This window comes from Schumannella soli, assembly GCF_006517435.1.
GTDB lineage: Bacteria > Actinomycetota > Actinomycetes > Actinomycetales > Microbacteriaceae > Schumannella > Schumannella soli.
Genome location: NZ_VHQG01000002.1, coordinates 1214537 through 1425805, shown reverse-complemented (window position 1 = coordinate 1425805; position 211269 = coordinate 1214537). Strand labels below are relative to the sequence as shown.

Annotated in this window: 198 protein-coding genes, 1 tRNA gene and 2 pseudogenes (1 of these 201 running past the window's edge); 140 read left to right on the top strand and 61 right to left on the bottom strand. The window is 71.6% G+C overall.

Going from position 1 to position 211269, the window contains the following annotated elements; all coding sequences use genetic code 11:
- From FJ657_RS12320 to FJ657_RS12305, 4 genes and pseudogenes are all read left to right on the top strand, one after another.
- Positions 1-589, top strand: a pseudogene (locus FJ657_RS12320) (HNH endonuclease signature motif containing protein); the annotation flags it as partial.
- 526 nt (positions 590-1115) lie between these two features.
- Positions 1116-1622, top strand: coding sequence for a sigma-70 family RNA polymerase sigma factor (locus FJ657_RS12315; protein ID WP_141163889.1), 507 nt, complete (start codon positions 1116-1118; stop codon positions 1620-1622).
- The gene (locus tag FJ657_RS12310) at positions 1619-2359 is read left to right on the top strand and encodes an anti-sigma factor family protein (RefSeq protein WP_141163888.1); all 741 of its coding nucleotides are present in this window, start codon (positions 1619-1621) and stop codon (positions 2357-2359) included. Before FJ657_RS12315 ends, FJ657_RS12310 begins: the two co-directional genes overlap by 4 nt.
- A gap of 80 nt (positions 2360-2439) precedes the next feature.
- The gene (locus FJ657_RS12305; RefSeq protein ID WP_141163887.1) at positions 2440-2982 is read left to right on the top strand and encodes a COG4315 family predicted lipoprotein; all 543 of its coding nucleotides are present in this window, start codon (positions 2440-2442) and stop codon (positions 2980-2982) included.
- A gap of 117 nt (positions 2983-3099) precedes the next feature.
- On the opposite strand, the gene FJ657_RS12300 is transcribed toward FJ657_RS12305, so the two are convergent.
- From FJ657_RS12300 to FJ657_RS12290, 3 genes are read right to left on the bottom strand one after another with little or no spacing between them, the layout of a single operon-like run.
- Entirely contained in the window at positions 3100-5184 is a 2085-nt protein-coding gene (locus FJ657_RS12300; protein ID WP_219995903.1) for an acyltransferase family protein, read from the bottom strand.
- 38 nt (positions 5185-5222) lie between these two features.
- Positions 5223-5921, bottom strand: coding sequence for a response regulator (locus FJ657_RS12295; RefSeq protein WP_141163885.1), 699 nt, complete (start codon positions 5919-5921; stop codon positions 5223-5225).
- Positions 5918-7654, bottom strand: coding sequence for a sensor histidine kinase (locus tag FJ657_RS12290; RefSeq protein ID WP_141163884.1), 1737 nt, complete (start codon positions 7652-7654; stop codon positions 5918-5920). Before FJ657_RS12290 ends, FJ657_RS12295 begins: the two co-directional genes overlap by 4 nt.
- A 126-nt stretch (positions 7655-7780) precedes the next feature.
- On the opposite strand from FJ657_RS12290, the gene FJ657_RS12285 reads away from it, so the two are divergent.
- Both FJ657_RS12285 and FJ657_RS12280 read left to right on the top strand, forming a co-directional pair.
- On the top strand, positions 7781-9187 hold the full coding sequence (locus FJ657_RS12285; RefSeq protein ID WP_141163883.1) for a cation:dicarboxylate symporter family transporter: 1407 nt from the start codon (positions 7781-7783) through the stop codon (positions 9185-9187).
- Positions 9188-9276: 89 nt separating this feature from the next.
- Positions 9277-9894, top strand: coding sequence for an FMN reductase (locus FJ657_RS12280; RefSeq protein ID WP_141163882.1), 618 nt, complete (start codon positions 9277-9279; stop codon positions 9892-9894).
- Positions 9895-10090: 196 nt separating this feature from the next.
- On the opposite strand, the gene FJ657_RS12275 is transcribed toward FJ657_RS12280, so the two are convergent.
- Entirely contained in the window at positions 10091-10705 is a 615-nt protein-coding gene (locus FJ657_RS12275) for a DedA family protein (RefSeq protein WP_181408952.1), read from the bottom strand.
- A gap of 221 nt (positions 10706-10926) precedes the next feature.
- Between FJ657_RS12275 and FJ657_RS12270 the strand changes: the two genes are divergently transcribed.
- From FJ657_RS12270 to FJ657_RS12260, 3 genes are all read left to right on the top strand, one after another.
- The gene (locus tag FJ657_RS12270; RefSeq protein WP_141163880.1) at positions 10927-12900 is read left to right on the top strand and encodes a glycosyltransferase; all 1974 of its coding nucleotides are present in this window, start codon (positions 10927-10929) and stop codon (positions 12898-12900) included.
- 52 nt (positions 12901-12952) lie between these two features.
- A complete protein-coding gene (locus FJ657_RS12265) occupies positions 12953-14323 on the top strand; it encodes a UDP-glucose dehydrogenase family protein (protein ID WP_141163879.1) in 1371 nt (456 codons plus the stop codon).
- A 318-nt stretch (positions 14324-14641) separates the two neighbouring features.
- Positions 14642-16939 (top strand): polyribonucleotide nucleotidyltransferase, encoded by a 2298-nt coding sequence (locus FJ657_RS12260; protein WP_141163878.1) that lies wholly within the window; start codon positions 14642-14644, stop codon positions 16937-16939.
- A gap of 125 nt (positions 16940-17064) precedes the next feature.
- Here the strand turns inward: FJ657_RS12260 and FJ657_RS12255 are convergent, their stop codons facing one another.
- A complete protein-coding gene (locus tag FJ657_RS12255; protein ID WP_141163877.1) occupies positions 17065-17595 on the bottom strand; it encodes a YbhB/YbcL family Raf kinase inhibitor-like protein in 531 nt (176 codons plus the stop codon).
- Between the two features lie 300 nt (positions 17596-17895).
- On the opposite strand from FJ657_RS12255, the gene FJ657_RS12250 reads away from it, so the two are divergent.
- Entirely contained in the window at positions 17896-19032 is a 1137-nt protein-coding gene (locus tag FJ657_RS12250) for an aldo/keto reductase (RefSeq protein ID WP_141163876.1), read from the top strand.
- Between the two features lie 139 nt (positions 19033-19171).
- Here FJ657_RS12250 and FJ657_RS17105 read toward each other — a convergent pair whose 3' ends face one another.
- Positions 19172-19759, bottom strand: coding sequence for a TetR/AcrR family transcriptional regulator (locus tag FJ657_RS17105; RefSeq protein ID WP_181408951.1), 588 nt, complete (start codon positions 19757-19759; stop codon positions 19172-19174).
- A gap of 342 nt (positions 19760-20101) precedes the next feature.
- On the opposite strand from FJ657_RS17105, the gene FJ657_RS12240 reads away from it, so the two are divergent.
- Positions 20102-21466: a M16 family metallopeptidase gene (locus FJ657_RS12240; RefSeq protein WP_141163874.1), complete on the top strand. Its 1365-nt coding sequence runs from the start codon at positions 20102-20104 to the stop codon at positions 21464-21466.
- A gap of 23 nt (positions 21467-21489) precedes the next feature.
- Complete coding sequence (locus FJ657_RS12235) at positions 21490-22092, top strand: histidine phosphatase family protein (protein WP_141163873.1); 603 nt, start codon at positions 21490-21492, stop codon at positions 22090-22092.
- On the opposite strand, the gene FJ657_RS12230 is transcribed toward FJ657_RS12235, so the two are convergent.
- Both FJ657_RS12230 and FJ657_RS12225 read right to left on the bottom strand, forming a co-directional pair.
- Positions 22080-22622 carry a GNAT family N-acetyltransferase gene (locus tag FJ657_RS12230; RefSeq protein ID WP_141163872.1) on the bottom strand — a complete coding sequence of 181 codons (543 nt, stop codon included), beginning with the start codon at positions 22620-22622 and terminating at the stop codon, positions 22080-22082. The genes FJ657_RS12235 and FJ657_RS12230 overlap by 13 nt on opposite strands.
- A 75-nt stretch (positions 22623-22697) precedes the next feature.
- Positions 22698-22991 carry a helix-turn-helix domain-containing protein gene (locus FJ657_RS12225; RefSeq protein WP_141163871.1) on the bottom strand — a complete coding sequence of 98 codons (294 nt, stop codon included), beginning with the start codon at positions 22989-22991 and terminating at the stop codon, positions 22698-22700.
- Between the two features lie 59 nt (positions 22992-23050).
- Here FJ657_RS12225 and map point away from each other — a divergent pair, with 59 nt between their 5' ends.
- Positions 23051-23824, top strand: coding sequence for a type I methionyl aminopeptidase (map, locus tag FJ657_RS12220; RefSeq protein ID WP_141163870.1), 774 nt, complete (start codon positions 23051-23053; stop codon positions 23822-23824).
- Between the two features lie 85 nt (positions 23825-23909).
- Positions 23910-24759 (top strand): annotated as a pseudogene (dapB, locus tag FJ657_RS12215) (4-hydroxy-tetrahydrodipicolinate reductase); the annotation flags it as partial.
- Between the two features lie 489 nt (positions 24760-25248).
- On the opposite strand, the gene FJ657_RS12205 reads toward dapB, so the two are convergent.
- Positions 25249-26151 (bottom strand): TIGR01777 family oxidoreductase, encoded by a 903-nt coding sequence (locus FJ657_RS12205; RefSeq protein WP_141163868.1) that lies wholly within the window; start codon positions 26149-26151, stop codon positions 25249-25251.
- Positions 26152-26250: 99 nt separating this feature from the next.
- Positions 26251-26676: an OsmC family peroxiredoxin gene (locus FJ657_RS12200; RefSeq protein WP_141163867.1), complete on the bottom strand. Its 426-nt coding sequence runs from the start codon at positions 26674-26676 to the stop codon at positions 26251-26253.
- A 286-nt stretch (positions 26677-26962) separates the two neighbouring features.
- On the opposite strand from FJ657_RS12200, the gene thyX reads away from it, so the two are divergent.
- The 16 genes from thyX to dapF all read left to right on the top strand — a co-directional run bounded on the left by thyX (position 26963) and on the right by dapF (position 44976).
- On the top strand, positions 26963-27676 hold the full coding sequence (gene thyX / locus FJ657_RS12195) for an FAD-dependent thymidylate synthase (RefSeq protein ID WP_255447319.1): 714 nt from the start codon (positions 26963-26965) through the stop codon (positions 27674-27676).
- Positions 27677-27771: 95 nt separating this feature from the next.
- Positions 27772-28749 carry a 4-hydroxy-tetrahydrodipicolinate synthase gene (gene dapA / locus FJ657_RS12190; protein ID WP_141163865.1) on the top strand — a complete coding sequence of 326 codons (978 nt, stop codon included), beginning with the start codon at positions 27772-27774 and terminating at the stop codon, positions 28747-28749.
- Between the two features lie 43 nt (positions 28750-28792).
- Complete coding sequence (locus FJ657_RS12185; RefSeq protein ID WP_141163864.1) at positions 28793-30472, top strand: ribonuclease J; 1680 nt, start codon at positions 28793-28795, stop codon at positions 30470-30472.
- A gap of 233 nt (positions 30473-30705) precedes the next feature.
- Positions 30706-31677 (top strand): efflux RND transporter periplasmic adaptor subunit, encoded by a 972-nt coding sequence (locus tag FJ657_RS12180; RefSeq protein ID WP_141163863.1) that lies wholly within the window; start codon positions 30706-30708, stop codon positions 31675-31677.
- 3 nt (positions 31678-31680) lie between these two features.
- Positions 31681-32475 (top strand): ABC transporter ATP-binding protein, encoded by a 795-nt coding sequence (locus FJ657_RS12175; protein ID WP_141163862.1) that lies wholly within the window; start codon positions 31681-31683, stop codon positions 32473-32475.
- Positions 32475-33707, top strand: a complete 1233-nt coding sequence (locus tag FJ657_RS12170; RefSeq protein ID WP_141163861.1) for an ABC transporter permease — start codon at positions 32475-32477, stop codon at positions 33705-33707. Before FJ657_RS12175 ends, FJ657_RS12170 begins: the two co-directional genes overlap by 1 nt.
- A gap of 162 nt (positions 33708-33869) precedes the next feature.
- Positions 33870-36659, top strand: a complete 2790-nt coding sequence (locus tag FJ657_RS12165; RefSeq protein WP_141163860.1) for an FtsK/SpoIIIE family DNA translocase — start codon at positions 33870-33872, stop codon at positions 36657-36659.
- 93 nt (positions 36660-36752) lie between these two features.
- Complete coding sequence (gene pgsA, locus FJ657_RS12160) at positions 36753-37388, top strand: CDP-diacylglycerol--glycerol-3-phosphate 3-phosphatidyltransferase (RefSeq protein ID WP_141164030.1); 636 nt, start codon at positions 36753-36755, stop codon at positions 37386-37388.
- A 14-nt stretch (positions 37389-37402) separates the two neighbouring features.
- Complete coding sequence (locus FJ657_RS12155; RefSeq protein WP_141163859.1) at positions 37403-37903, top strand: CinA family protein; 501 nt, start codon at positions 37403-37405, stop codon at positions 37901-37903.
- A gap of 198 nt (positions 37904-38101) precedes the next feature.
- Complete coding sequence (locus FJ657_RS12150) at positions 38102-38413, top strand: helix-turn-helix domain-containing protein (protein WP_141163858.1); 312 nt, start codon at positions 38102-38104, stop codon at positions 38411-38413.
- Between the two features lie 152 nt (positions 38414-38565).
- Entirely contained in the window at positions 38566-38790 is a 225-nt protein-coding gene (locus FJ657_RS12145) for a DUF3046 domain-containing protein (protein WP_181408950.1), read from the top strand.
- A 337-nt stretch (positions 38791-39127) separates the two neighbouring features.
- Positions 39128-40231, top strand: a complete 1104-nt coding sequence (gene recA, locus FJ657_RS12140; protein WP_141163856.1) for a recombinase RecA — start codon at positions 39128-39130, stop codon at positions 40229-40231.
- Between the two features lie 138 nt (positions 40232-40369).
- Complete coding sequence (locus tag FJ657_RS12135) at positions 40370-41437, top strand: regulatory protein RecX (protein ID WP_141163855.1); 1068 nt, start codon at positions 40370-40372, stop codon at positions 41435-41437.
- A 38-nt stretch (positions 41438-41475) separates the two neighbouring features.
- Positions 41476-43011 carry a tRNA (N6-isopentenyl adenosine(37)-C2)-methylthiotransferase MiaB gene (gene miaB, locus FJ657_RS12130; protein ID WP_141163854.1) on the top strand — a complete coding sequence of 512 codons (1536 nt, stop codon included), beginning with the start codon at positions 41476-41478 and terminating at the stop codon, positions 43009-43011.
- Between the two features lie 44 nt (positions 43012-43055).
- On the top strand, positions 43056-43979 hold the full coding sequence (gene miaA / locus FJ657_RS12125) for a tRNA (adenosine(37)-N6)-dimethylallyltransferase MiaA (RefSeq protein WP_219995925.1): 924 nt from the start codon (positions 43056-43058) through the stop codon (positions 43977-43979).
- Between the two features lie 142 nt (positions 43980-44121).
- Positions 44122-44976 (top strand): diaminopimelate epimerase, encoded by an 855-nt coding sequence (gene dapF, locus FJ657_RS12120; RefSeq protein ID WP_255447318.1) that lies wholly within the window; start codon positions 44122-44124, stop codon positions 44974-44976.
- A gap of 105 nt (positions 44977-45081) precedes the next feature.
- Here dapF and FJ657_RS12115 read toward each other — a convergent pair whose 3' ends face one another.
- Positions 45082-45720, bottom strand: coding sequence for a class I SAM-dependent methyltransferase (locus FJ657_RS12115; RefSeq protein WP_141163851.1), 639 nt, complete (start codon positions 45718-45720; stop codon positions 45082-45084).
- Between the two features lie 43 nt (positions 45721-45763).
- On the opposite strand from FJ657_RS12115, the gene hflX reads away from it, so the two are divergent.
- Both hflX and FJ657_RS12105 read left to right on the top strand, forming a co-directional pair.
- Positions 45764-47323, top strand: a complete 1560-nt coding sequence (hflX, locus tag FJ657_RS12110) for a GTPase HflX (RefSeq protein WP_141163850.1) — start codon at positions 45764-45766, stop codon at positions 47321-47323.
- A 58-nt stretch (positions 47324-47381) separates the two neighbouring features.
- Positions 47382-48239 carry a DUF4184 family protein gene (locus FJ657_RS12105; protein WP_141163849.1) on the top strand — a complete coding sequence of 286 codons (858 nt, stop codon included), beginning with the start codon at positions 47382-47384 and terminating at the stop codon, positions 48237-48239.
- Positions 48240-48270: 31 nt separating this feature from the next.
- Here FJ657_RS12105 and FJ657_RS12100 read toward each other — a convergent pair whose 3' ends face one another.
- Together FJ657_RS12100 and FJ657_RS12095 are read right to left on the bottom strand one after the other, a co-directional pair.
- Entirely contained in the window at positions 48271-49335 is a 1065-nt protein-coding gene (locus FJ657_RS12100) for a methionine synthase (RefSeq protein ID WP_141163848.1), read from the bottom strand.
- Positions 49332-50318: a putative oxygenase MesX gene (locus tag FJ657_RS12095; protein ID WP_141163847.1), complete on the bottom strand. Its 987-nt coding sequence runs from the start codon at positions 50316-50318 to the stop codon at positions 49332-49334. Before FJ657_RS12095 ends, FJ657_RS12100 begins: the two co-directional genes overlap by 4 nt.
- 120 nt (positions 50319-50438) lie before the next feature.
- Here FJ657_RS12095 and FJ657_RS12090 point away from each other — a divergent pair, with 120 nt between their 5' ends.
- Positions 50439-51404, top strand: a complete 966-nt coding sequence (locus tag FJ657_RS12090; RefSeq protein ID WP_141163846.1) for a LysR family transcriptional regulator — start codon at positions 50439-50441, stop codon at positions 51402-51404.
- 9 nt (positions 51405-51413) lie between these two features.
- Here FJ657_RS12090 and lexA read toward each other — a convergent pair whose 3' ends face one another.
- Positions 51414-52091: a transcriptional repressor LexA gene (gene lexA / locus FJ657_RS12085; protein WP_141163845.1), complete on the bottom strand. Its 678-nt coding sequence runs from the start codon at positions 52089-52091 to the stop codon at positions 51414-51416.
- A gap of 293 nt (positions 52092-52384) precedes the next feature.
- Between lexA and FJ657_RS12080 the strand changes: the two genes are divergently transcribed.
- The 7 genes from FJ657_RS12080 (at position 52385) to FJ657_RS12050 (ending at position 57150) form a co-directional block, all read left to right on the top strand.
- On the top strand, positions 52385-52729 hold the full coding sequence (locus tag FJ657_RS12080; RefSeq protein WP_141163844.1) for a LysM peptidoglycan-binding domain-containing protein: 345 nt from the start codon (positions 52385-52387) through the stop codon (positions 52727-52729).
- Positions 52730-52822: 93 nt separating this feature from the next.
- Positions 52823-53176 carry a hypothetical protein gene (locus FJ657_RS12075; protein WP_141163843.1) on the top strand — a complete coding sequence of 118 codons (354 nt, stop codon included), beginning with the start codon at positions 52823-52825 and terminating at the stop codon, positions 53174-53176.
- Positions 53177-53185: 9 nt separating this feature from the next.
- Positions 53186-54313 carry a histidinol-phosphate transaminase gene (locus FJ657_RS12070; protein ID WP_141163842.1) on the top strand — a complete coding sequence of 376 codons (1128 nt, stop codon included), beginning with the start codon at positions 53186-53188 and terminating at the stop codon, positions 54311-54313.
- Positions 54310-54915 (top strand): imidazoleglycerol-phosphate dehydratase HisB, encoded by a 606-nt coding sequence (gene hisB / locus FJ657_RS12065; protein WP_141163841.1) that lies wholly within the window; start codon positions 54310-54312, stop codon positions 54913-54915. Before FJ657_RS12070 ends, hisB begins: the two co-directional genes overlap by 4 nt.
- Entirely contained in the window at positions 54912-55544 is a 633-nt protein-coding gene (gene hisH / locus FJ657_RS12060) for an imidazole glycerol phosphate synthase subunit HisH (RefSeq protein ID WP_141163840.1), read from the top strand. Before hisB ends, hisH begins: the two co-directional genes overlap by 4 nt.
- A gap of 99 nt (positions 55545-55643) precedes the next feature.
- Positions 55644-56393 carry a bifunctional 1-(5-phosphoribosyl)-5-((5-phosphoribosylamino)methylideneamino)imidazole-4-carboxamide isomerase/phosphoribosylanthranilate isomerase PriA gene (gene priA / locus FJ657_RS12055; RefSeq protein WP_141163839.1) on the top strand — a complete coding sequence of 250 codons (750 nt, stop codon included), beginning with the start codon at positions 55644-55646 and terminating at the stop codon, positions 56391-56393.
- 4 nt (positions 56394-56397) lie between these two features.
- Positions 56398-57150, top strand: coding sequence for an SseB family protein (locus tag FJ657_RS12050; RefSeq protein WP_141163838.1), 753 nt, complete (start codon positions 56398-56400; stop codon positions 57148-57150).
- Between the two features lie 16 nt (positions 57151-57166).
- Here the strand turns inward: FJ657_RS12050 and FJ657_RS12045 are convergent, their stop codons facing one another.
- Positions 57167-57583 carry a DUF1844 domain-containing protein gene (locus FJ657_RS12045; protein WP_219995902.1) on the bottom strand — a complete coding sequence of 139 codons (417 nt, stop codon included), beginning with the start codon at positions 57581-57583 and terminating at the stop codon, positions 57167-57169.
- A gap of 238 nt (positions 57584-57821) precedes the next feature.
- On the opposite strand from FJ657_RS12045, the gene infC reads away from it, so the two are divergent.
- The 10 genes from infC (at position 57822) to pheT (ending at position 67247) form a co-directional block, all read left to right on the top strand.
- Positions 57822-58523: a translation initiation factor IF-3 gene (infC, locus tag FJ657_RS12040; RefSeq protein ID WP_141164028.1), complete on the top strand. Its 702-nt coding sequence runs from the start codon at positions 57822-57824 to the stop codon at positions 58521-58523.
- Positions 58516-58710 (top strand): 50S ribosomal protein L35, encoded by a 195-nt coding sequence (gene rpmI / locus FJ657_RS12035; protein ID WP_141146150.1) that lies wholly within the window; start codon positions 58516-58518, stop codon positions 58708-58710. The genes infC and rpmI overlap by 8 nt, the downstream gene beginning before the upstream one ends.
- A gap of 30 nt (positions 58711-58740) precedes the next feature.
- Positions 58741-59127, top strand: a complete 387-nt coding sequence (gene rplT / locus FJ657_RS12030) for a 50S ribosomal protein L20 (RefSeq protein WP_141163837.1) — start codon at positions 58741-58743, stop codon at positions 59125-59127.
- A gap of 125 nt (positions 59128-59252) precedes the next feature.
- Entirely contained in the window at positions 59253-60053 is an 801-nt protein-coding gene (locus FJ657_RS12025) for a TrmH family RNA methyltransferase (protein WP_141163836.1), read from the top strand.
- Positions 60054-60198: 145 nt separating this feature from the next.
- A complete protein-coding gene (locus tag FJ657_RS12020; RefSeq protein ID WP_141163835.1) occupies positions 60199-60936 on the top strand; it encodes an amino acid ABC transporter ATP-binding protein in 738 nt (245 codons plus the stop codon).
- Positions 60937-61080: 144 nt separating this feature from the next.
- Positions 61081-61986, top strand: coding sequence for a glutamate ABC transporter substrate-binding protein (locus FJ657_RS12015; RefSeq protein ID WP_141163834.1), 906 nt, complete (start codon positions 61081-61083; stop codon positions 61984-61986).
- Between the two features lie 72 nt (positions 61987-62058).
- Entirely contained in the window at positions 62059-62706 is a 648-nt protein-coding gene (locus FJ657_RS12010) for an amino acid ABC transporter permease (protein ID WP_141163833.1), read from the top strand.
- Positions 62703-63626 (top strand): amino acid ABC transporter permease, encoded by a 924-nt coding sequence (locus FJ657_RS12005; protein WP_141163832.1) that lies wholly within the window; start codon positions 62703-62705, stop codon positions 63624-63626. Before FJ657_RS12010 ends, FJ657_RS12005 begins: the two co-directional genes overlap by 4 nt.
- 85 nt (positions 63627-63711) lie before the next feature.
- Positions 63712-64752 (top strand): phenylalanine--tRNA ligase subunit alpha, encoded by a 1041-nt coding sequence (pheS, locus tag FJ657_RS12000; protein WP_141163831.1) that lies wholly within the window; start codon positions 63712-63714, stop codon positions 64750-64752.
- Complete coding sequence (gene pheT, locus FJ657_RS11995; protein ID WP_141163830.1) at positions 64752-67247, top strand: phenylalanine--tRNA ligase subunit beta; 2496 nt, start codon at positions 64752-64754, stop codon at positions 67245-67247. The genes pheS and pheT overlap by 1 nt, the downstream gene beginning before the upstream one ends.
- Positions 67248-67316: 69 nt before the next feature.
- Here the strand turns inward: pheT and FJ657_RS11990 are convergent, their stop codons facing one another.
- Complete coding sequence (locus FJ657_RS11990; protein WP_141163829.1) at positions 67317-67886, bottom strand: DUF937 domain-containing protein; 570 nt, start codon at positions 67884-67886, stop codon at positions 67317-67319.
- A gap of 306 nt (positions 67887-68192) precedes the next feature.
- Between FJ657_RS11990 and argC the strand changes: the two genes are divergently transcribed.
- The 9 genes from argC (at position 68193) to FJ657_RS11950 (ending at position 76767) form a co-directional block, all read left to right on the top strand.
- Positions 68193-69263, top strand: a complete 1071-nt coding sequence (gene argC / locus FJ657_RS11985; RefSeq protein WP_141163828.1) for an N-acetyl-gamma-glutamyl-phosphate reductase — start codon at positions 68193-68195, stop codon at positions 69261-69263.
- Positions 69260-70420: a bifunctional glutamate N-acetyltransferase/amino-acid acetyltransferase ArgJ gene (gene argJ / locus FJ657_RS11980; protein WP_141163827.1), complete on the top strand. Its 1161-nt coding sequence runs from the start codon at positions 69260-69262 to the stop codon at positions 70418-70420. Before argC ends, argJ begins: the two co-directional genes overlap by 4 nt.
- On the top strand, positions 70417-71364 hold the full coding sequence (gene argB / locus FJ657_RS11975; protein ID WP_141163826.1) for an acetylglutamate kinase: 948 nt from the start codon (positions 70417-70419) through the stop codon (positions 71362-71364). The genes argJ and argB overlap by 4 nt, the downstream gene beginning before the upstream one ends.
- Positions 71361-72581 (top strand): acetylornithine transaminase, encoded by a 1221-nt coding sequence (locus FJ657_RS11970; protein ID WP_141163825.1) that lies wholly within the window; start codon positions 71361-71363, stop codon positions 72579-72581. The genes argB and FJ657_RS11970 overlap by 4 nt, the downstream gene beginning before the upstream one ends.
- On the top strand, positions 72578-73513 hold the full coding sequence (gene argF / locus FJ657_RS11965; protein WP_141163824.1) for an ornithine carbamoyltransferase: 936 nt from the start codon (positions 72578-72580) through the stop codon (positions 73511-73513). Before FJ657_RS11970 ends, argF begins: the two co-directional genes overlap by 4 nt.
- Positions 73514-73536: 23 nt before the next feature.
- Positions 73537-74967, top strand: a complete 1431-nt coding sequence (gene argH / locus FJ657_RS11960) for an argininosuccinate lyase (RefSeq protein WP_141164027.1) — start codon at positions 73537-73539, stop codon at positions 74965-74967.
- The gene (locus FJ657_RS17100; protein WP_181408949.1) at positions 74964-75128 is read left to right on the top strand and encodes a hypothetical protein; all 165 of its coding nucleotides are present in this window, start codon (positions 74964-74966) and stop codon (positions 75126-75128) included. The genes argH and FJ657_RS17100 overlap by 4 nt, the downstream gene beginning before the upstream one ends.
- Before the next feature lie 31 nt (positions 75129-75159).
- Complete coding sequence (locus FJ657_RS11955; protein ID WP_255447290.1) at positions 75160-75774, top strand: DNA-3-methyladenine glycosylase; 615 nt, start codon at positions 75160-75162, stop codon at positions 75772-75774.
- 108 nt (positions 75775-75882) lie between these two features.
- A complete protein-coding gene (locus FJ657_RS11950; protein ID WP_255447289.1) occupies positions 75883-76767 on the top strand; it encodes an LLM class flavin-dependent oxidoreductase in 885 nt (294 codons plus the stop codon).
- Here FJ657_RS11950 and FJ657_RS11945 read toward each other — a convergent pair whose 3' ends face one another.
- Genes FJ657_RS11945 through FJ657_RS11935 form a run of 3 tightly spaced genes read right to left on the bottom strand, consistent with a single transcriptional unit; the run spans position 76768 to position 78810 of the window.
- The gene (locus FJ657_RS11945; protein ID WP_141163823.1) at positions 76768-77382 is read right to left on the bottom strand and encodes a hypothetical protein; all 615 of its coding nucleotides are present in this window, start codon (positions 77380-77382) and stop codon (positions 76768-76770) included.
- A gap of 43 nt (positions 77383-77425) precedes the next feature.
- Positions 77426-78130: a hypothetical protein gene (locus tag FJ657_RS17095; protein WP_181408948.1), complete on the bottom strand. Its 705-nt coding sequence runs from the start codon at positions 78128-78130 to the stop codon at positions 77426-77428.
- Entirely contained in the window at positions 78127-78810 is a 684-nt protein-coding gene (locus FJ657_RS11935; RefSeq protein ID WP_141163822.1) for a DNA-binding protein, read from the bottom strand. Before FJ657_RS11935 ends, FJ657_RS17095 begins: the two co-directional genes overlap by 4 nt.
- Positions 78811-78931: 121 nt before the next feature.
- Here FJ657_RS11935 and FJ657_RS11930 point away from each other — a divergent pair, with 121 nt between their 5' ends.
- Genes FJ657_RS11930 through FJ657_RS11890 form a run of 9 tightly spaced genes read left to right on the top strand, consistent with a single transcriptional unit; the run spans position 78932 to position 87240 of the window.
- The gene (locus FJ657_RS11930) at positions 78932-79981 is read left to right on the top strand and encodes a DUF817 domain-containing protein (protein WP_141163821.1); all 1050 of its coding nucleotides are present in this window, start codon (positions 78932-78934) and stop codon (positions 79979-79981) included.
- Positions 79982-79991: 10 nt separating this feature from the next.
- On the top strand, positions 79992-80894 hold the full coding sequence (locus FJ657_RS11925; protein ID WP_141163820.1) for a ParA family protein: 903 nt from the start codon (positions 79992-79994) through the stop codon (positions 80892-80894).
- Entirely contained in the window at positions 80878-81708 is an 831-nt protein-coding gene (locus FJ657_RS11920; protein ID WP_141163819.1) for a segregation and condensation protein A, read from the top strand. Before FJ657_RS11925 ends, FJ657_RS11920 begins: the two co-directional genes overlap by 17 nt.
- Complete coding sequence (gene scpB / locus FJ657_RS11915) at positions 81701-82357, top strand: SMC-Scp complex subunit ScpB (RefSeq protein WP_141163818.1); 657 nt, start codon at positions 81701-81703, stop codon at positions 82355-82357. Before FJ657_RS11920 ends, scpB begins: the two co-directional genes overlap by 8 nt.
- Complete coding sequence (locus tag FJ657_RS11910; protein ID WP_141163817.1) at positions 82354-83301, top strand: pseudouridine synthase; 948 nt, start codon at positions 82354-82356, stop codon at positions 83299-83301. Before scpB ends, FJ657_RS11910 begins: the two co-directional genes overlap by 4 nt.
- The gene (locus FJ657_RS11905) at positions 83298-84389 is read left to right on the top strand and encodes a prephenate dehydrogenase (RefSeq protein ID WP_141163816.1); all 1092 of its coding nucleotides are present in this window, start codon (positions 83298-83300) and stop codon (positions 84387-84389) included. Before FJ657_RS11910 ends, FJ657_RS11905 begins: the two co-directional genes overlap by 4 nt.
- Entirely contained in the window at positions 84386-85087 is a 702-nt protein-coding gene (gene cmk / locus FJ657_RS11900; RefSeq protein ID WP_141163815.1) for a (d)CMP kinase, read from the top strand. Before FJ657_RS11905 ends, cmk begins: the two co-directional genes overlap by 4 nt.
- A gap of 14 nt (positions 85088-85101) precedes the next feature.
- Positions 85102-86658, top strand: coding sequence for a ribosome biogenesis GTPase Der (gene der, locus FJ657_RS11895; RefSeq protein ID WP_141164023.1), 1557 nt, complete (start codon positions 85102-85104; stop codon positions 86656-86658).
- 36 nt (positions 86659-86694) lie between these two features.
- Positions 86695-87240: a hypothetical protein gene (locus tag FJ657_RS11890; protein WP_255447287.1), complete on the top strand. Its 546-nt coding sequence runs from the start codon at positions 86695-86697 to the stop codon at positions 87238-87240.
- Between the two features lie 338 nt (positions 87241-87578).
- On the opposite strand, the gene FJ657_RS11885 is transcribed toward FJ657_RS11890, so the two are convergent.
- Complete coding sequence (locus FJ657_RS11885; RefSeq protein ID WP_141163814.1) at positions 87579-88061, bottom strand: FAD synthase family protein; 483 nt, start codon at positions 88059-88061, stop codon at positions 87579-87581.
- Positions 88061-89587 (bottom strand): sugar transferase, encoded by a 1527-nt coding sequence (locus FJ657_RS11880; RefSeq protein ID WP_141163813.1) that lies wholly within the window; start codon positions 89585-89587, stop codon positions 88061-88063. Before FJ657_RS11880 ends, FJ657_RS11885 begins: the two co-directional genes overlap by 1 nt.
- Positions 89588-90234: 647 nt before the next feature.
- Here FJ657_RS11880 and FJ657_RS11875 point away from each other — a divergent pair.
- Together FJ657_RS11875 and FJ657_RS11870 are read left to right on the top strand one after the other, a co-directional pair.
- Entirely contained in the window at positions 90235-90654 is a 420-nt protein-coding gene (locus tag FJ657_RS11875) for a YchJ family protein (protein ID WP_141163812.1), read from the top strand.
- Positions 90655-90754: 100 nt separating this feature from the next.
- Positions 90755-90828, top strand: a tRNA-Pro gene (locus FJ657_RS11870).
- A 141-nt stretch (positions 90829-90969) separates the two neighbouring features.
- Here the strand turns inward: FJ657_RS11870 and FJ657_RS11865 are convergent.
- Positions 90970-92799, bottom strand: coding sequence for a hypothetical protein (locus FJ657_RS11865; RefSeq protein ID WP_141163811.1), 1830 nt, complete (start codon positions 92797-92799; stop codon positions 90970-90972).
- Positions 92800-92980: 181 nt separating this feature from the next.
- On the opposite strand from FJ657_RS11865, the gene FJ657_RS11860 reads away from it, so the two are divergent.
- The 5 genes from FJ657_RS11860 to FJ657_RS11840 all read left to right on the top strand — a co-directional run bounded on the left by FJ657_RS11860 (position 92981) and on the right by FJ657_RS11840 (position 98583).
- On the top strand, positions 92981-94924 hold the full coding sequence (locus FJ657_RS11860) for a cation:proton antiporter (RefSeq protein ID WP_141163810.1): 1944 nt from the start codon (positions 92981-92983) through the stop codon (positions 94922-94924).
- Between the two features lies 1 nt (position 94925).
- The gene (locus tag FJ657_RS11855) at positions 94926-95627 is read left to right on the top strand and encodes a helix-turn-helix transcriptional regulator (RefSeq protein ID WP_141163809.1); all 702 of its coding nucleotides are present in this window, start codon (positions 94926-94928) and stop codon (positions 95625-95627) included.
- A 131-nt stretch (positions 95628-95758) separates the two neighbouring features.
- Positions 95759-96130 (top strand): VOC family protein, encoded by a 372-nt coding sequence (locus tag FJ657_RS11850; protein WP_141163808.1) that lies wholly within the window; start codon positions 95759-95761, stop codon positions 96128-96130.
- Positions 96131-96207: 77 nt separating this feature from the next.
- Entirely contained in the window at positions 96208-97629 is a 1422-nt protein-coding gene (argG, locus tag FJ657_RS11845; protein ID WP_141163807.1) for an argininosuccinate synthase, read from the top strand.
- 90 nt (positions 97630-97719) lie between these two features.
- On the top strand, positions 97720-98583 hold the full coding sequence (locus tag FJ657_RS11840; protein WP_141163806.1) for an HAD family hydrolase: 864 nt from the start codon (positions 97720-97722) through the stop codon (positions 98581-98583).
- Between the two features lie 51 nt (positions 98584-98634).
- Here the strand turns inward: FJ657_RS11840 and rraA are convergent, their stop codons facing one another.
- The gene (gene rraA / locus FJ657_RS11835) at positions 98635-99102 is read right to left on the bottom strand and encodes a ribonuclease E activity regulator RraA (RefSeq protein ID WP_141163805.1); all 468 of its coding nucleotides are present in this window, start codon (positions 99100-99102) and stop codon (positions 98635-98637) included.
- Positions 99103-99132: 30 nt separating this feature from the next.
- On the opposite strand from rraA, the gene FJ657_RS11830 reads away from it, so the two are divergent.
- Together FJ657_RS11830 and FJ657_RS11825 are read left to right on the top strand one after the other, a co-directional pair.
- Positions 99133-99672: an isochorismatase family protein gene (locus tag FJ657_RS11830; protein ID WP_141163804.1), complete on the top strand. Its 540-nt coding sequence runs from the start codon at positions 99133-99135 to the stop codon at positions 99670-99672.
- A gap of 119 nt (positions 99673-99791) precedes the next feature.
- Positions 99792-100655: a zinc-ribbon domain-containing protein gene (locus FJ657_RS11825; RefSeq protein ID WP_141163803.1), complete on the top strand. Its 864-nt coding sequence runs from the start codon at positions 99792-99794 to the stop codon at positions 100653-100655.
- A 38-nt stretch (positions 100656-100693) separates the two neighbouring features.
- Here the strand turns inward: FJ657_RS11825 and FJ657_RS11820 are convergent, their stop codons facing one another.
- The 3 genes from FJ657_RS11820 to hutH form a co-directional block, all read right to left on the bottom strand.
- On the bottom strand, positions 100694-101299 hold the full coding sequence (locus FJ657_RS11820; protein WP_255447286.1) for a GIY-YIG nuclease family protein: 606 nt from the start codon (positions 101297-101299) through the stop codon (positions 100694-100696).
- 70 nt (positions 101300-101369) lie between these two features.
- The gene (locus FJ657_RS11815; protein WP_141163802.1) at positions 101370-102158 is read right to left on the bottom strand and encodes an IclR family transcriptional regulator; all 789 of its coding nucleotides are present in this window, start codon (positions 102156-102158) and stop codon (positions 101370-101372) included.
- A 22-nt stretch (positions 102159-102180) separates the two neighbouring features.
- Positions 102181-103878 (bottom strand): histidine ammonia-lyase, encoded by a 1698-nt coding sequence (gene hutH, locus FJ657_RS11810; RefSeq protein WP_141163801.1) that lies wholly within the window; start codon positions 103876-103878, stop codon positions 102181-102183.
- 126 nt (positions 103879-104004) lie between these two features.
- Between hutH and FJ657_RS11805 the strand changes: the two genes are divergently transcribed.
- The 8 genes from FJ657_RS11805 to FJ657_RS11770 all read left to right on the top strand — a co-directional run bounded on the left by FJ657_RS11805 (position 104005) and on the right by FJ657_RS11770 (position 113094).
- Positions 104005-104991 (top strand): arginase family protein, encoded by a 987-nt coding sequence (locus FJ657_RS11805; RefSeq protein ID WP_141163800.1) that lies wholly within the window; start codon positions 104005-104007, stop codon positions 104989-104991.
- Positions 104992-105198: 207 nt separating this feature from the next.
- Entirely contained in the window at positions 105199-106908 is a 1710-nt protein-coding gene (hutU, locus tag FJ657_RS11800) for a urocanate hydratase (protein ID WP_141163799.1), read from the top strand.
- Positions 106905-108152, top strand: coding sequence for an amidohydrolase family protein (locus FJ657_RS11795; RefSeq protein ID WP_141163798.1), 1248 nt, complete (start codon positions 106905-106907; stop codon positions 108150-108152). Before hutU ends, FJ657_RS11795 begins: the two co-directional genes overlap by 4 nt.
- Positions 108153-108261: 109 nt before the next feature.
- The gene (locus tag FJ657_RS11790; protein ID WP_141163797.1) at positions 108262-109212 is read left to right on the top strand and encodes a DMT family transporter; all 951 of its coding nucleotides are present in this window, start codon (positions 108262-108264) and stop codon (positions 109210-109212) included.
- A gap of 7 nt (positions 109213-109219) precedes the next feature.
- Complete coding sequence (locus FJ657_RS11785; RefSeq protein ID WP_141163796.1) at positions 109220-109570, top strand: hypothetical protein; 351 nt, start codon at positions 109220-109222, stop codon at positions 109568-109570.
- A 49-nt stretch (positions 109571-109619) separates the two neighbouring features.
- On the top strand, positions 109620-111461 hold the full coding sequence (locus FJ657_RS11780; protein ID WP_219995901.1) for an ABC transporter ATP-binding protein: 1842 nt from the start codon (positions 109620-109622) through the stop codon (positions 111459-111461).
- Positions 111458-112327: an energy-coupling factor transporter transmembrane component T gene (locus FJ657_RS11775; RefSeq protein ID WP_255447285.1), complete on the top strand. Its 870-nt coding sequence runs from the start codon at positions 111458-111460 to the stop codon at positions 112325-112327. The genes FJ657_RS11780 and FJ657_RS11775 overlap by 4 nt, the downstream gene beginning before the upstream one ends.
- Before the next feature lie 56 nt (positions 112328-112383).
- Positions 112384-113094: an ECF transporter S component gene (locus FJ657_RS11770; RefSeq protein WP_255447284.1), complete on the top strand. Its 711-nt coding sequence runs from the start codon at positions 112384-112386 to the stop codon at positions 113092-113094.
- Between the two features lie 557 nt (positions 113095-113651).
- On the opposite strand, the gene FJ657_RS11760 is transcribed toward FJ657_RS11770, so the two are convergent.
- Together FJ657_RS11760 and FJ657_RS11755 are read right to left on the bottom strand one after the other, a co-directional pair.
- On the bottom strand, positions 113652-115205 hold the full coding sequence (locus FJ657_RS11760; RefSeq protein ID WP_141163794.1) for an HNH endonuclease signature motif containing protein: 1554 nt from the start codon (positions 115203-115205) through the stop codon (positions 113652-113654).
- 526 nt (positions 115206-115731) lie between these two features.
- Complete coding sequence (locus FJ657_RS11755; RefSeq protein ID WP_141163793.1) at positions 115732-116412, bottom strand: SDR family NAD(P)-dependent oxidoreductase; 681 nt, start codon at positions 116410-116412, stop codon at positions 115732-115734.
- A gap of 117 nt (positions 116413-116529) precedes the next feature.
- Here FJ657_RS11755 and FJ657_RS11750 point away from each other — a divergent pair, with 117 nt between their 5' ends.
- From FJ657_RS11750 to FJ657_RS11735, 4 genes are all read left to right on the top strand, one after another.
- Positions 116530-117420, top strand: a complete 891-nt coding sequence (locus FJ657_RS11750; RefSeq protein WP_141163792.1) for a helix-turn-helix transcriptional regulator — start codon at positions 116530-116532, stop codon at positions 117418-117420.
- A gap of 58 nt (positions 117421-117478) precedes the next feature.
- Entirely contained in the window at positions 117479-117907 is a 429-nt protein-coding gene (locus tag FJ657_RS11745) for an SRPBCC family protein (RefSeq protein ID WP_181408947.1), read from the top strand.
- Between the two features lie 207 nt (positions 117908-118114).
- The gene (locus FJ657_RS11740) at positions 118115-119554 is read left to right on the top strand and encodes an O-acetylhomoserine aminocarboxypropyltransferase/cysteine synthase family protein (RefSeq protein WP_255447283.1); all 1440 of its coding nucleotides are present in this window, start codon (positions 118115-118117) and stop codon (positions 119552-119554) included.
- Positions 119554-120870, top strand: coding sequence for an LLM class flavin-dependent oxidoreductase (locus tag FJ657_RS11735; RefSeq protein ID WP_141163790.1), 1317 nt, complete (start codon positions 119554-119556; stop codon positions 120868-120870). The genes FJ657_RS11740 and FJ657_RS11735 overlap by 1 nt, the downstream gene beginning before the upstream one ends.
- 116 nt (positions 120871-120986) lie before the next feature.
- Here the strand turns inward: FJ657_RS11735 and FJ657_RS11730 are convergent, their stop codons facing one another.
- The 9 genes from FJ657_RS11730 to FJ657_RS17090 form a co-directional block, all read right to left on the bottom strand.
- On the bottom strand, positions 120987-122117 hold the full coding sequence (locus FJ657_RS11730) for a fatty acid desaturase family protein (protein WP_141163789.1): 1131 nt from the start codon (positions 122115-122117) through the stop codon (positions 120987-120989).
- 222 nt (positions 122118-122339) lie between these two features.
- A complete protein-coding gene (gene cspE / locus FJ657_RS11725; RefSeq protein ID WP_141144047.1) occupies positions 122340-122543 on the bottom strand; it encodes a transcription antiterminator/RNA stability regulator CspE in 204 nt (67 codons plus the stop codon).
- Between the two features lie 100 nt (positions 122544-122643).
- Positions 122644-123369 (bottom strand): response regulator, encoded by a 726-nt coding sequence (locus tag FJ657_RS11720; RefSeq protein WP_141163788.1) that lies wholly within the window; start codon positions 123367-123369, stop codon positions 122644-122646.
- Entirely contained in the window at positions 123366-125927 is a 2562-nt protein-coding gene (locus FJ657_RS11715) for an ATP-binding protein (RefSeq protein ID WP_141163787.1), read from the bottom strand. Before FJ657_RS11715 ends, FJ657_RS11720 begins: the two co-directional genes overlap by 4 nt.
- Positions 125928-125946: 19 nt before the next feature.
- Positions 125947-126564 carry a potassium-transporting ATPase subunit KdpC gene (gene kdpC, locus FJ657_RS11710; protein ID WP_141163786.1) on the bottom strand — a complete coding sequence of 206 codons (618 nt, stop codon included), beginning with the start codon at positions 126562-126564 and terminating at the stop codon, positions 125947-125949.
- Between the two features lie 38 nt (positions 126565-126602).
- The gene (gene kdpB, locus FJ657_RS11705) at positions 126603-128732 is read right to left on the bottom strand and encodes a potassium-transporting ATPase subunit KdpB (protein WP_141163785.1); all 2130 of its coding nucleotides are present in this window, start codon (positions 128730-128732) and stop codon (positions 126603-126605) included.
- Between the two features lie 2 nt (positions 128733-128734).
- A complete protein-coding gene (kdpA, locus tag FJ657_RS11700) occupies positions 128735-130399 on the bottom strand; it encodes a potassium-transporting ATPase subunit KdpA (protein WP_439653946.1) in 1665 nt (554 codons plus the stop codon).
- A gap of 35 nt (positions 130400-130434) precedes the next feature.
- Positions 130435-130524, bottom strand: a complete 90-nt coding sequence (gene kdpF / locus FJ657_RS11695; RefSeq protein ID WP_141163783.1) for a K(+)-transporting ATPase subunit F — start codon at positions 130522-130524, stop codon at positions 130435-130437.
- Positions 130521-130697, bottom strand: coding sequence for a hypothetical protein (locus FJ657_RS17090; RefSeq protein ID WP_181408970.1), 177 nt, complete (start codon positions 130695-130697; stop codon positions 130521-130523). The genes kdpF and FJ657_RS17090 overlap by 4 nt, the downstream gene beginning before the upstream one ends.
- Before the next feature lie 82 nt (positions 130698-130779).
- On the opposite strand from FJ657_RS17090, the gene FJ657_RS11690 reads away from it, so the two are divergent.
- Complete coding sequence (locus tag FJ657_RS11690; RefSeq protein ID WP_141163782.1) at positions 130780-131580, top strand: isocitrate lyase/PEP mutase family protein; 801 nt, start codon at positions 130780-130782, stop codon at positions 131578-131580.
- Between the two features lie 36 nt (positions 131581-131616).
- Here FJ657_RS11690 and FJ657_RS11685 read toward each other — a convergent pair whose 3' ends face one another.
- Both FJ657_RS11685 and FJ657_RS17235 read right to left on the bottom strand, forming a co-directional pair.
- On the bottom strand, positions 131617-132306 hold the full coding sequence (locus FJ657_RS11685; protein ID WP_219995922.1) for an AAA family ATPase: 690 nt from the start codon (positions 132304-132306) through the stop codon (positions 131617-131619).
- A 14-nt stretch (positions 132307-132320) separates the two neighbouring features.
- Complete coding sequence (locus FJ657_RS17235; RefSeq protein WP_219995900.1) at positions 132321-132779, bottom strand: DUF5684 domain-containing protein; 459 nt, start codon at positions 132777-132779, stop codon at positions 132321-132323.
- A gap of 88 nt (positions 132780-132867) precedes the next feature.
- Here FJ657_RS17235 and FJ657_RS11680 point away from each other — a divergent pair, with 88 nt between their 5' ends.
- The 4 genes from FJ657_RS11680 (at position 132868) to FJ657_RS11665 (ending at position 136592) form a co-directional block, all read left to right on the top strand.
- Complete coding sequence (locus FJ657_RS11680; RefSeq protein ID WP_141163780.1) at positions 132868-133446, top strand: HhH-GPD-type base excision DNA repair protein; 579 nt, start codon at positions 132868-132870, stop codon at positions 133444-133446.
- Between the two features lie 119 nt (positions 133447-133565).
- Positions 133566-134087 (top strand): mismatch-specific DNA-glycosylase, encoded by a 522-nt coding sequence (locus FJ657_RS11675; protein WP_141163779.1) that lies wholly within the window; start codon positions 133566-133568, stop codon positions 134085-134087.
- Positions 134088-134091: 4 nt separating this feature from the next.
- The gene (locus FJ657_RS11670; protein WP_141163778.1) at positions 134092-134733 is read left to right on the top strand and encodes an FMN-dependent NADH-azoreductase; all 642 of its coding nucleotides are present in this window, start codon (positions 134092-134094) and stop codon (positions 134731-134733) included.
- A 134-nt stretch (positions 134734-134867) separates the two neighbouring features.
- The gene (locus FJ657_RS11665; RefSeq protein WP_141163777.1) at positions 134868-136592 is read left to right on the top strand and encodes an aldehyde dehydrogenase family protein; all 1725 of its coding nucleotides are present in this window, start codon (positions 134868-134870) and stop codon (positions 136590-136592) included.
- A 40-nt stretch (positions 136593-136632) separates the two neighbouring features.
- Here the strand turns inward: FJ657_RS11665 and FJ657_RS11660 are convergent, their stop codons facing one another.
- On the bottom strand, positions 136633-138447 hold the full coding sequence (locus FJ657_RS11660) for a glycoside hydrolase family 15 protein (protein WP_141163776.1): 1815 nt from the start codon (positions 138445-138447) through the stop codon (positions 136633-136635).
- A 116-nt stretch (positions 138448-138563) separates the two neighbouring features.
- Between FJ657_RS11660 and FJ657_RS11655 the strand changes: the two genes are divergently transcribed.
- Positions 138564-139052 carry a glutathione peroxidase gene (locus tag FJ657_RS11655; RefSeq protein WP_141163775.1) on the top strand — a complete coding sequence of 163 codons (489 nt, stop codon included), beginning with the start codon at positions 138564-138566 and terminating at the stop codon, positions 139050-139052.
- 42 nt (positions 139053-139094) lie between these two features.
- On the opposite strand, the gene FJ657_RS11650 is transcribed toward FJ657_RS11655, so the two are convergent.
- The 4 genes from FJ657_RS11650 to FJ657_RS11640 all read right to left on the bottom strand — a co-directional run bounded on the left by FJ657_RS11650 (position 139095) and on the right by FJ657_RS11640 (position 141775).
- Complete coding sequence (locus FJ657_RS11650) at positions 139095-139874, bottom strand: NAD(P)H-hydrate epimerase (RefSeq protein ID WP_255447282.1); 780 nt, start codon at positions 139872-139874, stop codon at positions 139095-139097.
- The gene (locus FJ657_RS17230) at positions 139871-140242 is read right to left on the bottom strand and encodes an RNA-binding S4 domain-containing protein (protein ID WP_219995899.1); all 372 of its coding nucleotides are present in this window, start codon (positions 140240-140242) and stop codon (positions 139871-139873) included. Before FJ657_RS17230 ends, FJ657_RS11650 begins: the two co-directional genes overlap by 4 nt.
- Positions 140239-140604 (bottom strand): protealysin inhibitor emfourin, encoded by a 366-nt coding sequence (locus FJ657_RS17225; protein WP_219995898.1) that lies wholly within the window; start codon positions 140602-140604, stop codon positions 140239-140241. Before FJ657_RS17225 ends, FJ657_RS17230 begins: the two co-directional genes overlap by 4 nt.
- Positions 140605-140686: 82 nt before the next feature.
- Positions 140687-141775 (bottom strand): M4 family metallopeptidase, encoded by a 1089-nt coding sequence (locus tag FJ657_RS11640; RefSeq protein WP_141163773.1) that lies wholly within the window; start codon positions 141773-141775, stop codon positions 140687-140689.
- Positions 141776-141895: 120 nt separating this feature from the next.
- On the opposite strand from FJ657_RS11640, the gene FJ657_RS11635 reads away from it, so the two are divergent.
- Positions 141896-142375: an NUDIX domain-containing protein gene (locus FJ657_RS11635; RefSeq protein ID WP_141163772.1), complete on the top strand. Its 480-nt coding sequence runs from the start codon at positions 141896-141898 to the stop codon at positions 142373-142375.
- Positions 142376-142427: 52 nt separating this feature from the next.
- Here the strand turns inward: FJ657_RS11635 and FJ657_RS11630 are convergent, their stop codons facing one another.
- The 7 genes from FJ657_RS11630 to FJ657_RS11600 all read right to left on the bottom strand — a co-directional run bounded on the left by FJ657_RS11630 (position 142428) and on the right by FJ657_RS11600 (position 152073).
- Positions 142428-142898: a hypothetical protein gene (locus FJ657_RS11630; RefSeq protein ID WP_141163771.1), complete on the bottom strand. Its 471-nt coding sequence runs from the start codon at positions 142896-142898 to the stop codon at positions 142428-142430.
- A gap of 72 nt (positions 142899-142970) precedes the next feature.
- The gene (locus FJ657_RS11625; RefSeq protein ID WP_255447281.1) at positions 142971-143729 is read right to left on the bottom strand and encodes a CDP-alcohol phosphatidyltransferase family protein; all 759 of its coding nucleotides are present in this window, start codon (positions 143727-143729) and stop codon (positions 142971-142973) included.
- On the bottom strand, positions 143726-147184 hold the full coding sequence (locus FJ657_RS11620) for a fibrinogen-like YCDxxxxGGGW domain-containing protein (RefSeq protein ID WP_141163770.1): 3459 nt from the start codon (positions 147182-147184) through the stop codon (positions 143726-143728). The genes FJ657_RS11625 and FJ657_RS11620 overlap by 4 nt, the downstream gene beginning before the upstream one ends.
- A gap of 11 nt (positions 147185-147195) precedes the next feature.
- Positions 147196-147894 carry a hypothetical protein gene (locus tag FJ657_RS11615; protein ID WP_141163769.1) on the bottom strand — a complete coding sequence of 233 codons (699 nt, stop codon included), beginning with the start codon at positions 147892-147894 and terminating at the stop codon, positions 147196-147198.
- Between the two features lie 212 nt (positions 147895-148106).
- On the bottom strand, positions 148107-149609 hold the full coding sequence (locus FJ657_RS11610) for a flippase (RefSeq protein ID WP_181408946.1): 1503 nt from the start codon (positions 149607-149609) through the stop codon (positions 148107-148109).
- On the bottom strand, positions 149606-150391 hold the full coding sequence (locus tag FJ657_RS11605; protein WP_255447280.1) for a WecB/TagA/CpsF family glycosyltransferase: 786 nt from the start codon (positions 150389-150391) through the stop codon (positions 149606-149608). The genes FJ657_RS11610 and FJ657_RS11605 overlap by 4 nt, the downstream gene beginning before the upstream one ends.
- Positions 150392-150393: 2 nt before the next feature.
- Positions 150394-152073, bottom strand: a complete 1680-nt coding sequence (locus FJ657_RS11600; RefSeq protein WP_141163766.1) for a hypothetical protein — start codon at positions 152071-152073, stop codon at positions 150394-150396.
- Positions 152074-152325: 252 nt separating this feature from the next.
- Here FJ657_RS11600 and FJ657_RS11595 point away from each other — a divergent pair, with 252 nt between their 5' ends.
- From FJ657_RS11595 to FJ657_RS11560, 8 genes are all read left to right on the top strand, one after another.
- Complete coding sequence (locus FJ657_RS11595; protein ID WP_141163765.1) at positions 152326-153699, top strand: O-antigen ligase family protein; 1374 nt, start codon at positions 152326-152328, stop codon at positions 153697-153699.
- Positions 153696-154679, top strand: a complete 984-nt coding sequence (locus FJ657_RS11590) for a glycosyltransferase family 2 protein (protein ID WP_141163764.1) — start codon at positions 153696-153698, stop codon at positions 154677-154679. The genes FJ657_RS11595 and FJ657_RS11590 overlap by 4 nt, the downstream gene beginning before the upstream one ends.
- 43 nt (positions 154680-154722) lie before the next feature.
- Positions 154723-155643, top strand: a complete 921-nt coding sequence (locus FJ657_RS11585; RefSeq protein ID WP_141163763.1) for a glycosyltransferase family 2 protein — start codon at positions 154723-154725, stop codon at positions 155641-155643.
- Complete coding sequence (locus FJ657_RS11580; protein WP_141163762.1) at positions 155630-156166, top strand: serine acetyltransferase; 537 nt, start codon at positions 155630-155632, stop codon at positions 156164-156166. Before FJ657_RS11585 ends, FJ657_RS11580 begins: the two co-directional genes overlap by 14 nt.
- 31 nt (positions 156167-156197) lie before the next feature.
- The gene (locus FJ657_RS11575) at positions 156198-156791 is read left to right on the top strand and encodes a CDP-alcohol phosphatidyltransferase family protein (RefSeq protein ID WP_369407407.1); all 594 of its coding nucleotides are present in this window, start codon (positions 156198-156200) and stop codon (positions 156789-156791) included.
- A gap of 14 nt (positions 156792-156805) precedes the next feature.
- Positions 156806-157294: an FHA domain-containing protein gene (locus tag FJ657_RS11570; protein ID WP_141163760.1), complete on the top strand. Its 489-nt coding sequence runs from the start codon at positions 156806-156808 to the stop codon at positions 157292-157294.
- Complete coding sequence (ftsR, locus tag FJ657_RS11565) at positions 157294-157995, top strand: transcriptional regulator FtsR (RefSeq protein WP_141163759.1); 702 nt, start codon at positions 157294-157296, stop codon at positions 157993-157995. Before FJ657_RS11570 ends, ftsR begins: the two co-directional genes overlap by 1 nt.
- A 142-nt stretch (positions 157996-158137) precedes the next feature.
- Positions 158138-158692 carry a MerR family transcriptional regulator gene (locus FJ657_RS11560; protein WP_141163758.1) on the top strand — a complete coding sequence of 185 codons (555 nt, stop codon included), beginning with the start codon at positions 158138-158140 and terminating at the stop codon, positions 158690-158692.
- A gap of 154 nt (positions 158693-158846) precedes the next feature.
- Here FJ657_RS11560 and FJ657_RS11555 read toward each other — a convergent pair whose 3' ends face one another.
- Complete coding sequence (locus FJ657_RS11555) at positions 158847-159647, bottom strand: ParA family protein (RefSeq protein WP_141163757.1); 801 nt, start codon at positions 159645-159647, stop codon at positions 158847-158849.
- A gap of 113 nt (positions 159648-159760) precedes the next feature.
- Here FJ657_RS11555 and FJ657_RS11550 point away from each other — a divergent pair, with 113 nt between their 5' ends.
- The 3 genes from FJ657_RS11550 to FJ657_RS11540 are packed head-to-tail and all read left to right on the top strand — an operon-like array spanning position 159761 to position 165183.
- A complete protein-coding gene (locus tag FJ657_RS11550) occupies positions 159761-163162 on the top strand; it encodes a pyruvate carboxylase (protein ID WP_141163756.1) in 3402 nt (1133 codons plus the stop codon).
- A gap of 45 nt (positions 163163-163207) precedes the next feature.
- Positions 163208-164689, top strand: coding sequence for a MinD/ParA family ATP-binding protein (locus FJ657_RS11545; protein WP_255447278.1), 1482 nt, complete (start codon positions 163208-163210; stop codon positions 164687-164689).
- Positions 164686-165183, top strand: a complete 498-nt coding sequence (locus FJ657_RS11540) for a peptide deformylase (RefSeq protein ID WP_141163755.1) — start codon at positions 164686-164688, stop codon at positions 165181-165183. The genes FJ657_RS11545 and FJ657_RS11540 overlap by 4 nt, the downstream gene beginning before the upstream one ends.
- 89 nt (positions 165184-165272) lie before the next feature.
- Here the strand turns inward: FJ657_RS11540 and FJ657_RS11535 are convergent, their stop codons facing one another.
- Complete coding sequence (locus tag FJ657_RS11535) at positions 165273-167099, bottom strand: AMP-dependent synthetase/ligase (RefSeq protein ID WP_141163754.1); 1827 nt, start codon at positions 167097-167099, stop codon at positions 165273-165275.
- Between the two features lie 96 nt (positions 167100-167195).
- Here FJ657_RS11535 and FJ657_RS11530 point away from each other — a divergent pair, with 96 nt between their 5' ends.
- From FJ657_RS11530 to FJ657_RS11520, 3 genes are all read left to right on the top strand, one after another.
- Positions 167196-168158 (top strand): ROK family protein, encoded by a 963-nt coding sequence (locus FJ657_RS11530; protein WP_141163753.1) that lies wholly within the window; start codon positions 167196-167198, stop codon positions 168156-168158.
- A 90-nt stretch (positions 168159-168248) separates the two neighbouring features.
- On the top strand, positions 168249-169028 hold the full coding sequence (locus FJ657_RS11525; protein WP_141163752.1) for a lysophospholipid acyltransferase family protein: 780 nt from the start codon (positions 168249-168251) through the stop codon (positions 169026-169028).
- Between the two features lie 165 nt (positions 169029-169193).
- The gene (locus FJ657_RS11520; RefSeq protein ID WP_439653941.1) at positions 169194-170582 is read left to right on the top strand and encodes a class II 3-deoxy-7-phosphoheptulonate synthase; all 1389 of its coding nucleotides are present in this window, start codon (positions 169194-169196) and stop codon (positions 170580-170582) included.
- A gap of 93 nt (positions 170583-170675) precedes the next feature.
- On the opposite strand, the gene pknB is transcribed toward FJ657_RS11520, so the two are convergent.
- On the bottom strand, positions 170676-172673 hold the full coding sequence (gene pknB, locus FJ657_RS11515) for a Stk1 family PASTA domain-containing Ser/Thr kinase (RefSeq protein ID WP_141163751.1): 1998 nt from the start codon (positions 172671-172673) through the stop codon (positions 170676-170678).
- A 61-nt stretch (positions 172674-172734) separates the two neighbouring features.
- Positions 172735-174063 carry a LysM peptidoglycan-binding domain-containing protein gene (locus FJ657_RS11510; protein WP_141163750.1) on the bottom strand — a complete coding sequence of 443 codons (1329 nt, stop codon included), beginning with the start codon at positions 174061-174063 and terminating at the stop codon, positions 172735-172737.
- Positions 174064-174254: 191 nt separating this feature from the next.
- Here FJ657_RS11510 and FJ657_RS11505 point away from each other — a divergent pair, with 191 nt between their 5' ends.
- Positions 174255-174593: an Rv2175c family DNA-binding protein gene (locus tag FJ657_RS11505; RefSeq protein ID WP_141163749.1), complete on the top strand. Its 339-nt coding sequence runs from the start codon at positions 174255-174257 to the stop codon at positions 174591-174593.
- Between the two features lie 69 nt (positions 174594-174662).
- On the opposite strand, the gene FJ657_RS11500 is transcribed toward FJ657_RS11505, so the two are convergent.
- The gene (locus FJ657_RS11500; protein WP_141163748.1) at positions 174663-175781 is read right to left on the bottom strand and encodes a polyprenyl synthetase family protein; all 1119 of its coding nucleotides are present in this window, start codon (positions 175779-175781) and stop codon (positions 174663-174665) included.
- Positions 175782-175872: 91 nt separating this feature from the next.
- Between FJ657_RS11500 and FJ657_RS11495 the strand changes: the two genes are divergently transcribed.
- The 21 genes from FJ657_RS11495 to FJ657_RS11395 all read left to right on the top strand — a co-directional run bounded on the left by FJ657_RS11495 (position 175873) and on the right by FJ657_RS11395 (position 200793).
- On the top strand, positions 175873-176235 hold the full coding sequence (locus tag FJ657_RS11495; RefSeq protein WP_141163747.1) for a DUF3040 domain-containing protein: 363 nt from the start codon (positions 175873-175875) through the stop codon (positions 176233-176235).
- Between the two features lie 326 nt (positions 176236-176561).
- Positions 176562-176993 carry a division/cell wall cluster transcriptional repressor MraZ gene (gene mraZ / locus FJ657_RS11490; RefSeq protein WP_141163746.1) on the top strand — a complete coding sequence of 144 codons (432 nt, stop codon included), beginning with the start codon at positions 176562-176564 and terminating at the stop codon, positions 176991-176993.
- Between the two features lie 104 nt (positions 176994-177097).
- Positions 177098-178057 carry a 16S rRNA (cytosine(1402)-N(4))-methyltransferase RsmH gene (rsmH, locus tag FJ657_RS11485; protein WP_141163745.1) on the top strand — a complete coding sequence of 320 codons (960 nt, stop codon included), beginning with the start codon at positions 177098-177100 and terminating at the stop codon, positions 178055-178057.
- On the top strand, positions 178054-178722 hold the full coding sequence (gene ftsL, locus FJ657_RS11480; RefSeq protein WP_141163744.1) for a cell division protein FtsL: 669 nt from the start codon (positions 178054-178056) through the stop codon (positions 178720-178722). The genes rsmH and ftsL overlap by 4 nt, the downstream gene beginning before the upstream one ends.
- A gap of 31 nt (positions 178723-178753) precedes the next feature.
- A complete protein-coding gene (locus FJ657_RS11475) occupies positions 178754-180559 on the top strand; it encodes a peptidoglycan D,D-transpeptidase FtsI family protein (protein WP_141163743.1) in 1806 nt (601 codons plus the stop codon).
- A 43-nt stretch (positions 180560-180602) separates the two neighbouring features.
- Complete coding sequence (locus FJ657_RS11470; RefSeq protein WP_141163742.1) at positions 180603-182150, top strand: Mur ligase family protein; 1548 nt, start codon at positions 180603-180605, stop codon at positions 182148-182150.
- Entirely contained in the window at positions 182147-183577 is a 1431-nt protein-coding gene (locus FJ657_RS11465; protein WP_141163741.1) for a UDP-N-acetylmuramoyl-tripeptide--D-alanyl-D-alanine ligase, read from the top strand. Before FJ657_RS11470 ends, FJ657_RS11465 begins: the two co-directional genes overlap by 4 nt.
- Positions 183574-184674 (top strand): phospho-N-acetylmuramoyl-pentapeptide-transferase, encoded by a 1101-nt coding sequence (gene mraY, locus FJ657_RS11460; RefSeq protein WP_141163740.1) that lies wholly within the window; start codon positions 183574-183576, stop codon positions 184672-184674. The genes FJ657_RS11465 and mraY overlap by 4 nt, the downstream gene beginning before the upstream one ends.
- The gene (gene murD / locus FJ657_RS11455) at positions 184671-186200 is read left to right on the top strand and encodes a UDP-N-acetylmuramoyl-L-alanine--D-glutamate ligase (protein ID WP_141163739.1); all 1530 of its coding nucleotides are present in this window, start codon (positions 184671-184673) and stop codon (positions 186198-186200) included. The genes mraY and murD overlap by 4 nt, the downstream gene beginning before the upstream one ends.
- Positions 186201-186336: 136 nt before the next feature.
- Positions 186337-187503: a putative lipid II flippase FtsW gene (ftsW, locus tag FJ657_RS11450; RefSeq protein ID WP_255447277.1), complete on the top strand. Its 1167-nt coding sequence runs from the start codon at positions 186337-186339 to the stop codon at positions 187501-187503.
- On the top strand, positions 187500-188648 hold the full coding sequence (locus tag FJ657_RS11445) for a UDP-N-acetylglucosamine--N-acetylmuramyl-(pentapeptide) pyrophosphoryl-undecaprenol N-acetylglucosamine transferase (RefSeq protein WP_141163738.1): 1149 nt from the start codon (positions 187500-187502) through the stop codon (positions 188646-188648). Before ftsW ends, FJ657_RS11445 begins: the two co-directional genes overlap by 4 nt.
- A 9-nt stretch (positions 188649-188657) precedes the next feature.
- Complete coding sequence (murC, locus tag FJ657_RS11440; RefSeq protein WP_141163737.1) at positions 188658-190055, top strand: UDP-N-acetylmuramate--L-alanine ligase; 1398 nt, start codon at positions 188658-188660, stop codon at positions 190053-190055.
- A 704-nt stretch (positions 190056-190759) separates the two neighbouring features.
- Complete coding sequence (locus FJ657_RS17220; RefSeq protein ID WP_255447276.1) at positions 190760-191431, top strand: cell division protein FtsQ/DivIB; 672 nt, start codon at positions 190760-190762, stop codon at positions 191429-191431.
- Between the two features lie 226 nt (positions 191432-191657).
- Positions 191658-192839 carry a cell division protein FtsZ gene (gene ftsZ, locus FJ657_RS11430; protein ID WP_141163736.1) on the top strand — a complete coding sequence of 394 codons (1182 nt, stop codon included), beginning with the start codon at positions 191658-191660 and terminating at the stop codon, positions 192837-192839.
- Between the two features lie 3 nt (positions 192840-192842).
- The gene (locus FJ657_RS11425) at positions 192843-193550 is read left to right on the top strand and encodes a YggS family pyridoxal phosphate-dependent enzyme (protein WP_141163735.1); all 708 of its coding nucleotides are present in this window, start codon (positions 192843-192845) and stop codon (positions 193548-193550) included.
- A gap of 32 nt (positions 193551-193582) precedes the next feature.
- On the top strand, positions 193583-194041 hold the full coding sequence (locus tag FJ657_RS11420) for a cell division protein SepF (RefSeq protein ID WP_141163734.1): 459 nt from the start codon (positions 193583-193585) through the stop codon (positions 194039-194041).
- Positions 194042-194316: 275 nt separating this feature from the next.
- Positions 194317-195168, top strand: a complete 852-nt coding sequence (locus FJ657_RS11415) for a DivIVA domain-containing protein (RefSeq protein WP_141163733.1) — start codon at positions 194317-194319, stop codon at positions 195166-195168.
- Positions 195152-195760, top strand: coding sequence for a signal peptidase II (gene lspA, locus FJ657_RS11410; RefSeq protein ID WP_255447275.1), 609 nt, complete (start codon positions 195152-195154; stop codon positions 195758-195760). Before FJ657_RS11415 ends, lspA begins: the two co-directional genes overlap by 17 nt.
- Entirely contained in the window at positions 195757-196680 is a 924-nt protein-coding gene (locus FJ657_RS11405; RefSeq protein WP_141163732.1) for an RluA family pseudouridine synthase, read from the top strand. The genes lspA and FJ657_RS11405 overlap by 4 nt, the downstream gene beginning before the upstream one ends.
- A 137-nt stretch (positions 196681-196817) precedes the next feature.
- Complete coding sequence (gene dnaE / locus FJ657_RS11400; protein ID WP_439653945.1) at positions 196818-200279, top strand: DNA polymerase III subunit alpha; 3462 nt, start codon at positions 196818-196820, stop codon at positions 200277-200279.
- A gap of 37 nt (positions 200280-200316) precedes the next feature.
- Positions 200317-200793, top strand: coding sequence for a GNAT family N-acetyltransferase (locus FJ657_RS11395; protein ID WP_255447274.1), 477 nt, complete (start codon positions 200317-200319; stop codon positions 200791-200793).
- Between the two features lie 12 nt (positions 200794-200805).
- On the opposite strand, the gene FJ657_RS11390 is transcribed toward FJ657_RS11395, so the two are convergent.
- Together FJ657_RS11390 and FJ657_RS11385 are read right to left on the bottom strand one after the other, a co-directional pair.
- Positions 200806-201165: a nuclear transport factor 2 family protein gene (locus tag FJ657_RS11390; protein ID WP_141163730.1), complete on the bottom strand. Its 360-nt coding sequence runs from the start codon at positions 201163-201165 to the stop codon at positions 200806-200808.
- A gap of 49 nt (positions 201166-201214) precedes the next feature.
- Positions 201215-201739, bottom strand: a complete 525-nt coding sequence (locus FJ657_RS11385; protein ID WP_255447273.1) for a flavin reductase family protein — start codon at positions 201737-201739, stop codon at positions 201215-201217.
- A gap of 54 nt (positions 201740-201793) precedes the next feature.
- Between FJ657_RS11385 and nrdR the strand changes: the two genes are divergently transcribed.
- The gene (nrdR, locus tag FJ657_RS11380; protein ID WP_141163728.1) at positions 201794-202276 is read left to right on the top strand and encodes a transcriptional regulator NrdR; all 483 of its coding nucleotides are present in this window, start codon (positions 201794-201796) and stop codon (positions 202274-202276) included.
- A 4-nt stretch (positions 202277-202280) separates the two neighbouring features.
- Entirely contained in the window at positions 202281-203318 is a 1038-nt protein-coding gene (locus FJ657_RS11375) for a quinone-dependent dihydroorotate dehydrogenase (RefSeq protein WP_141163727.1), read from the top strand.
- Positions 203319-203403: 85 nt separating this feature from the next.
- Here the strand turns inward: FJ657_RS11375 and FJ657_RS11370 are convergent, their stop codons facing one another.
- Positions 203404-204003: a DUF3043 domain-containing protein gene (locus FJ657_RS11370; RefSeq protein ID WP_141163726.1), complete on the bottom strand. Its 600-nt coding sequence runs from the start codon at positions 204001-204003 to the stop codon at positions 203404-203406.
- A gap of 71 nt (positions 204004-204074) precedes the next feature.
- Between FJ657_RS11370 and FJ657_RS11365 the strand changes: the two genes are divergently transcribed.
- From FJ657_RS11365 to FJ657_RS11340, 6 genes are all read left to right on the top strand, one after another.
- A complete protein-coding gene (locus FJ657_RS11365) occupies positions 204075-205490 on the top strand; it encodes a dipeptidase (protein WP_141163725.1) in 1416 nt (471 codons plus the stop codon).
- Positions 205491-205592: 102 nt separating this feature from the next.
- Positions 205593-205964, top strand: coding sequence for an iron-sulfur cluster insertion protein ErpA (gene erpA, locus FJ657_RS11360; protein WP_141163724.1), 372 nt, complete (start codon positions 205593-205595; stop codon positions 205962-205964).
- Positions 205965-206083: 119 nt separating this feature from the next.
- Entirely contained in the window at positions 206084-206956 is an 873-nt protein-coding gene (gene ctaC, locus FJ657_RS11355; protein ID WP_141163723.1) for an aa3-type cytochrome oxidase subunit II, read from the top strand.
- Positions 206957-206960: 4 nt separating this feature from the next.
- Positions 206961-208718, top strand: coding sequence for an aa3-type cytochrome oxidase subunit I (gene ctaD / locus FJ657_RS11350; RefSeq protein WP_141163722.1), 1758 nt, complete (start codon positions 206961-206963; stop codon positions 208716-208718).
- Positions 208719-208721: 3 nt separating this feature from the next.
- Positions 208722-209195, top strand: coding sequence for an aa3-type cytochrome oxidase subunit IV (ctaF, locus tag FJ657_RS11345; RefSeq protein WP_141163721.1), 474 nt, complete (start codon positions 208722-208724; stop codon positions 209193-209195).
- Positions 209195-209620: a GNAT family N-acetyltransferase gene (locus FJ657_RS11340; protein ID WP_141163720.1), complete on the top strand. Its 426-nt coding sequence runs from the start codon at positions 209195-209197 to the stop codon at positions 209618-209620. Before ctaF ends, FJ657_RS11340 begins: the two co-directional genes overlap by 1 nt.
- A 130-nt stretch (positions 209621-209750) precedes the next feature.
- On the opposite strand, the gene FJ657_RS11335 is transcribed toward FJ657_RS11340, so the two are convergent.
- Positions 209751-210713: an alpha/beta fold hydrolase gene (locus FJ657_RS11335; protein WP_141163719.1), complete on the bottom strand. Its 963-nt coding sequence runs from the start codon at positions 210711-210713 to the stop codon at positions 209751-209753.
- A 124-nt stretch (positions 210714-210837) separates the two neighbouring features.
- On the bottom strand, positions 210838-211269 hold the 3' portion of the coding sequence (gene qcrB / locus FJ657_RS11330; RefSeq protein WP_141163718.1) for a cytochrome bc1 complex cytochrome b subunit. The gene runs 1188 nt beyond the window's last position; the window shows 432 of its 1620 coding nt (coding positions 1189-1620); its start codon lies off the right edge, out of view — the gene reads right to left on this strand; it ends in the stop codon at positions 210838-210840.

Genomic DNA, 211269 nt, shown 5'->3' with positions numbered 1-211269 from the left:
TCGCGGACCTGATCCTCGCCGGGGCGCCGGCGCTCGATCCGACCGTTCACGGTGACGGGCCGGGTGTGTTGGGGGCGATTCGTGCGCACGTGCAGGTGACTGTGTCCGCGTTGACGCTCCTCGGTGGGGACGAGAACCCCGCCGACCTTGTTGGCCGTAGCCCGATCGATGCCGGGACCGCGCGCTATCTTGCCGGCGAGACCTCGTCGTGGACGCGCCTGCTCACGAATCCGGTCGACGGGACCGCGATCGCGGTCGACCGGCACCGGCCCTCTCTCGAACAACGCCGTCACCTGCGCGCCCGCGACCTGCACTGCCGCTTCCCCGGATGCCGGCAGGCGGCGATCCGCTGTGAACTCGACCACACGATCGACGCCGCCCTCGGCGGCCCGACAGCTCTGACGAACCTCGCGCACTTGTGTCAGCAGCATCATTCGATGAAGCAGTTCACGCCCTGGCGGGTGGAACAGCATCCGGGCGGGATCCTGGAATGGACTTCCCCGACGGGGCGCACCTATTGCGAAGACGCCCCCGCCCCACCGGTCGTGTTCGTGCCACGGGGACACCCCATCCGACGTGCCCGGCTCCGCCCGGCCGAACTCGACGACCCGCCCGAGGAGGCGGACGGTCGACTCGGTGCGCCCGCTCCGCCCGCTCCGCCCGAATCTGTTGCGTGCGCGCGCTACCGGCCGGGGATCTTCGTGATGCCTGACGACGCGGTCGACTGCGTCGACGCTGACATCGCGCCCTTCTGAGTGCGCGGTCGGCGGCCCCGCCATCGAGGGCTCGGCGGCTGTGACCTCGTGGTCCGTGCTTCCCCGAGTCGCAGTCCGATCGCTCCGCGCAAGGCCGCCCGGTCGACGTCACCCGCCGGTGGTCGGCGTCACCCAGCGCCAGCTGTCGTCAACCGAGCGGGCCCCGCGACGGCGCGCGCCGCAGAGTCGCCGATGAAGGCCACCGTCCGACCGCGACCGCGACCGCGACCGCGACCGCGACCGCGACTGCCGCCGCAGCGAGCGCGAGCTCGGCCACCGTCCCCCGAACGGGGGTGCGGTGGATGCGGGATCGCGGTGAACCCGCTCGCGTGCTATCCCGTTGACCAGGATGGAGGTGCCATGACCGTCGACGACGCCACGAAGCTGCGCGAGCTGCACGACGCCCACGCGGCGGTCGTGTGGCGCTACGTCGTGCACCTCACGGGCGACCCCGTCGGCGCCGACGACATCGTGCAGGAGACGCTGCTGCGGGCCTGGCGCAGCAAGCGCATCCTCGAGCAGGAGGTCGACAGCACCCGCAGCTGGATGATGAAGGTCGCCCGCAACCTCGTCATCGACAACGCGCGCAGCGCCCGTCAGCGTCACGAGCTCGCCGTCGACGAGCCGCCCGAGCGCGGGGAGCCCGACCGCACCGACCAGCTGTTCGAATCGCTGCTGGTCGCCGGGGCGCTCGCGACGCTGACCACCGAGCACCGCAGCGTGGTCGTGCACGCGTACTACGGCGGCCGCGGCATCGCCGAGGTCGCCCGCGAGCTCGACATCCCCGAGGGCACAGTCAAGTCGCGGCTGCACTATGGACTGCGAGCGCTGAGGCTCGCACTGCAGGAGAGGGGAGTGACCCGATGACCGACCCGAACGATCACGAGCGCCTCGCCCAGTGGGATGCGAGCTATGTGCTCGGTGCGCTGCCGCCGAGCGAGCGCCGCGAGTACGAAGCGCACCTCGAGACCTGCGAACGCTGCCGTGCCGCCGTCGCCGAGCTCGCGCCGATGCCGGGACTGCTGTCGCGGCTGAGCGTCGAGCAGGCCGCGTCGATCGGGCGCGAGGCCGACTCCGGCGTGCCGGTTCCGGCACCGGCCCCCGCACTCTCCGCATCCACCGCCAACGGGCCGCCTGCCGATCTGCTCTCGCTCGTCGTCGCCCGCGACCGGCGTCGTCGGCGCCGTCGCGTCGGACTCGTGCTGGCCGCGGCCGCCGCGATCGCGCTGCTCGTGACCGTGCCGCTCGCGGTCACACAGCTCGGCACCCCGTCGACGTCAGCGCCGATCGCCCTCGAACGCACCCTGCCGACCACCGCGCTCAGTGCGAGCGTGCGGCTGACGAGCGTCGGCTGGGGCACCCGCATCGACATGGACTGCGCGTACGGCGCGGATGCGGCGGGTCCGCCGAAGGACGGCTGGGTCTACGGCCTCTACGTCGTCGACCGCGACGGCGACGAGAGCCAGGTCTCCACCTGGAAGGTCACGAGCCGCAAGGACGTGAACCTGACAGCCGCCACCGCGCTCGCGCGCGCCGAGATCGCCCGCGTCGAGGTGCGTGCGCTGCCCTCCGGCCAGGAGCTGCTGGGCGCCGATCCGAGCTGATCCTGAACCTTTCGGGCGCCGGTCTCGTCTACCCCCTGAGACCGCATCCGCGGCCCACCGGTTCACGAAAGGCGTCGACGATGCGCACCCGGATCCCCCGTTCCCGACTCACCCTCGTCCCGCTCGCGGCGGCGGCGATCACCCTGTTCGCGCTCGCGGGCTGCACTTCCGCGCCGTCCGGCTCGGGCGACAGCAGCTCCGGCGACAGCAGCTCGGCGCCCGCCGACGACAGCTCCGCCGACTCCGGATCCGACTCGTCGGCCGATGCGACCGCGGCCCTCACGACCGCCGACAGCAGCCTCGGCACGATCGTCGTCGATGGCGAGAAGATGACGGTCTACATGTTCGACAAGGACACGCAGAACGCCACCAGCTCGGCCTGCTCCGGTCAGTGCGCCGCCGCGTGGCCCGCCGTGCACGCCGACTCCGACAGCCCGAAGGTGGATGGCGTGACCGGCAAGATCGGCACCATCACCGGAACCGACGGCGAGAAGCAGCTCACGCTCGACGGCTGGCCGCTGTACTACTACGCGGCCGACAAGGCCGCCGGCGACACCACCGGCCAGGGCGTCGGCGGAGTCTGGTGGGTGCTCGCGCCCGACGGAACCAAGATCAGCGGCTGACCCGCTCACGGTCAGTCGGCGGCGAGAGCCCCGCGCCTCTGCGAGTGGGGTGCGGGGCTCGCGTCGTGAAGCCCTGACCGCGGGGTCCGGGCGGAGCGACGTCGGCGCCGACGTCGGTCAGGTGCGCGCGGGGACGAGTTCGCCGAGTCGGGTGTTCAACGTCGGCACCAGCGTCAGAGCGAACGAGCGTGAGAGATGATTGCTGTCGCTGTAGACGACCATTCCGCCGAGATACGGGTGGCACCAGGTCGAGTCGCAGTAGACGTCGTCGAGGTCGAGCACCGACGCCCCCGTGGCGTTGGCGGCCTCGACCATCGGATCTGCGTAATCCCGCACGGCGGAGAACGGCATCCGGCACGCTTCGGCGTCCACTCCGAGACGAATCTGACAGTCGGGCGCGCCCTCGCCGTATTGGGTCGGCAGCGCCTCCGTACCCGGGGCGTCCTTGGCGACGATCACGCGGATGCCGGCCGCGAGCAGCTTCTGGAAGGCCGGCTCGACGTCGGCGGCGGAGAGCCCCGCAACCGTGTCATCGCCAGGGGAGTAGAGGCGCGTACGGTTCGTCACGATCACGGCGTCGAGGTCGTGCTCCGCGACCAGCTCGTCGACCAAGGCGGTCGAGTTGTCGGCGCATTGGACGACCTGCGACTGCGGGCTTCCCCAGAGGGCGAGCATGGGGCGGTCCGCGATGAGCGGACAGCCGGTCTGCGAGTAGACGTCCAGACGCCATCCCTGCTTCTGCGCGACCTTGGTGACGGGTTCGAAGAGGCGTACCGCGTGCGAGTCTCCGATGAGCGCGACCCGTGCTGTCGGCGACGGCGGATCCGCGAGTCGACAGTGGCCGGGGGCGATACCGACATCGAGCCCGGACGTGCAGTCGATGTAGGGAGAGACCGGGAGATCGAACGCGAAGTCGGCCAACTCCGAGAGCGGCCGCGACGGGGAACGGTCTGCGCAGCTGTCATCGACCACAGCGGCGGCGCCGGCGCAGGGCTGGTCCGCGCCGATGATGAAACCTCCGGGCCGCGACACCGATCCGAGAGCGATCGCGCTCGGCGTTGCCACCAGGAGCATCGCGACCAGCGTCGCCAGCAGCGTCCACCTCGGACGTCGCCGTACGAAGACGCTCCGCGTTCGAATCGGATCCTCGATGACGGTCTTCGACAGCCACCCGAGCAGCAGCGATCCCCCCAGGATCGCCGCCTTCTGCACTCCGATCAGCGGCGCGTGGGTCGCGAAGGGAACGAGGACGACGAGCGGCCAATGCCAGAGGTAGACCCCGTACGACACATCGCCGACGAATCGGACAGGCGGGAACCGCCCCGCGATGCTGGGCGTGATCGCGTAGGCGTTTGCCGGCATGCCTGCCACGATCACCGCGAGCGTGCCGAGAACCGGCAGCAGAGCGGTGTACGACGGGAAGGGCGTCGTGTCGCTGTAGAGCACGAGGGCCGCGCCGATCGCCGCGTATCCGATCCAGCTGAGCACCGTTCGCAGGGCTGAAGGGAGGCGGCTCGGCGGCGGCGCGAACGCGATCAGGCCGCCGAGCCCGAACTCCCATGCTCGGGTGAAGGTCGAGAAGTACGCGGCCGCGCCGTCGGCCGTCGTGGTCACGATGGATGCGATCAAGCTCCCGGCGACGACCACGGAGAGCACGGCGAAGAGCACGCGCCGATGGGCCTGCAGTCGTCGGCGGGCGATCAGCAGGGCCACGAGGAAGAGCAGCGGCCAGACGATGTAGAACTGCTCTTCGGTCGACAGCGACCAGAAGTGCTGCACGGGAGACGGTCTGTTGGTCTGGGCCGAGTAATCGACGGCGTTCGCCGAGAGGGTCCAGTTCTCCACGTAGAACGTCGAGGCGATGAACTCCTGCATGAACTGCGCCCATCGCGTCTGCGGCACGATCAGCAGCACGGCGATGGTGGTCACGAGCACGGTGGTGAGCGACGCGGGGATCAGGCGTCGCGCGCGAGCCGACCAGAACCGTCCCAGCGGCACCCGGCCCTGTCGATCGATGTCACGCAGGAGATGGCCGGTGATGAGGAATCCTGAGATGGCGAAGAACACATCGACTCCGACGAATCCGCCCGGCACTCGATTCGGCCAGAGGTGGTAGAGCACGACCGCCACGACGGCGACTGCACGAAGCACCTGGATCTCGAGCCGCACTTCCGCCTGGCGAGCGGTCGCCGGCGAGCTCACGGATTCTCGGGTTTCGGCGACAGTCATAGGAGTCCACGCTACCTGCCGACGGCGGCGCCGCTCCACGCGTAGGCGACCTCGGGGCGGCCCGGTGTCCCGTAGCGCTGCGAGCGCCGGGCGAGCCCGATCTCGGCGAGGTGCTCGAGGTAGCGCCGCGCGGTGACGCGCGAGAGCTGAAGGGAGGCCGCCGTCTCGCTCGCCGACCGCGGCTCGGCCGCCTGCCGCAGCGACTGGCTGACGGCGTCGAGCGTCGTCGCGGTGAGTCCCTTCGGCAGCGGCGCGGCGTGGGCCGGGCGCAGGTGCGCGAGCAGCGCATCCACCTCGCCCTGCGACGTCGCCGCGTCGGCCCCGGCGAGCCCGTCGCGGAACGCCCGGTACTGCTCCAGCCGCTCGCGCAGCGCGGGGAAGCCGAAGGGCTTGATGAGGTACTGCGTCACGCCGACCGACACCGCGGTCTGCACGGCCTCGAGGTCGCGCACCGCGGTGATCGCCATGATGTCGACGCCGACCCGTTCGGCTCGCAGGCGTCGCGCGAGCTCGAGGCCGTGCCCGTCGGGCAGGGTCAGGTCGAGCAGCACCAGATCGATCCCGCCGGGGTGCACGGTCGTCAGCGCCGCGTGCGCCGCGCCGGCGCTGTGCGCGACGGCGACGACCTCGAAGCCGTCGACGCGGCCGACGTAGGCGGAGTGCGCCTCGGCGGCGAGCAGGTCGTCGTCGACCACGAGCACGCGGATCATGCGGACGATCCTGCCGTGGATGCGGGGCGCGTGCCGTCGGGGAAGCTCGCGATCGCCGTCGTCGGCGAGGCCGTCGCGCCGTCGGCATCCACCTCGAAGCGCAGCTCGCCGCCGGCCGCCTCCGTGGCGGCCCGCGCGACCGCGAGTCCGTTGCCGTGCGCTCCGCCCGGATCCGACTTGCTCGTCACCCCGAGGTCGAAGACGGCGTCGAGGCGGTCGGCGGGGATGCCGCGGCCGCTGTCGGCGACGCGCAGCTCGACAGCGTCCGCGCCGGTGCCGACCGCGGCGCCGTCCGCAGCGCCGCCCGAGTCCGCACCGGCGCCGGGCTCCGGCCGCGCACCCGTCCGCCGCAGCATGACCGCCACCGTGCGCGGCGCCTCCGCGGCGAGCGCCGCGTCGATCGCGTTGTCGACGAGGTTGCCGACGACCGACACGAGAGCCGAGGCTCCGAGCGGCGGAACCGCGCCCGGCTCGGCCGTCACGGTCAGCTCGACGCCGCGCTCGTTCGCCTGCGCGGTCTTGCCGAGCAGCAGCGCGCCGAGCACCGGGTGGTCGACGGTCGCGAGCATCCGATCGGCCAGCTCCTGGCTCGTGCGCGTCGACTCCGAGGCGAGCTCGATCGCCTGCTCCACTCGGCCCAGCTCGAGCAGCGCGACGAGGGTGTGCACGGTGTTGGCGTGCTCGTGCGCCTGCGCGCGCAGCGCATCGCGCATGCCCCGCGTCGAGTCGAGCTCGCCGATCAGCTGCTGCAGCCGGCTCTGGTCGCGCAGCGTCATGACCGAGCCGCCGGCGTCGGCGGGGGAGCCGGGCGCCGCCTCGGCGGGCTCCTGGTTCACCAGCAGCAGCGTCGCACCGTCGAGGTGCGTCTCCTCGACGGCGCGGCGTCCCTCGTCGATGAGCGTCGCGACCGCCGGCCCGACACCGAGTGCGGCGGCGCTCGCCGGCAGCGCCACCGTCCCCGCCGGCGGCAGCCCGAGCAGCTCGGCGGCCTCGTCGTTGTAGAGCACGACCCGGTGCTCGCGGTCGCTCAGCACGAGGCCCTCGCGCACCGAGTGCAGCACCGACTCGTAGTAGCCGACCATGCGCCGCAGCTCCGCCGGGCCCATCCGGCCCGTCACCCGCCGCAGCGAGCGCTGCACGACGAGTGCGGTGATCGCGCCGACCAGCACGACGGCGGCGGCGACGCCGAGCACGAAGGGCAGTCGGCCGGCCACGATCGCGCCCACGTTCGTCGTGGTCACGCCCGCCGACACGAGACCGACCACGACGCCGTCGCGTTCGATCGGAACGACGGCGCGCACCGAGGGCCCGAGGGTGCCGGTGAAGGTCTCGGTCAGCTCGCGGCCCTTCAGCGCGGGCCCGATCGTGCCCTGGAACGGCTTGCCGATCTGGCTCTGATCCGGATGCGTGACGCGGATGCCGTCGGGCGTCATGATCGTCACGAAGTCGACGCCCGCCTCAGTGACGAGCTCGAGCGCATAGGGCTCGAGCTGCGCGGTCGCGTCGGGCGCATCCACCTCGGAGCGCACCCGCGGATCGACCGCGACCGTGCGCGCGACCGACAGCGAGGTCTCAGCGGCGTCGCGCTCGGCCGAGCTCTGCGCGTCGACGGCCAGCACGGCCAGCAGCGCGCCGGCGATGAGCACGGCGGCCGCGAGCTGCACCCAGAACACGCGCGCGGCGATGCTGATCGCCCGCGGCGGGCGGGTGTCGCTCGTGCGCGCTGCGGGCATCGTCGCTCCTGAAACCGTTATGAACACAAGTTCCGCGGCGCTCGCGGCGTCGCCACCCTGGGGCGATCACCTTGTCACTCCAGGGCCGCGACGACGTCGTCGCAGCCGGATGGGAATCACCGGAACATGGCAACGACGCTATCGTCCCCCACAGGCGGACCCCGCCGCGGCCTCCGCCGCATCGAGAAGAACCACTGGCTCTACATCGCCGTCATCGTGGCGGTCGTCGCCGGCGCGCTCGTCGGCATCCTGGCGCCCGACTTCGCCAAGGGCCTCGAGCCGATCGGCAAGGCCTTCGTCAACCTGATCAAGATGATGATCGCGCCGGTCATCTTCTGCACGATCGTGCTCGGCGTCGGCAGCATCGCGAAGGCCGCGACCGTCGGCAAGGTCGGCGGGCTCGCGGTCGTCTACTTCCTCGTGATGTCGACCTTCGCGCTCGGCATCGGCCTCGTCGTAGGCAACATCATCCACCCGGGTGAGGGCCTCGACCTCTCGACGGCCGAGTACCAGGTCGACGACTCCCAGAAGGAGGCGACGACGACGAGCGACTTCATCCTCGGCATCATCCCCACGACCCTCGTGTCGTCGCTCGTGTCGGGCAGCATCCTGCAGACCCTGCTCGTGGCGCTGCTCGTCGGCTTCGCGCTGCAGACGATGGGCGACAAGGGCACCGGCATCCTGGATGCGATCCGCTCGATCCAGACGCTCGTCTTCCGCATCCTCAACATGATCCTGTGGCTCGCGCCGGTCGGCGCCTTCGGGGCGATCGCGGCTGTCGTCGGCAACACCGGAGCCGGCGCGCTGCTGGGGCTGGCGACGCTGATGATCGCGTTCTACGTGACGTGCATCCTGTTCATCGTCGTCATCCTCGGCGGGCTGCTGTTCCTGGTCACCCGGGTCAACATCTTCCTGCTGATGAAGTACCTCGCCCGCGAGTACCTGCTGATCGTCGCGACCTCGTCGTCGGAGGCCGCCCTGCCGCGGCTGATCGCCAAGATGGAGCACGTCGGCGTCAGCAAGTCGGTGGTCGGCATCACGGTGCCCACTGGCTACTCCTTCAATCTGGATGGCACGGCCATCTACCTGACGATGGCGTCGCTCTTCATCGCGACGGCGATGGGGACGCCGCTGGCGATCCCCGAGCAGATCGGCCTGCTGGTCTTCATGATCATCGCCTCGAAGGGCGCCGCCGGCGTGACGGGTGCGGGGCTGGCGACGCTCGCGGCGGGTCTGCAGACCTACCGGCCCGACCTGGTCAACGGCGTCGGCGTGATCGTGGGCGTCGACCGCTTCATGTCGGAGGCGCGCGCCCTGACGAACTTCACCGGCAACGCGGTCGCGACCCTGCTGATCGGCACCTGGACCCGGCAGGTCGATCCGCAGCGCGTGCGCGAGGTGCTGCACGGGGCGAAGCCCTTCGACGAGGCCCGCTTCGCGCGGGCGGATCCGCACACGGCCGTGAACGACTTCACCGACGAAGAGGAGGTCGCGGCGGTAACGGCGGGATCGGGTTCGAGTCGCAAGGAATAGCGACGGTCGGGTGACGGTTGAGGAGGTCGATGCAAACGCATCGACCTCCTTCGTCGTCGTGGCGGGGAGTGCTCGAAAGGAAGCCAGCCATGTCCCGCTCGATCGTCGTCGTCTCCGCCGGACTCTCGCAGCCCTCGTCGACCCGCCTGCTCGCCGACCGCCTCGCCGAGGCCGCCGCGCGAGAGCTCGCCCTCGACGGCGACAGCGTCGACGTGCACGTGATCGAGCTGCGCGACCTGGCGATCGACGTGACCAACAACCTCGTGACCGGCTTCGCGAGCGCGAAGCTGCAGTCCGAGATCGACCGGCTCGTCGCCGCCGACGGCGTCATCGCGGTCACGCCGATCTTCACGACGAGCTACAGCGGACTCTTCAAGTCGTTCATCGACGTGCTCGACCCCGAATCGCTGCGCGGCATGCCCGTCCTGCTCGGCGCGACCGGGGGCACCGAGCGCCACTCGCTCGCGATCGACTACGCGCTGCGCCCGCTCTTCGCCTACCTGCGCGCGGATGCCGTGCCCACGGCCGTCTACGCGGCCTCGGCCGACTGGGGCGGCGACGACGTGCTCGGCGAGCGCATCGACCGTGCCGGCGCGGATCTCGCCGAGGCCGTGCGCCGCTCGCGTCGCGTCGCCCCCGCCGACCGTCTCGCGGTGCCGCTCGGCTTCGACCCGAGCGGGGCGAGCACGGCGGCGCGTCGGGCCTGAGCCGCTCGTGCGGTCGCGGAGGTCCGCGTCGACGGCCGGACCGCCCTCCGCGCCCGGGATGCGGCACCGTCAGGGGAGTGCGGTGCCGCATCCGGGGCCTGCGCCCCTCCGCGCAGGAGCCGATGGCCATCGGGTTGCCGTCGGATCAGCAGTGATTCGGCGCTGACGGCCGAGGGGATGAGCCCGTCTTCGGGGGTCAGCCCGTCGACCGCGGCGCCGCGTCCCGCCGCCGGCTCCACCGCGACACGATCGAGTCGATCGTGAATCCCACGACGATCGCGACCACGACCGAGCAGCCCACGGCCAGAAGGGGCTGGTCGCGCAGCAGCGCCCCGAACGCGGCGCCGATGCCGACGTTGTAGAACGCCCAGCCGATTCCGGCCGCGATCGACAGCGGCAGGAATCGCCGAGAGGCGAGACCCGACGCTCCCGCCGTCAGATTGACGGCGATGCGGGCGAAGGGGATGTAGCGCGCCGTGAACACGAGCACGGCCGGCCGGCTCCGCACCGTCGCGCGCGTCCGGTCGAGCGCGGCGCGGACGCGGCCGCGGCGCATCCAGCCCCAGCGGTCGAGACCGACCCGTCGACCCAGCCGGAACAGCGCGCTGTCGCCGATCACCGCGCCCAGCGCCGCGATCGGGATGACGGCCCACAGCGACGGCGAGCCGGTGGATTCCGCGAGCGACCCGAGCGCCACGACGAGGGTCTCGCTCGGCAGCACCACGACGAAGGCGTCGGCGACCACGAGCGCGAATAGCGCGGGCAGCAGCCACGGCGAGGCGGCCAGCTCCGTCATCCACGGTTCGCTCACGCGCTCAGCGTCGCCGGGTCGGGTGAACGGCGGATGACGCCCCGGCGCGCTCGCCCGCACCGCGACGCGCCCCGGATTCCGCGGCGGAACCCGCGGTTGGCCCGCATCCGGCGACATGGTGGCGACCCGTCGGGGTCGACTCGGCATCCATTCGGCGAAGCCTGGGTGCCGGGGCCCCGATCGGCCCGTCGGCGGCCGCGTCGTCCGCGACTCTGGGAGCCGTGAGGGTCGCGCTGGTCGCCGAATCGTTCCTGCCCCAGATGAACGGGGTCACCAATTCGATGCTGCGGGTGCTGAAGCACCTCGAGGCACGAGGCCATGAGGCGCTCGTGCTCGCCCCGGGTCCGGGGCGCACGCCGCTCGAGACCGGCCGCCTGCACGGCGCCGGCTTCACCGGCTACCGCTCGCTGCCGTGGCCCGGATACCCGGAGGTGCGGGTCGCGCTCGCCGCCACCCGCACGCTGACGACGGCGCTCGCCGACTTCAGGCCCGACGTGCTGCACCTCGCGGCGCCGTTCGTGCTCGGCTGGCAGGGCCTGCGCGCCGCCGAGGCGCTCGGGGTGCCGAGCGTCGCGATCTACCAGACCGACATCCCCGGCTACGCCGCCAAGTACGGCATGCCGGCGACCGAGGGGCTGCTCGAGCGGCACCTCGCGAAGCTGCACAACGCCGCGGATCTGACGCTCGCGCCCTCGTCGGCGGCGATCGCCTCGCTCGAGTCGCTCGGCGTCGAGCGGGTCAAGCTGTGGGCGCGCGGCGTCGACGGCGAGCTCTTCGCCCCGCACCGGCGCGACGAGCGACTGCGCCGCGAGCTCGCGCCGCACGGCGAGCTGCTCGTCGGCTACGTCGGCCGACTCGCGCCCGAGAAGCAGGTCGAGGATCTGGCCGCGCTGCATGGGATGCCCGGCGTCCGGCTCGTGATCGTGGGCGACGGCCCGAGCCGCGCGCTGCTCGAGAAGACGCTGCCCGAGGCCGTGTTCCTCGGCTTCCGCTCGGGCGAGGATCTCGCGCGCACGGTCGCCTCCTTCGACGTCTTCGTGCACCCCGGCGAGCACGAGACCTTCTGCCAGACGGTGCAGGAGGCGCTCGCGAGCGGCGTGCCCGTCGTCGCGACCGGTCGCGGCGGCCCGCTCGACCTGGTGCAGTCGAGCCGTACCGGCTGGCTCTACAAGCCGGGCGACCTCGGCGACCTGCGCGCCCGCGTGGCCGACCTGACCGGCGACGCCGCCAAGCGGCGGGCCTTCGCGGATGCGGCGCGCGCCTCGGTCGCGGCCCGCACCTGGGAACGTCTCGGCGACGAGCTGCTGGAGCACTACGACGATGTGCGCGAGCAGCGCGGCGCGGTCGTGCCGAGCCGGGTGCCGAACCGGCGGTGGGCGCGCTACGTCGCCCTCGGCGACTCGCTCACCGAGGGACTCTGCGACGCGTCGCGGCAGGCGGCCGGGCAGTGGCGCGGCTGGGCCGACCGGCTCGCCTCGCTGCTCGCGAGCGGCGACCAGGCGGCGTCGCCCTCCGCACCCGGTGTGCGCACGCTCGATTACGCCAATCTCGCGGTGCGCAGCAAGCGCATCCAGGAGGTCATCGACGAGCAGATCCCGCGGGCTCTCGCGCTCGAGCCCGACCTGGTGAGCGTGCTCGTCGGCGCGAACGACCTCGTGCGGCTCGGCGCCGACCCGGTCGCGCTGGCCCGGCGGCTCGGCGCGGGCATCCGCGCGCTGCGCGACACCGGAGCCGACGTGCTCGTCGTCGGGGTCTTCGCGCCGCCGTACCGCGGACTCGGTGCGCTGCGCACCCGGTTCCGCCGCTTCAACCGCGAGCTCGCGCTGCAGTGCGAGGCGGCCGGCGCGCGCTTCCTCGACGTGGCGAGCACGGGCGCCTTCGCCGACGCGGGCGACTGGGCCGCCGACCGCGTGCACCTCAGCTCGATCGGGCACCGCACCCTCTGTTACCGCGCCGCGGCCGCGCTCGGCATCCCCGGCGCCGAGCAGTTCGAGGCGCTGGATGCGGCGGTGCACGTGGGCGCCGACGCCGACGCGCCGGGGGAGCGGCTGCCGACCGCCCGCTGGCTTCTGCAGCACGCCGCGCCCTGGGCCGGACGCCAGGTGCTCGGACGCCGCGCCGGCGACGGCCTCGCCGCCAAGCACGCCGAGGCGGTGCAGCTCACCGCGAGCGGCGTCGCCGACATCCCCGACTGATCGACCGATCAGCGACTCGCCGCTCCACCGCGACGCTCCCGAAAGGCATCCCATGCGCATCTCCGTCATCGGCTGCGGCTACCTCGGCGCGGTGCACGCCGCCGCCATGGCCTCGCAGGGACACGACGTGATCGGCATCGACGTCGACCCGGTGCGCCTGGGCGCGCTGCGCGAGGGGCGCGTCCCCTTCCACGAGCCCGGCCTCGAGCAGCTGCTCAGCGAGGGGATGAGCGCGGGCCGCCTGCGCTTCAGCACCCAGATCGCCGACGCCGCCACGGCGCAGGTGCACTTCGTCGCGGTCAACACCCCGCAGCGGCTCGGCGGCGACGAGGCGGATCTCGGCTACGTCGAGGCGGCGCTGCGCTCGCTCGCCCCGCACCTCGCGCGCGGAGCGCTCGTCGTCGGCAAGTCGACGGTGCCGGTGGGCACCGCGCGCCGACTCGCTCCGCTGCTCGACGGCCGCGCCGAGCTGGTCTGGAATCCCGAGTTCCTGCGCGAGGGCCACGCGATCGACGACACCCTCCGTCCCGATCGCCTCGTCTACGGCGTCGGCGACGATCCGGACGCGGCCGAGCGCGCTCAGACCCTGCTCGACGCGGTCTACGCGCCGCAGCTCGCCGCGGGCGTTCCGCGCATCGTCGCCGACCGCGAGACCGCTGAGCTGGTCAAGGTCAGCGCGAACGCCTTCCTCGCTCTCAAGATCTCGTTCATCAACGCCGTCGCCGACGTCTGCGCGGCCACGGGCGCCGACGTGAATCTGCTGGCGGATGCGATCGGTCACGACGCCCGCATCGGCCGCCGCTTCCTCGGTGCGGGTCTGGGCTTCGGCGGCGGCTGCCTGCCGAAGGACATCCGCGCCTTCGGGGCGCGCGCCGCCGAGCTCGGCGAGGAGGCGATCGGCTCGCTGCTGCGCGAGGCCGACCGCATCAACCTCGGGCGTCGGCACCGCGCGGTCGAGCTGCTGCGCACGGCCCTGAGTTCGGAGCCCGGCGCGGCGGCGTCGGCCGATCAGGGCGGCGATCTGCGCGGCCGCCGCATCGCCGTGCTCGGGCTCGCCTTCAAGCCCGACTCCGACGACATCCGCGACTCGCCCGCGCTCTCGGTCGCGACCGAGCTCGCGCTGCTCGGCGCCGAGGTCGTCGCGCACGACCCGCACGCCGTGCCGAAGGTGCGCGCCGCCCGTCCCGAGCTGACCTGCGTCGACACGGCCGCCGACGCCGTCGTCGGGGCGGATGCGGTGCTCGTGCTCACCGAGTGGCGCGAGTACCGGGAGCTCGACCCGGCGGCACTCGCCGCGACCACGCCGGCCCGGCTGGTGCTGGATGCGCGCAACTGCCTCGACCCGGCCGCCTGGCGCGCCGCCGGCTGGGACTACCGCGGCCTCGGCCGCCACGAGCAGGCGCTCGGCGCCCTCGTCGCCTGACCGCATCGGTCGGACGGCCTCGGGCAGCCGACGAGCGGCGCGGCGGCTGCTCCGGACCCGCGCGGCACGTCGCCGAGCCCCGGAAACCCGCGCCTGCTAGTCTTCCCTCGGTCACCGTCCGGTGATCACACAATCGGAGCAGACCGGCGCGAAGCTGGTCACCGGTGGTGGTCTTCCGAGCATCTGAGGCTCGGAGCGCTTCTACTGTTGGCCAGAGCCACGCCCGGCCCTGACGCGCACTCGCGCGTGCCGGCGTTCTTCCCGCCTCACGCTCCTGGAGGTATTCCGCGCGCATCGCGGAAAGCAAAGGAGAGACCCATGGAGGGTCCCGAGATCAAGTTCGCCGAGGCGGTGCTCGACAACGGCCGATTCGGCAAGCGCACCGTCCGCTTCGAGACCGGCCGTCTGGCCCAGCAGTCGCAGGGCGCGGTCGCCGCGTACCTCGACGAGGACACCATGCTGCTCAGCGCCACCAGCGCCGGCAAGCACCCGCGCGAGGGCTTCGACTTCTTCCCCCTGACGGTGGATGTCGAAGAGCGCTCGTACGCCGCCGGCAAGATCCCCGGCTCGTTCTTCCGCCGCGAGGGCCGCCCCTCGACCGAGGCGATCCTCGTCTGCCGCCTGATTGACCGGCCGCTGCGCCCGTCGTTCGTCGACGGCCTGCGCAACGAGGTGCAGATCGTCATCACCGTCCTCAGCATCGCGCCCGACGAGTTCTACGACGCCCTCGCGATCAACGCCGCCTCGGCCTCGACCCAGATCTCGGGTCTGCCGTTCAGCGGTCCGATCGCCGGCATCCGCCTGGCCCTGATCCCCGGCTCGAACGGCGGCGACGACCAGTGGATCGCCTTCCCGAAGCACTCGCAGCTCGCCGAGGCCGTCTTCGACCTGACCGTCGCCGGTCGTGTCGTCACCGCCGCCGACGGCAGCGAGGACGTCGCGATCATGATGGTCGAGGCCGAGGCCACCGAGGGCAGCTGGGAGCTCATCCGCGCCGGCGCCACGAAGCCCGACGAGGCCGTCGTGGCCCAGGGCCTCGAGGCCGCGAAGCCGTTCCTCAAGCAGCTCGTCAAGGCCCAGGCCGAGCTCGCCGCCCAGTCGGCGAAGGAGATCCAGGAGTACCCGGTCTTCCTCGCCTACGACCAGGCCACCTATGACGTCGTCGCCGGCGAGGCCTACGACGAGCTCGTCGGCATCTACCAGATCGCCGACAAGCTCGAGCGCCAGAACGCCGACGACGCCCTCAAGGACCGCGTCAAGGCGACCGTCGCCGCCAAGGTCGAGGCGGGCGAGCTGCCGGCCGACGCCAACGGCCAGGTCAGCGCCGCCTACAAGTCGGTCACCAAGAAGATCGTGCGCGGCCGCATCCTCAAGGACGGCGTGCGCATCGACGGCCGCGGCCTGAGCGACATCCGTGCGCTCGACGCCGAGGTGCAGGTCATCCCGCGCGTGCACGGCTCCGCGATCTTCCAGCGCGGCGAGACCCAGATCCTGGGCGTCACCACGCTGAACATGCTCAAGATGGAGCAGCAGATCGACTCGCTGTCGCCCGTCACCAAGAAGCGCTACCTGCACCACTACAACTTCCCGCCCTACTCGACCGGTGAGACCGGCCGCGTGGGTTCGCCGAAGCGTCGCGAGATCGGGCACGGCTTCCTCGCCGAGCGCGCGCTCGTGCCGGTGCTGCCGAGCCGCGAGGAGTTCCCCTACGCGATCCGCCAGGTGTCCGAGGCTCTCGGCTCCAACGGCTCGACCTCGATGGGCTCCGTCTGCGCCTCGACCCTGTCGCTGCTCAACGCGGGTGTGCCGCTGCGCGCCCCCGTCGCCGGCATCGCGATGGGCCTCGTCTCCGACGAGGTCGACGGCGAGACCCGCTACGCCGCGCTGACCGACATCCTCGGCGCCGAGGACGCCCTCGGCGACATGGACTTCAAGGTCGCCGGAACGAGTGAGTTCGTCACCGCGATCCAGCTCGACACCAAGCTCGACGGCATCCCGTCGTCGGTTCTGGATGGCGCGCTGAAGCAGGCCAAGGACGCCCGCACGGCGATCCTCGCGGTCATCAACCAGGCGATCGACGCCCCCGACGAGATGGCCCCGACCGCGCCCCGCGTGATCAGCGTCAACATCCCGGTGGACAAGATCGGCGAGCTGATCGGCCCCAAGGGCAAGACGATCAACGCGATCCAGGACGAGACCGGCGCCGACATCTCCATCGAGGAGGACGGCACCGTCTACATCGGCGCGGTCGACGGCCCCTCGGCCGAGGCGGCCCGCGCGCAGGTCCTCGCGATCGGCAACCCGCTGCAGCCCGAGATCGGCGAGCGCTACCTGGGCACGGTCGTGAAGATCGCCGCCTTCGGCGCCTTCGTCTCGCTGCTCCCGGGCAAGGACGGCCTGCTGCACATCAGCGAGGTGCGCAAGCTCGCCGGCGGCAAGCGCGTCGAGAACGTCGAGGACGTGCTCGGCGTCGGCCAGAAGATCCAGGTCGAGATCACCAAGATCGACGACCGCGGCAAGCTCTCGCTCGCCCCGGTGATCGAGGAGACCGAGGCTGCGGACACCGAGGGCGGCGCTGCCGCTTCGGACGGCCCCGAGGCTCCGGCCGAGGGCTGATCCTCCGGATCGCCCCGGATCTGTCGATCCACTGACCAGGGGCCCGGCTCCGCTCACGCGGGGTCGGGCCCTTCGGCGTCCTCGGCGCCGCGAGTCGGGGATGCCCGATCGGCGCGGTGTCGCGATTACTCGGTGATCGCGGTGCCGATCAGCTGCGCGCGGCCGAGCACGTGCCCGAGCATCGTGAAGCCGACGATCGCGGGCGTCGCCGCGGCATCCACGTCGAGGCTCGGCACGTCGAGCGCCGTGAGCGTGAAGAAGTAGCGGTGCTCGCCGTGGCCCGCAGGAGGAGCCGCGCCGAGGAAGCGCTGCAGTCCGGCCTCGTTCGGGCCGGTGACCGCGCCGGCGGGCAGCAGCGCCGCATCCGGATCGCCGGCGTCGGCCGGCAGCGAGGTCGCGTCGCCGGGGAGGTCGCGCACCGACCAGTGCCAGAAGCCGCTGCCGGTCGGCGCGTCGGGGTCGTAGACGGTGAGCACGAAGCTCTTCGTGCCCTCCGGCGCGCCGCTCCAGGCGAGCGCGGGGGAGCGGTCGTCGCCGCCGGCGCCGAAGATGGCCGAGCGCGCACTCGTCGGCAGGCGTCCTCCGGGCTCGAAGTCGGGGCTCGTGAGCTCGAAGCCCGGAACCTCGGGCAGGCGCCAGTTCGGGTCGTTGGCCATCGGCGGATCCTCTCTCGATCGGATGCGGCCCTCGCGCGGCCGCGCGGGGCCAGGCTAAGGCGAGCGGATCACGGCGCGCTGGCTGGCCGCGACAGGTGTCGGCGAACGGTCGGCGGCGGCCCGGACGCGCCCGTCGTCGTCGCCGACGGCGCTCGGCAGCGAAGGTCGAGGATCGGTAACGATTCCGCGCGGCGCTCGGCGGCGTGTCGCAGGCCGGCGATAACCTGCATCGCAATCGGGCCGTGAGCGTCAACAACAGCATCCATCACGTGCCCGGCTCGCGAGCCAGGGGAGAGGCGCATGAGCGACGAGTCGGACCGCGGAGTCCCCGCGCCGGCTCGACCTGCGCCGACAGCGCTGTCGGGCTCGACGGCCGACGGAGCCCCCGCCGATCGGCGCCCGTCCGGGTCGTCGTCGACGACCCTCGACGAGCTGACCGGCGAGCTGGCGATCGCGCCGCGCCTGGCCCCGACGACGGCGCAGACCGCGACCGTTTACGGCGACCTCGCCCCGCGCCGCCGCCGCGTCGGCATCTCCGATCTCCGCGTGTTCCCGGTCGCCCTCAGCGGCAACGTCTTCGGCTGGACCGCCGACGGGCCCATCGTCGACGGCATCCTCGACGTCTACCGCGCCCAGGGCGGCAACTTCCTCGACACGGCCGACTCCTACGCCTCGGGGCGCAGCGAGACCATGATCGGACGGTGGATGAGCTCGCGCGGCGTGCGCGACGACATGGTGCTGGCGACCAAGGTGGGCAAGAGCGACAACCACCCGGGTCTTTCCGGGCGGGCGGTCACCGCCGCGGTCGAGGCCTCGCTGCGTCGCCTGCAGACCGACCGCATCGACCTGCTCTACCTGCACATCGACGACCCCGAGGTGGAGTTCGACGAGACGCTGCTCGCGGTCGACGACCTGATCCGCGCCGGCAAGGTGCGCTGGTTCGGCGGCTCGGACCACACCGGCGAGCGGCTGTTCCTGGCGCGGGTCGCCTGCGCCCACCTCGGCGTCGCGCCGATGATCGCGGTGCAGAACCAGTACAGCCTGCTGTTCCGGCGCGAGTTCGAGCGCGACATCGCGCCGGTCGCCGCGCAGCAGGGGCTCGCCATGATGCCGCGGTTCCCGCTCGCCGGCGGTGCGCTCAGCGGCAAGTACCGCGGCCGCGGCGACCTGCCCGCCGGGTCGCGCGGTCGCAGCCTCGCTCAGCTCTTCTCGCGCAGCGCTGCCCGCGTGGTCAACACGCTGCGCGACATCGGACGGGAGCGGGATGCCGCACCCGCGACGGTCGCACTCGCCTGGCTGCTCTCGAAGCCGCTCGTGACGGCGCCGGTCGTGTCGGCGAGTTCGCCCGAGCAGGTCTTCGACCTGACGCAGGCGGCCGGCCTCGCGCTGACGCGCCAGCAGGTCGAGCGCCTCGACCGGGCCAGCGAGGGCTTCTGAGGCTTCGGCGTCATCCGCCCGCACGCACGAGACCCCGGACGGCTCCAGATCCGCTCGGGATCTCGCAGCGGGCGGAGTCCCGAAGAAGGTCACCGCACCGGCGGGCTGTGCGTTCGCCTCTCCGCCGGTGCGGGAGTCGTCAGCTCGCGGCGGCGAGGGTGCGGTCGAGGCTGCGCTGCAGGGCGCTCTTCGCCGCGATCGCGTCGCCCGAGAACGCGCCGCTGAGGGCGCCGTCGCGGGCGAGCACGAGGTCGTCGGCCGCTTCGCCGGCCATCGGGTGGCCGAGCTCGCGCAGCGCGTCGTCGAGGCGCTCGGCGAGCAGCTCGCGGTGCTCGCGCACGATGGCGCGGGCCGGGTGGCCGGGCTCGGGGAACTCGGCGGCGGCGTTGGTGAACGGGTCGCCGCGGAAGCCGTCGCCCTCGATGTCGCTGATCGCCAGCTCGACGACGGCGCGCACGACGCCTTCGGCGCTGCCGGCGGCGCGCTCGTCGATGCGGCCGTTCTCGAGCTCGTGGCGGTAGCCGAGGTAGTCGAGGATCAGGCGGTCCTTCGAGCCGTAGTGCTTGTAGAAGGTCGCCTTGGTCACCTTCGACTCGCCGATGAGGCGGTCGATGCCGACGTTGCGGATGCCCTCCGACGTGAACAGGGCGTCGGCGGTCTGCAGGATGCGCAGCTTCGCCGGGGCGATGGGCCGGGTGCTCGCGGTGAGCGGGGAGGTGATCGGCACGGGCGTTCCTTCTGACGGGCCGCGGTTATCGGCCACTCCTGATCCTGACGGGTATGTCGCTCGGGCTCTCGGGTGCGCCGGTCGCGACCAGTTCGCGGACGTCGGCGGAGCGTTCCCGTCCGGCCGATCGGGACTGACGCACTGCTCCGGGTCGAGGGGACGACCCCGGCTCGCCTCGGCCGGTGTGACGGGACCCGCTCCGCCGGTCCGTGCGGTCGAGTGTACGTGATGCGGACAGACAGACGTGTCTGTCTGTCCGCATGATCCCGACCCCAGTTCGGGGGCCGCCCCGGGGCTCGCCCCGAGGTCGGTGACGGAGGCGTGACGTAGGCTCGTCGGGCCATGAACAGAGCTGTCCGTCTCCCGCTCGATCTGCCCGAACTCGACGTGACCGCCGCCGGCGGCTCCCGGGTGCGGCGCTCCGTCCTCCCGAGCGGAGTGCGCATCCTCAGCGAGAGCGTGCCCGGCGCGCAGAGCGCGACGGTCGGCTACTGGGTCGCCGTCGGCTCGCGCGACGAGACCGCGGGCGGCTTCGGCTCCACTCACTTCCTCGAGCATCTGCTCTTCAAGGGCACCGCCGAGCGCAGCGCCCTCGACATCGCGGTCGCGTTCGACGCGGTCGGCGGCGAGAACAACGCCCTCACCGCGAAGGAGCACACCTGCTACTACGCGAAGGTGCGCGACCTCGACCTCGAGATGGCCGTGACGGTGCTCGCCGACATGGTGACGTCGAGCGTGCTGGATGCCGAGGAGTTCGAGAGCGAGCGCGGCGTCATCCTCGAAGAGCTGGCCATGGCCGACGACGACCCGGGCGATGTCGCGGGGGAGCGCTTCGTCGAGGCGGTGCTCGGTGCGCATCCGCTCGGCCGCCCGATCGGCGGCAGCCCCGAGTCGATCCGCGCGGTCGGCCGCGACGCGGTCTGGCAGCACTACCGCCGGCACTACTCGCCGGGCGAGCTCGTCATCACGGTGGCCGGCGCGGTGGATCACGACGCGCTCGTCGGCTGGGTCGAGCGCGGTCTGCGGACCGCCGGCTGGGATCTCGACGTCGCGGCCTCGCCCGCGGCGCGCCGACCCGACGCCCCCGCCCGCATCGAGCGCGGCAGCGCGCTCGTGGTCGTCGACCGCCCGCTCGAGCAGGTCAACCTCTACGTCGGCACGACCGGCATCAACGGCTCCGACGAGCGCCGCAGCGAGCTCGGCGTGCTCAACGCGGTGCTGGGCGGCGGGATGTCATCCCGCCTCTTCCAGGAGATCCGCGAGAAGCGCGGCCTCGCCTACTCGGTCTACTCCTATGCCTCGGCCTACTCGGATGCCGGCGTCTTCGGCCTCTACGCCGGCTGCGCGCCGCGCAACGCCCCGGAGGTCGTCGATCTCATGCTCGGGCAGCTGCGCACGATCGCGAGCGACGGCATCACCGCCGAGGAGCTGACGCGCGCCCGCGGCCAGATGGCCGGCGGCGCCGCCCTCGCCCTCGAAGACAGCGACACCCGCATGAGCCGACTCGGTCGCAGCGAGCTCGGCACCGGCGAGTTCCTCGACCTCGACGAGAACCTGCGCCGCCTCGACGGCGTGCAGCTGGCCGATGTGCAGCGTCTGGCCGCCGACCTCGCCGAGCGACCGCTCAGCCTGGCGGCGGTCGGCGCCGTCACCGAGAACGACTTCACCGGCATCGCCGGGCTCAGCGACGAGCCCTCCGCCGCGTGACCCCCACGACTCCAGGAGCTCCCGTGTCCCGTTTCCTCTACCTCGTGCGTCATGGCGAACAGCGCGACGCCGAGTTCGGCTTGCCCGACGGCCCGCTCAGCCCGCGCGGCGTGCGTCAGGCGCGCGCGATCGCCGAGCGCCTCGGCGGCGTGCCCTTCGACGCGGCCTACACCTCGCCGCTGCAGCGCGCGCAGGAGACGGCGAAGATCATGACCGAGCGGCTGCCCTCGCTCGAGGCCGAGCCCTCGGCTCTGCTCATGGACTGCATCCCGGCCGGCCCCTCGTCCGACATGCCGCACAGCTTCGAGTCGTTCTTCGGCGGGGTCACCCCCGAGGAGATCGACGCGGGCGAGGCGCAGATGGCGGATGCCTTCTCCGAGTGGATGACGCCCTCGCGCGAGGACCGCCACGAGCTGCTGATCACCCACAACTTCGTCATCGCCGCGTTCGTGGCGCACGCCTTCGGCGCGGCGCCGTGGCGCTGGATGGGTGTGAACCAGGCGAACTGCGGCCTCACGATCATCCGCGTGCGCTCGGCGAAGCCCCCGGTGCTGCTGACGCACAACGACCTCGGCCACCTGCCGGCCGAGCTGCGCACGGGCCTCCCGGTCGATCAGCCGTACTGAGCCGCGGAGCCCGACGCGGTCGACGGCGGGCGGTCGGGCTCCGGAAGCCAGTGCGTCGCCGCGACCGGCTTCGCGTACCAGGTCGTCGCGTTGGGGTTGTCGTTGTAGGGCTCGACGGTGACGTAGCCCGAGCTGCGATAGAGACCCCCGGCCGCCTCGAGGCTGTCGTTCGTGTCGAGCACGAGCTCGGCGGCTCCGAGCGCGGCCGCGCGGCGCTCGAGCTCCTCGAGGATGCCGCGGCCGAGCCGGCGCCCGCGCGCGGCCTCGCGCACGTAGAGGTGCTTGATCTCCCAGCGCGCGCCGAGCGGGCCGTCGTCGATACGGCGGATGCCCCCGCATCCCAGCAGCTCTGCCCCGTCGGCCACGACGAGGAACAGTCCGCGATCTGCGGTGAACGCCGCCGGATCGGGGAGCTTGGTCTGGTAGGTGCCCTGGGCCGAGGGGAAGGTCTTCTCGCGACCGGTGAAGTACTCGGTCAGCAGCGTCTGGGCGTCGGGGGCGTCGACGGCGGTCTCGCGGAAGTCGGTCACGATCCCAGGCTAGATCGCGCAGGCGGGCACTGCCGACGCGTGCCGACCCGCGGTGGCCCGGACGCGCCCGGGGTGTCAGATCGCGACGGGATGCGCCGCGCCACGAGCGTCGGCCGTGCGGTGCTCGCCGGCGGTCACCTCGGCCCACACCGCGTCGAGCGAGAGTCCGAGCACCTCGGCGAGGGCGGCGATCGTGGGGAACGCCGGGGTGGCGATGCGGCCGGTCTCGATCTTGCGCAGCGTCTCGGGCGAGATGCCGGCGTCGAGCGCCACGGTGAGGGGTGAGCGGTCGCCGCGAGCGGTGCGCAGAAGGGATCCGAGTCGCTCTCCACGCTCGAGTTCGGCGGGGGTGAGCGGCAGTCGGACCATGGCCCGATGATAGTCCCGGTATTATCTGGCCGGTACTTTCTGGCCGGTATAGTTATCCGGTGATCGAGATCCTGACCCCGGCCGAGGTCGACAAGGCGCGCGCGACCGGCGCCCTCGTCGGCGACATCCTGCAGACCCTCAAGTCGAAGAGCCTTGTCGGCACGAACCTGCTCGAACTCGACGAGATCACCCGGCAGCTGATCGTCGACGCCGGGGCCGAGTCGTGCTACGTCGACTACGCGCCCTCCTTCGGCAACGGCCCCTTCGGGCACTACGTCTGCACGGCCGTCAACGACGCCGTGCTGCACGGCATGCCGCACGACTACGCGCTCGCCGACGGCGACCTGCTCACCCTCGACCTCGCGGTGCTGCTCGACGGCATCGCCGCCGACGCCGCGATCAGCTTCGTCGTGGGGGAGTCCGCTCGCGCCGAGGACCTCGCGCTGATCGACGTCACGCAGCGCGCTCTCGCCGCCGCGATCGACATCGCCGGCCCCGACGTGCGGGTCGGCGATCTCTCGCACGCGATCGGGCAGGTGCTGGGCGCCGAGGGGTACCCGATCAACCTCGAGTTCGGCGGGCACGGCATCGGCTCGACGATGCACGGCGATCCGCACGTCGCCAACGACGGGCGCCCGGGCCGCGGCTACCGTCTCCGCCCCGGGCTCCTGCTCGCGCTCGAACCGTGGGTCATGGCCGACACCGACGTGCTGGTGACGGATGCCGACGGCTGGACCCTGCGCAGCTCCACCGGCTGCCGCACGGCCCACACCGAGCACACGATCGCGATCACCGAGACCGGCGCCGAGATCCTGACGCTGCCGTCGCGCTGAGCGTCGGTGCGCGGCGCCGCGAGCCCGACCGCGAGGCCTCTCGCTGGGCCGGTCGCGCGCCCCGCGCTCGCCTAGGCTGGACGCCATGACCTCACGAGTCGCCGTCGTCGGCGCCACCGGAAAGCTGGGTGGCCTCGCCGCCGATCTGATCGACCGCACCGAGGGCTTCGAGGTCACGGCGCGCCTGTCGTCGAAAGACGGGCTGGATGCGCTCGCCGACGCCGATCTCGTCGTCGACATGACCGTCCCGGTCGTCTCGCCCACGATCGTCGAGGCGGCGCTCTCCGCCGGCAAGCCGGTGCTCGTCGGCACCTCCGGCTGGAACGCCGAGCGTCTCGCGAAGCTCGGCCACCGCCTCGCCGAGCTGCCCGACCTGGGCGTCATCGTCGTGCCGAACTTCTCCGTCGGCTCGGTGCTCGCGACCCGCTTCGCGGCGATCGCCGGCCGCTATTTCGACTCCGTCGAGATCATCGAGGCGCACGCCGCGACCAAGATCGACTCGCCGTCGGGCACCGCGACCCGCACCGCCGAGCTGATCACGGCCGCCCGTGCCGAGCTCGGTCCGGTCGCCGCCCCCCACGTCGATCAGCGGGCCCGCGGACAGCAGGTGGCGAGCATCCCCGTTCACTCGATGCGGATGTCGGGCATCGTCGCCCAGCAGGACGTCGTGTTCGGCGGTGAGGGCGAGGTGCTGCGCCTGACGCATCAGACGATCTCGGGCCGCTCGTACGAGGCCGGAATCCTCGCGGCGCTCCGTGCGCTGCCCGACGCCCGCGGCCTCACGGTCGGTCTCGACGCGATCCTGGGCCTGGATGACTGAGTCGGCCGAGCGGGACCCGGCGGCCGCGCACGGTCCAGCCGAGCACGGTTCAGCCGAGCACGGTTCAGCCGAGCACGGTCAGCCGGCTGGGCAGCCGGCAGCCACGGCCGGCGCCGGCGCCGTCCCGCGCCGCCGCGGCGCCCTGCTGCGCGCTCGCGCCGCGGCGATCGTCATGGCGGCCCTGCTGCTGCTCTACCTGGTCTTCGCGCTCGGGTACGCGATCCTGCTGCTCACGATCGGGGAGCCGGTCGCGATCGCGCTCGGCGTCGCCCTGATCGTGCTGCCGTTGCTGGGCATCTGGGCGCTCGCCGCCGAGCTGATCTTCGCCGTGCGCGCCGACCGGCTCGCCGCCCGGCTCGAGTCCGAGAACGGGATGCCCGCCGAACCCCTGCCGGTGCAGGCGAGCGGGCGCGTCGACCGCGACGCCGCGGAGGCCGTCTTCCCCCGCTACCGCGAGGCGGTCGAAGCCGCCCCCGACGACTGGCGGGCCTGGTTCCGACTGGGTCTCGTCTACGACGCGAGCGGCGACCGCCGCCGGGCGCGCTGGGCGACGCGGCAGGCGATCCGCTACTCCCGGGCCTGAGCTCTAGAGCGGCCGCGCCGCTCAGGCCTCGCCGCGCACGACGGCCGCGACCGCGTCGTCGATCTCGCCGTGCTTCCAGTGGAAGCCGTCGGAGCGCAGCCGCGTCGGCAGCACCTCGGCGCTGTCGAGCAGCAGGCGCTGACCGGCCTCGCCGAGCATCCGCACCGCGAACTCCGGCGCCGGCAGCAGCCGCGGCCGGTGCAGCTCGCGCGCGTAGACCCGCGTCACGCGGTCGCTCGTGGCCGGGGTCGGGCCGACCAGGTTGACCGGACCCGCGAGCTCCGAGTCGAGCAGGTGCCGGATCGCCGCGACCTCGTCGAACAGCGAGATCCACGGCCAGAACTGACCTCCCGAGCCGAAGCGCGTGCCGAGGCCGAACTGCGTCAGCTGCCGCACCGGCCCGAATCCGCCGCTGTGCGCGACGACGACGCCCGAGCGGATGCTGACGACGCGGGTGCGATCGGCCGCACCCTGCGCGGCCGCCTCCCAGTCGACGACGAGCTCGGGCAGGAAACCGCTGCCGGGCGCGGAGTCCTCGCTGAGCCGCTCGCCGGGCCGGTCGCCGTAGATCCCGACCGCGGAGGCGTTGATGAGCACCCGCGGGGCAGACTTCGCGCGACCGATCGCCGTGGCGATCGTGCGGGTCGTGTCGAGGCGCGAGTCGCGCAGCTCGGCGCGGTAGCCGGCCGTCCAGGGGATGCGGCCGACGCTCGCGCCGGACAGGTTGACGACCGCGTCCACCCCCTCCAGCTGGGCGGGGTCGAGTCGGCCGGCGGCCGGATCCCATCTCACCTCCTCCGAGCTGCGCGGATCGCGGCGCACGAGGTGGCGCACCTCCTCGCCGGCGGAGCGGAGGGACTTCGTGAGGGCGGTGCCGACGAGCCCGGAGGCTCCGGAGATCAGCACCCGGCGTGAACGGGCCATGCGGGCGTCTTTCGGGTCGGGGGAGCGGATGGATGCGGTGCCGGCGTCGCGACGCCGTCGGCGGGAGCGCGGCGCGCGCGGCGCGTCGTCGGCCGTCGCCTAGGCGAGGCTCGCCTCGAGCGTGATCGGGATGCCGGCGAGGGCCTGCGACACCGGGCAGTTCCTCTTCGCGTCCTCGGCCGCCGCGATGAAGCCGGCCTCGCTGAGACCGGGCACCTTGGCGCTAACGAGCAGGTGGCTGCCGGTGATCCCGTGACCCGGCGCGAAGGTCACGGCGGCGGTGATCTGCAGGCTCTCCGGCGGGGTGCCCGCCTGACCGAGCGCGTTCGACAGGGCCATCGAGAAGCAGGCGGAGTGCGCGGCGCCGAGCAGCTCCTCAGGGTTCGTGCGGCCCGCGACGCCCTCGGCGCGCGCCGCCCAGGTCACCGGGAACTCGCCCGCGTCGGAGGAGTCGAGGCTGGTCGCGCCCGATCCGCTCGCCAGATCGCCGAACCAGAGCGTCGTCGCCTCGCTGGTCACTGCCATGGGGTCCTCCTCGCGGGGTGCCGGGACGGCGGGATGCGGAGCGACGGCACCGAGGTGCGGCACGGCTCCGGCGGGTGCCGCTCACACTACGCGCGGGCGCCGACGCGGATCCGGTCATCCACGCGACTCCCTGATTCGGGCCGCGCGAGGCGACCCGCATGGGACGATCCGGCCGGGTGCGTCGATGAGGTCGGTCGTGCTCGCTAGGGTGAAGGCCGTGTCCGACGCTCCCGCTCCCGCCGCCTCGTCCGCTTCCGATCCGGCTGCCGCCGCCGCTCCGGAGCCGGTGTTCCGCTCCGACGTGAAGGTCGAGCTGGTGCGCTCGAGCGCGAGCGACTCCGACGTGCTGTTCGCCGCGCGCGTGTCGACCCAGGGCGAGAAGACGCTGGACGCGGCGGCCGCCGGAACCGAGGCCACCGACCGCGACCGCGGCCTCATCAACTACCTCATGCGCGACCGCCACGGCTCGCCCTTCGAGCACAACTCGCTCACCTTCTACGTGCAGGCGCCGATCTTCGTGTTCCGCGAGTTCATGCGTCACCGCATGGCGAGCTACAACGAGGAGTCGGGTCGCTACCGCGAGCTGCGTCCCGTCTTCTACGTGCCCGGCCCCGAGCGTCGTCTCATCCAGGTCGGCAAGCCCGGCGCCTACGTCTTCGAGGAGGGCACGGTCGAGCAGCACGAGCTGGTCGTCGCCGAGAGCCGCCGCGTCGCGACCGAGGCCTATGAGAGCTACCAGCGGATGCTCGCCGCCGGCATCGCCCGCGAGGTCGCCCGCGCCGTGCTGCCGCTCTCGATCTACTCGTCCATGTACGTGACCGTGAACGCGCGGTCGCTCATGAACTTCCTGTCGCTGCGCACGAAGCACGAGGACTCTCACTTCCCCTCGTTCCCGCAGCGCGAGATCGAGATGGCGGCCGAGCAGATGGAGGGGCTGTGGCAGCCGCTCATGCCGCTCACCCACGCCGCCTTCCAGGCGAACGGCCGCGTCGCCCCCTGACCCGCCCGCGCATCGCCGGCCCGGGCCGTGCTCGGGCCGGCGAACGACGGATGACGCGGGAGAACAGCACCGCGGCCCTCCGCTAGCCTGGGGTCGTGTCGACTTCTGCTAACCCGTTCGGTCAGGTCCTCGTCGCGCTGGTGACTCCGTTCACCGCCGACGGCGAAGTGGACTGGAACGACGTCGAGAAGCACATCGACCGCTGCATCCAGGATGGCGCCGACGGCATCGTCGTCACCGGCACCACCGGTGAGACCAGCACCCTGACCGACCCGGAGAAGATCAAGCTCGTCGAGGTCGCGAAGAGCGTCAGCGCCGGCCGCGCCAAGATCATCACGGGCGGCGGCTCGAACGAGACCGCGCACGCGATCGAGCTCTACAGGGCCAGCGAGAAGGCCGGCGCCGACGGCATCATGATCGTCACGCCGTACTACAACAAGCCGACCCAAGCGGGCATCCTCACCCACTTCCGCATGGTCGCCGACTCGACCGACCTCCCGGTCATCCTCTACGACATCCCCGGCCGCACCGGCGTGCCGATCGCCTACGAGACGATCCTGCGCATCGCCAAGCACCCGAACGTGCGGGCGATCAAGGATGCGAAGGGCGACTTCAGCCAGGTCAGCCGGGTGCTGAACCAGACCGACCTGCTCTACTTCTCGGGCGACGACGCCAACGTGCTGCCGCACCTGTCGATCGGCGCGACCGGCCTGATCGGCGTCACCGCGAACGTCGCCTCCGCGCCGTACCGCACGATCATCGACGCCGTGAACGCGAGCGACCTCGCCACGGCGACCGCGGCGCACCAGGCTCTCGAGCCTCTCGTGCGCGCGATCATGACCCACGTGCCCGGCACCGTCGCGGCGAAGTACGTGCTGCACGGCCTCGGCCGCATCTCCAGCCCCCGCGTGCGTCTGCCGCTCGTCGGACCGGAGGAGTGGGAGGCCGCTCAGATCGAGGACGAGCTCGCCCTCGTCGGCGCCATCGACGGCGTCGACTTCACGAACTTCCGGCCCGACCGCAACGCCGCCGCCGGCGGCGCGCTGCCCAAGGTCGCCGGTACGACGCGCTAGAACACCGGCCGGGCGCTCCGGCCACGACCACCACAAGGACAGAATGCCCGCCACCGACGTCTACGAACCCACCCCGCTGCAGCCGGGAACGCTGCGCGTCATCCCGATCGGCGGTCTCGGCGAGATCGGCCGCAACATGACGGCCTACGAGTACGAGGGCAAGATCCTCATCGTCGACTGCGGCGTGCTCTTCCCCGAAGAGCACCAGCCCGGCGTCGACCTGATCCTCCCCGACTTCGCGCCGATCCGCGATCGACTGGATGACATCGTCGCGGTCGTGCTGACGCACGGTCACGAAGACCACATCGGCGCCGTGCCGTACCTGCTGCGCCTGCGCGACGACATCCCGCTCGTCGGCTCCAACCTGACGCTCGCGCTCGTCGAGGCGAAGCTCAAAGAGCACCGCATCAAGCCCTACACGCACATCGTGCACGAGGGCCAGATCGAGAAGCTCGGGCCGTTCGAGACCGAGTTCGTCGCCGTCAACCACTCGATCCCCGACGCGCTGGCCGTCGCGATCCGCACCCCCGCGGGCCTCGTGCTGCACACCGGCGACTTCAAGATGGATCAGCTGCCGCTCGACGAGCGCATCACCGACCTGCGCGCCTTCGCGCGGCTCGGCGAGGAGGGGGTCGACCTCTTCCTGCCCGACTCGACGAACGCCGACGTGCCCGGCTTCACGCCGCTCGAGCGCGATATCGGCCCGGTACTCGAGAACGTCATCGCGAAGGCGAAGCGCCGCGTGATCGTGGCGAGCTTCTCGAGCCACGTGCACCGTGTGCAGCAGGTTCTGGACGCCGCCTCGCGCAACGGACGCCAGGTCGCCCTGATCGGCCGCTCGATGATCCGCAACATGGGCATCGCCGCCGAGCTCGGCTACCTCCGTGTGCCCGACGACGTGCTGATCGACGCCAAGAAGGCGATGAAGCTGCCCGACGAGAAGGTCGTCTTCATGAGCACGGGCTCGCAGGGCGAGCCGATGGCCGTGCTCGCGCGCATGGCCAACCTCGACCACCAGATCGAGGTCGGCGAGGGCGACACCGTCATCCTCGCCTCGAGCCTGATCCCGGGCAACGAGAACGCCGTCTACCGCGTCATCAACGGCCTGACGAAGCTCGGCGCGAAGGTCGTGCACAAGGGCAACGCGAAGGTGCACGTCTCGGGTCACGCGGCGGCGGGCGAGCTGCTCTACTGCTACAACATCCTGCAGCCGCGCAACGTTCTGCCGGTGCACGGCGAGGCCCGTCACCTGACGGCGTCGGCCGCGCTCGCGGTCGAGACCGGCGTGCCCGAGCTGAACACCTTCATCGGCGAGAACGGCATCGTGCTCGACCTGAAGGACGGCCTCGCGAACGTCGTCGGCCAGCTCGACCTCGGCTACGTGTACGTCGATGGCTCGACCGTCGGCGAGATCACGGATGCCGACCTCAAGGACCGCCGCATCCTCGCCGAGGAGGGCTTCATCTCGATCTTCGTCGCGATCGACAAGCAGACCGGACGCGTCATCGTCGGGCCGGAGATCCAGTCGCGCGGTTTCGCGGAGGACGAAGCGGTCTTCGACGACGTCAAGCCGAAGATCGTCGCCGCGCTGAGCGAGGCGGCCCAGAACGGCACCCGCGATCAGCACGGCTTCGCGCAGGTCGTGCGTCGCACGGTGGGCCGCTGGGTCAACACGCAGCACCGTCGTCGGCCGATGATCGTCCCGGTCGTCATCGAGGCCTGACCCCGCCGACTGCTCGGCCTGTCTCGCATCGCACGCGGGTCCGTCCTCCGGGGCGGGCCCGCGTCCGCGCGTCCGGGTGCCGACCGTCGGCGATCCGGCTCGGGCCGTGCCGAGCGCGGCGTGTCGGTCGGGCGGCGGAGCGACACGCGCGTGATCTCGTCCTGACGGATGATCTTCCGCGCACTGCCCGCCCCTAGGGTGAACAGAGCATTCGTCACACCCCGGAGGTCTCCATGGGCATCGCGCGGAAGTGGGTCTTCCCGATCCTCCGTCTCGTCGTCTTCGCCGCGATCGCGGTCGCGCTCGTCAAGCTCGCGTTCATCGACGGCCTGACGGGCGGCAGCTCCGACACCGCCCAGCCGACCGGGCAGGTCGTCGACCCGGTGATCGCGGTCGAGAAGGGCACGATCACCAACGAGGTGAAGCTCGACGCGACGGTCTCCGCCGACCCCGCGGTGCCGGTCAAGGCCACTCTGGCCGGCGAGGTGACGAAGGTGTCGGCCGGCGTCGGAGCGCAGGTGAACGCCGACACCCCGATCGCGACCGTGCGCTCGGAGACGGTCTCGCCCGACGGCCAGCCCGTGCGCAAGACCGTCGTCGTCAAGGCCGGCGCGGCGGGCACCCTCTCGGCTCTGCCCGTGATCGTGGGCCAGCAGGTCGTGGTCGGCGACGCGATCGCGCAGGTCGCCCCGCCCACCTTCTCGGTGTCGGGCGGCCTCGCCGCGGCCGACCAGTACCGCCTGCTGAACCGACCGGATGCCGCGACGGTCACGATCGTCGGCGGTCCGGCGCCGTTCACCTGCGGCGGTCTGACGATCACGACGCCGCTCAATGGCGCCGGCGCGTCCGCATCGGGTGACGCCTCCGGTGACGCCGGCGCATCCACTCCGACCACCACGGTGCGCTGCGCCGTGCCCGCCGAGGTGACGGTGTTCACGGGGCTCGCCGCGAAGATGTCGATCGCCGGCGGCGTCGCGAAAGACGTGCTGACCGTGCCGGCGACCGCCGTGCAGGGTTCGGCGGGCAGCGGCATCGTCTACGTGCCCGACGCCCAGGGCGGCAAGCCGGTGAAGAAGGATGTGAAGCTCGGTCTCAGCGACGGCGACAAGGTCGAGATCACGGGCGGGCTCGCCGAGGGCGACCAGATCCTCGAGTTCGTCCCCGGAGCTCCCGCGAAGAGCCCCGACGGCTCCGCGCAGGGCTGAGCGATGACGCTCCTCCGTCTCGAGCAGGTCACCCGCACCGTGCGGATCCCCGACGCCGAGCCCCTGCACATCCTGCGCGGAATCGACCTGGAGGTCGAGGTCGGCGACCACGTGAGCATCGTGGGCCGGTCGGGCAGCGGCAAATCGACGCTGCTCAATCTGCTGGGGCTGCTCGACGAGCCGACCTCGGGCCGACTGGTCTTCGACGAGATCCCTCTCGAGCGGATGCGCTCGGGCCAGCGCGACCGCCGACGCGGCCGGGATGTCGGCTTCATCTTCCAGCAGTTCAACCTGCTGGGCGGGCGCACGGCGCTCGAGAACGTGATGACGCCGCTGCTCTACGCCGGCCCGGCCCAGTTCTGGCGGCGCCGCCGACTCGCGGCCGAGATGCTCGATCGCGTCGGTCTCGGGTCGCGCCTCGACTCTCTGCCGACCCAGCTCTCGGGCGGTGAGCAGCAGCGCGTCGCGATCGCTCGGGCGCTCGTGCGAGGTCCGCGGCTGATCCTCGCCGACGAGCCGACCGGAGCCCTCGACGTCGAGACCGGCGAGCGGGTGATGGCGCTGCTCGACCAGGTCGCCGAGGATTCCGGTGCTGCGCTGATCACGATCACCCACGACCCCAACGTCGCCGCGCTCGCGCGTCGGCACTACCGACTCGATCAGGGCATCCTGACGCCGTCGGGGGCGGAGGTCCGCCTTGAGCCGGCGCTCGCCGCGCCGACGTCCGCCGCCGCGCCCGCGCTCGCGCCCCCGGTCGCCCCGCTCGCCGGGCCGTCGACGTCGGGTGAGGTGCTCTGATGCGCCTCCTCACCTCCATCGCCGCCGCGCTCGTCGAAGCCTGGGGCGAGCTGCGCGTCAGCCGCCTGCGCGTGATGCTCAGCCTGATCGGCGTCGCCGTCGCGGTCGCCGCGCTCACCGCCGTGACCGCTCTCGGCGCCATCGCCGAGCAGTCGCTGCGCGAGCAGCAGGAGCGGTTCGGCGGTCGCCCGGCGCTGCTCTCCCTCCAGCCGACGAACTCCGCAGGAGAGGCCGCCGACTCGGCGCTCACCACGGCCGCGTTCGACGCGGCAGCGGAGCGCTACGGCATCACGCACACGAGCCGCACGATCATGGATCAGACTCTCGTGCAGCTGCCGACCGGCGAGACGCCCGTGCAGTTCCAGGCCTTCGACGCCGACTACGTCACGATGCACCGGCTCGCGATCCGCGAGGGACGCTGGTTCACCGATGGCGACGCCGAGCGCTTCGCGCCGGCGGTGGTGATCAATCGCGATCTCTGGCAGATGCTCGGCGAGCCCGACCTGAGCACGCATCCGCACTTCCCGCTCTCGGGAGTGCAGCCGACGACCGCCGTCGTGATCGGGGTCACCGGCGACGACTGTCAGGGCGGATGCCCGACCATGAACCTGCTCTATGACGACTACCAGCGGGTCGGCTTCACTCCCATGGACTACGGCCCCGATTCCTACGTCCCGCAGCCCACCTACGAGGCGTGGGTTCCGCCGTCCCAGGCGAAGGAGCTGATGAAGCGCCTCGACTCGTCGATCTCCGCGTCGCTCGGCGACGGCTGGCAGACGAATATCAGCCGCAATGACTACGCGGCGTATCTCGACGGCGACCCGCTGCTGCCGGTCAAGCTCGGCGTCGGGGGAGTGGCGGGTCTCGTGCTGCTGCTCGGTGCGCTCGGCCTCGTGAACATCTCCCTCGTGACGGTGAAGTACCGGGTGCGCGAGATCGGCATCCGCCGCAGCTTCGGCGCCACGGCGGGGCGGGTGTTCTTCGGGGTCATGATGGAGAGCGTCGTCGCCACCGTCGTCGCCGGGCTCATCGGCGTCGCTCTCGCGGTCGCCGTCATGAAGTCGCCGCTGGTCTCGATGATGATGAGCACCCCGGTGCAGGATCTGCCGCCGTTCCCGATCTCGGCGGCGATCGTCGGTCTCGTCTCGGCGACCGCGGTGGGCGCCCTCGCCGGGCTCGTCCCCGCGCTCGTCGCGGTGCGCGTGAAGCCGATCGACGCGATCCGGCTGTGAACGTGGATGCGACCGGGGCCGCGGCAGGGCGCGTCGAGCGGCGCGTCTCCGCCGCGGCAGGGCTCGTCGAACGGCGCGTCCCCGCCGCGGCAGGGCCCGTCGAACGGCGCGTCACCGCCGCGCCTCCCCGCCCGCGTCGGTGCTCGCGGCTACCGTGACCCCATGGCCACCAGCACCCGGTCGGGTTCCCGCGCGCGCTCCGGCGCGAAGAGCGGTTCCGGCGCGCGCGGAGGCTCCCGCACCCAGGCGGTGACGAAGAAGCTGCCCGTGCCGAAGCCCGAGAAGCAGGCCCCCGAGCAGGGACTGCTCGCCCGAGCCTGGCTGGGGCTCGCGCACGTCGCCGGCGGTGCGGCGCGACTGTTCGGCAAGGAAGGCCTCGCGAAGGAGGAGCGCCGCGACGGCGTGCCCTTCCTGCTGCTGCTGCTCGCGGTCGCGGGTGCGGCGGTCGAGTGGTTCCTGCAGCGCAACGAGATCGCCCAGGCGATCGAGATGTACACCTTCGGCGGGCTCTTCGGCCGCGTCGCCTTCGCTCTGCCGGTCATCATGCTGCTGTTCGCCGTCTGGCTGTTCCGGCATCCGTCGAGCGTTCACGACAACACCCGCATCGGGATCGGCCTCGTGCTGTTCCTGATCAGCATCAGCGGCATCTGCCACCTCGTCGGCGGCCTGCCGCAGCCGGCCGAGGGGATGCCGGGCCTCGCGATCGGCGGCGGCGTCATCGGCTGGGTCGTCGCCCAGCCGCTCGCCTCGCTCGGGTCGCCGTGGTACTCGGCTCCGCTGGTGGCGTTCCTGCTCGTGATCTCGCTGTTCATCATGACCAAGACGCCGCCGAACCGCATCGGCCGACGCGTCCGCGAGCTCTACGCCTGGCTTTTCGGCGAGCAGCTCGCCGAGAAGCCCGCGAAGGATGCGGCGACGGGCGACGACGTCAGCGGCACCGGCGAGATGGACGCCTTCAGCGACCTCGGCCTCGACATGGACGACGAGACCTCGATGCCGTGGTGGCGTCGCGGCAAGAAGAAGGACCCCGACGCCTTCGACACCCCCGTCGTCGACGAGCTCGAGCACACCGCCGCGACCGACATCATCGAGCCGACCCCGACGGCCGACGACGGCGGAATCGACCTCGATCTCCTCGACGAGCTGGCGAAGGCCGAGGAGGCGGTGCACCGCTTCACCGGAGACGTCGCGCCCGCCGCGGTCGGCATCCGCGATGACGGCGACACGGGCGAGCAGCCCGAGGTCGCCCCCGCGGTCGCCGCTCCTGCGCGTCCCGGAGCGCCGGCGCCGAAGCGCCCGTACCGGCTTCCCCCGGCTTCGTCGCTCTCCGCTGGAACCCCGCCGAAGGCGCGCACGGCCGCGAACGATGAGATCATCGCGGCCATCACGAGCGTGCTGACGCAGTTCCAGGTCGACGCGAAGGTCACCGGCTTCACGCGTGGTCCGAGCGTCACCCGCTACGAGGTCGAGGTCGGTCACGGCGTCAAGGTCGAGCGGGTCACCGCCCTGTCCAAGAACATCGCCTACGCGGTCGCCTCCAACGAGGTCAACATCCTCTCGCCCATCCCCGGCAAGAGCGCGATCGGCGTCGAGATCCCCAACCGCGACCGCGAGATCGTCTCGCTCGGCGACGTGCTGCGCTCGGGCGCCGCGAGCAAGAGCTCGCACCCCATGTCGATCGGACTCGGCAAGGACGTCGAGGGCGGCTTCGTCGTCGCGAACCTGGCGAAGATGCCGCACCTGCTCGTCGCCGGCTCCACCGGATCGGGAAAGTCGAGCTTCATCAACTCGATGATCACCTCGCTGCTCATGCGAGCGAAGCCGGCCGAGGTGCGCCTCGTGCTCGTCGACCCGAAGCGCGTCGAGCTCTCGATCTACCAGGGCGTCCCGCACCTGATCACGCCCATCATCACGAACCCCAAGAAGGCCGCCGAGGCGCTGCAGTGGGTCGTGAAGGAGATGGACATGCGGTACGACGACCTCGCGTCGTTCGGCTTCCGCCACATCGACGACTTCAACCGCGCCGTGCTCGCGAACGAGATCCAGCTGCCCCCGGGCAGCGAGCGCGTGCTGCAGCCGTACCCGTACCTCCTCGTGGTGGTCGACGAGCTGGCCGACCTGATGATGGTCGCCCCGCGCGACGTCGAGGAGTCGATCGTGCGCATCACCCAGCTGGCGCGGGCGTCCGGTATCCACCTCGTGCTCGCCACGCAGCGGCCGTCGGTGGATGTCGTCACCGGTCTGATCAAGGCCAACGTGCCCTCGCGCCTCGCCTTCGCAGTGTCGAGCATGACCGACTCGCGCGTCATCCTCGACCAGCCCGGCGCCGACAAGCTCATCGGCCAGGGTGACGGCCTCTTCCTGCCGATGGGCGCGGGCAAGCCCGTGCGCGTGCAGGGCGCCTGGGTGCAGGAGTCGGAGATCGCCGAGGTCGTCGAGTTCGTCAAGAAGCAGGCTCAGCCCGACTACCGCGAGGACGTCGCGGCCGTAGTCGAGAAGCGCGAGATCGACGCCGACATCGGCGACGACCTCGAGCTGCTGCTCGCGGCGGCGGAGCAGATCATCAGCACCCAGTTCGGCTCGACGTCGATGCTGCAGCGCAAGCTGCGCGTCGGCTTCGCGAAGGCGGGGCGCCTGATGGATCTGCTGGAATCGCGCGAGATCGTCGGCCCCTCCGAGGGGTCGAAGGCCCGCGACGTGCTCGTCACGCCCGACCAGTTGCCCGAGGTGCTCGCGCGTCTGCGCGGCGAGCCCGGTCCCGATGGTTCCGGCTCCGGCTCCGGCGCCGGTTCCGGCGCTCCCATGGCCCCGCGCCCGAGCGGTGGCGCGACCGGCGGCAGTGCCGCCGGGGATCCCCTGGACGACCCCGTCGCCGCGATGACCAGCGGCTATCCTGAGGTCGACGGCGACTCGGACGACGAGGACGCCTGGAATCTGACCGGCAGGGGGTAGTCGATGGCCCTCTCCTCGACCCCGTCGGGCAAGTCCGGTTCGGGCGGATCACGCTCGTCCGAATCGCCCGCGACAGGCCCCCGCACGAACCCGATGCGCGGCCGCGTCGCCTCGCACGGCGACACGCAGGCGAGCCTCGGCAACGTGGCGAACATCATCACGGTCGTGCGCATCCTGCTCGCCCCGGTGTTCATCTGGCTCCTGCTGAGCGACGCCGGCAGTGACGGCGTGCTGCGCTGGGTCGCCGCGGCGCTCTTCCTCGTCGCGATCCTCACCGATTCGGTCGACGGCTTCCTCGCGCGCCGCCAGAACCTGGTCACCGACTTCGGCAAGCTCGTCGACCCGATCGCCGACAAGATCCTCGTCGGCGGTGCGCTCATCGCGCTGTCGATCCTGCTCGAGCTGCCGTGGTGGGTGACGATCGTCATCCTCGTGCGCGAGTTCGGCATCACCGTCTTCCGCTTCATCGCGCTGCGCGACCGCGTGATCGCCGCCTCCATCTGGGGCAAGATCAAGACGGTCGTGCAGGCCGTGGCCGTCACCGTCGCGCTGATCCCGTTCTGGACGCTGCTCGGCGACTGGGTGCACTGGGTCAACACCGGGCTCATGACGCTCGCCGTGCTGCTCACGGTCGGCAGCGGTGTCGAGTACCTCGTCGCGGCGGCGCGCGCCGGCCGCGCGAAGCCGTCAGACGGCGCGGGCGCGGCGGGCTCCGCTCCACGCACCTGACCGCCCCTCCTGCCGTGTCCGCCACTCCGCGCCGCGTCGCCGACCTGGGCGCCGAACTGGTCGATCGCGCGCTCACGACGGCCGTCGCCGAATCTCTCACCGGCGGCCTCGTCGTCGCCGAGCTGGTGTCGGTTCCGGGCATCTCGGCCGTCCTGCACGGGGGAGTCGTCGCCTACGCCACGCCGCTCAAGCGCGATGTCGTCGGCGTCGACGGCGACCTGCTCGCCCGCGAGGGCGCCGTGCATCCCGGTGTCGCCGCTCAGCTCGCGGAGCGTGTCCGCACCGCGCTGGCCGTCGACGGCATCCCCGCCCGGGTCGGTCTCGGCACGACCGGCGTCGCCGGCCCCGACCCGCAAGACGGCCAGGCGGTCGGCACGGTGTTCGTCGCCGTCGCGCTCGACGACCGCACCGAGGTGCGGGAGCTCGCCCTCGCCGGTGACCGGGCCGCCATCCGGCGGGGAGCGGTGGAGGCCGTGCTCGCCCTGCTCGACGAGGTGCTCGTCACGTCCCGCTGACCGGGCCGACAGCACCCGCCGCAGGACCGCTCCCGACTCCCTGACCCGCGCACTGGGGTCTGGGGAATGGCGGCGGTTTCGATCACGTTACAAGCAATGACCTCACACGGCTTTGACAGGCCGGGCTGGTTAGAGTTCTCGCATCGGGAGCGCTATCTTGGCCTCTCCGGTGAGGCGAGACAGTGAAGGAGGATCACCATGGTTCTGGTTCGACAGGAAATCGGCGATGTCCTCCGTGACGTGCGACTGCAGAAGGCCATGACCCTTCGCCAGGTCGCCAGCAAGGCCAGCGTCGCACTCGGCTACCTCAGCGAGGTCGAGCGCGGGCAGAAGGAAGCCAGCTCCGAGATCCTCGCCTCCGTGGCCGAGGCTCTCGACACCCCGATCTCGAGCATCATGCGCGAGGTCGGCGACCGACTGGCCGTTCTCGAGGGTGTGACGCCGCTGGTGCCCGACACCCTCCCCGACGAGCTGGTCGCGGAGTTCGACGCCGGACTCGCGGTGCGCTGACCCCGTGCACGACAGACATCGCGAAGCCCCGGTCCGTGAGGACCGGGGCTTCGTCGTGTCCCGGGTGCGTCGGTGCGGTCCGAGCCGGCGCGCTGGGACGCGGAGCGGCGCGTGGTCGGCGGGCGTCGGCCGCGGCGTCTAGCGTGGTGCGGGTGAAGGTCAGCGAGTTCCAGCGTGCCGTCGCCGACGAGTTCGGCGAGGCCTTCGGTCGCGTGCTCATCGAGGACTCGCAGCTGGGCGAGCTCGGTGACCGCACCCCGAAGGCGGCGCTCGCGGCCGGCATCCCGGCCCGCGAGGTGTGGCTGGCTCTGTGCCGGTCGCGGGATGTGCCGCGCGAGCGCTGGCACGGTGTCGGGCTCCCGGATCCGCGCGACTGAGCGCTGCCCGTCGCGCTCGCCCCCGCGACGCTGTGCGTCGTCGATCCGCGTTCGATCTCCTTCGAACCACGACACGCCGACGTTCGAATCACTCGAACATCTGTTCGCTTCTCGCTACGATTCCTCCACAGCCTCTTTCGAAGACGAGTTGTGCTGGTTCCGCCCGTCGATCCCTCGGGATGTCGGCGGCCGGGCCTAGCGTCGATCTCGTCGAAGACAGATGGCTCGACAGCCCTGTCGGAAGCAGACGGCCTTGCTACATCGGCCCGACGGAGACGACAGAAGACGGGCGCACCGACCGCGAGCACCGCTCGCCCAGCAGAAGGAGAACCGGCACATGCCCACAGCAGCAGACCGCGAGAAGGCCCTCGAGACCGCCCTCGCGCAGATCGACCGTCAGTTCGGCAAGGGCACGGTCATGCGTCTCGGCAGCGACGAGCGCGCCCCCGTGGCGATCATCCCCACCGGCTCCATCGCGCTGGATGTCGCGCTCGGCATCGGCGGGCTCCCGCGCGGCCGCATCATCGAGATCTACGGTCCGGAGTCGTCGGGTAAGACGACCCTGACGCTGCACGCGATCGCGAACGCGCAGCGCAACGGCGGCATCGCCGCCTTCATCGACGCGGAGCACGCGCTCGACCCCGAGTACGCCAAGAAGCTCGGCGTCGACATCGACGCGCTGCTCGTCTCGCAGCCCGACACGGGTGAGCAGGCCCTCGAGATCGCCGACATGCTCGTGCGCTCCGGCTCGATCGACCTCATCGTCGTCGACTCCGTCGCGGCGCTCGTGCCCCGCGCCGAGATCGAGGGCGAGATGGGCGACTCGCACGTCGGCCTCCAGGCCCGCCTCATGTCGCAGGCTCTGCGCAAGCTCACCGGCGGTCTGAACCAGACGCAGACCACGATGATCTTCATCAACCAGCTGCGCGAGAAGATCGGCGTGTTCTTCGGCAGCCCCGAGACGACCGCGGGTGGAAAGGCGCTGAAGTTCTACGCCTCGGTCCGCCTCGACATCCGCCGCATCGAGACCCTGAAGGACGGCGCAGACGCGGTCGGAAACCGCACTCGCGTCAAGGTCGTCAAGAACAAGATGGCGCCGCCCTTCAAGCAGGCCGAGTTCGACATCCTCTACGGCGTCGGCATCTCGCGTGAGGGCAGCCTGATCGACTACGGCGTCGAGCACGCCATCGTCAAGAAGTCGGGCGCCTGGTACACCTACGACGGCGACCAGCTCGGTCAGGGCAAGGAGAACGCCCGCAACTTCCTGCTGCAGCACCCCGATATCGCGCAGGAGATCGAGACGAAGATCCTCGGCAAGCTCGGCGTGGGCGAGGCCGGCAAGGCGGCGCAGGCCGCCGAGCTGGCGGCTGCCGCCGCCGAGGCGGAGAACGTCGCCTCGCTGGAGGACGGGATCAAGGCCCGCAAGGCCGCGAGCGCCTGACCGAGGTCGAGCCGATGGTCGTGACGGAGTTCGAGACCATCCACGAGTGAAGAGCCGGCCCGGGTGCGCGCGAGCGCGCTCCCGGGCCGGAGCCATATCTGAGCCGCACCACGGCGGCACGACGGAAGGACGCAGGGCATGAGCGACTCCGGCAACGGCAACGGCAACGGCACGCGCGGCGACGAGGGCTGGTATCGCGGCGCCGAGACCGACGAGGCTGCCCTCGGCGACGCGAGTTCGAACTCGGCCGACGCGCGACTGGCGCCGGTGACCTGGCTGCCGGGCGCGCGCGATGCTCAGCGCACGGAGACGGCGGCGGCGCCGCGCGGCGGCGACGAACTCCCGACGCTCGCGACCGTGCTCGGCGAGGTCGACGAGCTGCTCGAGCGCCGACGCGCGCGGATGGGGGCTTCGCGGCACCCGGCGCGCGGAGCCGCGGGCGCGGGAGTCGGCGCGGACCACGATGGCGATGCCGGCGGCGGCGCATCCGACCGCACGGGTGCTTCGGACGCACGCAACTCGTCGGGTGCGGCGGCGCGGAGGTCTGCCACGGGTGACGGTGATCCCGAGTGGGCGACGCCCGGGATCGATCGAGCCGGTGCGCGGTCGAGCTGGGGAGCCTCCTCCGCGTCGGACGACGACCGCGACGAGGATGCCGATGTCGACGATCTCGGCCCGCTCGCGCGCGAGGAGCAGGCCGCCGAGCGCGCGGCCGCGAAGGCCGCCCGCAGGGCGGAGAACGTGGCGATGCACGCCCTGACGCGACGCGGGATGTCGCGGCGCGAGATGGAGCGCGTGCTGCGTCAGCGCGAGTTCGACGAGGGAGAGATCGAGGCGGAACTCGCTCGCCTCGAATCGGTCGGGCTGCTCGACGACATGGCGCTCGCGCAGCAGCTCGTCGGCACGCTGCAGGAGCGCAAGGGACTCGGTCGCACGGCGATCGCCGCCGAGCTCACCCGGCGGCTGCTCGCTCCCGCGGCGATCGAGTACGCGCTCGAACTCGTCGACACCGGCGACGAGCTCGCCCGAGCCCGCGAGATCGCGGTGAAGCGCGCTGCGCAGCTGCGCTCGCTCGACCGGGAGACGGCCGTGCGCCGGCTGTCGTCGTACCTCGCGCGGCGGGGCTACTCGGGCAGCACGGTGCGCACCGCCGTCGACGCCGCGCTGGCGGGCGCCGACCGCGGATCCGGGGTGCGGTTCCGCTGACCGTCCGCGTTCGTCTCGCGGCTTAGACTCGTCGCACCATGACGCTGCTCGACACCACCACCGAGCCCACGGCCGACCGCCAGCGCACCTACGAGGTGCGCACCTTCGGCTGCCAGATGAACGTGCACGACTCCGAGCGGCTCAGCGGCTCGCTCGAGGCTGCTGGCTACCGCCGCGCTGACGACGGCGTCGAGGCCGACGTCGTGGTCATCAACACGTGCGCGGTGCGCGAGAACGCCGACAACAAGCTCTACGGCACGCTCGGTCACCTCGCCGCCGCGAAACGCGAGCACGACGGCATGCAGATCGCCGTCGGCGGCTGCCTCGCTCAGAAGGACAAATCCGTCATCCTCGACAAGGCCCCCTGGGTCGACGTCGTCTTCGGCACGCACAACATGGGATCGCTGCCGACCCTGCTCGAGCGCGCCCGGCACAACGGCGACGCCCAGCTCGAGATCCTCGAAGCCCTCGAGGTCTTCCCGTCCACGCTGCCGACCCGTCGCGAGTCCGCCGCGAGCGGCTGGGTCTCCATCTCGGTCGGGTGCAACAACACCTGCACCTTCTGCATCGTGCCGAGCCTGCGCGGCAAGGAGCGCGACCGTCGCCCCGGCGACATCCTCAGCGAGATCGGACTGCTCGTTGACGACGGCGCCATCGAGGTCACCCTGCTCGGGCAGAACGTCAACAGCTACGGCGTCGAGTTCGGCGACCGCCTCGCCTTCGGCAAGCTGCTCCGGGCGGCCGGTGCCATCGAGGGCCTCGAGCGCATCCGCTTCACGAGCCCCCACCCGGCGGCGTTCACCGACGACGTCATCGACGCGATGGCCGAGACGCCGGCCGTCATGCCGCAGCTCCACATGCCGCTGCAGTCCGGCTCCGACCGCATCCTCAAGGCCATGCGCCGCTCCTACCGCTCTGAGCGCTTCCTCGGCATCCTCGACCGCGTGCGCGCGAAGATGCCGCACGCCGCGATCAGCACCGACATCATCGTCGGCTTCCCCGGTGAGACCGACGAGGACTTCGAGGAGACGATGCGCGTCGTCGAGCAGGCGCGCTTCGGGTCGGCCTTCACGTTCCAGTACTCCATCCGCCCCGGAACGCCCGCGGCGACGCTGCCAGATCAGCTCCCCAAGGCGGTCGTGCAGGAGCGATACGAACGCCTCATCGCGCTGCAGGAGCGCATCTCGCACGAAGAGAACCAGAAGCTCATCGGCACGGCCGTCGAGGTTCTCGTCGCCCCAGCTGAGGGTCGTCGTGACGCCGAGACGAGTCGCCTGTCGGGACGAGCTGAAGACGGCCGCCTCGTGCACTTCGAGCTCACCCCGGGCAGCGTCGAGCCGCGGCCCGGCGACATCGCCTCGGTCGTCGTCAGCCGTGCGGCCCCGTTCTACCTGATCGCCGACTCGGCGAACGGCGCCCCGATCCCCGTGCGCCGCACCCGCGCGGGCGACGCCTGGGATCGCGACCAGGCCGAGAGCTGTGCGGTCCCGGCGCACGCCCCGGCCGCGGGCGGCGGCGTCAGTCTCGGGCTCCCGTCGCTGCGCGACGGCATCCCGCTGCGCCCCGGACTCTGACCGTGAGCGATCCCGCCCGCGGCGACCGCGCGGCCGGATCCGCCGTGCCCTCCGATCAGCTGCCGATCGTCGCGATCATCGGCGCGACCGGCACCGGCAAATCCGAGCTGTCGCTCGATCTCGCCGAGACCCTCGCACGGGACGGCGTGCCGTCCGAGATCGTCAACGCCGACGCCATGCAGCTCTACCGCGGCATGGACATCGGCACCGCGAAACTCGACCCGGCCGAGCGGCGCAGCATCCCGCACCACCTCCTCGACGTGCTCGAACCCTCTCAGGAGGCCAGCGTCGCCGCGTATCAGCGGAAGGCGCGCGCCGCGATCGACGGCATCCGGGCTCGCGGCGCCGTGCCGATCCTCGTCGGCGGCAGCGGGCTCTACGTCTCGAGCGTGCTCTACGACTACGACTTCCCGGGCACCGATCCGGCCGTCCGCGAACGGCTCGAGCGCGACCTCGACGAGCAGGGGCCAGGCCTGCTGCACCGACGTCTGCTCGAGGTCGATCCCGACTCGGCGCGCGAGATCGGCGCGAGCAACGGGCGGCGTCTCGTGCGCGCGCTGGAGGTCATCGAGCTGACCGGCAAGCCGTTCCGCACCGGCCAGCCCGGCTCCGAGTCGCTGTGGCGCCCCGCGGTGACGATCGGCCTCGAGCTCGAGCGCGCGCAGCTGACCGAGCGTCTCGACCGTCGCGTCGAGCGGATGTGGTCCGCCGGCCTGGTCGACGAGGTCGCCGCACTGCGCACGGCCGGCTTCGGTCTCACCGCCGCGCGCGCCATCGGCTACGCGCAGGCGCTCGCGCAGCTCGACGGCACGGCGAGCGAGGCGGACGCGATCGCCGAGGCGGCGGCGCTGACGCGACGCTACGCCCGCCGACAGGTCAGCTGGTTCCGCCGGTATCCCGACACGCACTGGCTCGACGCGCTGGCGCCCGACCGCGTCGGCACCGCGGCGGCGATCCTGCGGATCTGAGCCACGACTTCACGGGTGCGGCCTCGCGTCGGCGGGCGCAGGACCGCGCCGGTAGCCTGAGCGGGTGAGCAGCACGCCCCTCGGAACCACCGCATCCACCGCCACCTCGGTTGACGGGGGCGCGAGTGCGTCGAGCGGCCTCGTGTTCACCAAGGGCCACGGCACCGGCAACGACTTCGTGCTGCTCAACGACCCCGAGGGCGAGCTGACCTTCGACGCGGCCGCGCTGGCCGACCGCCGATTCGGCATCGGCGGCGACGGTGTCATCCGCGCGATCCGCTCCGAGCGCCTCGACGAGGGACGCGCCCTGCTCGCCGACGACGCGAGCGCGACCTGGTTCATGGACTACCGCAACGCCGACGGCAGCATCGCCGAGATGTGCGGCAACGGCATCCGCGTCTTCGGCGAGTACCTGGTGACCGAGGGGCTCGCCGAGATCGCGGTCGGCGAGACCGTCTCGATCGGCACACGCAGCGGAGTGCGCCGGCTGCGCCGCGAGGTGGACGGCTGGGCCGTCGACCTGGGCGTGTTCCGGGTCGAGGCGGGTGAGCCCACGGTCTCCGCCGGCGGCCTCCATGTGGATCGGCCCGGACTCGGCATCGACGTCGGCAACCCGCACGTCGTCGTCGTGCTCGCCGAGGAGTCCGAGCTCGAGGCCCTCGACCTGCACCGGGCGCCGCAGGTGAGCCCGATCCCGCCGCACGGCGCCAACGTCGAGTTCGTCGTGCCGGCCGAGCCGCTCGTGCAGGACGGCACGGGCCGCATCCGCATGCGCGTGCACGAGCGCGGCAGCGGCGAGACCCTCTCCTGCGGCACCGGCGCCGCGGCGGCCGCGCTCGCGGTTCGCCACTTCGCGGGTGACACGATCGATCGTTGGCTCGTGGATGTGCCCGGCGGCACGGTCGGCGTGCGTGTCGGCGCCGACGGCGACGCGACCCGCGTCGAGCTCAGCGGTCCGGCCGAGCTCGTCTACACGGGCAGTTTCACGCGCGCCTGAGAGGCGCTTCGGCGCGCGCCGGTCGATGCTGCGGTCGAGCGCGGACGCCCAGCGCTCGCCCGATCGGCTCGCGGCCGTCCAGCTCGCGGCCGGCGAGGAAGCGCCTCACTCCGGCGCGAGCACGTCCGTCGTGCCGGCGCGACGGCGCACGCGCAGCACGCGGTATCCCTTGCTGGTCGCGGTGCGGATGACCGCGGTGTCCCGGCCGAGTTCGCCCTGCAGCCAGCGCTGCAGCGAGTCGGCGCCGAGCTGCTTGGCGACGACGAGCCAGGCGTCGGAGCCGACATCGAGGCGCGGCATCCAGCGCAGCAGCAGCTCGTGCAGCTCGTTCTTGCCGACGCGGATGGGCGGGTTCGACCAGATGGTGCGGAAGACGACGTCGTCGGGAACAGAATCCGGGGTGACGGCGTTGACGTTGTCGAGTCCGAGCGACTCCGCATTGCGCCGCACCAGGTCGAGCGCTCGCTGGTTCACGTCGACCGCCCACACGGTCGCACGCGGCGATTCGAGAGCGAGACTGAGCGCGACCGGGCCCCAGCCGCAGCCCAGGTCGAGCAGGTTGCCGCCGGGCGGGGGAGCGGGCACAGCACCCAGCAGAACCGCGGTGCCGGAGTCGATCCGGTCGGGGCTGAAGACGCCCCCGGCGGTGGTCACCTCCACGCGGCGCCCGGCGAGCGTCACGGGGATGGTGCGGGGCACGAAGTCGCTCCCCGGCTGGGGGGAGAAGTAGTGCTCGCCGGACATGCTGGAAACCTACCGGAGCCGAGGAACTAGGGTTGACCGAATCATGACCGAGAACGACGAACTGGAGCGGGGCGACGACGCCATCGAGCGCCCGTCGGACTCCGCCATCACAGACTCCGCCATCGACCGCGTGCTCGCCGCAGAGCAGAGCCGGGCTTCGGTGTCGCGCTTCGGCGCCCGCTCCGTGAGCCTGCAGGCCGACGACCACTACGACGACGACCGCGACGGCGACCAGCTCGATCGCGAGGCTCGCGCCTCGCTGCGCCGCGTCGCCGGGCTCTCCACCGAGCTCGAAGACGTCACCGAGGTCGAGTACCGCCAGCTGCGCCTCGAGAACGTGGTGCTGATCGGGGTCTACTCCGGCAGCAACCTCGAGACCGCCGAGGTCTCGCTGCGCGAGCTCGCCTCGCTCGCCGAGACCGCCGGCGCCGTCGTGCTCGACGGCCTGCTGCAGCGCCGTCCGCATCCCGACCCCGCGACCTACATCGGCCGCGGCAAGGCCGAGGAGCTCGCCGCGATCGTGCAGTCGCTCGGCGCCGACACGGTCGTGGCGGATGCGGAGCTCGCCCCGAGCCAGCGACGTGCGCTCGAAGACGCGGTCAAGGTGAAGGTCATCGACCGCACCGCCGTCATCCTCGACATCTTCAGCCAGCACGCCAAGAGCCGCGAGGGCAAGGCCCAGGTCGAGCTCGCGCAGCTGCAGTACCTGCTTCCGCGTCTGCGTGGATGGGGTGACTCGATGTCCCGCCAGGCCGGTGGCCAGGTGGGCGCGGGCAACGGCATGGGAAGCCGCGGACCGGGTGAGACGAAGATCGAGCTCGATCGTCGTCGCATCCACACCCGCATGGCGCGGCTGCGCCGCCAGATCGCCGGTTTCGCTCCGGCGCGCGAAGCGAAGCGCGCGAACCGCGACCGGTTCTCGGTGCCGAGCGTCGCGATCGCGGGCTACACGAACGCGGGCAAGTCGAGTCTGCTCAACCGCATCACCCGCGCCGGCGTGCTGGTCGAGAACGCGCTGTTCGCGACCCTCGACCCGACCGTGCGCAAGACCCGCACCCCCGACGGCCGTCTGTACACGCTCGCCGACACGGTCGGCTTCGTGCGCGACCTGCCGCACCAGCTGGTGGAGGCGTTCCGCTCGACTCTCGAGGAGGTGCGCGACTCGGATGTGATCGTGCACGTCGTCGACGGCGCGCATCCCGACCCGGCGTCGCAGCTGACGACGGTGCGCGACGTGATCGGCGAGGTGGATGCGCGCGACCTGCCCGAGATCGTCGTCTTCAACAAGGCGGATCTGATCGACGAGGATGCCCGCATCGTGCTGCGCGGGCTCGAGCCGAAGTCGATCTTCGTCTCGGCCCGCACCGGCGAGGGCGTCGCAGAGCTGCAGGAGCGCATCGCGCAGCTGCTGCCGCAGCCCGACGTCGAGCTCGAGCTGCTCGTGCCCTACGACCGGGGCGAGGTGGTGGCGTTCGCGCACGCGAACGCGCGCATCCTCGACACCGAGTACGTCGAGCAGGGCACGCGGGTCAAGCTCCTGGCGATGGAGCCCGTCGCCCGGCAGCTGGAGTCGATGCTGGCGGAGCCGGTCGCGCAGGTCTGAGCCGGCGAGCCCGATCGGGCGGCTCGATGCGTTCAGCCGCGGCGTCCCATACTGAGCCGTGCCCTTCACGCCCAGTCACGCCGCCGTCGCCCTGCTCGCGCGGCGGTCGCCGCTTCCGGTCGCGGCCGTCGCGGCGGGCGCCGTCGCGCCGGACCTGCCGTACTTCGCGCCGGTGCCGTTCCCGCGCGAGCTGAGTCACTCGCTGCTCGGCGCCGTGACGGTCGATCCGCTGTTCGCACTCTCGGCGCTGGCGCTGTGGTGGTGGATGCTGCGCGCGCCTCTCGTCGCGCTCGCACCGTCCGCGCTCCGACGCCGCCTGCCCTTCCCGTTCGAGTCGATCGGCAGCAGTGCGCGGCGCACGCGCGGCGGGGTCCCGGTCTTCGTCGCGCTGACCGTGCTCGCGGCCGTGCTCGGCGTGCTGACGCATCTCGGCTGGGACTGGTTCACGCATGCCGAGGGCCTGGCCGCCCTCTGGCCCGCCTGGGGAGCGCCGGTCGGACCGCTCGCCGTCGACAAGTGGGCGCAGCACGCGAGTTCGGTGCTGGGTCTCGCGGTGCTGGCGGTCGTCGCGCTGCGGGCGCTGCGTCGCGCGGACATCGGCGCCGCGGGCGCTCCGGGTGCCTCGGCCGTTCCGGGTTCCCCGGCCGTTCCGCGTGAGCGTTCAACGGGCATCCGCGTCGCCGCGCTGACGGCGCCGGTGATCGCTGCGGGAGTCGGCGGTCTCCTCCGCTGGGTTCTCGGGATGACAGCCGGCATCGCGCCGTTCAGTCCCGCGCTCGTCTTCTCGGTCGCGCGCGTGACGATCGGCTCCGGGGCAGCCGTGCTCGTGCTCGTCGTGGCGGTCTGGTGGATCGCCGAGCTGCGCCGACGTCGGTCGACGGCAGCCGCGACGACTTCCGCGACGACGCCCGGGTGACCCGGCCCCGCCGCTGAGCGCGAGTCCGAACTCAGCCCGCCCGGGGCGCGAGCTCCCGCCGGACGATGTCCGCGCCGGCGCTGAGCGCGGCGAGCTTCCCCTGCGCGACCTCCCGGCTCAGCGGGGCCATGCCGCAGTTCGTGCTGGGGATCAACAGCTCGGGCTCGACGAACTCGAGTGCCTTCCGCAGGACGTCGGCGACCTCGTCAGCCGACTCGACGGCCGTGCTCGCCACGTCGATCGCCCCGAGCATGACCTTCTTGCCGCGGATGAGCTCGATGAGATCCATGGGCACGTGCGAGTGCTGGCACTCGAGGGAGACGATGTCGATCGACGACTCCCGGATCATCGGGAAGGTCTTCTCGTACTGTCGCCACTCCGCGCCGAGAGTGGCCTTCCAGTCGGTGTTCGCGGTGATGCCGTAGCCGTAGCAGATGTGCACGGCCGTCTCGGCGCGCAGTCCCTCGGCGGCGCGCTCCAACGCGGCGACGCCCCAGTCCTGCACGTCGTCGAAGAACACGTTGAACGAAGGCTCGTCGAACTGGATGATGTCGACTCCGGCCGCCTCGAGCTCCTTCGCCTCCTCGTTGAGGATCCCCGCGAACTCCCACGCCAGCTTCTCGCGGCTGCCGTAGTGCCGGTCGGCGAGGGTGTCGATCATGGTCATCGGCCCGGGCAGCGCCCACTTGATCGGTCGATCGGTCTGCGCGCGCAGGAACCGCGCGTCGTCGACGAAGACGGGCTTCTCACGGCCGACGGAGCCGACGACGGTCGGCACGCTCGCGTCGTAGCGGTCACGGATGCGCACGGTCTCGCGGTTCTCGAAGTCGACGCCGCTCAGGTGCTCGATGAAGGTCGTGACGAAGTGCTGCCGGGTCTGCTCGCCATCGCTGAGGATGTCGATTCCGGCCTGCTCCTGCTCGTGCACGGAGATGCGCAGCGCATCCTGCTTGCCCTCGGCCAGGGCGTCCCCGTGCAGCTGCCACGGCGACCACAGCTTCTCGGGTTCGGCGAGCCAGGCGGGCTTGGGGAGGCTGCCCGCCGTCGAGGTCGGAAGCAGGCGGCGGGCGCTGTCGCTCGGCTGACGGCCGGTCATGCGAGCGGCGCCGGGTAGGTGGCGGCCCACTGCTCCAGGGCGTCCCTGTGCGGTGTCATGAAGTGCTCCTCGGTGTACTTGCCCTGGGTCGACGCGAGCCGGCTCCGCTCCTCGCGGTCGTAGGAGACCTGCGTGCGCGAGTAATCCTGCTGCTCGAGGCTCGGACGGTAGATCGCAGTGGCGGTGGAGTTCGCGTTGTAGATCTCGGGCCGGTAGATCTGCTGGAAGGCCTCCATCGTGCTGATCGTGCCGATCAGCTGCAGATCCGTGTAGTCGTTCAGCAGATCGCCGCGGTGATAGAACGCGAGCGGCGCCACGCTCCCCGGCGGCATGAAGAACCGCGCCCGCAGGCCCATCTTCGCGAAGTACCGGTCGGTCAACGAGACGTCGTCGTTGCGGTACTCGACGCCGAGCACGGGATGGCGGTTGTCGGTGCGGCGGTAGGTCTTGCTGGTGGAGACGCTGATGCAGATCACCGGGGGAGCGGAGAAGCGCTCGCGGTAGGCGCGCGACGCGAGGAAGTGATCGAACAGCTTGCCGTGAAGCACGCCGAAGTCATCCGGCAGCCGCGCACCGGATGCCGTGAGCGAGGGGAGGAGCACGCTGAAGTCGTAGTCCCGCACGTACGACGAGAAGTTGTTGCCGACGATGCCGTGCCGGCGCTCGCCGGTCGTGGTGTCGAGGATCTGCACGTCGAGGATCTCGATCAGCGGGAACTCCTGATCCTGGCTCGCGTCCGCGAATCTCAGCGCGACCGAGATGATCTCGAGCTCGACCGAGTAGCGATCGCCGGTCGCGTTGTCCCAGTCGGCGAGGGCGTTGAAGCGGCGGTCGATCATGCCCAGGGCGTTGCGGAGGTTCTGCTGGCGATGCTCGCCGCGCGCCAGATTCGCGAAGTTCGTCGTCACGCGCGACGTCTCCGCGGGCTCGTAGTGCTCGTCGAAGCGCGTCGTCGTGATCGCGTAGTCGAACTCGTCAGTCACAGGAGAACATCCCTCGGTCGGTTGGTCTGCTGACGGGGCAGCAGATCCATCTGAATCGTGCCCGCAATCGGCGGGCATCGGGTAACTCGCTCTGACTATGCAGAAATATAGAATGAACCTATGGCACGCGATTCCAGCCGCATCTCGCTCCAGCAGCTCCAGTACTTCGTCGAGGTCGCCGCGGAGGGATCGATCAGCGCAGCCGCCGATCAGCTGTTCGTCGCGCAGCCCACGATGTCGGCGGCGATGAAGGATCTCGAGGCGCGCGTCGGCCGCACCCTGCTCATCCGCTCGGCCCGCGGCGTCTCGCTCACCGCCGATGGAACCGAGTTCCTGGGATACGCGCGGCAGGTCGTCGAGCAGGTGGTCCTCCTCGAGCACCGCTACCTCGGTCGTCCGCCGTCGCGGCGTCTGCTCGGGATCTCGACGCAGCACTACTCCTTCGCGGTCGACGCCTTCGTGCGGATGGTGCGCGCGAGCGATGCCGACGAGTACGAGTTCTCGCTGCGCGAGACCCGCACCTGGGACATCATCGACGACGTCCGCGCGCTGCGCAGCGAGGTGGGGATCCTCTACCGGAACGACTTCAACCGCAAGGTGATCGACAAGCTGCTCCGCGACTCGGGGCTGGTGTTCCGACCGCTCTTCATCGCCGAACCCCACATCTTCGTCTCCCGCACGAATCCGCTCGTCCCTCGCGAGCGGGTCGCGCTCGCCGACCTGGCTGACCTGCCGCGTCTGACCTTCGATCAGGCCGCGAACAACTCGTTCTACCTCGCCGAGGAGATCCTCTCGACGCTCTCGAGCCGGCAGGAGATCCGCGTCTCCGATCGGGCGACGATCTTCAACCTCATGATCGGACTCGACGGCTACACGATCTCGACGGGCATCATCAGCGACGACCTGAACCCCGAGATCGTCGCCATCCCGCTCGACGTCGACGATCGCATCGAGATCGGATGGATCGAGCACTCCGCGATCCCGCTGACCGAGCAGGCCCAGCGCTATCTGCGGGAGCTGCGTTCCGTCGTCGCGGAGTTCGGCATCCCTCTGCTCGACGGCGAGCAGGACGTCGACGCGGAGTGACCTCGCGCGTCAGACGGCGCGCAGCACCGCCACGACCTTGCCCAGCACCTCGGCCTGATCGCCCAGGATCGGCTCGAAGGCCGAGTTGCGCGGCAGCAGCCAGGTGTGGCCGTCGCGCTGCCGGAAGACCTTGACGGTCGCTTCGCCGTCGAGCATAGCCGCGACGATCTCGCCGTTCTCGGCCGTGTTCTGCGTGCGCACCACGACCCAGTCGCCGTCGCAGATTGCCGCGTCGATCATCGACTCGCCCACCACCTTGAGCATGAAGAGGTCGCCCTTGCCGACGAGCTGGCGGGGGAGCGGGAACACCTCATCGACCTGCTGGTCGGCGGTGATCGGGATGCCGGCGGCGATGCGGCCGACGAGCGGGACCATCGCGGCGTCGCCGACCGTGGGTGCGGACTCGACCGCCGACGACGTCGACGGCAGGTCGATCAGCACCTCGAGGGCGCGCGGGCGATTCGGGTCGCGACGCAGGTAGCCGCTGAGCTCGAGCTGGTTGAGCTGGTGGGTCACGCTCGAGAGCGAGGCCAGCCCGACGGCGTCGCCGATCTCGCGCATGCTCGGCGGATAGCCCCGCGTGGCGACCTGCTGGGAGATGAACTCGAGGATGGCGAGCTGCTTCTCGCTCAGGCTCTTGCGCCGGCGGGTGCCGCCGCTGGCGCCTCGGTCGGTGGCGTCGCTCATGGGCGGTCCTCTCGCTGCTCGCTGCTCGTGTTCCGGGCTTCGCGACGCCCTGTACCGGCGAATGTCGGTGGTCGTCGAGATGCTGTCTCCAGACATTCGGAACTGTATCCGGTTCGAAAGGTCTGCTCAAACATCTGTTCGAGCGTGTCGCCGCATCCGGGGCTGTTATCAGACCGAAACCGACGATTCGCTTGAACATGTGTTCGATAGAAGATATGTTCGGAACACAGCTTCGCAGTCGGCTCTCCCGGCCGAGCGCCGGCCGCGAAGCTGTCCAGACTCAGGAGGTCACCATGAGCACCATCTCCCTCGCCCCGTCCGCCGCGGCGCCCCGCCTGCGCATCACGCGTCGCGGTCAGGTCGTGCTCTCGGTCCTCGTCGCGATCCCGCTCGTGCTCGGCGTCGGGGCGTTCGTGCTCGGCGGCGGCGACGCGGTCGCGACGTCGTCCAGCTCGTCGACAACGTTCGAGCACGTGCGCGTCCAGGCGGGTGACACGCTGTGGAGCATCGCCGAGCGCATCGCCCCCCAGAGCGACCCGCGCGACGTCGTCGCCGACATCATCAAGCTCAACCAGCTCGGCTCGGCCAGCATCGCTCCGAACCAGCAGCTCGCGATCCCGACGCAGTACAGCAGCTGATCGCGTGGTCGCCGCATCCCCTCGCGGTCGACCTCTCCGGGCCCGCCTCCGTTCCCCCGACGGAGCGCGGGCCCGACCCTTTACTGTGGCCGCGTGATCGACGATCTGGATGCGGGCGAACTCGCCGCGCTCGACTCCCTGCCGCTCGGCTGGTCGCGCCGGCAGATCGCGGGGGAGCCGTGGGGTGTCATCCGCGCGGACCACGCCGGCGGACGTGCCACGACCCTCACGGCGGAGCGACTCGGCGGCCGCGGCCATCTCAGCGCCAACATCTGGCGCACCGAGGCCGGCGTGCTGCTCAAGCCGTGCGAGATCCCCGCAGAGCAGGTGCACGAGTTCCTCGGACTGCTCGCCGGATCACGCGCCGCGCCGGCGCACGAGACCGGCTCGCCCGTCTCGCCGTCACACCCCGTCAGTCCGCCGGAGCGCACCTCGCGGCCGCTCTAGACTCGTGCGGTGACATCGCTCTCCGAGCTCCCGATCCGAGATGACCTGCGCGGCAAGACTCCCTACGGCGCACCGCAGGCCCCCGTGCGCTATCAGCTCAACGTCAACGAGAACACGCATCCGGTTCCCGAAGAGGTCGCCCAGCACGTGGTCGAGTCCGTCGCCCGCGCCGTGCTCGGCGTGAACCGCTACCCCGACCGCGAGTTCACCGAACTGCGGGAGCACCTCGCCGCGTACCTCGGCCACGGGCTCACGCCCGAGAGCATCTGGGCTGCGAACGGCTCGAACGAGGTGCTGCAGCACGTGCTGCAGGCGTTCGGCGGGCCGGGCCGCAGCCTGCTCGGATTCCCGCCCACGTACTCGATGCACTCGATCATCGCCTCGGGCACCGGCACGACGTGGATCGCCGGCCGGCGCGACGCCGACTTCGAGCTCACGCCCGAGGCGGCGGCGGCGCAGGTCGCCGAGCACCGTCCCGATGTCGTCTTCCTCTGCGCTCCGAACAACCCGACCGGCACGCCGCTCGGGGTGGATGTCGTCGCGGCCGTCTACGACGCGGCGCCCGGCATCGTGCTCGTCGACGAGGCCTACGCCGAGTTCATGCCGAAGGACCAGCCGAGCGCTCTGAGCCTGCTGCCCGGACGCGAGCGGCTCCTGGTCTCGCGCACGATGAGCAAGGCCTTCGCCTTCGCCGGCGCGCGGGTCGGCTACCTCGCCGCCGATCCGGCCGTGATCGACGCGCTGCGCCTGGTGCGCCTGCCCTATCACCTCTCGGCGCTGACGCAGGCCGCGGCGGTCGCGGCCCTGCAGCACGCCCCGACGATGCTCGCGATGGTCGACGACATCGCCGCGCAGCGCGACCGCCTGGTCGCCGAGCTGCCGGGACTGGGATTCCGTCCCTACCCGTCGAGTGCGAACTTCGTGTTCTTCGGGGGCGTCGACGACCCTCAGGCCACCTTCCGCGCGCTGTTCGCGAAAGACATCCTGATCCGCGACGTCGGCATCCCGAACACGCTGCGCGTGACGGCGGGCACCGAGCAGGAGACGAGCTACTTCCTCGAGCAGCTCGCGGCACTCGGGCCGGGCGGGGCGCACGGTGAGACGGCGGATGGCGCCTCGGTAGGATCGCAGGCATGACCGCGAGCCGCACCGCGCAGCTGACCCGCACGACGAGCGAGTCGAGCATCGAGCTCTCGCTCGACCTCGACGGCACCGGCAAGTCCGAGATCTCGACCTCGGTCCCGTTCTTCGACCACCTGCTCACCGCCTTCGCGAAGCACTCGCTGGTCGACCTCACGGTCAAGGCCACCGGCGACATCGACATCGACGTGCACCACACGGTCGAGGACACCGGCATCACGCTCGGCACCGCGATCCGTCAGGCGCTCGGCGACAAGCAGGGCATCGGCCGCTTCGGCGACGCCCACGTTCCGCTCGACGAGGCGCTCGCGCGCGCGGTCGTGGATGTCTCCGGGCGCCCGTACCTGGTGCACAGCGGCGAGCCGGAGGGATACGCGCTGCACCTCATCGGCGGCCACTTCACCGGATCGATGATCCGCCACGTCTTCGAGGCGATCACCTTCCACGCCGGACTCAGCGTGCACCTCACCGTGCTCGCCGGCCGCGACCCGCACCACATCGCCGAGGCGCAGTTCAAGGCCTTCGCGCGCGCGTTCCGCAAGGCCGTCGAGCCCGATCCGCGCGTCACCGGCGTGCCCTCGACCAAGGGCGCCCTGTGACCCGACCCTCGGTCGTCGTGCTCGACTACGGCTCGGGCAATGTGCACTCCGCCGTCAAGGCGCTCGAGGCCGCCGGGGCCGACGTCGAGCTGACGGCCGACCGCATGAAGGTGCTCGAGGCCGACGGCCTGCTGGTGCCCGGCGTCGGCGCGTTCTCGGCGGTCATGGATGCGCTGCAGAAGGTGCGCGGAGGCGAGCTGATCGGACGTCGTCTCGCCGGCGGCCGCCCGGTGCTCGGCATCTGCGTCGGCATGCAGGTGCTCTTCGACCGCGGGGTCGAGCGCGGCGTCGAGGCCGAGGGTCTGGGGGAGTGGCCCGGCACGGTCGACGAGCTCGAGGCCCCCGTGCTGCCGCACATGGGCTGGAACACAGTGGCGCCCGACACCGGCTCGCAGCTCTTCGACGGGCTCGCCGACGAGCGCTTCTACTTCGTGCACTCCTACGCCGCGCGCAGCTGGGACCTGCCCGAGTCGCCGCAGCACACGAGTCCGAAACTGACCTGGTCCGACCACGGCGGCCGCTTCCTCGCGGCCGTGGAGAACGGCCCGCTCTCGGCGACGCAGTTCCACCCCGAGAAGTCCGGCGAGGCCGGCATCCGCCTGCTGCGCAACTGGATCGACCGACTCTGACCCGGTGGGTCGCGTGCGTCCGTCCGGGGCGCCGCGGCCCGCATCCCCGCACCACCGACTGACCGACCGCACGACCGACATCCCGAGGATCCACCCGCAATGACCGAGTTCAACTCCGCCCCGCGTCTCACCCTCCTGCCCGCGGTCGACGTCGCCGACGGCAAGGCCGTGCGCCTCACCCAGGGCGAGGCCGGCAGCGAGACCGACTACGGCGACCCGGTCGAGGCCGCCGGGGTGTGGGTCGAGCAGGGGGCCGAGTGGATCCACCTGGTCGACCTGGATGCCGCCTTCGGCCGCGGCGACAACCGCGCCGTCATCAAGCGGGTCATCAAGAGCGTGCCGCGCGAGCTGAACGTCGAGCTGTCAGGCGGCATCCGTGACGACGCCAGCCTCGAGGCGGCGCTCGCGACCGGCGCCAAGCGCATCAACCTCGGCACCGCCGCCCTCGAGAACCCCGAATGGGCCGCTCACGTGATAGCCGAGTACGGCGAGGCGATCGCCGTCGGCCTCGACGTGCGCGGCACGACGCTCGCCGCGCGCGGCTGGACCCGCGACGGCGGCGACCTGTGGACGGTGCTCGACCGCCTCGAAGACGCCGGCTGCGCCCGCTACGTCGTGACCGACGTCACGAAGGACGGCACGCTGCGCGGGCCGAACCTGGAGCTGCTGCAGCAGGTCGCCGAGCGCACCGACAAGCCGGTGGTCGCCTCCGGCGGCATCTCGAACCTCGACGACATCGCCGCGCTGCGCGAGCTCGTGCCGTCGGGCATCGAGGGCGCGATCGTCGGCAAGGCGCTCTACGCCGGCGCATTCACGCTGGCCGAGGCGCTCGACGTCGCCGGGATCTGACCGGATGACGCCGCACGCGGATTCGGCGGGCGTCCCCTTCGCGGGGAGGTCGTTCGAGCCGAACCCGGCGGCGGGTGACGACGGCAGCGCCGATCCGCGGCTGATCGAGTCGATCCAGCGCTTCCGCGCGCGGGAGGTCGGCGTGCAGGAGGTGATCGAGGCGCTGCGCCCCGTGCGCCTGCTCGTGCCGCTGCTCGTCGAACGCGGCGACGAGGGGATCGGCGCGCACGGCCAGCTCGTCGACAAGACCCAGGAGCTGTCGCTCGTGACGGTCGCCGGTCCGGATGGCGGCCCCGTGCTGCCCGCGTTCACCGGCGTCGCGGCCATGCAGGCCTGGAATCCCGTCGCGCGTCCCGTTCCGGTCGAGGCCCGCCGGGTCGCGATCGCGGCGGCGGGCGAGGGGACCGACCGGGTCGTGCTCGACCCGACGACGCCGACCGAGTTCGGCCTGCGCCGGAGCCATCTCGCGGCCCTCGCCCTCGAGGCCGCCTTCGTGCCGGCCGACGAGGATCCGGCGATCGCTGCCGCACTCGAGGCGGCGACGGCCGACGAGCCGGCCGTGCTCGGCATCCGCGCGCTGTCCGGCGACGCGGATGCGCGGCTCGCCGGACCCGAGCTGCTCGTCGCGGTCGCGCTCTCCGAGGAACTCGCCGACGCCGAGCGTGCGGCGGTGCTGCAGAGGCTCGGCGCGAAGTGGAGTGCGGATGCGCTGCTCGCCGAGCGGGTGGATTCGCTCGCAGTCCGGGTGGTCGGCTAGACGAGCTGCGCCGGGCTCAGGTGACCGGCCCGGTCCACTTCTCGCCGGGTCCCTTGCCGATCGGGTCGGGGATCGGCGAGGCCTCGCGGAACGCCAGCTGCAGCGAACGGAGCCCGTCGCGCAGCGGGCGGGCGTGAGAGTCGGAGACCTCGGGGGCGGCGGCCGTGATCAGCCCGGCAAGCGAGGTGATGAGCTTGCGCGCCTCGTCGAGGTCGAGCTCGCGTGCCGCATCCGGTCCGTCGCCGAGACCGAGCTTGACGGCGGCGGCGCTCATGAGGTGCACCGCGACCGTGTTGATCAGCTCGACGGCCGGCACCTCGGAGATGTCGCGGATCTCGTCGTCGGCGGAGTAGGAGAAGCTGGTCTCCGCCCCGTGGTCGGCGGAGTCGTGGTCGACCGAGTGGTCGTCGTGGGCATGGGGCGCGTCGGTCACCCACCGAGCCTATTCGCTCGTGCGCCGTCTCACCGGCCGCCGACGCCCGCGCCGGGCGGAAGCCTGCTATCATCGACGAGGCTCCGGGGTCTCCCCGGTTCGAAAGAGGAGTTCCGCTCCCACCCGCACCGCGCTTCTGCAGAGGTGCCGGGTCGTTTTCACTCCGTCGGATCCGTCCGGCAGCGCAAGGGTGATGCGGTCGCTCGCGACCGATGAAGAGTTCATTCTCCTCCTTTCGATGCGCCCCGTCCGCCTGGACGGAGCGGAGCACGCAGCATCCCGTCGTAAGGAGTTCCGCATCAGCGATCCCAGAACGAACGAGCGCATCCGAGTTCCCGAGGTGCGCCTCGTCGGACCCGGTGGCGAGCAGGTCGGTGTCGTGCGCATCGAGCAGGCACTGAAGCTCGCCCAGGAGGCTGAACTCGACCTGGTCGAGGTCGCCCCCAACTCGCGCCCGCCCGTGGTCAAGATCATGGACTACGGCAAGTTCAAGTACGAGGCGGCGCAGAAGGCCAAGGAGGCCCGGCGCAACCAGGCGAACACGGTCCTCAAGGAGGTCCGCTTCCGCCTCAAGATCGACAAGCACGACTACGAGACCAAGCGCAAGCGCGCCGAGGGCTTCCTGAAGGAAGGCGACAAGGTCAAGGCCATGATCCTCTTCCGCGGACGCGAGCAGTCGCGCCCGGAGCAGGGAGTGCGCCTCCTGCAGCGCTTCGCCGAGGATGTGGCCGAGTTCGGCACCATCGAGTCGACCCCGACCATCGACGGTCGCAACATGGTCATGATCATCGGCCCGCTGAAGAGCAAGGTCGATGCGAAGGCCGAGGCCAACGCCCGCCGCGCCGAGCGCCGTCGCGGGCCCCAGACCGAAGCCGCCGAGGCGGCCGAGACGTCGGCGGAGGTTTCCGCCGAGGAGAACACGAAGGAAGAGAATGCCTAAGCAGAAGACGCACTCGGGTGCGAAGAAGCGGTTCCGCCTCACCGGCACCGGCAAGGTCGTGAAGCAGGGCGCGGGCATGCGCCACAACCTCGAGCGCAAGTCGAGCGAGCTCACCCGTCGCCTCAACCGCGACGTCGTCCTCGCTCCGCAGGACGCCAAGGTCATCAAGAAGCTCCTGGGCAAGTAAGCCCGGCTACGGATTTAAGGACGAACTGAAATGGCACGTGTCAAGCGCGCAGTCAACGCCCACAAGAAGCGCCGGGTCATCCTCGAGCGCGCAGAGGGATACCGCGGTCAGCGATCGCGCCTCTACCGCAAGGCCAAGGAGCAGGTCACTCACTCGCTCGTCTACGCCTACCGCGACCGTCGCGCCAAGAAGGGCGAGTTCCGCCGCCTCTGGATCCAGCGCATCAACGCCGCGTCGCGTGCGAACGGCCTCACCTACAACCGCCTGATCCAGGGTCTGGGTCTCGCCGGTGTCGAGGTCGACCGTCGCATCCTCGCGGAGCTCGCGGTCAACGACGCGGCGACCTTCGCGGCGCTCGTCGAGACCGCCAAGAAGGCGCTCCCGGCCGACGTCAACGCCAAGGCCGACGCCGCATGAGCTGATGCTCGGCATCCCGTGACCGTCTGACGACCACGCAGAGAACGACACGAACGGCGCGCATTCCTCTCGGGGGATGCGCGCCGTTCGCGTTCCCGCCGCCGGTCTTCGTTACGATGCCGACCGTGATCGACAATCCGCGTTCGCCGCGGGTGCGCGCCGTGGCGAAGCTCGCCAAGCGCGGCGCCCGCGCCGACACCGGCCTCTTCCTGCTCGAAGGCCCTCAGGCCGTGGACGAGGCGCTGCGCTATCGCCCCGAACTGCTCGTCGACCTCTACGTGAGCGTCTCGGTGCAGGACCGCCTCGCCGATCTCATCGCGCTCGCCGCCGCCCAGGGTGTCGAAGCCCAGCCCGTGCGCGACAACGTGCTCGAGGCGATGGCCGACACGGTCACCCCGCAGGGCGTTGTCGCGACGGCCCGCCACCTCAGCTCCGACCTGGATGCGGTGCTCGCCGCCGGCCCGCGACTCGTCGCCGTGCTCGAGGAGATCCGCGATCCCGGCAACGCCGGCACGATCATCCGCGCCGCCGACGCCGCCGGCGCCGATGCGGTGCTGCTGACCGGCCGCAGCGTCGACATGTACAACCCGAAGGTCGTGCGCTCGACCACGGGTTCGCTGTTCCACTTGCCGATCGTCCAGGATCTCGAGCTGGAGCCGACCCTCGACCGGCTGCGCGCTGCCGGCGTGACGATCCTGGCCGCCGACATCGACGGGGGAGAGCTGCCCGACCTGGGGGAGCGCCTGGCCGAGCCGACGGCGTGGCTCTTCGGCAACGAGGCCCGGGGTCTGCTCGACGAGCACGTCGCCCTCGCCGATGCCTCGGTGAGGGTGCCGATCTACGGTCACGCCGAGTCGATGAACCTGGCGACGGCCGCCTCGGTCTGCCTCTACCAGAGTGCCTTCGCGCAGCGCGCGCGGGCCTGACGCGACGGCCGCCGACCGCCGCCGCTGTCGATTCATGCCGCCGACGGCATCCGATCTCGCCGACACATGTCGGATCTGCGTTACGGCCTGGTTACGTTGTGCGTCGGGGATTGCCCCTCATGCGGGGGTCTGCTTGTCTGTCTAGATGGAACCTCTGGTCGTCCTCGATTCCGTCAACAAGCACTACGGCGATCTGCATGTTCTGAAGAACATCTCGACGACGGTCGCCAAGGGCGAGGTCGTCGTCGTGATCGGCCCGTCCGGATCGGGCAAGTCGACCCTCTGCCGCGCGATCAACCGCCTGGAGACGATCGACGACGGCACGATCACCATCGGCGGTACCCCGCTTCCCAGTGAGGGCGCCGCGCTCGCGAGGCTGCGGGCCGACGTCGGCATGGTGTTCCAGTCGTTCAACCTCTTCGCGCACAAGACGATCCTCGAGAACGTCACGCTCGGTCCCATCAAGGTGCGCGGCAAGAGCAAGGCGGAGGCCGAGAAGCGCGCCATGGAGCTGCTCGACCGCGTCGGCGTCGCCAACCAGGCGAAGAAGCTCCCCGCTCAGCTCTCGGGCGGTCAGCAGCAGCGCGTCGCGATCGCCCGCGCCCTCGCGATGGACCCGCAGCTCATCCTGTTCGACGAGCCGACATCGGCCCTCGACCCGGAGATGATCAACGAGGTGCTCGACACCATGGTCCAGCTGGCCAAGGAGGGCATGACGATGATCGTCGTCACCCACGAGATGGGCTTCGCTCGCAAGGCCGCCGACCGCGTCGTCTTCATGGCCGACGGGCAGATCGTCGAAGACCGCAAGCCCGAGGACTTCTTCACGAACCCGGAGTCCGACCGCGCCAAGGACTTCCTGTCGAAGATCCTCACCCACTGATTCCGAGGCGGATCGCGTCCGCCTCGCTGACGTCCCGGCTCCGACGACGGAGGCCGTGGCAGCACCACCCGCCCCACAAGGGGCGGCAACCCGACCAGAGACTCCGGACCGTGACCCGGTCCGCACCGAGGAGAGGAACACAGCATGCGCAAGAAGTGGAGCGTCGCGATCGTCGCGACGGCCGCCGCGGCGGCACTGACATTGGCGGGATGCGCCCAGGGCGCCCCGCCTTCGGCCGGCGGCGGAGACGCCTCCGAGCCGCCGAAGGACCTGTACACGGTCGCGGACAACGTCGATCTGACCGGAAGCCCGACGTACGACAAGGCCAAGGCCGCCGGCAAGATCACGGTCGGCGTCAAGGAGGACCAGCCGAACCTCGGCTTCCTGGACGCGGCCACCGGCAAGCGCTCCGGTTTCGACATCGAGATCGCCAAGTGGATCGCCGCGTCGCTCGGCTTCAGCGAGAAGCAGATCGAGTTCAAGGCGATCCCGAGCGCGAACCGCGAGTCGGCGATCGTGAACGGCGACATCGACTACTACGTCGGCACCTACTCGATCACGGATGCCCGCAAGCAGCAGATCGACTTCGCCGGCCCCTACTTCGTCACGGGCCAGGGTCTGCTGGTGAAGAAGGGCAACACCGAGATCAAGTCCGAGAAGGACCTCGCCGGCAAGACCGTCTGCTCGGCGACGGGCTCGACGCCGATCCAGAACATCAAGGCGAACTTCCCCGACACCAAGACGACCGAGTTCGACACCTACTCGCAGTGCGTCGACGCGCTCAACGACGGCAGCGTCGACGCGGTGACCACCGACGAGGCGATCCTCATCGGCTACGCCGCGCAGGCTCCGGACGACCTCGAGGTCGTCGGCAAGCCGTTCAGCACCGAGAAGTACGGCGTCGGCCTGCCGAAGGGCGACTCGGCACTGCGCCACTTCATCAACAAGACCTTCACCGACGGCAGCGAGGTCTGGACGGGCATCTACGACGCGACCCTGGGCGCCTCCGGCACCAAGGTCGACCAGCCCGAGGTCGACGACTACCAGTAGTCGGCACGGCGGGGCGGCGCCGAGGCGGCGCCGCCCCGCATCCACCATTCGATCGCACCGGAAGGAGCGCGCGTGAACGTGCTGCTCGACAACCTCGACATCTTCGTGACGGGGTTCCGCAACACGCTGATCATGTTCTTCGCGTCGGGGCTCATCGCCCTGGTGCTCGGGACCATCGTCGGCTCCTTCCGGGTCTCACCCGTCGCGCCGATGCGCGCGTTGGGCACCATCTACGTCAACCTCGTGCGCAACACCCCGCTGACGCTGATCTTCTTCTTCTTCGTCTTCGGCTACCCGAAGCTCGGGCTGCCGCGCGCCGACTACATCGTGCTCGCGATCATCGCGCTGTCGCTCTATACGGCCACCTACGTCGCCGAAGCGCTGCGCTCCGGAATCAACACGGTTCCGCTCGGCCAGGCGGAGGCGGCGCGGGCCATCGGGCTCACCTTCGGCCAGTCGATGACGCTGGTCGTGCTGCCCCAGGCGTTCCGCGCGATCATCCCGCCGCTCATGAACGTCTTCATCGCGCTGCTGAAGAACACGACCATCGCGGCCGGCTTCTCGGTGCTCGACGCGGGCGCGATCCGCGCCTACCTCTCCGAGCGCGGCGAGCCGCAGCTGGTCGTGCTGCTCTGGGTGGCGGTCATCTTCATCGCGCTGGCCGCGTTGCTGTCCTGGGCGCAACGCGCCCTCGAGAAGAAGTGGAGGCTGGCCCGATGAGCTCGGTGCTCTTCGACACCCCCGGCCCCCGGGCGCGCCGGCGCCAGGTCGTCATCGGCGCCATCACCGTGGTGGTGGTCGCGGTGATCCTCGGATTCATCGTCTACCGCTTCGCCGTCACAGGGCAGTTCTCGGCCCAGAAGTGGTCGATCTTCGGGTACGCGCTGGTGTGGAACGACATCCTCGCCGCCCTCGCCCGCACCCTCGCCGCCTTCGCCGTCGGCGGCGTGCTGGCGATCGTGCTCGGATTCGTGCTGGCGATGGGGCGACTCAGCGATCACGCCGCGGTGCGGGTGCCGGTGATGCTGATCACCGAGCTCTTCCGCGCGATCCCGCTGCTGATCCTGATGATGCTCTTCTACTACGGCCTGCCGACCATCGGCATCCGCCTCACGCCGTTCATCGCGGTGGTCGCGGGTCTCACGCTGTACAACGGCGCCGTCTTCGCCGAGATCTTCCGTGCGGGCGTCGAGTCACTTCCCAAAGGCCAGCGCGAGGCCGGCATGGCGATCGGCCTGCGCAAGGGGCAGCTGATGCGCATGATCCTGCTGCCGCAGGCGGTGCGCGCGATGCTGCCGATCATCGTGGCGCAGCTCGTGGTCGTGCTCAAGGACACCGCGCTCGGCTTCATCGTCACCTACCAGGAGCTGCTGTACCTCGCGAAGTTCTACGGAACGCAGCTGCAGTACGGCTCGCCGATCATCCCCTCCGCGATCGTCATGGGCTCGATCTACATCGCGCTCTGCCTCGTGCTCGCGGGCTTCGCGAAGCTGCTCGAGGTGCGCCTGCGCGGCGGCGGGCGCAAGGGCGGACGCAAGGGCGGCGACGGAGATGACGGGCTGGCCGGCTTCCCGACCGGCACATCGGTGATGCGCCTGGCGAACCCCGACGCCGGCGGCACCGGCGCCGGCGGCATCTAGCGCCTCAGCCGAACACCCTCCGCGCGCGGCGGGCAGGATCGCCGGACGGCGACCGGCCCGCCGCGCGTCGTTAGACTCGATTCTCGTGTCCGACACCCCCCAGATCACCGAGCAGGCGGTCGCGGAGGCGGTGGATGCCGCGCTCGCGGCCATCTCCGCGGCCGGCGACTCGACCGCCCTCCGCTCCGCCCGCACCGAGCACACCGCCGAGCACTCGCCGCTCGCCCGACTGAACGGCGCGATCCGCGACCTGCCGGGCAGCGAGAAGGCTGCCGCCGGCAAGCTCGTCGGTCAGGCCCGCGCCCGCGTCAACCAGGCCCTCGCCGCGCAGGAGTCGGTCGTGCTGGCCGCCGAGGAGCAGCAGCGCCTCGCGGCCGAGGCCGTCGACGTGACGGCGGTGCCGAGCCGTCGCCGCACGGGCGCCCGGCATCCCCTCAGCCTGCTGCAGGAGGACATCGCCGACGTCTTCACCGGCATGGGCTGGGAGATCGGCGAAGGCCCCGAGCTCGAGCACGAGTGGTTCAACTTCGACTCGCTGAACTTCGACGAAGACCACCCGGCCCGCGCCATGCAGGACACCTTCTTCGTCGAGCCGGTCGAGCGCCACCTGGTGCTGCGCACGCACACCAGCCCCGTGCAGATCCGCTCGCTGCTGAGCCGGCCGCTGCCGCTCTATGTCGTGGCCCCGGGCCGCGTCTACCGCACCGACGAGCTCGACGCGACGCACACCCCCGTCTTCCAGCAGGTCGAGGGCATCGCGATCGACAAGGGCCTCACGATGGCGCACCTGCGCGGCACGCTCGAGCACCTCGCGCACGCGATGTTCGGCGAGGGCGCGCAGATCCGCCTGCGCCCGAACTTCTTCCCCTTCACGGAGCCGAGCGCCGAGATGGACGTCTGGCAGCCGAACGCCAAGGGCGGCGCGCGCTGGGTCGAGTGGGGCGGCTGCGGCATGGTGAACCGCAACGTGCTGCGTGCGGCGGGCATCGATCCCGAGGAGTACCAGGGCTTCGCCTTCGGCATGGGCATCGAGCGCACCCTGCAGTTCCGCAACGACATGAACGACATGCGCGACATGGTCGAGGGCGACGTGCGCTTCTCGCAGCAGTTCGGGATGGTGGTCTGATGCGTATTCCGCTGAGCTGGCTGCGCGACTGGGTCGCGCTGCCCGAGGACGCGACGCTCGAGCACGTTCATGCGGCGCTCGTGAGCGTCGGCTTCGAGGAGGAGGACGTCCACGCGGCCGAGGTGACCGGTCCGGTCGTCGTCGGCCAGGTGCTGAGCCTCGAGCCCGAGCCGCAGAAGAACGGCAAGACGATCAACTGGTGCCAGGTGGATGTCGGCGAGGCCGAACCGCGCGGCATCGTCTGCGGCGCCCACAACTTCGGCGTCGGCGACAAGGTCGTCGTGACCCTGCCGGGCGCCGTGCTGCCGGGACCGTTCCCGATCGCCGCGCGCAAGACCTACGGCCACGTCTCCGACGGCATGATCGCCTCGACGCGCGAGCTCGGTCTCGGCGACGAGCACGACGGCATCCTGCGCCTGGTCGAGCTGGGCCTCGACCCCGAGCCGGGCACGGATGCGCTCGCGCTGCTGGGCCTCGACGACGCGGCGGTCGAGATCAACGTGACGCCCGACCGCGGCTACGCCTTCTCGATCCGCGGCGTCGCCCGCGAGTACTCGCACGCGACCGGCGCGAGCTTCCGCGACCCGGCCGACGCGGTCGAGCCGGTGGCGGCGCACGGATTCCCGGTCACGCTCGACGACAGCGCGCCGATCCGCGGGCGCCAGGGCGCCTCGGTCATCGCCTTCCGCGTCGTGCGCGGCATCGACCCGACCCGCCCGACGCCGTCGTGGATGCGCTCCCGCCTGCGTCTCGCCGGCATCCGCTCGATCTCGCTCGCGGTCGACGTGACGAACTACGTGATGCTCGAGCTGGGCCAGCCGATCCACGGCTTCGACCTGGCGAAGATCGCGGGTGGCATCACGCTGCGTCGCGCGCAGCCGGGGGAGGCCCTCGAGACGCTCGACGCGGTGACCCGCAAGCTCGACCCGCAGGACCTCGTCGTGGCCGACGAGTCGGGCGCCGTCGCGCTCGCCGGCGTCATGGGCGGCGCGGCGACCGAGATCTCGGATGCCACGACCGACGTGCTCATCGAGGCGATCAACTGGGATCCGATCTCGATCGCCCGCACCGCGCGCCGGCACAAGTTGCCGAGCGAGGCGGCGAAGCGCCTCGAGCGCGGCGTCGATCCGCGCGTCACCCCGCTCGCCGCGGCGCGCGTGGCGCAGCTGCTGGTCGAGCTGGCCGGCGGCACGATCGACGAGCTGGGCGTGGATGCGGGCGAGGCGGTCGTGCCCGCCCCGATCGAGTTCGCGCTCGACCTGCCGAGCCGCATCGTCGGTGTCGACTACACGGTTGAGCAGGTCGTCGCGACGCTCGAGCTGATCGGTGCGGCCGTCGAGGTGCAGGGCGAGCTCGCGCTGACGTCGACCGCGACCGTCACCCCGCCGAGCTGGCGCCCCGACCTGACCGACGGGCCGACGCTCGTCGAGGAGGTCGCGCGCATCGTCGGCTACGGCGAGATCCCGTCGGTGCTGCCCGTGGCCCCGCCCGGGCGCGGGCTGACTCGTGCGCAGCGTCTGCGCCGCGGCATCGCCCAGGGGCTCGCCGACGCGGGCGCGACCGAGGTGCAGGCCTACCCCTTCCACTCGCGCGCGCAGATCGACGCCTTCACGCCCGGTGCGGCCGCCGTGAAGCTCGCGAACGCGCTCGACGGCGAGGCGGCGCTGCTGCGCCGCAGCCTGCTGCCGGGTCTCGTCGACGTCGCACGCCGCAACCTCGGCCGCGGTCTCACCGATCTCGCGATCTACGAGGTCGGCACGGTGTTCCTGCCCGAGAGCGGGCGCGCCTACGGCACCGACGGCATCCCCGCCGGCGCCGCGCGCCCGAGCGACGAGGTGCTCGCCGAGCTGAACGACGCCATCCCGCCGCAGGGCTGGCGCGTCGGCTTCCTCGCCCTCGGCGACACGGTCGACAAGCAGCCCGGGCAGGCCTCCGTCGCGGCGGGCCTCGGCGACGCGCTGGATGCGGCGCGCCAGATCGCGCTGTCGGCCGGCGCCGCGCTCGAGGTCGTGCAGGGCTCGCACCCCGCGCTGCACCCGGGACGCACCGCCGAGCTGCGCGTCGCGGGCGCGGTCGTCGGTCACGCCGGCGAGCTGCTGCCGGCGCTCGCCGCCGTGCTCGACCTGCCCCGCGTCGTCGCGGTCGCCGAGATCGACGTCGATGCGCTCATCGAGCTCTCGGACGTGCACCGGTCGGCGACCCCGATCCGCACGCAGCCGGCGGCGACGCAGGACCTCTCGCTCGTCGTCGACGCGGGAGTGCCCGCCGCGGACGTCGTGGCGGCGGTCACCGAGGGCGCCGGCGAGCTGCTCGAGCACGTGCGCCTCGTCGACGACTACCGCGGCCAGGGCGTGCCCGAGGGCAGCAAGTCGATCACGCTCGCGCTGCGCTTCCGGGCCGCCGATCGCACGCTGACCGCGGCCGAGGCGACCGAGGCGAAGCTCGCGGGCGTCGCGCTCGCGACCGAGCGGCTCGGGGCGACGCTGCGCGACTGACGCGACACAGCCGAACGGCAGAAGGGGCAGGACGCGACGCGTCCTGCCCCTTCTGCGTACGATCCGAGGTCAGCGCTTGCCGCCGCCGAGCAGGCCGCCGAGTCCGCCGAGGATGTCGCCGATCCCACCGCCCGAGCTCGACCCGCCCGAGGAACCCGAGCCGCCGCCGAGCAGCCCGCCGAGGATGTCGCCCAGGCCGCCGCCCGACGACGCCGGGGCGGCGCTCGCCGAGGAGCCCGCATCCTTCTGGCCGAAGAAGCGGTTCGCGAGCCAGGCGAGCACGAGCGGCGCGACGATCGGCAGGATCTTCTCGATCAGTCCCGAGGTGACCGACGACTTCGCGCTCGAGTCGGCCAGCTTCGACGCGACCGGGGCGGCGTTGTCGCCGAAGACGTTCTTGACGATCTTCTGGCCGTCCGCCTCGTCGACGTCGGCGAGGGAGAGCGAGCGTCCCTGGTGGAATCCGAGCGCCTTCTCGAGCGAGGCCCCGCCGCCGTCGGCGACGTTCGCCTGCAGACCGCCGACGAGGCCGGGCAGGATCTGCTGCAGCGCATCCTGGGCGGTGTCCTCGTCGACGCCGACCTGCCGGGCGATGTCGCCGACGGGCAGGGTCTTCAGCAGCTGATCGATGTCCGACATGGGAACCCTCCGCATCCGCCGGGCGACGGCCGCCGCGGCCTCGTGTCGCCAGGCTAGACCGGGCGTTCCTCCGAGCGACAGGGGCTGATGCGCGCTGCTCGATTGTGTCGGGTGTCGCGCGGCGCGCTAGGGTCGACGCGTGGACCTGACGACCGGAGCTCAGCAGCGTGCTGCTCGACGTCTTCGTCGTACGCGCCGAACCGGGGCGTCGTCCCGCCGCTGAGCCTGGCCACGAGCCGAGCCTCACCAGCGCTGACGTCGCCGCCCCGCATCCACGTCCGTCGCTGACATCCTGAGGTATCCGCCATGTCCTACTCCGTCGCCGTCGCCGGCGCGAGCGGCTACGCCGGGGGCGAGCTCCTTCGCCTCCTCGCCGCGCACCCCGAATTCCAGGTCACCACGGTGACCGCGCACAGCAACGCGGGCGAGAGGCTCGCCGCCGTGCACCCGCACCTGCTCAGCTACGCCGACCTCGTGCTGAAGCCCACCGAGGCCGCCTCGCTCGCCGGCCACGACATCGTCTTCCTCGCGCTGCCGCACGGCGCCTCGGGCGCGATCACGGCCGAGCTGCCGGATGACGTGCTCGTCGTCGACTGCGGCGCCGACCACCGTCTGACCGACCCGCAGGCCTGGGCCACCTGGTACGGCGGCGAGTACTACGGCGCCTGGACCTACGGGATGCCGGAGCTGCCGCGCGCCGACGCCGCCACCCCGGCGACCGGGACCGCCGCCGCCCAGCGCGCCGAGCTCGCGCAGACGAAGCGCATCGCCGTTCCCGGCTGCAACGTCAGCGCCGTCACCTTCGGCCTCGCCCCGGGCATCGCGGCCGGGGTCATCCAGGCCGACGACCTGGTCAGCGTGCTCAGCGTCGGCACCTCGGGCGCCGGCAAGAGCCTGAAGACGAGCCTCCTCGCGAGCGAGATCGCCGGCTCGGCCTCGGCCTACGGCGTCGGCGGCGTGCACCGCCACGTGCCCGAGATCATCCAGAACCTCACGGCCGCGGGCGGCACCGGGGTGAGCATCTCGTTCACGCCCGTGCTCGTGCCGATGTCGCGCGGCATCCTCGCCACCTCGACCGCGAAGCTCGGCCCCGGCGTGACCGCCGCCGAGGTGCGCGCCGCATGGGAGGACGCTTACGCCGACGAGCCCTTTGCCCACCTGCTGCCCGAGGGCGTGTTCCCGCGCTCCGGCGACACGACCGGCGCGAACACCGTGCTCGTCGGTCTCGCCGTCGACGAGCGGGCCGGTCGCGTCGTCGTCGTGAGCGCGCTCGACAACCTCGTCAAAGGCACCGCCGGTGCCGCCATCCAGTCGGCCAACCTCGCCGTGGGTCTCGACGAGACCCTCGGCCTGCCCGTGAACGGAGTCGCCCCGTGACCGTCACCACCCCCGCCGGATTCGCGGCCGCCGGCGTGCGCGCCGGGCTCAAGTCGAACGGCAACCTGGATCTGGCGCTCGTCGTCAACCGCGGTCCGCTGAACGCCGCCGCGGCCGTGTTCACCTCGAACCGCGCGCAGGCGAACCCGATCATCTGGTCGCGTCAGGTCATCGCCGACGGTCAGGTCTCGGCGATCGTGCTCAACTCGGGCGGCGCGAACTGCTTCACCGGCGCCGAGGGCTTCCAGACCACGCACGCGACGGCCGAGGGCGTCGCGGCGGCGGTCGGGGTGGATGCGGGCGATGTGCTCGTCTGCTCGACCGGCCTGATCGGCGACCAGCTCGACCGCGCCAAGCTGCTCGCGGGCGTCACCGCCGCGGCCGAGGCGCTCGACACGAGCGACGAGGCCGGCGCGGACGCCGCCGCCGCGATCATCACGACCGACACCCACGCCAAGACGGCCGCCTACCGTTCGGCCGCCGGCTGGAGCCTCGGCGGCATGGCGAAGGGCGCGGGCATGCTCGCCCCGGGCCTCGCGACGATGCTCGTCGTGATCACGACCGACGCGGTGCTCGATTCGGCCCAGCTGGATGCGGCGCTGCGCTCCGCCACGGGCGTCACCTTCGACCGCCTCGACTCCGACGGCTGCATGTCGACGAACGACCAGGTCACGCTGCTGGCGAGCGGTGCCTCCGGCGTCACCCCGGACCTGGCCGAGTTCGCCGAGGCGCTGCGCGAGCTCAGCCTCGACCTCGCGCTGCAGCTGCAGGGCGACGCCGAGGGCGCGAGCCACGACATCGCGATCGAGGTCGTCGGCGCCGAGACCGAGGCCGACGCGGTCGAGGTCGGCCGCTCGGTCGCCCGCAACAACCTCTTCAAGGCCGCGGTGTTCGGCAACGACCCCAACTGGGGCCGGGTGCTCGCCGCAATCGGCACGACGCAGGCGCCCTTCGACCCCTACGCGGTCGACGTGAGCATGAACGGCGTGCGCGTCTGCTCGGCCGGCGGCCCCGACCGCCCGCGCGACGAGGTCGACCTGACCTCGCGCGCCGTGCACGTGCTGATCGACCTGCACTACGGCGCGGCCGAGGCGACGATCTACACGAACGACCTCACGCACGACTACGTGCACGAGAACTCGGCGTACAGCTCATGAGCGACGTGCGCGACCCCGCGACCCGCCCCGAGCGCGACGCGACAGCATCCATCAGTCCGGCCGCCCGTCTGGAGACCGCCGCCGCCAAGGCCTCGGTGCTGATCGAGGCGCTGCCCTGGCTGCAGCGATTCGCCGGCGAGATCGTCGTCATCAAGTTCGGCGGCAACGCCATGGTCGACCGCGCCCTGCAGCAGGCGTTCGCGCAGGACATGGTGTTCCTGCGCTCGGCCGGCATCCGCCCAGTCGTCGTGCACGGCGGAGGGCCGCAGATCTCGGCGATGCTCGACCGGCTCGGCATCCCGAGCGAGTTCAAGGGCGGCTACCGCGTCACGACGCCCGAGGCGATGGACGTCGTGCGCATGGTGCTGACCGGCCAGGTCAGCCGCGAGCTGGTCAGCCTGATCAACGAGCACGGTCCGCTCGCGAGCGCGATCGCGGGGGAGGACGCCGGGCTGTTCGGCGGCCGTCGTCGCGGCGTCGAGATCGACGGCGAGCTCGTCGACATCGGCCTCGTCGGCGACGTCGTCTCGGTCGACCCGGCCGCGGTGATCGCCGAGCTCAACGCCGGCCGCATCCCCGTCGTGTCGTCGATCGCGCCCGACCTCGACGAGCCCGGCTCGTCGCTCAACGTCAACGCCGACTCGGCCGCCGCCAGCCTCGCCGTCGCCCTGGGCGCGGCGAAGCTCGTCGTGCTGACCGACGTCGCCGGTCTCTACGGCGACTGGCCCGACCCGGAGTCGCTCATCTCGCAGATCGACACCGCCGAGCTCACCGCGCTGCTGCCCTCGCTGCAGAGCGGCATGATCCCCAAGATGACCGCCTGCCTGGATGCCGTGCTCGGCGGCGTGCCCAAGGCCGCGGTCATCGACGGCCGCCGCGAGCACTCGATCCTGCTCGAGATCTTCACCAGCGAGGGAATCGGAACGGAGGTGGTGCCGGCATGAGCACCGAGAACGACCTGGACCACTACCAGCAGACGATGATGCCTTCGTGGGGCCGCCCCCTCGCCGCCTTCGAGCGCGGCGCGGGCTCGTACGTGTGGGATGTCGACGGCGTCGAGTACCTCGACTTCCTCGGCGGCATCGCCGTCAACGTGCTCGGCCACGCGCACCCGGTCTTCGTGGAGGCGGTGAGCCGCCAGGCGGCGACACTCGCGCACATCTCGAACTACTTCGTCACGCCGCCGCAGCTCGACCTCGTCGACCGCCTGCTGCGGCTCAGCGGGGGAGACCGAGTGTTCCTCGCGAACTCGGGCACCGAGGCGAACGAGGCCGCGCTCAAGCTCGCGAAGCTGACCGGCAGGCCGCGCATCCTCGCCCTCGACAAGGCCTTCCACGGCCGGTCGACCGGCGCGCTCGCCCTCACCGGCAAGCCGGCGCTGCGCGCGCCCTTCGAGCCGCTCATCGGCGGCGTCGAGCACCTCGCGCCGACCATCCAGGCCCTCGAGGCCGCGATCGGCCCTGACGTGGCCGCCCTGATCGTCGAGCCCATCCAGGGCGAGGCGGGCGTCGTGCCGCTGCCCTCCGGGTATCTCGAGGCCGCGCGCGAGCTCACGCGGAAGCACGGCGCGCTGCTCATCGTCGACGAGATCCAGACCGGCGCCGGCCGCACCGGCGCGTGGTTCGGCTTCCAGCACGCGGGCATCGAGCCCGACGCGATCACGCTCGCGAAGGGCATCGGCGGCGGCTTCCCGATCGGCGCCCTCGTGACCTTCCACGGCACGGGGGACCTGTTCAAGCCCGGACAACACGGCTCCACCTTCGGCGGCAACGCGCTGGCGGGCGCCGTCGCGGATGCCGTGCTCGCCGAGGTCGAGAACGCGGGGCTGGTCGAGAACGCGGCCGCCCGCGGGGTCGAGCTGAGCGAGAAGATCCTCGCTCTCGGCAGCCCCCTGGTGACCGGCGTGCGCGGTCGCGGACTGCTGCTCGGCATCGAGCTCGCGGCGCCCGTCGCGAACGACGTGCGCGCCGCCGCCCACCGCCGCGGACTCATCGTCAACGCCCCGGCCGACGACGTCATCCGCCTCGCCCCGGCGCTCAACATCGGCGACGACGAGATCGCCGTGTTCCTCGAGCGCTTCGGCGCGGCGCTCGCCGACGTCGCCGCCGCATCGGCGCCCACCACCGCATCCGCATCGACCCCGACGGGAGCCCCCGCATGACCCGCCACCTCCTCCGCGACGACGACCTGTCGAGCGCCGAGCAGCTCGAGATCCTCGAGCTCGCCCGCGAGCTGAAGGCCGACCGCTGGGCGCAGAAGCCGCTCGCCGGGCCGCAGAGCGTTGCCGTCATCTTCGACAAGACCTCCACGCGCACGCGGGTCTCGTTCTCGGTCGGCATCGCCGACCTCGGCGGCTCGCCGCTGATCATGGACACCGGCAACAGCCAGCTCGGCGGCAAGGAGAGCCCCTCCGACACCGCCCGCGTGCTCGAGCGCATGGTCTCGGCGATCGTCTGGCGCACCTACGCGCAGACCGGCCTCGAGCAGATGGCGCACGGCGCGACCGTGCCCGTCGTCAACGCGCTGAGCGACGACTTCCACCCCTGCCAGCTGCTCGCCGACCTGCTCACGATCCAGGAGCACAAGGGCACGCTCGCCGGGCTCACGGTCGCCTACGTCGGCGACGGCGCGAACAACATGGCCAACAGCTACCTGCTCGCCGGCGCGACCGCGGGCATGCACGTGCGCATCGGCGCACCCGAGGGCTTCCAGCCCGAGGGGCGCTTCGTGGATGACGCGCGCACCCGCGCGGCGCAGACCGGCGGCTCGGTGCTCGTCACCGCCTCCGCCTCGGAGGCCGTCGCCGGCGCCGACGTCGTCGTCACCGACACCTGGGTGTCGATGGGCCAGGAGGACCAGAAGGCCGACCGCGTCGCGAAGCTCGGCGGCTACCAGGTGACGAGCGAGCTCATGGCCGAGGCCGCGGGCGACGCGATCTTCCTGCACTGCCTGCCCGCCTACCGCGGCTACGAGGTCGCCGCCGAGGTGATCGACGGCGCGCAGAGCGTGATCTGGGACGAGGCCGAGAACCGCCTGCACGCGCAGAAGGCGCTGCTGGCGTGGCTGCTCGCGAAGAACGAGGCCGCGCTGTGAGCGGCGTGGATGGCGCGGCCGGCGTGACCGGCGACGGCTCCAGCGGCGGATCGACCGCCGGCGGTTCCTCGCTCTGGGGCGGACGCTTCGCCGACGGCCCCTCGCCCGAGCTCGAGACGCTGAGCCGCTCGACGCACTTCGACTGGGCGCTCGCGCCCTACGACCTCGCGGGATCGCGCGCGCACGCGCGGGCGCTCGCCGCGGCCGGCTACCTCGTCGCCGACGACCTCGAGCGGATGCTGGCCGGGCTGGATCAGATCGAGGCCGGCTGGCGCGACGGCAGCATCCAGCCGAAGCCCTCGGACGAGGACGTGCACTTCGCGCTCGAACGCGAGCTCGTCGCCGCGGTCGGACCGGAGCTCGGCGGGCGCCTGCGCGCCGGCCGCAGCCGCAACGACCAGATCGCCACCCTCGTGCGGCTCTACCTGCTCGACCACGCGACCACGATCCAGCACCTGCTCGTGCAGACGATCGACGCGATCGCCGGGCAGGCGTCCGCGCACCCGAACGCGCCGATGCCCGGACGCACGCACCTGCAGCACGCTCAGCCGGTGCTGCTGTCGCACCAGCTGCTCGCCCACGCCTGGCCGCTCGTGCGCGACCTCGAGCGCCTGCGCGACTGGCGCGTGCGCGCCGCCGAATCGCCCTACGGCGCCGGCGCGGTCGCGGGTGGGGCCTTGGGGCTCGACCCGGTGCCGATCGCCGCGGAGCTCGGGCTCGGCGCCCCGATGCTCAACTCGATCGACGCGACCGCCTCGCGCGACGTCGTGGCCGAGTTCGCCTTCATCGCGGCGCAGATCGGCATCGACCTGTCGCGCTTCGCCGAGGAGATCATCCTGTGGGCGACGCGCGAGTTCCGCTTCATCCGCCTGCACGACGGCTTCTCGACGGGATCGTCGATCATGCCGCAGAAGAAGAACCCCGACATCGCCGAGCTCGCGCGCGGCAAGAGCGGCCGCCTGATCGGCAACCTGACCGGACTGCTCGCGACGCTCAAGGCACTGCCGCTCGGCTACAACCGCGACCTGCAGGAGGACAAGGAGCCCGTCTTCGACTCCGTGCAGACGCTCGAGGTGCTGCTGCCCGCCTTCGCCGGCATGGTCGCCACCCTCGAATTCGACACGGTGCGCCTCGCCGAGCTCGCCCCGCAGGGCTTCTCGCTCGCGACCGACGTGGCCGACCACCTCGTGCGCGAGGGCGTACCCTTCCGCGAGGCCCACGAGATCTCGGGCGCGCTCGTGCGCTTCTGCGAGGCCGAGGGGCTCGAACTGGATGAGCCGAGCGACGCCCAGTACGCCGCGATCGACCCGCGTCTCACCGGCTCGGTGCGCGCGGTGCTGACGGTCGAGGGCTCGCTCGCGAGCCGCGCCGGCATCGGCGGCACGGCGCCCGAGCGCGTCGCCGAGCAGCTCGCGGCGCTCACCGAGCGCGTGCGCGGACTGGCCGGGCGATGAGCGGGGGTCCGCAGGGCACCGGATCGTCGCGCGAACCGCGCGATCCGAAGGCGCCGCGCCCGCCGCGTCGCTGGGTGCTGCCGCTCGCGGTCGGACTCGCCGCCGCGGTCATCGTGTTCGTGCTGATCGTCGTGATCGTCTCGGGTCAGCGGTTCTTCTGAGGATGCTCCGCTGAGCTCCGCGCCCGATCCCGTGCCAGATCGCGATCTGCTCGAACTGCTGCGGCGCCCCTCGGTCGAGGTGGCGCCGCAGCTGCTCGGCGCCGTGCTGCATGGCCGCGGCGTGAGCGTGCGCCTGACCGAGGTCGAGGCCTATCTGGGCGTCGGCGAGGATCCCGGCTCACACGCCCACCGCGGCCCCACCCCGCGCACGCGCCCCATGTTCGGCGAGCCCGGGCACCTCTACGTGTACTTCTCCTACGGCATGCACACCTGCGCGAACATCGTCTGCTCGCCGCCCGGCTCGGCGTCGGCGGTGCTGCTGCGAGCCGGCGAGGTCGTCGACGGACTCGACACCGCGCGCGAGCGCCGCTCCACGAGCCGCGGGGATGTCGACCTCGCCCGGGGACCGGCACGCCTCACCGTCGCCCTCGGCATCGCCCTCGCCGATGACGGCGCGCCGCTCGACGGCGAGCCCTTCGCGCTCGAGCTGCCGTCCGCTCCGGTGCCCGCGTCGCGCATCCACGCCGGACCCCGCACCGGCGTCTCCGGCGACGGCGGCACCGACGCCTACCCTTGGCGCTTCGCGATCGCCGGCGACCCGACGGTCTCGCCCTACCGCCGCTCGGTTCCGAAGAAGCGCGGCTGACCCAGAACTCCGGTCGGTCGCCGCGACGACCAAGTCGATCCGCTCGGCAGCGCTGCGCGAGTCGTCGGAATCGGTGCGGATGTCGGCGGGGCGCGTCAGGGTGGGGACATGGACGCAGAGCTGCCCCGACTCGGAATGACCTTCGACCCGACCATGCCGCCCGAACGGCTGCTGCCGCTCGCGCGCGCGGTCGAGGAGGCCGGACTCGACGAGCTCTGGGTGTGGGAGGACTGCTTCGCCGAGAGCGGGATCGCGCCGGCGGTGGCGGCGCTCGCCGCGACGACGCGCATCCGTGTCGGCATCGGACTGCTGCCGCTGCCGCTGCGCAGCACCGCGATCACGGCGATGGAGCTGGCGACGATCGATCGGATGTTCCCCGGGCGCTTCATCGCGGGCATCGGCCACGGCGTGCAGGAGTGGATGGGCCAGGCCGGCGTGCGGGTCGCCTCGCCGCTGACGCTGCTGCGCGAGTCGGCGGAGGCGATGCGGCGGCTCTTCGCGGGCGAGGAGGTGACGGTCGAGGGGCGCTACGTGAAGCTCGACCGGATCAAGCTGACCTGGCCGCTCGACGCCCCGCTCGAGCTGCACGTCGGCGGAGGAGGGCCGAAGTCGCTCGCGCTCGCCGCCGAGGTCGGTGACGGGGTGCTGCTCGGCGCCCCGCAGACGATCGGGGAGGTGCGCGCGATGGCCGAGCTGGCCGAGCGCACGGCGGGACAGCCCCGACCCCTCGGTGTCGGCGTCATCACCGCGGTCGGCGAGGCCGGTGTCGAGCGTGCGGCGGCCGACGCGATCGCGTGGCGTCCCGAGGGGCTGGCTGCGGGTGAGGACTACGCCGCCGGCACCGCGGAGCAGATCGCCGAGCGGTTCCGCGACTACGCCGAGGCCGGGGCGACGCGCCTCATCGCGCAGGCCCCGCGCCACGAGAGCGTCGACGACGTCGAGGAGCTCGTGCGCGTGCTCGGCCGGGAGGTGCTGCCGCTGCTGCGCCGCTGATCAGACCCGAGCGCGGTTCAGGCCCAGGGTCGTTGCGACCACATCCGCGTACACATCTGCATTGTTCTTGTGAACTCGAGCAGCTGCTCCCGAATAGTGAGGGACACGGCGAATCGAACTAGCCGGTATCTGCAGTTCCTTCTCGATCACGTCGCGATGGCGATTCACGCCGGTGAAGGTCTTCGCACCGAGACACACGATCGTGTCGACGTTGGCGAGAAGTCGAGCTTGCTCGATCAATGAATCGACGGACGAGCGAATCTGTTCGGGGAGCGCGCGCACTTTGCGAGAGTCGGATTCGGCGTGCTCTGGGTGCAGGTCTGTCATGTACGCGCCCCAGAGGCTGGTGCCGTGGAACGCTCGCGCGAGGAAGAGATCGTTGTGCTTTCGGGCTGAGGAGTGGAAGTTCCCCCAGTCGGGCGTGTTCTCCTCGGTTTCGACAGCCCGGTCCGTGCCGGGGTTCAGTGAGACGATCATCGCCGTGTCGATGAGGTCTCTTTCGGCCCGCTCGACAGGAAAGCGTGCTTCTTCGGTGAGCCGGCCCGCGTGATCGGTCGGCCAGACAGCCCATGACGCGGCCCGTCGATAGCTCTTCATCGTCTCGAGCAAGCTCATTCGACTTCCGTCCGTCTCAGGATCTCAGCGGCGGAGCGACGGCTCAGCCGAGCTTCGGGATGAGGCCGGTCACGAGGATGAGCGCCGCGCAGCTGCCCGCCCAGATCATGCTCACGAGCGTCCCGATGATGAAGCGCTCGCGCGCGGCCGAGCTGTCGAGGTCGTTGAAGCGTCCGAGGCCCTTGATCGCGATGACCGCGGCGAGCACCTCGATGTGGCCGAGTGCGATCGAGCCGATGATCGCGAAGCGCTCCAGGTAGCCGATCACGCCGCCGCCGCGCAGCACCTCGCGCGGAGGGGGTGCGTCGGAGGCGCTCGACGGGCGCAGCGTCTCGTCGGGCACGCCGATGCCGGCGCCCGCGCTTCCGCCGGCGTCCGCTGTCCCGCCCGGGGACGCCGCGCCGGTCGCCCGCACCCGATCCGAGTCGGCGCGGATGCCCGCGTTCTCGCTCGCGCCGCGTCCCGCATCCGCCGCCGGCGCCGTGCGTCGCAGGATCAGCATCGTGAGCGGCGAGCCCGCGACGACGCCGGCGGCGGCGATCACGAGCGCGAGCAGAGCCTCGAGCACGGGCGAGTGCGAGGGGATGCGCACGCCCAGCAGAGCGAGCAGGAGTCCGAGGGCGATCGGCACGACCGGCACCAGTCCGGCGACGGGACGGTCGCGACGCACGCCGAGCGCGGCGACGACGGTGGCGGCGGCGATCACGAGGATCGCGAGGATCCAGAGCACGATGTGCAGGGCGGTCACGGGCGCGCTCCCTTCGCTCGGGTCGACCCCGGCGAGACGGGGCCCGAGGCCACTGTGCCGTCGGCCGCCGACACCGTGGCGCTCGACGTCGGCGCGTCGGCGAGCTCGAGCAGCCGCACGAGCGCCGGGACGGCGGCGGCCTCCGCAGCGATCTCCGCGGCGCGGGCGCGCTGGCTGGCCGCCTGCGGGGTGATGCCCAGCTGCTGGGCGGCATCCGCCTGGGTGAGGCCCGTGCTGAGCAGGTCGGCGAGCTCCCAGCCCGGCGGGCTGCGGCGTGCGCGCAGCAGCAGCAGCAGGTCGGCGAGCGGCTCGATCGCGGCGGATCCGAGGGCGTCGACGCCGCCGCGCACGCTGAGGCGGGTGCGGCTCTTCTTCGCCGCCTCGACGGCGTCGCGCGCGGCGACGAACGCGGGCCCGGTGCTCGCGCGGGTGCTGTCGGCGAGTCCGTCGACGGCGCCGATGCCGCATCCCACGCTCCATCGCCCGTCGCGGCTGAGTCGCAGCACGAGCTCGACCGCGGTGCGGGCGTCGGCCGTGACGGCCTGCAGCTCGTCGCCGGCCGTGCGGTCGGCGGGCAGCGCGAGTCGGGGGCCGAGCGCGCCCTGGATGTCGGCGAGCGCACCGGCGACGAGGTCGGCGGTGCGGCGGCTGCCGACCTGGTCGGCGGTGATCACGAACATGCGAACTCCTCCGCTGTGAAGTCTAGAACCTTGATCTTGGTCGAATCAAGGCCGGAGACTTCACAGGATGCGCGGCTAGCGTCGCACGCTTCCGGCATCGACCGGTGAGGACAGGAGCACCATGACACGGTTCGGGGAACGCGGCGACGGCGCACGACCCGGCGCGCGCTTCACCTCCGTCGAGCAGTGGCTCGACGACCGCGCCCGCGCGCTGCTCGTCCGGGGGCGCGCCGCTCCCGACAGCCGTACCGGGCGCCTCCGCGCCGCCGTGCTCGAGTTCCTCGTCTTCGGCGCGAAGCAGGCGTGGGCGTGCCTGTTCGGCGCGCTCATGCTCGCCGTGATCGTGCTCGCCCGGGTCGCCTACCCCGAGGGCGTCGCGCTCGCCCGCAGCGACGCGCTCACGATCGCCGCGGTCGGCATCCAGGTGCTCATGCTGATCGCGCGACTCGAGACGCTGCGCGAGCTGCGCGTGATCGTGCTGTTCCACCTCGTCGGCACCGGCATGGAGCTGTTCAAGACCGGCGTCGGCTCGTGGGAGTACGACCTCGACGGCGTGCTGCACATCGGCGCGGTGCCGCTCTACACGGGGTTCATGTACGCGGCCGTCGGGTCGTACATGGTGCGCGTCGTGCGGCTCTTCGACCTGCGCTTCACGGCCTATCCGCCGCGCTGGCTCGCCGGCGTGATCGCGGCGCTCATCTACGTCAACTTCTTCACCCAGCATTGGATGATCGACCTGCGCTGGGTGCTGCTGGCGGCGGTCGTCGTGGTGTTCCTGCGCACGACGATGCACGTGCGGGTGTGGCGACGTCGGTTCCGGATGCCGGTGCTGCTGGCTTTCGCGCTCGTCGCGCTCTTCATCTGGTTCGCCGAGAACATCGGCACCCGGGCGGGAGCGTGGACCTACCCCGACCAGCAGGACGGCTGGCACCTCGTGTCGCCGGTGAAGATCGTCTCCTGGTTCCTGCTGATGATGATCTCGGTCGCGCTCGTGACCTGGGTGTATCCGCCGCAGCCGCCGGATCCGACGCCCGTCGACGCCCCCGAGGCGCCTGCCGACGAGCCGGACGGCTCCGCCGCCGATCGCATCCCTTCACCTTCAACCAGAGGTCGAGGTGACCCTGCCGACCCGGGTGCGGCGGAGCGCGGACCGACCCCGCCGCGCTCGTAGACTCGCGGCCATGGCAGCCAAGCGGAACGACGTCGCTGAGCTCCCCGGCCTGGATGTTCCCGGTACCGCGGAGCCGAAACTCGGCCCCACCGGCCGGCCCCTGCGCGAGTTCCCCGTCCCGGCGCCGCTGAACGGTCACGGCCCCGCGCGCATCATCGCCCTCTGCAACCAGAAGGGCGGCGTCGGCAAGACCACGACCACGATCAACCTCGGCGCGAGCCTGGCGCAGTACGGCCGCCGCGTGCTCGCGATCGACTTCGACCCGCAGGGCGCGCTCAGTGCCGGGCTCGGCATCAACACCCACGACCTGCCGACGATCTACGACCTGCTGCTCGGCTCGGAGAAGGACACGCTCTCGACGATCGTCGAGACCTCCACGCCCGGGCTCGACATCATCCCCGCGAACATCGACCTCTCGGCCGCCGAGGTGCACCTCGTCAACGAGGTCGCCCGCGAGATGATCCTCGCCCGCGTGCTGCGTCGGGTCAGCGACCGCTACGACGTCATCCTCATCGACTGCCAGCCCTCGCTCGGGCTGCTCACCGTCAACGCGCTCACCGCGGCGCACGGCGTGCTCATCCCGCTCGAGTGCGAGTTCTTCGCCCTGCGCGGCGTCGCCCTGCTGATCGAGACGATCGACAAGGTGCGCGACCGGCTCAACCCGGCGATCACGCTCGACGGCATCCTGCCGACGATGTTCGACCCGCGCACGCTGCACTCGCGCGAGGTGCTCGAGCGCGTCGTCGAGACCTTCGGCGACCGCGTGCTCGAGTCGGTCATCGGCCGCACCGTGAAGTTCCCCGACGCCTCCGTCGCCGGCACCCCGATCACGACCTTCGCGCCCGAGCACGCGGCCGCCGAGTCGTACCGCCGGGTCGCCCGCGAGCTCGTCGCGCGTGGCGCCGTCGCCTGACGCCGAGGCGGAGGCCGCCGCCGTCGAGGAGACCACGGGCTTCCGCCTCTCGATCGACAACTTCGACGGCCCCTTCGATCTGCTGCTGTCGCTCATCACGCAGCACCGCCTCGACATCACCGAGGTGTCGCTGAGCGCCGTCACGAACGAGTTCATCGCCTACCTGCGCGGGCTCGACACCGAGACCGAGCTCGATCAGGCGAGCGAGTTCATCGTCGTCGCGGTGACGCTGCTCGACCTCAAGGTCGCCGGTCTGCTGCCACGCGGCGAGCTCGTCGACGCCGAGGATGTCGCCCTGCTCGAGGCGCGCGACCTGCTCTTCGCGCGGCTGCTGCAGTACCGGGCCTTCAAGGAGGTCGCGGGCTGGTTCGCCGGCAGCCTCGAGCTCGAGGCCGGCCGGCACGTGCGCTCGGTGCGGCTGGAGGAGAAGTTCCGACGCCAGACGCCGGAGCTGCGCTGGACCCTCAGCGTCGACGACTTCGCCGCCCTCGCGACGCTCGCCTTCACACCGCGCGAGGTGCCGACCGTCGGGCTCGACCATCTGCACGCGCCGCTCATCAGCATCCGCGAGCAGGCCGCCCACGTGGTCGCGCTGCTGCGCAGCACGGGCGAGACGCTGAGCTTCCGCGAGCTGTGCGCCGGCGCCGAGCAGAAGGGCGTCGTCGTGGCGCGCTTCCTGGCCGTGCTCGAGCTCTACCGCAACGCCGCGATCTCGTTCGAGCAGCTCGAGCCGCTCGGCGAGCTGACGGTGCGGTGGACGGCCGCGCACTGGAGCGACGACAGTCTGGCTAACCTGGGGGCCGACTATGGATGATCCGCAGAGCGCCGACGAGACCCTCGAGAGCGAGGTCGGCGCCGCGGCGACCGCTGAGGTCGAGGCCCCAGCGACGCGCGCGCCGATCGCCGACCTCGACCGGGCGCTCGAGGCGATCCTCATGGTCGTCGACGAGCCGCAGTCGCTCGTCGCGCTGGCGAGTGCGGTGGATGCGCCGGTGAAGACCGTGCGCGCGGCGATCGACCGCCTCGTCGCCGACTACGACGGCGCGGGCGACGCGGCCGGGGGCACGGTGCGCCGCGGCTTCGAGCTGCGGGAGGTCGGCGGCGGCTGGCGCATCTACGTGCGCGCCGAGCACGACGCGGTCGTCGGCGACTTCGTGCTCACCCAGAACCCGACCAAGCTCTCCCAGGCGGCGCTCGAGACGCTCGCCGTGATCGCCTACCGCCAGCCGATCACCCGCGGGGCCGTCGCCAGCATCCGCGCCGTCAACGTCGACTCGGTCGTGCGCACCCTGCTCGGCCGCGGCCTCATCGCCGAGTCGCACACCGACAGCGAGACCGGCGCCATCAACTACAAGACGACCGATCTGCTTCTCGTGCAGCTCGGCATCAACTCGATCGAGGAGCTGCCGCTGATCTCGCCGCTGCTGGCGGATGGCGTGGACGGCTTCGGAGACGCACGATGAGCGATCACAGCGGATTCAACGACGGAAACGACCCCCACAACCCCGCCGGCGAGCGCCTCCAGAAGGTGCTGGCGGCCGCCGGCGTCGCCTCGCGGCGCGTGTGCGAGGAGTACATCGCGAGCGGCCGGGTCGAGGTCAACGGCCAGGTCGTGACCGAGCTCGGCACCCGCATCGACCCGCTCGTCGACCTGGTGAGCGTCGACGGCACCGCGATCCAGCTCGACCCGGGCAAGCGCTACGTCATGCTCAACAAGCCGACCGGCGTGATCAGCACGATGAGCGACGAGAAGGGCCGCCCCGATCTGCGCGAGTTCACCGTCGACTACGAGGAGCGCCTGTTCAACGTCGGCCGACTGGACGCCGACACCAGCGGACTGCTGCTGCTGACGAACGACGGCGACCTCGCCCAGGTGCTCGCACACCCCTCCTTCGGCGTCGAGAAGACCTACATCGCGACCGTGCGCGGCGAGGTCTTCCCGAACGTGCTGCGCACTCTCGAGAAGGGCATCGAGCTCGACGATGGACCCATCCGCGCCGACCGCGCCCGGCTGATCGGCGAGCCCTCGAAGGGTCAGTCGATGGTCGAGATCACGCTGCACTCGGGGCGTAACCGCATCGTGCGCCGCATGCTGGATGCCGTCGGCCACCCGGTCGACGCCCTGGTGCGCCGCCAGTTCGGCCCGCTGCACCTCGGGACACTGGGGCTCGGACGCAGCCGCGACCTCAGTACACTGGAGCTCGGCCGGCTGCTGACGATCTCGCGCGCCGGCGGCGTTCCCGGGTCAGGCTCGGGGCAGGACGCCCGTCGCGGCGGCAAGCCCGGCGCGAAGAAGGATGCGGGCCAGGCCCGCTCCCGCCAGACCATCAGCACGAAGAGCACCGGCACGACCGGCGGCGCCCGCCGCACGACCGCCCGCCCCGACACGAGGAACCGCCGCCCATGACCGATCGACGACTCGCCGAGAGCGTGCGCGTCGTCGGCAGCGGACTCCTCGGCACGAGCATCGGACTCGCGCTGACGAAACGCGGCGTGGATGTCGTGCTCGACGACGCCTCGCCCTCGGCACGGCGCCTGGCGATCGACTACGGCGCCGGCCGCGCGCCCGCCCCGGGTGACGCCCCCGGCCTGATCGTCGTCGCGGTGCCGCCCGACGTGATCGCCCGCGTCGTCGCCGCCGAGCTCGCCGCCTACCCCGACGCCCTCGTGACCGACGTCGCGAGCGTCAAGCGCGCCCCGCTCGACGAGCTCGTTGCCGCCGGCGCCGACGTCTCCCGCTACATCGGCAGCCACCCGATGGCCGGCCGCGAGCGCGGGGGAGCGGTCAGCGCGCGCGCCGACCTCTTCGTCGGCCGTCCGTGGATCATCGCCGGCCACGACGGCATCAGCTACCGTCGCGCGGCCGCGCTCGAAGACCTCATCCTCGACCTCGGAGCCACCCCGATCGAGATGGATGTCGAAGCGCACGACGCCAGCGTCGCGCTCGTCTCGCATGCCCCGCAGCTGATCGCCTCGCTGCTCGCCACCCGCCTGACCGGCGGCAGCGATGAAGCCCTCGCGATCGCCGGGCAGGGCCTGCGCGACACGACCCGCATCGCCGCGAGCGACCCGGTGCTCTGGGGTCAGATCCTCAGCGCGAACGCCGACGCGATCGCCGCGGTGCTCCGTCCGCTGCGCGACGACCTAGATGCCGTGATCGGCGCGCTCGCCGACATCGACGCCCCCGGCGCGCGACGCACCCTCGTCGAGGCCGTCGCCGAGGGCAACGTCGGCGTCGGCCGACTGCCCGGCAAGCACGGGCACAGCGGCCGCTACACGACCCTGACGATCAAGATCGACGACCGCCCGGGCCAGATCGGCCGCCTGCTCACCGAGATCGGCGAGGAGGGCGTGAACATGGAAGACCTGCGGCTCGAGCACTCGCCCGAGGCCGAGGTGGGCTTCGCCGAGATCGCGGTCGTGCCCGAGGCCGCCGGACGCCTCGCCGACGCGCTGACCGCGCGCGGCTGGACCATCATGGAGGCCGAGAGATGACCACCACCGCATCGCCCGTCGTCGTCGCCGTCGACGGCCCCGCTGGCAGCGGCAAGTCGAGCGTCAGCCGCGCCGCCGCCCGTGAGCTCGGCTACGACTTCCTCGACACCGGCGCCGCCTACCGCGGCCTCGCCTGGCACGCCCTCGACGCCGGCATCGACCTCGACGACGCGGATGCCGTGCGCGGCCTGCTCGCCGCCTTCGACTACCGCGTCGTGCCCGCCCCGGGCGGAGCGCACGTGTCCGTCGGCGGCAACGACGTGACCGAGGCGATCCGCGAGCCGCGCGTCACCGCCGTCGTCAGCAGCGTCGCCCGCGTGCCCGAGGTGCGCGTGGCGCTCAACGACGTGTTCCGCCGCCTGATCCGCGAGACGCCGAGCCCCGGCATCGTGGTCGAGGGCCGCGACATCACGACGGTCGTCGCCCCCGACGCCCAGGTGCGCATCCTGCTCACCGCCGACGAGGAGGTGCGCATCGCCCGCCGTGCGGCCGAGCTCACCCCCGACCAGGCCGCGACCGCCCGGCAGCTCGCCGAGCGCGACAAGGCCGACGCGAAGGTCGTCGACTTCCTCACCGCCGCCGACGGCGTGACGACCCTCGACTCCACTCATCTGAACTTCGCCGAGACGATCCAGGCCGTGGTCGATCTCGTGCACGACACGGTCGGCGACCCGACCGAGGACGGGGGTGCGCTGTGAGCGCCCGCGACGACATCACCTCGACCGGAGCCGGCGGCTCGGGCGGCTCCGGCGACGAGCCGGAGTTCGACGACAGCCTCGTCGGCGACGACGGAGTCGACTACGCCGAGCGACTCGACGCGCTCGATGACGCCGAAGCCGAGCAGCGCGCCGCCTCGCTGCGCGCCGGACTCGACGACTTCGACCTCGACGAGGAGGACCTCGAGCTGCTCGAGGCCTCGGCCGAGGGACCCGAGGGCATCTACTACCTGCCGGCGCTGCCGGTGCTCGCGATCGTCGGACGACCGAACGTCGGCAAGTCGGCGCTCGTGAACCGGATCCTCGGCCGCCGTGAGGCCGTCGTCGAGGATGTGCCCGGCGTCACGCGCGACCGCGTCTCCTACAAGGCCGAGTGGCTCGGTCGCCGCTTCACGCTCGTCGACACCGGCGGCTGGGAGCCCGACGCGCAGGGCATCAACGCCTCCGTCGCCGCGCAGGCCGAGGTCGCCGTCGACCTGGCCGACGCCGTGCTGTTCGTCGTCGACGTCAACGTCGGCGCCACCGCGACCGACGAGCACGTCGTGCGGATGCTGCGCGCCGCCCACAAGCCCGTCATCCTCGTCGCGAACAAGGCCGACGACGCGATCCGCGACCCCGAGGCCGCCGTTCTCTGGGGCCTCGGCCTCGGCGAGCCCTGGCCCGTCTCCGCCTTGCACGGCCGCGGCGTCTACGACCTGCTCGACCACGTCATGACCGTGCTGCCCGAGATCTCGGCCGTCGCCAAGGAGGAGATCGGCGGACCCCGCCGCGTCGCCATCCTCGGCCGCCCGAACGTCGGCAAGAGCTCGCTGCTCAACAAGGCCGCGGGCGAGGAGCGCGTCGTCGTCAACGAGCTCGCCGGCACGACCCGCGACCCCGTCGACGAGCAGATCGAGCTCGGCGGAACGATCTGGCGCTTCGTCGACACCGCCGGCATCCGCAAGCGCGTGCACCTGCAGCAGGGCGCCGACTTCTACGCCTCGCTGCGCACCTCGGCCGCGCTCGAGAAGGCCGAGGTCGCGATCGTCGTGATCGACGTGACCGAGCCCGTCTCGGTGCAGGACCTGCGCATCATCGACCTCGTGCTCGAGTCGGGTCGTGCGCTCGTGCTCGCCTACAACAAGTGGGATCTGCTCGACGACGACCGCCGCCGCTACCTCGAGCGCGAGATCGAGCAGGACCTCGCGCACGTCGCCTGGGCCCCGCGCGTCAACATCTCGGCCCGCACCGGACGTCACCTCGAGAAGCTCGTGCCAGCGCTCAACGTCGCGCTCGAGTCGTGGGACACCCGCATCCCGACCGGCAAGTTCAACGCACTGCTCGCCGAGCTCGCCGCCGAGCACCCGCACCCGGTGCGCAGCGGAAAGCAGCCGCGCATCCTCTTCGGCACGCAGGCCTCGACCCGCCCGCCGACCTTCGTGCTGTTCACGAGCGGCTTCCTCGACCCCGGCTACCGCCGCTTCATCACGCGTCGCCTGCGCGAGGTCTACGGCTTCGAGGGCACGCCGATCCAGGTCAACATGCGCGTGCGTGAGAAGCGCAAGCGCTCCTGAGCGCCGCCGAGACCGAGCTGCGGTGAGGGTGCTGCGATGATCCGCGCGATGCTGCGCTTCGTGGATGCGGCGAGCCGGCTGCTGGCGCCCGCCGAGCCCGTCTGGCGTCGGCTCGACCGGGTCGGCGGCGGGCGGCTCGCGGCGCGGCGCATGCACCCGGACTTCGAGGGGGATGCGCGACTGCGCCGCGGCTTCGCGGGGATCTTCTGGATCCTCACCGGCGAGGTCGTGATCGGCGCGGCGGCTCTGGTCGTCGCGATCGTGCTGGCCGCGGTCGGGACCGTCGAACCCCCGGCGGTCTGGTTCCGTTCGATCGCGGTGCTCGCGATCACGGCGACGCTGCTCTACTTCGCCTGGCGGGCGTGGCTCGGCTGGTACTGGGCCTACTCGCGTCTGCGTCTGTTCAGCCGGGTCTTCCCGATCGTGACGCTCGTGATCGCGGCGATCCCGGGGATCTATCCGCTGTGGATGGTGTTCGAGCAGATCCTGTTCAGCCTGCTGCTCATCGGCGTGGGCGACATCCTCACGAGCGATCGCTTCCGCGAGGCGTTCCCGAAGCCGGTCGCGGCCGCGCACGACTGAGCGCTGGCGAACTGAACGCTGCCGGACTGAGCGCTGGCGAACTGATCGCCGGCGGACTGATCGCTGGCGGACCAGGCGCGCGCGGCGCGCTCGGTACGGGGCCGCGGCGCTGTCCCCGGCGCCGCGACCCCGTTCCCGCTCCCGGGATCACACGAGAGCTGTGCGACCCGGTTCGGCTGGGTTCCGATCGCGGGAAGCCGCCGTGAGGGTGGATCCGGGCGGCGCCTGCCCCGAGACGTGAGCGCTCACGCCTGCTACGACGCCGAGGACCGGCACCCCCACGACGACGTGGGAGGGGACGCGGTGGGGCGTGCGTCCGGAGTTCTGTGGAGAGCACCTCATGAGACCGCACCCTGTGAGGCGAGCTGCTCGGGATCGCCGGGGTCGCCGGGTCGGCGGCCGCTGGCGAGGAGGGCGATGTCGTCGAGCGCCCGCCGCAGCGAGGTGCTCGAGGTCGACATCGTGTAGGGGAAGTAGACGACCTCGACGCCGACGGCGCCCATCTCGGCCTCGACCTGACGGCCCTTCTCGGTGCCGCGCCAGTCGTCGCCTTTGAAGAACAGGTCGAAGCGCAGGTCGTGCCACATGTCGAGCTTGCTGCCGTCTTCGACGACGGCTTCGTCGACGTAGCGCATGCTGCCGACGATCTCGAGGCGCTCCGCGAGGGGGATGACCGGAGTGATGCCCTTCGTCTGCAGCAGCTTCTCGTCGCTGACGACCCCGGCGATCAGCCGGTCGCACTGGCTGCGCGCGTGCTTGAGGATGTTGAGGTGGCCGACGTGGAAGAGGTCGAAGGCCCCGGCGGCGTATCCGACGCGCATCAGTAGGCCCCCGTTCCGCGCACGACGACCTTGACCGTGCGCCAGAGCAGCAGCAGGTCTCCGGTGATCGACCAGTTCTCGACGTAGTAGAGGTCGAGGCGAACGCTCTCGTCCCAGTCGAGGTCGGAGCGGCCGCCGACCTGCCACATCCCGGTCAGGCCGGGCTTGATGAAGAGCCGGCGCTGCACGTGGCTCTGGTAGCCCTCCACCTCGGAGGGCAGCGGGGGCCGCGGGCCGACGAGGCTCATGTGGCCGGCGAGGATGTTGAACAGCTGCGGCAGCTCGTCGAGCGAGCAGCGGCGCAGGATGCGGCCGACGCGGGTCACCCGCGGGTCGGCGCGCATCTTGAACAGCACGCCGTTGCCGTCGGAGGTCTGCTGCAGTGCGGCGAGGCGCGCCTCGGCATCCACCACCATCGACCGGAACTTGAGCATCGGGAAGCGCGAGCCGCCGAGCCCGACGCGCTCCTGCCGGAACAGCACCGGTCCGGGGCTGTCGAGCCGCACTGCGAGGGCGATGACGCCGATGAGCGGGGCCAGGGCGAGCACGCCGCCGCCGGCGAGCACGATGTCGAGCGCGCGCTTGAGCACGTGGCGGGCACCGCGGAATTGCGGCAGCTCGACGTGCATGAGGGGCAGACCCTCGACGGGGCTGATGTGGATGCGCGGACCGGCCACGTCGGTCAGCGCGGAGGCGAGCACGAGCTCGGTGACGGTGCCTTCGAGGTCCCAGCTGAGCTGGCGGATGTACTGCCGATCCCCGGTGGGGATGCCGGCGACGATGACGGCATCCACACCGAGGCGCGCCGCGGCATCCGCGACCGTCTCGAGGTCGGCGACGAGGGAGATGCGTTCGCCCGCGACCTCGAGGTGACGGCGCTTGGCCCGGGGGATGGCCGCGCCGATCACGCGATAGCCCGCACTGCGGCGGCTCTCGATCTGGGCGATCACGTGCTCGGCCTCACGTCGAGGGCCGACGACGATCGCCGTCGAGAGGTAGCGGCCAGCGGCGCGCTGCCCGCCGAGCCAGGTGCGCCACGCCCACCGTCCGATGAGCAGCGCGGTGGTGCCGCCGGCGAAGACGCCGACGCCGACCGGGAGGGTGTCGCCGTGGTCGACCAGCGCGAGCAGCGTCGCGTAGGCGGCGAACGAACCGACGCTCGCGGTGACCACGCGGCGGTACTCGGCGGTGCCGACTCCGACCGTGCGGCTGTCGCGGGTATGCGCCAGGGAGAGCAATCCGAGCCAGCCGACGGCGATCAGCACGAGGAGGCTCCACTCCACGTACTGGGTCGCTGCCGGCCGGCCCGGCTCAACGATGCGGCTCGCCCAAGAGCCGGTGATCACCGCCGAGGCCACGATGAGCGTGTCCGTGACCGAGATGCGGCGGCGCAGCCGACGCACCCAGTCCGGGTCGCTCGCGAGCGGCGACGTCAGCCGTGACGCGACGCTCGAAAGAAGGGATGAGGAGGGGCCGGCGACGCCGGTGACGCCGACGCCCGAGGCGGTGGGGTCGTGCGCGGTCATGAGCGCACATCCCCTCGAACTCCGGAGGCGATCTGATCGGTGGCGCCCCGGCGGCCGCTCCGGTCGTCGCTGTGCACGGCGGCGGCGCGGTCAGCGCAGCGCGTCGCGGGGGCGACGGGACGCGCGAGCGCGCCGAGGGGGCGGGAGGGCATCGGGATCCGATCCAGAAAGGTGGGGGCGACTTTCCAGAGCAGACGAGTCGGGGCGAACCGCGTCGTCGTGCTGGCGGTTCAGCGGGATGCGAGAGGCGTCAGGTTCGGGGTGCAGACCGTCGGGATTTCTCGATCCTGCCGAGCCGTCGTGGCGGGCAGGCCGCGCGAGGGGTCGCGCGGTCTTTCGAGTTATCGCGTTCGGGGGGTTCTTGGGCGAGAACCGCGGAGCGTCCGATGCGGGTGTTCGGGGCGTTCGGTGGTGCAGTCGGGTGATGCTGATCGGCGACGAGATCGGGGGAGATCGTTCACCGGTGGTAAGTAGGTTGGCCCTCGCTCGGGGGGCGTGTCAATACTGCGAGACTTTCGGATCTCGTGGCAGCAGTGGATTGCTCAGCTCCCCGAGCTGTACTCCGACGCCGCGAGTCCAGCAAAACCGGGGGAGTCGGTCCGACGAAGCAAGGATGGATCAGGGATGATCACCAGGTGAATTCAGGGATGACCCGGAGTGCCGCTGACACCCGGGCGGCAGCGGATCCGCCGCTCGACTGCCCGTGCGGCGGCGGGCTCTACGCGGAGTGCTGCGGGCCGATCCACGCCGGCGTCGTCGCCGCGCCGACGGCGGAGCGGCTGATGCGGTCGAGGTTCAGCGCCTTCGCGCTCGGCCTGCTCTACTACCTGCGCCGCAGCTGGCACCCGTCAACGCGTCCTGCTGAGCTCGATCTCGACGACGAGGTCGTCTGGCGCCGCCTGCAGATCGTCGACACCCAGGGCGGCGGCGAGGATGCCGATCAGGGCGAGGTCGAGTTCCGCGCGTCGTTCCGCGGTGCCGACGGCGTGGGCCTGATGCACGAGCGCTCGCGCTTCGTCCGTGTCGACGGCCTCTGGGTCTACGTCGACGGCGACCAGCTCGACTGAGCCGCCGACGCGGGCGCGCCCGACGCGGGGACGTGTACTCCGCCGGCCTCCGCGTCCGGTAGGCTTGCTCATCGTGCCGGAGTGATCCGACGCGAAGCCACGGGCTGTGGCGCAGCTTGGTAGCGCACCTGACTGGGGGTCAGGGGGTCGCAGGTTCAAATCCTGTCAGCCCGACACATTCTTGTAATCTTGCTCGACCGTGCATGGGGCACATGACGCTCCCAGTTAGCAGCTGGGGCGGAGCCCTCTGGGTGCGGTCGGCGAAGTGGACCTCATGGTCTCTCGTCGCAATCGCTCAACTCGAATAGATTTCAGCTACTGCTCAAGTGCGGCGGTGGCCCTCCGCCCCGACTCGGCCAGAGTCCACACTGGCCAGCTACGGATCTTCTCCATCTCCTCATCGTCGAACTCTTCGATGACAATCTGAAGTTCCTCCGCTTCTCCAAGCAAAATGAGCATGCATGCTTCGAGTTCCCGGCCCTGGATCCCACTCACGTCCAGATTACGTCGCGCGACACGGATTTCCCGCCGATCTTCGGCTCCAAGTTCGCCGCGTCGATAAAGGGTCTGCCATCGATTCACCTGGTGAATAAGCGAGTCGGGATCCTCCGCGATCAGCCACTGGCAAAGATCGAGGGCGCCTCGTAAAAGGCCGGAACGGTGGGTTCCCTCGGTAGCAATGTCGGCGGCGGCAAGAAGTCGAAGTGCCATGAGGTTTGCCTTTGCAAGAGCATCGGCACGGTCTCGGAGGTTTGAATAGGCTTCCACTACGTTGCTCAACCTGAGGTTTAGGATAGTAGCCATATCTTCGGTGGACACAGATTCATACACGGTTCCCCAATCGATGATTTCCGGAGCGCTATCGTCAACTAGCCGGTAAATGCGGAAACGTTCGCGCTTCGTCGGGTCAAACGGATCCACAATCCGGCGAAATCCTCCGTCCTCAGCGGGCATCATGATCAGCATGATTTTGAAGTTGCCGAGCGAGACGTCGAACCGTCCAGTCCCATCGGAGCTTCCTTGAACAGGTCGGTCCTGCACGATTCCTTGATGCAAAGCGAGGAGCATCCTTCGCAAATCGACATCGAGTTCAAGCTGCGTGCTGAATTCATCATCAATTTCAAATTCGTCGAATAGCTCGATGAGTAGCGATAGCTCCTTTCGAATACTCTCGAACTCGCCCTTCATGCTCTGGTCGCCATCTTGCTGCGCGTTCAGTTCATCGCCGATCCGTAATGGATTGCCAGCCGCGACTGCCAGCATGAAATCGAAGTTCTTCGCTTGCGCTTTGAATGAGCCTTCGCGCGTGAGGTTAAGATTCGTCTTTATCGTTCCGCCGTCGGCTTCGAGCCGAATTTCAAGTCCGGAGGAGAGGCGAACTAAGGTAGTGGTCGGATCGAGTCGGCGACCCGTTGCGTTATTAAATTCCACACCGCCGCATGCGATCGGCACAGCGAGGTCGCGCTCCGTATACTCGTGCGGAAGAATATCCAGATCCGCATCTAGAGCCACTTCGATGCCTCCCGGCAAGTGAGCAACAATGACGTAGTCGGTTTCTTCCAGCGCGAGACGAGTGGGACGATTCTCGTCGAACCCGACGAGTGAGTGCACAGTCAGCTTTTCTGCTTGCCTCAATAGGTGATCATTTCCGCTCGACGCGGAAACCTGGATGCGCCCGCTCCAAGCGAGTCGGATCGCGCCCTCGATTTTTGACGCCTCTTCGGGAAGCCTCGTCATTTTGACCGAAAACGACTTTTGTGCGGCGGGTTTGCCTTCTAGGAGTCGGTCTATCTTGAATGGAAGCAGATTCACGTAGAAGACCTCGCGCTCTACTCCGCCCTCGCGCATTGGTACGTAGAAATATATTCCTCCACCGTGATTGCGGAAGAACTGGAGTACTTCACGCTCGACTGGAAACGACTTTGTGAGGCGGGAAGCCTTGACCCTCGCCGCGGTGACTCGACCCTTGACCTGCACCGTGACGCGACCCTCGAGCGTCTTGTTGTTCTGCTTGTCCGAGCGATAGAAGTCGATGTGACCATCAGTCATGGGCGTCTTGTCTCCCGACTTGATGTCAGGTGCGAGTCGCGGACAAGCAGCGATGCGGTCTACGACAGCATTGACGGCGAGGAGCTCCACTGACATGTCCTAATTCTCTCGCGAGCACCGGCTCAGCTCTCGGAATTGCAGAGGTCCGCGGCGCGTGTCCCTGATCTTCAGTGCTCACGCGGCGCGGTGCACGGCGTTCGAGGTCGACAATCTGGTGCATACCTGACGATGGCTGACACGCATCTCCGCGGCGCACCCCGCTCGCTAGCCTGACGTGATGGAGAGCATCCACCTCATCGTCTTGGTGGTCGTCGGCGTCGTGCTCGTCGTGGGGGTCGTGTCGTTCTTCGCGGGGCGCATCGGGGTGGCGGCGCCGCTCGCGCTGACCGTCGTGGGCGTGGGGCTCGGGGCGATCCCGTCGATCCCGCACTTCGAGATCGAACCCGACCTGGTGCTGACGGTCATCCTGCCGCCGCTGCTCTACGCGGCCGCGCGGCAGGTGCCGTTCGTCGACTTCCGGCGCAATCTGCGGGTGATCGCGTTCCTCGCCGTGATCCTCGTGGTGGTGTCGGCGGTGCTCGTCGGGGTCGCGGTGAGCTTGCTCTGGGTGACGGTGCCGCTCGCGCTCGGCGTCGCGCTCGGCGCGGTCGTCGCGCCGCCGGATGCCGTGGCCGCGACGAGCCTCGGCAAGCGGCTCGGACTCCCGCCGCGCATCGTCACGATCCTCGAAGGCGAGGGGCTCGTCAACGACGCGACGGCGCTGGTGCTGCTCGCCACGATGCTCTCGATCGTCGACGTGCACGCGGCCTCGCCGAGCGGGTGGATGGTCGTGCTCACCTTCCTCTGGGCGGTCGTCGGCGCGCTCGTGATCGGCATCCTGCTCGCCGCGCTCACGCTGTTCCTGCGCAAGCGGATCACCGACGGCGTGCTCGACACGGCGGTCTCGCTCGTGGTGCCCTTCGTCGCCTACCTCGCTGGCGAGGCCGTGCACTCCTCGGGCGTCGTCGCGGTCGTCGTGGCGGGCATCATCATCGGCAACCAGGGCGCGTACCGCATCCCGGCGACGTTCCGAGCGGCCGAGACGAACACCTGGCACGTCGTCACGATGCTGCTCGAGAACGGCGTGTTCCTCTTCATGGGGTTCCAGCTGTGGCCGGTCATCGGCGCCGTCGCCGGCGACGGGGATCTGCCGGGCGTGCTCGGCGTCGCCGGGCTCGTGATCGTGCTGCTGGTCGGGGTGCGCTTCGCGGCCATGCCGCTGCTGCTGTGGACGATCCGCCGGCGCTACCGCAAGCGCTCGGCCGACGCCGAACGGCGCAATGCGCGATTCGACGGACTCACCGAGGAGGAGTTCCAGCGCCGCGCGGCCAGCATGCGCGAGCTGGGCGTGAAGCTGTCGCCCTGGCGCAGCCTGACCCGCGGCGTGCGGGCCCGCTTCGGACTCGTCACGAAGAAGGACAAGGCCGAGCGCGACCGCATCATGGCGCAGCTCGACGAGCTCGAGCGCAACCCTCCGGCCGAGCCCCCGCAGCTCGACGAGAGCAGTCGGGCGCGGTTCTCGAAGGGGTTCCAGAACCTGCTGCGCCGCATCGAGCAGCAGAACAACGACCTCAGCGCCGAGCGAGACCAGGCGCTGAGCTGGCGCGACGGCATCATCCTCGGACTGTCGGGCATGCGCGGCGTCGTCACCGTCGCGGCCGTGCAGACGATCCCCGACGACCAGCCGATGCGCGAGGCGCTCGTGCTCGTCGCCTTCGCCGTCGCAATCCTCACCCTCGTCGTGCAGGGCCTGCTGCTGCCGGCGGTCGTGCGGGCCGTGCGTCCGCCGGGGGATGTGGATCTCGGCGAGCGCGCGCAGGTGCTCGAACTGCGACGCAGCCTGAAGACCGCCGGCGACACCGCGGTCGCGGCCGAGGTCGCGCGGGCCGCCACGACCGCGGCGCCGGTTCCGAAGGAGGTCGTCGACGAGGTCGCGGCGCAGTCGGAAACCTGGATCGGCCGGCTTGAGATCTGGGCCGAGACCGACCTCACCCAGCCCGACAACCACGTCGTGCAGTTCCAGCGTCTGCGGCGCGTGCAGCTCGTCGCCGAGAAGGATGCGCTGCGCGACGCCTACGAGCGCGGCGCCTACTCCTCGGAGGCGATCGAGATCATGCGCGCCGCCCTCGACTCGGAGGAGATCTCGATCGACACGATCGATCAGCGCGCCGCGAGCTCCTGAGGTGAACCGCACCGACCGCCTCTACGCCCTCGTCGAGGAGCTGCGTGCGGCGGCTCCGCGCTCGCGCAGCGCCCGCACCCTCGCCGAGCGCTTCGAGGTCTCGGTGCGCACCGTCGAGCGCGACCTCGCCGCCCTGCAGCAGGCGGGTGTGCCGATCTGGGCTCAGCCGGGGCGCACCGGCGGGTACACGATCGATCCGGCCGCGACGCTCGGCCCGATGGGCTTCACGGCCGACGAGGCGCTCGCGGTCATGATCGGACTGGGCTCGCTGACCCGCGGACCCTTCGGCGCGGCCGCCGGCACCGCCCTGCGCAAAGTGCTCGCGGTCATGCCCGACGAGGATGCGCGCCGGGCCACCGCGCTCGCGTCGCGCATCCACCTGCTCGAACCCGACGAGGTCGAGGCGGTGCCGCCGGCCTTCGCCGAATCACTGCGCTCGGATCGCGTGATGGTGCTGCACTACCGCGACAAGGACGGCGTCGTCACCCGCCGCGAGGTCGAGCCGCTCGGCACGATCGGCAAGGACGGCGCGTGGTACCTGATCGCCTGGTGCCGGCTGCGCGACGGGGTGCGGGCCTTCCGCGGCGACCGGATGGTCTCGGCCGAGCTGACCGAGGAGCGGCCGCCGCGGCGCACGCTGAGTCGCGACGATCTCGACATCCCCTTCGGCACGCTGCGCTCGATCGGCGACGAACTGGGCTGAACGGGGATGAGGACGCGGGCGACTCGAGTCGCACGAGTTCCGGAAACACCGACAGGACGTTGTCGCACCCCGAGCGCAGACTCGATTGCGACGGCGGCACCCGGCCCGCCGGCCCGACCGGAAGAGACCCCATGAGCTTCGCCTCCATCCGCATCATCACCGACGACGTCGACGCCCTCACCGCGTTCTACGAGACCGTCACCCGCAGCACCGCCGCGCGCCCCAGTCCTCTGTTCGCGCAGTTCTCGGGCGGCGACGCCACCCTCGCGATCGCGAGCCCGCAGACCGTGGCGATGCTCGGCGACGGCGTCGCCACCGCCGCCAACCGCTCGGTGATCGTCGAGTTCGAGGTGGCGGATGTCGACGGCGAGTTCGCGCGCATCGCGCCCGATCCCTCGACGGTCGCGCTGGCGCCGAGCACGATGCCCTGGGGCAACCGCTCGGCGCTGCTGCGCGACCCCGACGGCAACCTCGTCAACCTGTTCAGCCGTCCGGCGAGCTGAGCGCGCGGCCGTCCGAGCCGTCGCTCGCGCGGGTGCCTGCGTTCGGCGTGCACCCGCGCAGGCTCTACGCTCGGAGGGTGACCAAGGTTCTGAGCAGCATCCCCGTCGGCGAGCGCGTCGGCATCGCGTTCTCCGGAGGCCTCGACACCTCCTGCGCGGTGGCCTGGATGCGCGAGAAGGGCGCGATCCCCTTCACCTACACCGCCGACATCGGCCAGTACGACGAGCCCGACATCGACGCGGTGCCCGGCCGCGCCGCCGAGTACGGCGCCGAGAAGGGCCGCCTCGTCGACGCGAAGGCCGCGCTCGTCGAGGAGGGGCTGGCGGCGCTGCAGTGCGGCGCCTTCCACATCCGCTCGGGCGGCAAGACCTACTTCAACACCACGCCGCTCGGCCGTGTCGTCACCGGCACCCTGCTCGTGCGCGCCATGAAGGAGGACGGCGTCGACATCTGGGGCGACGGCTCCACCTACAAGGGCAACGACATCGAGCGGTTCTACCGCTACGGCCTCATGGCCAACCCTCGCCTGCGCATCTACAAGCCCTGGCTGGATGCGGCGTTCGTGACCGAGCTCGGCGGACGCAAGGAGATGAGCGAGTGGCTCGTCGCCCGCGGCTTCCCCTACCGCGACGCCACCGAGAAGGCCTACTCGACCGACGCGAACATCTGGGGCGCCACCCACGAGGCGAAGAACCTCGAGGAGCTGAGCTCGGGCCTCGACATCGTCGAGCCGATCATGGGCGTCGCCTCCTGGCGCGAGGATGTCGAGATCGCCACCGAGGAGGTCTCGGTGCGTTTCGAGGCCGGTCGCCCGGTCGCGATCAACGGCGTCGAGTACACCGACCCCGTCGCCCTCGTGCTCGAGGCGAACGCGATCGGCGGACGCCACGGTCTCGGCGCGAGCGACCAGATCGAGAACCGCATCATCGAGGCGAAGTCGCGCGGCATCTACGAGGCGCCCGGCATGGCCCTGCTGCACGTGACCTACGAGCGCCTGCTCAACGCCATCCACAACGAGGACACGGTCGCGAACTACCACGCCGAGGGCCGCCGCCTCGGCCGCCTCATGTACGAGGGCCGCTGGCTCGACCCGCAGTCGCTCATGCTGCGCGAGTCGCTGCAGCGCTGGGTCGGCTCGGCCGTCACGGGCGAGGTCACGCTGCGCCTGCGTCGCGGCGACGACTACACGATCCTCGACACCACCGGCCCGGCGCTGAGCTACCAGCCCGAGAAGCTGTCGATGGAGCGCGTGGGGGATGCCGCCTTCGGCCCCGACGACCGCATCGGCCAGCTCACGATGCGCAACCTCGACATCGCCGACTCGCGCTCGCGCCTCGAGCAGTACGCCGCGGCCGGCCTCATCGGCGGCGCGACTGGCGAGCTCGTCGGCCAGCTGGAGGCGGGCGAGTCGGATGCCATCCTCGGCGGCGGCGACGCGGAGGACTCGAAGCTCGACTCGCTCAACGACGGCGCAGCGTTCGACCTCGGCACCGACTGAGCGCGGTCATCGCGGCCTGGAGCCGCTGATCCTCTGACGGGGCCGGGCGAGCGCAACCTGCGCTTCACCCGGCCCCGTTAGCGTTGCGGCATGACGACGCGCCGCCGCCTGATCTTCCTCGACGTCGACGGAACCCTGCTCGACCACGGCGAGCGGCTCTCGCCCGGTGCCGTCGCGGCCGTGCGGGGCGCGCGCGAGGCGGGGCACCTCGTGTTCGTCTGCACCGGGCGGGCCCGGGCCGAGATCCCGACGATCATCACCGACATCGGCTTCGACGGCGACGTGACCGCGGGCGGAGGCTTCGTCGAGCTGGGCGGCGAGCTCGTGGCCGCCCGCACGATGCCGCGCGAGCGGGTCGTCGAGACGATCGACTTCCTGCAGGCGAGGGGCATCGAGTTCCTGCTGCAGAGCTTCGACGCCGTGCATCCCAGCGCCGGACTCGCCGATCGGCTGCGCCCGTTCTTCGAGCGCTACGGCGCCTGGACCGGAGCACCCGAGTTCGAGGATGCGAACATCCACCTCGTCGAGCGCGACTGGGAGAGCGACCCGGGTCTGCTCGACCGCATCGCGAAGATCACGTTCTTCGGCGACGACCCGACGACCTTCGCGACCGTGCGTGACGGGCTCGGCGAGCACTTCCACGTCATCACCGGGTCGATCCCGTTCCTCGGCGAGTCCGGCGGCGAGGTCAGCCCGGTCGGCGTGCACAAGGGCAGTGCGATCCTCGCCGTGCTGGAGCGGCTCGGGGAGTCGATCGACGACGTCGTCGCGATCGGCGACAGCGCCAACGACTTCGAGATGATCGCGATCGCGGGCCTCGGCATCGCGATGGGCAACGCCGATGGCGCGGTCAAGGCGGTGGCCGATGAGGTGACCGCCTCGGTCGCCGACGACGGAGTCTGGAAGGCGTTCCAGCGGCACGGACTGCTCACACCGGTGGAACCGCGACGCTGAGCCGAGCCGGCGTCGGCGAGAGCGGCCCGGTGGCATCGCAGCGAGCCCAGCTCAGCGCTCGACCAGGATCCCGTCTTCATCGCTCCAGAGCCGCGTGCCGGGCCGGAACACCACGCCGCCGAACTCGACCACGATATCCGCGTCACCCGAACCGGTCTTCGTGCTCTTGCGCGGATTCGACCCCAGCGCCTTCACGCCGAGCGGCATCGTCGAGAGCGCGACGCGGTCGCGCACGCACCCGTTGATGACGGCGCCGGCCCAGCCGTGGTCGACCGCGAGCTGCGCGATCAGATCGCCCATGAGCGCCGTCGCGAGCGAGCCGCCGCCGTCGATCACGAGAACGGCGCCGTCTCCGGGTGTCTGCAGGATCGACTTGAGAAGCGCGTTGTCCTCGAAGCAGCGCACCGTGCGGACGGCTCCCTCGAACCGCGGCATGCCGCCCAGGTTGTGCAGGGGCAACGCGAGCGACTGCAGTTCGTCGCCCCGCGCGTCGAAGAGGTCGGCGGTGGAAGTCGTCATGGCGTCACGCTAGTGGGCTAGCTTCAGCGCATGACGCTCCTGATCATCGATGCTCAGCGTGACTACTTCACCGGCGGCGCGTATCCGCTCGTCGGCGTGGAGGCCGCCGGTCACGTCATCGCCGCCGCCCTCGCGGACGCACGCCGTCGCGGCGAGCGGGTCGTGCACGTGCAGCACCTCGAGCAGGATGCCGACGCCGGATTCCTGGTCGCCGGAACCGACGGGGCCGAGATCCACGCCGTCGCCGCGCCTCTCGCCGGCGAGACCGTCGTGACCAAGGCGCTGCCGAACGCCTTCGCGGGTACCGCGCTCGCCGCCGAGCTCGAGCCCGCCGCCGCCGAGCCGCTGACGATCGCCGGGTTCATGACGAGCATGTGCGTGGATGCGACCACGCGGGCCGCGCTCGACCTCGGCTTCGACGTCACGGTCGTCGCCGACGGCTGCGCCGCGCCCGACCTGGCGTTCGGCGGCACGACCGTCGACGGGCGCACCGTGCACACGGCGTTCCTGGCCGCGCTGCGGGATGCGGGGGCGCGGGTCGTGCCGCTCGCCGAGGTCGCCGGAGGCTGAGAGCCGATCGGCGGTCGACGATCCGTTCGCGGAGGTCGCGGCGGGCTGAGAGGCGGTCGGCGATGACGCCGATCGCCACGGATGGACGCCGTGTCGGGGGTCGCGCCTAGCGTGCGAGCGTGGTCGAATCCGTCGAGCAGTGGTGGCAGCGCCGCCAGTTCTCGCGCGGGGTCGAGATCCCGTATCCGATCGGCACCTATCGCGAGGCGTGGTCGTCGTACCCGGTGCTGATCCGGCAGTACCACCCGGATCTCAACCACGGCTTCACGCTGACGCAGATCCCGCCCGCGGCCGAGGTGCTGCTGCTCTGGGAGTGCGATGCCGGGCACCGCTTCGCCGCGACCCCGGGGGAGCAGCGCGATCGACCCGGGCGGGAACGCCGCCGGTCGTCGTGGTGCCCCGAGTGCCGTGAGCTCGCGCTGAAGCGGCCGGCGGCGCGGCCGCGGCTGCCCTCCGAGATGGATGCGGCGGTCGATCGCCCACGCCCGCGCGCGCGCCCACGCCCGAGGCCCGCCCGGCCGCTGTGCGCGAAGACGCCGGCGCTGCCCGTCGGCGAGGCCTTCATCAGCGTGTGCGCTCCCAAGCCCGCTTCGGTCGTCGAGGGCGAGCTGCGCCAGCACCTCGCCGAGCTGCTCGACCTCGACCAGAGCGCGAACGCCATCCGTCTCGGCCGGGCGTTCTTCGATCACGTGGAGGCCTGGCCCGACGTGCTGCTGCCCGAGCTGCGGATCGCGATCGAGTACGACAGCACCGGGCGGCATGGTCTCGAGCACGTCGGTCGCCGCGAGGCCGTCGACCGGCGCAAGGACCGCGCCGTGCGGGCGGCCGGCTGGGAGGTGGTGCGCATCCGCACCGGAAAGCTCCCGGCGCTCGGCCCGCACGATCTGCTCGTCAGCGGGCTGACGAAGGCGTTCTGGCCGCGGCTGCTGGATGAGCTGCGGGCGATCCGCGGAGAGCTGTTCGTCGACGCGTACCTGCGGTGAGGCGCGGGCCCGCGCGGCGGCCGAGGGCGCGCCGGCGATCAGCCGCGCAGCGCGAGCGCCTCGCTGCGCCAGCGCGCGTGCAGCAGCCAGGGATCGTCGACCCCGGCCGAGAGCGCGGCCACGTGCGCGTCCAGCTCGTCGGAGCGGGCGAACCACTCGGTCGTGCCGAAGCGGGTCGCCGCGAACTGCGCGTGCCGGGCGCGCTCGCGGTGCCGGTCGCCGCGCTCGATGGCGACGAGCTCGTCGTGCCAGAGCTGCTGCATCCGCTGGCCGAGGTTTCCCGAGGTGCCGATCTTGAAACGGTCGCCGCCGCCCGCCTCGGCGACGCGCAGGTAGTAGACGACGTCGAGGCGCAGCGGTCGGCCGCCGCGCTCGCCCAGGTCGTCGGGGAACTCGCCGTGGCGCCACTCGCACACCGCGCACAGCCAGCCGCTCGGGTAGCGCACCCCGAGACGCGAGCCGCAGGCGACGCAGGGAGCGGGCAGCGCATCCTCGACTCCCGAGGTCGCCCCGTCGATCGCGAGCGCGAGATGGTGCGCGCAGAGCGGCACGAGCGCGTCGACGGCAGCGACGTCGTCGCAGCTCGGGGCACAGCATCCGCCGCGCGACGGCGCATCGAACGGCTGGTTCCGACGTCGAGTCATGGGCGCGAGCGTAGGCCGGACCGCCGACAGGGGCGCGGGCAGGCCGCGCCGCGGCAGTGGCGCGCGGTGGTCAGCCGCGCGAGGCGTAGAGGCGACGTGAGATCTCGGCCGAGACGGCGCCGAGGCGCGCGGCCAGGTCCTCGAGGACGGCGGGATCCGTCGCGGCCGTCGCGTCGTCGGGGAAGGTGAGGGCGAGGCCGGCGACGGGCCAGTCGCGGTGGTCGAGCACGGGAACGGCGATCGACGACAGCCCGGGCGTGACGTCGCCGCGTTCCTCGGCCCATCCGCGCCGGCGCACCTCGGCGAGAACGCGGCGCAGCTCGGCGTAGCTCGTGACGCTCGGCCGGTCGGTGTGCCGCTGCACGAAGGCCTCCGCACTCGGGAACAGGGCCCGCAGCTGAGCGGGCGGCAGCGCGGCGAGGATCGCGCGCCCGCTCGCGGTGAGGGTGGCGGGCAGGCGCACATCCACGTCGGTCACGAGCCAGGGGGCGTGCTGCGCGCGCTCCTCGATCACGTAGAGCACGTCGCGGCCGTGCAGCACGACGAGGTGCGCGCTGACGCCGATCTGGTCGACGAGCCGCGCGACCTGCACGCGGGCGATGCGGGCGAGCGGCTCCTGCCGGGCGTACGCCGAGCCGAACTCGGCCGCGGCGACGCCCAGGCCGAAGCGGTTCTCGTCGGCGAGCCGCAGCACGAATCCGGAGCGCTCGGCGACTTTGAGCAGGTGGTAGACGCTCGAACGGGGCAGGTCGAGGCGCTGGGCGATGGATGCGGCGGGCAGCGGCCCGGTCGAGGCCAGCAGGCTGAGGATGCGCAGACCGTTCTCGAGCGCGGGCACCCGCGACGACGATCCGGTCACCTGCGCACCTCGACTCTCCTGCTCAGGCGAGCGCGCCGACCGCGCCCTCGACCACTTCTAGCACGCGCCCCGACACGACGTGCTGCACGGCCCGCTCGATGTCGGGTGCGGTGACGACGTCGTCGCCGGCGGGGGCGATGTCGGTGCGGAACAGCGCATGCACGGCCGAGCCCGCCGATCCCGGTGCCGCGTCCACAGCTCCGGCCGCCCCCGCGACCGCGCCCGCGCGGAAGTCGAGCGCGCGGGTGCCGGCGAGCAGTTCGATCGCGAGCACCCGGCCGAGCCCGTCGACACCGCGGCGCAGCTTGCGGGCGGCGGTCCATCCCATCGAGACGTGGTCCTCCTGCATGGCCGACGACGGGATCGAGTCCACCGAGGCGGGCACGGCGAGGCGCTTGAGCTCGCTGACGATGCCGGCGGCCGTGTACTGCGCGATCATCAGCCCCGAGTCGACGCCGGGGTCGCCGGCGAGGAACGGCGGCAGTCCGTGGCTTCGGTTCACGTCGAGCAGGCGATCGGTGCGGCGCTCGGACATGGAGGCCACGTCGGCGGCGGCGATCGCGAGGAAGTCGAGCACGTAGCCGACGGGCGCGCCGTGGAAGTTGCCGTTCGACTCGACGCGGCCGTCGAGCGTGACGACGGGGTTGTCGATCGCGCTGGTCAGCTCGATCGCGGCGACCCGGGCGGCGTGGTCGACGGTGTCGCGAGCGGCGCCGTGCACCTGCGGGGCGCAGCGCAGCGAGTACGCATCCTGAACCCGGGTGAACTGCCCGGCGGTGCGGCGCGAGACGAGCCCCGAGTCGGCGAGCACGCGGGCCATGTTCGCGGCGGAGGCGGCCTGGCCGGGATGCGGTCGCAGCGCATGCAGGTCGGCGGCGAAGACGGCGTCGGTGCCGAGCAGGGCCTCGACGCTGCCGGCGGCGCTGACATCCGCGACCCGCAGCAGCCGTTCGAGGTCGTGAAGCGCGAGCAGCAGCATGCCGAGCATGCCGTCGGTGCCGTTGATGAGCGCGAGGCCCTCCTTCTCCTCCAGCACGACCGGGGTGATGCCGGCCTCGGCGAGCGCGTCCGCGGCCGGGCGCAGCACCCCGTCGGCGTCGCGCACCTCGCCCTCGCCCATGACGGCGAGCGCGCAGTGAGCGAGCGGAGAGAGGTCGCCGGAGCAGCCGAGCGATCCGTACTCGTGCACGACCGGCGAGATGCCGGCGTTGAGCAGATCGACGTAGACCTGCGCGACCTCGGGGCGGGCGCCGGTGCGACCCGAGGCGAGCGTGTCGACGCGCAGCAGGAGCAGGGCGCGCACGACCTCGCGCTCCACCTCCGCGCCGGTTCCGGCGGCGTGCGAGCGCACGAGGCTGCGCTGCAGCTGGCGGCGCTGCTCGCGGGGGATCGACACGGTCGCGAGGGCGCCGAAGCCGGTCGAGACGCCGTAGTGCGGGGCGCTGTCGCTCGCCAGCTCGTCGATCACGCGACGGCTCGCGGCCATGTCGGCGAGGGCGCGCTCGCTCAGCTCGACACGGGCGTCGTGGCGGGCGACGGCGACGACGTCGGCGGGGGAGAGGGAGCGGCCGCCGAGGCGGATGACGACGCTGTCGTCGGATCCGCTGGAGGTCGATTCGGCGGCGGTCGTGGCGGCATCGGTCGGCGCGGCGCCGGTCGTCGTGGTGCTGGTCGGGGTCTCGGGTGCCGGGGTGCCGGGGTGCGCGCTGCTCGACGTCATGCGCCCATTCGACTGCCTGGCGGGATGACGCGGACGACGTTCCGCCGCATCCGCGTCTGTCATCTCAGACACCGGCGCGAGCGGCCGCGCTGACCCGGAGCGCGCCGCGCGGATAGCATCCCGGCCATGACGTCGGAGCCCGACCCCGCTCGCCCGCCCGCGACCGCCCTCGTGCACGATCCGCTCTGGCCGCGCACGGGGTCGTGGCCGGCGCCCGGCGCCGGGGACAGCGCCCGGGACAGCGATCTCACGCTCGTCGGCGTCGGCACCCACCGCACCTCGCTGTCGCCGAGTCGCGCCGACACGACGCCGGCGGCGATCCGGGCGGCGCTGCGACGGTACTCGGCGTTCGCGAACGTGCCCGGTCGCGGCGCGGTCGACCTCGAGCGCGAGCTGCGCTTCGCCGATGCGGGTGATCTCCTCGACCCGGACCACGGCGCCGACCCCGACGCCGACGGCGTCGACGGCGAGCAGCGCGCGATCGCCGCGCTCAGCGCCCTCGCTCGGCGCACCCGCCTGCTGCTCGCCCTCGGCGGCGACAACGCCGCGACCGTCCCCGTCGCCCTCGGAGCCTGGGGAGACCGGATCGCCGAGGCCGGCCTCATCACCTTCGACGCCCATCACGACCTGCGCGAGGGGATCAGCAACGGATCCCCGGTGCGCCGGCTCATCGAGGCCGGTCTCGACCCGCGGCGGATCGTGCAGATCGGCATCGCCGACTTCGCGAACTCGCTCGAGTACTCGCGTCGGGCGCGCTGCCTCGGCATCACGGTCATCACGCGCGACGAGCTGTTCGACCGGCCGATCGCCGACGCGGTGGCCGAGGCGCTCGAGATCGCGGGCGGCGCCGGGCCGACGGCCCGCATCCATGTCGACGTCGACGTGGATGTGTGCGACCGCTCCGTCGCGCCCGGCTGCCCGGCGTCGGTGCCCGGCGGGCTGTCGGCGGCCGAGCTGCGACGTGCCGTGCGCACGATCACGGCGGATGCGCGCGTCGCCTCCCTCGATCTGACCGAGATCGACGCGGCGGCCGACGCGCCCGACGGGCGCACCGTGCGTCTCGCGGCGCAGCTCGTGCTCGAGTCCGCGGCGGGTCTGGCCGCCCGCCCCTGAGAGCCGCTGGACACCGCCGGTGTCGCCGGCGTCTGGCCGGCCAGACAGGCGCACCGCGCAGCGCGTTGCCGCGCCGGGAGACCCGAGCTTGGATCGACTCGACAGCATCGCTCGACCGCATCGACAGCGACACCGCTCGACAGCATCGCCCGATGACACGACCAGCACGCCGCGCGCACCGACGCCCGCGGCGAGGAAGGTGACGAGATGGCCCTCCCCGGATCCCGCCCCGTGCGCGCTGCGCGCGGCACCGAGCTGACCGCCCGCAGCTGGCAGACCGAGGCGCCGCTGCGCATGTTCCACAACAACCTCGATCCCGAGGTCGCCGAGCGTCCCGACGATCTCGTCGTCTACGGCGGCACCGGTCGCGCCGCGCGCAGCTGGGAGGCCTTCGACGCGATCACCGCCGAGCTCACCGGGCTCGCCGACGACGAGACGCTGCTGGTGCAGTCGGGCAAGCCGGTCGGCGTGCTGCGCACGAACCCCTGGGCGCCGCGGGTGCTGCTCGCCAACTCCAATCTCGTCGGCGACTGGGCGACCTGGCCCGAGTTCCGGCGGCTCGAGGCCGAGGGGCTCACGATGTACGGCCAGATGACGGCCGGCTCGTGGATCTACATCGGCACCCAGGGCATCCTGCAGGGCACCTTCGAGACCTTCGCCGCGGTCGCCGCGAAGCGCTTCGGCGGCACCCTCGCCGGCACCCTCACCCTGACCGGCGGATGCGGCGGCATGGGCGGCGCGCAGCCGCTCGCCGTCACGCTCAACGGCGGCGTCTGCCTGATCGTGGATGTCGACGAGACCCGGCTGCGTCGTCGCGCCGGCAAGCGCTACCTCGATCAGGTCGAGACGGATCTGGATGCGGCGCTCGCCGCAGTGCTGACCGCCAAGGCCGAGCGTCGGGCGCTCAGCGTCGGGGTCGTCGGCAATGCCGCGGAGGTGTTCCCCGAGCTGCTGCGCCGCGGCGTCGCGATCGACGTCGTGACCGACCAGACCTCGGCGCACGATCCGCTCTCCTACCTGCCGATCGGCATCGGCGTCGACGAGTGGCGTGACCGCACGGCGGCCGATCCCGGGGACTTCACCCGCCGCGCCCGCGAGTCGATGGCGGCGCACGTGGCCGCGATGGTCGGCTTCCAGGACGCCGGCGCCGAGGTCTTCGACTACGGCAACTCGATCCGCGACGAGGCGCGCCAGGGCGGCTTCGAGCGGGCGTTCGCGTTCCCCGGCTTCGTGCCCGCCTACATCCGCCCGCTGTTCTGCGAGGGCCTCGGACCGTTCCGCTGGGTCGCCCTGTCGGGCGATCCGAAAGACATCGAGGTCACCGATCGCGCGATGCTCGAGCTGTTCCCCGAGAACGAGCACCTGCATCGCTGGATCGCGGCGGCCCAGGAGCACGTCGAGTTCGAGGGGCTGCCGGCCCGCATCTGCTGGCTCGGCTACGGCGACCGCGCCAAGGCGGGCGTGCGCTTCAACGAGCTCGTCGCGTCGGGCGAGATCTCGGCGCCGATCGTGATCGGGCGCGATCACCTCGACTCCGGCTCGGTCGCCTCGCCGTACCGCGAGACCGAGTCGATGCTCGACGGCTCCGACGCGATCGCCGACTGGCCGCTGCTCAACGCGCTCACCGCCGCATCGTCGGGCGCGACCTGGGTCTCGATCCATCACGGCGGCGGCGTCGGGATCGGTCGCAGCATCCACGCCGGCCAGGTCGGCGTCGCCGACGGCACCGCGCTCGCCGCCGAGAAGCTGCAGCGGCTGCTGACGAACGATCCGGCTCTCGGGGTCATGCGGCACGTGGATGCCGGCTACGCCCGCGCCGCCGAGGTCGCAGCCGACCGCGGGGTGCGCGTGCCGATCGCGCCCACGATCCGCGACGGCGCCGACCTCGCTGCCGGCACTGACGGCGGCGCCGCATGACCTCGCCGGGCACCCTGCTCGTCACGAACATCGGCGAGCTCACGACGAACGACGACGAGCACCGCGACGGGGCGCGCATCACGGATGCCGCGGTCGTGATCGAGGGCGACCGCTTCGTCTGGGTGGGGGAGGCGTCGGCGGCGCCCTCGGTCGATCAGCGGCTGGATGTCGGCTGTCGCGCCGCGCTGCCGGGCTGGGTCGACGCGCACACGCACCTGGTCTACGCCGGCGACCGCTCGGCCGAGTTCGAGGCCCGGATGGCCGGGCAGGCCTACGTCGCGGGCGGGATCGCCACCACGGTCGCCGCGACGCGCGCGGCCGACGAGGGCGAACTCGAGCGTCTGCTCGTGCAGCGGGTCAGCGAGGCGCAGGCCTCGGGCACGACCGCGCTGGAGACGAAGACGGGCTACGGGCTGACGGTGGCCGACGAGGAGCGGGCCGCGCGGATCGCGGCGCGCTACGCCGACGAGGTCACGTTCCTCGGCGCGCACGTCGTGCCGCCGGAGGCGGAGGCCGACGGCGCCTCCGGGCGCAGCGCCTACCTCGACCTGGTGACGGGTCCGATGCTCGACGCCGTCGCGCCGCACGTGAGCGCGGTCGACGTGTTCTGCGAGCAGGGCGCCTTCAGCGAGGAGGAGAGCGCGCGAGTGCTGCGCGCCGCCGCCGAGCGCGGACTCGCGACCCACGTGCACGGCAACCAGCTTGGCTACGGGCCGGGCGTGCGGCTCGCGGTCGAGCACGGCTCGCTCAGCGTCGATCACGTCGGCTTCCTCGACGAGGGCGACGTGGATGCGCTGGCCGGCACCTGGCACGACCCCGCGCGCGAGCGCGGCACGGTGGCGACCGTGCTGCCCGCCTGCGACCTGTCGACGCGGATGCCGCTCGCGCCCGCCCGGCGCCTGCTCGACGCGGGCGTGCCGATCGCGATCGCGAGCAACGCGAATCCCGGCACCTCGAACACGTCGTCGATGGCCTTCTGCGTCGCGACGGCGGTGCTGCAGATGCGGCTGACGGTGGCGGAGGCGGTGCGGGCCGCGACGCTCGGTGGAGCGATCGCGCTCGACCGTCACCGCGCGCATCCCGCCGTCGGAGATCGGCCGGAGCGCCCGCGGCTCGGCGTCGTGGCGGTCGGGGCGCGAGCAGACCTGCACCTGCTCGACGCCCCGAGCGCGAGCCACCTCGCCTACCGGCCGGGCATGCCGCTGACGCACGCGGTCTGGCGGGCCGGCCGCCGGGTGGTCTGAGCGGAGCAGCAGCGAGAGCGGGACCGGAGCCCGGCCGACGTCATCCCTGCCACGATTCTTGGCAGGATCTCGACGGCGCGACGGATGCCGCCATCACTAGCCTGGCCACATGACTCGGCGCGGCGTGATCCTGTTCGCGGCGCTCGGGCTCGCCTGGGGCGTTCCGTACCTGCTGATCAAGGTCGCCGTCGGCGAGCTCGAACCGGCCGCGGTCGTGCTCGGCCGCACCGCGATCGGCGCGATCGTGCTGCTGCCGCTCGCGCTCGCCCGCCGCCAGGTGCTCGTGGTGCTGAAGCGCTGGAAGACGCTCCTCGCCTACACGATCGTCGAGATCGTGCTGCCCTGGTTCTTCCTCTCGAGCGCCGAGACCCGGCTGCCGAGCTCGACCTCCGGACTTCTGCTCGCGGCCGTCCCCATCGTCGGGGTGATCGTCGCGATCGTCATGGGGCGTCCCGAGCGGCTCGGCATCTGGGGCGTCGCCGGGATGGTGCTCGGCACGCTCGGCGTGGCCGCGCTCGTCGGCCTCGACGTCGCCGGATCCGACCTGGTCGGCGTCGCCGAGCTCGCGATCGTCGTCGTCGGCTACGCGCTCGGACCGGCGATCCTGGCGCGGTGGATGTCCGACCTGCCCGGCCTCGGCGTGGTCGCCGTGTCGCTCGCGCTCGCCGCCGTGGTCTACGTCCCGGTGACGGCGCTGACCGGCGCGTTCCCCGCATCCGTTCCGTCGCTGCCCGTCCTCGGCTCGGTCGTCGGACTCGGCCTGATCTGCAGCGCGCTCGCGTTCCTGCTGATGTTCGCGCTCATCCGCGAGATCGGGCCGGTGCGCATGACGATGATCACCTACGTCAACCCCGCGGTCGCGATCGCCGCCGGCGCGCTCGTGCTCGGCGAGCGGGTGACGGTGTGGACGATCGTCGGCTTCGTGCTGGTGCTCGCCGGCTCGTTCCTGGTGACGCGACGGCGCGGCGCGGCCGAGCCGGCGATCGTGCCCGAGGCGGATGCGGCGGTCGTCGGCGAGCGGGCCGCTCCTGCCCGGTCTGCCCGGCCGGATCCGCGATGATCGAGGCATGAGCGACGACGACGCGAACGGCACCGGCGGCATCGAGCATCAGCCGGAGGTCGTGATCAGCGTGGCGCTGGCCGAACCGCTGACGCCGTCGACCCGGCTTCTCAAGGCGCTCAACCGCACGACGGGGCGCTCGCTCGGCGAGCTGCAACGCGCGGCCGAGTCGCGCGAGCCCGTCGTCACCGTGAGCCTGTTCGGCGCCGATCACCTCGCCGCCGCGCCCCGCGTGCTCGGCACCGCCGAGCTGCTCGTCGAGAACGGCCTCGCGATCGAGGTGTACGACCGCACGGACGGCGCGCCCGAGCGGATCGATCTGCCCACGCTGCGTCAGATCCTCGGCGAGGCAGGCTGACGAATCCGGCGCGATTCGAGGTGAGGCAAGCCTTACCTATACTGGGCGCGTGACCACGCCGCCGCATTCGACCCCCTCGGTCGACGCCTCGGCGGCATCCACGAGATCCACGGCGTCGCCGGTCGCGGCTGCCGCGACGGAGACGCCGCTGCCGCTCGAGGTGCGCGGTCTGCGCATCCGCCACGAGGACCGCCCGCGGTGGACGCCCGACGGCGTCGACCTCGAGGTGCGGCTCGGCGAGGTCGTGCTGCTGCTCGGCCCCTCCGGGTCGGGCAAGTCGACACTCGCGTCGGCGCTCAACGGGCTCACGCCGCAGTCGATCCCCGCCGACATGCAGGGCACGGTGCGGGTCGCGGGCATCGGCACCGACCACGAGTCGGTCGGCCGGCTCAGCGCGCACGTCGCGATGGTGTTCCAGGACCCGGATGCGCAGATCGTCACGGGAACGGTGCTCGATGAGGTCTGCTTCGGGCCCGAGAACCTGCTCGTGCCCGCCGAGGAGGTGCTCGAGCGCGCGGAGGCGGCGCTGCGCCGCGTCGGGCTCTGGGAGCGGCGCGACGAGAATCCTGATCGGCTCTCGGGCGGCGGCCGGCAGCGGCTCGCGATCGCCGCCGCGCTCGCCCTGCGCGCTCCGCTGATCGTGCTCGACGAGCCGACCGCGAACCTCGACCCGGCCGGCATCGACGAGGTCTACGCCGCCCTCGCCGAGCTCGTCGCGACCGGCGATCACGCCCTCGTGCTCATCGAGCACAACCTCGACGCCGCGATGCAGCTCGTCGACCGGGTGCTCGTGCTGGATGGGCTGGGGCGCGTCGCCGCGTCGGGCCCGGCGCGCGAGGTGCTGACGGAACGGGCGGAGGAGCTGCACGATCTGGGCGTCTGGCTGCCCGAGTCGACGCTCGCGGCGCTGCGACTGCGGGCCGCCGGCATCCACCTCGACCCGCTGCCGCTCACGCCGGCCGACCTGACGCGCGCGCTGGACGCGATCGAACTGCCGGAGCCGCGGACGCGCGTCGCCGAGCGGGAGCGCGAGTCCATCAGCGCCGCCGCCGAGGGGCGTGCGAACGGCACGGCGGCGGACACCGTCGCACCGCCCGCATCCGACCTCGCCCTCGACGTCCGCGGCCTCGCGCTGAGCCGCGGCGGCGTGCCCGTGCTGCACGACGTCGACCTCGCCCTCGGACGCGGCCGCTTCCTCGCGCTCGTCGGCGAGAACGGCGCCGGCAAGACGAGCCTGCTGCAGGCGATCGCGGGCGTCATCCGCGCCCCGAAGGGCCGGATCAGGGTCGCGGGTCTCGACCCGGCGACGACGGATGCGCGACGCCTCGCCGACCGCATCGGCTTCGTCTTCCAGAACCCCGAGCACCAGTTCATCCGCGGCACGGTCGCCGACGAGCTCGCGCACGGCCTCGAGCTGCGCCGCGTCGACCCCGACGAGATCGCGACGCGGGTGGAGGCGATGCTCGCCCGCGTCGACCTGGGCGAGCTGCGCGACGTGCATCCCTTCCTGCTCTCGGGTGGGCAGAAGCGCCGGCTCTCGGTCGGCACCGCGCTCATCACCGGGGCCGAGGTGCTCGCGCTCGACGAGCCGACCTTCGGGCAGGATCGCGCCCGCGCCGCCGAGCTGCTCGACATCCTCGACGACCTCGTCGCGGGCGGAACGACCGTGATCGCCGTGACGCACGACCTGCAGCTGGTCGCCGACCACGCGAGCGACACGGCCGTGCTCGCCGGCGGCCGCGTGCTCGCGGCGGGGGAGACGGGTCGCATCCTCGCCGGCGATGAGCTCGAGCGTGCCGGGTTGCGGCGCCCGCCGCTCGCGACCGCGCTGGGCGGGCTCACCCGCCATCCAGCCTGGCGGGGCCTGACCCGGATGGCGGATCTGCCGTGAGCGCGGGATCGGCGACCGAGGTCGGCGCGACGACCGCGGCGGCACCCGCGACGGCGGCGACAGCTGCGACGACGGCGCGATTCGACCCCTACGCCTCGGCGACGGACGTGCCGCGGCGCCGCTTCCTGCACCATCTGAACCCGCTGGCGACCGTGCTCGGACCGCTGCCGGCCATGGTGCTGCTGCTGTTCACCCGCTCGATCCCGCAGCCGCTCGCCTTCCTCGCACTGGCCGTGCTGCTGCTTCTGGTCGGGGCGGCCGTCGCCCCGCGGCGGGCGCTGGGGCTCGCGGTCGCGGGCATCGCGATGGTCGCACTGCTCACCGCGAGCTTCGGCTTCTGGGCCGACCCACGGCACGCGGCCGGCACGACCGTGCTGCTGTGGATCGGCGACTACCGCCTGCTCGAGGGCTCGCTGCTCACCGGCCTGGCGACCGCGCTGCGGCTCACCGCGGTCGTCGCGCTGACCCTCATCGGCGGTCTCACCTCGAGCGGGGTCGACCTGGTGCGTGCGCTCGTGCAGCACGCACGTCTGCCCTACCGCATCGGGTACACCGCGCTGGCGGCGTTCCGCTTCGTGCCGCGCTTCCGCTACGAGCTCGACGTGATCCGCGCGGCGCACCGGGTGCGCGGGATGACGGGCGGGCGCGGTCCGATCGCCGCGGTCCGCCGCCAGTTCAGCTACGTCATCCCGCTGCTCGCCGGGGCCATCCGGCACGCGGAGCGCGTGGCTCACGCCATGGACTCGCGCGCCTTCGGGGCGTTCCGCACCCGCACCGAACGGCACCGCATCCCGTTCCGGGCGCGCGACGTCGTGTTCATCGCCCTGTTCTGGCTCGCGACCGCCGCGATCCTGCTGCTGCTCTGACGCGGGCCGCGTTCGCGCGCCCGCCCCATCCCATCCGTTCCGATCCAGGAGACCCCGTGACCTCGACCACCCCGCCGACTGATTCCTCGTCGAGCGCCCGTCCGGCCGCCGGCGGGGATTCCGCGCCTGCTCCCGCTCCCGCTGCCGGCCCGGCGTCGACCTCGCCGCACGCCGCACGCCGCAGCCGCGGTCGCGTGACGACCGTCTACCTGCTCACCTGCGCCGTGATCGGCGTCGCGGGCGGCATCCTGCTGATCCCGGCGAACTGGGTGTCGACGGTGCTGTTCGCGACGGCGCCGTTCGCGAGCGCCGTGCTCGGCGGGCTGTGGATCCTGCCGGCCGTCGTGGCGCTGCGTCTGCTGCAGCGGCCGGGGGCGGGGCTGCTGGTCGGTCTCATCTCGGGGCTCGTGATCGTGCCGTTCTCGGGCTACGGCTTCACCTCGGTGCTGACGAACCTGTTCTGGGCGTTCTTCCCCGAGGTCGCGTTCCTGATCGTCGGCTACCGCTTCTGGACGCTGGCGCAGCACTACGCCGGCGCCGTGCTCGTCGGCGTCGCCTACCCGCTGTTCGCCTGGGCCTCGTTCGACCTCGACTCGTTCCCGCTCGGACTGCAGATCGCCTTCGTCGCGCTGAACATCGCCAGCGGCGTCGCCGCGACGGCGATCGGACTCGCGATCGCGGCCGGCCTGCGCCGAGCCGGGGTCGCGCGCGCTGCGGCGCGCCGTCCGCGCCCGCGGGTCGACGCCGGGGATGCCGCCGCGGCCTGAGTTCGCTGTCGCCCGCGTCGTCTGAGGGCGTGCCAGGTCGGCTGCGTAGCCCGGTCTGGAGCGCCTCCGGGGCGGTGCGGTTCGGTGGTCTGAGACTCCGACGACTGCGCTTTCCTGATGATCGCGTCCGCGTCCGCGTCGGCTCGATGCGCCGCCGTGGAGATCACGCCGATGCGGGCCGGAGGCCGACGGCTTACCGGCTGTGACGTGGCGTCGAGCGCTCCGCGCAGGCTCGAGCCATCGCAGCGGAGTTCGAGCTGATCCCGGTCTGTGGCCGATTGCCCGGGTGTGGTGCGGCGTCGATCGTCCCGTGTCGGATGTGATCGGTGTCGGCAACTGCTGTTGCGCCGGGGTGAGGTTCCGGCGATCGCTGCGGCTGCGGCTCCCGTTGCGACTTCAGCTGCGACTGCGACTGCGACTGCGACTGCGACTGCGGCTGCCGCTGCCGCGCGATGTGATGGGTCGGCCGTGTGAACACTCGCGCGTTGCCGTGAAGCGCTGCGTACTGCCAAGGGCGACGTCGAGAGCGTGCGGCGGAGCGTTCTGGCGTCGTTCGATCAGAACGGCGCGAGGTCGCAGTCGTGGTCAGCTCGCCGCACGGGGACGCTGACGGCATCCGGCGGATCGGGCACCCCGCCCGGGTCGTGGAATAGATCCTGCGGATCGTCGATCTGCTCGGGCGGGTCGTCGAGTTCCGCCGGCCGTTGCCGGGCGTGGTGGCGGATGGGGTGTCCGAGGGGCACGAAGGCGACCGGTGGCGCTGGTGTGTCTTCGCGGTAGATGCGGCCGGTCGGGGAGGTCCATTCCAGGACCCCGCCGGGATGTTGTTCCACTCGCCAGGGGGTGAATTGCTTCATCGAGTGATGTCGCTGGCAGAGGTGAGCGAGGTTGGTCAGAGCGGTGGGGCCGCCGAGGGCGTGGTCGACGGTGTGGTCGAGTTCGCAGCGGATCGCGGCCTGTCGGCATCCGGGGAAGCGGCAGTGCAGATCTCGGGCACGCAGGTGGCGACGCTGTTCGAGACTCGGCCTGTACCGGTCGACCGCGACCGTGGTCCCGTCGAGCGGATTCGTGAGCAGTCGCGTCCACGACGAGGTCTCGCCGGCGAGGTAGCGGGCGGTCCCGGCGTCGATCGGGCTGCGGCCGACGAGGTCAGCCGGGTTCTCGTTGTCGCCGAGGAGCGTCAACGCCGAGACGGTGACCTGCACCTGCGCGCGGATCGCCCCGAGCGCACCCGCCCCGTCACCGTGGACGGTCGGGTCGAGCGCGGGCGACCCGGCGAGGATCAGGTCCGCGAACAGGTCCGCGCGGATCTGATCGGCCGTGCGACGATCGGTGCCCGCCGTGCCGACCGAGGGCGTCGTTCCCTCGAGTGCGGAGTCGGCGTCCTGCACCGCGTTCGCCATGCGGGTGAGGCGGTCGAGGATGCCGTCGCCGATGACCGTCGGGACCGTGGCGATGACATCGCACATCCCGTCTCGGCCCGGGACCAGGCGCACCGCGCGCTGGCGGGCGGCGTCCTGGTGTCGTTCGGTGAAGGACTGTTCCGTGAGTCTCTCCGCGTACTGCTCGAGCCCGGCACGCAGCCGGTTCGGGGTGTCGTTCAGGCTGCGGTCGATCGCCTCCCGCTCGAACTCGGCCCGACGATCCACCGGAACCACACGACCCACATCGACGATCACCGTCACGTGGCCGCGGGTGATGAACCCGTGCTCCCACGCCGACAACGCCGCCGGATAGAACTCCACGATCTCCCGCGCTTCCCCGATCCGGCGCTGCACCGTCCGGTCCGGGGAACGCAGCACCCCGCCGATCTCGGCGGCGATCGACCTCAGCGCCATGTCATGCGTCCGCACGTTCGCCGGCGAACCCGCCGCCTCGGTCTCGGCGAGCTGGCCTGCTCGGGCGAGCATCCGCACCTCCGCCACCTGACCCGCCGTCAACAACGCCAGCGCCGACTCCGCGTCACGTACCAGCCCGGGCAACGACGCGTCACCACCAGCCACACCACCGGCGACGCCGCCTGCAGTTGGCGTCACGACGCCGTCGACGCCGCCGCCGTCAGCGGACGGCGCTCGACCGTCGCTCCCGGGTGTCGTCGTGGGCTTCTCCATACCTGCACTGTGACAGTCACCACCGACATCCGCCGGAACACCACTGCCGATCAGAACCGCAGATCAGATGCATGTTCCACCGACATACCGGCTCCACTGAAGTCGACGTCAGAACGCCGGATCGAGTGCACGCGCCATCGACGCTCTCGGAGGTCCGGTCTGCAGTAGTGCGGGCCGCGCGACCGCACGATCCGTTGGTGACAGTTGCGGCGGGCGCTCGCATCATCGACCGTGTGCGCCGTTCGACCGGCCGAGTCTCGGAGCCGTGAGCTGCTGGAGATCGTGTCGTGGTGATCAGCGGTGCCGCTCGCGGCCAGCGGCACCGCTCACGGTCAGCGCTGGTCGCTGCCGATCGCCGCTGGCTGCCTGACGTCGCTGGCTGCGTCCCGCGCAGCCCACATCCGCCGCGTCCTACGCCGCTGGCCGTCCGTCGCCACCGGCACGTTCTGCGTCCCTCGCCGCCTCGGACCTCCATTTATCCGACGCCGCGACGCCCGACGCCCGCCGAGAACCGGCGCAGCCGTTCTCAGAACTCGATCCGCCCGAAGCGGTTGTGGAACTCGCCGGTCGGCCCGTCGGTGCCCAGCAGCGCCAGCTTCACGGTCGCATCCGTGCCCTCGGTCACCGTCTGGTGCCCGCCGTGCCGGTTGAAATCGGTGGCCGTGTAGCCGGGGTCGCTCACGTTGACTCGGAACGACGGCAGGTTCTTCGCGTACTGCACGGTCAGCGCGATCGCCGCCGCCTTCGAGGCCGCGTACGGGATCGCGGGTACCGGGAACTCGTCGGTGCCCGGCGTCGTGAGGAACTTCGGCCAGCCCACGCCCGAGGCGACGTTGACGATGACCGGGTTCGCCGAGCGCCGCAGCAGCGGCAGCGCCGCCTGGGTGACGCGCACGAGGCCGGTCACATTGGTGTCGAGCACGGTCGCGATCGCGTCGGCGTCGAGGTCGTCGACGCCGAAGGAGGTGCCGAGGATGCCGGCGTTGTTGACGAGCACGTCGAGCTCGGGCAGGGAGGCGAGGGCGGCATCCACGCTCGCCTGGTCGGTCACGTCGAGCTGCACGGGGTGGGCGCCGATCTCGCGGGCGGCCTCGCCGGACGCGGTGTCGCGCATGCCGGCGTAGACGGTGTGGCCGGCCTCGATCAGGCGGCGGGCGGTCTCGAGTCCGAGGGAGCGGTTCGCTCCGGTGATGAGTGTCGTGGTCATGCCTCGAGCCTGCGCTGATCGGCGGCGGGGGACCAGGCACCGGCTGACGGTGGGTCTGAGCGAGAGGGGGAACAGGAGTACCAGGCAGCCGCTCGCCGCGAAGGGCACCATGGAGGCATGGACGAGTTCGCGCAGGTGCTGCGCGCCTGGCGCGACCGGGTGCGCCCCGACGACGTCGGTCTGCCGGCCGGGGCCGGACGTCGGACGCCGGGCCTGCGGCGGGAGGAGCTCGCGCTGCTCGCCGGGGTGAGCGTCGACTACATCGTGCGCCTCGAGCAGGGGCGCGCGACGCATCCCTCGACCCAGCTGCTCGGCGCCCTCGCCCGGGCGCTGCGACTCGACGAACGCGAGCGCGATCACCTCTATCGCGCGGCGGGCGCGGCGCCGCCCTCGGCGGGCACCGTGCCCGTGCACATCACGCCGGGCGTGCAGCGCCTGCTCGACCGCTGCACCGACACCCCGGTCGCCGTCTACTCGGCGACCTGGGACCTGCTGCGCTGGAACGAGCTCTGGGCGGCGCTGCACGGCGACCCGTCGCACCGCGTCGGCATCGAGCGCAACGTCGCCTGGCGCACCTTCGTCGAGCAGGACGACCACGTCACCCACACCCCGGTCGACCAGGAGGCCTTCGCCGCCGATCTCGTGGGCGACCTGCGCGCCGCCGTCGGCCGATACCCGGAGGATGCGGGTCTGCGCCGGCTCATCGCGCGCCTCACCGAGGCCTCATCCGACTTCGCCCGCCGCTGGAGCACCGCGCACGTCGCCGAGCACCGGGTGAGCCGCAAGATCGTGCACGGCTCGGCCGTCGGCGACGTCACCGTCGACTGCGACGTGCTGACCGCGCCCGGCAGCGACCTGCGGCTCGTGCTCTACTCGGCGGCGCCGGGCAGCGAGGATGCCGAGAAGCTGCGCCTGCTGCGCGTCGCCGGTACCCAGCGACTCGGCATCGCGGACTGCGCGGCGGTGGCGAGCGATCCGCCGTCGTCGGGCATCACGATCGCCCGCTGACGTCGGCGAAACGGGAAGGGCACCGGATTCCTGCAGGTCGAGAGGTCATGATCCGCCCATGCCCGGCCCGCGGATCCATGTCGCCCAGTTCGTCGCCGCCGACCTCTCCCGGGTCTGGACCGCCCTGACGACGAGCGCGGGCGTCGGCTCGTGGTGGTGGTCGCACTGGGCAGGGGTCGACGTCCGCTTCGACGCCGTCGTCGGCGACGACTACTCGATCGCCGCGCCGCAGCAGGGCATCCACCTCGTCGGGCGATTCGAGGCGGTCGAGCCGGAATCGCGCCTGGTGCTCACCTGGCGCTGGCGGGACGCCGAGCGCAGCGACCCGGAGGAGCGAGTCGAGATCCGGCTCACGCCGAGCACCGAGCGGCCCGGCACCGAGGTGACCGTGCAGCACAGCGGCCCCTGGACGAGCGACGCTCCCGGCGAACTGAACCTGCAGGGCTGGACCTTCACTCTCGGTCAGCTCGCCCGCACTCTCGCCTGATCCGTCGCGGTCCGACGCCTCCCGTCCCGTCGACGGGGATCGACCGTCCGGCCGGATGACGCCGTGTGACAGCCATCGTCGAGGGTGCACGCGTGAGCACGTAGTTTGCTCGGAACGGCCTCCGCGACGACGCGGAAGCCGCGACCGAACTGCCCGCGTCCGCGCCGACGAAGCGCCGGGCGTCCGCACCGCGAGGAGCACAGAACCGTGACGACCGATCGACCGCTGCACGCCGCCGGCTCCGGGCTGGGCTTCAGCACGCGCCAGCTGCATGCCGGCGACCAGTCGGATGCGCAGCACGGCTCGCGCACGACCCCGATCTTCCTCACCGCGGGCTTCGAGCTCGACGACTTCGACGCCGCGGGCGCGCTGTTCTCGGGTGAGCGCGACGGCTACGTCTACTCGCGCCACGGCAACCCGACCGCCGCCGCCGCCGAGCGCCGCATCGCCGCGCTGGAGGGCGGCGATGACGCGATCCTCGTCGCGAGCGGTCAGGGCGCCGTGGCCGGGGCGCTGCTCGGCCTGCTCAACGCGGGCGACCACCTCGTCGCCTCGGCGAGCATCTACGAGGGCACGCGCGGCCTGCTCGGCGAGCACCTCGAGCGCTTCGGCGTCACGATCAGCTACGTCACCGCCCCGCACGACCCGGCGGCCTGGGAGGCCGCGATCACGCCGAGCACCCGCGTGCTGTTCGGCGAGAGCATCCCGAACCCCAAGAACGACGTGCTCGACATCGCCGCCGTCGCCGAGGTCGGGCACCGCCACGGCGTGCCGCTCGTCGTCGACAACACCCTCGCGACGCCCTACCTGGTGCGTCCGCTCGAGCACGGGGCGGATGTCGTGGTGCACTCCGCGAGCAAGTTCCTGGCCGGTCACGGCTCGGTGCTCGGCGGCTTCATCGTCACCGGCCACGGCTTCGACTGGGGCGCCGGCGGCTACCCGCAGCTGAGCGAGCGCCGCGGATCCGACGGCCGCACCGCGGTCGAGCGCCACGGCGACCAGGCATATGTGCGCTACCTGCGCGAGCTCGTCGTGCCGCGCTTCGGCGCCGTGCCCTCGCCGCTGCACGCCTTCCTCATCCAGCAGGGCATCGAGACGCTCTCGCTGCGGGTGCAACGCCAGTCGGCGTCGGCGCTCGCGGTCGCGCGCTTCCTCGAAGCCCAGCCCGAGATCGCGAGCGTCGACTACGCCGGACTCGACTCGAGCCCGCACCACGCCGTCGCCGAGCGCTACTTCACGGCCGGCTACGGCTCGGTCTTCGCGATCACGCTCGCCGGCGGGCGCCCCGCCGCCCGCGCGCTCTACGACGCGCTCGAGATCTTCACCCGCATGACGCACCTCGGCGACGTGCGCTCGCTCATCCTGCATCCCTCCACCACGACCCACGTGCTGCGCACCGACGCCGAGAAGCGCGAGGCCGGCATCGGCGAGGGGCTGCTGCGGCTCTCGATCGGCCTCGAGGATGTCGACGACCTCGTCGCCGACCTCGAGCGCGGGCTCGCCGCGATCCGGGCGCTCGGCTCGGTCGACGGGGATGCCGTCGGCTCCCCGTTCGACGACGCCGACCCGACCGCGGTGACGGCGCGGGCCGTCGCCGAACCCGACCCGCGCATCGCCGCGCTCGACCGGATCGCGGAGGCCGTCTGATGGCCAAGCAGCAGCACTTCGGCTGGTTCCTCTCGCGCGGCTTCGGCCCGCACGGCTGGGGCAAGCCCTACTGGGACTGGGACTACGACTGGCGTCGCCCCGACCTCTACCAGCAGTCGGTGCGCGCCCTCGAGCAGGCCGGGCTCGACCTGGTCATCATCGAGGACGCGCTGTCGGCGGGCTTCCCCGAGACGCTCGACCTGCGCATCCGCGGGGCCTACGGCGCGCCGAAGCACGACCCGGTCGCGCTGACGCCCTACCTGCTGAATGCGACGCAGCACCTCGGCATCGTGCCGACCGTCAACGTCGCCAGCTGGCTGCCCTACGTCGCGGCGCGCCAGTTCGCGAGCCTGCACCACCTCAGCGATCACCGCGTCGGCATCAACGTCGTCACCGACACGGGCAGCGCCCGGCACCTCGGGCTCGAGCCGGTGCCGCACGACCGCGCCTACGATCGCGCCGACGAGTGGATCAGCGGCATCCGCGAGCTCTGGCACAGCTGGGGCGAGGGCGCCGTCGTCGCCGACGCCCAGACCGGGCGCTACGCGGATGCGAGCCGCATCACCGCGACGCAGCACGAGGGCGAGTTCTTCCGCTTCGAGGGTCCGCTCAACGCCGTGCCCTTCGAGCTCAGCGACCCGGCGATCGTGTCGCCCGGCGGATCGCCGCGCGGCATCGACTTCGCCGGCAAGCACTCCGACGTGCAGCTCGCGCTCGCCTCGCTCGACGTGAACAGCATCCGGGCCTACGCCGAGAAGGTGCGCGCGGCGGCCGCCGTCTACGGGCGCGAGCGCGACATCCGCACCCTGTTCGTGTTCAAACCGCAGATCGTCAGCAGCCGCGAGGAAGCGGACCGGATCGTCGCCGCGTCGGCGGACCCGGACGAGGGCCAGCTGCGCGAGATCGCGCTCGGCTGGTCATCCGACTCGGAGACCGACCTGACGGCGCTCGACCTCGACCGTCCGCTCGACGAGGGCGTCTTCGGCCAGCACGTCTCCCGCGGCACGATCAGGGGCCTGCTCGGCCGCTTCGACGACTTCGCCGAGCAGCCGCTGCGCCAGGTGCTGGCTCAGCACGCCCGCCTCGGCCGCGTGTCGAGCCGCGAGGGCTACGTCGGCACCGCCGACGAGATCGCCGACTTCATCGAGGAGCTCGGCGACGACGGCACCGCCGACGGCTTCATCTTCTCGGGCGACCTGCACCCGGTCACGATCCACCGCACGCTGGATGAGCTGGTGCCGATCCTGCGTCGGCGCGGCGTGCTTCGCCGCGATTACGGCCAGGGCGGCGTCGTCGGCAACCTGCGCGACTTCTGATCCGCAGGCGGTCGGCGTGCCCGCCGCCGGGTTCGGGTCGGGCCGGCCGGCACGCCGACATCAGGACCGGCGAGGCCCGGCCAGGAGACCGAGCCCCGTCGGAGGGATCGCTCGGATCAGGCCCGGCGGTATTGGGCGAGCATCGGGCACTCGAAGGGGTCGCGGGCGGCGAGGCCGACGCGGTTGAGGTACGCGATCACGATCGCGTACGACTGGCCGAGGCTCGTCTCGGTGTAGGGCACGGCGAGTTCGGCGCACTTCTCCTGCACCAGCTGGCGGGCGCTCGACAGGTGCGGGCGGGCCATGCTCGGGAAGAGATGGTGCTCGATCTGATAGTTGAGGCCACCCATGAGCGCCGTCGCCCACCAGCCGCCCCGGATGTTGCGCGAGGTGCGCACCTGCTTGGTGAAGAAGTCGAGACGCGCGTCCTTCGCGATCACGGCCATGCCCTTGTGATTCGGCGCGAAGGAGGCGCCCATGTAGACGCCGAAGACGGCGAGCTGCACCCCGACGAAGGCGAAGGCCATGCCGAGAGGCAGCAGCAGGAACACCGGAACGAGCACGATCGCGAACCGCGCGGCGATCATGCCGAGCTCGAACCAGCGCGACTTGACGCTGCCGCGCGAGAACAGGTGGCGCAGGCTCATCCAGTGCAGGTTGACGCCCTCGAGCGTCAGCAGGGGAAAGAACAGCCAGCCCTGGAAGCGGGTGATCGCCGCGATCAGGCCGCGCGCCCGCACGGCATCCTCTTCGAGGAACGAGATCGTGTCCTTCGCGACATCCGGGTCCTTGTCGACGCGGTTCGGGTTGGCGTGGTGGCGGGTGTGCTTGGCCTCCCACCAGGAGTAGCTCATGCCGACGGTCGCCGCGAGGATGCGTGCCAGCCGGTCATTCGCCGGGCCTCGCGTGAGCACCTGCTTGTGCCCGGCCTCGTGCGCGACGAAGGCGATCTGCGTGAAGACGATGCCGAGCGCGCCGGCGATGAGCAGCTGCAGCCAGCTCTCACCGAGCAGGATGAAGCCGGTCACGCAGCCGCCGAGCGCGAGCAGCAGTACGACGCCGAGGATCGAGTAGAAGCCGACGGCGCGGCGCAGCAGGTCGAGTCGACGCACCTCGCCCGACAGCTCGGTGTACGCCTTCGCGACCGGCGGGAATGTCTCGCTCGTCGCGCGGGTGAACTGCACCGGGCCGAGCGAATCGGCGCGACCGCCGTCGGACCCGGGTACGAGCGTGGAGAGAAGCGACATGGCGACCCCGATGTTCGGTCCGCCTTCCGGCGGCTGAAGCCAAGGGCAGCTGCCGTTCGCTGCGTTCAGAGTAGGTCACGCACCTGTGTTCTTCCGGTCAACGATGCAGAAGCTCACCCGGATCACCCCGAACCGGGGATCGGGGCCCGGAGAACGCAGAAGCCGGGATGCGCGACCGCCGAAGCGGCCGGCATCCCGGCTTCTGGAGTGATCAGAGAGTGATCAGAGGGCGCGGATGTTCGCGGCCTGCAGACCCTTCTGGCCCTGTTCGACGTCGAACTCGACCTTCTGACCCTCATCGAGGTTGCGGTAGCCGTTGCCCGAGATCGCGCTGAAGTGCGCGAAGACGTCGGCGGAGCCGTCGTCGGGAGCGATGAAGCCGAAGCCCTTCTCGGAGTTGAACCATTTGACGGTGCCGGTGGCCATGTCTTTCCTTGCGTTGTGAGTTGTGCTGCGACGTGGACGACGCGGCGGTATTCGCTGAAGTCTAAGGGGTTCCGGCGTCCAGGAGAACGTCGAATCGGTCTCAATTCGTCTTCTCTTCATCCAGAACGAGGCGATAGCCCATCCCGGACTCGGTCAGGAGGTGCCGCGGAGTGGACGGATCGGTCTCCAGCTTCTTGCGCAGCTGGGCCACATAGAGCCGCAGGTAGCCGGTGTCGGCGACGTGCTGCGAGCCCCAGATCTCGGTCAGCAGGGTCTGCCGGGTGACGAGCCGGCCGGGGTTGCGGATGAGCAGCTCGAGCATCTGCCATTCGGTCGGCGTGAGGCGCACCGGGGCTCCGGGGGAGGCCGATCCTGCTCCGTCGCCCGCCCCACCGCCGCGCGTCACGGCGTGCGCCGCGAGGTCGACCGTCACGTCGCCGAAGCGCACGACCGGCGCCGAGTCCGCCGCGGCGAAACGCCGGGTCAGCGCGCGGATGCGCGCCATGAGCTCCTCGATCGAGAACGGCTTGGTGACGTAATCGTCGGCGCCGGCGTCGAGCGCATCCACCTTGTCGGCCGCGCCTGTGCGCCCGGAGACGACGAGGATCGGCGCGGTCGACCAGCCGCGCAGCGCCGCGATCACGTCGAGTCCGTCGAGCTGGGGCATGCCGAGGTCGAGCATCACGAGATCGGGGTGGTGCTCGATGGCGGCGGCGATCGCGGCCTTGCCGTCGCCCGCGGTGACGACGTCGTAGCCCTGCGCGCCGAGGGTGATGCGCAGCGCCCGCAGGATCTGCGGATCGTCGTCGGCGATGAGGATCTTCACGCGGCCTCGCCGTCGGTCGAGATCGGCAGGGCGACCACCATCGTCAAGCCGCCCCCGGGCGTGTCCTCGGGGGTGAGGGTGCCGCGCATCCCCTCCACGAAGCCGCGCGACAGCGCGAGGCCGAGGCCGAGGCCGACGGAGTTGTCGGTGTCGCCGAGACGCTGGAATGGCACGAAGACATCATCGCGCCGCTCGGGCGGGATGCCGGGACCCCGGTCGATCACCCGCACCTCGACCCGGTCGCCGAAACTGCTCGTCGTGATCGTGATCGGTGTTCCCGCCGGGCTGTGCCGTACCGCGTTGGCCACCAGGTTGACGATCACGCGCTGCAGCAGCACCGGATCGGCCGCCGCCGCGGGGAGGTCGGGAGCCAGGTCGAGCGCGATCCTGTCGCCCAGGATCGCGGGTGCCGTCGCGTCGCCGGGGGGCTCTCCCGCGCGACCGGTGCCGAGCTCGCCCGACAGCTCGTCGAGCGCGGGCAGGATGACGTCGGCCGGGTCGACCGGCTGCGTCGCCACCGCGAGCACCCCGGCCTGCAGTCGACTGACGTCGAGCAGGTCGGTCACGAGCTGCGCGAGGACGCCGAGGCTCTCGTCGGCGGTCGCCAGCAGCTCGCGCCGGTCGTCGGCGCTGAGCGCGTCGCCCGCGGTGCGGAGTCCGCCGATCGCCGCGGTCGCGGCCGCGAGCGGGCGCCGCAGGTCGTGACTGAGCGCCGAGAGCAGGGCACTGCGCACCTTGTTGTTCGCGGCGAGCGGGGCGACCTCGCTCGCGACCTCGGCGAGGTCCCGGTGCTCGAGCGCGGCGTCGAGCTGCGCGGCGATCGCCGCCAGCAGCCGCTGCTCGTCGGCGGCGAGATCGGCCCCCTCGAGCTCGAGCGTCGCGCGCGCGCCGACCGCGACCCGGGTGAGCGGCGCGCCGGCCGCCGCCGCGCCCGCATCCGCTCGCCCCTCCTCGGCGAGAACCGACTCCCCGTCGACGAGCCGCACCCGGCTCAGCCCGAAGGCCTCGCGCGTGCGGCCGACGAGCGCGACCACCGCATCCGCGCCGCGCAGCACGCTGCCCGAGACGGTCGCGAGCAGCTCCGCTTCGCTCGCGGCGCGCAGCGCGGCGCGGGTCTGCCGGGCTGCGCGGTCGACGATGACGCTCACCAGGATCGCGATCACGACGTAGAGCAGGATCGCCAGGAAGTGCAGCGGCTTGTCGATCGTGACCGTGTAGAAGGGCTGCACGAAGAAGAAGTCGAGCGTGACGCCCGACAGCACGGCGGCGAAGAGCGCCGGCCAGACCCCGCCGACCAGTGCGACGATCACGACGAGCAGCTGGAAGGCGAGCACATCGCTCGTGATCGAGTCGTCGGAGCGCAGGGCCACGAGCATCCAGGTCAGCAGCGGTCCGCCGACGAGCGCGAGCGCGAATCCGACCACGCGCCGTCGCAGGCTGAGCGCTCCGCCGAGCCGCGGCAGCCGGGCACGGCCGCCGGCGGAGGCGTGGTTGACGATGTGCACGTCGATGTCGCCCGATTCGCGGATGACGGTCGCTCCGATGCCGGGACCGGTCAGTGACGCCTGCAGCCGCGAGCGCCGGCTGACGCCGATCACGAGCTGGGTCGCGTTGCGCCCCTTCGCGAAGTCGACGAGCGCGCGCGGGACGTCATCGCCGACGACCTGGTGGTAGCTGCCGCCGAGCTTCTCGACCAGCGCGCGCTGCCGAGCGAGGTCTTCGGGGTCGCCCTGGCGCAGGCCGTCCTGCGTGGTCACGTGCACCGCGAGCAGCTCGCCGCCCGAGGAGCGCGCGGCGATCCGCGCGCCGCGGCGCAGCAGCGTCTCGCCCTCGGGCCCGCCGGTCAGCGTCACGACGACGCGTTCGCGGGCCTCCCAGGTGGAGTCGATGCCGTGCGCCTCGCGGTACGACTTCAGCGCCGTGTCGACCTCGTCGGCGAGCCAGAGCAGCGCCAGCTCGCGCAGGGCCGTCAGATTGCCGAGCCGGAAGTAGTTGGCGAGCGCCGCATCCACCCGCTCGGCCGGGTAGATGCGCCCGCCGGCGAGCCGGTCGCGCAGGGCCTGCGGGTCGAGGTCGATCACCTCGACCTGATCCGCCGACCGCAGCACCCGATCGGGGATCGTCTCGCGCTGCGGCACCCCGGTGATCTGCTGCACGACGTCGCCGAGCGATTCGATGTGCTGGATGTTGACGGTCGAGATCACGTCGATGCCGGCGGCGAGCATCGCCTCGACGTCCTGCCAGCGCTTCTCGTGCGCCGAGCCGGGCGCGTTCGTGTGCGCGAGCTCGTCGACCAGGGCGATCGCGGGGCGCCGCGCGAGCACGGCGTCGAGATCCATCTCGTCGAGGTCGACGCCGCGGTGCTCCACTCGGCGGCGCGGCAAGGTCTCGAGACCCTCGGCGAGCGCGGCGGTCGCGGCCCGGCCGTGCGTCTCGACGATCGCGACGACGACATCGCGGCCCTCGCCGGCGAGCCGCCGGCCCTCCTCGAGCATGGTGTAGGTCTTGCCGACGCCGGGCGCCGCGCCGAGCAGCACCCGCAGCCGACCCCTGCCCACGCTCAGTCCTCTCGCCGCATCAGCGCGTCAGCTTCGCGAGCGCGCTGTTGAGTTCTAGCACGTCGACCGTCGACTGCCCGAGGAAGCCGAGATCGGGGCCCTGGATGTGCTTCTCGACGAGCGCGCGCACGGTCGCCGCGGGCAGATCGCGGGCGGCGGCGACGCGCTCGACTTGCAGGAGGGCGTAGGCCGGGCTGATGTCGGGGTCGAGCCCGGAGCCGGAGGCGGTGACCGCATCCACCGGCACCTCGGCCGGGTCGACTCGGTTGAATGCGGCGATCTGGGCGCGACGCTCGCGCACGGCCTTCTCGAGGTCGCCGCTGTTCGGGCCGAGGTTCGACCCCGAGGACGCTCCCGCGTCGTAGCCGGTCTCGCCGGCGGCGGACGGCCGCGACTGGAACCACTGCGCGAGCGGCTCGCCCTTCGCGGTCGTGAACGACTGCCCGATCAGGGTCGAGCCGGTGAGGCTCCCGTCGGCGGCCCGCACGAGCGAGCCGTTCGCCTGAGCCGGCATCAGCAGCTGCCCGACGCCGGTCACGACGGCCGTGTAGGCGACGCCGAGCAGCAGGGTGAAGACCACCATGGCGCGCACGGCGACGCCGAGCGTGCGGGCGGTGGTTCGGGTGGAGGTGTTCATGACTCTCTTCTTCTCCTGTCGTCTCGTGAGCCGCGGGCTCAGAATCCCGGGATCAGGCGCACGAGCTGGTCGATCAGCCAGATGCCGATGAACGGCGCGATCACGCCGCCGAGGCCGTAGATCAGCAGGTTGCGGCCGAGGATCTGCGACGCCGATCCGGCCCGGTAGCGCACGCCGCGCAGCGCCAGCGGGATCAGCGCCACGATCACGAGCGCGTTGAACACGATCGCCGACAGCACCGCCGAGGCGGGGGAGTGCAGGCCCATGACATTGAGCGCCGCCAGCTGCGGGAACACGCCCATGAACATCGCCGGGATGATCGCGAAGTACTTCGCGATGTCGTTCGCGATCGAGAACGTCGTCAGCGCGCCGCGGGTGATCAGCAGCTGCTTGCCGATGCGCACGACGTCGATGAGCTTCGTCGGATCGCTGTCGAGGTCGACCATGTTGCCGGCCTCCTTCGCGGCCGAGGTGCCCGTGTTCATGGCCACGCCGACATCCGCCTGGGCCAGGGCCGGGGCGTCGTTCGTGCCGTCGCCGGTCATCGCGACCATCGCGCCGCCGGCCTGCTCGCGACGGATGAGCGCGAGCTTCTCCTCGGGCGTCGCCTCGGCGAGGAAGTCGTCGACGCCCGCCTCGTCGGCGATCGCCTTCGCGGTCAGCGGGTTGTCGCCCGTGATCATGACGGTGCGGATGCCCATGCTGCGCAGCTCGGCGAAGCGCTCGCGCAGGCCGTCTTTCACGACGTCCTTGAGGTGCACGACGCCGAGGGGGCGGATGCGGCTGCCGGGCTCGTCGACGGCCACGACCAGGGGCGTCCCGCCCGACTGCGAGATGTCGTGCACGATCCGGTCGAGCTCGGCCTCGGTCTCCCGGCTCAGCGGCCGGCCCTCGGCGCCGATCCAGGCCACGACCGCGCTCGCGGCGCCCTTGCGGATGCGCGAGCCGTCGGGCAGGTCGAGTCCGCTCATCCGGGTCTGCGCCGTGAACGGGACCGCCTCGCCGCCGAGCTGCTCCGAGCTGCCCGGGTCGATCCCGGCCGCACGGGCGAGCTCGACGATCGAGCTGCCCTCGGGCGTCGGGTCGGCGAGCGAGGAGCGGGCCGCGGCGAGCAGCAGCTGCTGCTCGGTCACGCCGTCGAGCGGCACGACGGCGGTCGCGCGCCGGTTGCCGTAGGTGATCGTGCCGGTCTTGTCGAGCAGCAGCGTCGTCACGTCACCCGCGGCCTCGACGGCGCGGCCCGACATCGCGAGCACGTTGCGCTGCACGAGACGGTCCATGCCGGCGATGCCGATCGCCGACAGCAGCGCGCCGATCGTCGTCGGGATCAGGCACACCAGCAGGGCGATCAGCACGGCGACGCTCGCGGGCGCCGCCGCGTACGAGGCCATCGGGTTGAGCACGAGCACGACCAGCACGAACACGATCGAGAGCGAGGCGAGCAGGATGTCGAGCGCGATCTCGTTCGGCGTCTTCTGCCGGCTGGCGCCTTCGACGAGCGCGATCATCCGGTCGACGAAGGTCTCGCCGGGCTTCGAGGTCACGCGCACGACGATGCGGTCGCTGAGCACGCGGGTGCCGCCGGTGACGGCGCTGCGGTCGCCGCCGGACTCGCGGATCACGGGAGCCGACTCGCCGGTGATCGCCGACTCGTCGACGCTCGCGATGCCCCACACGATGTCGCCGTCGCCCGGGACGAGCTCCCCGGCCATCACGACGACGTGGTCGCCGAGGGTGAGGTCCGCCGACGACACCTCCTCGAGCGGGGCGCCCTCGGCGGACTGCTGCGTCGCATCCCAGCTCGCCAGGCGATGGGCGACCGTGCTGGTGCGGGTCTGGCGCAGCGAGTCGGCCTGCGCCTTGCCGCGGCCTTCGGCCACCGACTCGGCGAGGTTTGCGAACAGCACGGTCAGCCAGAGCCAGACCGCGATCGCGACCGTGAAGCCGCCGGGCACGACCGTGCCGCCGGACTCACCGGGTCCGCCCACGAAGGGCTCGGCGATCGCGATCACGGTGGTGAGCGCGGCGCCGACCCAGACGACGAACATGACGGGGCTGCGCCACATGCGGCGCGGGTCGAGCTTGCGCAGGGCGCCGGGGACGGCGGCCGCGAGCTGCGCGGGCGTGATGCCGGCGCGGCGGGGTGTCGAGGTCATCGTGGTGGACATGGTCAGCTCAGCCCTTCCGCCAGGGGACCCAGCGCGAGAACGGGGAAGTAGGTCAGCGCCGTGACGATCACGATCACGCCGATGAGGAGGCCGACGAACTGCGGCCGGTGGGTGGGCAGGGTCCCCGCGGTGACGGGCACCCGGTCCTGCGCGGCGAGCGAGCCGGCGAGCGCCAGGACGAGCACGATCGGCACGAAGCGGCCGAGCAGCATCGCCACGCCGAGGGCGGTGGTGAACCACGGGGTGTTCGCGGTGAGTCCCGCGAACGCCGAGCCGTTGTTGTTCGCCGCGGAGGTGAAGGCGTAGAGCACCTCGCTGAAGCCGTGGATGCCGGGGTTCCAGATCGAGGTCGACACCACATCCGCCCGGATCGCGGGGATCGCGAAGCTCAGCGCCGTGCCGAGGAGCACGAGCGCCGGCGTCACGAGGATGTACAGGCTCGCGAGCTTGATCTCGCGGGCGCCGATCTTCTTGCCGAGGTACTCGGGGGTGCGTCCGACCAGCAGGCCGGCGATGAAGACGGCGATGATCGCGATCACGAGGATGCCGTAGAGGCCCGAGCCGACGCCGCCGGGCGCGAGCTCGCCGATCATCATGTTGAGCAGCGCCATGAGCCCGCCGAAGGGCGTGAAGGAGTCGTGCATCGCGTTGACGGCGCCGGTCGAGGTCGCCGTGCTCGTGGTCGAGAACAGCGTCGACCCGACGATGCCGAAGCGCTGCTCCTTGCCTTCCATCGCGCCGCCGGCCGCCTGCGTGGCTGACCCGCCGCCGGCGAGCTCGGCCCAGGTCATCAGCCCGAAGGACGCGACGAAGATCACGCCCATCGCGGCCAGAACGGCGTAGCCCTGCCGCAGGTCGCCGACCATCCGGCCGAAGACGCGCGGCAGCGCGACCGGGATCGCGAGCATGAGCAGGATCTCGAGCAGGTTCGTCCACCCTGTGGGGTTCTCGAAGGGATGCGCCGAGTTGGCGTTGAAGAAGCCGCCGCCGTTCGTGCCGAGCATCTTGATGACCTCCTGCGATGCCACCGGCCCGCCGGGGATGCTCTGCGTGCCGCCCACGAGCGTCGTGGCGGTCTGGAAGCCGCTGAAGTTCTGGATCACCCCGCCGGCGATGAGCACGATGGCGCCGACGACCGAGATCGGCAGCAGCACGCGCAGGCAGCCGCGCAGCAGGTCGACCCAGAAGTTGCCGATCGTGCCCGTGCGGCGGTGCGCGAAGCCGCGCACCAGGGCGATCGCGACGGCGATGCCGACGGCGGCGGAGACGAAGTTCTGCACGGCGAGGCCGGCGAGCTGCACGGTGTAGCCGAGCGTGACCTCGGGGGAGTACGACTGCCAGTTCGTGTTCGTGACGAACGAGACCGCGGTGTTGAACGACAGCGGCTCCGACGGGGCCGGGAGTCCGAGCGAATACGGCAGCCAGGGCTGGATGCGCTGCAGCAGGTAGACGAGCAGCACGCCCACGAGCGAGAACGCGAGCACGCCGCGGAGGTACGCGGGCCAGCTCTGCTCGGCGCGGGGATCCACCCCCATCAGGCGGTAGAGGCCGCGTTCGACGCGCCAGTCGCTCTCGCTCGTGTACACGCGGGTGAGGTAGTCGCCGAGGAGGCGGTGGGTCAGCCCCAGCACCACCACGAGCACGAGCAGGGCGAGCCCGGCGCTCAGCCAGGCCGGGAGGTCGGAATGCACGAGCGCGTCCATCAGAAGCGCTCGGGTTTCAGCAGGGCCACCACGAGGTAGCCGAGGGCGGCGACGCCGAGCACTGCGGCGAGGACGGTGAGAACGATCACAGCTTCTCGACCGCCTTGCCGAGCAGCGCGATCAGCGCGAAGACGGCGATGACGCCGATCACGAAGACGAGGTCCAGCACGGGTGTCTCTCTGGTCTCGAGGGGTGGCGGCGCGGCCGCGATCCTGCGGGGCGCCGGGCGTCGCATCCGGTGACGCCGCTGTCGAGAGAACACCCGCCGGAGCCTGTCTGAACGGGCCCTGACGGAATCCATACGGCCGAGCGCGCGATCCTCACGCTTCGCTAGCGTCGGTCCCATGAGTGATGACGCCACCGACTCCGCCAGCCCCGATGTGAACAGCAAGGCCGCCACGCTGCGCGGCCTCTACGAGAGCGACACGATCCTTCGCGTCGTGAACGTGTGGGATGCGGTGTCGACGAAGGTCGTCGCTGACGTGCCCGGCACGACCGCGATCGCCACCGCCGGCCACTCGATCGCCGCGAGCCTCGGCTACGACGACGGCGGGATGCCGCTCGACGTGGCGTTGAAGGCGATCGAGCCGATCGTCGCCGCCACCTCCCTGCCGGTCACTGCCGACCTCGACGACGGCTACAGCGACCCGGGCGAGACCACCCGCCGCGCGATCGGCATCGGCGTCGTCGGCGCGAACGTGGAAGACCGTCTCAAGGCCTTCGACGAGTCGGTCGCCCGCGTGCGCGCGATCATCGCCGCCGCGCAGGCTGAGGGCGTCGACTTCCAGCTCAACGCCCGCACGGATGCGATCGCCCGCGGCGGCGACCGCGCCAAGGCGGACAGCATCGCCGACGCGATCGCCCGCGGCAAGGCCTTCCTCGACGAGGGCGCCACGGCCGTGTTCGTGCCCGGCGCGGTCACCCGCGACGACGTCGAGCAGCTCGTCGCCGGCCTCGGTCGCGGCAAGCTCAGCGTCATCGGGCTGCCCGGCGCGCTGCCGGCCGCCGAGTACGAGGAGCTGGGCGTCGCCCGCATCTCCTACGGTCCGCTCGTGCAGCGCGTGGCGCTCCGCGCCGTGCGCGACCTGGCTGCCGACCTCTACGGCTCGGGCGTCATCCCCACCGACACCCCAGCGCTCAACTAGCGCGGTCCGCCCTCACGCCCACCTGCGGCACCGCGCTCAGTCGAGGTGCCGCGGGTAGCGCTCGGGAGCGTCGAGGAAGCCGCGCCAGGTGCGCACCAGGTCGAGGTCGTCGTAGTCGCTCGGCCGCAGCCCCCAGTCGCCCACCTCGAGGATGTCGGCGCCCGGGAACGCGGCCAGCACGGGCGAGTGCGTCGAGAGCACCACCTGGGATCCGCCGGCGACGAGGTCGCGCAGCTGGCCGAGCAGCGCGAGGCAGCTCGACAGCGACAGCGCCGACTCCGGCTCGTCGAGCAGCCAGAGCCCCTGGATGCGCGAGCGCTCGGTCACCAGCTCGAGGAACGACTCGCCGTGGCTGCGGCGATGCAGCCCGCTGTCGAAGCCGACGTCCTCCAGGTAGCTGAAGAAGCCGTGCATCGTCTCGGCCCGCAGGAAGAAGCCCCTGCGCGACGAGCCCGCGCCGCGCACGAGCTGCAGGTGCTCGCCGAGCTCCGATTCCGTGCGGCGCGTCGCGCTCTGCGCTCCCGTCGATCCGCCCTCGGCGTTCAGCCCGAAGGCGGTCGCGATCGCTTCGATCAACGTCGACTTGCCGGCCCCGTTCTCACCGACGACGACCGTCACCGGTCCGAGGTCGAGCCCCTCGTCGAGCACCTGGCGAACGGCCGGCAGCGTCGCCGGCCAGGTCGCGCGATCGAGCGGGGCGAGAGGATGCGCCTCCACCCGCCGGATCGGGAGCGCGCGCGTCAGCGCGGCACCGCCCCGTAGCCGGCGCGCGGCATCGGCTGCCCGGCCCAGGCGAGGCGGTTCAGGTCGTAGAACTCCTGGGGCCGCGCGAGCAGGAACATCCACACGAAGGGCAGGAAGATGCCGAGCACCAGGAAGCCGGTGTCCTTGCCGAAGGAGATGCCGACGCGGTACATGCCGATGATCTGGAACACGAGCACGACATAGGAGCCCAGCGGCACGAGCGAGAGCAGAGCGAGCGCGCCGCTGTGCCCGCCGACCTCGAGGAACTTCCACTGGTTGTAGATCGGGATCCACGCGATCCATCCCTCGACCCCGACCTTGTGGAAGAAGCGCATCATCGCGATCGCGGTGACCACCCACGCCGCCACGCCGATCAGCAGGGCGAAGCCGTAGATGACGGCGAACATCAGACCGAAGTACTGCCAGAACTCGTCGGAGTAGGGGGAGGACGTCACGCGCTCACCCTACGAGATCCGCTCAGGATCGCCGTCGCGACCGGGGACCGCCCTCTGACCTGCGCCGACCGAGTCCTAGGCTGACCGCATGAGCCCGACGCTGACCATCACCGGAGACGCCGCCGCTGACGAGCTGCTCTCGTCTGACCCGCTCGCGCTGCTGATCGGGATGCTGCTCGACCAGCAGATCGCCATGGAGACCGCCTTCACCGGGCCCGCGAAGATCCGCGACCGCGTCGGGGGCCTCGACGCCGCGCAGCTCGCGCACTACGACCCCGAGGAGCTCGTCGCCGTCTTCAAGCAGACGCCCTCGGTTCACCGCTTCCCCGGCTCGATGGCCGGGCGCGTGCAGGCGCTCGCCGCGGCCCTCGAGCAGGACTGGGACGGCGACGCGGCCGCGCTCTGGACGCGCGGCGAGCCGGACGGCGCCGAGATCCTGAAGCGACTGAAGGCCCTGCCGGGCTTCGGCGAGCAGAAGGCGAAGATCTTCCTCGCGCTGCTCGGCAAGCAGTACGGCGTGGATGCGGCGGGCTGGCGCGAGGCCTCGGCGCCCTACGGCGAGGAGGGCTCGACGCGGTCGGTCGCCGACATCCACGACAGGGAGTCGCTGCTGAAGGTGCGCGAGTTCAAGAAGGCCGCGAAGGCGGCGGCGAAGGCGAAGGGCTGACTCCGATACCTGCGGACGCGCCGCGTGGCCCCGGCGCCCCGCGGCCGGTTCCGCGGTTCTCGCGCGCCGAGCTCGACGCGCTGCGCGGCACCACGGTCGAGCCGCTGCTCGGCCCGGGGATGAGGCTGCTGTTCGTCGGCATCAACCCCGGCCTGTGGACCGCGGCGACGCGCACTCACTTCGCGCATCCCGGCAACCGCTTCTATCCGGCGCTCGTCGCCGCCGGCATCCTGCCCTGGCTGCCGCAGTTCGCCGCCGGGCTCGACGACGCCGAGCGCGCCATGATCGTCGACGCCGGCGTCGGCATCGCCAACCTCGTCGACCGCGCCACGGCACGCGCGGACGAGCTCGACCGCGTCGAACTGCGTGCCGGGGCCGAACGGCTGACCGACCTCGTCGCCGAGCGCCGGCCAGCGGTCGTCGCGGTCGCCGGCGTGACCGCCTATCGGCAGGGCTTCGGGCGGGCGAAGGCCGCAACCGGCGAGCAGTCCGAGGGGATCGCCGGAGCGCGACTCTGGGTCGTGCCGAACCCGAGCGGACTCAACGCGCACGACACCGTCGCCTCACTCGCCCGCGCCTACGCCGAGCCGGCGCGTGCGGCCGGCATCCCTGGAGCGGTCGGCGACGCGCCGCTAGCGTGAGGTCATGCCGCAGCTGCTCCGACTCGATTCCTCCGCCGACCTGACCGGATCCGTGTCGCGCGCTCTCAGCGACGCCTTCGTCGCCGCCTGGACCTCGCGCGGCGACGACCACACGGTCGTCGTGCGCGACCTGCACCGCGATCCGCTGCCGCACTTCGGCGACCCGGACCTGCACTGGGCGCCCGAGCTGCGTCCCGCCGACGCCGCACCGGACCCCGCCGCCGTCGCGCTGCAGGAGGAGCTCATCGCCGAGCTCATCGCCGCCGACGTGCTGCTCGTCGGCGCGCCCATGTACAACTACTCGCTGCCGTCGACGCTCAAGGTCTGGATCGACAACATCCACGTGCCCGGCACGACGACGACCTTCGGCGAGGAGCCGACGCAGCCGGTCGCCGGGCGCCCGGCCGTGATCGTGTCGAGCCGCGGCGCCGTCTACGACGCCGGCACGCCGACCGCCGACTGGGACCACACGGTGCCGCCGCTGCGGCTCGTGCTCGGCGACGCCCTCGGCATGCAGGTGGACGTCGTGACCTGCGCGCTGACGCTGGCCGACACGGTGCCGACCCTCGAGCCGCTGCGCGAGCGCGCGCACGCCGAGCGCGCCGCCGCCGAGGAGCAGCTGCGGGAGCTGGCGCTCACGCTCTGAGCGGCTCGAGCGCCGCGGGAGTGCCGGGCGCGCTGGCCGTTCCGGGCGCTTTGAGCTGTGCGGCCGCCGCGTCGTCGTCGACCCCCGACGAGGGGACTGGGATGATCGACCCAGGCGATCGAAGGAGAGCGCACATGGCCGAGCAGCAGTCCGCCGAGTCCGTCGCGGCCGAGGTCATCGACGCCGCGATCGCCGATCTCGAGCGCGGTGAACGCGCCTGGGCCGAGCGCTCGCTGTCGTCGCGTGCGGCGCTGCTGCGCGAGGTCCGCGCCGCGGTCGCCGCCGCCGCCGAGGAGTGGGCGCTCACCGCCGCGCGCATGAAGCGCATCCCCGGCGGCTCGCAGCTCGAGGGCGAGGAGTGGCTCTCCGGGCCCTATGGCCTGCTCACGGCGTCGGCGCTGCTCGCCGATTCGCTCGACCGCCTCGCCGTCGGCGGCAGCCCGCTCGACGGCGAGACCCTCGGCATGGCGGTCGGCGGCCGTGTCACGGTGCGGGCGCTGCCGCGCACCCGCGACGAGGAGCTGCTGCTGGGCGGATTCCGGGCCGACGTGTGGCTGCAGCCCGGCATCGGCGAGGGCCAGGCGCGGGCGCGCGCCGGGCTCGGGCAGCGGCATCCGACCGACACCGGCGGCATCGGACTCGTGCTCGGCGCGGGCAACATCACCGCGATCCCGGCGCTCGACGTGCTGAGTGAGCTCGTGGCCGGCAACCGCGTCGTCCTGCTCAAGCCGAACCCGGTCATGGCCGCGATGACGCCCGTCTTCGAGAAGGCGCTCGCGCCGCTGATCCGAGCCGACGTGCTGCGCATCGTCGAGGGCGGTGCGGATGTCGGCGCCCGGCTCACCGCGCATCCTCGCGTCGCGCACGTGCACATCACCGGCAGCGCCGCGAGCCACGACGCGATCGTCTTCGGCTCGGGCGAGGAGGGGCGCACGCGCAAGGCCGCGAACGACCCGAAGCTGCGCATCCCGATCTCGAGCGAGCTCGGCGGCGTCTCGCCGATCATCGTCGTGCCCGGGCGCTGGAGCGCCGCCGACCTGCGCTACCAGGCCGAGCACGTCGCCACCATGCGGCTGCACAACGCGGGTGCCAACTGCATCGCGGGGCAGCTCGTGATCGTCTCGGGCGACTGGCCGCAGCGCGAGCGCTTCCTCGCCGAGCTGCGGCGGGCGATCGACCGGGCTCCGGCGCGCCCCGACTGGTATCCGGGTGCCGCGGATCGCGCCCAGGCGGCTGTCGGCGCGCATTCGACCGCGCTGCGCTGCGGACCCGACGGCACGCGCGTGCTGCTCGAGCTCGGCGCGGCCGGTGTCGGGGCGCCCGTCGAGACGACCGAGTACTTCGCCCCGGTTCTCGGCGTGATCGACCTGCCGGGCGACGCGGCCGCCTTCCTCGATGCGGCCGTCGACCACGTCACGCGGAGCGTCGCCGGCACCCTCGGCATCAACCTGCTGATCGACCCGGCGACCGAACGGACGCTGGGACGCGGCTTCGACGAGGCCGTCGCGCGACTGCGTTACGGAACCGTCGCGATCAACGCCTGGACCGGCGTCGCCTTCCAGACCGCGGCCGCTCCGTGGGGCGCCTACCCCGGCAACCACCTCGCCGACGTCGGCAGCGGGATCGGCCAGGTGCACAACGCGCTGCTCATCGACGGCGCCGAGAAGACCGTGCTGCGCGGGCCCTTCCGGCCCTTCCCACGCTCCGTCGCGGGTGGCGAGAACTCGTTGTTCCCGACCCCGCCGTGGTTCGTCAGCGCGCGCAGCGCCGCCGTCACCGGGCGGCGGCTCGTGGAGTACTGGATCGCGCCCTCGGCCCGGCGGATGGCGGCCGTGTTCGCGGCGGCGTTCCGGGCCTGACGCGGCGGCAGCGCACCGCCAGAGGCGCCCGCCTGCGACGTCAGCGCGCCGCGCGCGCGGCCGCCACGGCGCCGGCCGCCCGCACCAGGCTCAGGTGCGAGAACGCCTGCGGCGTGTTGCCGCGGTGCGCTCCGGTCGTCGCGTCGACCTCCTCCGACAGCATCCCGACATCGTTCGCGAGCCCGACGAGCCGATCGAGCAGCCCCTCGGCCTCGTCGAGTCGGCCCTGCCCGGCGTAGACCTGCACGAGCCAGAACGAGCACGCCAGGAACGGGCTCTCCCCGCCCGCGAGACCGTCGACACCCGAGGTCGTGCGGTAGCGCAGCACCAGGCCGTCGGACATGAGCTGCTTCTCGATCAGCTCGACGGTCGCGCGCATCCGCGGGTCGTCGGCCGCGACGAAGCCGACCTGCGGCAGCACGAGCAGCGCCGCATCCATCTCGCTCGTGTCGTAGTGCTGGCGGAAGGCGCCCGTTGCCGGGTCGACGCCCTTCGCCTCGATCTCGGTGCGCAGCGCGTCTCGGTGACGCTCCCAGCGCTCGACCGGACCGTCGAGCCCGCTCTCGTGCACCGCCCGCACGGCCGCGTCGAAAGCGGCCCACAGCAGCACGCGCGAATGCACGAAGAACCGAGGCTCGCCGCGGATCTCCCAGACACCGTTGTCGGGCTCGTCGAGGTGCTGCTCGACCCAGCCGAGCAGCGACTGCTGCAGCGACCAGGAGAAGCGATCCTCCTTCACCCCGGCACGCCGCGTCTGCTCGAGCGCGAGCATCACCTCGCCCACGACATCCGCTTGGAACTGCTCGCTCGCCGCGTTGCCGACGCGCACCGGCGCCGCGCCGTCGTACCCCGGCAGGGTCGGCACCTCCCACTCGGGCAGTCGCCGCTCGCCGGCCAGGCCGTACATGATCTGCAGGTCGCCCGGGTCTCCGGCGACCGCGCGCAGCAGCCAGTCGCGCCAGTGGTGCGCCTCGTCGCGGAAGCCGCGGGCCACGAGCGCCTGCAGCGTCAGCGCCGCATCGCGCAGCCACACGAAGCGGTAGTCCCAGTTGCGCGCGCCGCCGGGCTGCTCGGGCAGGCTCGTGGTCGCCGCCGCGACGATGCCGCCCGTGTCCCGATGCGTGAGCGCGCGCAGCAGCAGCAGCGAGCGGCGCACCGCGTCGTCGTGCACCCCGCCCGTCTCGGCGTCGGCGATCCAGTCGCGCCACTCGGCGAGCGTGCCCGCGAGCGCCGCCTCCACGTCGAGCGGCGGCGGGGGAGTGCGATGAGCGGGATGCCAGGTCAGCACCGTGTCGACCGTCTCACCGGCGCGCACGTCGAACTCGGCTGCGTGGCGGTGATCCTCGGGAGCGAAGCGCGGGCCGCGGATCACGAGGGCGTCGGGGCCGGCCGTCGCGCTCAGGGCCGGTTCGCCCTCGCTGCCGAGCTGGCGCATCCACGGCAGCGCGGCCGCGTAGTCGAAGCGGATGCGCAGCTCCTGCCGCACCCGAACCGTGCCGCGGATGCCCCGCACCCGGCGCACCACGTCGATGCGGGTGTGATGTTCTCCTGTGCTGCTGCCGCTCGGCGTGCTCGGCATGACGTCGAGCACCTCGATCTCGCCGTCGTCGGTCACCCAGCGCGTCGTGAGCACCATCGTGTCGTCGACGTAGGCGCGGGCGTCGGCGCGGCGGCCGTCCGCGTCGGCCGGCGCGAGAATCCACCGGCCGTGGTCGTCATCGCCGAGCAGGGCGCCGAACACCGACGCCGAGTCGAATCGCGGCAGGCAGAGCCAGTCGATACCGCCGTCGGAGCCCACCAGCGCGGCCGTGCGACCGTCGCCGATGAGCGCGTACTCCTCGATGGGCAGGGGCATTCCGTCATCCTGGCGCGAGCACCGGGAGTCGTGCGGGATGCGCGCGCGTGCGCTCAGCAGACGTGCGGCGGGCGCACGCCCAGCGCACCGGACCCGCGCGGGGTTAGTCTGCGGCCATGAGCGAGCTGCGCGACATCCCCCTCCAGACGATCGACGGCGAGACGGCCACCCTCGCCGACTACGCCGGCAAGACCGTGCTGGTCGTCAACGTCGCCTCGCGCTGCGGCCTCACCCCGCAGTACGAGAAGCTCGAAGAGCTGCAGAGGAAGTACGAAGACCGCGGCTTCACCGTGCTCGGCTTCCCCTGCAACCAGTTCCTCGGGCAGGAGCCCGGATCGACCGAGGAGATCAAGGAGTTCTGCTCCACGACCTACGGCGTGACCTTCCCGCTGTTCGACAAGGTCAAGGTCAACGGCCGCTCGGCGCACCCGCTCTACGCCGAGCTCAAGAAGACCGAAGACGGCGCGGGCAAGGCCGGCAAGGTCAAGTGGAACTTCGAGAAGTTCGTCATCACGCCCGATGACACCGTGCACCGCTTCCGTCCGACGACGCAGCCGGACGCCCCCGAGGTCATCGCCGTGATCGAGGAGTCGCTCGGCGACTGAGCTTCGGGCCGGCGGTCGGCTCGCGCGCGGTCGCCGCGCGCGTCAAGGCAGTCGGACGAGCGGAACGCCCTGCAGATGCGGGCCGAGTCCCAGGTCCACCAGGCGCACCACGCCCGCCAGCGCGGCGGCGGGAGGGCGCAGCAGCCCCGCCTTCATCGCGCCGAAGGTGACCGTCACGGTCGCGGGCAGCAGCACGCCGTCGTCGGGGGCCGCGCCGTCGTCGACGCCGATCCCGCTCGGAACGTCCACCGCGATGACCCGCAGCCGCTGCCGGTCCCGCTCGACGACGCGGGGCAGCAGCGCGGCCGCGACGTCGTGGGCGGCGCCGCGCAGGCCCGGCGCCCCGGCACCGATGCCGACCATCGCATCCACGATCAGCGTCGCCGGGCCGAGCGTCGCGACGAAACGGGCGGGATGCGCGGCCGCGGAGCGATCGAGCTCGGCGCCCGCCTCGACGGCGGCCGTGAGCCCGGCGTCGTGCAGCCGCGACCCGGTCGGCACGATCGTGACCGGCACGCCGTCGCGGCAGAGCTCGGCGGCCGCGAACAGGCCGTCGCCGCCGTTGTTCCCCGAGCCGGCCAGCAGCACGACCCGTCCGCCCGGCTCCGACAGCTCGTCGCGCACGACCGCGGCGAGAGCCGAGGCCGCCTGATGCATGAGCGGCACGCCGGCGTCCAGCAGCGGGCGCTCCGCCGCGCGGATCTGCTCGGCCGACCAGCCGTCGTGGATGCTCGGCGCGGCTCCGCCGTCCGCCGAGCCGCTGGACGCGCCGGTCGCGTCGGTCGCGCCGCTCGCGCCGGTCGCGCCGCCGGAGGGCGTCACTCGCGACGCCCCTGCAGCCGGTCGAGCTCGCGTCGATCGCGCTTCGTCGGGCGGCCAGCACCGCGCTCGCGGATGCCGATCACCACGCGCTCCTCCTTCGGCGGCGGGGGCGGGGTCTGGTCCGTGTAGCACTCGGCCGCCTGGGGCGCTCCGACGCGCTTCACGATGAGCTTCTCGACCGTGACGAGCTTCTCGCCGCCCGGCGTGAGCACCCGGACGTGATCGCCGACGACCACGGTCTGCGCCGGCTTCGCCCGCTCGCCGTTCACTCGCACGTGACCCGCCTTGCAGGCGGTGCTCGCCGCGGAGCGCGTCTTCACGAGTCGCACCGCGCAGATCCACGCGTCGACGCGCACGCCCGCGCTCATGCGCCGCCTCGAGGTTCCACTGGGCGGCGCCGGATCGGTCGCTCCTCGCGGGGGAGAGCGCGACCTCGCGCCGCGACCGGCTCTCCGTCGCGCCGCACGCGATCGACGAGCTCGCGCCACGGACCCGTGAGCTCGGGCTCGGGCACCTCGGCTCGGCGCGCCTGCTCGGGGCCGTCGGCGGCGATCGTCCAGGTCATCCGGTCGGCGCCGCGGGGCCCGGCCGGAGCCTCGGTCGCATACTCCGCGGTCGACCACGGACAGGCGTCGAGCAGCAGGATCCAGTCGGCCCGACCGTCGCCGTCGACGTCGATCCGCCATTCCCGTCGGATGCCGGCCACGCCGCCGGTGCGCGAGACACTCACCGAGAGCGCGTCGTCGCCCGAGCGTCCATCCGCCAGCGCGTCCGCCGAGGCGCCGGAGTCCGTGCTCGACTCCGCGCCGGACTCACCGTCCCGCGGACTTCCGGCCTGCGTCATCGGTCATCACTCCCACTCCCGCCCAGCCGGCGCGCACCGCGTCGACCTCGGGCGACGACTCACCGTACCTCGCGGCCGCCGCGCTCACCGTGGCCGCGGCGAAGCGGGCGAAGTCCGCGTCCGTCGGAACCCGATCCCGGGCGCCTTTCGCCGCGAGCGTGTCGAACCAGATCTGGCCCGCGCGCTCCCAGGCGTGACCGCCGAGCTTCTCGGCCACGAGGTAGAAGGCCCGATTCGGGATGCCCGAGTTGATGTGCACCCCGCCGTTGTCCTCCTGCGTCTCGACGTAATCGTCCATGTGCGCCGGCTGCGGGTCCTTTCCGAGCACGTCGTCGTCGTAGGCCGTGCCCGGCGACTTCATCGACCGCAGCGCCGCGCCCTCGACCTCAGGCGTGAACAGCCCCTCGCCGATCAGCCAGCTCGCCTCGGCGACGCTCTGCCCCTTGCCGTGCTGCTCGACGAGCACGCCGAAGACGTCGGAGATCGACTCGTTGAGCGCGCCGGCCTGACCCTGGTACTCGAGACCCAGGGTCGCCTCCGTCACCCCGTGCGTCAGCTCGTGTCCGATCACCGAGACCGAGGCGGTGAAGCGCCCGAAGACCTCGCCGTCGCCGTCGCCGAACACCATCCGCTCGCCGTTCCAGAACGCGTTGTCGTAGTTCTCGCCGTAGTGGACGCTCGCGTCGAGCGGCAGGCCGGCGCCGTCGATCGAGTTCCGGCGGTACACCTGCGAGAAGAGGTCGAAGGTCGCGCCGAGTCCGTCGTAGGCCTCGTCGACGGCGACGTCGCCGCTCGGCTCGTCGCCCTCCTTGCGCACGACCGTTCCCGGCAACAGCTCCGAGCCCTGCGCATCCGCGATCGTGCGGTCCGGCTGATCGGTCAGCTCGGCGACGAGGTCGTCGCCGTCGACGCTGAAGGTGATGGCCGCGCGGCGGCGACCCGTCGTGTCGGTGAGCGCGAGGGTGCGCCGGGCGGCGCGCGGGGCGACGGCGAGACGCGCGCTCTCGGCTTCGGCGATACGGCTGAGCAGGAACGGGGGGACGATTCCGGTGACCATGCCCTCACGGTAGGTGCACCCTCCGACGTCGTCACGGGCGCCCGGCGTGTCGGTCCGCCCGCGCGACGCACGTCGTCACACGACCCGGCGGCGGTCTCGCCCGACCCCTAGGCTGACGCCATGACGCGCGCGACCCACGACTCCTCCGCGCGGCGACCGCGCGGCCCCGAGGACGTCTGGGTCGAAGGCCCGCAGGGCCGCTTCTGGGGCTCCTTCGGCGCCGCCGGACTGCTCGTGCGCAGCGCGGATGCCGTGCTGCTGCAGCTGCGGGCCGAGTGGAGCCACTTCGGCGGCACCTGGGGCATCCCCGGCGGCGCCCGCAAGGCCGGCGAGACCGCCGAACAGGCGGCGCTGCGCGAGGCCGACGAGGAGGCGGGAGTCCCGCCCGAGCAGGTCGTCGTGACCGGCGAGCTCGCCTTCGACCTCGGCTACTGGTCGTACACGACCGTGATCGGCGAGGTCGCGGAGCGCTTCGAGCCGATCCTGGGCGACGCCGAGAGCACGCGCCTCGAGTGGGTCGCCATCGCCGAGGTCGAGGGGCTGCCGCTGCACCCCGCTTTCGCGGCGAGCTGGCCCGAGCTGCGGTCGCGCCTGAGCTGAGGCCGGCCGAGCGCGGCCGAGCTGATCGCGCCGGGGCCGATCGCGATCCCGCTCAGGCGGTCTGCGTCTCCAGCTGAGCGGCCTCCTCGGCCAGCGACGCCCTCCAGGCCACGAGGCGACGCACGGTGTCGTCCTCGTCATCGGCCAGCTTCTGCATCACGTCGTCGGGCACGAAGTAGTTGACGGCGACCCAGCCGCGCACGGTCGCCGACTCGTCGTCGGCGAGGTCGCGCAGCACGTCGCAGGGGGTGGTCTCGTTGCGGGCCAGCACGGCGCGCACGCTCGCGTCGGGATCCTTCTTGAGCTTCTCGATCACGTCGGCGGGCGTGTGGTAGCTCGACGCGACGCTCTCGCGGATCTTGCCCACCGGGCTCTCGGCGAGCACGCGCAGCCGGCGGATCTTGCTCTCGGTGACCGGGGGAGCGGGGTGCTCGTCCGCGATCTCCTCGGCGGTCTTCATGCTCGGCGCCATCCGGGCGAGCTGGGCGCGCTGGGCCGGGGTGTTGAAGCGGATGCACGACATGCCCGTCACCCTACGCGCGCCCGGCCGTGACGCGCCGGAGCCCACGGCGGATGTCGCGCCGCGACCGTCCCGTCAGCTCGACAGCGCGCGCAGCCGCCGGTGCTTGCGCACCATCGACGCGGCCGTGTGCACGAGGTTGACGGCGAGCAGCAGTCCGTAGCCGGCCAGGAACAGGGGCGTCCACGCCCAGAGCGCGAACACCCAGCAGAGCGCGCCCATGTCGGTCGGCAGCAGCGCGATCGACCGCAGCGCGCCGCCGCGGGTCGGGATCCCGGCGTCGGCGCCGAGCCCCCGCGCGAGCTGCTCGGCGAGGATCTGGCTCATGAACTGCCCCACCGCGAGCACCGTGTAGACGATCGGCAGCCACAGCCACCCGCTGCCGATCTCGCTGTGCCGCCACAGGGCGACGAGCACGGCGAGGTGGATGGCGGGCGTCCGGATCGCGTCGACCACGTGATCCAGCCATTCCCCCGCGGGCCCGCCCGTGCGCGACAGCCGGGCGAGCTGTCCGTCCGCCGAGTCGAAGACGTAGCCGAGCGCGAGCAGGAGCGCGGCGAGCACACCGCTCCACACCGTGATCGGAGCGAGGATGAGCACCGCGAGCCCGGCGGCGGAGAGCGCCGCCGAGGCGATCGTCACGGCGTCGGCGCTGGCCCCGATCACGTACCCGAGGGCGGCGACGATGCGCGCGGCACGTCGGTTGATCCAGCGCGTGTAGGCGGGCACGCCGCCCCCGGGCTTCTGCGCCGAGCCGAGCGCCGCGAGGGCGTCGCCGAGACTGCGGGCGGGCGCCGCGCCGGCGCCGGCGACGATCGTGATGGGCGCCGTCACTTCACGACCACTCCCAGGTCGAAGCTCACGCTTGGCGATGAGCGGTAGTTCGAGACGACCTGCACGGCGATCGTATTCCGTCCGCTCGTGACGAGGTTCGCGGGAACGTCGAACACGACGGGGCTCGCGACCGCGGCGGCGGTCGACGGCGCGCTGTTCGCGTAGGTGTTGTGCCCGATCGCGCCGGCGATGAGGTTCGACCTGCCGATCTCGGTGCCGTTGAGGAAGACGATGATCCCGTCGTCCGCGCGGGTCGTGACCGTGAGGCCGTTCGGCACGGTCGCGCCGGCGGCGAGGTCGAAGCCGCCGCGGAAGTACAGCGAGCTCGGCTTCGGCGTGGCGGTCGTGGTCACCGGCGTCACGATCGAGGTGCTCCCCCAGCCGACCGGTGCGGCGCCGGTCGCCCAGCTGCTCGCGTCGAAGGCGGGCGTGCGCCAGTCGGTCGCGGGCGCGTCGACCGGGTAGCTGTAGGCCCAGCTCGATCCGGGTGCGACGAGCACCGTGCCGGCCGCGAGCGCGCCGCCCGGGTCGGTCGGGGTGGTCGGCCCGCCGGGGTCGACGGGATCCACCGGGTCCGGCACGTCGACCGGCGTGGTGCCGCCGGTGGTCGCGGTCGCGGTGAGCTCGAAGCTGGTGTTCGGCGTCGAGCGGTAGTTCGCGTGCACCTCCGCGGCGATCACGTTCGCGCCGTTCACGAACGCGCTCGCCGGCACCGTGACGGTCAGCGGCGCGGCGGTGGCCGCCGCCGTCGACGGAGCGGCGTTGGCGTAGGTGCCCACGCCGACCGCGCCCGCGTCGATGTCCTTGCGGGCGACCTCGACCCCGTTGACGTAGACCACGATCCCGTCGTCGGCTCGCGTGGTGAGCGAGACCGAGCTGAGTCCGCTCGTGCTCACATTCACCGATTTGCGGTAGTACGCCGTGAGCGGCTTCGGCGTCACCGAGGTCGTCACGGTCGTGGCGATGGATGCGGTGCCCCAGCCGAGCGGGGCCGTGCCGCTCGACCAGCCGGCGGTGTCGCCGGCGGGGGTGTTCCAGCCGGCCGGAGCCGCCTCGCCGTCGTACTTGTACGACCACGTGGAGCCCGCCGTGATGATGTTCGGGTTGCCGACCGGGTCGACCGGGGGCGGTGTCGACCCGATCTTCGCGGCCGGGGTGCTGGCCGAGATGTTGCCGGCGGCGTCGGCGGCCCGCACGAAGTACTTCGTGGCCGCGGGCGCGTCAGGCAGCGTGATCGAGGTGGTGGTCGTCGTCGCGACGACGCGGTCGTTGCGCAGCACCTGATAGGTCACGGCGCCGGAGGCGTCGGTCGAGCCGCCCCAGCTGAGCCCCACCTGCGATCCCACGGCGGTCACGGCGAGACTCGACGGGGTGGTCGGCGGCGTCGCATCCCGCTTCGGGTAGCGGATGAACCCTCCCGACCACTGCCGCGTCGTCGACGCGCGCTCGGAGTAGCTGTAGTCGCCTCCCGCCCAGAGCATCCCCGTCGAGTCGACGAAGAGGCTCCAGCCGCCCGCGCCGTAGAGGGTGCTCAGCGTCGGGCTGAACGACTTCTGGTAGGCGCCCGACGCGGCGTTCCACGCGGCGACCGAGTTGATCTTCTGCGCGGCCGACCACGAGGTGCCGATGTTCGGCCACGTCGTGCCGCCGATGTACTGGGTCTGGAAGCAGTGGCAGCTGCCGTAGACGGTGGTGCCGTCGGTCGCGATCGACTGGAAGTCGCCGCCGGCGTTGCCGACGGAGGTCGTCAACAGGTTGAGTGACGGCCGCCCGTAGCTGAAGAGCGAGTGCTCCGAGCCGCCGAGCCAGACGGTGTCGCCGACCTCCTTGACGGCCTGCTGGTAGTTGACGTCGCTCGAGTAGGTCGGGGTCCACCCCAGCGAGCCGGCGTCGGTGGTGTTGAGCGCCGCCGCCTTGAGCGTCGCCGAGGTCTTCGACGTGCTGAAGAAGCCGGCGTAGTAGACGCGGTCACCGCGCGGCGAGGCGTCGAGCGCCATCACCTTGCCGTTGAACTCGGGGTTCCAGCTCGCATCGGGGGTGCCGTCGCCGACCTTGAAGCGAGCGCCGAGCTTGGTGTAGACCTCCGAGGTCTGCGTGCCGCCGGTCGTGTGGGTGAAGACGCCGCCGACGTAGAGCCAGCCGTCCTGCACGTCCATCGCGCGCACCGCCGGCACGTTGTTCTGCCGGTCGATGATGCGGCCGGTCCAGCTCGCGTCCGTCGCGCCGGTCGTCGGATCGATCACGGCGAGGCCCGCCTTGGGCTGCCCGTTGAGCGTCGTGAAGTTGCCGCCGATCGCGATCCGACCGTCAGGCAGGGCCGCGATGCCCTTCACCTGGTTGTTCAGCTGCGGACGGAAGGCCGTCTTCAGCTCTCCGGTCGCCCGGTCGAACGCGGCCAGGTAGGGCTGCGCGACGGCGCTGCCGCCGGAGGAGGTCTTCTGCACAGTCGTGAAGTTGCCGCCCACGTAGACGACCCCGTTCGACTCGGCGAAGGCGCCGACCTGCACATTGCCCTCGACGCTCTGCGGCGCGGCGCCGAGTCCCGCGACGCCCCAGTTGGTCGGCAGGGCGAAGCTCGAGGCGACGGGAGCGACCGTGGTCGCCGCGCTGCCGCCGTCGGGGATCGCCGTGTAGAGGGTCGTGCTCGTGGTCTTCGGCCGCAGGAACACCTGGGTGAAGCCGCGCGCGTAGCCGGACGACGCATCCTTCGACCACAGCCAGCTGTCGGCCGCGGTCGACCCGGTCACGCTCGAGCCGAAGCCGAATCCGTCGGTCCAGCCTTGCGGCGAGCTGTTGTTGGTCTCGACGCGGTTCAGACCGCTGCCCGAGCCGAAGGCCGCGGTCTGCCCGCCGGTGCCGCTCGACGTGCCGATCTTCCAGGTCTTCACGCGCTGCTGGCTGTTGAACCACCACGACCAGTCGTCGCGCGGCGAGGCGAAGGTGAACCGGCTCTCCTGGAAGCTCGTGCCCGCCACGTTCGTCGCGCGGCGCAGGCGCACGCCGTCGGCGAGGTCGCTCACCTTGCCGCCGCCGAGCAGCGCCTCGATCGTGGCCGACGACAGCTGGCGCGCGTCGAAGGCGGCCTGGCCGGTGACGGGTTCGCGCACCTGCGCGCTGGTGCCCCGGCCCTCGTCAGTCGTTCCCCAGCTCTCGCGGCCGCGGCCGATGAGCAGCCAGCCGCCGCCGTCGGTCGTCTGGTCGCAGTAGAAGCGGTCGGCGGCGCCGAGCTGCGGGGTCCACAGCCAGTAGACGCCGTCGACCGAGGCGGGATCGCCCTGCTTGATCTCCCAGCAGGAGGCCGCGGCGGTGAGCTCGCTCTTGCCATCGGGCACCGGGATGGGCGCCTCCGCGAGCGCGGGCAACGGCGCGAGGGCGCCCGCCGCGAGGGCGCCGCCGAGCAGGGCGATCACGCCGAGCCGGATGCGGCCGCGTGCGGTGAGGGGGGAGTGCGACATGTCGGGTCCGCCTAGCACTGGGGGTTGTCGGGGTAGGTGCGGTCGGCGACCAGCCAGCGGCCGCCGATGTCGAGCAGGGTGAAGTCGCTGAGGGAGCGCGGCGTCACGGTGGGGTCGGTGGGGATGGGCGTTCCGGCCGAGTCGAGCGTCTGCACCTGCGCGACGTCGACGCAGGCGCGCACGACGACCTGCGCGGGCGACGCCGTGAGGTCGCTGCTCAGCACGGCGCTGGAGACGATCTGGGGGCTGCCGGTGCGGGTCCATCCGAAGGCGGCGAGCTCCTGCTGGTCGTTCGCGAACTCCTCGAGCAGGGCCCCGGTCATGATCGCGTCGACCCGGTCGGTGCCGGTGTCGGGGGCTGCGGCGCCCTTCGCGCCTGCGCTGACGAGGTCGGCGAGCACCGCATCCACGTCGGGGGCGGTCGCCGGGCCCGTCGGGGCTGCGCTCGCCGAAGCCGACGGCGCGGTGGAGGACTTCGGTGATGCGGATGCTGGTGACCCGGCTGTCGAGGAGCCGCCTCCCCGCGCGGAGGTCAGCGCGGTCACTCCGCCGACGGCGAGCGCGAGGGCCGCGCCGCCGCCGAGCAGCGAGAGCGCGATCGTGCGCAGACGGCGGCGAGGGGATGCGGCGCTCGCCGTGGCGCCGGGGCGCGGGGGCTGCGCTGCCGGGCGCTCGGCGGGGTCGACCGGGGGAGTCGGGTCTTCGGACATGGGTGCTCCATGCCTCGACGACAAGCGCCGCGGCCTGGGCGGGGCTGCGGTGGTGCGGGATGTCGGGGAGGCGTCCTGCGATTCGGGGGCGATGCAGTGTGCGACGGGGCGGCGTGGAGCTCGCCGGCACCCGGGATGTGGGGTGCGGGGATGCTAGCACGCGAGATCCGCTCGCGAACAGGCCTGGAACGAGCGTTCCGGGGCAGCCCGGATCAGCCCTGTCGGCGGAACGCGGCGACGAGTTCGTCGAGCTGGTGCCGGCGCCCGTCGACGCGCGCCCAGACGAGCAGCGCGACCCCGCCTATCAGCACGGAGAGCGCGAGGGAGAACGGCGTCGCGCCGAGGGCGACACGCAGTGCACCGCCGGGGATGCCGACGAGTGCGAGGGGCACGGCCAGCGCGCCGAGCACATGGCCGAGATGGGGGCGGATGCCGAGCAGCAGCCGCACTTGCAGGCTCGCCAGCACGGCGTCGAGCAGCATCGCCCCGGCCCAGGCGATCGCGGAGCCGGTGATGCCGAGCAGCGGCACGAGCAGCAGGTTCGCGGCGACGTTGAGCGCGAGCACGACCGCCTTGTTGGCGGCGGCCCAGCCGCTGCGCCCGCTCATGAGCAGCAGCGAGTGCACGTTGCCGGCCAGGAAGGTCACGATCGCGCCGGCGCAGAGCACCGCGAGCGCCGGAGCGGCGTCGTCGAAGTCGTCGCCGAACCAGGTCAGCACGAGGGGGCCGAAGATCGCGAGCACGATGTAGACGGGCGAGCTGAACACCACGAGCCAGCCGGCGGCGGTGCGGTAGAGCGCCTGCGTCTCGGCGCGGCGGCCTTCGTGCAGCAGGGCGCTGAAGCGCGGCGAGACGACGACGCGCAGCGCCGTGTCGATGATCAGGCCGGCGGCGATGAGCCGGCTCGCGGCGCCGTAGTCGCCGGCGGCCGCCGATCCGGCGAGCAGCCCGACCAGCAGCACGTCGAGCCAGAGCAGGCCCTGCTCGAGCACGGCCGAGAGCGTGCGCGGCGCGGCGTAGCCGAGGCTCTGCCGCGCGAGCGCCCGGTCCGGCAGCCATCCGCTCGCCGGTCTGAGCCGGCCGACGCGCCACAGCAGCGCCGCGACGGCCACGACTGCCACGACGATGAGCGGAACGGCCCACGCCAGTCCCAGCGCGAGCGGGGTGGCGACGAGCACCGCGGCCGCGAGCAGCGCGATGACCCGCACGACCGGGAGCGCGACGCTGCCGATCACGACGTACCCGCGCAGCCCGCCCAGCCCCCGCAGCGCGGCGAGGGCGACGAGCGCGACGCAGCCGAACGGCAGCGCGACGGCCGAGAGGCGCAGCAGGGTCGCATCCACGGGGATGCCGACGCGAGGCAGCAGCACCGCGACGACGAGCCCGGCCACGAGGCCTCCGGCGAGGGCAACTGCGAGCTGCAGCAGCACGGCGGGTCGCACGTGTGCCGGATCCGCCTCGAGCCGGGGGAGCAGCCAGACCCCGACGGAGTCCATGCCGAGTCGGCCGAAGCTCAGGGCGATCGTCAGCACGGCGACCAGCTGCAGCACCTGCCCGGCGCCGTCGTCGCCGAGCGTGCGGGTGATCACGATCGTCGCAGCGAAGCCGAGGCCGGCGCTCACCGCCGATCCGACGAAGCTCAGCGCCCCGCCGCGGGCCAGGCGGCGACGGTCGGCGGCGCCGTCGTCGGCCGAGGTCGTCGCCGCGGCCGTCACGACCCGCCGCCGACGGCCGGCTCGCCGCGACCACGGCGGCCGGCGCGCAGCAGCTGCCGGCCGAGTCGGAGCACGAACGCCGGGTTGCCGATCAGATAGCGGCGCGCCAGCCGGCGCGGCTCGATCACGAGGCGCCACAGCCATTCCAGGCCGGCCCGGATCATCCACGCCGGCGCGCGACGATGCTCGCCGGCGAGCCAGTCGAACAGGCCGCCGCAGCTGAGCACCGCGGGCACCGCCAGCCGGTCGCGATGCTCGGCGATCCAGTGCTGCTGGGCGGGATCCCCGAGCCCGACGAGCAGGATGCCGGGGGCGAAGTCGTCGATGCGCGCGAGCAGGCGGGGCAGGTCGTCGGCGCCGAGGTACCCGTCGTGCTGGGCGGTCACCAGTCCGGGGTTCTCGCGGCGCAGGCGCTCGGCCGCACGGTCGGCGACGCCGGGTCGACCGCCGAACAGGAAGACCCGCACGCCGTTCGCCGCCGCGCGGGCGGCGACCGGATGCACGATGTCGGTCGTCGCGAGCCGCGCGGGTACGGGATGCCCGAGCAGCCGGGCGGCGCCGACCACCGACTGGCCGTCGGCGTAGCAGAGCTCGGCGTCGTCGAGTCGCCGACGGAAGCTCCCGTCGCGCCAGGCGAGATTGCAGACGTTCGCGTTGACGCCGACGGCGACGTGCGTGCCGCCGTCGCGGATCCAGTCGTCGATCGTGTCGAGCAGCTCGATCTCGGTGACGGCGTCGACCGGCGCGCCGACGACCCGGGCGCGGCGGGGCCGCAGGCGCATCGTCATCCCTCGGGCAGCGGCGTGCGCAGGGCGAGCGCGTCAGCCAGCTCGGGCGGCGTGCCCGCGGTCTCCTCCGGCGGCCGGGTGCGGCGTCGACGCGGTCGCGGAGCCGCGGTGGATCCGGCACGCGGAGGCTCGGTGCGCCGCACCCGGTGCGGCTCGACCGGCGCGGGCGCGGCGTCGTCGCCGCGGTCGGCCGGCTGGCGCCGACCGGGCACGAGCACCGATCCGATGATCTCGGCGCCGAGCGACTCGAAGCCGGCGCGGTCGCGCGCGAGCGTCGCACGGTCGGTTCCGCCGAGCGCGACGACGCCGATCACGGCGCCCGTCGCGCGAGCCGCGGCGAGGCGCGTCGCGAGCGGCGCGGCGGCCGGCAGCACGAGCAGCACGAGCTCGTCGTCGCGGCAGCGCGCCACCTCGTCGAGCAGTTCGCGGGTCAGGACCGGATCGGGGTCGCCGAGCCGCGGCGTCCGTTCGGTCGTGATCAGACGCAGCTCGGGCAGCTCGGCCGGCGTCCACACGCTCAGGGTGTCGTCGCGGCTGAGCAGGAGCAGCCCCAGTTCGGCGCGCAGCCGCTCGAGCCGTGTCTCGTCGGCGCCGGGCAGCAGCAGCCGCACGGGGCGCCCGGTCTGGGCGAGGGCGATGCCGAGGTTGATCGGCACCGCGCTCGCCTCGCCGGTGACCGTGTCGTCGACGACCGCGATCGATCCGAGGGCGGCCGGGAACCGCGCGAGGATCTGCTCGCGTGCGGTACGCACGAGCTCGGCGTCGGGGCCGTCGGCGGGGATGCCGTCCGCTCGGCCGACGAGGCGGGCCAGCGTCGGCGCACCGGTCACGCGGGTGACGTCGTCGGCGGTGCGCACGCGGCGATCGATCCGCTGCGCGGCGAACGCCGCGACGAGACCGATCACGAGGCCGGCGAGCAGTCCGGTGGCGAGCACGAGCGGTTTGCTCGGCGCCGACGAGATCGGGTTGCTGCCCGCCGAGGTGAGCACCGATCCGCCGGAGGTGTCGATCAGCTGCAGCGAGTTGCGCTGACTCAGCAGGCTGTCGACCTCGATCGTGATCAGCTGCCGGTCGCTGGCCGCCTGGTTCGCGGCGCTGCTGCCGTCCGCGGCGGCCGCGGCGCGGGCGTCCACCTCGGTCAGCGAGTCCCGCAGCTCGTCGAGACGCGCATCCACCTGGTCGACGACGGCTTTGCGTCGCTCGACGGCCTGGTCGGCGCGGTAGTCGAGGTAGGCGGCGGCGATCGCGTCGGCGCGTTCCCGTGCCACGGCGGCGTCGGAGGCCGTGAAGCTGATGCGGATGACGGTGGCCTGGGCGACGAGCTCGGCCGAGGTGCCGTCGCGCAGCTGATCGGGCGTCACGTCGCCCAGCCGTTTCGCCGCCGCGTCGGCGACGGCGTACGAGCGGGCGATCTGCACCTCCGTCGGGCCGTCGAGCAGACCGGCGGCGGAGCGCTGGGCGTTGAACGGGTCGGCCGAGATGACGTTGAGGTTCAGGTCGGTGCGCGCGGTCTCCTGGGTGCCGAGCAGCAGCACGCCGCCGCCGACGAGCAGGCCGGCGAGCCCGGCTGCGGCCACGACGATCCAGCGCTGCCGGACGACGCGCAGGTAGTCGCCGAGCAGCGGCGGCGCAGGCGAGGGGGAAGGTGCGGGGAGGTTCTCGGGCGAAGCGGACACGGTGGTCCTCCATCACGGCCGGGGCGGGTGCCGACGGGGGAATCGGGTGGAGCCGGACTGCGCTCCGCTGGGCGACGGAGCTGCGCTCGGCGGGGCGGCCGAGCGCGTGAGGTCTCGACAGCATAGACCCGTCGATGCTTGCGGTGGGAGCGTAAGCGAGGGATTCTTAGCCGCATGGCGTCCCCCCGAACGCCGGTCTCCCGACCTGCTCGATCGTCCCGCTCGCCCCGGCGGGACCCTGATCGCGCCCTCATGCCGTCAGCGGAATACATCGCTCCGCGTCGCGTCGGCGCCGCGCTGCTCGAGCTGCCGCGGTGGCCCTTCGCGGCCGTGTTCCTCGGCTATCCGCTCTGGTGGCTGCTCGGAGTGGGCGATCTGATCTTCGTCGCGGCGGCCGTCGTGATGGCGCTGCACCTCGCCCGTCGCGGGCGCCTCGAGGTGCCGCGCGGATTCGGGCTGTGGCTGCTGTTCCTGGCGTGGATGCTGGCCTCGGTCATCGGCATCGACAGCGGCGGCCGGCTGGTCGGCTTCGTCTACCGGGCGGCCCTGTACCTCGCCGCGACTGTGCTGCTCCTCTACGTCTACAACGCGCGCGCCGGTCTCGACCGGCGCTACGTCTCCGGCGTGCTGACCGTGTTCTGGGTCGTGGTCGTCGCCGGGGGCTGGCTCGGCGTGCTGTTCCCGCTGCTGTCGATCACGACGCCGATGGCGTGGATCATCCCCGACGCGCTGCGCTCGAACGAGGTCGTGCAGGAGATGGTCGTGCGCCGGGTGACGCAGTGGGATCCGACCTCCGTGCTGCAGCTCGACCCGCGCCCGAGCGCGCCGTTCCTCTATACGAACGTCTGGGGAAACGTCTACTCGATGCTGCTGCCGGTCGTGATCGCGTATCTCGTGACGGTGCGGCGCACGCGACGGTTCTGGCTCGTGCTGGCGCTCATCCCGCTCTCCTTCGTCCCGGCGTTCCTCACGCTGAACCGCGGCATGTTCATCGGGCTCGGCGTGGCGGCTGCCTACATCGCTCTGCGGGCCGCGCTGCGGCGGCAGTGGAAGGTGCTCGGCGGGCTCGCGGCTCTGGCGGTCGTCGTCGGGATCGTCTTCGCGGCGCTGCCGGTGTCCGAGCGGCTGACCGAGAGGCTCGACACGAGCAGCACGACCGAGGATCGCGCGAACCTCTACCAGGAGACCTTTGAGCGCTCGCTCGCCTCGCCCGTGTTCGGCTACGGCGCCCCGCGCCCCTCCGAGACCGACGGCGCCCCGTCGGCGGGCACCCAGGGGCAGATCTGGAACGTGCTGTTCTCGCACGGGTTCCCGGCGGCCGCGCTCTTCCTCGCCTGGCTCGTGTTCCTCGCGTGGCGCACCCGGCACGCCCGCGGCGCCGTCGGCGTGGCGGGCCACGCCATCCTCGTCGTGCTCGCGGTCGAGGTGCTCTACTACGGGGTGCTCGTCACCGGTCTGGCCATCGGCTTCCTCGTCGCCGCCCTGCTGCTGAGGCCCGAGCACGCCGCTCCCACAGCGGTCGCCGGGCATCGCACCGCGGTCGTGCGGGGCATCCCTGAACTCCGCAACCCCCGCTTCCGCAGCCTCCGCCGCGCGCGCGGCATTCCCCGAGGAGTCGCCCCATGAGCCCGTCGTCCCCGTCGTCCCCGTCGTCCCCGTCCTCAACGTCGTCCCCGTCGCTCGGCTCCCCGGCTGACGACTCCGGAGTCAGCGTCGTCATCGCGACCCGCGGCCGGCCCGAGCTGCTGCGCTCGGCCGTGCGGGCCGCCTTCGCCCAGCAGCACAGCGGACCGGTCGAGGTCGTCGTGGTCTTCGACCAGGTGGCCGTCGACCCCCTCGACGACGTCGAGGTGCCGGCCGGCCGCGCCCTCCGCACGATCGTCAACGCGCGCACACCCGGGCTCGCGGGCGGACGCAACACCGGCGTCGCGGCCGCGGTGCATCCCCTGATCGCCTTCTGCGATGACGACGACGAGTGGATGCCGACGCGCCTGACGCGCCAGCTCGCGGCCTGGTCCGACGACCCGGCGGCGGTCATGCTCGCGACCGGCATCCGCATCCGCACCGCCGAGAGCGACATCGACCGCGTGCCGCCGGCCCGCGCGGACTTCGACGACTTCCTGCGCTCGCGCATCACCGAGATCCACCCCTCGAGCTTCCTGATCCGCCGCGCCGACCTGGAGGGTCGCGTCGGCCCGGTCGATGAAGACCTGCCGGCCTCCTACGGGGAGGACTACGACCTGCTGCTGCGGGCCGCGCGGGCCGGGCATGTGCTCAGCGTCCCCGAGCCGCTCGTGCTCGTGCGCTGGAACCGCGCCTCCTTCTTCTCGGAGAAGTGGGAGGGCATCGCGGCCGGGCTCAGCTACCTGCTGCGCAAGCATCCGGAGTTCGCCCGCGATCCCCGCGGCGCCGCCCGCATCGAGGGGCAGATCGCCTTCGCGCACGCGGCGCTGCGCGAGCGGCCCGCCGCACGGGCCTGGGCGCGCCGGGCGATCCGCCACGACCGCCGCCAGCTGCGCGCCTGGGCCGCGCTGCTCGTCGCGCTGCGCCTGCTGCCGGCGGGAGCGCTCGTGCGCGCCGTCAACCGCCGCGGGCGGGGACTCTGATGTGCGGGCGTCCGATCCCGCGACGATCCGGGGGAGCGGCGCGATGCCCCGGCTGACGGTGCTGCTGCCCGTGCACGACGGTGCGGCCACGATCGGCGCGGCCGTGCGCTCGACGCTGCGCGCTCTGCCGCGCGACGCCGAGCTGCGCGTGCTCGACGATGCCAGCGGCGACGCCACGGCCCGCGTCGTCGAGGGCATCGCGGATGCGCGGCTCCGGCTCGACCGCAGCGCCCGGCCGCTGGGCGTCGCGGCGGGCCTCAACCGACTGCTCGCGGCGAGCGACAGCGAGCTCGTCGCGCGGATGGACGCTGACGACCTGACCCTCCCCGGCCGGTTCGCCCGCCAGGTCCGTGCCCTGCGCCGGCATCGGGCCGACCTGCTGTTCGGCACGGTCGTCCAGTTCTCCTCGGGCGGCCGGCGGATCCGCCCGACGGCGCCGACGGGCGTCTCGGCCGCGGCCTTCCCGCTGCACCTGCTGCTCACGAATCCCGTCGCGCATCCGACCCTCGTCGCCCGCCGTGCCGTGCTCGACGAGCTCGGCGGATACGCGAGCGTGCCGAGCGAGGACTATGAGCTCTGGCTGCGCGCGGCAGCTCGGGGGCACCGGCTCGTGCGCGACGGCGCGCCCGCGATCGCCTACCGGGTGCACCCGGCGCAGGTCACAGCGTCCTCGGGCTGGCGGCGCGCCTCGTGGACCGACCCCGCGACCGCGGGCGCCTTCGACCGGCTCGCGCGCGACCGACTGGGTCGCGGCGCGCGACGGCTCAACCTGCTCGCGATCGACGAGGCCCTCGACGACGCCGGCTTCGCGACCGAGCTCGACGACTTCGCCCGCGCGGTCACGACGGCGGCCGACCGTCTCGGCCGGGTGGAGGCGGGGCGGGTGCGCGCGCTGCTCGCCCGCCGCCTCGACGCGGTGCGCGCGCTGCGCCGGCAGGAGAGGCGCAGCCATGAACCGGCGTGAGCATCGCGAGATCGTGCGGCGAGATCGCGCGGCGAATCGCGGCTACCTCAAGAGCCGTGTCGTGCTGCGCGGGCTGCGGCGCGCGCAGCTCTGGCGCAGCCGCCGCGGTCCGCTCGGCCGGCTCGGCTATCTGGTGAGCGCGAGCGTCTACAAGCTGGTGGCCGAATGGATGCTCGGGGTCGAGATCCCGCCGAGCACCCGGGTCGGTGCGGGGCTGCGTCTGCGCCACGGCATCGGCATCGTGGTGAATCCCGCGTCGGTGATCGGCGAGGGCGTGATGATCCGGCAGGGCGTGACCATCGGCAACCGCCGCCGCGACGACGACTGCCCGCGCATCGGCGACCGGGTCGAGATCGGCGCCGGCGCCGTCATCGTCGGCGACATCGAGATCGGGGCGGGCGCCCGCATCGGCCCGGGCGCGGTCGTCGTCGTCGACGTGCCCCCCGGCGCGACGGTGTTCCTCGGCGGAACCGAGGTGCGGCCGCCGCGGGAGCCGGACCGGACGGCCGGAGCGGATGACTAGACTCGTCGCGACAGGGGGCCAGGTGACGAGCGTGAGCACGCGGATCGTGACGATCCCGAACATCCTCAGCTTCCTGCGTCTCCTCCTCATCCCGCTCTTCCTGATCCTGGTGATCGCGGGCGAGTACGCGTGGGCGGTCGTGACGATCGCGGTGTCGAGCCTGACCGACTTCGCCGACGGCTACATCGCGCGCCGCTTCGGCCAGGTCACGCGTCTCGGTCAGCTGCTCGATCCGCTCGCCGATCGTCTGTTCATCCTGTCGACGCTCGTCGGAATCGCGATCGCCGGCATCGTGCCGCTGTGGTTCCTCGCGATCGTCGTCGCGCGGGATGTGCTGCTGATCGGCATCGGGATCGCCCTCGCGAACGTCGGCCATGGCCCGCTGCCGGTGCACCACCTCGGCAAGATGGGCACCTTCTGTCTGCTGTTCGCGTTCCCGGTGCTCATGCTGGGCGCCGCCTTCCCCGAGGCCGTCGGCGTGACCGCGGCGCTGGGCTGGGCGGCGGCGATCTGGGGTGCGTTCCTGTACTGGTGGGCGGGTCTGCTGTACCTGCGCCAGGCCCTCGTTCTGGTGCGGGGATCGCGGGTGGCGTCACCGGCGTCGTCGGATAGGCTGGATCGCTAGAAGAGGAGGTCGCGATGGTCGACGGACAGCAGGGAGCTCAGCCCCACGAGAACGCGGGCGAGAGCTCTCCGGCAGCCCGAGCGGACACCACCGCCCACTTCGCCGAGGACTTCAAGGCCCAGCTGGCCGCCCTCGAGAAGGGCATCTCGCTCGACGAGCAGGAGGCCATCCAGGCGCTGCCCTCGGGTTCGGCCCTGCTCATCGTGCGTCGTGGCCCGAACGTCGGCTCGCGGTTCCTGCTCGACGGCGACGTGACCACGGTCGGCCGCCACCCCGAGTCGGACATCTTCCTCGACGACGTGACCGTGTCGCGTCGACACGCGGAGTTCCTCCGGGTCGGCACGGCGTTCCAGGTGCGCGACCTCGGCTCGATGAACGGCACCTACTTCGACAGCGTGCGCATCGAGCAGGCTCTGCTCACCGACGGCGCCGAGGTTCAGGTCGGCAAGTTCCGCCTCACCTTCTACGCTTCGCGCCTCGACCTCGCGGCGGCGTCGCGCTAGTGCCCGCGTCCTCCGCGACCCCGGCTCGTCAGCCGGGGAGCTCGCCCCAACTCAGCATCGGCCAGGTGCTCGCGCGGCTCAGCCCCGAGTTCCCCGATCTCAGCCCGTCGAAGCTGCGCTTCCTCGAGGAGCGTCAGCTGGTCTCGCCGGCGCGCACCGCGTCGGGGTACCGCAAGTTCTCGCAGGCCGACGTCGATCGGCTGCGCTTCGTGCTGTCGATGCAGCGCGATCACTACCTGCCGCTCAAGGTCATCCGGGGCTACCTGGAGGAGATGGATGCGGGCCGCGAGCCGGTGCTGCCGAGCGGTGTGCCGGTGTCGGCGCCGTCGATGCTCGCCGCCGAGCGTCGACTCAGCCGCGAGGAGCTGATCCGCGAGGCGGGTGCGACGACGCTGCTGCTGCAGGATGCCGTCAGCGCCTCGCTGATCGTCGCCGCCGACACCTACGGCGAGGATGCGCTCACGGTGCTCAAGTCGCTCGTCGAACTGCAGCGTTCGGGCATCGAGCCCCGCCACCTGCGCGGTTTCCGTGCCGCGGCGGAGCGCGAGCTGGGGCTGATCGAGAGCGCGCTGATCCCGGTCGCGCGCCGCAAGGACGCGTCGAGCCGGGCGAAGGCGGCGGAGCTGGCGCGCGAGATCGCGGGGCAGCTCGAGGTGGTGCGCTCGAGCCTCATCCGCTCGGCGCTGTCGCGGCTGCAGTAGCTCGGCGGGGCGTCGCGAAGAACTTTCCGCGACACGCCGCCCGCTCGAGCGGAATGTCGTTGCCCGAGCGTTCCTGGGTGGGTACCGTGAGAGCACGACGAACCTGAACGTTCAGGTTCAACTTGAGGGTTAGGAACGGGCGATGAGCGAAGCCAGTCGGAACGAGGGTCCGCGCTACGACCTCGGCCTCCTCTTCACCGACGGGCTTCCCGAGCTCGATGACGCCGCCGGCTACCGCGGCGCCGTCGCTGCCCGCGCCGCCGGCATCTCCTACCGCCAGCTCGACTACTGGGCGCGCACGCAGCTCGTCGAGCCCACGGTGCGCGGCGCCGCCGGCTCCGGCTCGCAGCGCCTCTACGGCTTCCGCGACATCCTCGTGCTCAAGCTCGTCAAGCGCCTGCTCGACACCGGCATCTCGCTGCAGCAGATCCGCGTCGCGGTCAACCAGCTGCGCGAGGCGGGCGTCAGCGACCTCGCCCAGACCACGCTCATGAGCGACGGCGCGAGCGTCTACCTCTGCACCTCCGACGATGAGGTCATCGACCTGGTCAGCCAGGGGCAGGGCGTCTTCGGCATCGCCGTCGGCAAGGTGCTGCGCGAGGTCGAGACCAGCCTGGTCGAGCTCGACTCGGCCGCGGCCGAAGACCCGCAGGACGAGCTCGCCGCCCGTCGCGGTCGCAAGGCCCAGGCGTCCTGACGCCCGACTGATCACCTGACCGCGGCGACCGCCCCGCGGTACGGGCGCGACGACGGCACTGGCGCGAAGACGGCACTGGCACGAAGAACGTGGCGGATGCCGAGCATCCGCCTCGTCGTCGTCTCCGGCCCAGCCTCGTGCCGGGCCATTCGGTCTAGGCCGGCGTCTGCGACAGCTTCGCCGTGCGCATCACGCGATCCAGCAGCACGTCGAAGTGGTGCGCCATCTCCTGCGCGCTCTCGCCGGGCCACACGTGCAGCGGCTTCGCGGCGCCCTGCGCCTGCTGCAGCGAGGTGCGCTCCGGCAGCTGCGGGTTCAGCACCAGCGGGCCGAACATGTCGCGCAGCTCCTTGATGCGGAACTGGTGCTCGAGCGACTGCACGCGCGCGCGGTTCACGACGATGCCGAGCGGCTGCAGGCGGGGCGAGAGGCCGCGGCGGATCTCCTCGATCGCGCGCAGCGCGCGGTCGGCGGCGGCGACCGAGAACAGGCCGGGCTCCGTGACGACCGCGACGCGATCAGAGGCGGCCCAGGCCGTGCGGGTCAGCGCATTGAGAGACGGCGCGCAGTCGATGAGCACGAGGTCGTACTCGCTCTCGACGTGCGCGAGCGCCTCCTCGAGCTTCCAGATGTCGCGGATCGACGGGTGCGGGCCGTCGAAGTTGATCGCCGAGGGCGACCCGATCAGCACGTCGATCGTGCCCTGACGGCCGCGGGTCCAGCCCGAGGGCGAGATGGCGGAGCGGACGATCTTCTCTTTCGGCGAGGCGAGGACGTCGGCCACATTCAGATGCCCGGCGACCGCCACATCCATGCCCGTCGAGACGTCCGACTGCGGGTCGAGATCGACCACCAGCGTCGAGACGCCCTTCGCGAAGGCGGCGGAGGCGAGACCGAGCGTCACCGTGGTCTTTCCCACGCCCCCCTTCAGGGAGCTGACGCTGAGTACGTGCACGAGAACCAACTTATCGGTCTGGATCTGAAAGAACACAAAACCATAACGTCCGTGCGTGGTCTCGAGGGGCGCGAGCACTGAATAAGGTGGACCCAGGCATCGGAGAGGATCGAATGTTCAGCAAAATCCTGGTCGCCAACCGCGGTGAGATCGCGATCCGCGCATTCCGCGCGGCCTACGAGCTCGGTGCGAAGACCGTCGCCGTGTACCCGTGGGAGGATCGCAACTCCGCCCACCGCCTCAAGGCCGATGAGTCGTACCTCATCGGCGAGAAGGGCCACCCGGTCCGCGCCTATCTCGACGTGAACGAGATCATCCGCGTCGCGAAGCTCTCCGGAGCCGACGCGATCTACCCCGGATACGGCTTCCTCTCCGAGAACCCCGACCTCGCCCAGGCGGCGGCGGATGCGGGCATCACCTTCATCGGCCCGCCGAGCCGCGTGCTCGAGATGGCCGGCAACAAGGTCACCGCGAAGCAGCACGCGATCGAGGCCGGCGTGCCGGTGCTCGACTCGAGCCCGGCGACGACCGACATCGAGCTGCTGCTGAGCGAGGCCGACCGCATCGGCTTCCCCGTCTTCGCGAAGGCCGTCGCCGGCGGCGGCGGACGCGGCATGCGCCGCGTCGAGCGCCGGGAGGACCTGCGCGAGGCGCTCGAAGCCGCCATGCGGGAGGCCGACAGCGCCTTCGGCGACCCGACCATGTTCCTCGAGCAGGCCGTGCTGCGCCCGCGCCACATCGAGGTGCAGATCCTGGCCGACGGCCACGGCAACACGATGCACCTGTTCGAGCGCGACTGCTCGATCCAGCGCCGCAACCAGAAGGTCGTCGAGATCGCGCCCGCGCCGAACCTCGACCAGTCGATCCGCGACGCGCTCTACCGCGACGCCGTCGCCTTCGCCGAGTCGATCGGCTACGTCAACGCCGGAACGGTCGAATTCCTGCTCGACACCGTCGGCGACCGTGCGGGCCAGCACGTGTTCATCGAGATGAACCCGCGCATCCAGGTCGAGCACACCGTGACCGAGGAGGTCACCGACGTCGACCTCGTGCAGTCGCAGATGCGCATCGCCGCGGGGGAGTCGCTCGGCGACCTCGGCCTGTCGCAGGAGACCGTGCAGCTGCACGGCGCCGCGATCCAGACCCGCATCACGACCGAGGACCCGGCGGCGGGCTTCCGCCCCGACACCGGCAAGATCACGAACTACCGCTCGCCCGGCGGCGCCGGCATCCGCCTCGACGGCGGAACCGTGCAGACGGGCGCGCAGATCAGCCCGCACTTCGACTCGATGCTCGCCAAGATGACGGCGCGCGGCCGCGACTTCTCGGCCGCCGTCGCCCGATCGAAGCGCGGCCTCGCCGAGTTCCGCATCCGCGGCGTCTCCACGAACATCCCCTTCGTGCAGGGCGTGCTCGATGACCCGGCGTTCGCGAAGGGCGACCTCAGCACCCTGTTCATCGAGGAGCGCCCCGAGCTGCTCGCCGGCCGCCCCTCGCGTGACCGCGGCACCAAGGTGCTCAACTGGCTCGCCGACGTGACCGTCAACCAGCCCAACGGCGAGGGCGCGCACCTCGTCGCCCCGGCCGAGAAGCTGCCGCGCCTCGACCTGACGACCGAGCCGCCGGCGGGATCCCGCCAGCGTCTGCTCGAGCTCGGGCCGCAGGGCTTCGCGAAGGCCCTGCGCGAGCAGAAGGCCCTCGCGGTCACCGACACGACGTTCCGCGACGCCCACCAGTCGCTGCTCGCGACCCGCGTGCGCACGCAGGACCTCGTGCAGGTGCTGCCCTACGTCGCCCGCTCGACGCCGCAGCTGCTCTCGGTCGAGGCCTGGGGCGGGGCGACCTACGACGTCGCGCTGCGCTTCCTCGGCGAAGACCCCTGGGAGCGACTGGATGCGCTGCGCACCGCACTGCCGAACGTCGCGATCCAGATGCTTCTCCGCGGCCGCAACACGGTCGGGTACACGCCGTACCCGACGGAGGTGACCGACGCCTTCGTGGCCGAGGCTGCGGCGAGCGGCATCGACATCTTCCGCATCTTCGACGCGCTCAACGACGTCGACCAGATGCGTCCGGCGATCGACGCGGTGCTCGCGACCGGCTCGACCGTGGCCGAGGTCGCCCTCTGCTACACGGGCGACCTGCTCGACCCCGACGAGAAGCTGTACACGCTCGACTACTACCTGAAGCTCGCCGAGCGGATCGTGGATGCGGGCGCGCACATCCTCGCGATCAAGGACATGGCGGGCCTGCTGCGCGCTGGCGCCGCCGAGAAGCTCGTCGGCGCCCTGCGCAGCGAGTTCGACCTGCCGGTGCACGTGCACACGCACGACACGGCGGGCGGCCAGCTCGCGACCCTGCTCGCGGCCAGCAACGCCGGCGCCGACGCGGTCGACGCCGCCAGCGCGCCGATGTCGGGCACCACGAGCCAGCCCTCGCTGTCGGCCCTCGTCGCCGCGACGGCCCACACCGACCGCGACACCGGCATCTCGCTCAAGGCCGTCAGCGACCTCGAGCCGTACTGGGAGGCCGTGCGCAGCGCGTACAAGCCCTTCGAGTCCGGTCTGCCCGGCCCCACCGGCCGCGTGTACAAGCACGAGATCCCCGGCGGTCAGCTCTCGAACCTGCGCCAGCAGGCGATCGCGCTCGGCCTGGCCGAGCACTTCGAGAAGATCGAGGACTACTACGCGGCCGCCAGCGAGATGCTCGGCCGCCCGCCGAAGGTCACGCCCTCGTCGAAGGTCGTCGGCGACCTCGCGCTCGCGCTCGTCGCGGCCGACGCCGACCCGAAGGACTTCGCCGAGAACCCGTCGAAGTACGACATCCCCGACTCGGTCATCGGCTTCATGGCCGGTGAGCTCGGCGACCTGCCCGGTGGATGGCCGGAGCCGCTGCGCTCGAAGGTGCTGGCGGGCCGCGAGGTCAAGATCGGAGTCACGCCGCTCGAGGGCGGCGACCTGGCGGTGCTGAAGGGCGACTCGGCCGGACGCCGTGCGCGTCTCAACCACCTGCTGTTCCCGGCGCCGACCCGGCAGTTCGATCAGCTGCGCGAGCTCTTCGACGACCTCTCGGTCATCGACACGATCGACTACCTCTACGGCCTCAAGCCGGGTGTCGAGCACGTCGTCGAGATCGAGCAGGGCGTGCGTCTGCTGATCGGCCTCGAGGCGATCGGCGAGGCCGACGACAAGGGCATGCGCACCGTGATGACGACCCTGAACGGTCAGCTGCGCCCGGTCTACGTGCGCGACCGCGGCATCAAGGTCGAGACGGTCAGCGCCGAGAAGGCCGACAGCTCGAAGCCGGGTCAGGTGGCCGCGCCGTTCTCGGGCGTCGTCACGCTGAAGGTCGCCGAGGGCGACTCGGTCGAGCCCGGCCAGGCGGTCGCGACCATCGAGGCCATGAAGATGGAGGCGGCGATCACCTCGCCCGTCGGCGGCACCGTGCGTCGTCTGGCGATCCCGACGACCCAGCAGGTCGACGCCGGCGATCTGCTCGTCGTCGTCGAGGGCTGATCCCGCGCCCTACACTGGGGTCCGCGCAGGGAGAGGAGGCGTTCCATGAGCGCAGATCGTTCCCCGCGCGACCCCGGTGAGGGAGTCGAGCCCGAGGGCGACGCCGTGGCTGACACGGCCGCGGTGAGGCCGACCGTCGACCGTCCCGCGGCCCCGACCGACGAGCCCGACGAGATCGAGTACGTCGGCGACCTCATCGAAGACCGCGACCTCACCCTGCACCTGCCGGCGAGTCTGACCATGCCGGTCGACCTGATCGCCGATCCGTCGGCGACGCCGGCGTCCGCGGCGGTGTCGTCCGCGGCGCGCCCGTCGGCGGTCGATGCAGCGTCTCCGGCGCAGGCCTCCGTCACCGACGGCACCGCGTCCGACATCGCGCCGGCTGTGATCGAGACCGCCGACGGCGCGATCGTGTCCGCCTCGCGCGCGACTCCCGCGCCGGCGCGGCTCGGCACGACCTCGGTCGAGATCGTCACGCCCCGCATCGTCGCGGAGACCCCGGAGCAGCCCGAGGTCGTCCCGCTGCCCGAGAGCTTCTCCGGCACGCGGCGCGAGCGTCTGCGCGGTGAGCCCTCGCGCGCTCCGGAGCCGGCATCCATGCTCACTGCCGAGCGGCTGCTCGACCCGAGGGGATCGCGGCGCATCCGCCCCGAGGGATTCTGGCAGCGGCTGCTCTTCGAGGTCACCTTCCACCTCGTCAACGTCGGCGACTCGGCGGAGGTGCGCGAGCGCAAAGCGCTCGAGGCGCGGATCGCCCGAGCCTTCGAGGGCGGCACCCGCTTCGTGCCCGTGCTGACCCGCAAGGGCGGCGTCGGCAAGACGACCGTGACGACGCTGCTCGGCATGGCCCTGGCCGACGTGCGCGACGACCGCGTGATCGCGATCGACGCGAATCCCGACCGCGGCACGCTCTCCGAGCGGGTTCCGAAGCGCACCCGCTCGACCGTGCGCGACCTCGTCAACCACGCTCCGTCGATCACGGACTACGGCCAGCTCTCGAGCCACGTCTCGCGCGACGAGACCCGCCTCGACGTGCTCGCCAGCGACACCGATCCGATGCTCTCCGAGGCCTTCGACGAAGATGACTACAACGTCGTCGCCGACCTCGTGGCCCGCTACTACTCGATCGCCCTGACCGACTGCGGCACCGGGATCGTGCACTCGGTCATGCGCGCGACCCTGCAGCGCGCCGATTCCGTCGTGATCGTCTCCGGCGGCAGCGTGGATGAGGCGCGCCTCGCCAGCGAGACCCTGACCTGGCTCGAAGCCAACGGCTACGGCGCCCTCGTGCGCAACGCGATCGTCGCGCTCAACACGGGCACGCAGGCCACGAACCTGGTCAAGCTCGAGGAGATCGAGGCGCACTTCCGCTCGCGTGTGCGGGAGATCGTGCGCATCCCCTACGACCCCGAGCTCGCGGCCGGCTCGGTCGTGCGCTTCCGTGACCTCAAGCCCTTCACCCGCGAATCGGCCCGCCACCTGGCGGCGCTGGTCGTGGACGGCCTCCCGACCCAGCGAGAGAGATGACCGAACGACAGATCCGCCTCTTCGGCGACCCCGTGCTCCGCTCCGTCTCCGACCCGGTGCGCGTCGGCGCGCCCGGCAACGAGCAGCTCGTCGACGACCTCATCGAGACGGTGCAGATCCCCGGCCGAGCCGGCCTCGCCGCCCCGCAGATCGGCGTCGGCCTGCGCGCCTTCAGCTGGAACGTGGACGGTGACATCGGCTACGTGCTGAACCCCGTGCTCGAGGTCTGGGGCGAGCCCGAGATCGTCGACGAGGGCTGCCTCTCGGTTCCCGGCTTCTATTTCCCGCGCCGCCGCTACCCGCACGCTCGGGTGACCGGAATCGACCTCGCCGGCGAGGAGATCGTGATCGAGGGCGATGGCGTCATGGCGCAGGCCCTGCAGCACGAGACCGACCACCTCGACGGCAAGCTCTACATCGAGGGGCTCGACCCCGAGGTGAAGCGCGAGGCGATGCGCGAGGTGCGCCAGGCCGACTGGTTCCGCGCAGCCTGAGCGACGCGATCCGTTCACGCGAAGGGCGCCCCGGCTGATCGGCCGAGGCGCCCTTCGCGTTCGTCGACGGGGCGACGGAGGCTTCGCGCTCAGTGCGCGAGCGACACGCCGCGCGTCTCCGTCGTCGTGGAGTACAGCTCGGCGATCTCCTGCTGGAAGTCCTTGAGGATGACCTGGCGCTTGATGCTGAGCTTCGGCGTGAGGTGCCCGCTCGCCTCGGTGAACTCGGTCGGCAGGATCACGAACTTGCGGATCGACTCGGCGCGCGAGACCCGGGTGTTGGCCGCATCCACCGCCTTCTGCACCTCGGCGATCACCTTGGGGTTCTTCGCCGCCTCGGTGAGCGGCATGTCGGCCGCCTCGCCCGCGTTGTTGAGCCAGACCGGCAGCATCTCGGCATCGAGGGTGACGAGCGCGGAGATGAAGGGGCGCTGGTCGCCGACGACGACGACCTGGCCGACGAGCGGGTTGGCGCGGATCGGGTCCTCGAGCGCGGCCGGCGCGACGTTCTTGCCGCCGGCGGTGACGATGATCTCCTTCGTGCGGCCGGTGATCGTCAGGTAGCCGTCGTCGTCGAGGGTGCCGATGTCGCCGGTCTTGAACCAGCCGTCGTCGAAGGCCGCGGCCGTGGCCTCGGGGTTGTTCCAGTACTCCTTGAAGACGTCGACGCCCTTGATCTGGATCTCGCCGTCGGCCGCGATGCGGATGCCGACGCCGGGCAGAGCCGGTCCGACGGTGCCGATCTTGAACTTGTCCGGCAGGTTGACGCTCGCCGGCGCGGTCGTCTCGGTGAGCCCGTAGCCCTCGAGGATGCGCACGTCGAGGCTGCGGAAGAAATGGCCGAGCCGGATGCCGAGCGGGGCCGAGCCCGAGATCGCGTAGCGCACGTTGCCGCCCATCGCGTCCTTGAGCTTGCCGTAGACGAGCTTGTCGTAGAGGGCGAACTTGAGCTTCAGCCCCAGGGGCACCCGCCCGGCGTCGAGAGCCTGCGAGTGCTGCACGGCCACATCCGCCGCGGCTCGGAAGATCTTGCCCTTGCCGCCGGCCTCGGCCTTCTGCTCGGCCGAGTTGTAGACCTTCTCGAACACGCGCGGCACCGCGAGCAGGAACGTCGGCTTGAAGCTGCCGAGCGACGGCAGCAGCTGCTTCGTGTCGGCCTGGTGGCCGACCTTCACGCCGACGTAGACGCTCAGCACCGAGATGAAGCGGGCGAAGACGTGCGCCGTCGTGATGAACAGCAGGGTGGAGGCGCCCACCTTGGCGACGTCGGCGAGGCCGAGCGCGGAGTTGCGGCTGAGCTCGACGAAATTCGAGTGCGTGAGCACGCAGCCCTTGGGGGTGCCGGTCGAGCCCGAGGTGTAGATGAGGGTCGCGAGGTCGTCGCCGCGGGCGGCCGAGCGGCGCTCCTCGAGCTGCTCGTCGGTCACTCCCGTGCCGCCGGCGCGCAGCTTGTCGAGAGCGCCGAGCCCGAGCTGCCACACGCGCGTGATGTCGGGCAGCTCGGCCTGCACCTCGTCGAAGCGGGTGAAGTGCTCCGCCGTCTCGACGATGATCGCGGTCGCACCCGAGTCGGCGAGGGCGAAGCGGATCTGCGCGGGCGAGCTGGTCTCGTAGATCGGCACGAGCACGGCGCCGGCGAACCAGGTCGCGAAGTCGATGAGCGTCCACTCGTACTTCGTCGTGCAGATGAAGCCGATCTTCTCGCCGGGCTGAATGCCCGCCCCGATGAGCCCCTTCGCGAGCTCGACGACCTGCGCGTGGAACTCGCGCGTCGTGATGTCGCTCCAGCCGCCCTCGGCGGTCGGCACGGCGAACAGCACGCTGTCCGGCGTCTCGCGCAGGCGGTGCAGCAGCAGATCCGTGGTGTTGAGCTCGGGGTCTGCTTCGACCAGAGGGGGCACGATCGTCTCGTTCACGACATCTCCTTCGACACCGTTCGGGAAAAGTGAGCTCATGCTACCTGCGCGCCTGGGGAGCATCCTGGAGCCCGGCCGGTCCTAGACTCGGTGCTCGTGCACGCGATCGGGATCGACATCGGTGGGACCAAGATCGCCGGGGCGGTGGTGACCGAGCTCGGCGAGATCGTCGAGGAGCAGCGTCGCCCGAGTCCGGCCGAGGACCCGGACGCGATGGTGGATGTGGTGGTCGAGATGATCGCCGACCTGGCCTCCCGTCATGAGGTCTCGGGCGCCGGCGTCGCCGCCGCGGGCTTCATCGACGCGGCGCAGTCGACCGTCTACTACGCCCCGAACATCGCCTGGCGCAACGAGCCGCTGCGTCAGCGCATCGAGGAGCGGCTGCCGGGCCTCGACATCACGGTCGACAACGACGCGAACGCGGCCGGATGGGCGGAGTTCCGCTTCGGCGCGGGCCGGATCTACAGCGACATGACGATGCTGACGATCGGCACGGGCGTGGGCGGGGCGGTCGTCGTCGGCGACCGGCTGCTGCGCGGCGGCTTCGGCACCGGCGGCGAGATCGGCCACCTGCGCGTCGTGCCCGGCGGACTGCCCTGCGGGTGCGGCGCGCGCGGCTGCATCGAGCAGTACGGCTCGGGTCGCGCGCTGCTGCGCATGGCCAACGAGATCGCCGACGCCGGCGGGATCGGGCGTCCGCTGGCGGATGCGCGGGCTCAGGCCGAAGCGTCGGGCGGCAAGCTCGACGGCGGTCTCGTCGGCGGTCTCATCGCCGCCCACGACCCGGGTGCTCTCGCGGCGCTGCGCGAGCTCGGCGGCTGGCTCGGCCAGGCCTGCGCCTCGCTCGGCGCGGTGCTCGATCCGCAGATCTTCGTGTTCGGCGGGGGAGTGGCGGTCGCCGGCGACCTGCTGCTCGACCCGGTGCGCGAGGCGTACCTGGCCCACCTGCCGGCCCGCGGCTATCACCCCGAGCCGCAGTTCCTCGTGGCCGAGCTCGTGAACGACGCCGGCGTGGTCGGCGCGGCCGATCTCGCCCGACTGCACGCCGACGCCCGCTGATCCGTCGCCGGGCTCGCGCGGCGACGCGGCCCGGCACGGTCCCGACCGCCCGGTAGACTCCCTCCGGCGCATCGACCCGGGAGGACGCCCTTGTTCTACTGGTTTCTGAAGAACCTCGTCGTCGGCCCCTTCATGTACACGGTGTTCCGCCCGTGGACGCGCGGACTCGACAACGTGCCCAAGACGGGCGCGGTGATCTTCGCGAGCAACCACCTCTCGTTCGCCGACTCGATCTTCCTGCCGATCGTCGTCGACCGGCAGATCCGCTTCCTCGCGAAGAGCGACTACTTCACGGGCCGCGGCATCAAGGGCTGGCTGATCAAGCAGTTCTTCCTCGGCATCGGTCAGCTGCCGATCGACCGCTCGGGCGGCAAGGCCTCCGAGGCCTCGCTCAACACGGGACTCGAGGTGCTCGCGAACGGCGGCCAGCTCGGCATCTACCCCGAGGGCACCCGCAGCCCCGACGGCAAGCTCTACCGCGGGCGCACGGGTGTGGCCCGCATGATCCTCGAGGGGCACGTGCCGGTCATCCCGGTCGCCATGATCGACACCGAGAAGGCCATGCCCTCGGGCCGCATCATCCCGAAGGTGCGCCGCATCGGCGTCGTCTTCGGCGAACCGCTCGACTTCTCGCGCTTCGAGGGCCTCGAGGGCGACCGCTTCGTGCTGCGCTCGATCACCGACGAGATCATGTACGAGCTGTCGCGCATCAGCGGCCAGGAGTACGTGGATGTGTACGCCTCCTCGGTCAAGGAGGAGCGCGCGAAGCGGCCGTCGAAGAAGAAGGGTGCGAGCGCGTCCGGCGTCTCCGCCGCGCGCAAGGCGGCCGAGGCGCGGGCCGCAGCGAAGAAGGCCGCGGCCGCGAGCTGAGCCGGGCTGAGCTCGGCTGAGCTAGGCGTCATCCACCGCGTGCCGGAGCGGCGCCGGAGACCGCTGGGCGGCGCCGCTCCGGCGTCAGCGCGGGCCAGTGCGAGCGGATAGGCTCGAAGGCCGGTGCATCCGCCCCGACTCAACCCGCTCTGCAAGGAAACTCCCTTGGTCGAAACGTCCGAACCCGTCGTGCTCGCTGATCCGCAGGTGATCGAGGGTCTGGACTATTGGCGTCAGCTGCCGATCAAGCAGCAGCCGGAGTGGCCGGATGCCGCGGCCGTCGCCGCCGCCTCCGCCGAGATCGCGAGCCTGCCGCCGCTGGTGTTCGCGGGCGAGATCGATCAGCTGCGCGACCGTCTGGCGCGCGCGGCCCGCGGTGAGGCCTTCGTGCTGCAGGGCGGCGACTGCGCCGAGACCTTCGCCGGCGCCACCGCCGACCAGATCCGCAACCGCGTGAAGACGCTACTGCAGATGGCCGTCGTGCTCACCTACGGCGCCTCGGTGCCGGTCGTGAAGATGGGCCGCATGGCGGGCCAGTTCGCGAAGCCGCGCTCGAGCGACAACGAGACCCGCGGCGACGTGACGCTGCCGGCCTACCGCGGCGACATCGTCAACGGCTACCCCTTCGACGTCGCCTCGCGCACGGCCGACCCCTCACGTCTCGTGCAGGGCTACCACATGGCCGCCTCGACGCTGAACCTCATCCGCGCCTTCACCCAGGGCGGCTTCGCCGATCTGCGCGAGGTGCACAGCTGGAACCGCGGCTTCGCCACGAATCCGGCGAACCAGCGCTACGAGGGTCTCGCCAAGGAGATCGACCGCGCCATCCGCTTCATGGAGGCCGCGGGCGCCGACTTCGACGAACTCAAGCGCGTCGAGTTCTACACGGGTCACGAGGGTCTGCTCATGGACTACGAGCGCCCGATGACCCGCATCGACTCGCGCAACGGCACGCCCGTCAACACGAGCGCGCACTTCCTCTGGATCGGCGAGCGCACCCGCGAGCTCGACGGCGCGCACGTCGACTACTTCTCGCGCATCCGCAACCCCATCGGCGTCAAGCTCGGCCCGTCGACGACGCCCGAGGTGATGGAGCAGCTGGCCGACAAGCTCGACCCGAACCGCGAGCCCGGTCGTCTGACGTTCATCACGCGCATGGGCGCGGGCAAGATCCGGGATGCGCTGCCGGGCCTGCTCGAGGCGTCGAAGTCGCTCGAGCTGCAGCCGCTGTGGATCACCGACCCGATGCACGGCAACGGCATCACGACGCCGAACGGCTACAAGACCCGCCGCTTCGACGACGTGGTCGACGAGGTGCGCGGCTTCTTCGAGGCGCACCGCGCGGCGAAGACGGTTCCCGGCGGAATCCACGTCGAGCTCACCGGCGACGACGTCACCGAGTGCCTCGGCGGTTCGGAGCAGATCGACGAGGCGACGCTCGCCACGCGCTACGAATCGCTGTGCGATCCGCGCCTGAACCACATGCAGTCGCTGGAGCTGTCGTTCCTGGTGGCCGAGGAGCTGGCGGCGTTCCCGTCGCCGCCGCAGGCCTGACCGCCGTCGTCGCGCACGCGAAGGGGCCCGGATCCGTGACGGATCCGGGCCCCTTCGCTCTGCCGGTCGGTGTCGTCGCGCCGGCTGCGCGGATCAGCCGCTGAAGTCGAGGGTGACCTTGATCGTCGAGCCCTTCGGCTGCGAGGTGCCGGCGCCCGGGTCGATCTTCGACACCGTGAACGCCCCCGGGATCACGTCGGCCGGCCCGCTGTGGTTGTACTGCAGCTTGAATCCGGCGTCGGTGAGCGCCTTCTTCGCCTTGTCCCAGCTCTGGCCGACCACGTCGGGCACCGTGACGGGCGGGGGTCCGTCGGAGATGAGCAGGCCGACGGTGTCGCCGACGCGCACGGCCTTGTCGCTGCCGTCGTCGTTCTTGGGCGCGACGATCGCGACGACGTCGCCCTTGTCGACGTCCTCGTTGTAGTCGCTGGTCGAGTCGCCGACGGAGAGTCCCGCGTCGGTGAGCAGCTTCGTGGCGTCGTCGACCGACTTGCCGGCGATGTCCGGCAGGGCGCCCGCCGAGACGACGAGCGAGATCGGCTGCTTCTCGCCGTACTGCGCGGTTCCGGCGAGGTCGACGGTGCCGCCCTTCGCGTCGAGTCCGAGCGCCTGGATGACGGTGCCCTGCGGGGCGTCGGCCGAGAACTGGCGCACGGTGTCGCCGCCCGCCGTCCAGTGCGAGGCGACGACGGCGTCGGCGGCCTTCTCGTCGAGGCCGACGAGGCCCGGCAGGTCGATCAGCTTCGGGCCGGTCGAGACGAGCAGGGTGACGCTGCTGTCGCGCGGCACGCGCGTGCCGTCGGCGGGATCGGTGCCGGCGACCTGACCAGCGGGCACGTCGAGCGACGAGACCTGGCGCTGCTCGCCCGCGACCTTCAGTCCGGCGGCGGTCAGCGTCGCGGTGGCGTCGGCGACCGAGGTCTTCGCGACCGCGGGCACGGGGATGTTCGCGCCGGGTCCGAAGCCGAACCACCACCCGGTGCCGCCCGCGATCGCGGCGAGCAGCACGACGACGAGGGCGATGATCCAGCCGCGCCGTCGGCGCTTGTTCGTGACCGTCGTCAGCGCGGCGGTGCTGTCGCTGACCTCGGCGGTCGGCGCCGGGGCGGGCGGCTGCAGCCGAGTGGTGACGGCGGTCGCCGCGGCAGCGCCGAGCACCTGGGTCTCCGCGTCGCGGGCGACGCCGAGCGGGCCGGGCAGCACCATGGTCTTCTGCGCCGCGGTCGCGCCGGCCGGCGGAAGCGCCGTCTGCAGCATGGCCTCGGTGTCCTGCACCTGCTCGAGCAGGGCGCGGGCGTCGCGCGGACGCTCTTCGGGATCACGCGCGGTCGCCCAGAGCACGAGCTCGTCGAGCTCGGCGGGCACCTTCGGGTTCGCGCTCGACGGCGTCGGAACCGAGTCGTTCGCGTGCTGGTACGCGATCTGCATCGGCTGCTCGCCCTTGAAGGGCTGCTCGCCGGTGAGCATCTCGTACATCATGATGCCGACCGCGTAGACGTCGCTGCGCGTGTCGGCGACGCCGCGGGTCACGAGCTCGGGGGAGAGGTAGGCGATCGTGCCCAGCAGCGCCGCGCCGGTCGCGGTGTTGGCGCTCGCGGCGCGGGCGAGCCCGAAGTCGCCGATCTTGATGCGGCCGTCGTCGGCCAGCAGCACGTTCTCGGGCTTGAGGTCGCGGTGCACGATGCCGGCCTTGTGCGCGGCCGAGAGGCCCGCGAGCACGGCCTCGGTGATGTCGATCGTCTGCTCGGAGGTCAGCGCGCCGTAGTCGTGCAGCAGATCCCGCAGCGTGATGCCGGGCAGGTACTCCATGACCAGGTAGGCCGATTCGTCATCCTGGCCCTGGTCGAAGACGTTGACGACGTTGGGATGCGCGAGCCGTGCGGCCGATCGCGCCTCCTGGATGAAGCGCTGCTTGAACTGGTTGTCGTCGGCCAGGTGGCCGTGCATGATCTTGATCGCCACGCGGCGCTCGAGGCGCAGATCGGTGGCGAGGTAGACCGTCGCCATGCCGCCGCGCGCGATGCGCGAGCGTACCTGGTACCGGCCGTCGATCAGCCGGCCGATCGTCGGATCGGAGGTGCTCACACTCACACCCCGAGTGTAGGCGGGGGCATCCTGAACGCTCTCGTGCAACGCGGGGCGCTCATCCGGTTCAGCCCAGCTGCTTGAGCCAGGCCGTCGCGCTCTTCTCCCAGCGCGCGTAGGCGTTCGGGTACGCGGAGATCTGCACGGCCTGCGCGGCCTGCGTCAGGGTCATGCTCTGCCATCCGGGGATCTCGAGCAGGCCGCGGGTCACGCCGTAGTTCGGGCCCTTCGGTCCGCCGTAGAACAGGCGCGCCGCGTAGGCGGTGTCGAGCAGCTTCTCTTTGGCGCCCCAGTGCTGGCTCGGGCGCTGCTGGAACAGGCCGACCGAGTCCCGGTCGCCGTAGGCGATGTTGCGCAGGCTCGATTCCTGCATGGCGGCGGCGAGGGCGATGATGATGCCCCGATCCGAGACGCCGAGCTCGCGCCCGACGCGGATGATGACGCTCGCGTTGGTGGCCATCTCGGCGCTGAGCGGGGTGACCGTGCTGCCGTCCTGCGTCGCGGTCGGCGAGGTGACGGCGGGGATGACGAGGGTGCGTCCGGCGAAGATCACCGCCGACCCGGTGAGACCGTTCGCGTCTTTGAGCGCCTGCACCGAGATGCCGTTGGCGGCGGCGATCGAGGAGACCGTGTCGCCGCTCTCGATCGTGTACGTCTTCGTCGCCGGGGCGGGCACCGTTGAGGAGCCGGAGCCGGAGCCGGAGCCGGAGCCGGAGCCGGTCGAGGGAGCGGGCGTGACGTTCGCGGCGGGCTTGATGTCGACGCCGCCCGGGATGGCGAGGGTCTGGCCCGGGTAGATGATGCTCGTCCAGCTGAGGCCGTTGGCGCTGAGCACCGACTGCGTCGTGGTGCCGAAGCGCGCGGCGATGGCGCCGACGGTGTCGCCCGACTTGATCGTGTACCGGTTCGAGGCGACCGGGGCGGCCGCGGGAGCGGTCGTGGCGCTGCTCGGCGTCGCACCGCCGATCTTGAGCACCTGGCCGGGGAAGATGAGCGACTTCCAGCCGAGGCCGTTGGCGGCGAGCAGTCCGGCCGTGCTCACGCCGAAGCGCTGCGCGATGCCCGAGACGGTGTCGCCGGCGACGACCTTGTAGCTCGCGGGCGCGGACGCCGGAGCGACTGCGGGGAGGGCCGGGGTCTTCGCGGCGGCGGACGCGGGCGTGATGGCGTTCTTCGGCGGCTTGACGGCCTTCTTCGGCGCGGCGTGCGCGGCCGGGACGGGCGCGGTGAGGTTCATCGACACGGTGAGGGCGCCGGCCACCACGAGCGGCACGGTCACCCGGCTCGCGCGGGCCCAGGTACCGGTGTCGGAGGAGGCGGCGCGGCGCGCGGCGGTGGCCTTGAGCGCGGCGAGCAGCGACCCCGTCGCCGTGCGCGCTTCGATGTCTCCGGTCATCAGTCACCCCGTTCCCACCCCCGAGGGCGGTGATTCGGCCTTCTCGCGCGCCGAGCGCGCATCGGTTCACGCTGACACAGATGTCACACAGAGTCAATCAGAGTGGTGGATGTGACTGATGTGATTCATGTGACTCGCGCCCCGGCCCGACCCGGTCCGCGCGGCCAGACGAGAGGTGCGAGAGTGGTGCGGTGAGCGACACCTCTGCGACCGCCTGGCTGACCGTGCCCGATCTCGTCGAGATCCTCGGCATCCCGCAGGGCCGGGTGCGACGTCTGATCGAGGAGCGCGTGCTGCTCGGCACGCGCCGCGACGGCATCCTCCGCGTGCCCGCCGTCTTCGTGCGCGAGGGCGAGCCGCTCAGCGAGCTGCGCGGCACCGCCACGCTGCTGTCGGACATCGGCTTCGACGACGACGAGGCGATCGACTGGCTGCTCGCGCCCGAGGACAGCCTCGGCGTCTCGCCGATCGACGCCCTGCTCGCCGGTCGCAAGGCCGAGGTGCGCCGGGTGGCTCAGGCGCTCGCCTGATCGCATCGGCGGCGCGCGGCGACTGTCGAACCGCGGCTCGCGCCGTGGCTCGCGCCCATCGAGCGCGGCTCAGGCCTCGCGGCGGGTCACCGCGTCGGCGAGACGCAGCAGCTCGGCTCGCGCCGATCGGGTGAGCGGGGCGCCGTCGAGCGCTGACGTCGCGCGCTCGACCTCGCGGCCGATCATGCCCTCGAGGCGATCGACCGCGCCGCTCGCGCGGATCGTCGACTGCAGCATCCGGATCTGATCGTCGTCGAGGTCGGGATCGCCCAGCAGCTCGTCGAGCAGGTTGCGGGCCGAACCGGACAGGGACTCGCGCGCGAGCGCGATGAGCACGGTGCGCTTGCCCTCGCGCAGGTCGTCACCCGAGGGCTTGCCGGTGACCTCGGGATCGCCGAACACCCCGAGCAGGTCGTCGCGCAGCTGGAAGGCGATGCCGAGCGGCACCCCGAAGCCGCGCAGTGCGTCGATCTGGTCGGCGTCCGCACCCGCGATCGCCGCGCCGATCACGAGCGGCGCCTCGACGCTGTACTTGGCCGACTTGTAGAGCACCACCCGTTGAGCTCGGCGCAGCTGCTCCTCGTCGCCGTGCCGGTGCCACGACGACTCCTCGAGGATGTCGAGGTACTGTCCGGCGGTGACCTCGGTGCGCATGACCGCGAACTCGTCGCGGGTCGCCCGCGCCTGCTCGAGCGGCACCTCGCGCAGACCCAGGTCGAGCAGCTCGTCGCTCCAGCCGAGGAGGAGGTCGCCGAGCAGCAGTGCGCCCGACATCCCGTAGCGCTCGGCGTCGCCGCGCAGCCCGCGCTCGCGATGCAGGGCCTCGAGCCGGCGATGCGTGGAGGGGCGCCCGCGGCGCAGGTCGGAGTTGTCCATGATGTCGTCGTGCACGAGCGCGGCGGCGTGGAAGATCTCGAGCGCGGCGGAGGCGGCGGTGATGGGGCCGAGGTCGAGCGAGTCCTCGGCGTCGGGGAGCAGATCGGTCTCGCGCTCGCGCCCGGCGACGGCCTGCCAGCCCCAGTAGCAGAAGAGGGCGCGGAAGCGCTTTCCCCCGGCGAGCAGGTCGCGGGCGACGAGGCTCAGATCGTCGAGATCGGGCGAGATGCGCGTGAGCGCCGAACCCCGATCGGCGAGCAGATCGTCGAGCCGGTTCTGCACGAGATCGACAAAGCGCAAACTCCCAGCCACTCGCCTAGCCTACCCGGGGTCGCGAGCCTAGAATGAGGCTCCGACACGCACGCCGGCGAGCCGGTTGTGGGCCCGACGAAAGGCGACCGAGATGCCACTGTCCGAGCAGGAGCAGCGACTCCTCGACGAGATGGAGCGCAACCTCTACCAGAACGACGCCGACTTCGTGGCGACGGTCGGCTCGGGGCGCTCGCGACCGGGTGTCGCGATCATCGCCCTCGGCGTGATCGCCGCTGTCATCGGCATCGGGCTTCTCGTCGTGGGCGTCGCCCTGCGTCAGCCGATCATCGGGGCCGTGGGCTTCGCTCTCATGTTCGGCGGGGCGCTCTTCGCGATCTCGCCGCCGAAGCGGTTCCTGCGCCACTCGTCTCCGCGTCCCGTCCGCGACAGCGGTCTGCTGCACGATCTGGGCGAGCGCTTCGAGCACCGCCGTGACGGCGACCGGGACGCGTAACCCGCCTCCTCCACTTCCCTCCCACCTCACGAGGCCGACCTTCGGGTCGGCCTCTTTTTCGTGCGCCCCCGCCGGGATTCCGGGGAGCCGACGGGCCACGACGTGGCGATCGCGGCCGGTGCGTGATGGCGATCTCCGCTGCGCGTGGATGAACGCGGCCTGATCGTGTGAAATCTCCTCCACATCCCACCACTGCGTGCTAGCCCTGAAAACATGGGCGTGAGCCGCGAACGGGGGAGTGTCGCGGCGCAAGTTCCGCTTGTTTGGGGAGATCTGTGGAGTAAAGTGGAGGAACTCGGAGCAGGCCGGCGCGAGAGGGGGACGACATGCTGCTCGGCACGTTCGCACCCAAGCTCGACGACAAAGGGCGGATCATCCTGCCCGCCAAGTTCTGGGATGAGTTCTCGGGCGGCGTCGTGCTGACCCGCGGCCAGGAGCGCGCCGTCTTCATGTACAGCCAGCGCGAGTTCGAGAACGTGCACGAGCAGATGCGTCAGGCCTCGACCGGCAGCAAGCGCACTCGCGACTTCCTGCGCCTCTTCCTCTCCGGCGCCAGCCAGGAGATCCCCGACAAGCAGCGCCGCATCACGATCCCGCCCCTGCTGCGCGACTACGCGGGCCTCGACCGCGACCTCACCGTCATCGGCGCCGGCGGTCGCGCCGAGATCTGGAGCACCAGCGCCTGGAACGACTACACCGCCGCCACCGAGGCCGCGTTCGCCGACGCCGACGAGGAGGTGATCCCCGGGCTGTTCTAGCTGCTCCTCGGGCCCGACCCTCAGCCGCGCTCCCTGCCCCAACTTCCCCGGGGGCAGGCGGCAGCGGATGGGGATCAGGCCCGAGGATCACCGCCCGAGATCTCATGGCACACGACCAGATCCACATCCCCGTCCTGCTCGAGCGCTGCATCGAGCTGCTCGCGCCGGCCCTCGACCACGACGGCGCGGTGCTCGTCGACGCGACCCTCGGCCTCGGCGGTCACGCCGAGGCCTTCCTCGAGCGCTTCCCGAAGCTGCACCTGGTGGGACTCGACCGCGATACCGAGGCCCAGCGCCTCGCGGGGGAGCGCCTCGCCCGGTTCTCCGACCGTCTCGACCTCGTCCACACCGAGTACCACCACCTGCGCGACGCCCTCGACTCGCTCGGGATCGAGAAGGTGTCCGGCTTCCTCTTCGATCTCGGCGTCTCGTCGATGCAGCTCGACCGCGCCGAGCGCGGCTTCGCCTACTCGCAGGACGCCCCGCTCGACATGCGCATGGACTCCACCGCCGAGCTGACGGCCGAGAAGGTGCTCGCCGAGTACGACGAGGGCGCGCTGCGCCGCATCTTCCAGCAGTACGGCGAGGAGAAGCTCGCGTCGCGCTACGCCCGCCGCATCGTCGAGCGTCGCCAGCAGTCGCCGCTGACGACCTCGGCCGAGCTCGTGCAGCTGCTCATCGACGCGACACCGGCGGCGGTGCAGCGCGAGCGCAGCGGCCACCCGGCCAAGCGGGTCTTCCAGGCGCTGCGCATCGAGGTCAACGGCGAGCTCGACGGCGTGGAGCAGGCGATCCCCGCCGGACTCGACGCCCTCGAGCCGGGCGGGCGCATGGTCGTGCTCGCCTACCACTCGCTCGAGGACCGCATCGTGAAGCGCGAGTTCACCGCCCGCACCACCTCGACCGCCCCGCGCGGCCTGCCGGTGGAGCTGCCCGAGCATCGGCCGCAGTTCCGGCTGCTCGTGCGCGGAGCCGAGCTGGCGAGCGACGACGAGAAGGACATCAACCCGCGAGCCGCGTCCGTGCGGCTGCGCGCAGCAGAGCGGATCACGGAGTCGGCATGAGCAACCTGGCAGTCGCGGCCGCTCGTCCGCGCGAACGCTCCGGTGAGGAGCAGCGGGAGCAGCGCCCGCACCTCGAGATCGCACCCTCGCGCGCGCAGAAGCGGGCGCGGCCCCGCGTCGTCTACGCGCTCGCGGTGATCGCCGGGATCGGCGTCATCCTCATCGCGCAGCTGCTCATGAGCATCGTGACCGCCGACGGCGCCTACCAGATCGCCTCGCTGCAGACGAAGCAGAACCAGCTCGGTCAGGAGCGCAAGGCGCTGAACGAGAAGCTCGAGGTGCTCGGCTCGACGCAGAACCTCACCCAGAACGCCGAAGCCCTCGGCATGGTCGCGAGCGGCAACCCGGTGTTCCTGGATGTCGCGAGCGGCCGGGTGAGCGGAACCGCCACGCCGGACGGCGGCAGCATCACCGGCGGCGGCAACCTCATCGGCAACTCCCTGCTCACCGGATCGACGAAGGTCGACCCCGCCGCGATCGCCGCGGCGCGCGCGGCGGCCGACGCGGCCGCCGCGGGGCAGCAGAGCGAGGACCCCACCCAGGGCTTCGACGGCAGCGTCACGACCGGGGGCGACCCCGACTCCGGCGCGTCGGGCACCGGCACCGGGAGCGGCGACGTAGCGTCCGGGGCAGAGAACGTCATCCCGGCTCCGACCACCCGCTGACCATCAGACCGATCCGCAACCAGGGAGCAGCGTGCGCAGCCACCACCGTCGCAGTCAGCAGAGCCGCAGCGCTCGTCGACGGCACGCCGTCGCGCTGATCGTCGTCTTCGCGATCGTCGCCGTCTTCGGGGTGCGACTGTTCGACTTCCAGGTCGTGCGCGCCGCCGAGCTGAACAAGGCCTCGGCGAGCAAGCAGACCGCCGAGACCACGGTCTGGGGCACGCGCGGATCGATCGTCGACGCCAACGGGGTCGTGCTGGCCGACAGCGTCGAGCGCTGGGACATCACCGCCTCGCCGAAGGACGTCGTCGTCGACGGCTTCACCCGCTCCAAGAAGGCGAAGGACGGCACCGTCACGAAGGAGCACGTGTCGGTCATGGAGGCGCTCGGCGAGATCGCCGAGATCACCGGCTCGGACACGAACGAGCTGTACGACGCGCTGAGCAAGGACCCCACGTCGAACTTCGCCTACCTGGTGAAGGGCGTGAAGCTCGACGTCTTCAACAAGGTCAAGGCGCTGAACATCCCGTGGGTGTGGGACAAGCCGCACCCGGCACGCACCTATCCGAACGGGGCCGTCGCGGGCAACCTCGTCGGCTTCCTCGGCACCGACGGCCCCCTCGCGGGGCTCGAGCGCTCCTACGACAGCTGCCTGCAGGGCACCGACGGCAGCCAGACCTACGAGGTCAGTCGCGACGGGGTGCGGATGCCCGGCAGCACGATCACGACCAAGCAGGCGGTCGACGGCGGCACGCTCAAGCTCACGATCGACTCCGACCTGCAGTACTTCGCGCAGCAGACGATCGCCGCGCAGGCGCAGGCCATGGGCGCGCAGTGGGCGACGGCCGCCGTCGTCGACACCCGCACGGGCAAGCTGCTCGTTGCGGCGGACTACCCGAGCATCGACCCCAACGACCTCAACTCGGTTCCGGCCGAGTCGAGCGGCTCGCGCTTCTTCACGGCGCCCTACGAGCCCGGCTCGATCATGAAGCCTGCCACGGTCGCGTCGCTCATCGACGCGGGGGTGCTGCAGATCACCGACAAGTACACGGTGCCGGGCTGGTACACGAACGGTCTGCCCGCCGGTTCGAAGATCGGCGACGTCTTCGCCCACGGCGACATGCACTGGACCGTCGCCGGCATCATCGAGCAGTCGTCGAACGTGGGCGTCTCCATGATCAGCGAGAAGCTGCCGCTCGCGCAGCGCACCGCCTACCTGAAGAAGTTCGGCTTCGGCACGAAGACCGGCGTCGGCTTCCTCGGCGAGGAGTCGGGCACCGTGCAGAACCCGGTCGGACTCGACGCGATCTCGAACAAGGCGCAGCAGTTCGGCCAGGCGATCAGCGTGACCTCGGCTCAGATGGCGAGCCTCTACCAGACGCTCGGCAACAACGGGGTCACGGTGCCGCTCAGCCTCGTCGAGGGCTGCCAGCACCCGGACGCCACGGTCACCGACGTGCCGAGCACCACTCCCACCCGCGTGGTCAGCGACTACGCCGCCCAGCAGACGCTGCTGGCCATGGAGACGGTCGCCTCGAAGGGCCCGCTCTCGAAGACGATCGGCATCCCCGGCTACCGCGTCGCCGCCAAGTCGGGAACCGCTCAGGTGGGCGGCGCCGACGGCAAGTACGGCAGCGACCGCATCGTGTCGGTCGCGGGCATCCTCAAGGTCGACGATCCGAACTACGCGGTTATCGTCACCCTCGGCCTGCCGACTAAGATCAAGACTTCGGCCGCAGCGGCCCCCGCTTTCGCTGCGATCATGAAGCAGGTCATCAAGACCTACCGGGTCCAGCCGTCCACCACGGCGACGCCCGACACTCCGACCGAGTGGTGAGCGGGCACCCCGGCGGCGCCCCATCGGAAGGAAGTCAGCCAGCGTGAGTTCTCGGATCCCTCCGGTTCTCCGTCCTGAGCACCCCGCCTCGCGGCCGCTCTCGCGGCTCGTCGACGAGTTCGATCTCGACCTGCGCGGCTCGGCCGACGGCGTCGAGATCACCGGGATCACGCTCAGCTCGACCGAGGTGCGCCCCGGCGACCTCTACGTCGGACTGCGCGGTGCGAAGGCGCACGGAGCCAGCTACGCGACGGACGCCGCCGCGGCCGGCGCCGTCGCGATCGTGACCGACGAGGAGGGCGCCGAGCTCTCGGCCGACGCCGGACTGCCGACGATCGTCGTCGAGAACCCGCGCGAGGCCCTCGGTGAGCTGTCGAACTGGGTCTACCGCACCCGCGAGGACTCGCCGCTGATCTTCGGCACCACGGGCACGAACGGCAAGACCTCGACCTCGTACATCCTCGAGGGGATCCTCAAGCAGCTCGGCCTGGTGACCGGCCTCAGCTCGACCGCCGAGCGCCATATCGGCGACCTCACGGTCGTCAGCCGCCTCACGACGCCTGAGGCGAGCGAGATGCACGCGCTGCTCGCGCGCATGCGCGAGGCCGGCGTGCGCGCCGTCGCCCTCGAGGTCAGCGCCCAGGCCCTGACGTGGAACCGCGTCGACGGCATCGTCTTCGACGTCGTCGCGTTCACGAACCTCAGCCACGACCACCTCGACGACTACGCCGACATGGAGGAGTACTTCCGCGCGAAGCTCCCGCTGTTCGATCCTGACCGCGCCAAGCGCGGTGTCGTCTCGCTCGACACCGCCTGGGGTGCGCGCGTCGTCGAGGAATCGCGCATCCCGGTGACGACCATCTCGGCACTGCCCGAGGTCGACGCCGAGTGGCGCGTCGAGATCATCGAGGAGAGCGCCGAGCGCACCGGCTTCCGTCTGACCGGACCCGAGGGGCGCACCCTCGAGACGTCCGTTCCGCTGATCGGCTGGCACATGGCCGCGAACGCCGGACTCGCGATCGTCATGCTGGTCGAGGCCGGCTTCGAGCTCGAGGCGATCGGTCAGGCGCTCGACGCCGACGGTGGCATCCGCGCGTATCTGCCCGGACGCACCGAGCGCGTCTCGGGCGACCGCGGCCCCAGCGTCTACGTCGACTTCGGCCACAGCCCCGACGCCTTCGAGAACACCCTCGCCGCCGTGCGCAAGTTCACGACCGGGCGCACGATCATGGTCTTCGGCGCCGACGGCGACCGGGATGCCACGAAACGTCACGAGATGGGGCGCGTCGCGGCCGAGGGCAGCGACATCCTCGTCATCACCGACCACCACCCGCGCTTCGAGGATCCGACCTCCATCCGCGCGACCCTGCTCGAGGGGGCGGCGCTGGCCGAGCACCAGCCCGAGCAGACGCTCGAGGTGAGCCCGCCGGAGGCGGCCATCCGTGCGGCCGTGAACCTGGCCGAGGAGGGTGACTCGATCCTCTGGGCGGGCCCCGGCCACCAGGACTACCGCGACATCCGCGGCGTGCGCACCGAGTACTCGGCGCGCGACGAGGCCCGTGCGGCCCTGCGTGAGGCGGGCTGGGAGTGATCCGGCTGACGCTGGCCGAGATCGAGCGGATCCTCGGCGGACGACTCGTGCTGCCGGCCGATGCGGCCGAGCGCGGGCTGGATGCGGACACGGCGGTCGAGGGCCAGGTCGAGACCGATTCGCGTCTCGTCGGGTCCGGCTCGATCTTCTTCGCGCTGCCTGGCGAGGTCACCGACGGCCATCGCTTCGCCGCCGGAGCGGTCGGGGCGGGCGCGGCGCTGGTCGTGACCGAGCGCGAGCTCGAGCTCGGAGCGCCGCAGATCGTCGTCGATGACGGCGTCGTGGCGCTCGCCGATCTGGCCCGCGAGGTCGTGGCGCGGGTGCGCGCACACGGCCGTCTCAAGGTCGTCGGCATCACGGGCTCGAACGGCAAGACCACGACGAAGAACCTGCTGCGGGCCGTGCTCGGCACGCAGGGCGCCACCGTGGCCCCGCCCGGATCGTTCAACAACCACGTCGGCGCCCCGGTGTCGATGCTGCGCGTCGACGACGACAGCGAGTTCCTCATCGTCGAGATGGGCGCTGCCGGCGTGGGCGAGATCGCCCGTCTCGTGGGCATCGTCACCCCCGACGTCTCCGTCGTGCTCAAGGTCGGCCTCGCCCACGCGGGCGAGTTCGGCGGCATCGAGCAGACGCAGCGGGCGAAGTCGGAGATCGTCACCGAGCTGCCCGCCGCGGCGGCCGCCGTGCTCAACGTCGACGACCCGCGGGTGATCGCGATGCGCGACGTGACCGCCGCCCGCGTCATCACCTTCGGGCTCGGCGCCGCCGAGGTCCGCGCCGAGGATGTCGAGCTGCGTCCGAGCGGCACCGCCTTCACCTACGTGGCCGACGGCGAGCGCACCCCGGTGACGCTGCGCATCCTCGGCGAGCACCACGTCTACAACGCCCTCGCCGCGCTCACCGTGGCGCGGGAGCTCGGCGTGCCCCGTGCCGCGGCGATCGCGACGATCGAGCAGGTGCCGCGGGCCGAGCGCTGGCGCATGGAGCTGCTCGAGCCGAGCGAGGGCGTGACCGTCATCAACGACGCCTACAACGCGAGCCCTGACTCGACGGCCGCCGCGCTCAAGACGCTCGCACAGCTCGCCGCGGCCGAGGGTCGCCGTTCGATCGCCGTGCTCGGCGAGATGGCCGAGTTGGGGGAGTACGCCGACGAGGAGCACGATCGCATCGGCCGGCTCGCCGTGCGCCTCGACATCCGCCAGCTGGTCGTCGTCGGCCAGAACGCCCGCCACATCCACAACGCCGCCGGACTCGAAGGCTCGTGGGACGGGGAGTCGATCCTCGTCGACGACGTCGACGCCGCCTACGATGTGCTTCGTGGGCTGCTCCGGTCGGGTGATGTCGTGCTGGTGAAGTCGTCGAAGTCGGCGGGACTCCGCTTCCTGGGCGACCGCATCGGCGGCGTCGAGGAGGTCTCCGCATGATCGCGCTGCTCGTCGCCGGCGGCTTCGGCATGCTGTTCACGCTGTTCGGCACGCCGCTCTTCATCCGCCTGTTCCGCAAGGTCGGCTGGGGTCAGTTCATCCGCGACGACGGACCGCAGAGCCACCACACGAAGAAGGGCACGCCCACCATGGGCGGCATCGTCTTCATCCTGGGCTCCGGACTCGGCTACCTCGTCGGGCATCTGGTGGCGCGCGAGCCGATGACCTTCGTCGGTCTCATGGTGCTGCTGCTGATGTTCGGTCTGGGACTCGTCGGCTTCGTCGACGACTTCCTCAAGACCCGCAAGCAGCGCAGCCTCGGCCTCGGCGGCTGGGCGAAGATCGCCGGCCAGGTCATCGTCGGCATCGTCTTCGCGATCCTCGCGCTCGTCGTCGTCAAGGACGAGCACGGTCTCACCGCCGCGTCGACGCAGCTCTCGTTCATCCGCGACATCGACTGGCTCGACCTGGCGATCTTCGGCACGGTCGGCGCGGTCATCGCCTTCGTCATCTGGACGAACGTGATCGTGGTCAGCGCCTCGAACGGCGTCAACGTGGCCGACGGCCTCGACGGCCTCGCGACGGGCGCCGCGATCCTCACGATCTCGGGCTACCTGCTGATCGGCTTCTGGCAGTTCAACCAGTGGTGCTTCAACCCGAACGTCGACGACACCGTGCTCTACAAGTGCTACGAGGTGCGTGATCCGCTCGACCTCGCCGTCGTCGCGGCGGCGATCGTCGGGAGCCTCATCGGCTTCCTCTGGTGGAACACCTCGCCCGCGCAGATCTTCATGGGCGACACCGGCTCGCTCGGCCTCGGCGGCGCGATCGCCGGCCTCGCGATCCTCACCCGCACCGAGATGCTGCTCGTGCTGCTCGGCGGCCTGTTCGTGATCGTGACCGGCTCGGTCGTGGTGCAGCGCGCGTACTTCAAGATCACCAAGGGAAAGCGCATCTTCCTGATGTCGCCGCTGCATCATCACTTCGAGCTGAAGGGATGGGCGGAGGTCACGGTCGTCGTGCGCTTCTGGATCATCGCCGGCCTGTTCGTCGCGGCCGGGGTCGGACTGTTCTACCTGGAGTGGGTCAGTCGATGACCCGCGACCTCGCGGAGCTCACCAGCTGGCATTCCGACTGGAAGGGCCTCCGCGTCGCCGTGCTGGGCCTCGGCGTCACCGGCTTCTCGGTCGCCGACACGCTCGCCGAGCTGGGCTCGGAGGTCGTCGTCGCGGCGGCCCGCGGCTCGGAGGAGCACCTCCGCCTGCTCGAGGTCATCGGCGTGCGGTACATCCCGGCTCCCGACGATCGCGCCGTCCCGACCGCGCTCGAGGACTTCGACCCCGAGCTGATCGTCGTGTCGCCCGGATACCCGCCGTCGCATCCGCTGCTCGCCTGGGCCGAGCGTCACGGCATCCCGATGTGGGGCGACATCGAGCTCGCCTGGCGTGTGCGCGACAAGGTGCGCGCGGCCGAGTGGATCGCGATCACCGGCACGAACGGCAAGACCACCACGACCGAGCTCACGGCGACCATGCTCGTCGCCGCCGGCATCAAAGCCGCACCCGCCGGCAACATCGGCATCCCGGTGCTGGATGCCGTGCGTGATCCCGAGGGCTTCGACGTCCTCGTCGTCGAGCTCTCCAGCCACCAGCTGCACTGGTTCGACCGCAACGAGGGCGGCCAGATCGCCCCGCTCGCGAGCGTCTGCCTGAACCTCGCCGACGACCACCTGATCTGGCACGGATCGGCGGAGGCCTACCGGGCCGCGAAGGCCAAGGTCTACACGCGCACGAAGTCGGCCTGCGTCTACAACCTCGCCGACATCGCCACGCGCGAGATGGTCGAGGACGCGGAGGTGCAGGAGGGCGCCCGCGCGATCGGCTTCGGCCTGGGCATCCCCGGACCCTCCGATCTCGGCATCGTCGAGGGCGTGCTCGTCGACCGCGCCTTCCTCGAGGAGCGCCGCACGAGCGCGCTCGAGATCGCGACGCTCGACGACCTGCGCGAGTCAGGCCTGGCGTCGCCGCACATGGCGCAGAACGTGCTCGCGGCCGCCGCGCTCGCCCGCGCCGCCGGAGCCACGCCCGCCCAGGTGCGCGAGGGCATCCGCGCCTTCCGGCTCTCGCCGCACCGCACCGAGCGGGTGCACGAGGCCGACGGCGTGGTCTGGATCGACGACTCGAAGGCGACGAACGCGCACGCCGCGAACTCGTCGCTGAGCTCCTTCGGGTCGGTCGTCTGGGTCGTCGGCGGTCTGCTCAAGGGCATCGACATCGCCCCGCTGGTCGAGAAGCACGCCGAGCGCCTGCGCGGCGCCGTCGTGATCGGCGTCGACCGGGCGGCGGTCGTGGATGCGTTCGCGCGACACGCGCCCGGCGTGCGGCTGGTCGAGGTCGACGAGCCGCAGACTGACTCCGTGATGCCCGCCGCGGTTCGCGCGGCGGCGGCTCTGGCACAAGACGGCGACGTCGTGCTGCTGGCGCCGTCGGCGGCATCGATGGACCAGTTCACCGACTACGCCGACCGCGGGCGACGCTTCGCGGAGGCGGCGCGCAGTCACCATGAGGGAGGCGACCGTGACCACGATGCGGGAGCCGACCCGACCGGGCGGCCGCACGCCTGACGGGCGTGCCGGACGCGCACGTCCGGCCTCCGGCGCTCGACCGTCCGCCGCCCGCGCTTCGGCCCCCGCGCCGGCGAGCGCTGACGGCGCTGCCGAGGCGACGGCGCACCATACGGGCCGTCGCGCCCGCGTCGCCGTGCGTCGCATCTTCGCCGCCGAGACCCCCGAGTACTTCGTCCTGCTCGGCACGACCCTGTTCCTGGTGATCTTCGGTCTCGTGATGGTGCTGTCGTCGTCGTCGGTGGAGTCGTTCTCGAACACCGACGACTTCTTCGCCCGCTTCGCCCGTCAGGCGCTGTTCGCCGCGATCGGCGTGCCGGCGATGCTGATCCTCTCCCGGCTGTCGCCGGCGTTCTACCACCGGTGGGCGTGGTGGGCCGTCGGTGCCGGCGTGATGCTGCAGCTGCTGGTGTTCGCGCCCGGCATCGGCACCGCCGACCAGTACAACAACAACTGGATCAAGATCGCCGGCTTCACCTTCCAGCCGTCCGAGTTCGTCAAGCTCGCGCTGGTCGTCTGGCTCGCGGTGGTGCTCGCGCGCAAAGCCGACCAGGGCCTCCTCGGCGACTGGAAGCATGTGGCGTTGCCGGTCGCTCCCGTCGCCGCCGTTGCGATCGGCCTGGTCATGGTCGGCAAAGACCTCGGAACGGTCATGATCATGGTCGCGATCGTGTTCGGCGCCCTGTTCTTCGCCGGGGTGAAGCTGCGCCACCTCGCGATCTCGGGCGTCGTGATGGCGGCGCTCGCCCTGATCGCCGCCCAGGCGAACGGATCGCGCTCCGACCGCATCACCGCCTGGCTCAACGGCTGCTCCAACCCCGCCGACTACGAGCTGAGCTGCTGGCAGTCGATCCACGGCTGGTGGGCGCTGGCCGGCGGCGGGCTGTTCGGCAAGGGCCTCGGCAACTCGACCGCGAAGTGGTCGTGGCTGCCGGCGGCCGACAACGACTTCATCTTCGCCGTGATCGGCGAGGAGCTCGGCCTCGTCGGCGCGGTCCTTCTGCTGCTGGTCTTCGCCGGTCTCGCGATCTGCTTCATCCGCGTCATGCGCATGCAGACCGAGCTGTTCCCGCGCGTCGCGGTCGGCGCGGCCATGGTGTGGATCGTCGGCCAGGCCCTCGTCAACATCGCGGTGGTGCTCGGCCTGCTGCCGGTGCTCGGCGTGCCGCTGCCCTTCGTCTCCTCGGGCGGTTCGGCGCTCGTGACGAACCTGGCCGCGGTCGGCGTGGTGCTGTCGTTCGCCCGCACGAGGCCGGTGCGGCGCGAGCCCGGCCTCGTGGATGCGGCAGACTCGCTGCGGTGAGCGTCTACCTCTTCGCCGGCGGCGGCACCGCCGGCCACGTCAACCCCCTGCTCGCGACCGCCGATCGGCTGCGCGAGCGCGAGCCCGACGCCGAGATCCTGGTGCTGGGCACCGCGGAGGGTCTGGAGGCGCGACTCGTGCCCGAGCGCGGCTACGAGCTGGTGACGATCCCGAAGCTGCCGTTCCCGCGCCGGCCGAACGCGGCCGCGCTGCGATTCCCCGGGGCGCTGAAGGCCACGATCGATCAGGTGCGCGGCGTCATCCGCAACCGGCACGTGGATGTCGTGTTCGGCGTCGGCGGTTATGCGGCGGCTCCGGCGTATCTCGCCGCGCGCGCCGAGAAGACGCCGCTGGCGATCCACGAGGCGAACGCGCGGCCCGGCATCGCCAACCGCCTCGGCGCCCGGCTGACCCGCTTCGTTGGCGTGCTGTTCCCGTCGACCCGGCTCGCCCACGCCCGCGTCGTCGGGCTCCCGCTGCGGCGCGAGGTCGAGCGTGTCGACGTGCCCGCCGCCCGCGCCGAGGCCCAGGCGCTCTGGGGGCTGGATGCGCGGCGTCCGACGCTGCTCGTGACCGGCGGCTCGCTCGGCGCGCGCCGCATCAACGAGACCGTGTCCACGTCGATCGCCGCGATCCTCGGCACGGGCTGGCAGGTGCTGCACATCACCGGCACGACCGCGACAGTCGCCGATCCCGGCCTCGCCGGCTACCGCATCCTCGAGTACTGCGACCGCATGGAGCTCGCGCTCGCGAGCGCCGACTTCGCGGTGTCGCGCGCCGGCGGTAGCACGCTCGCCGAGCTCGGCGCCCTCGGCATCCCGAGCGTGCTGGTGCCCTACGCGGTCGGCAACGGGGAGCAGGCGCTCAATGCGCGGGACCTGGTCGACGCCGGAGGCGCGGTGGTCGTCTCCGACGCCGAGTTCACGCCGCAGTGGGTCGACGGTGCGCTGCTCCCGCTGCTCGACGACCGCGCGCGCGTCGCCGAGATGGCCGCTCGCGCCGCCGCTCAGGGTGTGCGCGACGGCGCCGACCGGATGGTCGATCTGCTGGTCGAGGCGCGCGACTCGCGCTCCGGGTCGACGTCCGCTCCCGGCGTGGCTCCGCACCCCGCGGCGCAGCCGGAAGCCGGCGCCTCCGCCGAGTAGCCTGGGCGAATGCCCGTCAAGCCCGATCTGACCATCGACGTCCCCGAGAACCTGGGCCGCGTCCACTTCATCGGCATCGGCGGATCGGGCATGAGCGGCATCGCGCACATGATGCTCGACGCGGGGGTCGAGGTCAGCGGGTCCGACCGCGACGAGACGCCGTACCTCGAGCGTCTGCGCGAGCGCGGGGCCCGCATCCACGTCGGTCACGACGCCGCGAATCTCGGCGACGCCGACACGATCGTGTTCACGAGCGCGATCTGGCCCGAGAACCCCGAGTACGTGCTGGCCCAGCAGAAGGGTCTCGTGCAGCTGCACCGCTCGCAGGCGCTGCACTGGCTCTCGCGGTCGCGTCGCGTGGTCTCGGTCGCGGGCGCGCACGGCAAGAGCACCACGACGGGCATGATCGTCACGCTGCTCGATCAGCTCGATCAGAGCCCCAGCTTCGTCAACGGGGCGATCATCCAGTCGCTGAAGACCAGCTCGGCCAGCGGCGACGGCGAGCTCTTCGTGCTCGAGGCCGATGAGTCGGACGGCTCCTTCCTGCTCTACGACACCGCGGCCGCCGTCATCACGAACGTCGACCCGGTGCACCTCGACCACTACGGCTCGCGCGAGGGCTACCTCGACGCCTTCCGCACCTTCGCCGCGCAGGCGACGGAGTTCATCGTCGCGGGCGACGGCGACGACCTGGATGCGGTGCTCGCGAGCGTCGACGGCGGGCCGCGCGTCGTGCGGGTCGGCGAGAAGGCCGACGCCGGCTACCGCGTGACCGACATCGTCGCGGGGGAGCAGGTGACGTTCTCGATCGTGGTCGACGGAGTCGCGCATCCCGCGCGCCTGCCCATCGCCGGCCGCCACAACGCGCTCAACGCGGCCGTCGCCGTCGCGACCGTGGTCGAGCTCGGCCAGCCGATCGACGCCGCGATCGCCGCGCTCACGAGCTTCGGCGGCACGAAGCGACGCTTCGAGTTCAAGGGCGAGGTGCGCGGGGTCAGCGTCTTCGACGACTACGCGCACGAGCCCGCCGAGGCGGCCGCCGCGGTCGCGAGCGCGCGCTCGGTCGTCGGCGAGGGTCGTGTGATCGCCATCCACCAGCCGCATCTGTTCTCGCGCACCCAGATGTTCTCGGGCGAGTTCGCGAAGGCCTACGAGGCCGGCGCCGACTACACGATCGTGCTCGCCGTCGACGGCGCGCGCGAGAACCCGATCCCGGGGGTGAGCGGTCAGCTGGTGGTCGACGGCTTCGCCGACAAGAGCAAGGTGGTGCTGATCGAGGACTGGGCGCAGGCCGCTGAGCACCTCGCCTCGGTCGCGCGCGAGGGAGATCTCGTCATGACGCTCTCCTGCGGCACGGTGTACCAGCTCGTGCCCCAGCTGCTCGAGGCGCTCGCGACGCGTCCCTGAGGTCCGCCTCGCGCGGCGCGCCCGTCTCGGCCGGAGGTGCGCGCGCTCGTCGATCACCGGCATCGCTCCGGGCGGCCCGGGGGGCTGCTCGCGACTCGCCGGGGCCGCCGTGTCGCTGACCCGGGGCGGCGGATGTTCGTGGCTACCCTGAGCAGGTGAAGCGGCCTGAGGGCTTCGATCGCCCGAGCGGCGCGGAGCAGAGCGAGCGCGCGGCCCGCGAACCGCGGCCGCCGCGCTTCCGGCTCTCCCCGTCGCGGCGCTCCTCGGCCGCCGCGGAGTCCGACTCCACGTTGTCCGCGTCGACGCCGCCCCGGCGGACGCCGAGACCTGCTCCGGTCGCGCCGTCGAGTGCGCCCCCGGCCTCGTCACGACCGTCTGCATCGGCATCTGGATCTGGATCTGGATCTGGATCTGGATCTGCTCCGGCAGCAGCCGGCGCGGCACCCCGTCGTCCCGATCGCGGCGCCGCCTCGGTCGCCGAGCCGACCTCCGTTCCGGCAGGGCGCCCGTCACGCGGCCCGGCTCCCGCGCGCCCGGAGCGCGCACCCCGCGCGCCGCGTCCCGAACCCGACCGCGAAACCGCCCGGGCTGCCGAGCGCGAACGCGCGGCGAAGGCGGAGGTCCGCTCGGCCGCGCGCGCCCGTCGTCGCGAGGAGCGTCGCGAGGTCCGGCGCTTCACCCGGCGCGCACGGCACCGTCGCATCGTGCTGATCGCGACGAGCTCGGTCGTGCTCGCGATGATCGCGATCGTGCTGGCCGCGGTCTTCTCGCCGCTGTTGGCGCTCAAGACGATCACCGTCGACGGAACGTCGCGACTCGATGCGGCGCAGCTGAAGGATGCGGTCGACGGCCAGATGGGAACCCCGCTCGCGCTGCTCGACACCGCCCGCATCGAGAAGCAGCTGAGCGGCTTCTCGCTGATCCGCAGCTACTCGACGACGATCGTGCCGCCGCACACGCTGCAGATTCACATCGTCGAGCGCGTTCCGGTCGGGGTGCTGCAGAAGAAGGACGGCTTCGAGCTCGTCGATCCGGCGGGCGTCACGGTCGAGAAGAGCGATGCGCGGCCGCAGGGCGTGCCGCTCATCCAGCTCGCCGCCTCGGACGACGCGAAGAGCGCGGCCTTCCGCTCGATGGCCGACGTGCTGCTGGCCATGCCCGAGGCGCAGCGCGCGCAGGTCGACTCCATCACGGCGCGCACGCGCGATGACGTCACGCTGACTCTGATCGGCGGCGCCCAGAAGGTGGTCTGGGGCGGCTCCGACGACTCGGCCCGCAAGGCGCAGGTGCTGCAGGCGCTGCTCGGCGTCAACGGCGGCGCGGCCGGGACGTACGACGTCTCTGCGCCCGGCAGCGCGGTCTTCCGCGCGGGCTGAGCGACCAGCTCGACCTCGCTGAGCGACGCCGTCAGCCGTGCTCGAACACGAGCGGATCTCGCTGTCGAGAGCCTCGCGCGGGCTCGGCGACATGACTTCGCGCGACACGCCCCGCGGGTCGAGGTCGTGCTCGGGATCGCGCCCTACCGTGATCACTGAGATTCGACAGATGAGGAAAGCTTAAGCTTCAAGTTGAGGTTTAAGGTTTCCCTCGAAGGGGCCGGCCGTGACGTCAAACCAGAACTACCTCGCCGTGATCAAGGTCGTCGGCATCGGCGGAGGCGGCGTCAACGCCGTCAACCGCATGATCGAGCTCGGACTCCGCGGAGTCGAGTTCATCGCGATCAACACCGACGCCCAGGCGCTGCTCATGAGCGACGCCGACGTCAAGCTCGACGTCGGCCGCGAGCTGACCCGCGGACTCGGCGCCGGAGCCGACCCCGAGGTCGGCCGCCGCGCGGCGGAGGACCACGCCGAGGAAATCGAGGAGGCGCTGGCCGGTGCCGACATGGTCTTCGTGACCGCGGGAGAGGGCGGCGGCACCGGAACGGGCGGCGCGCCCGTCGTGGCCCGCATCGCCAAGTCGATCGGCGCGCTCACCATCGGCGTCGTCACGAAGCCCTTCGGCTTCGAGGGCAAGCGCCGCCAGGCCCAGGCGGAGCAGGGCGTCGCGACGCTCAAGGACGAGGTCGACACCCTCATCGTCGTGCCCAACGACCGTCTGCTCGAGATCAGCGACCGCGGCATCTCGATGCTCGAGGCCTTCAGCACCGCCGACCAGGTGCTGCTCGCCGGTGTGCAGGGCATCACGGATCTCATCACCACCCCGGGTCTCATCAACCTCGACTTCGCCGACGTCAAGAGCGTCATGCAGGGGGCCGGCTCCGCCCTCATGGGCATCGGCGCGAGCCGCGGCGCCGACCGCGCGATCAAGGCCGCCGAGCTCGCCGTCGCCAGTCCGCTGCTCGAAGCCTCGATCGACGGCGCGCACGGCGTGCTGCTCTCGATCCAGGGCGGATCGAACCTCGGCATCTTCGAGATCAACGACGCGGCCCGCCTCGTGCAGGAGGCCGTGCACCCCGAGGCGAACATCATCTTCGGCGCCGTCATCGACGACACCCTCGGCGACGAGGTGCGCGTCACCGTCATCGCCGCGGGCTTCGACGGCGGCGAACCCTCGCCGCGTGCCTTCGACCGCGACGAGGCCGCCGCGGCGCTGCCCGGGGCGACCCCGCCGGCCGCGGCCAGCACTGCGGAGCGCCTCGCCGCCGCACCCGCTCCGTCGCCGGAGTCGGCCGGCGGCAGCAACTGGGCCGCGCGCGAGAGCGAGCAGCCGGCTGTGGCGCCCGCCGCCGACCGCGACTTCGATGACGACGACGAGATCGACGTCCCCGACTTCCTCAAGTAAGCCGTGAGCGAGCTCGCCGACCGCCTGGCCGCGACCGACGCCCGCATCGCCGAGGCGGCGCGCGCGGCCGGGCGCGACCCCGGCGAGCTCACGCGCATCGTCGTGACGAAGTTCCATGCGGCGTCGCTCGTGCGCGAGCTCGCCGATCTGGGCGTTCGCGATGTCGGCGAGAGCCGGCATCAGGAGGCCGGGCCCAAAGCCGCCGAGCTAGCCGCCCTCGACCTGCGCTGGCACTTCATCGGCCAGCTGCAGAGCAAGAAGGCCCGGCAGGTGCGCGAGTACGCGCGCGTCATCCACTCGCTCGACCGCGACTCGGTGGTGGATGCGCTCGGCCGCGCGGCCGACGGCGCCCCACCGGTCGATGTCTTCCTGCAGGTCGACCTCGATCCCGACGCCGACGCCGCCGCGGAGGCGGGGGAGGCCGGACGCGGAGGAGCGGCGCCGAGCCGGGTGCCGCGCCTGGCCGAGCGCATCCTCGCCACGGCCGGGCTGAACCTGGTCGGCGTCATGGCGGTCGCCCCGCTCGGCGCCGAGCCGCGTCCCGCCTTCGCGCGCCTGCGCGAGGTCTCGACCGCGCTGCGCGAGCTCGCCCCGGGCGCGACGGCCATCTCCGCCGGCATGTCGGGCGACTACGCCGACGCCGTGCTCGAAGGCGCGACACACCTTCGCATCGGCACGGCAATCACGGGGAATCGCCCTCCCCGCGGTTAATCTCGACGAGAACCACGATCCCGGAGGACGAAATGGCGAACCCGCTGCGCAAGACCATGGTCTATCTCGGTCTGGCCGACGAGGAGTACGACGAGCCTGAGGCCCCCCAGCAGCCTGTCGCGCCGGCCCCCGCCGCTGCCGCGCCGACCCGTGCCCCCGTGACGCCGCTGCGTCGCCCGACCCCCGCGCGTGCGGCAGCGCCGAGCGACATGAACGAGATCCTCACGGTTCACCCCCGCCAGTACAAGGACGCCCGCGTCATCGCCGAGAGCTTCCGCGAGGGCATCCCGGTGATCATCAACCTCAGCCAGATGAGCGACGGCGACGCCCGCCGACTCATCGACTTCGCCAGCGGCCTCTCGCAGGGCCTGCAGGGCACGATCGAGCGCGTCACCAGCAAGGTCTTCTTGCTCTCGCCGCAGCACGTCGCGGTGAGCGGCGAGCAGAGCGAGTCGGAGTCCGACGTCGAGGCCGGCTTCTTCGCACACTGAGCCTCGGCTCCCGAGACCCCCGGCGCCGCGAGGCGCGCATGCCCTCGCATCCCCCCGGATGCGAGGGCATCGTCGTGTCCGGGCGTGCCGCGCGCTCGCCCGCGGCGGCCGGCGTGCGATGGGCTCCGCTCCGGGCTGCGGGACGACAGGCCCGGCACGGAGGTCGTCGTCACGATCGCGCGCGGTAGGGTTGTCGTCAGCGCGCGATACCCGACCGGCATGCCTGGCTCAGATCGCGCCGTTCCGCAGGCCTTGAGAGAGTGTGAGGTATCGCCATGGCGCTGTCACCGGAAGACGTGGTCAACAAGCGATTCAACCCGACCAAGTTCCGCGAGGGCTACGACCAGGACGAGGTCGATGACTTCCTCGACGAGGTCGTCGTCGAGCTGCGTCGGCTGAACCAGGAGAACGAGGAGCTGCGCCAGCGCCTCGTGGCCGGCGAGGCCCGCATCAACGAGCTGCAGCGCAGCGGCGGCAGCGCCGCCCCGGCCGCCGCCGCCCCCGAGCCGGAGCCGGTCGCGGCCGCCGAGCCCGAGCCGACGCCGGAGCCCGTCGCCGCGGCACCGGCCGCCGCCGAGGCCACGACCTTCGCACCGACGCCGGTCGCCGTGCCCGAGCCCGACCACGTCTCCGACACCACGTCGACGAACAACCTGCTGCAGCTCGCCCGCCGCCTGCACGACGACCACGTGCGCGAGGGCGTCGAGAAGCGCGACGCCCTCATCGCCGAGGGCCATGCCACGGCCGCCCGCGTCGTCTCCGACGCGCAGGAGCAGCAGCGTCAGCTCGTCGCCGAGGGCGAGGAGACCAAGCGCCAGACCATCGCCGACGCCGACGAGAAGAAGCGCACCACCCTCGGCCAGCTCGAGACGCAGAAGGCCGAGCTCGAGACCGAGCGCGCCGGCATCCAGAGCGAGATCGAGCAGCTGCGCAGCTTCGAGTCGGAGTACCGCGCCCAGCTCAAGAGCTACATCCAGGGCCAGCTGAGCGAGCTCGAGAGCTCCAGCTCGCTCGCTCCCGAGTCGAGCGACACCGTCGGCGCCAGCACGCCGGCCGCCGTGCCCTCGTTCGTCGCCGCCCCGGTGACCGAGAGCGCCGAGCGCAGCGGCTTTGCCCGCGGAGAGTGACGATCTCGCGACGCCGCGTCCCGTTCGCGGGCGCGGCGTCGCGGCGATCGCGCTCATCGTCGTCGTCGCCGGGATCGTCTACGGCCTTGACCAGCTGACCAAGGCGCTCATCGTCCAGAACCTGGTCGAGGGTTCGACGCAGCAGCTCCTGGGCGACCTCCTCCAGCTGCACTTCGTGCGCAACCCCGGTGCCGCCTTCTCGCTCGCGACCGGGATGACGTGGATCTTCTCGATCGCCGCGGTCGCCGTCGTCGGCTTCGTCGTCTGGTATGCACGCCGCATCCGCTCGCTGCTCTGGGCCGTGGTCTTCGGGCTCGTGCTCGCAGGCGCGCTCGGCAACCTGACCGATCGGCTGTTCCGTGAGCCGGGCTTCGCGCGCGGGCACGTGGTCGACTTCATCCAGGTCTGGGGCTTCCCGGCGATCTTCAACATCGCCGACGTCGGCATCACGGTCGGCATGGCGCTGTTCGTGCTGCTCGTGCTGCGCGGGGTCGGGCTCGACGGCTCGCGCCGCGTGACGGAGTCGAGCGTCGACGCGACGACGGCCACCGCTCCCGACACCGCCCCCGACGACGGAGCGACCCGCCCGTGACCGAGAGCCGCAGCCTGCCCGTGCCCGACGGCCTGGCGGGGGAGCGCGCCGACGCCGCCCTCGCCCGTCTGCTCGGCTTCTCGCGCAGCTTCGCCGTCGAGGTGCTCGAGGCCGGCGGGGCGACCCTCGACGGCCGCGAGCTCGGCAAGAGCGACCGCCTGCACGCCGACGGCTGGCTCGAGGTGAGCTGGACGCCGAAGTCGGGTCCGACGATCGTGCCCCAGCTCGTGCCCGGATTCGAGATCGTCTACGACGACGACGACCTGGTCGTGATCGACAAGCCCGTCGGCGTCGCCGCGCACCCGGCGAGCGGCTGGGACGGCCCGACCGTGCTCGGCGCCCTGGCCGGCGCGGGCTTCCGCATCGCGACCTCCGGCGCCGCCGAGCGCGCCGGCATCGTGCACCGGCTCGATGTGGGCACGAGCGGGCTCATGGTCGTGGCGAAGAGCGAGCACGCCTACTCGGGCCTGAAGCGCGCCTTCCACGACCGCACGGTCGACAAGATCTACCACGCGGTCGTGCAGGGCCATCCCGACCCCTTCACCGGCACGATCGACGCGCCGATCGGGCGTCATCCCGGCTCCTCGTGGAAGTTCGCGGTCACGGCCGAGGGCAAGCCGAGCGTCACGCACTACGAGACCCTCGAGGCGATGCGCCGGGCGACCCTGCTCGAGATCCATCTCGAGACCGGGCGCACGCACCAGATCCGCGTGCACATGGCCGCCCAGCGGCACCCCTGCGTCGGCGACACGCTCTACGGCGCCGACCCGACGCTCTCGGCGCGACTCGGGCTCGAGCGGCAGTGGCTGCACGCCATGAAGCTCGGGTTCGTGCACCCCGCGACCGGCGAGTACGTGCTCTTCGAGAGCGCCTATCCGGCCGATCTGGAACACGCGCTCGAGACCCTGCGCGCTGACTGAGGTCGCGCCTATCCTCTGACTACGCAGAGCCCGCCGACGATGCGACGGGCCCTCGTCTCACCACCATCTCTGACGGAAGCGAGCCCGTGGCCTCGAGCGATTCCTTCGTCCACCTGCACGTGCACAGCGAGTACTCGATGCTCGACGGCGCGGCGCGCATCGGCGACCTGGTGAGCGCGGTCGCCGAGCAGGGGATGCCGGCGGTCGCGGTCACCGACCACGGCAACACCTTCGGCGCCTTCGACTTCTGGAAGCAGGCGACCGCCGCGGGCGTGAACCCGATCATCGGCACCGAGGCCTACCTCACCCCGCGCACGCACCGCAGCGACAAGACCCGGGTGCGCTGGGGCGACGGCGGCGGGGATGACGTCTCGGGCTCGGGCGCCTACACGCACATGACGCTGCTGGCCGAGAACACGACCGGCATGCACAACCTCTTCCGCCTGTCGTCGAAGGCGTCGCTCGAGGGCTACTACTTCAAGCCGCGCATGGACCGCGAGCTGCTCGAGACCTACCACGAGGGCATCATCGCCACGACGGGATGCCCGTCGGGCGAGGTGCAGACCCGTCTGCGGCTCGGCCAGTACGACGAGGCCGTGAAGGCTGCCGCCGAGTTCCGCGACATCTTCGGCAAGGAGAACTTCTTCGCCGAGATCATGGATCACGGCCTCGGCATCGAGAAGCGGATCATGAACGACCTGATCCGTCTCGCCAAGGATCTCGGCATCCCCATGGTCGCCACCAACGACCTGCACTACACGCACGCGCACGACGCGACCTCGCACGCGGCCCTGCTCTGCGTGCAGTCGGGGTCGACCCTCGACGACCCGAACCGCTTCAAGTTCGACGCCGACGAGTTCTACCTCAAGACGCCGCAGCAGATGCGCCAGCTCTTCCGCGATCTGCCGGAGGCGTGCGACAACACGCTCGCGATCGCCGAGCGCTGCAAGGTCGAGTTCAACACCTCCGCGAACTACATGCCGCGCTACCCCGTGCCTGAGGGGGAGAGCGAGGAGAGCTGGTTCGTCAAGGAGGTCGAGAAGGGCCTCGACTACCGCTACCCGGGCGGCATCCCCGACGAGGTGCGCAAGCAGGCCGACTACGAGGTCGGCGTCATCACCCAGATGGGCTTCCCCGGCTACTTCCTCGTCGTCGCCGACTTCATCAACTGGTCGAAGGACAACGGCATCCGCGTCGGACCGGGCCGTGGCTCGGGCGCCGGCTCGATGGCCGCCTACGCGATGAAGATCACCGACCTCGACCCGCTTCGGCACGGCCTGATCTTCGAGCGCTTCCTCAACCCCGACCGCGTCTCGATGCCCGACTTCGATGTGGACTTCGACGAGCGTCGGCGCGGTGAGGTCATCAAGTACGTCACCGAGAAGTACGGCTCGGAGCGCGTCGCGCAGATCGTCACCTACGGCACGATCAAGAGCAAGCAGGCGCTCAAGGACTCCAGCCGCGTGCTCGGCTTCCCCTTCGGCATGGGCGAGAAGCTCACGAAGGCGATGCCGGCGCCGATCATGGCGAAGGACATCCCGCTCGCCGGCATCATCGACCCCAAGCACGAGCGCTACAAGGAGGCGGCCGACTTCCGCGCCGTCATCGACAGCGACCCGGATGCAAAGAAGGTCTTCGAGACGGCCCTCGGCCTCGAGGGGCTGAAGCGCCAGTGGGGCGTGCACGCGGCCGGCGTGATCATGTCGTCCGACCCGCTCATCGACATCATCCCGATCATGAAGCGGGAGCAGGACGGCCAGATCGTCACCCAGTTCGACTACCCCGCCGCGGAGTCGCTGGGACTGATCAAGATGGACTTCCTGGGGCTGCGCAACCTCACGATCATCGACGACGCCCTCGACAACATCGAGTCGAACCGCGGATTCCGCCCGGTGCTCGAGGACCTCGACTTCGACGACCGCGACGCCTACGACCTGCTGGCGCGCGGCGACTCGCTGGGCGTGTTCCAGCTCGACGGCGGCCCCATGCGCTCGCTCATGCGCATGATGAAGCCCGACAACTTCGAAGACATCTCGGCCCTCATCGCGCTCTATCGCCCCGGCCCCATGGGCGCGAACTCGCACATCAACTACGCCCTGCGCAAGAACGGCCAGCAGGCGATCACGCCGATCCACCCGGAGCTGGCGGAGCCGCTGCGCGAGACCCTGGAGACCAGCTACGGCCTGATCATCTACCAGGAGCAGGTCATGGCGATCGCGCAGAAGGTCGCCGGGTTCTCGCTCGGTCAGGCCGACATCCTGCGCCGCGCCATGGGCAAGAAGAAGAAGTCCGAGCTCGACAAGCAGTACGAGGGCTTCCGCAAGGGCATGAACGACAACGGCTTCTCGGATGCCGCGGTCGCGACGCTCTGGGAGATCCTGCTCCCGTTCTCCGACTACGCCTTCAACAAGGCCCACTCGGCCGCCTACGGCGTGCTCAGCTACTGGACCGCGTACCTCAAGGCGCACTATCCGGCCGAGTACATGGCCGCGCTGCTGACGAGTGTCGGCGATGCGCGCGACAAGCTCGCGCTCTACCTCAACGAGTGCCGCCGCATGGGCATCACGGTGCTCGCGCCCGACGTGAACGAGTCGATCAACTTCTTCTCGGCGGTGGGCGAGGACATCCGCTTCGGTCTCGGCGCGGTGCGCAACGTGGGCTCGAACGTCGTCGAGCACGTCCGGCAGGCGCGCGAGGAGAAGGGGCGGTTCACGTCGTTCCACGACTACCTGCGCAAGGTGCCGCTGCAGGCGACGAACAAGCGCACGGTCGAGTCGCTCATCAAGGCGGGCGCCTTCGACTCGCTCGGCGCGACCCGGCGCTCGCTCGTCGAGATCCACGAGGAGGCCGTCGAGGCCTCGGTCGCGGTGAAGCGCAACGAGGCGAACGGTCAGGTCGGCTTCGATTTCGACAGCCTGTGGGATGAGCCGGACGCGGTCGACCACGTGCCCGAGCGCCCGGAGTGGTCGAAGCGCGACAAGCTCGCCTTCGAGCGCGACATGCTCGGCCTCTACGTCAGCGACCACCCGCTGGCCGGCCTCGAGATCCTGCTCGCCAAGCACGCGCAGATGGGCATCGCCGACCTGCTCGCGAGCGAGACGATCGGCGACGGCGAGATCGTCACCGTCGCGGGTCTGCTCACGGGCGTGCAGCACCGCATCGCGCGCAACTCGGGCAACCCCTATGGCATCGTCGAGCTCGAGGACTTCGGCGGCGAGATCAGCATCATGTTCCTGGGCAAGACGTACCAGGAGTTCTCCCCGGCTCTGACGAGCGACTCGGTCGTCGTGATCCGCGGCCGCGTGAGCATGCGCGACGACGGCAAGAGCCTGCACGCGCAGAGCATGTTCACGCCCGATCTCGGTGCGTCGCTCGGCTCGGGCCCGCTCGTGATCTCGATGCAGGAGCACCGCGCGACGACCGAGGTGGTCACGCGGCTCAACGATGTGCTGATCCGGCACGCCGGCGACAACGAGGTGCGGCTGCGGCTCGTGCGCGGCGATCTGGCGCGGATGTTCGAGGTGCCGTTCCCGGTGTCGGTGACGGCTGACCTCTACGGCGAGCTGAAGAGCCTGCTCGGGCCGAACTGCGTGGTGTGAGGCTCCGCTGTCTGCTCCGATCGATGTCGATGCACCCGTGACCGTGCTGCTGCGGCCCTACGGTCCGGCCGATGCCGAGATGACGCTCGCGGTCTTCCTGGCCGCGATCACGTGCACGGCATCCGCCGACTACACGCCGGAGCAGATCGCCGCGTGGGCGGCGCCCGAGCAGCGCTCCGTCATCGACTGGGATGCCGCGCGGCGCCGCTCCGACACGATCGTCGCCATCGTCGGCGGCAGCGTCGTGGGCTTCACCGACGTCGACGACAGCGGGTACATCGACATGCTGTTCGTGCATCCCGACCACGGCGGCCGCGGCGTGGCCTCGGCGCTGCTCGCCGAGGTGGCCGACCGGGCGCGCGCCCGGGGAGCTGCGGAGCTCAGCAGCAGCGTCAGCGTGACGGCGCGACCGTTCTTCGCGGCGCGCGGCTTCGAAGTGATCACCGAGCAGCGCCCGGTGCGGCACGGTGTCGAGCTCGTGAACTACCGGATGCACAAGCCGCTCGGGGAGTGAACCCCGCCGGGATCAGATCAGCGTGCCCTGGTGGAACTCGGCGGCCCAGCGGCCGTCGACCCGGCGCCAGATCGTGGTGCGCCGCGAGGTGCGCCCGGCATCCTGCACGAGCTGGTAGGTCGCGAGCCACAGCCCGTCGGCGAGCTCGCGGGCGGCGAAGTCGCTGACCTCCCAGTTCGCGTCGTTCGGCGTCTCGCCGCGCTCGGCCAGGGCGTCGATCACGGCCTCGCGCGAGTAGATCGCGCCCGAGGCGCCGATCTCCCAGAACTCCTCCGCGACCAGCTCGCTCACCTGTTCACGCGCGGAGCCGGCCGGCACGACGTGGAACAGCGGCTCGAGGGCGCGCAGCTCGGCGGTGATCTGATCGGTCATCGGGACCTCCTGGATGGGGCGGTGCGGGGGACGGGCCGACGCGACGGCGTCAGGCGGGGATCGACGGTGTGAAGTAGGCGCGCTCGTGGTAGACGATCGCGTCGTCCGGCCCGCCGAGTCCGCCGTCTTCGATCTGCACGACCACCACGGCGCCGCCGGCGACGTGGTGGCGCTCGACGACGCGCGCCAGCATCCAGGCCGGCACGTTCTTCAGCAGCGGCAGGCCGTGCGGTCCGGGCGCCCAGTGGTCGCCCTCGAAGCGCTTCTCCTGCGGGCCGGAGAGGATGCCCGCGACCTCGCGGTTGGCCGCTCCCAGCAGGTGGATGATGACGTGCTCGGCCGCGTCGACGGCCGGCCAGGTGCTCGCGGTGCGGGCCATGTTGAACGTCGCCAGCGGCGGCACCGCGGCGAGCGAGGCGAGCGAGGTGGCCGTGAACCCGCGCGGCCGTCCCTCGGGATCGAGGGTCGTGATCACCGAGACGCCGGCGGCGAGGCGCCGGAACGCGATCTTGAACGCGGAGACGTCGTCGACGATGCGCTCGGCGGGGGAGGGGGCGGGGACTGCTTCGGGCACGTGCCCCATCCTCGCGCACGCGAGGGGCCCCGCGCCGGATACCCTGGTGCCGCCATGTACTGCCCTTTCTGCCGCCACCCCGACAGCCGCGTGATCGACTCGCGCACGAGCGATGACGGCACCAGCATCCGGCGCCGTCGCCAGTGCCCGGAGTGCGGGCGCCGCTTCTCGACGACCGAGACCGCGAGCCTCAGCGTGATCAAGCGCTCGGGCGTCGTCGAGCCCTTCAGCCGCGAGAAGGTCGTGCTCGGCGTGCGCAAGGCCTGCCAGGGTCGCCCGGTGACCGACGCCGACCTCTCGCTGCTGGCGCAGAAGGTCGAGGAGACGATCCGCTCGAGCGGCGCCTCGCAGATCGAGGCGAACGACATCGGCCTGGCGATCCTGGCGCCGCTGCGCGAGCTCGACGAGGTCGCCTACCTCCGCTTCGCGAGCGTCTACCAGGCCTTCGACTCCCTCGACGACTTCGAGTCGGCGATCACGACCCTGCGTGAGGAGCACGGCGACGGCGCCGGCTCGACCGCGGCGAAGCTCGACTGAGCGCATGTACCCCACGCTCTTCCGCCTCGTGCTGTCCCGCCTCGACCCCGAGGACGCCCACCACCTCGCCTTCGTCGTGATCCGCGCGCTCGGCGCCCCCGTGCTCCGCTCGATCGCCCGCGCCGTGACGAAGCCGCCGGCCGGGCAGCAGGTCGAGGCCCTCGGTCTGCGCTTCGACTCGCCTTTCGGTGTCGCCGCCGGCTTCGACAAGGAGGCGCGCGGTGTGCTCGGACTCGGCGCGCTCGGCTTCGGGCACGTCGAGATCGGCACGGTCACGGCGATCGCGCAGCCCGGCAACCCGCGCCCGCGACTGTTCCGGCTCATCCCCGACCGCGCCGTCATCAATCGCATGGGCTTCAACAACGCGGGTGCGGAGGCGATCCGGCCGCGACTCGAGAAGCTGCGCCGCGTGCCCGGCCGCCCGGTCATCGGCGTCAACATCGGCAAGAGCCGCGTCGTCGATGTGGATGCCGCCACCGACGACTACCTGACGAGCACCCGCCTGCTCGCGCCGCTCGCCGACTACCTCGTGGTCAACGTCAGCTCGCCGAACACGCCCGGCCTGCGCGGACTGCAGGAGGTCGAGGTGCTCGAGCCGCTGCTCGCGGCCGTGCGCGACGCGGCCGAGGCGACGCCGGTGCTGGTCAAGATCGCGCCCGACGTCGACGACGAGCAGGCCACGGGGATCGCGGCGCTCGTCGTGCGGCTCGGCCTGCCCGGCATCATCGCGACGAACACGACCCTGTCGCGGGCGAAGCTGCGCACCTCGAGCTCGGTCGTCGAGGCGGCCGGCGCCGGCGGCCTCTCCGGAGCCCCGCTGCGCGCGCGCTCGCTCGAGCTGCTGAAGCTGCTGCGCGGCGAGCTGCCGCGCGAGATCTGCATCATCTCGGTCGGCGGCGTCGAGACGGCCGCCGAGGTGCAGGAACGACTGGATGCGGGAGCCGACCTCGTGCAGGGCTACACCGGATTCCTCTACCGCGGCCCGCTCTGGGCTCGGCAGATCAGCCGGGGTCTCGCCCGCCTGCGTTCGAGCGCGAGCTGAGTCGCGCATCCCCGCCCCGAGCAGCAGAGAGCCCCGGCCCGCATCAGCGGACCGGGGCTCTCGCGTTCGCTCGAGCGAGCGGTGATCAGTCGATCGCCTGGCCGATCTTCACCTGCGGCTTCGGCATGCGCAGCATGCGGAACTGCAGGGCGCGGATCGAGGCGTAGAGGCCGATGCGCTCCGCCTTGTCGCCGAAGCGCTCGCGCAGGCGGCGCTTGAGCAGCTGCGTCATGATCACGCAGTCGATGATCGCCAGCACGAGGAAGCCCCACACGGCGTAGAGCGACCAGGCCGAGAACTCCTGCGGGATCGCCGGGATGAAGCTCGGCAGGAAGCTCACGATGATCACGAGGAACATGAGCGGCAGCACCAGCTCGCCGATGCTGAAGCGCGAGTCGACGTAGTCGCGGATGTACTTCTTCTGCGGCCCGCGCTCGCGCACCGGCAGGTACTTCTCGTCGCCGGCGGCCAGGCCGACGCGGGCCTTCTCGCGCTCGGCGGCCTGCTTGTCGCGGTTCGCGCGCGCCGCCTCCTTGCGGTCGTTCGGAACCAGCGGACGCAGGCGCTCGGCCTCGCGCTGGGCGCGCGTCGGGGTCGCCTTGCCCTTCTTGGCGTCGAGCTTCGGGTCGAGCTCGAGCGGCGTCTCAGCCGCCGGCTGCTCGGTGTTGCGGGGAGTCCTGGCCACGGTGCGGTCCTCGGTCGAAAGGGTGGATGCGCCGGAGCGGATGCTCGACGGCGACGCTTAAGATTACCCGCATGTCCTCCAGCGATCCCGTGAGCCCGTCGTCTACCACCCCGAACGCCGAGCGGATCGCCGAATCGGTCCACGCCGCCCTGCCGGCGTCGATCGCCGAGCTCTCGCGTCTGGCCCGCATCCCCTCGATCGCGTGGGAGGGCTTCGACCACGCCGAGGTGCGCCGCAGCGCCGAGGCGATCGCCGAGCTCGTGCGCGAGCTCGGCGTCTTCGAGTCGGTGTCGATCGAGCAGTCGGCGATCCCCGGAACCGATCAGCTCGGCCAGCCCGCCGTGCTCGCCACGCGCGCCGCCCGCAACGGCCGTCCGACGATCCTGCTCTACGCCCACCACGACGTGCAGCCGGTCGGCGACGAGTCGCTGTGGGAGTCGGCGCCCTTCGAGCCGACCACCCGCGACGGCCGTCTCTACGGCCGCGGCACCGCCGACGACAAGGCCGGCATCGCCTCGCATCTCGCCGCGATCCGCGCGCTCGTCGACGCCCGCGGCGATGACTTCGACCTCGGCATCGTGCTGTTCTTCGAGGGCGAGGAGGAATTCGGCTCCCGCTCCTTCGAGCAGTTCCTCGCCGACCACCAGGAGCAGCTCGCGGCCGACGTCATCGTCGTCGCCGACTCGGGCAACTGGTCGACCGAGATCCCGGCGCTCACGGTGGGCCTGCGCGGCAACGTCCGCGTGCAGGTGAAGGTCACGACCCTCGAGCACGCGTCGCACTCCGGCATGTTCGGGGGAGCGGTGCCGGATGCGATGCTCGCCGCCGTGCGCCTGCTGAACACGCTGTGGGCCGAGGACGGATCGGTCGCGGTCGCCGGCATGACCACGCGCGAGGCCGAGACGCCCGCCTACGACGAGGCGCAGCTGCGCAGCGAGACCGGCCTGCTGCCCGAGGCGCAGCCGATCGGCAACGGCACGATCCTGAGCCGGCTGTGGGACAAGCCGACCGTGACGATCACCGGCGTCGACGCGCCCAGCATCAAGAACGCCTCGAACACGCTCATCCCGACCGTGACCTTCCAGCTGTCGGCGCGCGTCGCCCCCGGCCAGACCGGGCAGCAGGCGTGGGAGGCGCTGCGCGAGCACCTGCTCGCCCACGCGCCGTTCGGGGCCCGCGTCGAGTTCGCCGACGTCGACCTGGGCGATCCCTTCCTCGTCGACACCTCCGGCTGGGCCGCCGCCGAGGCCCTCGACACGATGCGCGAGGGATGGGGCGCCGAGCCGGTCGAGATGGGCGCGGGCGGATCCATCCCTTTCGTCGCCTCGCTCGTCGAGCGCTTCCCCGGCGCGCAGATCCTCATCACCGGCGTCGAGGACCCCGACTCGCGCGCCCACAGCCCGAACGAGTCGCTCGACCTCGGCTCGTTCCACCGCGCGATCCTCTCCGAGGCGCTGCTGCTCTCGCGGCTCGACGCCCGCGGCTGAGCCGGCGCGACACTCCCGACTCCGCGACGCCCCCGTCCTCGTCCCCGTGACGGGGGCGGCACGCATCCTGCGCCGGGCAGACCCGCGACGTACACTGTCCGCATGTCTGACACGACCCTCACCGCCCCGCAGACCGACGAGGTCGTGCCCACCGGCGTCAAGCTGACCGACACCGCCGCGACCAAGGTGCGCAGCCTGCTCGACCAGGAGGGCCGCGACGACCTGCGTCTGCGCATCGCGGTCCAGCCCGGCGGATGCTCCGGCCTCATCTACCAGCTCTACTTCGACGAGCGCGTGCTCGACGGCGACCTGGTCAAGGAGTTCGGCGACGTCGAGCTCGTCGTCGACAAGATGAGCGAGCCCTACCTCGACGGCGCCTCGATCGACTTCGAGGACACCATCCAGAAGCAGGGCTTCACGATCGACAACCCCAACGCGCAGGGCTCGTGCGCGTGTGGAGATTCCTTCCACTGAACCGCGACCGGGCATTTCCCGGCACGACACGTCCTCGAAGGGCGCCGACGCGAAGTCGGCGCCCTTTCGCGGTTATAGACTCGCTCTGTAACACCCGCTATTCCACCGAGAGGTTCGCCGTGCGCTCACAACGCCGCAGTCGTCTGGCCCGCTGGGCCATCCTCCCCATCGGCGTCGCGGTCACCGCGATCCTGGCCGGCTGCACCGACGCACAGCTGCGCGGATTCCTTCCCCCGGCCGAGGGTGTGACGAACCACACCGACCGTGTCATCGGTCTCTGGACCACCTCGTGGATCGTGCTGCTGATCGTCGGCATCATCACCTGGGGCCTCATCATCTGGGCCGCCGTGGCGTACCGCCGCCGCAAGGGCCAGACCGGCCTCCCGGTGCAGCTGCGCTACAACATGCCGGTCGAGATCTTCTACACGATCGTGCCGCTGATCCTCGTGCTCGGCTTCTTCGCCTTCACCGCGCGCGACCAGGCCGAGATCGAGAAGAAGGTCGACCCCGACTACAAGATCACGGTCTACGGCAAGCGCTGGGCCTGGGACTTCCAGTACGACACGTCGAACACGTACAAGCAGTCGATCCAGACGCAGGTCGACAGCAAGGGCGAGATCATCGAGGACTCGATCCCGACGCTCTACCTGCCGGTCGACAAGAAGATCGAGATCGACATCAAGTCGCGCGATGTCATCCACTCGTTCTGGGTGATCGAGTTCCTCTACAAGAAGGACATGATCCCGGCGAAGACGAACCACATGTACTTCACGCCGCTCAAGGAGGGCGTGTACCAGGGCAAGTGCGCCGAGCTCTGCGGCGAATACCACTCGCTCATGCTGTTCAAGGTCGCCGTCGTCTCGCAGGATGAGTACGACGCGCAGATGAAGAAGCTCGAGGACGCCGGCAACACGGGTCCGATCGGCGAGGACCTGAACGCCAACACGAACCTGCCGGGCAACGGCACGAGCACCACCAGCGTGGAGGGCTGAGACCATGACCACCACCGCGACTCCTCCGAGCACGACGACCGCCCCGACGGGCGGCAGCGCGCAGATCGGCAACCGCCGCGAGATCCTGCGTGAGCGCAAGGGCAACGTCATCGTCAAGTGGCTCACCACCACCGACCACAAGACGATCGGGTACCTCTACCTGATCACGTCGTTCCTGTTCTTCCTCATCGGCGGCGTGATGGCTCTGGTCATCCGCGCTGAGCTGTTCACGCCGGGCCTCGACCTGCTGTCGACCCGCGAGCAGTACAACCAGCTCTTCACGATGCACGGCACGATCATGCTGCTGATGTTCGCGACCCCGCTGTTCTCGGGCTTCGCGAACGTGGCGATGCCGTTGCAGATCGGGGCTCCCGACGTGGCGTTCCCGCGTCTGAACGCCTTCGCCTACTGGCTCTACCTCTTCGGCTCGATCATCGCCGTCGGTGGGTTCTTCACCCCGCAGGGCGCCGCGAGCTTCGGCTGGTTCGCCTACACGCCGCTCTCGTCGACGACGTTCTCACCCGGCTACGGCGGCAACCTCTGGGTCTTCGGCCTCGCCATGACCGGTTTCGGCACGATCCTCGGCGCGGTGAACTTCATCACGACGATCATCACGATGCGCGCGCCCGGCATGACCATGTTCCGCATGCCGATCTTCACCTGGAACGTGCTCGTCACGTCGATCCTGGTGCTGCTCGCCTTCCCGGTGCTCGCCGCCGGCCTCTTCGCCCTCGGCGCCGACCGGGTGTTCGAAGCGCACCTGCTCGATCCAGCCAACGGCGGCGCCATACTCTGGCAGCACCTGTTCTGGTTCTTCGGCCACCCCGAGGTCTACATCATCGCGTTGCCGTTCTTCGGCATCGTCTCCGAGGTCTTCCCGGTCTTCAGCCGCAAGCCGATCTTCGGCTACAAGACCCTCATCTACGCCACGATCGCGATCGCGGCCCTGTCGGTCACCGTGTGGGCGCACCACATGTACGTCACCGGCTCGGTCCTGCTGCCGTTCTTCGCCCTGCTGACCATGCTGATCGCGGTGCCGACCGGCATCAAGATCTTCAACTGGATCGGCACCATGTGGCGCGGCTCGGTCACCTTCGAGACCCCGATGCTGTGGGCGATCGGCTTCCTGATCACCTTCACCTTCGGTGGTCTGACCGGCGTCATCCTCGCGTCGCCGCCGCTCGACTTCGCGCTCTCCGACAGCTACTTCGTCGTCGCGCACTTCCACTACGTCGTCTTCGGCACCGTCGTGTTCGCCATGTTCAGCGGCTTCTACTTCTGGTGGCCGAAATGGACCGGCAAGATGCTCAACGAGCGCCTCGGCAAGATCCACTTCTGGCTGCTGTTCATCGGCTTCCACACCACGTTCCTCATCCAGCACTGGCTGGGCGTCATGAACATGCCGCGTCGTTACGCGCAGTACCGCGCCGAAGACAACATCACATGGATGAACCAGCTGTCGACCGTGGGTGCGATCATCCTCGGCATCTCGCTGCTGCCGTTCCTCTACAACGTCTACATCACGGCCCGCAAGGCGCCGAAGGTGACCGTCGACGACCCGTGGGGCTACTCGCGGTCGCTCGAGTGGGCGACGTCGTGCCCGCCGCCGCGCCACAACTTCACGTCGATCCCGCGCATCCGCTCGGAGTCCCCGGCGTTCGACCTGCACCACCCCGAGGCCGGCATCCCGATCGGCATCGGACCCGCCAAGGATGCGCCGGAGGCGCCCGTGCTCGACGTCGCGAAAGGAGAGGTGAAGTAAGCCATGAAGGTCAATGCGAACCTGTTCCTGCTTCTCTTCTTCTTCTTCCTGGCGGCGGATGCGGCCTACATCATCTGGCACATGATCGACTCGGCCACGATCCCGGCCGGCACCGACATCGGCGGGTTCATCTCCGCTGTCACGGGCACCGGCAAGGTCGAGTGGGTCGGCTCGGTCGGCATCGGCCTCGGCGCGATCCTGTCGTTCTTCCTGCAGTTCTACCTGCGCCTCGCGATCAAGGCCCAGGGCGGCGAGCTGCCCGAGGACCGCTCCGACGCGACGATCGACGACGGCGACGCCGAGCAGGGTCACTTCAGCCCCTGGAGCTGGTGGCCGCTCGTGCTCACCTTCGGCCTCGGTCTGATGTTCCTCGGTCTCGCGGTCGGCGTCTGGATCGCCATCATCGGCGCCCCGATCGTGCTGATCGGCGTCGTGGGCTGGCAGTTCGAGTACGTGCGCGGGAACTTCGCCCGCTGATGATCCGCGCCGCACGCCCCGACGACGCCGATGCGCTCTTCGCGCTCGTGCAGCAGCTCGGTCACGCGATCGAACCTCAGCGCTCGGCTTTCGACGCGATCTTCGCCTCGTACCTCGCGGGGGAGGAGCCCAGCGTGCTCCTGCTGCTCGCCGAGGATGACGCGGGTGCGGTGCGCGGGTACGCGTTGACCACGATCGTGCCGCTGCTGGCGACGAACGGACTCTCCGCCCAGCTGCAGGAGATCGTCGTCGACCAGGACGCGCGCGGCCTCGACTTCGGCACGCAGCTCGTCCGCGCCGTCGAGCAGGTCTGCGTCGAGCGCAAGGTGCACCAGCTGACGGTCGCCAGCCGTCGTGCCGGCGGCTTCTACGACCGCCTGGGCTACCAGCAGAACGCCGAGTACATGCGGCGCATCTTCGACTGACTTCGCGGCCACACGCTCTCGAGGGCGGCGGTTCTTCGGAACCGTCGCCCTTCGTCGTCTCCCGAGCGCGACAGGCGTCACCGTGGTGCGCACGAGACCATCTTGGGCGGCGCTCCGCGCGCCAGGACGCTCAGGGGCGGTGCAGCGTCAGGGCGTCGATCGCCGCCGATGCGAGCTCCATGCTGTCGGGCCCTCCGTGGCCCTCGTGCTCGACGACCTGGAGCCGCGCGCCCGGCCAGCGCCGTGCGAGTTCCCACGCGGTCTCCGCCGGCCCGCTGACGTCGCGACGGCCATGGATGAGCACTCCGTGCAGGTCTCCGAGTTCCGCGGCGCGCTCGAGCACGGCACGATCGCCGGCGAGGAAGCAGTCGTGGGCCCAGAAGTGCGTGACCAGGGTCGCGAAGTTGCGGCGATCGCGGGCCTCCGCGCGGTAGGGACCTGGCTGCCAGTGCGGGTCGAGTGAGATGTGGGTCGATTCCCACGTGTCCCAGCCTTCGGCGGCGCTCTCGCGCACCGCAGGGTCGGGGTCCCGCAGCGCTCCCGCGTAGCGCTCCACCGGGCGCTCACCAGCGTCGGGCGCCAGGCGGCGTCCCAGCGCGTCGAACTCCCGCCAGCGCTCGGGGAAGACGCGTCCGACGCCGTCCGTGATCCAATCGATCTCGCGCCGGCTTCCGGTGGTGATCGCCACGAGGACGAGGGCGCTCACGCGATCCGGATGCTCGAGGGCGTACGCGAGGGCGAGCGTCGAACCCCAGGAGACGCCGTGCACGAGCCAGCGCTCGACACCGAGGTGCTCGCGCAGGGCCTCGATGTCGGCGATCAGCGTGCCCGTCGTGAGCCGGTCGAGTTGCTCGAGATCGTCGATCGCCCAGGGGGTCGAGCGGCCGCAGCCGCGCTGATCAAGTCCGACGATGAGGTGCCGTGTCGGAGCGGCGCGACGTCGGTAGCCGCCGAGACCCAGTCCGCCGCCGGGGCCGCCGTGCAGGTAGAGCACGGGGACGCCGTCGACGGCGCCGCTGGTCTCCCAGTAGAGCGAGCTGCCGTCAGGTCGCGCGAGGTGTCCGACGGCGAAGGGCTCCAGCGGCGGATGCATCCCTCGAGACTAGGCCGCGAGCGGGTGGAGCGGGCCGCCCATCGCCGGACTGCCGTGCACGATGCGGCAACAGCGAAGGGGCCCGTCGTCACGTGGACGACGGGCCCCTTCGAGGCGGTTCGGCTCAGTGGTGACCGTGCGAGCTCGACTCGAGCTCCTTCTGCGTCACCGGAGCGATGCGGTCCTCGAAGAACCAGCTCGAGAGCGAGGCGCGGAGCTTCGCCCGCTGAGTGATGCGGCCGCGGGCATCCGGGCGCACCATCACGGGGTGGTACTCCTCGAAGCTCACCAGGCGCCAGCGCTCGTACTCGGAGAGCTGCTCGTGCACCTCGATGTACTCGCCACCGGGCAGACGCACGATGCGTCCCGATTCGAAGCCGTGCAGGGCGATCTCGCGGTCCTTCTTCTGCAGGGCCAGGCAGATGCGCTTGGTCACGAAGAACGCCACGATCGGCCCGAGGATCGTCACCGCCTGGATGACGTGCGTCACGCTCTCGATCGAGAGCTTGAAGTGCGTCGCGATGAGGTCCGAGCTCGCCGCCGACCACAGGCCCGC

What these genes read in the sequence shown, in the direction of transcription:
- FJ657_RS12315 (WP_141163889.1), top strand. Translation starts at nt 1,116, where the DNA reads ATGACCGTCGACGACGCCACGAAGCTGCGCGAGCTGCACGACGCCCAC.
- FJ657_RS12310 (WP_141163888.1), top strand. Translation starts at nt 1,619, where the DNA reads ATGACCGACCCGAACGATCACGAGCGCCTCGCCCAGTGGGATGCGAGC.
- FJ657_RS12305 (WP_141163887.1), top strand. Translation starts at nt 2,440, where the DNA reads ATGCGCACCCGGATCCCCCGTTCCCGACTCACCCTCGTCCCGCTCGCG.
- FJ657_RS12295 (WP_141163885.1), bottom strand. Translation starts at nt 5,921, where the DNA reads ATGATCCGCGTGCTCGTGGTCGACGACGACCTGCTCGCCGCCGAGGCG.
- FJ657_RS12290 (WP_141163884.1), bottom strand. Translation starts at nt 7,654, where the DNA reads ATGCCCGCAGCGCGCACGAGCGACACCCGCCCGCCGCGGGCGATCAGC.
- FJ657_RS12285 (WP_141163883.1), top strand. Translation starts at nt 7,781, where the DNA reads ATGGCAACGACGCTATCGTCCCCCACAGGCGGACCCCGCCGCGGCCTC.
- FJ657_RS12280 (WP_141163882.1), top strand. Translation starts at nt 9,277, where the DNA reads ATGTCCCGCTCGATCGTCGTCGTCTCCGCCGGACTCTCGCAGCCCTCG.
- FJ657_RS12265 (WP_141163879.1), top strand. Translation starts at nt 12,953, where the DNA reads ATGCGCATCTCCGTCATCGGCTGCGGCTACCTCGGCGCGGTGCACGCC.
- FJ657_RS12260 (WP_141163878.1), top strand. Translation starts at nt 14,642, where the DNA reads ATGGAGGGTCCCGAGATCAAGTTCGCCGAGGCGGTGCTCGACAACGGC.
- FJ657_RS12255 (WP_141163877.1), bottom strand. Translation starts at nt 17,595, where the DNA reads ATGGCCAACGACCCGAACTGGCGCCTGCCCGAGGTTCCGGGCTTCGAG.
- FJ657_RS12250 (WP_141163876.1), top strand. Translation starts at nt 17,896, where the DNA reads ATGAGCGACGAGTCGGACCGCGGAGTCCCCGCGCCGGCTCGACCTGCG.
- FJ657_RS12240 (WP_141163874.1), top strand. Translation starts at nt 20,102, where the DNA reads ATGAACAGAGCTGTCCGTCTCCCGCTCGATCTGCCCGAACTCGACGTG.
- FJ657_RS12225 (WP_141163871.1), bottom strand. Translation starts at nt 22,991, where the DNA reads ATGGTCCGACTGCCGCTCACCCCCGCCGAACTCGAGCGTGGAGAGCGA.
- FJ657_RS12205 (WP_141163868.1), bottom strand. Translation starts at nt 26,151, where the DNA reads ATGGCCCGTTCACGCCGGGTGCTGATCTCCGGAGCCTCCGGGCTCGTC.
- FJ657_RS12200 (WP_141163867.1), bottom strand. Translation starts at nt 26,676, where the DNA reads ATGGCAGTGACCAGCGAGGCGACGACGCTCTGGTTCGGCGATCTGGCG.
- FJ657_RS12185 (WP_141163864.1), top strand. Translation starts at nt 28,793, where the DNA reads ATGCCCGCCACCGACGTCTACGAACCCACCCCGCTGCAGCCGGGAACG.
- FJ657_RS12180 (WP_141163863.1), top strand. Translation starts at nt 30,706, where the DNA reads ATGGGCATCGCGCGGAAGTGGGTCTTCCCGATCCTCCGTCTCGTCGTC.
- FJ657_RS12175 (WP_141163862.1), top strand. Translation starts at nt 31,681, where the DNA reads ATGACGCTCCTCCGTCTCGAGCAGGTCACCCGCACCGTGCGGATCCCC.
- FJ657_RS12170 (WP_141163861.1), top strand. Translation starts at nt 32,475, where the DNA reads ATGCGCCTCCTCACCTCCATCGCCGCCGCGCTCGTCGAAGCCTGGGGC.
- FJ657_RS12165 (WP_141163860.1), top strand. Translation starts at nt 33,870, where the DNA reads ATGGCCACCAGCACCCGGTCGGGTTCCCGCGCGCGCTCCGGCGCGAAG.
- pgsA (WP_141164030.1), top strand. Translation starts at nt 36,753, where the DNA reads ATGCGCGGCCGCGTCGCCTCGCACGGCGACACGCAGGCGAGCCTCGGC.
- FJ657_RS12150 (WP_141163858.1), top strand. Translation starts at nt 38,102, where the DNA reads ATGGTTCTGGTTCGACAGGAAATCGGCGATGTCCTCCGTGACGTGCGA.
- recA (WP_141163856.1), top strand. Translation starts at nt 39,128, where the DNA reads ATGCCCACAGCAGCAGACCGCGAGAAGGCCCTCGAGACCGCCCTCGCG.
- FJ657_RS12135 (WP_141163855.1), top strand. Translation starts at nt 40,370, where the DNA reads ATGAGCGACTCCGGCAACGGCAACGGCAACGGCACGCGCGGCGACGAG.
- miaB (WP_141163854.1), top strand. Translation starts at nt 41,476, where the DNA reads ATGACGCTGCTCGACACCACCACCGAGCCCACGGCCGACCGCCAGCGC.
- FJ657_RS12115 (WP_141163851.1), bottom strand. Translation starts at nt 45,720, where the DNA reads ATGTCCGGCGAGCACTACTTCTCCCCCCAGCCGGGGAGCGACTTCGTG.
- hflX (WP_141163850.1), top strand. Translation starts at nt 45,764, where the DNA reads ATGACCGAGAACGACGAACTGGAGCGGGGCGACGACGCCATCGAGCGC.
- FJ657_RS12100 (WP_141163848.1), bottom strand. Translation starts at nt 49,335, where the DNA reads ATGACCGGCCGTCAGCCGAGCGACAGCGCCCGCCGCCTGCTTCCGACC.
- FJ657_RS12090 (WP_141163846.1), top strand. Translation starts at nt 50,439, where the DNA reads ATGGCACGCGATTCCAGCCGCATCTCGCTCCAGCAGCTCCAGTACTTC.
- lexA (WP_141163845.1), bottom strand. Translation starts at nt 52,091, where the DNA reads ATGAGCGACGCCACCGACCGAGGCGCCAGCGGCGGCACCCGCCGGCGC.
- FJ657_RS12080 (WP_141163844.1), top strand. Translation starts at nt 52,385, where the DNA reads ATGAGCACCATCTCCCTCGCCCCGTCCGCCGCGGCGCCCCGCCTGCGC.
- hisB (WP_141163841.1), top strand. Translation starts at nt 54,310, where the DNA reads ATGACCGCGAGCCGCACCGCGCAGCTGACCCGCACGACGAGCGAGTCG.
- priA (WP_141163839.1), top strand. Translation starts at nt 55,644, where the DNA reads ATGACCGAGTTCAACTCCGCCCCGCGTCTCACCCTCCTGCCCGCGGTC.
- FJ657_RS12050 (WP_141163838.1), top strand. Translation starts at nt 56,398, where the DNA reads ATGACGCCGCACGCGGATTCGGCGGGCGTCCCCTTCGCGGGGAGGTCG.
- infC (WP_141164028.1), top strand. Translation starts at nt 57,822, where the DNA reads ATGCGCCCCGTCCGCCTGGACGGAGCGGAGCACGCAGCATCCCGTCGT.
- rpmI (WP_141146150.1), top strand. Translation starts at nt 58,516, where the DNA reads ATGCCTAAGCAGAAGACGCACTCGGGTGCGAAGAAGCGGTTCCGCCTC.
- rplT (WP_141163837.1), top strand. Translation starts at nt 58,741, where the DNA reads ATGGCACGTGTCAAGCGCGCAGTCAACGCCCACAAGAAGCGCCGGGTC.
- FJ657_RS12020 (WP_141163835.1), top strand. Translation starts at nt 60,199, where the DNA reads ATGGAACCTCTGGTCGTCCTCGATTCCGTCAACAAGCACTACGGCGAT.
- FJ657_RS12015 (WP_141163834.1), top strand. Translation starts at nt 61,081, where the DNA reads ATGCGCAAGAAGTGGAGCGTCGCGATCGTCGCGACGGCCGCCGCGGCG.
- FJ657_RS12005 (WP_141163832.1), top strand. Translation starts at nt 62,703, where the DNA reads ATGAGCTCGGTGCTCTTCGACACCCCCGGCCCCCGGGCGCGCCGGCGC.
- pheT (WP_141163830.1), top strand. Translation starts at nt 64,752, where the DNA reads ATGCGTATTCCGCTGAGCTGGCTGCGCGACTGGGTCGCGCTGCCCGAG.
- FJ657_RS11990 (WP_141163829.1), bottom strand. Translation starts at nt 67,886, where the DNA reads ATGTCGGACATCGATCAGCTGCTGAAGACCCTGCCCGTCGGCGACATC.
- argC (WP_141163828.1), top strand. Translation starts at nt 68,193, where the DNA reads ATGTCCTACTCCGTCGCCGTCGCCGGCGCGAGCGGCTACGCCGGGGGC.
- argB (WP_141163826.1), top strand. Translation starts at nt 70,417, where the DNA reads ATGAGCGACGTGCGCGACCCCGCGACCCGCCCCGAGCGCGACGCGACA.
- FJ657_RS11970 (WP_141163825.1), top strand. Translation starts at nt 71,361, where the DNA reads ATGAGCACCGAGAACGACCTGGACCACTACCAGCAGACGATGATGCCT.
- argF (WP_141163824.1), top strand. Translation starts at nt 72,578, where the DNA reads ATGACCCGCCACCTCCTCCGCGACGACGACCTGTCGAGCGCCGAGCAG.
- FJ657_RS17100 (WP_181408949.1), top strand. Translation starts at nt 74,964, where the DNA reads ATGAGCGGGGGTCCGCAGGGCACCGGATCGTCGCGCGAACCGCGCGAT.
- FJ657_RS11950 (WP_255447289.1), top strand. Translation starts at nt 75,883, where the DNA reads ATGGACGCAGAGCTGCCCCGACTCGGAATGACCTTCGACCCGACCATG.
- FJ657_RS11945 (WP_141163823.1), bottom strand. Translation starts at nt 77,382, where the DNA reads ATGAGCTTGCTCGAGACGATGAAGAGCTATCGACGGGCCGCGTCATGG.
- FJ657_RS11935 (WP_141163822.1), bottom strand. Translation starts at nt 78,810, where the DNA reads ATGTTCGTGATCACCGCCGACCAGGTCGGCAGCCGCCGCACCGCCGAC.
- FJ657_RS11930 (WP_141163821.1), top strand. Translation starts at nt 78,932, where the DNA reads ATGACACGGTTCGGGGAACGCGGCGACGGCGCACGACCCGGCGCGCGC.
- FJ657_RS11925 (WP_141163820.1), top strand. Translation starts at nt 79,992, where the DNA reads ATGGCAGCCAAGCGGAACGACGTCGCTGAGCTCCCCGGCCTGGATGTT.
- scpB (WP_141163818.1), top strand. Translation starts at nt 81,701, where the DNA reads ATGGATGATCCGCAGAGCGCCGACGAGACCCTCGAGAGCGAGGTCGGC.
- FJ657_RS11910 (WP_141163817.1), top strand. Translation starts at nt 82,354, where the DNA reads ATGAGCGATCACAGCGGATTCAACGACGGAAACGACCCCCACAACCCC.
- FJ657_RS11905 (WP_141163816.1), top strand. Translation starts at nt 83,298, where the DNA reads ATGACCGATCGACGACTCGCCGAGAGCGTGCGCGTCGTCGGCAGCGGA.
- cmk (WP_141163815.1), top strand. Translation starts at nt 84,386, where the DNA reads ATGACCACCACCGCATCGCCCGTCGTCGTCGCCGTCGACGGCCCCGCT.
- FJ657_RS11890 (WP_255447287.1), top strand. Translation starts at nt 86,695, where the DNA reads ATGATCCGCGCGATGCTGCGCTTCGTGGATGCGGCGAGCCGGCTGCTG.
- FJ657_RS11885 (WP_141163814.1), bottom strand. Translation starts at nt 88,061, where the DNA reads ATGCGCGTCGGATACGCCGCCGGGGCCTTCGACCTCTTCCACGTCGGC.
- FJ657_RS11880 (WP_141163813.1), bottom strand. Translation starts at nt 89,587, where the DNA reads ATGACCGCGCACGACCCCACCGCCTCGGGCGTCGGCGTCACCGGCGTC.
- FJ657_RS11875 (WP_141163812.1), top strand. Translation starts at nt 90,235, where the DNA reads ATGACCCGGAGTGCCGCTGACACCCGGGCGGCAGCGGATCCGCCGCTC.
- FJ657_RS11865 (WP_141163811.1), bottom strand. Translation starts at nt 92,799, where the DNA reads ATGTCAGTGGAGCTCCTCGCCGTCAATGCTGTCGTAGACCGCATCGCT.
- FJ657_RS11860 (WP_141163810.1), top strand. Translation starts at nt 92,981, where the DNA reads ATGGAGAGCATCCACCTCATCGTCTTGGTGGTCGTCGGCGTCGTGCTC.
- FJ657_RS11850 (WP_141163808.1), top strand. Translation starts at nt 95,759, where the DNA reads ATGAGCTTCGCCTCCATCCGCATCATCACCGACGACGTCGACGCCCTC.
- FJ657_RS11840 (WP_141163806.1), top strand. Translation starts at nt 97,720, where the DNA reads ATGACGACGCGCCGCCGCCTGATCTTCCTCGACGTCGACGGAACCCTG.
- rraA (WP_141163805.1), bottom strand. Translation starts at nt 99,102, where the DNA reads ATGACGACTTCCACCGCCGACCTCTTCGACGCGCGGGGCGACGAACTG.
- FJ657_RS11830 (WP_141163804.1), top strand. Translation starts at nt 99,133, where the DNA reads ATGACGCTCCTGATCATCGATGCTCAGCGTGACTACTTCACCGGCGGC.
- FJ657_RS11820 (WP_255447286.1), bottom strand. Translation starts at nt 101,299, where the DNA reads ATGACTCGACGTCGGAACCAGCCGTTCGATGCGCCGTCGCGCGGCGGA.
- hutH (WP_141163801.1), bottom strand. Translation starts at nt 103,878, where the DNA reads ATGACGTCGAGCAGCGCGCACCCCGGCACCCCGGCACCCGAGACCCCG.
- FJ657_RS11805 (WP_141163800.1), top strand. Translation starts at nt 104,005, where the DNA reads ATGACGTCGGAGCCCGACCCCGCTCGCCCGCCCGCGACCGCCCTCGTG.
- hutU (WP_141163799.1), top strand. Translation starts at nt 105,199, where the DNA reads ATGGCCCTCCCCGGATCCCGCCCCGTGCGCGCTGCGCGCGGCACCGAG.
- FJ657_RS11795 (WP_141163798.1), top strand. Translation starts at nt 106,905, where the DNA reads ATGACCTCGCCGGGCACCCTGCTCGTCACGAACATCGGCGAGCTCACG.
- FJ657_RS11790 (WP_141163797.1), top strand. Translation starts at nt 108,262, where the DNA reads ATGACTCGGCGCGGCGTGATCCTGTTCGCGGCGCTCGGGCTCGCCTGG.
- FJ657_RS11785 (WP_141163796.1), top strand. Translation starts at nt 109,220, where the DNA reads ATGAGCGACGACGACGCGAACGGCACCGGCGGCATCGAGCATCAGCCG.
- FJ657_RS11760 (WP_141163794.1), bottom strand. Translation starts at nt 115,205, where the DNA reads ATGGAGAAGCCCACGACGACACCCGGGAGCGACGGTCGAGCGCCGTCC.
- FJ657_RS11755 (WP_141163793.1), bottom strand. Translation starts at nt 116,412, where the DNA reads ATGACCACGACACTCATCACCGGAGCGAACCGCTCCCTCGGACTCGAG.
- FJ657_RS11750 (WP_141163792.1), top strand. Translation starts at nt 116,530, where the DNA reads ATGGACGAGTTCGCGCAGGTGCTGCGCGCCTGGCGCGACCGGGTGCGC.
- FJ657_RS11745 (WP_181408947.1), top strand. Translation starts at nt 117,479, where the DNA reads ATGCCCGGCCCGCGGATCCATGTCGCCCAGTTCGTCGCCGCCGACCTC.
- FJ657_RS11735 (WP_141163790.1), top strand. Translation starts at nt 119,554, where the DNA reads ATGGCCAAGCAGCAGCACTTCGGCTGGTTCCTCTCGCGCGGCTTCGGC.
- FJ657_RS11730 (WP_141163789.1), bottom strand. Translation starts at nt 122,117, where the DNA reads ATGTCGCTTCTCTCCACGCTCGTACCCGGGTCCGACGGCGGTCGCGCC.
- cspE (WP_141144047.1), bottom strand. Translation starts at nt 122,543, where the DNA reads ATGGCCACCGGCACCGTCAAATGGTTCAACTCCGAGAAGGGCTTCGGC.
- kdpC (WP_141163786.1), bottom strand. Translation starts at nt 126,564, where the DNA reads ATGAACACCTCCACCCGAACCACCGCCCGCACGCTCGGCGTCGCCGTG.
- kdpB (WP_141163785.1), bottom strand. Translation starts at nt 128,732, where the DNA reads ATGTCCACCACGATGACCTCGACACCCCGCCGCGCCGGCATCACGCCC.
- FJ657_RS11690 (WP_141163782.1), top strand. Translation starts at nt 130,780, where the DNA reads ATGAGTGATGACGCCACCGACTCCGCCAGCCCCGATGTGAACAGCAAG.
- FJ657_RS11680 (WP_141163780.1), top strand. Translation starts at nt 132,868, where the DNA reads ATGAGCCCGACGCTGACCATCACCGGAGACGCCGCCGCTGACGAGCTG.
- FJ657_RS11675 (WP_141163779.1), top strand. Translation starts at nt 133,566, where the DNA reads ATGAGGCTGCTGTTCGTCGGCATCAACCCCGGCCTGTGGACCGCGGCG.
- FJ657_RS11670 (WP_141163778.1), top strand. Translation starts at nt 134,092, where the DNA reads ATGCCGCAGCTGCTCCGACTCGATTCCTCCGCCGACCTGACCGGATCC.
- FJ657_RS11665 (WP_141163777.1), top strand. Translation starts at nt 134,868, where the DNA reads ATGGCCGAGCAGCAGTCCGCCGAGTCCGTCGCGGCCGAGGTCATCGAC.
- FJ657_RS11660 (WP_141163776.1), bottom strand. Translation starts at nt 138,447, where the DNA reads ATGCCCCTGCCCATCGAGGAGTACGCGCTCATCGGCGACGGTCGCACG.
- FJ657_RS11655 (WP_141163775.1), top strand. Translation starts at nt 138,564, where the DNA reads ATGAGCGAGCTGCGCGACATCCCCCTCCAGACGATCGACGGCGAGACG.
- FJ657_RS17230 (WP_219995899.1), bottom strand. Translation starts at nt 140,242, where the DNA reads ATGAGCGCGGGCGTGCGCGTCGACGCGTGGATCTGCGCGGTGCGACTC.
- FJ657_RS11640 (WP_141163773.1), bottom strand. Translation starts at nt 141,775, where the DNA reads ATGGTCACCGGAATCGTCCCCCCGTTCCTGCTCAGCCGTATCGCCGAA.
- FJ657_RS11635 (WP_141163772.1), top strand. Translation starts at nt 141,896, where the DNA reads ATGACGCGCGCGACCCACGACTCCTCCGCGCGGCGACCGCGCGGCCCC.
- FJ657_RS11630 (WP_141163771.1), bottom strand. Translation starts at nt 142,898, where the DNA reads ATGTCGTGCATCCGCTTCAACACCCCGGCCCAGCGCGCCCAGCTCGCC.
- FJ657_RS11620 (WP_141163770.1), bottom strand. Translation starts at nt 147,184, where the DNA reads ATGTCGCACTCCCCCCTCACCGCACGCGGCCGCATCCGGCTCGGCGTG.
- FJ657_RS11615 (WP_141163769.1), bottom strand. Translation starts at nt 147,894, where the DNA reads ATGTCCGAAGACCCGACTCCCCCGGTCGACCCCGCCGAGCGCCCGGCA.
- FJ657_RS11605 (WP_255447280.1), bottom strand. Translation starts at nt 150,391, where the DNA reads ATGCGCCTGCGGCCCCGCCGCGCCCGGGTCGTCGGCGCGCCGGTCGAC.
- FJ657_RS11595 (WP_141163765.1), top strand. Translation starts at nt 152,326, where the DNA reads ATGCCGTCAGCGGAATACATCGCTCCGCGTCGCGTCGGCGCCGCGCTG.
- FJ657_RS11590 (WP_141163764.1), top strand. Translation starts at nt 153,696, where the DNA reads ATGAGCCCGTCGTCCCCGTCGTCCCCGTCGTCCCCGTCCTCAACGTCG.
- FJ657_RS11585 (WP_141163763.1), top strand. Translation starts at nt 154,723, where the DNA reads ATGCCCCGGCTGACGGTGCTGCTGCCCGTGCACGACGGTGCGGCCACG.
- FJ657_RS11580 (WP_141163762.1), top strand. Translation starts at nt 155,630, where the DNA reads ATGAACCGGCGTGAGCATCGCGAGATCGTGCGGCGAGATCGCGCGGCG.
- FJ657_RS11570 (WP_141163760.1), top strand. Translation starts at nt 156,806, where the DNA reads ATGGTCGACGGACAGCAGGGAGCTCAGCCCCACGAGAACGCGGGCGAG.
- FJ657_RS11560 (WP_141163758.1), top strand. Translation starts at nt 158,138, where the DNA reads ATGAGCGAAGCCAGTCGGAACGAGGGTCCGCGCTACGACCTCGGCCTC.
- FJ657_RS11550 (WP_141163756.1), top strand. Translation starts at nt 159,761, where the DNA reads ATGTTCAGCAAAATCCTGGTCGCCAACCGCGGTGAGATCGCGATCCGC.
- FJ657_RS11545 (WP_255447278.1), top strand. Translation starts at nt 163,208, where the DNA reads ATGAGCGCAGATCGTTCCCCGCGCGACCCCGGTGAGGGAGTCGAGCCC.
- FJ657_RS11540 (WP_141163755.1), top strand. Translation starts at nt 164,686, where the DNA reads ATGACCGAACGACAGATCCGCCTCTTCGGCGACCCCGTGCTCCGCTCC.
- FJ657_RS11510 (WP_141163750.1), bottom strand. Translation starts at nt 174,063, where the DNA reads ATGACCGGAGACATCGAAGCGCGCACGGCGACGGGGTCGCTGCTCGCC.
- FJ657_RS11495 (WP_141163747.1), top strand. Translation starts at nt 175,873, where the DNA reads ATGCCACTGTCCGAGCAGGAGCAGCGACTCCTCGACGAGATGGAGCGC.
- mraZ (WP_141163746.1), top strand. Translation starts at nt 176,562, where the DNA reads ATGCTGCTCGGCACGTTCGCACCCAAGCTCGACGACAAAGGGCGGATC.
- rsmH (WP_141163745.1), top strand. Translation starts at nt 177,098, where the DNA reads ATGGCACACGACCAGATCCACATCCCCGTCCTGCTCGAGCGCTGCATC.
- ftsL (WP_141163744.1), top strand. Translation starts at nt 178,054, where the DNA reads ATGAGCAACCTGGCAGTCGCGGCCGCTCGTCCGCGCGAACGCTCCGGT.
- mraY (WP_141163740.1), top strand. Translation starts at nt 183,574, where the DNA reads ATGATCGCGCTGCTCGTCGCCGGCGGCTTCGGCATGCTGTTCACGCTG.
- murD (WP_141163739.1), top strand. Translation starts at nt 184,671, where the DNA reads ATGACCCGCGACCTCGCGGAGCTCACCAGCTGGCATTCCGACTGGAAG.
- murC (WP_141163737.1), top strand. Translation starts at nt 188,658, where the DNA reads ATGCCCGTCAAGCCCGATCTGACCATCGACGTCCCCGAGAACCTGGGC.
- FJ657_RS11420 (WP_141163734.1), top strand. Translation starts at nt 193,583, where the DNA reads ATGGCGAACCCGCTGCGCAAGACCATGGTCTATCTCGGTCTGGCCGAC.
- FJ657_RS11415 (WP_141163733.1), top strand. Translation starts at nt 194,317, where the DNA reads ATGGCGCTGTCACCGGAAGACGTGGTCAACAAGCGATTCAACCCGACC.
- dnaE (WP_439653945.1), top strand. Translation starts at nt 196,818, where the DNA reads ATGCTCGACGGCGCGGCGCGCATCGGCGACCTGGTGAGCGCGGTCGCC.
- FJ657_RS11390 (WP_141163730.1), bottom strand. Translation starts at nt 201,165, where the DNA reads ATGACCGATCAGATCACCGCCGAGCTGCGCGCCCTCGAGCCGCTGTTC.
- nrdR (WP_141163728.1), top strand. Translation starts at nt 201,794, where the DNA reads ATGTACTGCCCTTTCTGCCGCCACCCCGACAGCCGCGTGATCGACTCG.
- FJ657_RS11375 (WP_141163727.1), top strand. Translation starts at nt 202,281, where the DNA reads ATGTACCCCACGCTCTTCCGCCTCGTGCTGTCCCGCCTCGACCCCGAG.
- FJ657_RS11365 (WP_141163725.1), top strand. Translation starts at nt 204,075, where the DNA reads ATGTCCTCCAGCGATCCCGTGAGCCCGTCGTCTACCACCCCGAACGCC.
- erpA (WP_141163724.1), top strand. Translation starts at nt 205,593, where the DNA reads ATGTCTGACACGACCCTCACCGCCCCGCAGACCGACGAGGTCGTGCCC.
- ctaD (WP_141163722.1), top strand. Translation starts at nt 206,961, where the DNA reads ATGACCACCACCGCGACTCCTCCGAGCACGACGACCGCCCCGACGGGC.
- ctaF (WP_141163721.1), top strand. Translation starts at nt 208,722, where the DNA reads ATGAAGGTCAATGCGAACCTGTTCCTGCTTCTCTTCTTCTTCTTCCTG.
- FJ657_RS11340 (WP_141163720.1), top strand. Translation starts at nt 209,195, where the DNA reads ATGATCCGCGCCGCACGCCCCGACGACGCCGATGCGCTCTTCGCGCTC.
- FJ657_RS11335 (WP_141163719.1), bottom strand. Translation starts at nt 210,713, where the DNA reads ATGCATCCGCCGCTGGAGCCCTTCGCCGTCGGACACCTCGCGCGACCT.